Source organism: Methanoculleus horonobensis, from assembly GCF_001602375.1.
Taxonomy (GTDB): domain Archaea; phylum Halobacteriota; class Methanomicrobia; order Methanomicrobiales; family Methanoculleaceae; genus Methanoculleus; species Methanoculleus horonobensis.
The window spans coordinates 53,055-281,121 of the sequence record NZ_BCNY01000014.1 but is presented as its reverse complement, the minus strand read 5'-3'; the positions used below and the strand labels follow the sequence as shown (position 1 = coordinate 281,121).

At 62.2% G+C, this 228,067-nt stretch carries 214 protein-coding genes and 3 tRNA genes (1 of these 217 running past the window's edge); 117 read left to right on the top strand and 100 right to left on the bottom strand.

Annotated elements, in window-relative coordinates; all coding sequences use genetic code 11:
- Positions 1-665 carry the beginning of an argininosuccinate lyase gene (argH, locus tag MCUHO_RS06450; protein WP_067075440.1) on the bottom strand. 814 nt of this gene lie to the left of the window's left edge, so the window shows 665 of its 1,479 coding nt (coding positions 1-665); it begins with the start codon at positions 663-665; its stop codon lies beyond the left edge, outside the window.
- A gap of 869 nt (positions 666-1,534) precedes the next feature.
- On the opposite strand from argH, the gene MCUHO_RS06445 reads away from it, so the two are divergent.
- The 17 genes from MCUHO_RS06445 to hisB all read left to right on the top strand — a co-directional run bounded on the left by MCUHO_RS06445 (position 1,535) and on the right by hisB (position 15,179).
- Positions 1,535-2,515 carry an ABC transporter substrate-binding protein gene (locus MCUHO_RS06445; RefSeq protein WP_067075437.1) on the top strand — a complete coding sequence of 327 codons (981 nt, stop codon included), beginning with the start codon at positions 1,535-1,537 and terminating at the stop codon, positions 2,513-2,515.
- Positions 2,516-2,644: 129 nt separating this feature from the next.
- A complete protein-coding gene (locus tag MCUHO_RS06440; protein WP_067075435.1) occupies positions 2,645-3,421 on the top strand; it encodes an ABC transporter permease in 777 nt (258 codons plus the stop codon).
- Between the two features lies 1 nt (position 3,422).
- Positions 3,423-4,184, top strand: a complete 762-nt coding sequence (locus MCUHO_RS06435) for an ABC transporter ATP-binding protein (RefSeq protein WP_067075432.1) — start codon at positions 3,423-3,425, stop codon at positions 4,182-4,184.
- A gap of 61 nt (positions 4,185-4,245) precedes the next feature.
- A complete protein-coding gene (locus MCUHO_RS06430) occupies positions 4,246-4,758 on the top strand; it encodes a 50S ribosomal protein L16 (RefSeq protein WP_067075429.1) in 513 nt (170 codons plus the stop codon).
- Positions 4,759-4,860: 102 nt separating this feature from the next.
- Positions 4,861-5,700 (top strand): fumarate hydratase, encoded by an 840-nt coding sequence (locus tag MCUHO_RS06425; RefSeq protein WP_067075426.1) that lies wholly within the window; start codon positions 4,861-4,863, stop codon positions 5,698-5,700.
- The gene (locus MCUHO_RS06420; protein ID WP_067075423.1) at positions 5,667-6,254 is read left to right on the top strand and encodes a FumA C-terminus/TtdB family hydratase beta subunit; all 588 of its coding nucleotides are present in this window, start codon (positions 5,667-5,669) and stop codon (positions 6,252-6,254) included. The genes MCUHO_RS06425 and MCUHO_RS06420 overlap by 34 nt, the downstream gene beginning before the upstream one ends.
- Entirely contained in the window at positions 6,251-6,523 is a 273-nt protein-coding gene (locus tag MCUHO_RS06415) for a 4Fe-4S dicluster domain-containing protein (RefSeq protein ID WP_048185666.1), read from the top strand. The genes MCUHO_RS06420 and MCUHO_RS06415 overlap by 4 nt, the downstream gene beginning before the upstream one ends.
- The gene (locus MCUHO_RS06410) at positions 6,520-7,620 is read left to right on the top strand and encodes a 2-oxoacid:acceptor oxidoreductase subunit alpha (RefSeq protein ID WP_067075420.1); all 1,101 of its coding nucleotides are present in this window, start codon (positions 6,520-6,522) and stop codon (positions 7,618-7,620) included. Before MCUHO_RS06415 ends, MCUHO_RS06410 begins: the two co-directional genes overlap by 4 nt.
- Complete coding sequence (locus tag MCUHO_RS06405) at positions 7,617-8,405, top strand: thiamine pyrophosphate-dependent enzyme (protein ID WP_067075417.1); 789 nt, start codon at positions 7,617-7,619, stop codon at positions 8,403-8,405. Before MCUHO_RS06410 ends, MCUHO_RS06405 begins: the two co-directional genes overlap by 4 nt.
- Positions 8,402-8,932 (top strand): 2-oxoacid:ferredoxin oxidoreductase subunit gamma, encoded by a 531-nt coding sequence (locus MCUHO_RS06400; RefSeq protein WP_067075414.1) that lies wholly within the window; start codon positions 8,402-8,404, stop codon positions 8,930-8,932. The genes MCUHO_RS06405 and MCUHO_RS06400 overlap by 4 nt, the downstream gene beginning before the upstream one ends.
- Before the next feature lie 4 nt (positions 8,933-8,936).
- On the top strand, positions 8,937-10,022 hold the full coding sequence (locus MCUHO_RS06395; RefSeq protein WP_067075411.1) for a succinate--CoA ligase subunit beta: 1,086 nt from the start codon (positions 8,937-8,939) through the stop codon (positions 10,020-10,022).
- The gene (gene sucD / locus MCUHO_RS06390; RefSeq protein ID WP_067075408.1) at positions 10,019-10,885 is read left to right on the top strand and encodes a succinate--CoA ligase subunit alpha; all 867 of its coding nucleotides are present in this window, start codon (positions 10,019-10,021) and stop codon (positions 10,883-10,885) included. Before MCUHO_RS06395 ends, sucD begins: the two co-directional genes overlap by 4 nt.
- Entirely contained in the window at positions 10,882-11,694 is an 813-nt protein-coding gene (locus tag MCUHO_RS06385; RefSeq protein WP_067075405.1) for a DNA integrity scanning protein DisA nucleotide-binding domain protein, read from the top strand. The genes sucD and MCUHO_RS06385 overlap by 4 nt, the downstream gene beginning before the upstream one ends.
- A gap of 60 nt (positions 11,695-11,754) precedes the next feature.
- The gene (locus MCUHO_RS06380) at positions 11,755-12,957 is read left to right on the top strand and encodes a methionine adenosyltransferase (RefSeq protein WP_067075402.1); all 1,203 of its coding nucleotides are present in this window, start codon (positions 11,755-11,757) and stop codon (positions 12,955-12,957) included.
- A gap of 27 nt (positions 12,958-12,984) precedes the next feature.
- A complete protein-coding gene (hisG, locus tag MCUHO_RS06375) occupies positions 12,985-13,887 on the top strand; it encodes an ATP phosphoribosyltransferase (RefSeq protein WP_067076190.1) in 903 nt (300 codons plus the stop codon).
- A 4-nt stretch (positions 13,888-13,891) separates the two neighbouring features.
- Entirely contained in the window at positions 13,892-14,611 is a 720-nt protein-coding gene (gene hisA / locus MCUHO_RS06370) for a 1-(5-phosphoribosyl)-5-[(5-phosphoribosylamino)methylideneamino]imidazole-4-carboxamide isomerase (protein ID WP_067075399.1), read from the top strand.
- Entirely contained in the window at positions 14,598-15,179 is a 582-nt protein-coding gene (hisB, locus tag MCUHO_RS06365; RefSeq protein WP_067075396.1) for an imidazoleglycerol-phosphate dehydratase HisB, read from the top strand. Before hisA ends, hisB begins: the two co-directional genes overlap by 14 nt.
- A 371-nt stretch (positions 15,180-15,550) precedes the next feature.
- Here hisB and MCUHO_RS06360 read toward each other — a convergent pair whose 3' ends face one another.
- The 3 genes from MCUHO_RS06360 to MCUHO_RS06350 all read right to left on the bottom strand — a co-directional run bounded on the left by MCUHO_RS06360 (position 15,551) and on the right by MCUHO_RS06350 (position 17,706).
- Positions 15,551-15,757, bottom strand: coding sequence for a histone family protein (locus tag MCUHO_RS06360; protein WP_011843678.1), 207 nt, complete (start codon positions 15,755-15,757; stop codon positions 15,551-15,553).
- A gap of 186 nt (positions 15,758-15,943) precedes the next feature.
- On the bottom strand, positions 15,944-16,705 hold the full coding sequence (mtxX, locus tag MCUHO_RS06355) for a methanogenesis marker protein Mmp4/MtxX (RefSeq protein ID WP_067075394.1): 762 nt from the start codon (positions 16,703-16,705) through the stop codon (positions 15,944-15,946).
- On the bottom strand, positions 16,696-17,706 hold the full coding sequence (locus MCUHO_RS06350; RefSeq protein ID WP_067075391.1) for a methanogenesis marker 2 protein: 1,011 nt from the start codon (positions 17,704-17,706) through the stop codon (positions 16,696-16,698). Before MCUHO_RS06350 ends, mtxX begins: the two co-directional genes overlap by 10 nt.
- A 225-nt stretch (positions 17,707-17,931) precedes the next feature.
- On the opposite strand from MCUHO_RS06350, the gene MCUHO_RS06345 reads away from it, so the two are divergent.
- Positions 17,932-19,296: a replication factor C large subunit gene (locus tag MCUHO_RS06345; RefSeq protein ID WP_067075388.1), complete on the top strand. Its 1,365-nt coding sequence runs from the start codon at positions 17,932-17,934 to the stop codon at positions 19,294-19,296.
- Between the two features lie 311 nt (positions 19,297-19,607).
- Here the strand turns inward: MCUHO_RS06345 and MCUHO_RS06340 are convergent, their stop codons facing one another.
- Positions 19,608-20,015: a UPF0146 family protein gene (locus tag MCUHO_RS06340; RefSeq protein ID WP_067075386.1), complete on the bottom strand. Its 408-nt coding sequence runs from the start codon at positions 20,013-20,015 to the stop codon at positions 19,608-19,610.
- A 17-nt stretch (positions 20,016-20,032) separates the two neighbouring features.
- On the opposite strand from MCUHO_RS06340, the gene MCUHO_RS06335 reads away from it, so the two are divergent.
- From MCUHO_RS06335 to MCUHO_RS06320, 4 genes are all read left to right on the top strand, one after another.
- Positions 20,033-20,572, top strand: coding sequence for an archaemetzincin family Zn-dependent metalloprotease (locus tag MCUHO_RS06335; RefSeq protein ID WP_067075383.1), 540 nt, complete (start codon positions 20,033-20,035; stop codon positions 20,570-20,572).
- Positions 20,573-20,739: 167 nt separating this feature from the next.
- Positions 20,740-21,264, top strand: a complete 525-nt coding sequence (locus MCUHO_RS06330; RefSeq protein WP_235808189.1) for a universal stress protein — start codon at positions 20,740-20,742, stop codon at positions 21,262-21,264.
- A 12-nt stretch (positions 21,265-21,276) separates the two neighbouring features.
- Positions 21,277-22,599: an ArsB/NhaD family transporter gene (locus tag MCUHO_RS06325; protein WP_067075377.1), complete on the top strand. Its 1,323-nt coding sequence runs from the start codon at positions 21,277-21,279 to the stop codon at positions 22,597-22,599.
- A gap of 5 nt (positions 22,600-22,604) precedes the next feature.
- Positions 22,605-23,054, top strand: a complete 450-nt coding sequence (locus tag MCUHO_RS06320; RefSeq protein WP_067076182.1) for a universal stress protein — start codon at positions 22,605-22,607, stop codon at positions 23,052-23,054.
- Positions 23,055-23,114: 60 nt separating this feature from the next.
- On the opposite strand, the gene budA is transcribed toward MCUHO_RS06320, so the two are convergent.
- From budA to MCUHO_RS06305, 3 genes are all read right to left on the bottom strand, one after another.
- Positions 23,115-23,927 carry an acetolactate decarboxylase gene (gene budA / locus MCUHO_RS06315; protein WP_067075374.1) on the bottom strand — a complete coding sequence of 271 codons (813 nt, stop codon included), beginning with the start codon at positions 23,925-23,927 and terminating at the stop codon, positions 23,115-23,117.
- Between the two features lie 10 nt (positions 23,928-23,937).
- A complete protein-coding gene (locus MCUHO_RS06310) occupies positions 23,938-24,372 on the bottom strand; it encodes a nucleoside deaminase (protein ID WP_067075359.1) in 435 nt (144 codons plus the stop codon).
- A 158-nt stretch (positions 24,373-24,530) separates the two neighbouring features.
- Positions 24,531-25,073, bottom strand: coding sequence for a HEAT repeat domain-containing protein (locus tag MCUHO_RS06305; protein ID WP_067075356.1), 543 nt, complete (start codon positions 25,071-25,073; stop codon positions 24,531-24,533).
- Positions 25,074-25,175: 102 nt separating this feature from the next.
- Here MCUHO_RS06305 and MCUHO_RS06300 point away from each other — a divergent pair, with 102 nt between their 5' ends.
- Positions 25,176-25,601, top strand: coding sequence for a hypothetical protein (locus MCUHO_RS06300; protein WP_067075353.1), 426 nt, complete (start codon positions 25,176-25,178; stop codon positions 25,599-25,601).
- An 11-nt stretch (positions 25,602-25,612) separates the two neighbouring features.
- On the opposite strand, the gene nadC is transcribed toward MCUHO_RS06300, so the two are convergent.
- From nadC to nadX, 3 genes are read right to left on the bottom strand one after another with little or no spacing between them, the layout of a single operon-like run.
- Positions 25,613-26,467 carry a carboxylating nicotinate-nucleotide diphosphorylase gene (nadC, locus tag MCUHO_RS06295; RefSeq protein WP_067076179.1) on the bottom strand — a complete coding sequence of 285 codons (855 nt, stop codon included), beginning with the start codon at positions 26,465-26,467 and terminating at the stop codon, positions 25,613-25,615.
- A gap of 6 nt (positions 26,468-26,473) precedes the next feature.
- The gene (nadA, locus tag MCUHO_RS06290) at positions 26,474-27,370 is read right to left on the bottom strand and encodes a quinolinate synthase NadA (RefSeq protein WP_067075349.1); all 897 of its coding nucleotides are present in this window, start codon (positions 27,368-27,370) and stop codon (positions 26,474-26,476) included.
- 2 nt (positions 27,371-27,372) lie between these two features.
- Complete coding sequence (nadX, locus tag MCUHO_RS06285) at positions 27,373-28,131, bottom strand: aspartate dehydrogenase (protein WP_067075346.1); 759 nt, start codon at positions 28,129-28,131, stop codon at positions 27,373-27,375.
- Between the two features lie 146 nt (positions 28,132-28,277).
- Here nadX and MCUHO_RS06280 point away from each other — a divergent pair, with 146 nt between their 5' ends.
- The 6 genes from MCUHO_RS06280 to MCUHO_RS06255 all read left to right on the top strand — a co-directional run bounded on the left by MCUHO_RS06280 (position 28,278) and on the right by MCUHO_RS06255 (position 33,130).
- Complete coding sequence (locus tag MCUHO_RS06280) at positions 28,278-29,522, top strand: tRNA (N(6)-L-threonylcarbamoyladenosine(37)-C(2))-methylthiotransferase (protein WP_328585630.1); 1,245 nt, start codon at positions 28,278-28,280, stop codon at positions 29,520-29,522.
- Between the two features lie 43 nt (positions 29,523-29,565).
- The gene (locus tag MCUHO_RS06275) at positions 29,566-30,009 is read left to right on the top strand and encodes a metal-dependent transcriptional regulator (protein WP_067075340.1); all 444 of its coding nucleotides are present in this window, start codon (positions 29,566-29,568) and stop codon (positions 30,007-30,009) included.
- 67 nt (positions 30,010-30,076) lie between these two features.
- Complete coding sequence (locus MCUHO_RS06270) at positions 30,077-30,979, top strand: metal ABC transporter solute-binding protein, Zn/Mn family (protein ID WP_067075336.1); 903 nt, start codon at positions 30,077-30,079, stop codon at positions 30,977-30,979.
- Positions 30,976-31,743: a metal ABC transporter ATP-binding protein gene (locus MCUHO_RS06265; RefSeq protein ID WP_067075333.1), complete on the top strand. Its 768-nt coding sequence runs from the start codon at positions 30,976-30,978 to the stop codon at positions 31,741-31,743. Before MCUHO_RS06270 ends, MCUHO_RS06265 begins: the two co-directional genes overlap by 4 nt.
- A 2-nt stretch (positions 31,744-31,745) precedes the next feature.
- Complete coding sequence (locus tag MCUHO_RS06260) at positions 31,746-32,555, top strand: metal ABC transporter permease (RefSeq protein ID WP_067075330.1); 810 nt, start codon at positions 31,746-31,748, stop codon at positions 32,553-32,555.
- A 50-nt stretch (positions 32,556-32,605) separates the two neighbouring features.
- Positions 32,606-33,130, top strand: coding sequence for a hypothetical protein (locus tag MCUHO_RS06255; protein ID WP_067075327.1), 525 nt, complete (start codon positions 32,606-32,608; stop codon positions 33,128-33,130).
- Between the two features lie 662 nt (positions 33,131-33,792).
- Here the strand turns inward: MCUHO_RS06255 and MCUHO_RS06250 are convergent.
- Complete coding sequence (locus MCUHO_RS06250; protein WP_067075324.1) at positions 33,793-34,245, bottom strand: hypothetical protein; 453 nt, start codon at positions 34,243-34,245, stop codon at positions 33,793-33,795.
- Positions 34,246-34,404: 159 nt separating this feature from the next.
- On the opposite strand from MCUHO_RS06250, the gene serS reads away from it, so the two are divergent.
- On the top strand, positions 34,405-35,682 hold the full coding sequence (gene serS / locus MCUHO_RS06245; protein ID WP_067075322.1) for a serine--tRNA ligase: 1,278 nt from the start codon (positions 34,405-34,407) through the stop codon (positions 35,680-35,682).
- 63 nt (positions 35,683-35,745) lie between these two features.
- Here the strand turns inward: serS and MCUHO_RS06240 are convergent, their stop codons facing one another.
- The 3 genes from MCUHO_RS06240 to MCUHO_RS06230 all read right to left on the bottom strand — a co-directional run bounded on the left by MCUHO_RS06240 (position 35,746) and on the right by MCUHO_RS06230 (position 38,975).
- Positions 35,746-37,287, bottom strand: coding sequence for a PAS domain-containing protein (locus MCUHO_RS06240; protein WP_235808188.1), 1,542 nt, complete (start codon positions 37,285-37,287; stop codon positions 35,746-35,748).
- Between the two features lie 63 nt (positions 37,288-37,350).
- Positions 37,351-38,052 carry a heme exporter protein CcmB gene (locus MCUHO_RS06235; protein ID WP_067075318.1) on the bottom strand — a complete coding sequence of 234 codons (702 nt, stop codon included), beginning with the start codon at positions 38,050-38,052 and terminating at the stop codon, positions 37,351-37,353.
- Positions 38,049-38,975: an ABC transporter ATP-binding protein gene (locus tag MCUHO_RS06230; protein ID WP_067075315.1), complete on the bottom strand. Its 927-nt coding sequence runs from the start codon at positions 38,973-38,975 to the stop codon at positions 38,049-38,051. The genes MCUHO_RS06235 and MCUHO_RS06230 overlap by 4 nt, the downstream gene beginning before the upstream one ends.
- 1,085 nt (positions 38,976-40,060) lie before the next feature.
- Between MCUHO_RS06230 and MCUHO_RS06225 the strand changes: the two genes are divergently transcribed.
- Complete coding sequence (locus tag MCUHO_RS06225) at positions 40,061-41,347, top strand: solute carrier family 23 protein (RefSeq protein WP_067075312.1); 1,287 nt, start codon at positions 40,061-40,063, stop codon at positions 41,345-41,347.
- Positions 41,348-41,490: 143 nt separating this feature from the next.
- On the opposite strand, the gene MCUHO_RS06220 is transcribed toward MCUHO_RS06225, so the two are convergent.
- Positions 41,491-41,563: transfer RNA gene (locus MCUHO_RS06220), tRNA-Ile, on the bottom strand.
- A gap of 342 nt (positions 41,564-41,905) precedes the next feature.
- On the opposite strand from MCUHO_RS06220, the gene iorA reads away from it, so the two are divergent.
- From iorA to MCUHO_RS06205, 3 genes are all read left to right on the top strand, one after another.
- Positions 41,906-43,675 carry an indolepyruvate ferredoxin oxidoreductase subunit alpha gene (gene iorA, locus MCUHO_RS06215; RefSeq protein WP_067075309.1) on the top strand — a complete coding sequence of 590 codons (1,770 nt, stop codon included), beginning with the start codon at positions 41,906-41,908 and terminating at the stop codon, positions 43,673-43,675.
- Positions 43,672-44,259, top strand: a complete 588-nt coding sequence (locus tag MCUHO_RS06210) for an indolepyruvate oxidoreductase subunit beta (protein ID WP_067075306.1) — start codon at positions 43,672-43,674, stop codon at positions 44,257-44,259. The genes iorA and MCUHO_RS06210 overlap by 4 nt, the downstream gene beginning before the upstream one ends.
- An 82-nt stretch (positions 44,260-44,341) precedes the next feature.
- Complete coding sequence (locus tag MCUHO_RS06205) at positions 44,342-45,682, top strand: small ribosomal subunit Rsm22 family protein (RefSeq protein ID WP_067075303.1); 1,341 nt, start codon at positions 44,342-44,344, stop codon at positions 45,680-45,682.
- Positions 45,683-46,101: 419 nt separating this feature from the next.
- On the opposite strand, the gene MCUHO_RS06200 is transcribed toward MCUHO_RS06205, so the two are convergent.
- A complete protein-coding gene (locus MCUHO_RS06200; RefSeq protein ID WP_067075300.1) occupies positions 46,102-47,082 on the bottom strand; it encodes a hypothetical protein in 981 nt (326 codons plus the stop codon).
- Between the two features lie 122 nt (positions 47,083-47,204).
- Positions 47,205-47,837: a S26 family signal peptidase gene (locus MCUHO_RS06195; RefSeq protein ID WP_067075296.1), complete on the bottom strand. Its 633-nt coding sequence runs from the start codon at positions 47,835-47,837 to the stop codon at positions 47,205-47,207.
- 211 nt (positions 47,838-48,048) lie between these two features.
- Here MCUHO_RS06195 and MCUHO_RS06190 point away from each other — a divergent pair, with 211 nt between their 5' ends.
- A complete protein-coding gene (locus tag MCUHO_RS06190) occupies positions 48,049-48,462 on the top strand; it encodes a hypothetical protein (protein ID WP_067075292.1) in 414 nt (137 codons plus the stop codon).
- 21 nt (positions 48,463-48,483) lie between these two features.
- On the opposite strand, the gene MCUHO_RS06185 is transcribed toward MCUHO_RS06190, so the two are convergent.
- Both MCUHO_RS06185 and MCUHO_RS06180 read right to left on the bottom strand, forming a co-directional pair.
- Positions 48,484-50,898: a DNA-directed DNA polymerase gene (locus MCUHO_RS06185; protein WP_067076176.1), complete on the bottom strand. Its 2,415-nt coding sequence runs from the start codon at positions 50,896-50,898 to the stop codon at positions 48,484-48,486.
- A 19-nt stretch (positions 50,899-50,917) separates the two neighbouring features.
- The gene (locus tag MCUHO_RS06180) at positions 50,918-51,784 is read right to left on the bottom strand and encodes a malate dehydrogenase (RefSeq protein WP_067075290.1); all 867 of its coding nucleotides are present in this window, start codon (positions 51,782-51,784) and stop codon (positions 50,918-50,920) included.
- Between the two features lie 205 nt (positions 51,785-51,989).
- Here MCUHO_RS06180 and MCUHO_RS06175 point away from each other — a divergent pair, with 205 nt between their 5' ends.
- Complete coding sequence (locus tag MCUHO_RS06175) at positions 51,990-52,877, top strand: dihydroorotate dehydrogenase (protein WP_067075287.1); 888 nt, start codon at positions 51,990-51,992, stop codon at positions 52,875-52,877.
- A complete protein-coding gene (locus MCUHO_RS06170) occupies positions 52,870-53,634 on the top strand; it encodes a dihydroorotate dehydrogenase electron transfer subunit (RefSeq protein ID WP_067075283.1) in 765 nt (254 codons plus the stop codon). Before MCUHO_RS06175 ends, MCUHO_RS06170 begins: the two co-directional genes overlap by 8 nt.
- 28 nt (positions 53,635-53,662) lie before the next feature.
- On the opposite strand, the gene MCUHO_RS06165 is transcribed toward MCUHO_RS06170, so the two are convergent.
- The 5 genes from MCUHO_RS06165 to MCUHO_RS06145 form a co-directional block, all read right to left on the bottom strand.
- Entirely contained in the window at positions 53,663-54,853 is a 1,191-nt protein-coding gene (locus MCUHO_RS06165) for a WD40 repeat domain-containing protein (protein ID WP_235808187.1), read from the bottom strand.
- 331 nt (positions 54,854-55,184) lie between these two features.
- Complete coding sequence (mobA, locus tag MCUHO_RS06160) at positions 55,185-55,808, bottom strand: molybdenum cofactor guanylyltransferase (protein ID WP_067076172.1); 624 nt, start codon at positions 55,806-55,808, stop codon at positions 55,185-55,187.
- Between the two features lie 16 nt (positions 55,809-55,824).
- The gene (locus MCUHO_RS06155) at positions 55,825-56,736 is read right to left on the bottom strand and encodes a ketopantoate reductase family protein (protein WP_067075277.1); all 912 of its coding nucleotides are present in this window, start codon (positions 56,734-56,736) and stop codon (positions 55,825-55,827) included.
- A gap of 20 nt (positions 56,737-56,756) precedes the next feature.
- Positions 56,757-57,224, bottom strand: coding sequence for a methylated-DNA--[protein]-cysteine S-methyltransferase (locus tag MCUHO_RS06150; RefSeq protein WP_067075274.1), 468 nt, complete (start codon positions 57,222-57,224; stop codon positions 56,757-56,759).
- The gene (locus MCUHO_RS06145) at positions 57,212-59,221 is read right to left on the bottom strand and encodes an ATP-dependent DNA helicase (protein WP_067075270.1); all 2,010 of its coding nucleotides are present in this window, start codon (positions 59,219-59,221) and stop codon (positions 57,212-57,214) included. The genes MCUHO_RS06150 and MCUHO_RS06145 overlap by 13 nt, the downstream gene beginning before the upstream one ends.
- A gap of 163 nt (positions 59,222-59,384) precedes the next feature.
- On the opposite strand from MCUHO_RS06145, the gene MCUHO_RS06140 reads away from it, so the two are divergent.
- The 5 genes from MCUHO_RS06140 to purB all read left to right on the top strand — a co-directional run bounded on the left by MCUHO_RS06140 (position 59,385) and on the right by purB (position 64,386).
- Positions 59,385-59,639: a DUF5654 family protein gene (locus tag MCUHO_RS06140; RefSeq protein WP_067075267.1), complete on the top strand. Its 255-nt coding sequence runs from the start codon at positions 59,385-59,387 to the stop codon at positions 59,637-59,639.
- A 58-nt stretch (positions 59,640-59,697) separates the two neighbouring features.
- Positions 59,698-60,744 carry a magnesium/cobalt transporter CorA gene (gene corA, locus MCUHO_RS06135; RefSeq protein WP_067075264.1) on the top strand — a complete coding sequence of 349 codons (1,047 nt, stop codon included), beginning with the start codon at positions 59,698-59,700 and terminating at the stop codon, positions 60,742-60,744.
- A 91-nt stretch (positions 60,745-60,835) separates the two neighbouring features.
- Positions 60,836-61,819, top strand: a complete 984-nt coding sequence (locus MCUHO_RS06130) for a mechanosensitive ion channel family protein (protein ID WP_067075261.1) — start codon at positions 60,836-60,838, stop codon at positions 61,817-61,819.
- Between the two features lie 154 nt (positions 61,820-61,973).
- Positions 61,974-62,972 carry a magnesium/cobalt transporter CorA gene (corA, locus tag MCUHO_RS06125; RefSeq protein ID WP_067075257.1) on the top strand — a complete coding sequence of 333 codons (999 nt, stop codon included), beginning with the start codon at positions 61,974-61,976 and terminating at the stop codon, positions 62,970-62,972.
- A gap of 73 nt (positions 62,973-63,045) precedes the next feature.
- A complete protein-coding gene (gene purB, locus MCUHO_RS06120) occupies positions 63,046-64,386 on the top strand; it encodes an adenylosuccinate lyase (protein WP_067075254.1) in 1,341 nt (446 codons plus the stop codon).
- Positions 64,387-64,404: 18 nt separating this feature from the next.
- Here the strand turns inward: purB and MCUHO_RS06115 are convergent, their stop codons facing one another.
- The 3 genes from MCUHO_RS06115 to MCUHO_RS06105 all read right to left on the bottom strand — a co-directional run bounded on the left by MCUHO_RS06115 (position 64,405) and on the right by MCUHO_RS06105 (position 65,841).
- Positions 64,405-64,680, bottom strand: a complete 276-nt coding sequence (locus MCUHO_RS06115) for a winged helix-turn-helix domain-containing protein (RefSeq protein WP_067075251.1) — start codon at positions 64,678-64,680, stop codon at positions 64,405-64,407.
- Complete coding sequence (locus tag MCUHO_RS06110; protein ID WP_067075248.1) at positions 64,677-65,324, bottom strand: hypothetical protein; 648 nt, start codon at positions 65,322-65,324, stop codon at positions 64,677-64,679. Before MCUHO_RS06110 ends, MCUHO_RS06115 begins: the two co-directional genes overlap by 4 nt.
- Before the next feature lie 289 nt (positions 65,325-65,613).
- Positions 65,614-65,841, bottom strand: a complete 228-nt coding sequence (locus tag MCUHO_RS06105; protein ID WP_235808186.1) for a hypothetical protein — start codon at positions 65,839-65,841, stop codon at positions 65,614-65,616.
- Positions 65,842-66,586: 745 nt separating this feature from the next.
- On the opposite strand from MCUHO_RS06105, the gene MCUHO_RS06100 reads away from it, so the two are divergent.
- A complete protein-coding gene (locus MCUHO_RS06100; RefSeq protein ID WP_235808185.1) occupies positions 66,587-67,732 on the top strand; it encodes a peptidase S9 in 1,146 nt (381 codons plus the stop codon).
- A 133-nt stretch (positions 67,733-67,865) separates the two neighbouring features.
- Here MCUHO_RS06100 and MCUHO_RS12355 read toward each other — a convergent pair whose 3' ends face one another.
- The gene (locus MCUHO_RS12355) at positions 67,866-68,192 is read right to left on the bottom strand and encodes a cobaltochelatase subunit CobN (protein ID WP_235808184.1); all 327 of its coding nucleotides are present in this window, start codon (positions 68,190-68,192) and stop codon (positions 67,866-67,868) included.
- Positions 68,193-68,213: 21 nt separating this feature from the next.
- On the opposite strand from MCUHO_RS12355, the gene MCUHO_RS12350 reads away from it, so the two are divergent.
- The 11 genes from MCUHO_RS12350 to MCUHO_RS06045 all read left to right on the top strand — a co-directional run bounded on the left by MCUHO_RS12350 (position 68,214) and on the right by MCUHO_RS06045 (position 80,561).
- Complete coding sequence (locus tag MCUHO_RS12350) at positions 68,214-68,417, top strand: hypothetical protein (RefSeq protein ID WP_084385948.1); 204 nt, start codon at positions 68,214-68,216, stop codon at positions 68,415-68,417.
- A gap of 169 nt (positions 68,418-68,586) precedes the next feature.
- Positions 68,587-69,585: an asparagine synthase C-terminal domain-containing protein gene (locus MCUHO_RS06090; protein WP_067075237.1), complete on the top strand. Its 999-nt coding sequence runs from the start codon at positions 68,587-68,589 to the stop codon at positions 69,583-69,585.
- Complete coding sequence (gene gatC, locus MCUHO_RS06085; RefSeq protein WP_011843617.1) at positions 69,575-69,844, top strand: Asp-tRNA(Asn)/Glu-tRNA(Gln) amidotransferase subunit GatC; 270 nt, start codon at positions 69,575-69,577, stop codon at positions 69,842-69,844. The genes MCUHO_RS06090 and gatC overlap by 11 nt, the downstream gene beginning before the upstream one ends.
- A complete protein-coding gene (gene gatA, locus MCUHO_RS06080; protein ID WP_067075234.1) occupies positions 69,845-71,146 on the top strand; it encodes an Asp-tRNA(Asn)/Glu-tRNA(Gln) amidotransferase subunit GatA in 1,302 nt (433 codons plus the stop codon).
- Positions 71,143-72,558, top strand: coding sequence for an Asp-tRNA(Asn)/Glu-tRNA(Gln) amidotransferase subunit GatB (gatB, locus tag MCUHO_RS06075; RefSeq protein ID WP_067075231.1), 1,416 nt, complete (start codon positions 71,143-71,145; stop codon positions 72,556-72,558). The genes gatA and gatB overlap by 4 nt, the downstream gene beginning before the upstream one ends.
- A gap of 6 nt (positions 72,559-72,564) precedes the next feature.
- A complete protein-coding gene (locus MCUHO_RS06070; RefSeq protein ID WP_067075228.1) occupies positions 72,565-75,360 on the top strand; it encodes a DNA topoisomerase I in 2,796 nt (931 codons plus the stop codon).
- 4 nt (positions 75,361-75,364) lie between these two features.
- Positions 75,365-76,057, top strand: coding sequence for a phosphoglycerol geranylgeranyltransferase (locus MCUHO_RS06065; RefSeq protein WP_067075225.1), 693 nt, complete (start codon positions 75,365-75,367; stop codon positions 76,055-76,057).
- 3 nt (positions 76,058-76,060) lie between these two features.
- Positions 76,061-76,759 carry an RNA methyltransferase gene (locus tag MCUHO_RS06060; RefSeq protein ID WP_067075222.1) on the top strand — a complete coding sequence of 233 codons (699 nt, stop codon included), beginning with the start codon at positions 76,061-76,063 and terminating at the stop codon, positions 76,757-76,759.
- Positions 76,760-76,781: 22 nt separating this feature from the next.
- Entirely contained in the window at positions 76,782-77,345 is a 564-nt protein-coding gene (gene dcd, locus MCUHO_RS06055) for a dCTP deaminase (RefSeq protein ID WP_067075219.1), read from the top strand.
- Positions 77,346-77,486: 141 nt separating this feature from the next.
- Positions 77,487-79,322, top strand: a complete 1,836-nt coding sequence (locus MCUHO_RS06050) for a threonine--tRNA ligase (RefSeq protein WP_067075216.1) — start codon at positions 77,487-77,489, stop codon at positions 79,320-79,322.
- Positions 79,323-80,105: 783 nt separating this feature from the next.
- Positions 80,106-80,561 (top strand): ferritin-like domain-containing protein, encoded by a 456-nt coding sequence (locus tag MCUHO_RS06045; protein ID WP_067075213.1) that lies wholly within the window; start codon positions 80,106-80,108, stop codon positions 80,559-80,561.
- Positions 80,562-80,648: 87 nt separating this feature from the next.
- On the opposite strand, the gene MCUHO_RS06040 is transcribed toward MCUHO_RS06045, so the two are convergent.
- The 8 genes from MCUHO_RS06040 to xerA all read right to left on the bottom strand — a co-directional run bounded on the left by MCUHO_RS06040 (position 80,649) and on the right by xerA (position 88,458).
- Positions 80,649-81,836 (bottom strand): cation:proton antiporter, encoded by a 1,188-nt coding sequence (locus MCUHO_RS06040; protein WP_067075210.1) that lies wholly within the window; start codon positions 81,834-81,836, stop codon positions 80,649-80,651.
- Positions 81,837-81,967: 131 nt separating this feature from the next.
- Positions 81,968-83,254, bottom strand: a complete 1,287-nt coding sequence (gene eno, locus MCUHO_RS06035) for a phosphopyruvate hydratase (protein ID WP_067075208.1) — start codon at positions 83,252-83,254, stop codon at positions 81,968-81,970.
- 229 nt (positions 83,255-83,483) lie between these two features.
- On the bottom strand, positions 83,484-83,879 hold the full coding sequence (locus MCUHO_RS06030; RefSeq protein WP_067075206.1) for a DUF3795 domain-containing protein: 396 nt from the start codon (positions 83,877-83,879) through the stop codon (positions 83,484-83,486).
- Positions 83,880-83,999: 120 nt separating this feature from the next.
- A tRNA-Gln gene (locus MCUHO_RS06025) sits at positions 84,000-84,072 on the bottom strand.
- Positions 84,073-84,205: 133 nt separating this feature from the next.
- Complete coding sequence (locus MCUHO_RS06020; RefSeq protein ID WP_067075204.1) at positions 84,206-85,555, bottom strand: mannose-1-phosphate guanylyltransferase/mannose-6-phosphate isomerase; 1,350 nt, start codon at positions 85,553-85,555, stop codon at positions 84,206-84,208.
- A 219-nt stretch (positions 85,556-85,774) separates the two neighbouring features.
- On the bottom strand, positions 85,775-86,218 hold the full coding sequence (locus MCUHO_RS06015) for a tetratricopeptide repeat protein (RefSeq protein WP_067075202.1): 444 nt from the start codon (positions 86,216-86,218) through the stop codon (positions 85,775-85,777).
- Between the two features lie 112 nt (positions 86,219-86,330).
- Positions 86,331-87,266, bottom strand: a complete 936-nt coding sequence (locus tag MCUHO_RS06010; RefSeq protein ID WP_067076170.1) for an SDR family oxidoreductase — start codon at positions 87,264-87,266, stop codon at positions 86,331-86,333.
- A 277-nt stretch (positions 87,267-87,543) separates the two neighbouring features.
- On the bottom strand, positions 87,544-88,458 hold the full coding sequence (gene xerA / locus MCUHO_RS06005) for a site-specific tyrosine recombinase/integron integrase (RefSeq protein ID WP_067075199.1): 915 nt from the start codon (positions 88,456-88,458) through the stop codon (positions 87,544-87,546).
- A gap of 1,223 nt (positions 88,459-89,681) precedes the next feature.
- Between xerA and MCUHO_RS06000 the strand changes: the two genes are divergently transcribed.
- From MCUHO_RS06000 to MCUHO_RS05980, 5 genes are all read left to right on the top strand, one after another.
- A complete protein-coding gene (locus tag MCUHO_RS06000; RefSeq protein ID WP_067075195.1) occupies positions 89,682-90,269 on the top strand; it encodes a DUF5806 family protein in 588 nt (195 codons plus the stop codon).
- Positions 90,266-91,021 (top strand): molybdopterin-guanine dinucleotide biosynthesis protein B, encoded by a 756-nt coding sequence (gene mobB / locus MCUHO_RS05995; RefSeq protein WP_067075192.1) that lies wholly within the window; start codon positions 90,266-90,268, stop codon positions 91,019-91,021. The genes MCUHO_RS06000 and mobB overlap by 4 nt, the downstream gene beginning before the upstream one ends.
- A 4-nt stretch (positions 91,022-91,025) precedes the next feature.
- On the top strand, positions 91,026-92,396 hold the full coding sequence (glmM, locus tag MCUHO_RS05990; RefSeq protein WP_067075189.1) for a phosphoglucosamine mutase: 1,371 nt from the start codon (positions 91,026-91,028) through the stop codon (positions 92,394-92,396).
- A 375-nt stretch (positions 92,397-92,771) separates the two neighbouring features.
- Positions 92,772-96,263, top strand: coding sequence for a hypothetical protein (locus MCUHO_RS05985; protein WP_235808183.1), 3,492 nt, complete (start codon positions 92,772-92,774; stop codon positions 96,261-96,263).
- Positions 96,260-96,547 carry an acylphosphatase gene (locus MCUHO_RS05980; RefSeq protein ID WP_067075183.1) on the top strand — a complete coding sequence of 96 codons (288 nt, stop codon included), beginning with the start codon at positions 96,260-96,262 and terminating at the stop codon, positions 96,545-96,547. Before MCUHO_RS05985 ends, MCUHO_RS05980 begins: the two co-directional genes overlap by 4 nt.
- Here the strand turns inward: MCUHO_RS05980 and cas1 are convergent.
- The gene (cas1, locus tag MCUHO_RS05975) at positions 96,529-97,464 is read right to left on the bottom strand and encodes a CRISPR-associated endonuclease Cas1 (RefSeq protein ID WP_067075180.1); all 936 of its coding nucleotides are present in this window, start codon (positions 97,462-97,464) and stop codon (positions 96,529-96,531) included. The two genes, MCUHO_RS05980 and cas1, sit on opposite strands and share 19 nt — an antisense overlap.
- 400 nt (positions 97,465-97,864) lie before the next feature.
- On the opposite strand from cas1, the gene MCUHO_RS05970 reads away from it, so the two are divergent.
- The 3 genes from MCUHO_RS05970 to MCUHO_RS05960 are packed head-to-tail and all read left to right on the top strand — an operon-like array spanning position 97,865 to position 100,886.
- A complete protein-coding gene (locus MCUHO_RS05970) occupies positions 97,865-99,154 on the top strand; it encodes a phenylacetate--CoA ligase family protein (RefSeq protein WP_067075177.1) in 1,290 nt (429 codons plus the stop codon).
- Positions 99,154-100,455: a phenylacetate--CoA ligase family protein gene (locus MCUHO_RS05965; RefSeq protein ID WP_067075175.1), complete on the top strand. Its 1,302-nt coding sequence runs from the start codon at positions 99,154-99,156 to the stop codon at positions 100,453-100,455. The genes MCUHO_RS05970 and MCUHO_RS05965 overlap by 1 nt, the downstream gene beginning before the upstream one ends.
- Positions 100,455-100,886 carry an ACT domain-containing protein gene (locus MCUHO_RS05960; protein WP_067075172.1) on the top strand — a complete coding sequence of 144 codons (432 nt, stop codon included), beginning with the start codon at positions 100,455-100,457 and terminating at the stop codon, positions 100,884-100,886. The genes MCUHO_RS05965 and MCUHO_RS05960 overlap by 1 nt, the downstream gene beginning before the upstream one ends.
- A 6-nt stretch (positions 100,887-100,892) precedes the next feature.
- On the opposite strand, the gene MCUHO_RS05955 is transcribed toward MCUHO_RS05960, so the two are convergent.
- From MCUHO_RS05955 to hxlA, 4 genes are all read right to left on the bottom strand, one after another.
- A complete protein-coding gene (locus MCUHO_RS05955; RefSeq protein ID WP_067075168.1) occupies positions 100,893-101,261 on the bottom strand; it encodes a P-II family nitrogen regulator in 369 nt (122 codons plus the stop codon).
- Positions 101,258-101,989, bottom strand: coding sequence for a DUF1538 domain-containing protein (locus MCUHO_RS05950; protein WP_067075165.1), 732 nt, complete (start codon positions 101,987-101,989; stop codon positions 101,258-101,260). Before MCUHO_RS05950 ends, MCUHO_RS05955 begins: the two co-directional genes overlap by 4 nt.
- Positions 101,986-102,681, bottom strand: a complete 696-nt coding sequence (locus MCUHO_RS05945; RefSeq protein WP_067075162.1) for a DUF1538 domain-containing protein — start codon at positions 102,679-102,681, stop codon at positions 101,986-101,988. Before MCUHO_RS05945 ends, MCUHO_RS05950 begins: the two co-directional genes overlap by 4 nt.
- 74 nt (positions 102,682-102,755) lie before the next feature.
- The gene (hxlA, locus tag MCUHO_RS05940) at positions 102,756-104,045 is read right to left on the bottom strand and encodes a 3-hexulose-6-phosphate synthase (RefSeq protein WP_067075159.1); all 1,290 of its coding nucleotides are present in this window, start codon (positions 104,043-104,045) and stop codon (positions 102,756-102,758) included.
- 65 nt (positions 104,046-104,110) lie between these two features.
- Between hxlA and MCUHO_RS05935 the strand changes: the two genes are divergently transcribed.
- Positions 104,111-105,109, top strand: coding sequence for a TIGR03557 family F420-dependent LLM class oxidoreductase (locus MCUHO_RS05935; RefSeq protein WP_235808182.1), 999 nt, complete (start codon positions 104,111-104,113; stop codon positions 105,107-105,109).
- A 650-nt stretch (positions 105,110-105,759) separates the two neighbouring features.
- Here the strand turns inward: MCUHO_RS05935 and MCUHO_RS05930 are convergent.
- Positions 105,760-106,098 (bottom strand): P-II family nitrogen regulator, encoded by a 339-nt coding sequence (locus MCUHO_RS05930; protein ID WP_067076165.1) that lies wholly within the window; start codon positions 106,096-106,098, stop codon positions 105,760-105,762.
- Between the two features lie 10 nt (positions 106,099-106,108).
- Positions 106,109-107,302, bottom strand: a complete 1,194-nt coding sequence (locus MCUHO_RS05925; protein ID WP_067075156.1) for an ammonium transporter — start codon at positions 107,300-107,302, stop codon at positions 106,109-106,111.
- Between the two features lie 143 nt (positions 107,303-107,445).
- Here MCUHO_RS05925 and MCUHO_RS05920 point away from each other — a divergent pair, with 143 nt between their 5' ends.
- On the top strand, positions 107,446-107,994 hold the full coding sequence (locus MCUHO_RS05920) for a DUF2115 domain-containing protein (RefSeq protein WP_067075153.1): 549 nt from the start codon (positions 107,446-107,448) through the stop codon (positions 107,992-107,994).
- Positions 107,995-108,056: 62 nt separating this feature from the next.
- Here MCUHO_RS05920 and MCUHO_RS05915 read toward each other — a convergent pair whose 3' ends face one another.
- The 5 genes from MCUHO_RS05915 to cobT form a co-directional block, all read right to left on the bottom strand.
- Positions 108,057-108,587, bottom strand: coding sequence for a nitroreductase family protein (locus tag MCUHO_RS05915; RefSeq protein ID WP_067075149.1), 531 nt, complete (start codon positions 108,585-108,587; stop codon positions 108,057-108,059).
- Between the two features lie 76 nt (positions 108,588-108,663).
- Positions 108,664-109,860 (bottom strand): TraB/GumN family protein, encoded by a 1,197-nt coding sequence (locus MCUHO_RS05910; protein ID WP_067075146.1) that lies wholly within the window; start codon positions 109,858-109,860, stop codon positions 108,664-108,666.
- Positions 109,853-110,395: a YkgJ family cysteine cluster protein gene (locus MCUHO_RS05905; RefSeq protein ID WP_067075143.1), complete on the bottom strand. Its 543-nt coding sequence runs from the start codon at positions 110,393-110,395 to the stop codon at positions 109,853-109,855. Before MCUHO_RS05905 ends, MCUHO_RS05910 begins: the two co-directional genes overlap by 8 nt.
- Positions 110,383-110,937, bottom strand: a complete 555-nt coding sequence (locus MCUHO_RS05900; RefSeq protein ID WP_067075140.1) for a GMP synthase subunit A — start codon at positions 110,935-110,937, stop codon at positions 110,383-110,385. The genes MCUHO_RS05905 and MCUHO_RS05900 overlap by 13 nt, the downstream gene beginning before the upstream one ends.
- Positions 110,938-110,976: 39 nt before the next feature.
- Entirely contained in the window at positions 110,977-111,993 is a 1,017-nt protein-coding gene (gene cobT / locus MCUHO_RS05895; RefSeq protein ID WP_067075136.1) for a nicotinate mononucleotide-dependent phosphoribosyltransferase CobT, read from the bottom strand.
- 589 nt (positions 111,994-112,582) lie between these two features.
- Between cobT and MCUHO_RS05890 the strand changes: the two genes are divergently transcribed.
- Genes MCUHO_RS05890 through MCUHO_RS05880 form a run of 3 tightly spaced genes read left to right on the top strand, consistent with a single transcriptional unit; the run spans position 112,583 to position 114,652 of the window.
- Positions 112,583-113,026 (top strand): phosphatidylglycerophosphatase A, encoded by a 444-nt coding sequence (locus MCUHO_RS05890; protein WP_067075133.1) that lies wholly within the window; start codon positions 112,583-112,585, stop codon positions 113,024-113,026.
- On the top strand, positions 113,023-113,733 hold the full coding sequence (gene cobS / locus MCUHO_RS05885) for an adenosylcobinamide-GDP ribazoletransferase (protein WP_067075130.1): 711 nt from the start codon (positions 113,023-113,025) through the stop codon (positions 113,731-113,733). Before MCUHO_RS05890 ends, cobS begins: the two co-directional genes overlap by 4 nt.
- Positions 113,734-113,773: 40 nt before the next feature.
- A complete protein-coding gene (locus tag MCUHO_RS05880) occupies positions 113,774-114,652 on the top strand; it encodes a 4Fe-4S binding protein (protein WP_084385963.1) in 879 nt (292 codons plus the stop codon).
- A gap of 69 nt (positions 114,653-114,721) precedes the next feature.
- On the opposite strand, the gene MCUHO_RS05875 is transcribed toward MCUHO_RS05880, so the two are convergent.
- Positions 114,722-115,024 (bottom strand): hypothetical protein, encoded by a 303-nt coding sequence (locus tag MCUHO_RS05875; RefSeq protein ID WP_067075122.1) that lies wholly within the window; start codon positions 115,022-115,024, stop codon positions 114,722-114,724.
- A 177-nt stretch (positions 115,025-115,201) separates the two neighbouring features.
- Here MCUHO_RS05875 and tuf point away from each other — a divergent pair, with 177 nt between their 5' ends.
- The 3 genes from tuf to MCUHO_RS05860 are packed head-to-tail and all read left to right on the top strand — an operon-like array spanning position 115,202 to position 118,520.
- Complete coding sequence (gene tuf / locus MCUHO_RS05870) at positions 115,202-116,479, top strand: translation elongation factor EF-1 subunit alpha (RefSeq protein WP_067075119.1); 1,278 nt, start codon at positions 115,202-115,204, stop codon at positions 116,477-116,479.
- A 31-nt stretch (positions 116,480-116,510) separates the two neighbouring features.
- Complete coding sequence (gene rpsJ, locus MCUHO_RS05865) at positions 116,511-116,819, top strand: 30S ribosomal protein S10 (RefSeq protein WP_011843573.1); 309 nt, start codon at positions 116,511-116,513, stop codon at positions 116,817-116,819.
- A 12-nt stretch (positions 116,820-116,831) separates the two neighbouring features.
- The gene (locus MCUHO_RS05860) at positions 116,832-118,520 is read left to right on the top strand and encodes a flippase activity-associated protein Agl23 (protein WP_067075116.1); all 1,689 of its coding nucleotides are present in this window, start codon (positions 116,832-116,834) and stop codon (positions 118,518-118,520) included.
- Between the two features lie 569 nt (positions 118,521-119,089).
- On the opposite strand, the gene MCUHO_RS05855 is transcribed toward MCUHO_RS05860, so the two are convergent.
- The gene (locus tag MCUHO_RS05855) at positions 119,090-120,175 is read right to left on the bottom strand and encodes a hypothetical protein (protein ID WP_067075112.1); all 1,086 of its coding nucleotides are present in this window, start codon (positions 120,173-120,175) and stop codon (positions 119,090-119,092) included.
- A gap of 9 nt (positions 120,176-120,184) precedes the next feature.
- On the bottom strand, positions 120,185-121,351 hold the full coding sequence (locus MCUHO_RS05850; protein WP_067075108.1) for a tubulin/FtsZ family protein: 1,167 nt from the start codon (positions 121,349-121,351) through the stop codon (positions 120,185-120,187).
- Between the two features lie 113 nt (positions 121,352-121,464).
- Here MCUHO_RS05850 and MCUHO_RS05845 point away from each other — a divergent pair, with 113 nt between their 5' ends.
- From MCUHO_RS05845 to MCUHO_RS05775, 15 genes are all read left to right on the top strand, one after another.
- A complete protein-coding gene (locus MCUHO_RS05845; protein WP_067075105.1) occupies positions 121,465-122,697 on the top strand; it encodes an NAD(P)/FAD-dependent oxidoreductase in 1,233 nt (410 codons plus the stop codon).
- Complete coding sequence (locus tag MCUHO_RS05840; protein ID WP_067075091.1) at positions 122,690-123,409, top strand: dolichyl-phosphate beta-glucosyltransferase; 720 nt, start codon at positions 122,690-122,692, stop codon at positions 123,407-123,409. Before MCUHO_RS05845 ends, MCUHO_RS05840 begins: the two co-directional genes overlap by 8 nt.
- Positions 123,393-124,373 (top strand): lysylphosphatidylglycerol synthase transmembrane domain-containing protein, encoded by a 981-nt coding sequence (locus MCUHO_RS05835; protein ID WP_067075086.1) that lies wholly within the window; start codon positions 123,393-123,395, stop codon positions 124,371-124,373. Before MCUHO_RS05840 ends, MCUHO_RS05835 begins: the two co-directional genes overlap by 17 nt.
- Entirely contained in the window at positions 124,363-126,363 is a 2,001-nt protein-coding gene (locus MCUHO_RS05830) for a DUF2298 domain-containing protein (protein WP_235808181.1), read from the top strand. Before MCUHO_RS05835 ends, MCUHO_RS05830 begins: the two co-directional genes overlap by 11 nt.
- A gap of 182 nt (positions 126,364-126,545) precedes the next feature.
- Positions 126,546-126,914: a 50S ribosomal protein L7Ae gene (gene rpl7ae, locus MCUHO_RS05825; RefSeq protein WP_067075083.1), complete on the top strand. Its 369-nt coding sequence runs from the start codon at positions 126,546-126,548 to the stop codon at positions 126,912-126,914.
- An 8-nt stretch (positions 126,915-126,922) separates the two neighbouring features.
- Complete coding sequence (locus tag MCUHO_RS05820; RefSeq protein ID WP_011843564.1) at positions 126,923-127,132, top strand: 30S ribosomal protein S28e; 210 nt, start codon at positions 126,923-126,925, stop codon at positions 127,130-127,132.
- 2 nt (positions 127,133-127,134) lie between these two features.
- Positions 127,135-127,326, top strand: a complete 192-nt coding sequence (locus MCUHO_RS05815) for a 50S ribosomal protein L24e (protein ID WP_067075080.1) — start codon at positions 127,135-127,137, stop codon at positions 127,324-127,326.
- Between the two features lie 5 nt (positions 127,327-127,331).
- The gene (ndk, locus tag MCUHO_RS05810) at positions 127,332-127,781 is read left to right on the top strand and encodes a nucleoside-diphosphate kinase (protein ID WP_067076155.1); all 450 of its coding nucleotides are present in this window, start codon (positions 127,332-127,334) and stop codon (positions 127,779-127,781) included.
- Between the two features lie 945 nt (positions 127,782-128,726).
- Positions 128,727-129,398, top strand: a complete 672-nt coding sequence (locus MCUHO_RS05805; RefSeq protein ID WP_067075076.1) for a MarC family protein — start codon at positions 128,727-128,729, stop codon at positions 129,396-129,398.
- Entirely contained in the window at positions 129,395-129,601 is a 207-nt protein-coding gene (locus MCUHO_RS05800) for a hypothetical protein (protein WP_067075073.1), read from the top strand. The genes MCUHO_RS05805 and MCUHO_RS05800 overlap by 4 nt, the downstream gene beginning before the upstream one ends.
- Positions 129,598-130,395, top strand: a complete 798-nt coding sequence (locus MCUHO_RS05795; RefSeq protein WP_067075070.1) for a nitrilase-related carbon-nitrogen hydrolase — start codon at positions 129,598-129,600, stop codon at positions 130,393-130,395. Before MCUHO_RS05800 ends, MCUHO_RS05795 begins: the two co-directional genes overlap by 4 nt.
- A 9-nt stretch (positions 130,396-130,404) precedes the next feature.
- A complete protein-coding gene (locus tag MCUHO_RS05790) occupies positions 130,405-131,151 on the top strand; it encodes a metal-dependent hydrolase (protein WP_067075066.1) in 747 nt (248 codons plus the stop codon).
- A gap of 61 nt (positions 131,152-131,212) precedes the next feature.
- Positions 131,213-132,418 carry a threonine synthase gene (gene thrC, locus MCUHO_RS05785; protein ID WP_067075062.1) on the top strand — a complete coding sequence of 402 codons (1,206 nt, stop codon included), beginning with the start codon at positions 131,213-131,215 and terminating at the stop codon, positions 132,416-132,418.
- Positions 132,358-132,972, top strand: a complete 615-nt coding sequence (locus MCUHO_RS05780; protein WP_235808180.1) for a DUF5803 family protein — start codon at positions 132,358-132,360, stop codon at positions 132,970-132,972. Before thrC ends, MCUHO_RS05780 begins: the two co-directional genes overlap by 61 nt.
- A complete protein-coding gene (locus MCUHO_RS05775; RefSeq protein ID WP_067075059.1) occupies positions 132,969-133,544 on the top strand; it encodes a LysE family translocator in 576 nt (191 codons plus the stop codon). The genes MCUHO_RS05780 and MCUHO_RS05775 overlap by 4 nt, the downstream gene beginning before the upstream one ends.
- Here the strand turns inward: MCUHO_RS05775 and MCUHO_RS05770 are convergent.
- The 7 genes from MCUHO_RS05770 to MCUHO_RS05740 form a co-directional block, all read right to left on the bottom strand.
- Complete coding sequence (locus tag MCUHO_RS05770) at positions 133,519-134,427, bottom strand: thiamine pyrophosphate-dependent enzyme (RefSeq protein ID WP_067075054.1); 909 nt, start codon at positions 134,425-134,427, stop codon at positions 133,519-133,521. The genes MCUHO_RS05775 and MCUHO_RS05770 overlap by 26 nt on opposite strands.
- The gene (porA, locus tag MCUHO_RS05765) at positions 134,428-135,582 is read right to left on the bottom strand and encodes a pyruvate synthase subunit PorA (RefSeq protein WP_067075051.1); all 1,155 of its coding nucleotides are present in this window, start codon (positions 135,580-135,582) and stop codon (positions 134,428-134,430) included.
- Complete coding sequence (locus MCUHO_RS05760; RefSeq protein WP_067075048.1) at positions 135,582-135,842, bottom strand: 4Fe-4S binding protein; 261 nt, start codon at positions 135,840-135,842, stop codon at positions 135,582-135,584. Before MCUHO_RS05760 ends, porA begins: the two co-directional genes overlap by 1 nt.
- Positions 135,842-136,387: a pyruvate ferredoxin oxidoreductase subunit gamma gene (locus MCUHO_RS05755; protein WP_067075045.1), complete on the bottom strand. Its 546-nt coding sequence runs from the start codon at positions 136,385-136,387 to the stop codon at positions 135,842-135,844. Before MCUHO_RS05755 ends, MCUHO_RS05760 begins: the two co-directional genes overlap by 1 nt.
- Before the next feature lie 158 nt (positions 136,388-136,545).
- On the bottom strand, positions 136,546-137,163 hold the full coding sequence (hxlB, locus tag MCUHO_RS05750; RefSeq protein WP_067075042.1) for a 6-phospho-3-hexuloisomerase: 618 nt from the start codon (positions 137,161-137,163) through the stop codon (positions 136,546-136,548).
- Positions 137,164-137,263: 100 nt separating this feature from the next.
- Positions 137,264-138,136 (bottom strand): methanogenesis marker 12 protein, encoded by an 873-nt coding sequence (locus MCUHO_RS05745; RefSeq protein ID WP_067075038.1) that lies wholly within the window; start codon positions 138,134-138,136, stop codon positions 137,264-137,266.
- Positions 138,137-138,202: 66 nt separating this feature from the next.
- Positions 138,203-139,078 (bottom strand): DUF368 domain-containing protein, encoded by an 876-nt coding sequence (locus MCUHO_RS05740; protein WP_067075036.1) that lies wholly within the window; start codon positions 139,076-139,078, stop codon positions 138,203-138,205.
- 306 nt (positions 139,079-139,384) lie between these two features.
- Between MCUHO_RS05740 and MCUHO_RS05735 the strand changes: the two genes are divergently transcribed.
- The 4 genes from MCUHO_RS05735 to MCUHO_RS05720 all read left to right on the top strand — a co-directional run bounded on the left by MCUHO_RS05735 (position 139,385) and on the right by MCUHO_RS05720 (position 144,360).
- A complete protein-coding gene (locus tag MCUHO_RS05735; protein WP_084385947.1) occupies positions 139,385-140,317 on the top strand; it encodes an NAD-dependent epimerase/dehydratase family protein in 933 nt (310 codons plus the stop codon).
- Positions 140,318-140,368: 51 nt separating this feature from the next.
- Positions 140,369-141,523: a cofactor-independent phosphoglycerate mutase gene (locus tag MCUHO_RS05730; protein WP_067075034.1), complete on the top strand. Its 1,155-nt coding sequence runs from the start codon at positions 140,369-140,371 to the stop codon at positions 141,521-141,523.
- Positions 141,524-141,594: 71 nt separating this feature from the next.
- Positions 141,595-143,142 carry a beta-ribofuranosylaminobenzene 5'-phosphate synthase gene (locus MCUHO_RS05725; RefSeq protein WP_067075032.1) on the top strand — a complete coding sequence of 516 codons (1,548 nt, stop codon included), beginning with the start codon at positions 141,595-141,597 and terminating at the stop codon, positions 143,140-143,142.
- Positions 143,143-143,283: 141 nt separating this feature from the next.
- Complete coding sequence (locus tag MCUHO_RS05720; protein ID WP_084385946.1) at positions 143,284-144,360, top strand: glycosyltransferase family 2 protein; 1,077 nt, start codon at positions 143,284-143,286, stop codon at positions 144,358-144,360.
- Between the two features lie 49 nt (positions 144,361-144,409).
- Here the strand turns inward: MCUHO_RS05720 and MCUHO_RS05715 are convergent, their stop codons facing one another.
- A complete protein-coding gene (locus MCUHO_RS05715) occupies positions 144,410-145,432 on the bottom strand; it encodes a polysaccharide deacetylase family protein (protein WP_067075029.1) in 1,023 nt (340 codons plus the stop codon).
- A gap of 330 nt (positions 145,433-145,762) precedes the next feature.
- On the opposite strand from MCUHO_RS05715, the gene MCUHO_RS05710 reads away from it, so the two are divergent.
- Both MCUHO_RS05710 and MCUHO_RS05705 read left to right on the top strand, forming a co-directional pair.
- Entirely contained in the window at positions 145,763-146,872 is a 1,110-nt protein-coding gene (locus tag MCUHO_RS05710) for a glycosyltransferase family 4 protein (RefSeq protein ID WP_067075024.1), read from the top strand.
- Positions 146,873-147,043: 171 nt separating this feature from the next.
- Positions 147,044-149,338, top strand: a complete 2,295-nt coding sequence (locus tag MCUHO_RS05705) for a DUF2206 domain-containing protein (RefSeq protein WP_067075020.1) — start codon at positions 147,044-147,046, stop codon at positions 149,336-149,338.
- A gap of 17 nt (positions 149,339-149,355) precedes the next feature.
- Here MCUHO_RS05705 and MCUHO_RS05700 read toward each other — a convergent pair whose 3' ends face one another.
- Positions 149,356-150,081, bottom strand: a complete 726-nt coding sequence (locus tag MCUHO_RS05700) for a serine O-acetyltransferase (protein ID WP_084385945.1) — start codon at positions 150,079-150,081, stop codon at positions 149,356-149,358.
- Positions 150,082-150,182: 101 nt separating this feature from the next.
- On the opposite strand from MCUHO_RS05700, the gene MCUHO_RS05695 reads away from it, so the two are divergent.
- From MCUHO_RS05695 to MCUHO_RS05685, 3 genes are all read left to right on the top strand, one after another.
- Positions 150,183-151,931, top strand: coding sequence for a right-handed parallel beta-helix repeat-containing protein (locus tag MCUHO_RS05695; protein ID WP_067075013.1), 1,749 nt, complete (start codon positions 150,183-150,185; stop codon positions 151,929-151,931).
- A gap of 682 nt (positions 151,932-152,613) precedes the next feature.
- On the top strand, positions 152,614-154,749 hold the full coding sequence (locus tag MCUHO_RS05690; protein WP_161485883.1) for a CARDB domain-containing protein: 2,136 nt from the start codon (positions 152,614-152,616) through the stop codon (positions 154,747-154,749).
- A 479-nt stretch (positions 154,750-155,228) separates the two neighbouring features.
- The gene (locus tag MCUHO_RS05685; protein WP_067075004.1) at positions 155,229-156,428 is read left to right on the top strand and encodes a glycosyltransferase family 4 protein; all 1,200 of its coding nucleotides are present in this window, start codon (positions 155,229-155,231) and stop codon (positions 156,426-156,428) included.
- A gap of 93 nt (positions 156,429-156,521) precedes the next feature.
- Here the strand turns inward: MCUHO_RS05685 and MCUHO_RS05680 are convergent, their stop codons facing one another.
- Complete coding sequence (locus MCUHO_RS05680; RefSeq protein ID WP_153020013.1) at positions 156,522-157,700, bottom strand: carboxylate--amine ligase; 1,179 nt, start codon at positions 157,698-157,700, stop codon at positions 156,522-156,524.
- Positions 157,701-157,901: 201 nt separating this feature from the next.
- On the opposite strand from MCUHO_RS05680, the gene MCUHO_RS05675 reads away from it, so the two are divergent.
- Both MCUHO_RS05675 and MCUHO_RS05670 read left to right on the top strand, forming a co-directional pair.
- Complete coding sequence (locus MCUHO_RS05675) at positions 157,902-158,945, top strand: glycosyltransferase family 2 protein (RefSeq protein WP_084385943.1); 1,044 nt, start codon at positions 157,902-157,904, stop codon at positions 158,943-158,945.
- Between the two features lie 539 nt (positions 158,946-159,484).
- Positions 159,485-161,053 (top strand): lipopolysaccharide biosynthesis protein, encoded by a 1,569-nt coding sequence (locus tag MCUHO_RS05670; protein ID WP_067074993.1) that lies wholly within the window; start codon positions 159,485-159,487, stop codon positions 161,051-161,053.
- Between the two features lie 153 nt (positions 161,054-161,206).
- Here the strand turns inward: MCUHO_RS05670 and MCUHO_RS05665 are convergent, their stop codons facing one another.
- Together MCUHO_RS05665 and MCUHO_RS05660 are read right to left on the bottom strand one after the other, a co-directional pair.
- Complete coding sequence (locus MCUHO_RS05665) at positions 161,207-162,304, bottom strand: glycosyltransferase family 4 protein (protein WP_067074991.1); 1,098 nt, start codon at positions 162,302-162,304, stop codon at positions 161,207-161,209.
- Positions 162,305-162,616: 312 nt separating this feature from the next.
- Positions 162,617-163,777 carry an NAD(P)-dependent oxidoreductase gene (locus MCUHO_RS05660; protein ID WP_067074988.1) on the bottom strand — a complete coding sequence of 387 codons (1,161 nt, stop codon included), beginning with the start codon at positions 163,775-163,777 and terminating at the stop codon, positions 162,617-162,619.
- A 349-nt stretch (positions 163,778-164,126) separates the two neighbouring features.
- On the opposite strand from MCUHO_RS05660, the gene MCUHO_RS05655 reads away from it, so the two are divergent.
- A complete protein-coding gene (locus MCUHO_RS05655; protein ID WP_067074985.1) occupies positions 164,127-165,158 on the top strand; it encodes a lipid II:glycine glycyltransferase FemX in 1,032 nt (343 codons plus the stop codon).
- A gap of 118 nt (positions 165,159-165,276) precedes the next feature.
- Here the strand turns inward: MCUHO_RS05655 and rfbB are convergent, their stop codons facing one another.
- The 5 genes from rfbB to MCUHO_RS05630 are packed head-to-tail and all read right to left on the bottom strand — an operon-like array spanning position 165,277 to position 169,355.
- On the bottom strand, positions 165,277-166,230 hold the full coding sequence (rfbB, locus tag MCUHO_RS05650) for a dTDP-glucose 4,6-dehydratase (protein ID WP_067074982.1): 954 nt from the start codon (positions 166,228-166,230) through the stop codon (positions 165,277-165,279).
- Positions 166,231-166,242: 12 nt separating this feature from the next.
- Positions 166,243-166,710 carry a dTDP-4-dehydrorhamnose 3,5-epimerase family protein gene (locus MCUHO_RS05645; protein WP_067074979.1) on the bottom strand — a complete coding sequence of 156 codons (468 nt, stop codon included), beginning with the start codon at positions 166,708-166,710 and terminating at the stop codon, positions 166,243-166,245.
- A complete protein-coding gene (locus tag MCUHO_RS05640; RefSeq protein WP_067074975.1) occupies positions 166,707-167,804 on the bottom strand; it encodes a glucose-1-phosphate thymidylyltransferase in 1,098 nt (365 codons plus the stop codon). Before MCUHO_RS05640 ends, MCUHO_RS05645 begins: the two co-directional genes overlap by 4 nt.
- A 31-nt stretch (positions 167,805-167,835) precedes the next feature.
- Positions 167,836-168,231: a hypothetical protein gene (locus tag MCUHO_RS05635; RefSeq protein ID WP_161485882.1), complete on the bottom strand. Its 396-nt coding sequence runs from the start codon at positions 168,229-168,231 to the stop codon at positions 167,836-167,838.
- A 59-nt stretch (positions 168,232-168,290) separates the two neighbouring features.
- Positions 168,291-169,355 (bottom strand): glycosyltransferase family 2 protein, encoded by a 1,065-nt coding sequence (locus MCUHO_RS05630; protein ID WP_201786418.1) that lies wholly within the window; start codon positions 169,353-169,355, stop codon positions 168,291-168,293.
- A gap of 1,049 nt (positions 169,356-170,404) precedes the next feature.
- Between MCUHO_RS05630 and MCUHO_RS05625 the strand changes: the two genes are divergently transcribed.
- Both MCUHO_RS05625 and MCUHO_RS05620 read left to right on the top strand, forming a co-directional pair.
- Positions 170,405-171,463: a CapA family protein gene (locus tag MCUHO_RS05625; RefSeq protein ID WP_235808179.1), complete on the top strand. Its 1,059-nt coding sequence runs from the start codon at positions 170,405-170,407 to the stop codon at positions 171,461-171,463.
- Positions 171,464-171,473: 10 nt separating this feature from the next.
- Entirely contained in the window at positions 171,474-172,709 is a 1,236-nt protein-coding gene (locus MCUHO_RS05620) for a glycosyltransferase (protein ID WP_067074963.1), read from the top strand.
- Positions 172,710-173,379: 670 nt separating this feature from the next.
- On the opposite strand, the gene MCUHO_RS05615 is transcribed toward MCUHO_RS05620, so the two are convergent.
- Positions 173,380-174,723 (bottom strand): right-handed parallel beta-helix repeat-containing protein, encoded by a 1,344-nt coding sequence (locus MCUHO_RS05615; RefSeq protein ID WP_235808178.1) that lies wholly within the window; start codon positions 174,721-174,723, stop codon positions 173,380-173,382.
- 661 nt (positions 174,724-175,384) lie between these two features.
- Between MCUHO_RS05615 and MCUHO_RS05610 the strand changes: the two genes are divergently transcribed.
- Both MCUHO_RS05610 and MCUHO_RS05605 read left to right on the top strand, forming a co-directional pair.
- Entirely contained in the window at positions 175,385-176,560 is a 1,176-nt protein-coding gene (locus MCUHO_RS05610) for a glycosyltransferase family 4 protein (protein ID WP_067074956.1), read from the top strand.
- Between the two features lie 161 nt (positions 176,561-176,721).
- On the top strand, positions 176,722-178,932 hold the full coding sequence (locus MCUHO_RS05605) for a DUF2206 domain-containing protein (RefSeq protein ID WP_067074953.1): 2,211 nt from the start codon (positions 176,722-176,724) through the stop codon (positions 178,930-178,932).
- 29 nt (positions 178,933-178,961) lie between these two features.
- Here the strand turns inward: MCUHO_RS05605 and MCUHO_RS05600 are convergent, their stop codons facing one another.
- From MCUHO_RS05600 to MCUHO_RS05585, 4 genes are all read right to left on the bottom strand, one after another.
- Entirely contained in the window at positions 178,962-180,203 is a 1,242-nt protein-coding gene (locus MCUHO_RS05600) for a lipopolysaccharide biosynthesis protein (RefSeq protein ID WP_067074948.1), read from the bottom strand.
- Between the two features lie 250 nt (positions 180,204-180,453).
- Positions 180,454-183,039 (bottom strand): CARDB domain-containing protein, encoded by a 2,586-nt coding sequence (locus tag MCUHO_RS05595; protein WP_067074945.1) that lies wholly within the window; start codon positions 183,037-183,039, stop codon positions 180,454-180,456.
- A 371-nt stretch (positions 183,040-183,410) separates the two neighbouring features.
- On the bottom strand, positions 183,411-185,063 hold the full coding sequence (locus MCUHO_RS05590; RefSeq protein ID WP_067074941.1) for a hypothetical protein: 1,653 nt from the start codon (positions 185,061-185,063) through the stop codon (positions 183,411-183,413).
- Positions 185,064-185,284: 221 nt separating this feature from the next.
- A complete protein-coding gene (locus MCUHO_RS05585) occupies positions 185,285-186,838 on the bottom strand; it encodes a glycosyl hydrolase family 28-related protein (RefSeq protein WP_084385941.1) in 1,554 nt (517 codons plus the stop codon).
- Between the two features lie 322 nt (positions 186,839-187,160).
- Here MCUHO_RS05585 and MCUHO_RS05580 point away from each other — a divergent pair, with 322 nt between their 5' ends.
- From MCUHO_RS05580 to MCUHO_RS05555, 7 genes are all read left to right on the top strand, one after another.
- Positions 187,161-187,784, top strand: a complete 624-nt coding sequence (locus MCUHO_RS05580) for a hypothetical protein (RefSeq protein ID WP_067074937.1) — start codon at positions 187,161-187,163, stop codon at positions 187,782-187,784.
- A gap of 74 nt (positions 187,785-187,858) precedes the next feature.
- The gene (locus tag MCUHO_RS05575) at positions 187,859-189,004 is read left to right on the top strand and encodes an ORC1-type DNA replication protein (protein ID WP_067074933.1); all 1,146 of its coding nucleotides are present in this window, start codon (positions 187,859-187,861) and stop codon (positions 189,002-189,004) included.
- 49 nt (positions 189,005-189,053) lie between these two features.
- A complete protein-coding gene (gene mch, locus MCUHO_RS05570; RefSeq protein WP_067074929.1) occupies positions 189,054-190,001 on the top strand; it encodes a methenyltetrahydromethanopterin cyclohydrolase in 948 nt (315 codons plus the stop codon).
- A 311-nt stretch (positions 190,002-190,312) separates the two neighbouring features.
- Positions 190,313-190,386: transfer RNA gene (locus tag MCUHO_RS05565), tRNA-Val, on the top strand.
- A gap of 398 nt (positions 190,387-190,784) precedes the next feature.
- The gene (locus MCUHO_RS05560; RefSeq protein WP_161485881.1) at positions 190,785-192,155 is read left to right on the top strand and encodes an ATP-binding protein; all 1,371 of its coding nucleotides are present in this window, start codon (positions 190,785-190,787) and stop codon (positions 192,153-192,155) included.
- Positions 192,156-192,269: 114 nt separating this feature from the next.
- A complete protein-coding gene (locus MCUHO_RS13160; RefSeq protein WP_084385940.1) occupies positions 192,270-192,350 on the top strand; it encodes a PGF-CTERM sorting domain-containing protein in 81 nt (26 codons plus the stop codon).
- 276 nt (positions 192,351-192,626) lie between these two features.
- Entirely contained in the window at positions 192,627-193,610 is a 984-nt protein-coding gene (locus tag MCUHO_RS05555; RefSeq protein ID WP_084385961.1) for a proline iminopeptidase-family hydrolase, read from the top strand.
- Between the two features lie 221 nt (positions 193,611-193,831).
- On the opposite strand, the gene MCUHO_RS05550 is transcribed toward MCUHO_RS05555, so the two are convergent.
- Complete coding sequence (locus MCUHO_RS05550; RefSeq protein WP_067074921.1) at positions 193,832-194,104, bottom strand: type II toxin-antitoxin system RelE family toxin; 273 nt, start codon at positions 194,102-194,104, stop codon at positions 193,832-193,834.
- Entirely contained in the window at positions 194,104-194,331 is a 228-nt protein-coding gene (locus MCUHO_RS05545) for a DUF7557 family protein (protein WP_067074916.1), read from the bottom strand. Before MCUHO_RS05545 ends, MCUHO_RS05550 begins: the two co-directional genes overlap by 1 nt.
- A gap of 216 nt (positions 194,332-194,547) precedes the next feature.
- Between MCUHO_RS05545 and MCUHO_RS05540 the strand changes: the two genes are divergently transcribed.
- Positions 194,548-194,757, top strand: a complete 210-nt coding sequence (locus MCUHO_RS05540; protein ID WP_067074913.1) for a TOBE domain-containing protein — start codon at positions 194,548-194,550, stop codon at positions 194,755-194,757.
- A gap of 75 nt (positions 194,758-194,832) precedes the next feature.
- Positions 194,833-195,327 (top strand): hypothetical protein, encoded by a 495-nt coding sequence (locus MCUHO_RS05535; protein ID WP_067074910.1) that lies wholly within the window; start codon positions 194,833-194,835, stop codon positions 195,325-195,327.
- 406 nt (positions 195,328-195,733) lie between these two features.
- Here the strand turns inward: MCUHO_RS05535 and MCUHO_RS05530 are convergent, their stop codons facing one another.
- Together MCUHO_RS05530 and MCUHO_RS12610 are read right to left on the bottom strand one after the other, a co-directional pair.
- Complete coding sequence (locus MCUHO_RS05530; RefSeq protein ID WP_067074906.1) at positions 195,734-196,150, bottom strand: SET domain-containing protein; 417 nt, start codon at positions 196,148-196,150, stop codon at positions 195,734-195,736.
- Positions 196,151-196,188: 38 nt separating this feature from the next.
- Positions 196,189-196,374, bottom strand: a complete 186-nt coding sequence (locus tag MCUHO_RS12610; protein ID WP_153020011.1) for a hypothetical protein — start codon at positions 196,372-196,374, stop codon at positions 196,189-196,191.
- 16 nt (positions 196,375-196,390) lie between these two features.
- Here MCUHO_RS12610 and MCUHO_RS05525 point away from each other — a divergent pair, with 16 nt between their 5' ends.
- Positions 196,391-197,272: an ABC transporter ATP-binding protein gene (locus MCUHO_RS05525; RefSeq protein WP_067074902.1), complete on the top strand. Its 882-nt coding sequence runs from the start codon at positions 196,391-196,393 to the stop codon at positions 197,270-197,272.
- Between the two features lie 3 nt (positions 197,273-197,275).
- Positions 197,276-198,043 carry an ABC transporter permease gene (locus MCUHO_RS05520; protein WP_067074899.1) on the top strand — a complete coding sequence of 256 codons (768 nt, stop codon included), beginning with the start codon at positions 197,276-197,278 and terminating at the stop codon, positions 198,041-198,043.
- 23 nt (positions 198,044-198,066) lie between these two features.
- Here the strand turns inward: MCUHO_RS05520 and MCUHO_RS12340 are convergent, their stop codons facing one another.
- Positions 198,067-198,243 (bottom strand): CxxC-x17-CxxC domain-containing protein, encoded by a 177-nt coding sequence (locus MCUHO_RS12340; RefSeq protein ID WP_082223097.1) that lies wholly within the window; start codon positions 198,241-198,243, stop codon positions 198,067-198,069.
- 43 nt (positions 198,244-198,286) lie between these two features.
- Positions 198,287-198,463, bottom strand: a complete 177-nt coding sequence (locus MCUHO_RS05515) for a CxxC-x17-CxxC domain-containing protein (protein ID WP_084385960.1) — start codon at positions 198,461-198,463, stop codon at positions 198,287-198,289.
- Between the two features lie 308 nt (positions 198,464-198,771).
- Here MCUHO_RS05515 and MCUHO_RS05510 point away from each other — a divergent pair, with 308 nt between their 5' ends.
- The 3 genes from MCUHO_RS05510 (at position 198,772) to MCUHO_RS05500 (ending at position 202,644) form a co-directional block, all read left to right on the top strand.
- Entirely contained in the window at positions 198,772-200,763 is a 1,992-nt protein-coding gene (locus tag MCUHO_RS05510) for a methyltransferase domain-containing protein (protein ID WP_067074892.1), read from the top strand.
- An 81-nt stretch (positions 200,764-200,844) separates the two neighbouring features.
- Positions 200,845-201,756 carry a nitrogenase cofactor biosynthesis protein NifB gene (gene nifB / locus MCUHO_RS05505; protein ID WP_067074887.1) on the top strand — a complete coding sequence of 304 codons (912 nt, stop codon included), beginning with the start codon at positions 200,845-200,847 and terminating at the stop codon, positions 201,754-201,756.
- Between the two features lie 30 nt (positions 201,757-201,786).
- On the top strand, positions 201,787-202,644 hold the full coding sequence (locus MCUHO_RS05500; protein WP_067074883.1) for a DNA-3-methyladenine glycosylase family protein: 858 nt from the start codon (positions 201,787-201,789) through the stop codon (positions 202,642-202,644).
- Between the two features lie 3 nt (positions 202,645-202,647).
- Here MCUHO_RS05500 and MCUHO_RS05495 read toward each other — a convergent pair whose 3' ends face one another.
- The 5 genes from MCUHO_RS05495 to MCUHO_RS05475 form a co-directional block, all read right to left on the bottom strand.
- On the bottom strand, positions 202,648-203,103 hold the full coding sequence (locus MCUHO_RS05495) for a hypothetical protein (protein WP_153020010.1): 456 nt from the start codon (positions 203,101-203,103) through the stop codon (positions 202,648-202,650).
- Positions 203,104-203,108: 5 nt separating this feature from the next.
- Complete coding sequence (locus MCUHO_RS05490) at positions 203,109-203,900, bottom strand: ABC transporter ATP-binding protein (RefSeq protein ID WP_067074876.1); 792 nt, start codon at positions 203,898-203,900, stop codon at positions 203,109-203,111.
- Positions 203,900-204,745, bottom strand: coding sequence for an ABC transporter permease (locus MCUHO_RS05485; protein ID WP_052291845.1), 846 nt, complete (start codon positions 204,743-204,745; stop codon positions 203,900-203,902). The genes MCUHO_RS05490 and MCUHO_RS05485 overlap by 1 nt, the downstream gene beginning before the upstream one ends.
- Positions 204,714-205,541, bottom strand: coding sequence for a molybdate ABC transporter substrate-binding protein (gene modA / locus MCUHO_RS05480; RefSeq protein WP_067074872.1), 828 nt, complete (start codon positions 205,539-205,541; stop codon positions 204,714-204,716). The genes MCUHO_RS05485 and modA overlap by 32 nt, the downstream gene beginning before the upstream one ends.
- Before the next feature lie 295 nt (positions 205,542-205,836).
- Positions 205,837-207,063, bottom strand: a complete 1,227-nt coding sequence (locus MCUHO_RS05475; RefSeq protein ID WP_067074869.1) for an adenosylhomocysteinase — start codon at positions 207,061-207,063, stop codon at positions 205,837-205,839.
- A 507-nt stretch (positions 207,064-207,570) separates the two neighbouring features.
- Here MCUHO_RS05475 and hisF point away from each other — a divergent pair.
- Positions 207,571-208,377: an imidazole glycerol phosphate synthase subunit HisF gene (gene hisF / locus MCUHO_RS05470; protein ID WP_067074853.1), complete on the top strand. Its 807-nt coding sequence runs from the start codon at positions 207,571-207,573 to the stop codon at positions 208,375-208,377.
- Here hisF and pheT read toward each other — a convergent pair.
- Genes pheT through endA form a run of 4 tightly spaced genes read right to left on the bottom strand, consistent with a single transcriptional unit; the run spans position 208,334 to position 213,701 of the window.
- Positions 208,334-209,974 (bottom strand): phenylalanine--tRNA ligase subunit beta, encoded by a 1,641-nt coding sequence (gene pheT / locus MCUHO_RS05465; protein WP_067074849.1) that lies wholly within the window; start codon positions 209,972-209,974, stop codon positions 208,334-208,336. The two genes, hisF and pheT, sit on opposite strands and share 44 nt — an antisense overlap.
- 1 nt (position 209,975) lies before the next feature.
- On the bottom strand, positions 209,976-211,421 hold the full coding sequence (gene pheS, locus MCUHO_RS05460; RefSeq protein WP_067074846.1) for a phenylalanine--tRNA ligase subunit alpha: 1,446 nt from the start codon (positions 211,419-211,421) through the stop codon (positions 209,976-209,978).
- 2 nt (positions 211,422-211,423) lie between these two features.
- Entirely contained in the window at positions 211,424-212,680 is a 1,257-nt protein-coding gene (locus tag MCUHO_RS05455; RefSeq protein WP_067074842.1) for a tryptophan--tRNA ligase, read from the bottom strand.
- 10 nt (positions 212,681-212,690) lie between these two features.
- Positions 212,691-213,701 (bottom strand): tRNA-intron lyase, encoded by a 1,011-nt coding sequence (gene endA / locus MCUHO_RS05450; protein ID WP_067074839.1) that lies wholly within the window; start codon positions 213,699-213,701, stop codon positions 212,691-212,693.
- Between the two features lie 95 nt (positions 213,702-213,796).
- Between endA and MCUHO_RS05445 the strand changes: the two genes are divergently transcribed.
- The gene (locus MCUHO_RS05445) at positions 213,797-215,014 is read left to right on the top strand and encodes a hypothetical protein (RefSeq protein WP_067074836.1); all 1,218 of its coding nucleotides are present in this window, start codon (positions 213,797-213,799) and stop codon (positions 215,012-215,014) included.
- Positions 215,015-215,043: 29 nt separating this feature from the next.
- Here the strand turns inward: MCUHO_RS05445 and MCUHO_RS05440 are convergent, their stop codons facing one another.
- The 11 genes from MCUHO_RS05440 to MCUHO_RS05390 all read right to left on the bottom strand — a co-directional run bounded on the left by MCUHO_RS05440 (position 215,044) and on the right by MCUHO_RS05390 (position 227,280).
- The gene (locus MCUHO_RS05440; protein ID WP_067074833.1) at positions 215,044-217,488 is read right to left on the bottom strand and encodes a PKD domain-containing protein; all 2,445 of its coding nucleotides are present in this window, start codon (positions 217,486-217,488) and stop codon (positions 215,044-215,046) included.
- 312 nt (positions 217,489-217,800) lie between these two features.
- Positions 217,801-218,649: a deoxyribonuclease IV gene (locus MCUHO_RS05435; protein WP_067074830.1), complete on the bottom strand. Its 849-nt coding sequence runs from the start codon at positions 218,647-218,649 to the stop codon at positions 217,801-217,803.
- Between the two features lie 26 nt (positions 218,650-218,675).
- Positions 218,676-219,644: an isocitrate/isopropylmalate dehydrogenase family protein gene (locus MCUHO_RS05430; RefSeq protein WP_067076130.1), complete on the bottom strand. Its 969-nt coding sequence runs from the start codon at positions 219,642-219,644 to the stop codon at positions 218,676-218,678.
- Entirely contained in the window at positions 219,622-220,443 is an 822-nt protein-coding gene (locus MCUHO_RS05425; RefSeq protein ID WP_067074826.1) for a DUF7714 family protein, read from the bottom strand. The genes MCUHO_RS05430 and MCUHO_RS05425 overlap by 23 nt, the downstream gene beginning before the upstream one ends.
- A complete protein-coding gene (locus MCUHO_RS05420) occupies positions 220,440-220,910 on the bottom strand; it encodes a LeuD/DmdB family oxidoreductase small subunit (RefSeq protein WP_067074822.1) in 471 nt (156 codons plus the stop codon). The genes MCUHO_RS05425 and MCUHO_RS05420 overlap by 4 nt, the downstream gene beginning before the upstream one ends.
- A complete protein-coding gene (locus MCUHO_RS05415; protein WP_067074819.1) occupies positions 220,910-222,121 on the bottom strand; it encodes an aconitase/3-isopropylmalate dehydratase large subunit family protein in 1,212 nt (403 codons plus the stop codon). The genes MCUHO_RS05420 and MCUHO_RS05415 overlap by 1 nt, the downstream gene beginning before the upstream one ends.
- Complete coding sequence (locus MCUHO_RS05410) at positions 222,118-223,248, bottom strand: homocitrate synthase family protein (RefSeq protein ID WP_067074816.1); 1,131 nt, start codon at positions 223,246-223,248, stop codon at positions 222,118-222,120. The genes MCUHO_RS05415 and MCUHO_RS05410 overlap by 4 nt, the downstream gene beginning before the upstream one ends.
- On the bottom strand, positions 223,220-224,479 hold the full coding sequence (locus MCUHO_RS05405; protein ID WP_067074813.1) for a thiamine pyrophosphate-dependent enzyme: 1,260 nt from the start codon (positions 224,477-224,479) through the stop codon (positions 223,220-223,222). Before MCUHO_RS05405 ends, MCUHO_RS05410 begins: the two co-directional genes overlap by 29 nt.
- Entirely contained in the window at positions 224,476-225,465 is a 990-nt protein-coding gene (locus MCUHO_RS05400) for a radical SAM protein (RefSeq protein ID WP_067074811.1), read from the bottom strand. Before MCUHO_RS05400 ends, MCUHO_RS05405 begins: the two co-directional genes overlap by 4 nt.
- Entirely contained in the window at positions 225,447-226,340 is an 894-nt protein-coding gene (mmp11, locus tag MCUHO_RS05395; protein WP_067074807.1) for a methanogenesis marker protein 11, read from the bottom strand. Before mmp11 ends, MCUHO_RS05400 begins: the two co-directional genes overlap by 19 nt.
- Complete coding sequence (locus MCUHO_RS05390; RefSeq protein WP_067074803.1) at positions 226,324-227,280, bottom strand: tRNA(Ile)(2)-agmatinylcytidine synthase; 957 nt, start codon at positions 227,278-227,280, stop codon at positions 226,324-226,326. The genes mmp11 and MCUHO_RS05390 overlap by 17 nt, the downstream gene beginning before the upstream one ends.
- Positions 227,281-228,067 lie beyond the last annotated feature (787 nt).

Below are 228,067 nucleotides of genomic sequence, written 5' to 3'. Positions count from 1 at the left end.
CGGGAGAAGCCGAGGAGCCGGGCAGTGTAGTCGCGGTCGAGGGGGAAGCCGGTCGAGGCGAACGCCGCCGAACCGAGCGGCGAGGCGTCCACCCGGACATACGCCTCACGCAGCCGGGCCGCATCGCGGGAGAAGGCCTGCTCGTAAGCGAGGAGGTAGTGAGCCAGCGTCGTGGGCTGGGCATGCTGGAGATGGGTGAAGCCCGGCATCACCGTCTCCATATGGCCGGCGGCGACGTCGAGCAGGGTCGCCCTGAGATCGACGAGCGACCGGACGAGGGCGAGGATCTCCTCTTTCAACCGAATCCGGATGCAGGTCGCAACCTCGTCGTTCCGCGACCGGCCCATGTGAAGGCGGCCGCCGAAGTCCTCGCCCACACGGTCGATGAGGTAGGCCTCCTTGCCCGCGTGGATGTCCTCGAACTTCTCGTCGAACGCCTCCTCAGGGAGGCCGTGGTCATAGAGATCGAGGAGTGCCGCCATCAGCGCATGTGCCGGGGCCTTGTCGATGATCTCCTGCCGCGAGAGCCCGAGGAGGTGCGCCATATCCACGAGGAGGTCCGCCCTTGCAATCCAGCGGTCGGCGTCCATCGATGCAAGAAAGTGCTCGAGATCGCCCGACCGCTCGCCGGCAAGACGGCCCTGCCGAATCTGATCCGAACGCATTATATCAACAGTCCTGTCTGTACCGTTTGACCCCTGGAGAGATTAAAACCACGCCCGGGAGGAGGAGGAGATGACGATGCACTGGCTCTTTGAATCGCCACACTCGCAATACTCATGTTTATACTCGAGGTTCTGCGATATCTTCAAGAACCTGGTGTTTAGCGGCCACATTTCGAAACATCATAAACCCGTATACGGACTCGCTCCCGGGACACGGCTTCCCACCGGCTATCGCCATGACTGCCCCCGCCCCCTTGGGCGGGGAACAACTGCTGGAACAGCAGGAGTTTGAGCACCGAAGGTGCGGAGGAGGAGCGCGAAGCGCGGGCGAGGTGCGACGGACGGGACGTCCGGAGCTCGAGAAGACCACGGGTCTTCGAGTGGGGGTTACAGATGTCCTTTCGTGAGGTAGAGACGGGAGGCACGCTCCCTTGAAGCACTTCATTCTTCTCGAGCTCCGCTCCTGCGGAACATCACACTCCCCTGTCCCCACAGCGAAACCCTTCGGGTATCTCGAACTCCCGCCATTCCGGCAGTCGTTCCCCCCAACGCGATACTCCCACGGTCCAGTGCATCGGAATTGTTGGCAACTCCTATGTTCCAGCAGTTGCAATCAGAACGAGCGCCACAGTGGACTCCGATAGTCAGGCCGTGATGCTCACATATCCCCCCGCCGCCCTGACACCCACATCGAATCACTCTAGAAGAAATCCATCCCCAACCACCCGGCCATCCCGCAGCCGATCACCCCCATAAGAACAAAAAGGACGTAGAAATTACTACCAAAGTATAACAATCCCCCCGATTTTCGACAATACTATATACCGATAGCGTGAAGACTACACATCCACATACGGATGGAGAGACCAATGAGATCACTAACCGCAATTCTTCTGGCCGTGGCCCTGGTCGCGGCGTTCACGTTTGTAAGCGGATGCACCGGCACCGGCGACGTGTCGAATCTCCGGATCGGCTACCAGCCAAGCACCCACCAGACCGCCCATTTCACCGCGATGGAGAAAGGATGGTGGCAGGAGGATCTTGCGCCGTTCGGCATCACACAGGTGACCGACTACCAGTTCGGCACCGGCGCGCCCGAGATGCAGGCGATGCTCTCCGGGGACCTTGACATCGCCTACGTCGGTGCCGCCCCGTTCATCGCAGCCGTCAGCAGCGGGCTCGACGCGAAGATCATTGCAGCAGTCCAGACTCAAGGGTCCGACCTGGTGCTCAGGAACGAGGTCGCATACTCGACCCCCGCCGACCTGGTGGGGAAGAGGATCGCCACCTTCCCGCCGGGAACCATCCAGGACACCATCCTCCGGACCTGGCTTGAAGAGAACGGCGTCGACCCCGCGAGCGTCACCATCATCGCCATGGACCCCGGTGCGGCCACCACCGCCATCTCCGCCGGCCAGGTCGACGGCGTCTTCCTGCCTCACCCATCCCCGGCCATCATCGCGGCGGAGGGTACCGGGAGAACCGTCGTGCAGTCGGGCGAGATGATGAAAGACCACGCCTGCTGTGTTCTCGTTGCGAGCGGATCACTGATCAGTGAGCACCCCGACATTGTCGAACAGATCGTGAAGACACACATCAAGGCGACGGAGTACAACCTCGAACACCCCGACGAGGCCGCATCCATCTACTCCACAAAGACCGGCCAGAACCTCGAGACGGTGAAGGCGTCCTTCAAGGACTGGGACGGCACCTGGACCGCCGACCCGCACGTCATCACGACCTCGGTCGTGGATTACACGAACCTTCAGTACGAACTCGGCTACATCAGCAGACCGCTCACGGAAGACGACCTCTTTGACCTCTCGTTCTACGACAGGGCCCGGGCATAACCCGGGACACCCCATTTCTTCTCCAAAAGTATCTTTTACGGCAATGCCGATGAAGTAGTAGAGAAGATCCCGGAGCAGACGGATCAAGCGATCCGCTCCGGGATCAATCATGAGCAGCGGAACAGAGACATGAACCAACAGACACAGAAACGACTACTCGGCGCCGTAGCGCTCGCCATCACGGCGGTGATCTGGCAGATCATCGCCGAATACATAGTAGGGCGGTCATTCATCCTCCCGAGCGTCACCGACGTCGCCGGCGCTTTCGTCAACCTCCTCGGCTCGGGCACACTCTTCACCGACACCATGATCAGTCTCGAACATTTCGGGATCGGGCTCATCGCGGCGCTCCTCCTCGGGGTCCCCATCGGGATCCTGATGGGGTGGTTCCGGGTCGCGGACTTCCTTCTCGACCCGATCATCGAGATTCTCCGCCCCATTCCACCGCTCGCCTGGATTCCATTCGCCATCATCTGGTTCGGACTCACCACCCAGGCGGCGGGCTTCGTCATCTTTGCGGGAGCCTTCTTCCCCATCCTGACCGCGACCTACTCCGCGTTCCGGGACGTCCCGAAGGTCTTTGTCGAGGCGGGCAAGGTGCTCGGCTGCGACACCTCCCTTGAACTGATCCGCCATGTCGCCCTTCCCGCCGCCATCCCGGGGATAGCTTCCGGCATCAGGATCGCCATGGGTGTCGGCTGGATGTGTCTCGTGGCCGCCGAGATGTTCGGTGTCTCAAGTTACGGCCTGGGGTACCAGCTCTGGCATAACTACTACCTCCACCAGATGCCCAACGTCGTCGTCTACATGCTGATCCTCGGCCTTGCGGGCCTCATCATCGACCGCATCTTCAGGAACTACGTCGATAAGCAGCTCCTCCGGTGGCGGGCAGGGGAGGTGGCCTAGAATGAGCGGCGTATCGATACGGGATCTCGGCAAGGCCTTCCCGAAGGAGGACGGCACCGCGACAAAGGCGCTCGAGGGCGTCAACCTGGAGATCGGCGATACGGAGTTCATCTGTCTGGTCGGACCGTCGGGATGCGGGAAGACGACACTCTTACGGATCATCGCCGGGCTCGAGACCGCGACCACCGGGGGCGTGACCGTCGAAGGCCGCGCGGTCACCGGCCCGGACCCGAAGCGCGGGATGGTCTTTCAGGAGTACTCCCTCTTCCCCTGGCGGAGGGTGATCGACAACGTCGCCTTCGGCCTCGATATGAAAGGCGTCGCAAAGGAGGAGCGGCGGCGGACGGCGGATCGCTACATCGAGATGGTCGGCCTCTCCCAGTTCCGGGACGCCTACCCCTACGAACTCTCCGGCGGGATGCGGCAGCGGGTGGCGATCGCGAGAGCGCTCGCAAACGACCCCGACGTCCTCCTCATGGACGAACCGTTCGGGGCGCTGGACGCCCAGACCCGGAACAAAATGCAGAAAGAACTCCTCTCCCTCTGGGAGCAGACGAAGAAGACGATCGTCTTCGTCACCCACAGCGTCGACGAAGCGGTCTACCTCGCCACCAGGATCGTCGTCCTCTCACCGCGGCCCGGTTCCGTCCGGGAGGTCATCGAGATCCCCTGGCCGCACCCGCGGGATCGCACCAGTGCAGAGTTCGCAGAAGTCCGGCGAAGAGTGCTCCGGATGATCGACGAGACTGAAAATACCCAGTAAGGTTTATTAGAGGAAATCTCCATTTTATAAAGCACTCAAAGATCGGCAGGAGTTTTTAACGATGGTACGAAAACCAGCGAAGATGTACAGGAATCTCGCAAAGAAAGCATATACACGCAGGGAATACATGGGCGGCGTGCCGGGCAGCAAGATCGTGCAGTTTGATATGGGCAACCTCACCGAGGAGTACCCGGTCGAACTCTCCATCGTTGCCAAGGAGGCCTGCCAGATACGCCACACGGCCCTTGAGGCCGCCCGTATCGGCATCAACCGGCAGCTCCAGAAGGAGGTCGGGAGAGCAAACTTCCACTTGAAGATCCGGACGTTCCCGCACCACGTCCTCCGTGAGAACAAACAGGCGACCGGCGCAGGCGCAGACCGTGTCTCGGAAGGCATGCGCCTCGCCTTCGGGAAGGCCGTCGGCACCGCGGCGCGGGTGGATAAGGGCCAGAAGGTCTTTTCCGTCTGGACGAGCCCGCAGTACGTCGAGAAGGCCAAGGTCTCGCTCAAGCGCGGCATATACAAACTTCCGACCCCCGCAAGGATCATCGAAGAGCGGGCGCCGACAGCATAAACCCGCATCATTTCCCATCTTTTTTCCGGGGAACTCCCCGCAGCGGCATATCCGCTTACCGGGGGAAATATAGGTATTTATAGTCTCTTCCCACCAGTATACATGATGGTTAATCCGGCAGATCCGACGCTTTCGAGCGCACTGGCAGACGCCACAGAGAGAGCACTCGCCGAGGCCGAGATCCGGTTGCCTCCCGATGTGCTCGCGGCGCTCCGGAGGGCGGCGGCAGCCGAGAGGGACGAGATCGCACGCCGGGAACTCGGCAACATTCTCGAGAACATCGCGCTCGCAGAGGAGCGGCAGGTGCCGATCTGCCAGGACACCGGCGTGCCGGTGGTCTACCTCACCCTTCCGCCCGACATCCCGTTCTCACCCGCCCTCTTTGACGGAGTGCGGGAAGGGGTGCGGAGAGCAACGGCCACGACCCCCCTCCGCCCGAACGTCGTCGACCCCCTTACCCGGGAGAACACCGGCGACAACACCGGCGCGGGGATGCCCGCAGTTCACGTGACACCCGGGGAGAGGCTCACGGTGACGGTTCTCCCGAAAGGCGCGGGTTCCGAGAACGTCTCACGGATCGGGATGCTCCTCCCCTCGCAGGCGAAGGAGATCCCCCGCTTTGTCGCCGAGACGATGCTTCTCGCGGGCGGCAAACCCTGTCCGCCCGTGATCCTCGGCGTCGGGATCGGCGGGACGTTCGATATGGCGGCCGCGCTTGCAAAGGAAGCGCTCCTCCTCCCGGTGGATACCATGGACGACTACGAACAGGAACTCTGCGACGCGGTCAACGCCCTCGGGATCGGGCCGATGGGACTTGGGGGCGACACGACGGCGCTCAGCGTGAAGGTGAAACGCGCCGGCTGCCACACCGCGTCCCTCCCGGTGGCGGTGAACGTGCAGTGCTGGGCATGCCGGCGGGCGACCGTGGAGGTGAAGCGGTGAACCTCACGACACCGCTCGGCGACGAGGTGCTCGACCTCCGGGCGGGCGATACGGTCACGCTCTCGGGGACGATCTACACCGCCCGGGACGAGGCTCACCTGCGGATGATGGAAGAAGGCATCCCCTTCGATCCGGAGGGCGCCGCGGTCTACCACTGCGGCCCGGTGGTGCAGAACGGCCGGCTCGTCGTCGCCGGCCCCACGACATCCGCCCGGATGAACACGCTCTCAGGATTCCTCATCGACGCGGGCGTCCGCGCCCTCGTCGGGAAAGGCGGCATGGGGCCTGAGGTGGTCGAGCACCTCCGGGGTCGCGCCGTCTACCTCGCGCTCACGGGGGGGTGCGCCGCGCTCGCCGCAGCCCATATGCGCCTGTCCGGCGTCTATTTCGAAGACCTCGGCATGGCCGAGGCGGTCTGGATAATCCAGATCGATCACCTGCCGCTGACGGTCGGGATCGACGCCCACGGCGGCGATCTCTTCCGCGCCGTACGCGAGAAAGCGAAAACACAATTTCACCAGCGATTCAATACTAACCAGGATACCGTCTCATGAAACTCGTCATCGATGAAAGCCGCTGCAAAGGATGCAATCTCTGCGTGCTGGTCTGCCCCTACGGTATATTTCGGGAGGGAACGGAGCTCAACAGCCGGGGAATCGTCGCCCCGGTCCTCGACCGCCCCGAACGATGTACGAACTGCAGGCTGCAGGCCCTCTACGGCAGGATGCTCTGCGGGGTCTGCCACATGATCTGCCCCGACCAGGCCATCTCCTGGGTCGAGGAGAAGCCGTTCGAACCGCACAAAGTGGAGGTGGAGTTTTGAGCAGGACCGAGTTCATGCAGGGGAACGCCGCCTGCGCTGAAGGCGCGCTCGCCGCCGGGTGCAGGTTCTTCGGCGGCTACCCGATCACGCCGTCGACCGAGATCGCCGAGACGATGGCCCGGAAACTCCCGAAGGCCGGCGGGGTCTTCATCTCCATGGAGGACGAACTCGCGAGCATCGCCGCGGTCATCGGAGCCGCCTGGACGGGGGTAAGGGCCATGACCGCGACGAGCGGCCCCGGGTTCTCGCTGATGATGGAGAACATCGGTTACGCGGCCATGACCGAGACGCCGTGCGTCGTCGTCAACATCCAGCGCGGCGGCCCGAGCACCGGGCAGCCGACGCGGGCGGCGCAGGGCGACATGCTCCAGTGCCGGTTCGGGTCGCACGGCGACTACAGCACCATCGCGCTCACCCCGAACTCCGTCCAGGAGATGTTCGACCTGACCGCAAAAGCGTTCGATCTCGCCGACCGCTACCGGGTTCCCACCTTCCTGATGTCCGACGAGATCGTCGGCCACATGCGCGAGCGGGTGACCATACCCGACGCGGTCGAGGTCGAACGCCCCCGCCCGCTCGCGGAGGGCGCTCTCCCGTTCGAGGCAGGGGACGACGGGACTCCCGGGTTCGCACCCTTCGGCTCGGGGCGGGCCGTCCACGTGACCGGCCTCACCCACGACGAGCGGGGCTACCCGGACACGACCGATCCCGAGGCGCACGACAAACTCGTGCGCCGTCTGGTCGCGAAGATCGAGTCGGCACGCCGGGATATCGCCGACTACGAAGTCGTCAACCCCGACGCCGAGACGGTCTTCGTCACCTACGGCCCGCCGTCGCGGACGGTGGAGCAGGTGATGCGCGACCGTCCCGACGACTCGATCGGTCATCTGCGTCTCCGGGTCGTCTGGCCGTTCCCGGAGTTCGCCCTCAAGGTCTTCCCGAACGCCAGGACCTTCCTGATGCCGGAACTGAACATGGGCCAGATGGTGCGGGAGGTCCAGCGTCACGTCGACCAGCCGGTCATCTCCATCCCGAAGATCGGCGGCGAACTGCATACCCCCGCCGAACTCGTCCGGGTGCTGGAGGCGTACCGATGATCGCGCCCGACTGGTTCCGGGACGACCGCCTGCCGCACATCTACTGCACCGGCTGCGGGAACGGGACGATCATCAACTGCACCCTCGCAGGCGTGGAGGAGATGGGCTGGAAACGCAACGAGACGGTCTTCGTCTCCGGAATCGGGTGTTCCTCCCGGGCTCCCGGCTACATCCTCACCGACTCGCTCCACACCACCCACGGGCGGGCGCTCGCGTTCGCCACCGGCGTGAAGATGGCGCGGCCGGACCTGCACGTCGTCGTCTTCACGGGAGACGGCGACCTCGCCGCCATCGGCGGGAACCACTTCATCCACGCCTGCCGCCGGAACGTGGACATGACCGTGGTCTGCATGAACAACCACATCTACGGGATGACCGGCGGGCAGGGGAGCCCGACAACCCCGCCGGGGGCGATCTCGACGACGACGCCCTACGGGATGAGCGAACCGGCCTTCGACCTCGCGGAACTTGCCGTCGCCGCCGGCGCGAACTACGTCGCCCGCTGGACGTCCTACCACGTCAAGGAACTCACGAAGGCCGTCGTGGCCGGTATGCAGACCCCGGGGCTCGCCTTCATCGAGGCGAGAACCCAGTGTCCAACCAACTACGGCCGCCACAACAAGCTCCGGAGCGTCCCGGCGATGATCGAGCACCTCCGGAGCCACGCGATGCTTGTCGCGAAGCGTGATCGGCTGGTCGCGGAAGGAAAGCCGGTCCCCGAAGGGACGTTCACCGTTGGGGAACTCGTCCGAAGGAGCCGGCCGGCGATGGGGGTGCAGAGATGAGGCACGAGATCAGGTTCTCGGGATACGGCGGGCAGGGGATCATCCTCTCCGCGGTCATCCTCGGACGGGCGGCGGCGCTCTACGACGACAAATACGCCGTCCAGACGCAGGTCTACGGCCCGGAGGCGCGGGGCGGCGCCTCGATGGGGCAGGTGGTGATCGACGATGAGCCGATCCTCTACCCCGAGGTGACCGAACCAGACATCTACGTCATCATGTCCCAGCAGGGGTTCGAGAAGTACGGGATTCGTGCCGGGATGGATGCGGTCATGCTCCTCGATGCCGACCTCGTCCGGTCGCGGCCGGACTGCCGCCACTACGAGATCCCGGCGACCGCCGAGGCAAAAGGCGCGCTCGGCCGGGAGATCGTCGCGAACATCGTGATGATCGGCGCTCTCGTGACCGCAACCGGGGTCGTGAGCAGGGAGGCGATCGAGCGTGCGGTGCTCGACAGCGTCCCGAAAGGCACCGAAGAACTGAATCTGAAGGCGTTAAAGAGGGGATTCAAACTCGGAGAACGAGCGTGAACCTATGAAACTACTGGAATACGAGGCAAAACGGGTCTTTGCAGAGTACGGGATACCGGTCCCGAAAGGGGTCGTCATACGGGCGCCGGAGGAGGTCGCGGCGCACCTGCCGGACCTCGGCGACGGCGTGGTGCTGAAGGCGCAGGTGGACGTCGGCGGGCGCGGCAAGGCCGGCGGCGTCCTTTTTGCTGACGCAAAGACGGCGGTAGAGACCGCCCGGGAACTCTTCTCCCGGGAGATCAAGGGCGTCCCGGTCGGGGAGATCCTCGCAGAGGAGCGTCTCCCGATCGAGCACGAGTACTACGTCAGCATCGCCGTCGACCGGTCGAGCAGGCAGCCGGTGGTGCTCTTCGCCGACGCCGGCGGGGTGGAGATCGAGAAGATGGCAGAAGAGGACGAGTCGGCCGTACGGAGAGTCATCGTATCCCCGCTCCTCTCGGACATCCCGCCGTTTTTGATGCGGGAACTCCTCGGCGGCGCGCCGGAGGAACTCGCGCCGGTCATCAACAGCCTCTACCACGTATTCCAGGGGAAGGATGCCATGCTCGCGGAGATCAATCCCCTGGTGACGACGGCGCGGGGGGTCTACGCGGCGGACGCGAAACTGATTGTCGACGACAACGCCCTCGCCCGCCAGGGGATAACCGTCAACCGCGACCTCTCGGAACGCGAGCGCGAGGCCGAGAAGCACGGCTTCTCCTACGTGGAGCTGGACGGGAGCATCGGGGTCATCGGCAACGGCGCCGGGCTCACGATGTCGACGCTCGATCTCATCGAGTTCTACAACGGCCGGGCGGCGAACTTCCTCGACGTCGGGGGCGGCGCCGACCAGGAGCGCGTGATGCACGCCGTCAAACTCGTTGCGAGCATGCCCGGGGTGAACGTGATCGTCGTCAACCTCCTCGGGGGGATCACCCGGTGCGACGAGGTGGCGAAGGGGATCATCGCCGCCGGCGTCGCGCCGACGGTCATCGTCCGGATGGCCGGGACGAACGAGGAGGAAGGCCGGCGTCTGCTCGCCGAATGCGGCTACCGAATGCTCGATAGCATGGACACGGCCGTGAAGGCGGCGATGGAGGTCTCACCATGATCTACGGAGATAAAAATCTCGGCGTGATCGTCCAGAATATCACCGGCAAACAGGGCACGTTTCACACGGAACTGATGAACGCCTACGCCCGCGAGGTCGGCGGGTGCGGCGTCGTCGCGGGGGTCGCGCCCGGGAAGGCCGGCCGGGAGGTTCACGGTGTACCCGTCTACAACACGGTCAAAGAGGCGCTCCGCGAGCACGACGCAACCGCAAGCGTCGTCTTCGTCCCGGCAGGCGCCGCCGGAGACTCGATCATGGAGGCGGCGCACGCGGGGATCGAACTTGCGGTCGTCATCACCGAGCACATCCCGGTTCACGACGTGATGAAAGCCACCGCTTACGCGAAACTCCACGACTGCACGGTCATCGGCCCGAACTGCCCGGGACTCCTCTCGCCGGGAGAGTGCAAACTCGGGATCATGCCGGCCCACCTCGCCCGCCGCGGCAACGTCGGCGTCGTCTCCCGGAGCGGGACCCTCACCTACGAGGTGGTCGACGAACTCACCCGCGCCGGCATCGGCCAGAGCACGATCGTCGGGATCGGCGGCGACCCGGTGATCGGCCAGACGTTCGTCGACGTCCTCGCCCGGTTCGACGAGGATCCCCACACGAAGGCGGTCGTCGTCATCGGCGAGGTGGGAGGCAACCTCGAGGAGGAAGGCGTCCGGTCGACCGATCTCCCCGTCGTCACCTACATCGCCGGCGTGAGCGCCCCGCCCGAGAAGAGGATGGGCCACGCGGGCGCGATCATCGAGGGGGGCGAGGGCGACGCCCGGTCCAAGGTCCGGCGGCTCCGCGCCCGGAACATCCCCGTCGCGTCCCGTCCATCGGAGATACCGGGACTGATCCGCGAGGTACTATGAACGGCGACCTGATGCTCGCAACCGCCTGTGACGTGGCCGAGAAGATCGGGGCGCGGGCAGTCGTCTCCTTCGTCGAACCGGCCCCGGTTCTCGCCAAAGTGCCTGATATCCCGATCATCCGGGTGCAGGAACTCCAGCTCGACGTCTTGAAAGACCTCACCATGCACGACATCCTGGAAGTGAGCGAGCGGCATATGCTCGACGCCGCCGTCCACCTCTACCTCCGGCGCAACCTGGAGACCGGCCTCGTCGTCGGCGTCTTCCCCTACGCCATCATCCTCTACGACATCGAGGAGGGGAAGAACTTCATCAACTTAAAGGACTTCTCCGACATCGTGCCCCGCGAGGTGCTCCATTCGGCCCTCACGCTCGCCCTCGAGATCGCGGTCGAGGGGAGGGAGGGGAGAGCCATCGGCACCGCGTTCATCATCGGCGACCCGGAGGAGATCTTCCGGCACTCCCACCAGGCGATCCTCAACCCCTACCAGGGGCAGCCCGGAACACTCCGGGACATCAAGAACCGGGACAACTGGGAGAGCGTCAAAGAGTTCGCCCAGCTCGACGGCGTCTTCGTCATCGATAAGACCGGCGAGGTGCGGGCGGCAGGCCGCTACCTGGACGTCACCGGGAAGGGCATCTCCCTTCCCGGAGGTCTTGGGGGGAGGCACCGCGCAACCGCGTCCATCACCCACGAGATCCCGGTCATCGGCATCACGGTCTCCGAGAGCGGAGGCATGGTGCGCATCTTCAGGGACGGGCAATGCAAGATCAGCATCCGCTCCGACATCCGCCTCCGTAGTGACGGTTAGAAATGGTTATATGAATTGCAATCATTTCTCTTATCATACTTTAGAACTACGGTGGATTTTATGACCAGGAACATCAGCGTAGAAGGGCTTGACCAGATCCCGATCGAGAAGCAGCGGATAGAACTGGTGGAGAGGAAGTGCCTCGGCCACCCGGACAGTCTCGCGGACGGCATCGCGGAGTCGATCAGCAGGGCGCTCAGCAGGTCGTACCTGGAAGAGTGCGGCAGCGTCCTCCACCACAACACCGACCAGGGCGAGGTCGTTGCGGGAGAGTCGATCCCGAAGTTCGGCGGCGGCCGGATCACGAGGCCGATCTACTTCCTCATATCGGGCCGGGCCACCAAGACTTTCAACGGCATAAACATCCCCGCGGACGCGATCGCCGTCGAGGCTGCACGCGACTACATCAAGAGCATCCTCCCCACCATCAACATGGAGCGCGACATCATCGTCGACTGCCGGATGGGGAAGGGATCGACCGACCTGCAGGACGTCTTCCGCTCCTGCGAGGGGAAGGTTCCGCGGGCGAACGACACCTCGTTCGGCGTCGGGCACGCGCCGTTCAGCGAGGCGGAGAGTATTGTTCGGGGCGTCGCCGCATACATCGACGGGACGCTCCGCCCGAAGTACCCCGTCATCGGCCAGGACTGCAAGATCATGTGCCTGCGTGACGGCGACGCCATCACCCTGACCATCGCGATGGCGTTCGTCGACCGCTACTGCTCGAGCATCGCCGAGTACATCGAGCAGAAGAACTTCCTGACCGAACAGATCGCGGCGGTCGCAAAACAGTTCACCACAAGATCGGTCAACGTCGCCATCAACACCGCCGACGACCTCGAGGCCGCCAGCGTCTTCCTGACGGTCTCGGGCACCTCCGCCGAGATGGGCGACGACGGCTCGGTCGGCCGCGGCAACCGCGCGAACGGGCTGATCACCCCGAACCGCCCGATGAGCATGGAGGCGACGAGCGGCAAGAACCCGATCAACCACATCGGCAAGATCTACAACCTCCTGGCGACCCAGGTCGCGCAGGACTGCGTCGCGAAGGTCGACGGGATCGAGGAGATGTACGTCCGCATGCTCTCCCAGATCGGTTACCCGATCGACCAGCCGCACGTGGCAAGCGCCCAGATCCTCACGAAGCCGGGCTACGACATCAAGTCCATAAAGCCCGACGTCGAGGGCATCATCGACGAATGGCTGGCGAAGACCCCCACCATCACCGAGAAGGTTATCAGGGGAGACCTCTCTACCTTCTAACCTCCCCTTTCGGAGTTGTTCAAACCCATGAGTAAACCGTCACCCCGGCATCCCGTGCCCGGACCCGGGCTCGTTCGTCTCGCCATCCCGAACAAAGGAAGGATTGCCGGGCCCATCAACGAGTTGATCGAGAAGAGCGGCCTCCACCTGGCCGAAGGCGGCAGCGAGCGGAGGCTCATCACCCGGACACGCGACCCGAACGTGGAGATCCTCTTCGCCCGCCCGATCGATATACCGGAGTACGTGGCGAGCGGTGTCGCCGATCTCGGGATTACCGGGAAGGATATGGTCATGGAGCGGGGTTCCGCGGTCGAACAGGTTCTCGACCTGCAGACCGGGAAGGCCACGCTCGTCGTCGCCGTGCCGGAGGAGTCGGACGTCGAGACCGTCGCCGACCTTGCAGGTGCAAAGGTGGCGACCGAGTTCCCGGCGATCACCCGCGCGTTCTTCGCCGGGCACGGGGTCGCCGTGACGGTGGTGACCGTCGGCGGGGCATGCGAGGCGACGCCGCACCTCGGGATCGCCGACGCCATCGTCGACCTCTCTTCCTCGGGGACGACGCTCCGGACGAACCACCTCCGCGTCGTCGACGAGGTGCTCGCCTCCACGACCATCCTGGTGGCGAACCCTGTCTCGCTCACGGCCAAGCGCGAGAAGATCGACGAGCTTGTCCTCGCCCTCGAGAGCGTCATCCGGGCGAAGGGTCAGTGCTACCTGATGATGAACGTCCACAAAAGCGCGCTTAGCGACGTGCGCGAGGTGCTGCCCGGCCTCTCCGGCCCGACGGTAATGGACGTGGCATCCGACGAAAATCTGGTTGCCGTTCACGCTGTCGTGAAAGAAGAACGGGTCTATCAGCTGATCAACCAGTTAAAACGGGCCGGCGCAAAAGACATATTAGTCATGCCCATCGAACGGATCATACGCTGAGAGCATGGAGATCTATCCTGCAGTTGATGTCCTGGACGGGCGGTGCGTGCAGCTTGTGCAGGGGCGGCCGGAGGCGGCGACGGTCTACGGCGATCCGGCTGCCTGGGCGCACCGGTGGCTTGAAGAGGGGGCGGACGGCCTTCACATCGTCAACCTCGACGGGGCGTTCGGCCGGGCGCGCAAGAACGCCGACCTGATCCGGGCATTCACCCGCGAGACGGAGACGTTTGTGGAACTCGGCGGCGGTATCAGGAGTGTCGAGGACGCCGCGGGATGGCTCGACGCCGGGGTCGACCGGGTGATCGTCTCGACCCAGGCCGTCCGGGAGCCGGAGATGATCCGGACGCTTGCCGATGAGTTCGGCGGCGGGCGGGTGATGGCGGGGATCGACGCCCGGGCCGGCGAGGTGATGATCGAGGGATGGGAGCGTCCTGCCGGGAGTTACCTCTGCTGGGCGGAGCGCTTCGAGAGCCTCGGCGCAGGATCCCTCCTCTACACGAACGTGGACGTGGAGGGCCTCCAGCAGGGGATCGCCATCGGACCCGTGACGGAACTCCTCCGGCGGGTGAAGGTTCCGATCGTCGTCTCGGGCGGGATATCGAGTCCGGGGGACGTCGCGGCGCTCCGCAAAACCGGAGCGGCAGGGGCGGTCCTCGGGTCGGCACTCTACGCCGGGAAGGTACGGCTCTCGGAGGCCATGGAGGCAGCGCATGCGAACGAGTGAGATCCACCGCACGACACGGGAGACCGATATCAGGCTCTCCCTCGACCTCGACGGAACCGGAGCGGGAACCATCGAGACAGGGATAGCGTTCTTCGACCACATGCTCGCGTCGTTTGCCCGGCACGGTCGAATAGACCTCACCGTCCGCGCGACCGGCGACCTCGTCGTGGACGCCCACCACACCATCGAGGATATCGGGATCATCCTCGGCACAGCTCTTGCCGAGGCGGTCGGGGACGGGAGGGGGATCACCCGGTTCGCCGACGCCGCCGTCCCGATGGACGAGGCGCTCGCCCGGGTGGCGCTCGATCTGGGCGGCCGGGGGTACCTCGTCTTCGAGGGCGGCTTCTCGCCGGTGGGCCCGGGCGGCATCCCCGGCGACCTCATCGAGCACTTCTTCTACAGCCTCTGCAGCCACGCCGGGATCACCGCTCACATCACGGTCTCGGGCAGGAACGATCACCACGTCTGCGAGGCGGCGTTCAAGGCGTTCGCCCGGGCGCTCCGGGCGGCCGTGGCGATCGATCCCGCGATCGGCGACGTGCCGAGCACCAAGGGGACGCTCTGACCCCCCACCGAAGAAGCATCCTTTTTTTATCCCGGAGCACGGGCAACCGTCGTCCGGGAGCGACGCATCAGCCCGTAGGGCCTCTCGTATGCAACGGGCGTAAATGTTCACGGAATAGGGGCATAACATGGCTGAGATCGCAGATATGAGCGTCTGACATGCATCGGCGGCCTGTCGGACTCGCAGGGATTCAGTACCCGACGCTCTCCACGTCCTCCCGCCCTCGATTCTCGTTATCCCGGCAGTCGGTCACGATACCGTCCTGAGAAGAACAATAACCCGTCCGGACCTCCGGCAGGTATGCTGCCGGGATGAAATGTTAAGTGGGGCCCATATGGACCCCGGTAAAGAGAAGGAAAGAAAAGGCCGACTTACGCGGACTTAACCGCGAGGTCGACGTCTTCCGCCTTGATCGTCTTGCGTCCCGCGTGCTGGGCAAGCCTGTTGGCTTCCTTGGTCAGCTCGGCGATGTACGCCTCAGCCTTGGTAACCAGTGCGGCAGCGGCGTCGCTGCCGACTCTCTCAGCACCATTCTTCTTTGCGATACGTACAACCGCAGCAATAGGTAGATCTGCCATAATCTCATTCCACCTCTAAAAAGAGGTGTATTAGTTAATATTTAAACGTTTCGGGTTAATCTCGGAAATTTGGGTTTCTCTTTACTATTGAGGGTATGTCTGGACAGGGCACCCCGATAATCGGCAGGGAACGGTGCCGATTGAAATGCCCCACATATGGCCCCTGATCACAAATAGGGAACATAATCACAGACTTTTCGATTGCGCCAGAGATTTCGCAAGCATTATTGCATTAGTATAATCTGGAGAGGCGCGCGACGTATCCACGAAGATTCTACCGATATTTACCACAGGAGCACCATGCCCCGCGCCGGCTCCGAGGAACGTGAGCGTACGGAAGATCAGGTTCCCGGAGATCCCATCGGGAGCCACAACCATCCCGTAGGCTCCCGCCACTTCCTCGATCAGGATCTCGGTGTGCTCAGCCCCGGTCAGGCGTGCGACGAGTTCGGCATCCGCCATCGTCCGGTCTACGGCCGGATGCCGCCCGATGTCCCCGAGCCGCCCTCCCGAGAGGATCGCCACTCCTTCGGCGAGACCGAAGCTTCGGGCGATATCTCTGCCGGCCCTGACAAAACGCACCTTCTCCTCGACCGTCCAGCCCTCGTCGACCCCGACCGGGGCGAGGAGGAAGAGGCGCCCGTCGGCGGTCTCGAGGAGGGCAATCCGTTCCAGGTGGTCGACACCCGCGGCCTGCTTGAGGGCCTTCAAAGTGGAGGATGCGGCGAGAGTGCCCCTGACGGCAGCATCGATCCTGCCGGCATAGAGGGCCTCGATAAGGGCGATCTCCGGCTCCTCGGCCTCGACGACCGTGGCCGCATCGCCGAACGTTCCGGCGGTTCCCGGGGGGGAGAAGAGGATGAGATCGACCTCCCGGCCGACCGCCCGGACGGTCGAGAGGATCTTCGGATCAGGGGATGCCGCACCAAGCCCGACCGTTACCGGCATGCCCCGCCGTCCGAAAAGATCCGCATGATGCCGTTTCGATCGAGATCGAAGACCTGTGTCTCCCGGCCCAGGTACCTGATGGAGAGCCTCCCGGTCCCGTTAACCTCCCCGATAGCGACGGCGGTGATCCCGACGTCGCCAAACCGGCGGCAGACCTCCTCCACGTTCTCCGGTTTGACGGTCAGAATGAACCCCATGCCGGGATACATGCGCACCCACTGCTCGAAGGAGAGATCGACCGCCGAGAGGTCCGGCCGGGGTATCGCCTCGAGGTCGATCACCGCGCCCTTCCCGCTCACCTCGAGGAGCATCCCGAGCGTTCCGATGACTCCCGGGTTGCTGATATCCTTTCCGGCCGTCACCAGGTGCTCTTTTCCGAGATCCTCCATCACCCGGATCTGGGCCCGCACCGCTTCCGCCGACTTCATCGTGACCGAGTCCCAGTTGAAGCAGCACGACGGGTGCACCCGGCCGTCGAGGTCAATCGCCGCGACGACCACGTCGCCCTCCTCTGCCGTGTTCGAGAAGATGATCTGATCCATCCGGGCCGTCCCGAGGATCGCCACATCCACGACGCTGTAGGGCGTATTCGGGTGCAGGTGCCCGCCCACGATCGGGACGCCGAACTGGGCGGATGCCGCGACCATGCCCCGGGTCACTTCGTCGCGGAGCCGGTCGCTCGTAACGGAGAGGATATCGACCATCGCAACCGGCCTCCCGCCCATGGCGGCGATGTCGTGGACGTTCACGAGCACGGCGCAGTACCCCGCCCAGAACGGGTCCGCCTCCATCAACTTGCTCCAGATACCGTCCGCCGCAAGAAGCAGCGCGTCCTCTGCATTATGCCGAATGACCGCGGCATCCTCACCGAACGAAGCGACGACATCGGGGCTCTCTATCCGGAGAGACCGGATCATATCCCCGATCTCCTTCTTCCGGGTGACGCCCTCGTATTCCCTCACGGCCTGTGCTACCGTATCGGTGGAGCAATCCTTCACCACAAGAACACCAACACTCCAGGTTTCTTTATGGTATTCTGCCTCATCAGAGATAATGTATTTGATTCACCGGTATTATGCACTCCGTTCCGGAAACCGATCGGGAAGGGCACTGCCGGCAGACATCCGGCCGGGGCGGGTACACCCCTTGCGGCGCCGTCCTCCGGATCGTTTTGCACCCGCACCGGGGAGGTATTATTTTTGATGCACCGCGTCGAATAGTCTGGTATGGACTGGGTGGAGAAGTACAGGCCGCAGCATCTTCAGGATGTCGTGGGGAACTCCAGCGCCGTCAGGCTGATATACGAGTGGGCGCGGGACTGGTCACGGCAGAAGAAACCGCTCATCCTGTACGGAAAACCCGGCACCGGCAAGACCTCGAGCGCACACGCCCTCGCGAACGACATGAACTGGGAGGTGGTGGAACTGAACGCCTCCGACCAGCGGACGAAAGCGGCCCTCGAACGGGTAGCGGGCGCGGGCTCCACGACGGCCAGCCTCTCCGGTGCGAGCCGCAAACTCATCCTGCTGGATGAGGCCGACAACCTGCACGGACAGGCCGACCGGGGCGGGGCGAAGGCGATCGTGGAGATCATCGCGGCGGCGCAGCAGCCGATCATCCTGATTGCAAACGACTACTACTCCCTCACGAGAGAACTCAAGGCGGTCACGGAGCCGGTGCAGTTCCGGGCGCTCCAGGCCCGCTCGATCGTCCCCCGTCTCCGCCAGATCTGCGCTGCGGAAGGCGTCACATGCGATCCCGCCGCGCTCGACGAGATCGCGAACCGCGCCGACGGCGATATGCGGGCCGCGGTGAACATGCTCTACGCCGTGGCCATCGGGAAGGAGCACGTCGCGGCGGGCGACGTCCACACCTCCGCAAAGGATGACCGCTCGACCATCTTCGAACTCGTCGGAGCGACCTTCAAAGGGAAGAGGGATGCCGATCTGCTCCGCATGGCGGTGGAGGTCGAGGATACCCCCGACGCCGTCGAGCAGTGGCTCGAGGGGAACCTCGACCACATGCCCGACCTCGCCTCCCGGGCGAAAGGCTACGCCTGCCTCGCGAGGGCGGACGAGTACATCGGCCGGACCTACCGGCGGCAGTATTACACCCTCTGGCGCTACGCGAGCGCGGTGATGCTCATCGGCGTCGCCGACGCCGCCGGCGGGCACGGCATCCACGGCCGCATCATGCCGCCGCAGCGCTGGCAGAAGATGGGGGCGTCGAAGAAGCAAAAGGCGGTTCGGGCGGGCCTCTCCCGGAAACTCAGCGAGATGACGCACATTCCAGTGGATGCACTCCGGGAAGACTTCTTCACCGCGATCAGCATCCTCGTCGAACATGACCCTGCAACATACGTCCGCGAATTCGAACTCGATGCCGACGAACTGAACCTCTTCATCCACGACAAATCACGGGCCGCGAAGGTCGTCAAAGACGTGGCAAAAGAGGAGAAGGCAAAGGAAAAGAAGGCCTCCGCCAAAGAGAAGGCAACCGGAAAAGGCAAGAAGTCCCGGGACGACGACCCGCCCGCCGATACCGGTGAATCCAGGCGGGATCCCCCCCCGGGCCAGGCGACGCTCTTCTAGAACACCGTATTTTCAAATTTTTGGCGCTTGTCGGGGTGGGCACAATGTTCTCCCGTATTGCCGGGAAGAACCCGGGTTGCCCAAGCAGGAGGTAGAGGGGGCGGCCCCCCCTCCCAATAGCGGTATTCCCAAGGCCCACTGCATGGGCAACCCTGAAAAAAGCACATGCACGGATTTCCCGTGGCTATCGCCACGCACTGCCCCCGCCCCGAGGGGCGGGGAACGACGCTCCGTTAGGAGCGGAGTTGAGGCACCACAGGTGCGGGTGAGGAGGCCGAAGGCCGGGCGGGGTGGGGGCTATCGGAAGAGGCTTAGATTACCCGCCGGCGATACCGATGAAGGAGAACCGGGCCGCAGTCCACGACCTCGCCGCCGTTCCCGTAGATCTCGCATCCCAGGTGGTAGACCAGGAGATCGCTGTCGATCCGGTCGGCAAGCGCGATCAGCGGCGGAACCATCTCCACGCCGGGCCTCACGGCGTAGATGAGATCCGCACCCTCATACAGCCGGAGATCCGGTTCAAAGACGTCGTCGGTCACGACGTCGAGCCCGTCGTGCCGGATGCCCGATCGAACGTCAGTGCAGAGCATCAGGGCGCCGGCGGCCCGGACCAGCCTTGCGGCCTCGGGATTGTTGCCGATGCCCACCTCGACGGCCCGACGATACCGGGCAGCGATATACTCCCCGATACTCCGTTCAATATGTTTATACCGACACATTACACAGAGATTAGGTAATGGGCATCAATATTCTTTGGGACCCGCAGGCACCGGAAGGTATCGAACTCCCGGTCGTCAGGATGGTCACGATGATCCTCGGGAAAGAACCCGAACTTGTCGAATACCCGTTCCTCATCGACGGTTACGACCGGAACCGCGACCAGCACGATGCTCAAAAGATCCTGGATCGCCTGCAGGACACCCTCACGCGCAGATACGAGATCGATGGCCCCCTGCTGCTCGTCACCTCCCGCGACCTCTACGTCAACGGATGCGACTTCGTCTTCGGCCTCGCGAGACCCGCATGCGGCGTCGCGGTCGTCTCGACAGCCCGCCTCGGAAACGCCTACTACGGCAGGACGCCGGACGACACCGACCTCATTGACCGGACGGCAAAAGAAGGCGCGCACGAACTCGGCCATCTCCTCGGGCTCGACCACTGCTCCGACCCCGAATGCGTCATGTTCCGGCCGAGAACCCTGGACGAACTGGACCGGAAGAAAAAAGTGCTCTGCCCGGCCTGCAGGGAGGCGCTCGCATCGCTGGCAACGCGATGACGGCAAACCCGGTGCGCCTTCCATAAAGTCCGATCCCTGCTGCCGATAACTCCTGCCGAGAGAACGGCTTCCGGCTTTTCGACAGGGCGCGGGCGGAGAAGCCGGCAAACAAAAGTATTAAACGAGCGTGCCGGGAAACCTAGATCACGATGGGATACTCTTCTTCCTTGATCCAGCGAAAGTTCAAAGATATCGTCGGGAGGCGGTATGACTCGGTCTTGAAGGATTACAGCGAGTTCCTGCTGACCGACGAGGAGATGCTCGTTCCTGAGGTCCGATCGATCCTGGTGCCGCTCGACGTCTTTGTCCACGAGATCACCGACGAAGCAATCGACGTGCTCTCCGCCTACGACGCCACAATCTCGCTCGCCTACATCACCGACACCGAGGTGATCGAGCTCCTCGAAAAGGCGCTCGACCGTGAATCAACAGAGGAGTTCCGGACAAAGAAGGAAGAGTACGGCCGGAAGCTCCTTGAACGGGTTGCAGCAAAACTCGAAGAACACGGCTTTTCGACCCAGACACGGATGTTCGTCGGACATAAAGGCGACGACGTCGTCAGGATGGCGAAGAACCACGACATGGTCGCGCTCTGCCGCCGCTACGCCGACGGGGAGTCGACCGACGTCTCGGTGAGCCCGATCGTTCTGCGCATCTGCCAGCGGGTGGAGACTCCCGCGCTCATCTACTGACGGGTGCCATAGATGGAAGCAGTGGCGCTGATCGCGGTAGCGGTCTTTCTCTTCACCTACGCACTCATCATCGACGAGCGGATCCACCGGGCGGTCGCCGCCATGCTCGGTGCGGCGATCGTGGTCTTCGTCGGGATCGTCCCCTGGGAGGCGCTCCTCGAACACGTCGACTTCGGGACGATCTTCCTGCTCCTCGGGATGATGATCATCGTCAATACCGCCCGGGGCAGCGGTCTCTTCGAGTATATCGCGATACGGACGGCAAAACTCGCGAAAGGCAGCCCGATCCGGGTTCTCGTCCTCTTTGCGATCGTGACCGCGATCGTGAGCGCGTTTCTCGACAACGTCACCACCGTCCTCCTTCTCACCCCGATGCTCCTCTATGTCGCGAGGGTGATGAACCTCAACCCCATTCCCTTCCTTGTCACGGAGATCTTCTCCTCAAACGTCGGCGGGGCTGCGACGCTCATCGGCGACCCGCCGAACATCATGATCGCGTCGTCGGCAGGACTGACGTTCAACGAGTTCATCATCCATCTTGGCCCCATCATGGTCGTCGATATGGTGATCCTTCTCCTGATGATGTACGTCATCTACGGCAGATCGATGAGGGTAAGCGCCGAAGAGCGGCAGGAACTGATCCGGACGCTTGAGGGTCTGGACGAGCGGGCGGCGATCACCGACAGGTCGCTCTTCAACAAATCGGTGGCCGTCATCGCCTTCGTGGTCTTCCTGTTCTTCATCCATGACCGGATCGGGGAGATCCTGCACGTCGCCCTCTCGTTCGTCGACCCGGCGATGGGGCTCGAACCCGCAGAGGTGGCTCTCATCGGGGCGGCGATCCTCCTATTCTGGAGCCGCCAGTCGCCCGAAGAGATATTCGAGAAGATCGAGTGGCCGGCCCTCTTCTTCTTCGGCGGGCTCTTCGTCATCGTGGGCGCCCTCGTCGAGACCGGCATCATCTCGAGCATCGCCGCGGTGATGGTCGAGAACGTCGGATCGACCGGCGAGGCGATGTTCATCGTGGCCTGGTTCGCCGCGATCGCCTCGGCAATCGTGGACAACATCCCCCTCACCGCGGCGATGATCCCGCTCATTCATGACATGGGGGCGACGATGGACGTCTACCCGCTCTGGTGGGCGCTCGCCCTCGGTGCGTGCCTCGGCGGGAACGGAACCGCCATCGGGGCCTCGGCGAACGTCGTCGTCATCGGTATCGCCGAGCGTGAGGGGATCGGCATCACCTTCATCGACTTCCTGAAGGTGGGGATGCTCGTGCTCTTCGTGACGGTGGCGGTAGGATTTGCGATGCTCTGGCTGAAATTTGCGATGTGAGCGACATGAAGATACTCGTGCTTATCGATGGTTCGAAGTGGAGCCAGAAAGCGGCTCTGCATGCGATTGGACTGGCAAAGCGGAAGAATGCCGAGGTAGTCCTCTTCTCGGTGCTGGATATCGCGGAGGCCAAGGCGATGGCGTTCAACTTCTGCGCCCAGAGCGGGATCTGCGACCAGCTGAAGGGCTACGAAGAGCGGATCTGGAAGGACATGCGAAAGAGCATCGAGGATGACCAGAACGGCATCCTCACCCGTTACCAGGGGGAGAAGATCCGGTGCTCGTCAAAGATCGTCGAGGGGTCGATCAGGGAGGAGGTTCTTAAGGAGACGAACTCCGGCGAATACGGGCTGATCGTCATGGGCGCTTTCGGCAGGAGCGGAAAGTCCCGGATCAGCGCCCTGCTCGAGCAGATCGGCGGCGCTGTCAAACCGCCGCTGCTCGTCGTCAGATAAAAACTTTTTTTGGCAGCCAAGGAGGGGGAAGTCCCGGGCAGGACCGCCGGAGATCCGGCATTACTCGACTTTTTCAAGGTCGTCGGAGAGGTCTCCTGAAAGATCAACCGTTAAGAAGTCGCCGCCGGACGGGAGCGCCATGGTGAAGTTCATCGTGGTGTCGACCTGCACGGTGCCCTCCGCCATGACCATATCGAGCACGTGGCCGCCGGCGGTGCGGTCGGAGGTGATGAAGTGAAGGTGGTAGCCGGGGACGTTGATCCCCTCTGCGAGTTCCGGCGTCCAGAACCCGACGGCGGTTCCGGGGACGTTCTCAAACGTAAAGACCGTCTGGTTGGCCGTCACATCGGCGAGCCGCGGGTACGGCTTCTCCTGGGCGGGCACGCTCCGGGTCACCACATGCGGGAAGGTGCCGTCCACCCGGATAGCGTAGAAGAGGTTCTCCGAAGGGAACTCCGCCTGCACCCGGCTCTCGAGAGCGGTCAGGTTCACCGGCTCGTCGACCGCGATCGTGATCTCCGGATCGAAGAAGGTCGCTGCCGCGAACGGTGTCGTCGCGTTCCCGGCAACCGGATAGGCCCGCCCATCGACCCGAACCAGGTACCACTTCCCATCGACGCCGATCAGTTCCCCGTCGAGCCGATCGCCGCATCCGATCCCGAAGTCTCCGTGCCTCGCGAGCTCGTCGAACGTCATGCTGCCGTCGTAGGTTCCCTGGAGGAGCGCATCGATGGTCGAGACCTGAAAGAGCGCATCCCGATCTTCGGACGCGGGGACGGCCGGGAGAGGAGCGGCTGCAAGGCCGATGAGGGTCCCGGCAAGAAGGAAGCCAACGGCAACGACGATGTAACGGAACAACCTGTCCTCAGCCATGATAACCGCCTCACAACTCCCCGATATCCTCGTACCAGAGGTGGGGGTGCTGCTCGATGAACGCGCCCATCATCGCCTTGCAGACATCGAGGTCGAGATCGAGCACCTCGACCCCGTGCGACTCGAGGAACTCCCGCGCTCCCGCGAAATTCACTGATTCCCCGGCCACAACCTTGCCGATCCCGAACTGGACGGCTGCTCCCGCACAGAGGTAGCAGGGCATCAGCGTGGAGTAGAGCGTGCAATCCGCGTAGTTACCGATCCTCCCGGCGTTCCTCAGGCAGTCGATCTCGGCGTGGAGTACGGGGTCGTCAGCCTGGACGCGACGGTTCCGGCCGCGCCCGATGATCCGGCCTTCGCGCACAAGCACCGAGCCGATGGGTATTCCGCCTTCCCGCAGGCTCGTTTCCGCTTCCTCGACGGCGCACTTCATGAATATGTCCATATCCGTCTCCTTTCGGACGCTCAGCCAGGGTATATAAACTGATTGCAACGCCCTATCAAATATAAGAAGACGTTCCTGGATAATAAACGCATACGGGACGAGAGCGGCTGCCCGGGGGTCATGGACAGGGTATCCGGACAGGATGAGCCGTCGCCCCTTCAGACGGTCGGGATCTCCCGCTCGGTTCCGATCTCTTCGAGCGCCTGCCGACCGGCAACCCTGACGTCGCGGTCGGCATCGCCGAGGAGGCGCAAAAGGGGTTCCCGGGCCCGCGGGTTGCCTATCCGGCCGAGCGCCCAGGCCGCCATCCTCCGGACCCGGGGTTTCGTGTCGTCGAGCAGCCGGATCAACGGCTCGACCGCCCGGGGATCGCCGATCGTCCCGAGCGCCCAGGCCGCCCCCATCCGAACCCAGGGGCTGTCGTCTTCCAGGCTCCGTATCAACGGGAGGACAGGTTCGCGCCCATCGATGAGCCCGAGCGCCTTCGCCGCCTTCCACCGTACGTCGACGAATTCGTCCTCCAGCGCCTCGATGAGCGGTCGTACCGCGCGACTGTCGCCGATTTCCCCGAGCGCGTCCACAGCCCGCCACCGTTCGTTGAGATTCCCGGACGCAAGCATCGAAAGGTGTCGATGGAGCACCTTCTCCCGCTCGAGGCCTTCGGTCTCTCTCTCCGGCACCGGCGGATCCCCCCCTGCCATAGGCCACCTCACGCCCAACTGGGGTCGGCCGGCTATAAGGTTTTGCTCCGGAAGATGCCCACAAGAGTGCACTTTTTCTACTCTCCCTCCCTTCACCATAGTATGGAGAGTTCGACGGTCACACCGGAGGGTACGGCGTTTCCCCCGGATCTGGAACGTCTCGGCATCGTTGCCGGAGCGAAGATCGATATCAGAGACCTCGATGCGATGGGTCGCCGCCACAACTTCGACGTCTTCCTCTACTTCGAGGAGGACCTGGCCAGAGGCTCCACGCTCCGGGAGGACCTGCAGGAGTACCGTGACGTCGCCGACCTGGAACGCCCGTTCGTCGACCTGAATGCGTTCCTCCGGTACGCCGCCGAAGAGGATCCCCTCTTCACCCGGCGCCTGGACGAGCTCCCGCTGGTCATCGAGGTCGTGGCCTACGGGGAACTCAGGACAGAAGAGGGCAAACTCGTGCCTTACGTCAAAGGGCTGATGCCGTTTCTGGACGAACTCACGATGGAGGACGTCCAGACCGCATCCTGAACCCTGCTTTTTTACGGAAGCCTGACGGTGCCCGCGCCTTTCAGGATATCCAGGCTCACGTCGAAGTTCCTGACCGTATGGGTGAGCGCACCCATACTGATGATATCGATCCCGGTCGCGGCATACCCGGCAAGATCGCCGCCGGCGACGCCTCCCGAGACCTCGAGGGCGACCTGTTCCCGGAGACCGCGGGCGGCCAGCGCCCCGACCGCCTCCCGGACGGCGTCCGGGGCCATGTTGTCGAGAAGGACGATATCGGCGCCGGCAACCGCGGCCTCGACGGCGTCCCGTGCCGTCTCGACCTCCGCCTCGACCGCCCGGTAACGGCTCTGCTCCTTTGCCTTCCGGATCGCCTCGGCGAGCGGCACTAGCGCGAGGTGGTTGTCCTTGATCAGAACCATATCCGAGAGGCAGTAGCGGTGCGGGTCGCCCCCGCCGAGAACCACCGCCTTCTTATCGAGCATCCGGAGTCCCGGGGCGGTCTTCCGGGTCGCGGCAATCCGCACGTCGGGAGAGACCGCCCGGACGGCCTCGACCGCTTCCCGGGTCCGGGTCGCAATCCCGCTCATCCGCCCGATGATGTTGAGCGCCGTCCGCTCCAGGAGAAGGATCGCCCTCGCGCGGCCTTCGAGTTCGAGGAGAACCGCTCCGGGAGCAACCGGTCTCCCGTCGGGGATGCGCTGACGCACGGCGACCCCGTAATGCTCGAAGAGCGCCCGTGCCTCCTCGAGGCCGGCGGCGATCCCGGTATCTTTCGCCCGGATCACCGCCCGGCAGGCGACGTCGGGAACGACCGTCTCAGAGGTGACGTCGCCCCACGGCGCATCCTCCCGGACAAAACGGAGCAGGTCCTCGATCGGGATCATCCGCACTCACGCTCCGACGGCGATCATCCGCTCGATCGCTCGCCGCGCCCGGTCCATGACCTCTCTCGGGAGGACGACCTCGTGCTCCTCGGACTCGAGCGCCCGGCGGAGGTCTTCAAGCGAGATCCTCTTCATATCCGCGCAGACGGCCTCCGGCTTCTCGTAAAAGACTCTTCCGGGGTAGAGCACCCGCAGGCGGGAGGCCATCTCCCGCTCGGTGAAGATCCACCAGGGCTCGTCTCCACCGGCCGCGGCCTCCCGGACCATGCCTCCCGTGGAGGCTATCCGGTCGGCCTGCTCCTGAACCTCCGGCGGGCATTCGGGATGGCAGACGATTTTGCCGCCCTTTCTCCGGGCAGCCTCGATGTCGGCAAGAGTGAACCCTGTATGGACGTAGCAGTGACCGCCGGGAGGCAGGGGAACGATCGTCTTCTCGGGGAGTTCCCGCTGGACGTATGCCGCGAGGTTTGCATCCGGCCCGAAGAGGATGGTCTCGTTTGGAAGCGACGCTACGACCCGAACCGCGTTTGCCGAGGTGCAGGTGATGTCCGCGAGCGCCTTGCTCTCCGCCGTACTGTTGATGTAGACCACCACGGCCGCGTCGGGGTATCGCGCCCTCGCCTCACGGATCATCTCCGGGGTCAGGAAATCAGCAAGCGGGCATCCCGCGTCCTCTACCGGGATGACCACCTTCCGGTCGGGGTTGAGGATCTTTGCCGTCTCGGCCATGAACCGGACACCGCAGACGACGATCAGGTCAGCCGCGGTCTCCTTCGCCTTCACCGCGAGTTCGAGGCTGTCGCCCACCACGTCGGCGAGCCCCTGGATCGCCATGGGCTGGTAGTTATGCGCCATGACGACTGCGTTCTTCTCGGCCTTGAGCGCACGAATCTCCGTTTCCATTGTTACGTACCCACCACCAGAGGGTTCTCGAGATTTTTTAAGAGCGTCAGGATGGAGAGGGCTGCCATATAACTCGTCGCCGGGTTATCGGGGCTCGGGACGTTCCTGACCCGGACGTAGATGTCCCCGAAGTCGCCTTCGACGAATATCTCGTGGATGTTCCTCTCCGCAGCAGGGTCGACCAGGAGTTCCACTTCGGCATCCCTGCCGGCGGCGAGTCCCAGCGCTACCGCGACGTTGATATTTTTGGGGTATTGCTTTATACAGTCGTGCGCCAGCCCCTTAAATATCTCTGTCCGGGCTTCGGCGGTCATCCCGAGCGAGGCGGGAGGTTTCGTCGTCCGCAGGAGGAGGCGGCTCGGCGGCGAGACCTGCCCGATCTTGAGGTTGTCGAGTCCGATGATAGCCCCGCTCGGGATGCGGATCTTCTTTCCCGCCTCCCGTGCAACCTCGACGAGGTGCTCGCGGAACTCGTCGTCCGCAAGAGCTCCCCCGGAGAGGACGATGATGTCCCGCCCCGACCTGAGGACAGCCTCGCCGTATATCTTGACGGCATCGACCGAGGCGGCCTCCACGACGATAGAGAAGTCCTCCCGCATGAAGGCGTCGAAGTCCGTGTATGACCGGGCATGGCAGAGTGCCGCGAGCGTCTCCGCCCGCCCGGGGATGATATCGAAGACGGCGATAACCTGGATGCTCTCGGCGTGTGTGGCGATGATATGCCCGACGTTGCCGCATCCCAGCAACCCTATTTTAATCATCGAATAAAGAAGTTGTAATGTCAGCGGTTAAGTATTGTGCTCAGGCCGAAACCGGTCGAAAGAGGAGGAAACTATCCTCCGACCGATAGGGGTAACCGGGCAGCCGGGAACCCGGGCCGACCGCCGACCGCGCGCAGGGAGAGTCGATCGCCATCACGTTTGAGGAACTTCAGGGAAGACAGGTCTACATCGAGACCTACGGATGCACCTACAATCATGCCGACACACAGAGGCTCGCGGCGATACTGGAAGGTTTCGGCTGCACGATGACCGAACGGCCGGAAGAGGCGGACGCCGTCATCATCAACACCTGCACGGTGATCGGCGCGACCGAACGAAAGATGCTCCGGCGCCTCGCTCTGTTCGCCGACCGCGACCTCTACGTGACCGGGTGCATGCCGGTCGTCCAGATGGATAAGATCCGTTCGGTCTGCACGCCGCACGTCATCCATCCGGACGAGATCCACGAGCGATCGGCCGGTGTCGGCACCCATGGAGCAGGGGCAATCGGCGTGGTGCAGGTGGCGAGCGGATGCGTCGGCCGGTGCAGTTACTGCATCACCCGGTTCGCCCGTGGACAGTTGAAAAGTGCACCTGCAGAGGAGATCCTCGACGCCGTCCGGGCTCTCGTCGCGTCGGGCGCCTACGAGATCCAGCTGACCGGGCAGGACGTGGCCGCATGGGGGCTCGAGCGGGGCGAGTCGCTCCCGGATCTTTTGCAGGAGATAGCAAAGATCCCCGGGAGGTTCGCCGTCAGGCCGGGGATGATGAACCCGGCTACGGTGCTCGGGATCCTTGAACCGCTCGTCGGGGCGTACGAGAGCGACAGGATCTTCCGGTTCCTCCACCTCCCCGTCCAGTCGGGCTCCGATACCGTCCTTGAACGGATGCAGCGCGGCTACACTGCCGCCGACGTCGTCCGGATCGTCGATACGTTCCGGGAACGCTTCCCGGATATGATGATCTCCTCCGACTTCATCACCGGGTTTCCCGGGGAGACGGACGAAGAGTTTTCACAGACGCTCGAACTCCTCAAACGGGCGGCGTTCGTGAAAGTGAACATCACCCGCTACTCCCGGCGGCCCGGAACGCCCGCGGCGGCCTTGAAAGACCTCCCCGAGCGGATACGCAAAGACCGCTCCCGCACGCTGCTTGCCGAAGCAAACCGGATCTACGACGCCTACAACCAGCGCTGGATCGGGCGGGAGACATCGATCGTCGCGACCGAGAAGAACGCGCCGGGATCGACCGTCTGCCGCAATCCCTGCTACCTCAACGTCGTCGTAGAAGAGGATCTCCCGTTCGGGTTCCACGGGAGGGCGGTGATAACCAAGAACCGCCGGCACTATGTCACCGCCGAACGGATCCCGTCCGACGCCGAGAAGGTTTAGCCCCACCGAAACTTTTTCTCCCAACAGGGCGTATCCTCTTCCCATGCAGGGGATCACCGGGCAAGAACTCTCCTCGAAGAAGGCGGAATACCTCAAATACATCCACATGCAGGGCGACGTCGTGAAGACGACCGAGATTGCCGTCCACTTCTCCGTCGCGCCCTCGACGGTGACGAAAGCGCTCACGGAGATTGCAAAAGCAGGATACATCGAGCATACGCCCTACCACGGGGTGAGGCTCACGCAGTTCGGCACCGAATACGCCCGATTCCTGGTTCGCCGCCACCGGATCGTCGCCCTGGTGCTCAGCCGCCACGGGCTCGAGCCCGACGAGGCCTGCAGGGAAGCGAAGAAGATCGAGCAGTGCTTCTCAAAAGACCTCACCAACAGGATGTGCACGTCGCTCGGGCACCCGATGATGAGCGTCTGCGGGGAGATCGAGCACGATCACCGCTGTTGCGGTTCTTTCGACGGGTACCGCGGGTGACGGCGGAACGTCTCTGACTTTTGTGCGGGATGAATTTAGATACATACCAAACCAGGAGACGAGATCGATGAGATCGCAGGATAACAACAATACCGTCCGTCTATCTCTCGTTGCAGCTGGATTCATAGTCTTTCTGCTGGCGGCAGCCGCGGCGGGGTGCACCGGCACCGATCGTCTGGATGGCGGGGAAGTCGTCGTCGCGGTCACGATACCGCCCGAAGAGGAGTTCGTAGAACGGGTGGGCGGCGATCACGTCCGGGTGATCCTGCTGGTGCCGCCGGGGGCCGACCCGCACACCTACGAACCCCCGCCGGGAACCCTCGCGGACGTCGCAGGGGCGGATATGTATGCCGTGGTCGGTTCGGGGATCGAGTTCGAACTCGCCTGGCGGGAGAAGATCGCCGCCCTGAACCCCGGGATGCTGGTCGTCGACTGTTCGCGCGGCGTCGACCTGATCACGACCGGTGACGCCGAACACGGGGGAACCGACCCCCACATCTGGACGTCCCCGAAGAACGCGAAGGTCATGGTCGAGGAGATCCGCGAGGGGCTCATAGCGGTCGATCCGGAGAACGCCGAAGACTACCGCCGGAACGCCGATGTCTACCTCGGGGAACTCGACGCCCTCGACGCGGAGATCGCCGATGCGCTCGCCGCATCGGGGGTGAAAACGATCATGGTCTACCACTCGTCGTGGGCCTACCTTGCCCGGGACTACGGCTTTACTGAGGTTCCGATCGAGAGCGAGGGAAAGGAACCCTCGCCGCAGAGGCTGGAGCACCTCATCAAGCAGGCGGAGGAGGAGAAGATAAAGGTGATATTCGCCTCGCCCGAGCATTCCACCCGGAGCGCCGAGGTGATCGCGGACGCGATCGGGGGCACCGTGGTGACGGTGAGCCCGCTCGCGAAGGACTACCTCGCGAACATGCAACGCGTGGCCTCGGCGTTTGCGGAGAGCGGCAGGCCATGACCGTTCCCGTGATCGAGGTCGAGGACGTCCGGGTCAGGCTGCGCGGCCATACCGTCCTCGAAGACGTGAACCTCACCGTCCACCAGGACGACTTCTACGCGATCATCGGGCCGAACGGCGGCGGGAAGACGACGCTTCTCCGGGTGATCCTCGGCCTCCTCCAGCCCTCCCGCGGCACGGTCAGGATCCTCGGCGGCACGGGGGCGGCGGCGAGGAAGGAACTCGGTTACGTCCCCCAGTTCCGGACGTTCGACTTCGAGTATCCCATCACCGTGCGGGAGATGATCCTCTCCGGCCGCCTCGGCCACATCACCCGAATCCCGCGGCGTTACGGGGCTGAAGACCATGCCCGGACAGAGGAAGCGCTCAGGATGATGGGCATCGCCGATCTCGCCGACCGGCAGATCCGGGATCTCTCCGGCGGAGAGCAGCAGCGCGCGATCATTGCCCGGGCGCTCGTCGGCGACCCGAAGGTGCTGCTCCTCGACGAACCGACGGTCTACGTGGACGCCCCGACGGCGGCGCAGTTCTACAGTATCCTCGACCGACTCCGCGAACGGATGGCGATCGTCCTCGTGACCCACGACATCGGGGTGATCCCGGAGCACGTGACCCGGGTCGCCTGCTTAAACCGGCGCCTCTACACGCACGACACGAACGAGATCACGCCGGATATGCTCGAAGCCGCATACCACTGCCCGGTCGATCTCATCGCCCACGGAGTTCCGCACCGGGTCTTTTCGGAGCACGCGGAGGAGGAGTGAGCATGTTCGAGATTCTCGGATTCGAGTTCTTCAGGAACGCCCTCATCGCCGGGGTGCTCGCGAGCGTAGCCTGCGGCATCATCGGCACCTACGTCGTGGTGCGGCGGATGGTCTCGGTCAGCGGCGGCATATCCCACGCGGCCTTCGGGGGGATCGGCCTCGGTTACTTCCTCGGGATAGACCCGCTCCTCGGCGCGACCGGGTTCACCGTGGCGACGGCGCTCGGGATGGGCACGCTCCAGCTCCGGGCCCGGCAGCAGATGGACACCATCATCGGCGCGGTCTGGGCGGCGGGGATGGCCATCGGGATCCTCTTCGTCTACTTAACCCCGGGATTCGCTCCAGATCTCTTCTCCTACCTCTTCGGGAACATCCTCCTCGTCCCAAGGGGAGACATCCTGTTGATGGGGGTGCTCGTCGCCATCATCGTCGCCGTCGTGGCTCTCCTCTACCGGGAGCTCCAGGCGGTCACGTTCGACCCGGACTATGCGACGGTCATGAACCTCCCGGTCGAGCGGCTCTCGCTCCTCCTCCTCGTGCTGATTGCGCTGACGGTGGTGATGCTGATCCGGGTGGTGGGGATCATCCTGGTGATCGCTCTCCTGACGCTCCCGGCGGCGATCAGCCGCCTTTACACCACCCGGATCCGGAGCATGATGCTCCTCGCCGTCATCCTCGGCATCGCCTTCACCATTGCGGGGATCCTGCTCTCCTACCTCCTCGACGTCCCCTCGGGCGCGACGATCATTCTCGTGAGCACGGTCGCGTATGCGGGCGCCCTCGCGACCGAGCGCCTCCGGCAGGGCGATTAGCAGGACAAACCGGTGCGCTTATGCCGGCATACGCGAGAGGTGAGTGAGCAATGGATCCGATCATCGAAGAGGGATACGCCCGCCTCCTCGAAACCCTTGAGGAACTGCAGGCGAAGAAGGAAGAGTCGGCCTCGGAACTCCGGGGCAACATGGGTGCCCTTCTTGCGCGGATGGCTGCCGATACGGCGCCGGTCGTGAAACAGATCGGGCTCGATATGCTCCGGCGCGCAAAGAGAGAGGCATCGGGGGATCTCTACGACCAGGAGTTCTACGAGAAGAAGATGATCGTTCTCGGGAAAGGCGACCCGCTCCCCTACCGCCCCGACGACCCGACGAAGCCCGTCGATGCGCAGATCTGCGTCCTCGACGAGGACGGGGCCTTCCACGAACTGATGTACACCAACACCGAGATCCGGACGGAATCCTATCTCGCGCCGCTCGCGCCGGAGGAGGCGTTCGAGATCTACGGCTACGAACTCGTCTTCATGCTCTACCGGGCGCTCTACGAGTACGCAGAGATGGACGAGGAGCTGACGGCCGCGCTCGCGCGGACGCTCGAGTATCTCGGGTCCTGAAAAACATTTTTTTGGAAAGCGCCCCCGGATATCGAGGGAGGGCCGGGTTTAGCGGGCCGCCCTGGGGGTTTTGATCGCTGCATGCGTGTGGTGGGGGGAGGCCAGCAACTTCCGAGCCTCGGGTGTCCCGAAGAGCAATGGGTGGGACACCACACCCGTGCACGGATTTCCACGGGATATCGCCATAGGGGAGTGCGACTGGCCGGAGGGTGCGACGTTCCAACGGAACGGAGCTGGAGCACCGTCAGGTGCGAAGGGCTGACGGGGGGTGCGACGGTTCGAAGCGCGACGGTTCGTGAGTGCGACTGCCGTCCCGGCAGGAGTTTGAGCACCGAAGGTGCGAGAACCGGAGCGTGAGCACCGAAGGTGCGAAGGAACGGAGCTCGACTACCGTCAGGTGGGAAGTGCGAGCGAAGCGAGCTTGAGCACCGATAGGTGCGAGGTGCGAACGTAGTGAGCATGAGAAACTCGAAGAGTTTCGAGGTGCGAGCGAAGCGAGCTTGAGCACCGATAGGTGCGAGGTGCGAACGTAGTGAGCATGAGAAACTCGAAGAGTTTCGAGGTGCGAGCGAAGCGAACACGAGAAGAACGAAGTTCTTCGAGGGGGCTTGCCCCCCTCCCCTGTCTCCACGTACTAATGAGTTCGTGTAACCCCCAACCCATCACCGGCGCCCGAAGATGGGAATGAGCGGTTCGGTGAGGTCGTGCCCGGCCCCGAGGGCCGTGAGGGGATACGAGCGCTGGAACTGCTGTCCCTCGGCGTTCTCGTAGGTGACGACTGCTTTTGCCTCCGAGACCATCGACGGCAGACTGAACCCGGACTCCTCGTCCGGGTCGAGCGAGGCGACCTCGAACACGATGTCGAGCGGAACGAGGGCGACGTGAATCTTCTGTGCCTTCCCGGTCCCCGTATTGATGACGATGATCTCCCGCGCATCCTCCGAGAGCCCTGCGGTGACGAGCGGGTAGTCCTCCGTATCTCCCATGATACGGAGACTCATCAGGATGGCGAGCACGAGGATCAGCGCGATGAGAGCGAAGAAGGGCTCGATGGTGAGTAGCCCGAGCACAATGAGGCCGCCCATCACCAGAACGATCTTCTGGTTCTTATCCATGCTAATGGGTTGGCTTACCGGGAATTATAAGAGTAGGTTTCTTGTGCGGTAGCGGCGGGACGGGGTTCGGGCGCTCTGCCCCGGGAGCCACCCGAGTCCATCATCGAGGAAGGGCAACACGACCATATACCGTCATCGCGAAGTACGTACGAGAGAGTTATGCTTGAGTTGAAGTTCGTTCGTGCACACCCCGAGATCGTCCGGGCAGACCTCACGAAGAGAGGAGACACCGAGAAACTTGTCTGGATCGACGAGGTGCTGGAGATGGACAGGAGGGCACGGGAACTCACCGTGGCGATCGGGAGCCTGCGAAACCGCAGAAACGTCATTTCCCGCGAGATCAGCCAGGCGAGGAAGGCGGGAGCGGAGATCGATGGGCTCCTTGCCGAGGCGGCGGGCCTTCCCGCGCGGGTCAACGAGGCCGAGGCGGAGTACGACGACCTCACCGAAGCGATAAAGTACCGCCTGATGCGGCTCCCGAACATCCTGCACGAGAGCGTGCCCGTCGGCAAGGACGACTCCGAGAACGTCGAGATCCGGCGGTGGGGCGAACCGAAACTTCCCGCGTTCGACCTGAAGAACCACGGCGCGCTCGCCGTCGAACACGACTGGGCGGACTTCGAGCGCGCGGCGAAGATCGCCGGATCCGGGTTCTACTTCCTGAAAGGCAGGCTCGCTCTGCTCGATATGGCGCTCCAGCGGTTTGCTATGGACCTTCTCGTCGAACGCGGATACACCCCGATCATCCCGCCCTACATGCTGAACCGGGCCGCATACGAGGGCGTGACCGACCTTGCCGACTTCGAGAACGTCATGTACAGGATCGACGGCGAGGACGAGTATCTGATCGCGACGAGCGAGCACCCGATGGCCGCGATGTACAGCGACGAGATCTTCGAGGAGAAGGATCTCCCGCTCCGTCTGGCGGGCTTGAGCCCGTGCTTCCGGCGCGAGATCGGGGCGCACGGACTCGATACGAAAGGCCTCTTCCGCGTCCACCAGTTCCACAAGGTGGAGCAGTTCGTCTACGCCACGCCGGAGCAGTCCTGGGACCTCCACGAGGAATTGATGGCGAACGCAGAGGAGGTCTTCCAGCAGCTCGGCCTTCCTTACCGGGTTGTCCTGATCTGCACGGGGGATATCGGAACGGTCGCCGCAAAGAAGTACGACCTCGAGGTCTGGATGCCGCGCGAGGGCTGCTACCGCGAAGCGGTCTCCTGCTCGAACTGCACGGCCTACCAGTCGGTCAGGCTGAACATCAAGGCGCGCGATCCGACCGAGTTCACCTCGAAGCGCTATCTGCACACCTTAAACAGCACCGCGATCGCGACCTCCCGCGCGATCCGGGCGATCCTCGAGAACAACCAGAACGAGGACGGCTCGGTCACGATCCCGAAGGCTCTCAGGCCCTACCTCTACGGCAGCGAGACGCTGTAGAGCACTCCGGGGCCTCTGGATCCACAATACATTCCCTGGCGGAGACGAACCGCCAGGAAACGACTACTTTCTTCGCAGTCCCGCTATCTCGCCGATCAGGACACCATGAATCCGGCGCTCCTCGGTGACGTCCTCATAGGTGACGTACTCTGTCCCGTCGGAGAGTTCGACAGGCGAGAAGCGGATCTCTTTCCCTTCCCCATCCCTGCACCGGACGGGATACGTCCGCGGCCGTGAGTGGCAGGGGCCGGCCGCTTCCCGGTCTGCCTTCCAGGCAGCGATCGCCTCGCGGCGGCGGACGGGATCCGGGAACGCAAGCCGGAACCAGTCTTTCCCGGTGGGGATATCCGCGAGCGTATACCCAAAAAGGTCGGTGAACGCCCGGTTAATGAAGGTGTAGCGGCCGTCGCTCTCGATGACGGCCGATGGAACGGGCGAGGAGTCGATCAGGTCCCGGAACCGGCTTTCGCTCCGGCGGAGCCGCTCCTCGGTCTGCCGCCGGGCGAGGGCAATGGAAGCCTGGCGGAGGAAAGATTCGATTGCAGACCTATCTTCGAGCACTTCCTCGGGTCCCATGCATATCCCGACCAGCCCGAAGAGCTGTTCCTGCCATACCAGCCCGGTGAGGTATATCTTCGCGATCTCGAATCTCTGCTGGAGCCTCTCGTAGGTATCTTCGGGAAATACGTGCAAGCACGCATCGGCAAACGATAACTCTTCATCCTCAAAATAGGGACTAAAATGCATCTCTCTCATGGCGAAAAACGTCGACGGAGACTCATTGAATGGGGCAGAGTAAAAGACCCCGCGGACGGGAAAGACCTTGCCAACAGGATCTTCTCCTATGATCTCCCTCACCGCGTTCCGAATGCTATCGGGAGTCATCGCACGTATGAAGAACTCCTGTTTGGCCTCATCATAAGAATGCACGTAACAGCGTGGATTCGGAACGATTTCCGCAATTGTTTCAGCGATATACTCGTAGATGTCCGCCTCCGTCGGCATATCGACGAGCTCCATCGCGGTCCGGGCGAGGAACTCCATGTTCCGGACGTACCGCTTCCGCTCGGTGATATCCTCGAGGACGAGGGTGCACCCCTTCTCGCCGTCCTCAAACGTCGTCGGGATCGCCTGCATCTGGTAGAAGAGGTCTCCTCCCTCGTCCCGCCGGTAAAGGAGATCGGTCATCACCTGCTCGCGTTCCAGGCCTTCGATGACGGCGATCGCCTCCGGGGAGGAGACGACGGGAAGGGCGGCCTCCGCGAGCGTCAGGCCGATCAGATCATCTTTCGAGCGTTTGAGGGCTCTCTGGCACTGGTCGTTGACCTGGACGATTCGCTGCTCGTTGTCAAGGATCAGGATCAGGTTCTTCGTGAAGCAGAGGAAGGCGGAGATCGGGACGCGCTGGGCGAGGGAGTAGAGTTTCGCGTTCCCGATATGCCGCACATCGACTTTACCGGCGATCTGAAGGATCTCGAGGTGTTTCGAGACCGAGTTCCGGGTGACGCCGAGTTGTTTCGCCACCTCGGTGATGGTCATGCCCTTCGGCCGAAACCGGAGGGCACGAAGGATACGGTTCGGGAGATCGTGCTCCTCCTGCATCATGGGTGCACACTTGCTGCACCGGTATATCTTACTTCTGCCGGGGACGCATCCCTGCCCAACACCTCACGGAATCGTCCTGACGATCCGCTCCCTCGTCACCTTCCCGGCAATGAATCGGGCGAGCGCGAGGAGCACGATCCCGACCGCCGCGAAGATAACCTCCGTCGTCACCGAGATGCCCGACCCGCCCGGTGCGATCCCCTGGAGCACGACGATGAGAAAGATGAACCCGAATATCAGCACGAACCCGAGGATCTGGTTCTCCCGCATCCCGAGCGCAAGCTGGGCCGCGCCGATCAGCCCGGCCGCGGCGGCGATCCAGACCGGGACGACGACCGCGAGGTGAAGGATGAGCAGGGGTTCGCCGGCTACGGGAGCGCTCGACAGGGTGTAAACCGCCGCAAGGGCCACTGCGGCCGAGACAAGAGTCATCAGATACGCCGGCACGGCGACCCCGGCGGCCTTCCCCTCCCAGAGGCGGCGGAGAGAGACCGGGGTGCAGAGGAGCGTCTCGATGGAGCCGTCCCGCTTCTCCCGGAAGAAGGCGTCGGCGCAGAAGAGATAGCCCATAAATACCCCGACCGGGAGGGTGATTGCGGCGATGCCGCCGGCAACGGCCGTAGCGTCTTCACCGGCGCTTGCAGCGATCCCGAGGATCGTCACAACGGGGAACCATACGGCGAAGATGAGCGCCGCGATGAGGGCGCTCCGGTTCCGGAAGGCGAGCTTCATTTCCCGCCGGGCGATGATGGCAAACGTGCTCATGCCTCGCCCTCCGCTCTGCCGACGTGTTCGAGATAGATCTCCTCAAGCGACCGCGACGACCGGCGGACCTCCTCGATCCGGAACCCCGCCCCGACAAGGGCTGCAACGAGGTCGGGTGTCGCGCCGGAGTCGGCGAGGATGCAACCGAGGCGGTCGCCGTCCGCGTCGCACTCCGTGACGTACGGCAATCTCCCCACGACCTCGCACGCGCGGTCGACGGCACCGGCGAGGGTGATCGTCACGGCCGGGCGGCCGGATGCCGCGGTGAGGTTCTCTACCGAGTCGAAGGCCCGGATCCTCCCTCCCGCGAGGATCGCGACCGTCGAGCAGATCCGCTGAACTTCGTCGAGGTGGTGGGAGTTCAAGAAGACGGTCATCTCCTCCCGCCGGGAGAGTTCGACGATGAGGTCGCGAACCATCCTCTGTGCGCCGGGATCGAGGCCGGAGGAGGGTTCGTCGAGGAAGACCACCTCGGGCCGGTGAAGGATCGCCCGGGCGATACCGAGCTTCCGCTTCATGCCGGTCGAGAACGTCCCGACCGGGTCGTCCCGCCGGTTGGCGAGATCGACGAGCGCGAGGAGTTCGTCGATCCGCTCTCCAGGCTCTTCGAGACCGTAGAGACCGGCGTAGTAGGCCAGGTTGTCCGCGGCGCTCATCCGGTCGGAAAGACCGTTGTTCTCGAAGAGCACCCCGACCCGCGCCCGCGCATCGTCATCCGCAGCAAGGTCGCGGCCGAGAACCCGGACCTCGCCCGCGCCGGGGGCAAGGAGGCCGAGCAGGATCCGGATTGTCGTGGTCTTCCCGGCGCCGTTCGGGCCGAGGTAGCCGAAGATCTCGCCGTGCCCGACGGTGAACGAGACGTCGCGGAGGATATCGCGGCCGTCGAACGACCGCGAGAGTCCCCGGACTTCGACGGCGTTCACGCCCGCCTCCTCCTCCCGCGCCGCACGGCACAGGGCCGGGAGAGGGCGGGACGGATACAGGATCCAGCCGCATGACTGGGTGAAAGCATACCGATCAATTCCCGGCCACGGGGCATCAATCCATCGGTTTGTGCGGAAACAACCATGAGATTGCGCCGGAACCATATCCTGTAGGGTAGGGGAGGTCGGAGAAGGAACGCATCTGAAGTTTCACCCGGCTCTTCTCCCTCGCATTGCCGCGAAGAACCCGAGATGAACCGGACACGACTTCCCACCGGCTATCCCCACACACTGCCCCCGCCCCGCAGGAAGGGGGAGGAGCGTGAAGCGCGGGTGGGGTGGGGGCTACAGTTATCCGCGGCAGGTGGAGACAGGGGAGGGGGGATGCTCCCCTTCGCACCTCCGGTGCTCAAGCTCGCTACGCTCGCACTTCCCACCTGACGGTGGTCGAGCTCCGGTTCTACGAACCATCGCACTCGCACCTCCGGTGCTCAAGCTCGCTACGCTCGCACTCCGCACCCTTCGGGTGCTCATGCTCCTGCCCCGAAAACGCTTCGCGTTTTCTCATGCTCCTGCCGTTCCGGCAGTCGCACCCTCCGGCCAGTCGCACTCCCCGTCAGCCCCTCAAAGAACTTCGTTCTTCTCATGCTCCTGCCCTTCGGCCAGTCGCACTCCCCCAATGGCGATACCCCCACGAAAGCCGTATCCGGGAGGGGAGCCATACATCCCCCTATCTAGAGCCTATCCCCAGGCAGTGTACCGTGGGGGTATCGCCATGACTGCCCCCGCCCCAAGGGGCGGGGAACGACTGCTGGAACAGCAGGAGTTTGAGCACCGAAGGTGCGGAGGAGGAGGCCGAAGGCCGGGTGGGGTGGGGTTACAACAGATATACCGGATTGGTAAGAGGCTGCAAAGAGGTATCGCCAAACACCCGGACGCACCGCGCCCCATATCCTCCATCCGGCCCAGACCTTCTCCCGCTGAAATGGGAACTATTATGGAGGCGGAGAGGAGATTATCATCATTATAGGCAGGAACGCCCCGTGCTCCACCCCGGGCCGGTCGTTTCGCCAGGAGCCACTACCATGGAGTTCGCTTACGGCATCGACGACCGGCCGCGACCGGCATCGCTCCTCATCTTCGGCCTCCAGTGGCTCGCGGTGAGCGTTCCCCTCGTCCTCATCATCGGCAGGGTGGTTGCCGGGCTCGATACCGACGGATCGACCGTCCCGTACCTCCAGAGACTCTTCCTCCTCGTCGCGCTGGTGCTGCTCGCGCAGGTGTATCTCGGGCACAGGCTCCCCCTGGTGCTCGGCCCGGCGACGGTGCTCCTGGTCGGCATCCTTGCAAGCCTCGATACAGGGTTTCCAGCCATCAATGCGTCGCTGGTGATCGGCGGGCTCCTCCTCGCCGGTCTTGCGGCGACCGGTCTCATCGGGCACCTCCAGAGGCTCTTCACGTCCCGGGTGGTCGCGGTCGTCCTCATGCTCATCGCGTTCACCCTCGCACCCACCATCCTCGATCTCATCACGGACGGCGGCGGCACCGCTCCGGCGACGCAGACCTTCCTCTTTGCCGTCGCGTTCGCTCTCATCCTCTTCGCCGCAAACGGATATCTCACAGGGATATGGAAGTCAACTCTGGCGCTCTGGGCGATCCTTCTCGGCACCCCGATCTACATCGCTCTCTTCGGTGCGGTCTCCCTGCCGCCCGCGGATACCGCCCTCGTCGCGCTGCCCCAAAACCTTCTCGCGCCGCTCGCCGTGCCCGACGCCGGGGTGCTCGCAGCCTTCCTGATCTGCTACCTCGCGCTCGCCACGAACGACCTCGGGTCGATCCAGTCGGTGAGCGGTCTGCTCAAAGCCGACGGAATGGGCGAACGGGCAAAGCGCGGGGTGGCCGTCACCGGCCTCGGGAACGTCCTCGCGGGCGTTACCGGAGTGATCGGCCCGGTGAACTTCTCGCTCTCCCCGGGCATCATCGCCGCCACCGGGTGCGCGTCCCGGTTCGCTCTCGTCCCGGCCGCCGTAGCGATCGCGCTCATGGCCGCATCGCCGCTTGCCATCAGTCTCCTCAGCAGCATCCCCGGGCCGGTCATCGGCGTCGTCCTCGCCTACGTCATGGCCGCCCAGATCGCGGCGGGGCTCATGCTCGGGCAGGAGAGCGGGGCGGTCGGAACGTTCGACGGAGGGCTGATCGTCGGCATCCCCCTCCTTCTCGGGACACTGGTAGCCTTCCTGCCTCCGGAGGTCGCCACAGGACTCCCGGCAATGATCCGCCCCCTGCTCACCAACGGCTTTGTCGTGGGCATCGTCACCGTCCTCGTCCTCGAGCATATCGTCTACCGGCGGCGACAGGCAGATCGAACCTAACGGATGCGCTCGGTGCGCTCGTCCACCGCCTCACGTTTCTCGGGATTAAAAATAGGACAGCGAGATTCGGACGACCACCGGTTATCAGCCGGATGCACTATCTGTTCGAACAAACCCTGAAAACGAGATGGAACGAAAAACAATGGGCCCGGTGCGATTCGAACGCACGACCTCCCGGTTATCAGCCGGGTGCACCACCGGCTATGCTACGGGCCCGATACACCTGTACTGGTGCCTACAAATATTGTACAATATTCAATTTAAAGGTTGTGCAAGGACTCTGCTCCAGAATCGTCTGAGAATGGCACCGGCGAAGAAGATGCAGGGGTAACGGCACGGGACGAACTCCAGAGATGGCTACCCACCCGCAAATGAAGCCGGCGTGCATGACCGTATCGGGGACACGACCGACAATCCCCCTGAGAACAATGATATGCAAAGGATACCGGCCGTCGCGACTGCCCTGCAATACCCGGCGTTTCGGCACCGGATTGGTTCTGACAGGCATCCAAAGGGCTATGTTGAAAACCGATGATAGAAGTATAGTTGAGTGGAACAATGGCAGTACGATACCTACTCGGAAACGAGGGCATCGCTCACGCATGCCTGGAGGCAAATATTGATTTTGCCAGCGGCTACCCGGGAACGCCGTCCTCCGAAGTGATCGACGTCCTCAGGGTACAGAAGGAGCGGCCCTTCACCGTGGAGTGGTCCACGAACGAGAAGGTCGCCTTCGAGAACGCGCTCGCCGCCGCCTGGTGCGGGGTTCGCGCGCTCTGCACCATGAAGCACGTCGGGCTGAACGTGGCGGCCGATCCCCTGATGACGAGCGCATACACCGGGGTGACCGGCGGGTTCGTCATCCTCTCCGCCGACGACCCCTTCGCGCACAGTTCCCAGAACGAGCAGGACACCCGGCGCTACGCGCACTTCGCCCGGCTCCCCTGCCTCGACCCGGCATCAGTCCAGGAAGCGCACGACATGATACGGGACGCCTTCGCCCTCTCCGAGGAGTTCGGCCTGCCGGTGATCTTCCGCCCCACCACCCGGATCTGCCACTCGAAGGGCGACGTCGACCTCGGTGAGATCGGCACCGATCACCGGACCGCCGAGTTCCGGCGCGACCCGAAGCAGTATGTGGTCATCCCCGCGCACACCCGGGTTCTGCACAAGATACTGAACAAGAAACAGCCGGCCCTGAAGGAGCGGCTGGTCGAACTCGGCTACAACCGCCACACCGTCCGGGGCAGAACCGCCGTCGTCGCGAGCGGCGTCTCGGCCGCCTACGTCCAGGAAGTGCTCCCCGAAGACGTCTCGCTCGCGATCGTCGGCGCCTACCCGATCGACGAGGAGTGGCTGGCGGCCTTCGTCGACCGGCACGAGAAGGTTCTCGTCGTCGAGGAACTCGACCCGGTCGTCGAAGAGGTTGTCCGGCAGGTGGCGACGAAGACCGAGGTCTTCGGTAAGATGACCGGTACGGTCCCGTACGAAGGGGAGTTCACCCCGGCGATCGTCGCCGCCGCGCTCGATAAGGCGGGCATGGCACCCACGGCGACTTTCCCGGCGGCCGCCCCGGTTCCGGGAGTGCCGCCCCGCCCGCCGATCCTCTGCGCAGGGTGCATGCACCGGCCGACGTTCTACGCGATCCGGAAGGTCTTCCGCGACGGCATCTTCCCGAGCGACATCGGGTGCTACACCCTCGGGCTCCAGCTCGGCGCGGTGGACACCACCATCTGCATGGGCGCCTCGATCACCGTCGGGAGCGGGATCGCCCGGTCGGGAGAGGAGCGCCCCGTGGTCTCGACCATCGGCGACTCGACGTTCCTGCACACGGGCATACCGGGGCTCTTGAACGCCGTCTACAACGGCGCCGATATGGTCGTCGTCATCCTGGACAACCGGATCACCGCCATGACCGGCCACCAGCCGAACCCCAACACCGGAATGACCGCAACGGGCGAGGAGAGCACCCCGATATCGCTCGATGCGATCTGCCGGTCGTGCGGGGTCTCCTGGGTCGAGACGGTCGACCCCTACGACCTGCCCGTGCTCCTCGACACCTTCCGAAAGGCGAAGGAGAGGAGGGGCGTCCGGGTCGTCATCGCAAAACAGCCCTGCGTCATCACCGCACGACGGAGCGGGATCAAGCGCAAACCCTACACGGTCGACCCCGAACGGTGCACGGGCTGTGGCGCCTGCAGATCGTTCGGCTGCCCGGCGATCGCGTTCGTCGACAAGAACGCGACGATCACCGAACTCTGCGCCGGCTGCGGCGTCTGCACGGATATCTGTCCGTCGGGCGCGATCGTTCTGGAGGGACGGCGATGAAACCCTCGTTCGACGTCCTGATCGTCGGTATCGGCGGCCAGGGAACTGTTCTCGCCTCGAACGTCCTCGGGGAGGCCTGCATCATCGAGAACCGGACCGTCCGGAGCGCCGAGACCCACGGGATGGCGCAGCGCGGCGGGTCGGTGGAGAGCCACATCCGCATCGACGGAAAGCACGGCTCCCTGATCGTGCCGGGGACGGCCGATCTCCTCGTCGCCTTCGACCTCCTCGAGGCGCTCCGCTACCGGCATTACCTCCCGGCAGGAGGGAGGCTTGTCGTGAACCGGAACCTGGTCGTCCCGACGTCGGTCTACCAGCAGGGCATGGACGTCCCCGACGAGGAGAGCATCCTTGCCGCGCTCGCCGACCTCGACGTCACCTGCATCGACGCCGCGGCCCTCGCAGAGGAGGCGGGGAGCATCCTCTCGCAGAACATCGTGATGCTCGGCGCGGCGTCGGGCGATATCCCCCTCCGGGCCGAGACCCTCGAAGAGGCGGTGCGGCGGTGCGTGCCGCAAAAGACCGTCGAGGTCAACACCGCAGCATTCCGGCTCGGCCGGGAGAAGGGCGCCGGCGCGCCCTGAGAGAGATCCACCCCCCACCCCTATTTTACCGCAGAACGGGGTGCCGTAACCTGTATAACTCATCCTGCCGAGCTGGTATGCCATGAGCGAGCGGGGTAGCGTTGAAGGGCCGTTAGCGGTCGACGATGCCGGGCGCGAGCGGCAGCTCGCGTTCTTCGAGAAGCCGGAGGTTCCGGACTATATCCAGAGGATCGTCGAGTCCTACACCGAGAAGAAGACCGCCAAGTCCTGGGACGACCCGGTCGTGCTCGACCGGATGCGTAACGCCATCCTCGCCCAGAAGAGCCGATACTGGAAGGAGAAGCGGGTGAGTTACCGGAAGGCCTACCAGGTTCTCGGCTACCTGGCCTACCACGCACCGGTCTACCTGGTGCAGTTCGAGCACATCCTCTGGCAGGTCATCAACCAGGGGCTCGCAAAACCCCATATGCGGATCCTCGATCTCGGCACCGGGCCGGGAGTCGTGCCGCTCGCCGTCATCGACCTTCTCGGACGGCTCGGGAACGGTTCCGCGGATGTCTACGCCGTCGAGCAGTCGGAGGAGCACCTCGAGGCCTACAACGCCCTCGTCCCGGCCGCCGCTGCGGCGCGAGGCAACGCCGTGCGGGTGGAAAAGCCCATCCGCGCCGACATCGGGGCGCTCGAGGCAGGTGACCTGCCCGACCGGATTGACCTCATGGTCTTCTCGAACGTCTTGAACGAACTCCGCCACCTCGATACCGACCGGCGCGCCGACCTTGTCGCCTCCCTTGCCGAACGGCTCGCGCCCGACGGGACGATCGTCGTCGTGGAGCCCGCCGACCTCGCGAACTCCACCGCCATGCGGCAGACCGTGCGGGCGATAGCGGAGCGCGGCCTTACCATCTACAGCCCCTGCTCGTTCATCCGCGGAACCGCCTGCAACCCCGTCCGGTGCTGGACGTTCGAGCAGAAAGGCGACATCCGGCCGACCCGGTTGATGGAGCGCCTCGCAGCGGAGAAAGACGGTTACCGGTTCGTGAACACCGATATCAAATACTCGTCGGCGCTCCTGCGAAAGGATACAAAGACGCAGCACGCCTACCGCGTCCCGCCGGGAGCGAAGTTCGCTCCTCTCTCCCACCTCCGCCGGCACCGCGACAAAAAGATCAACGTCGTCGCCGCGCTGATCTCCGGCAACCTCGGGGATAACCGGACGAAGGTCTACAAGGTCTGCGACGGGACGCCGGCAGACCCCGCCTACGCCGTCGTCCCGGCGACCCTCCGCGGCACGAACCGCGACGCGCTCGATGGTCTCCCCTACGGCGATATCGTCCGGCTCTACGGGGTTCTCGTCCGGTTCAACCGCGACCACGGCGCCTACAACCTGGTCGTCCTGCCGGGGACGCGGATCGAGCCGGTCGGGTGTTCGGGGGGAGAAGGGGGCAGAGTGGCGGACATGTAAGCAGGAGTTACTCCTCCTGCCGGCACTCAGGTATAGTTACCGTCATCTTATCACAGGCGAGAAGAGAAAACAGGAACCGATTGCAGAACGGGCTCTTCGATAGCACCTCAGAGCAGTAAGAGCTCGATAAAAACCCGATCAACTGGACCGTGGTGGCTATCGCGTCTGGGGGAGGGGTTTCAGGGGAGGGGGGAGACCCCCCTCGAAGAACTTCGTTCTTCTCATGCTCCCTTCGGTCGCACTCCCCATTGTCCCCACCCCCCATGGCGATACCCCCTCGAAATCCGTAAATGGGGTATAGCAGGTAGCAAGTACCACCGGCGATTCCGCATGCCGATAACGTCCCCGGAAAAACCCTATGATATTAGCAAGGTTGCGGTGAATCTGCCGGACTGAGGGCATTCGGCCAAAAAAAGATACTACGCCCCGCCGCCACCGGCACGGAACGGAGAGGCATCCCTGAGCGCGTAGAGCAGCCCCCCGTAACCGAGACTGACCGCGACGATCTGGACGATCCCCCCGAGCAGCGGGATGAAGATGAGGATCTGCAGGATCACGAACCCGAGGACAAAGATCCACGCGCGCCCCGGGCTCCATCCCGCCCGGGAAGCGATGACGTCCCCGAGGGCGTATGCGACAAAGAGCGACGAGAGCATCAGGGCAACGATGAAGAGCAGTCCTGCGACGAGTGCGACGGGGAGACCGACGATCGTGATCGCGATGATGAAGAGGATGATCGCCGATACGATGATCGCGACGAACCCGAGAACCGTCAGGAGAACCGGGTTCTTCTCGACCTGCCCGACCACCGCCGCAAAGAGGTCGGGGAACCCCCGGATGAGGAGAAGGCCGAGGATAAGGAACCCGACGGCGAAGAGCACCGAGAAGAGGTCGGGCAACAGTCCGGGCTCCTCCGGCTCCTCGAACGTCACGTTCCCGGCCGTGCCGGGATTGTTGAACGTCCCGCCCGATACCGTCAGGTTCCGGAGGACCGATCCCGCGTTGGTGACCTCCCCCGCCGAGATGAACGCGTCGCGTTCTATGACGGCATTCTCCCCGATCCTGACCGTGCCCCCGGTGATGAGAGCGTTCGTAGCGTTCCCGTTCAACTCGATCTCGCCCCCGGCGGCAAGCACCTTCCCGCCGACATCGCCGTTGACTATCAGGGTGCCTCCCGCGGCGATGACGTCGCCGGCGACCGGCGCATCCACCGTCACCATGCCCCCGGCGACCGTCAGGCTGTCTACGGGGGCGTTGACGGTCACGGATCCGCCCGAGGCGACCACGTCGTCGGGGATGGGAGTCTCGATCACCTGCTGATCCCCGCTGAGGAACGTGAGCGCCTGGGCTCCGGACGGGATGAGCAGCAGGCCGAGAATCAGCACTGCCAGATGCTTCATATACCAGGAATGGATCGCTCCCCTCAAAAACCTTCGTGCGGAAGGGGAGGCAATACCGGCGCGGCTATGTTCTCGGCCGATACGAAGGCCGATCCTCCCGCCATCCGGATAAACCGCCTCTCTTAAACCAGATCGCCGAGGCGGCGCTTGAGCTCGGCGAGCGCCTCGTCCTTCCCGGGAATTTCCGAGTCCTGGACGGAACGGATGTTCTCCTCGACCGACGTGGCCACCCACTCCTTCGGGACGCCGGAGGCCGCGAAGAGTTCCTGCCACTCCCCGGAGCCGAACGGGATCACCCGGACCAGTTTGCCGAGGATATTCCAGTCGACGACCTTATACTCCTCTCCGGTACTGGTATCCGTCACCTGTACCGACCGGTCGTCGTTGCACCCGATGACCCGGGCGTGGATGACGTAGACGCTCACCTCGTCTTTGTCGGTGAAGGTGACCTGGACGACATCGCCCGGCTGCGGGCTCTCGGGCACCACGTAGAGGACGATGTCACCCGGGTACATCAGTTCCGGCTCGTATCGATCGGCGATGCCTATGTAACCGGTATCGGAGACGTAGAGCCGGAGATACTCCTGGTAGAACTTCCGGACGATCCAGTAGACCGCTCCCGGGTGCGTCTCCGCCAGTTTCAAGAGGAGATTGTGGATGGCGCTCGGAATGCTCTCCGGCCGATCCAGCACCTGCCGGGCCAGATTCTCGTACGCTTCCACAACCCCGGCCTCTTTCTGCGTTGCCTCTGCCATATCAACAAACCCCGGTGCATAATACCGGGGGTAGGATAAAAGTGTTCCTCCGTGGTTTCCTGACACGCCGCCCGGATAGGCGTATGTGCCCACCTCCGCATCGGTCCCGGAGAAGGAAAATTACCGGCGCGCCACCGAATACGTGAGAAGAGGGAAGAACTATAATGCTTATATTCAAACGGGACCATAGAGTAAAGCAGAGGATATTGATATGGGTGGCATAAAGGATTCTACGTATCTAGATGTCCAGAAAGCCCTCGCCCGGCGGTTCTCTCCCCTGGACGGGTGGCAATTCGCATGGTCTCCCTCCGGCAGTGCGCAGCCGGAGGGTCTGATCTCCCGCCGGGTCGCCGGCAGGACGGAACGGGTGCTCGTGAACGTGAAGATGACCCCCAGTGTCCAGGCAGGCACCGTCCAGGCGCTCCAGGCTGCCGCAAGCGCCGGCAACGCCGACAGGGCTGTTCTCGTCGTGCCCGGCGGGGCGGCCGTCCCGGAGGTTCCCGAGGGAGTCGACGTCCTGGAGATGGGCAACTGGCAGATCGTCGGTGGCCGCATCACCTGGGCGAAGAACATCGAGAGGAGCGCGTTCCTTGATGAGGAGCGCGCGAGAAGGGGTCTCGCGTAAAGCGGCCCCTCAAAACATTTCTTACATCCCGAAATCAAAGAGCGTCGTCCGCGAGGGGTCGACGTCGTGCCAGTCCCACCCGAGCGGCTCGATGATCCGCGAGAGGGGGCCTTTGAGCGTCTTCTCGAGCATCGTCTCCCAGTCGACGACGAACTCCGGCGGCACCTGGTCGGCGTACTCGAAGCAGACCACGTCCGTTCGCGGGTACTTCGCCGTGACGGCCTTGATGTAGACCCGTTTGGGCTTGCTGCCACGCTTGAAGTCGGTTCCGAGATGCTCGTTCGAGTACTTGGCGCCCCGGATGTGGGCGTCGTCGTTCTCGTAACTGTCGAGGTTCTTCCCGATACCGCCGGGAATACCGGCCTCGTCGAGCGAGTACTCTCCACGGCGATACTTCCTGATGACGTCGCGGAGATACGCCTGCACGTCGCTGAACGCGTCCCCGCGGAGAATCATCTCGATGACGGCGCGCTGCACCTCCCGCGTGATCTGCGGGGAGTCACTTCGCCGGATCTCGAAGCCGACGACGTCCACCTCGTCGACGTCCTTGCCCTCCTTCCAGACCAGGTGCCCCGCGTAGCGCTTCTTCTTGCCTGCCTGGAAGAAGCGGCGGTAGACCTTCTCGAACTTGATGGAGAAGTAATGCGTATCGGCGTTCAGTTCGGTCTTCGCGAAGTCGCCGTAACTCGCGTTCAACGTCGCCTCGATGGCCCGCGCACGGGCGATCGTCGCCTCAAGGTCGCCCGGCGGCACCTGCACCATGCAGGAGTCGGTGTCGCCATAGAGCACAGTATAGCCGAGATTGGTGATGATATCCCGGGTGTGCCTGATGATCGCCCGGCCGACCGAGGTGACGGCCGACCCGATCTCGCGGTCGTAGAGCCTGAACCGGGTGTAGCCCGAGACCCCGTAGTAGGAGTTCATGATCACCTTCAGGACGTTCTGCTGGAGGTCGTAGAGGACGTACTCCGGCGACCCGAAGGGGTAAAGGTTTCGGAGCCGCTTGCGCTCGTCACGCTCCTCGAGGAGCTCGGCGATGATGCTCCTCGTCAACCCGTCCGGCTCACGGGAGAACCGGATGCCGTTCGGCGCCCGCAGTTCGCCGTCCGGGTTCTTCGTCTCGGGCGAGGCGTTGATCGTCATCATCGCCATCGGGTAGAGCGACTTCAGGTCGAGAACCACCACGTTCTCCCGGAGACCGGTCGCGGGCTCAAAGACGGTCGCCCCCTCGAACTCGTCGCCTGCAGCGAGCCCTTTTGAGGGGAGAACGAACGTGCCCGACGCCTTCCGGAGAACGAAGATATCGATGACGTTCGAGGAGTTCAGCGTCCGGTCGAGCGGACACCCGACGTACCGGGCGATCTCCCGGTAGAACTCGATGATGTTGTTCTTTTGATCGATCCCGACGCAGAGCTCGACGTCGCGGTAGTTGTACTCCACGAGCCGCTTCGGGTCGGTACGCCAGAGATCGGTGATCGTCCCGGTGTAGCGGACCTTCGTCACCCCGAGTTCCTCTTCGGCGATCGCATCGAGCCGGTAGGACTCCTTCTGGGCCTGGTGCATCTTCCGGTAGGCGCCGAGGAGATCGAAGATCGAGCGTCCACGGACGGCGTTCCGTTCGGTCTGCCCCGGGATACGGGCGAGACCCTCGGCCTTGAGGCCGAGCGCCGCCATCCGCTTCACGATGTAGGGGATATCGAACTCCACGAAGTTCCAGCCCGAGAGGATATCCGGGTCGCGTTCCTTCGTGTAGGCGGCGAGCCCCTTGAGCATCGAGACCTCGTCCGGGTACCGGACGACCCGGTGCCGCTCGCTGACGGAGAGGTCGGGCACGTCGCCCGCCGCCCCGCCGGGCTGCCAGAGGAGCGTCGTGTAGTCGTCGTCGAACGAGTCCCAGCAGGTGACGCAGATGATCGGGTCGCGCTCGGGCTCGGGGAACCCCTGCTCGTCCACGCACTCGATATCCATGATGCAGGTGCGGGCGGGAGCCTTGATCTCGGCCGGCGCGAGTTCATGGTAATCCACCGTAGACAGACCGGCAGGAAGTTCCATGCCGGCGGAGAGGCCGCAGTCGATCATGAACCGGGTGGCGAACGGGATATCGGCCTCGAAGTGCAGGAATCGGTCACGGACGTCGCGGACGTCGCCGGGCCGCCGGGTGTAGAGCCGCCGGAGCGGTTCGCCGCGGATGGAGCGATAGGTCGTGCCCGGCTCCAGTTCGACCCCCTGCGGGAGGGACGCCGACCCCACCTGCCCGGCGGGAGCATAGAAGTAGGGGCGAAAGCCGGTCACGTCGATCCGGACTGCCTTCCCCGAGGCGTCCCGGCCGAAGACGTGGATGACCGGGATCTCGAACCCGGAACCGGTGCTGTACTCTACCTGGTGGATGCCGATCCGGGCTTTCCCGAACTCCTCCAGCGTTGCCGGAACGCTCATGCCGGACCCGGAAACCCGGTCAGCCATCGAACCTCCTCGAGAGGTCTCGGACAAACGCTCCCGCCTCCGCCATCTTCGCGGACTCCCAGTCATCGAGTTCCCACTCCTCGATGCCCAGGATGCCCTCGCGACCGATCCGGGCGGGGACGCCGAGGGAGCAGCCGGAGAGACCGTATTCGCCGTCGAGCACGCACGAGCAGGGCAGCACCTCGCGCCGATCTTCGAGGATCGCACGGATCAGCATGGCGATGTGATACGCAGGCCCAAAGACCGTCCCTCCTTTGCCGCGGATCACCTCCATGCTCGCCCCCCGCATCCGGGAGAGGATTGCTTCCCGCTCTCTGGTATCGACGTCGCTGCCGGTCCTTGAGAAGACCGGCACCTGGCGGTCGCCGTGCTCACCGAGCACCCAGGCCGGCCCGCCGATCCCCGCCTCGCGGAGGAAACCGGCAAACCGTGCGCTGTCGAGCTGCCCGCCGAAACCGATGCACCGCCGCCGGTCGATGCCCATCATCTTCCAGAGGGCGTAGTTGTTCGCGTCCATCGGGTTCGTGACGGAGATGACGACCCCGTCAAACCCCTCCAGGATCTCGCTGCACCGCTTCGCCACCGGAATATTGGCCTCGAGGAGGTCGGCACGGGTCTTGATATCCGGTGTCCTCGGGGTGCCCGCCGCAAAGACGAATATATCGGCATCCCGCATCGCCGCCGTTTTTGTGGAGACCGCGACGTCGATACCCGTGTGCTGCAGGTCGAGCACCTGTGCCCGGAGGAGGGGCTCGTATACGTCGTAGACGACGATCTCGTCTACTAGACCGAGCGCGGCGGAGAGGAACGCCGTCTCGCCCCCCACCTTTCCGACGCCCAAGATTGCAAGCGAGGTCATAGTATTGGTCCTGATCTCAAGTAGTGGTATATGTTATGCGCGCAAAGAGGCTCCCGACTGCACGGAGAATAACGATCCGGCGGGAAAAAGAGCCTCTTTACCGCTTCCCGTGCCGGTACCCGGGCTCCGGAGAGCGGAGCACATGCTTTCCTGTCAGTACACTTGGCGCGAGAGTATAATAATACCCTGCTCCCACCTTTTTTCAATGGTTGCGCTTTATCCAGGCCCCGTCGAGGTCGGCGGCATTCGCTTGAGGAACCACCTCCTGCTCGCGGCCGGCATCCTCGGTACCACCGGGGCGTCGCTCTCCCGAATTCTCGCGAACGGTGCGGGCGGCGTGGTCACGAAATCCATCGGCCCGAGCCCGAAAGAGGGGCACCCCGGCCCCTGCCTCGTCGTGGTCGACGGCGGCATCATCAACGCCATGGGCCTGCCGAACCCCTCGGCCGCGTTTGTGGACGAACTGGCTTCTCTCGCGGGCGAGCCGGTGGTCGTGAGCATCTTCGGGGGGACGCCTGAGGAGTTCCGGACGGTCGCCGGGTGGTTCGCCGGCACGGCCTCCGGGCTCGAACTGAACCTCTCCTGCCCCCACGCGGAGGGCTACGGGGCGGCGATCGGGAGCGACCCGGCTCTCGTGGAGGAGTGCACCCGGGCGGTAGCCTCCCTCGGGGTTCCGACCTGGGTGAAACTCACCCCGAACGTCGCCGATATCGCAGATATCGGGGCGGCAGCGGAGCGCGGCGGGGCGGACGCGATCGTCGCGGTCAACACCGTGAAAGCGATGCGGATATCGACGGCGCTCCGCCGGCCGGTGCTCGGGAACCGGTTCGGGGGGCTCTCGGGGAAGGCCATCTTCCCCGTCGCCGTCCGGTGCGTCTACGACCTCTACGAGGCCTGCTCCATCCCGATCGTCGGGTGCGGCGGGGTCTCCACCGCCGACAACGTCGTCGAGATGATGATGGCGGGAGCAAGCGCCGTCGAGATCGGGAGCGCCGTCATCGACGATATCGGCATCTTTGCTGCGATTGCAGACGACCTTTACGCCCCCGACGGCGCCGACGCGGGCGAGATCGTGGGGTGCGCCCATGCATGAGCAGATGCCCGCAGCGGTTACGATAACAAAGATCGTGGAGGAGACGCCGTCGATCAGGACGTTCGTCTTCGACCGCGAGATCGCTGCCCGGCCGGGCCAGTTCGCGATGGTCTGGGTGCCGGGCGTGGACGAGGTGCCGATGGCTCTCTCCTCCCCGTCCTCGATCACCGTCCAGAAGGTCGGGGACGCGACCGCCGCTCTCTTTGCGATGCACGAGGGCGACCGGATCGGTGTCAGAGGGCCTTACGGGAACGGGTTTGCCGTCTCCGGGCGGACGCTTGCCGTCGGCGGCGGCGTCGGTGCCTCCCCGCTCCTGCCGCTGGTCACGGCCGGGCAGGTAGACACCTTCCTCCTCGGCGCCAGGACGGCCTCCGAACTCCTCTTCGCGGAGAGGATACGCGATGCGGCGACGCTGATGGTCGCGACCGACGACGGCACCGCCGGCCACCACGGGTTCGTGACGGAACTCATATCACGGGTGGATCTCGCCGACTTCGACCACATCTGCGTCTGCGGCCCCGAGGTGATGATGGCGGCGGTGCTCGCCGTCCTCGACCGGGAGGGGTGTGCCGGGCGGGGACTCTTCTCCCTCCACCGCTACATGAAGTGCGGGGTCGGCCTCTGCGGCTCGTGCTGCACCGACCCGCACGGCCTGCGGGTCTGCAGGGACGGGCCCGTCTTCTCCGGCGACGTCCTGCTCGAGAGCGAGTTCGGGCATTATTCACGCGACGCGAGCGGGAGCAGGCGCCGCATCTAGTCCGCCCGTCGGGCCCGAAAAGAGTGGGTCAGGCCAGGAAGTCTTCCTGGGGTTTAAAGAGAAGGGAGATGATGTTCTCCACCCACCCGGAGACCCTTGAGGTTATCGGGACGTTCTCCTGGGCATCGGCGCTAACTCCCGCCTCCGTATCCGTCCTGCCGTTCCCGGATACCGGGGGAGCGTTCACGCCTGCCGTTGTGTTCTCCGGTAGTTCTGTTCCGTCGAGCGCGGCCTCCGGCGGATTCCAGGTCTCGACCAGGTCAGGATCGTTTGTGAAGAGACGGATCGACCGATCGCCCTCGCCGCCCCCGACGACGAGGAACGAACCGTCGGGTGTCACCGCGACGGACTCCGCGCGACCGGCAAGGCCAATCTTCTGAACCACGGCTCCCGTGCGGTCGATGACGTGGATCGTCTTGCCGGCTGCACCGAAGATCCTCTTAGCCTCGTTCGTCAGAGCCGTCGAGGAGACGGCATCCCCAATGGGATATTTCCAGAGGTGCTCGCCCTCTCCCGTGGAGAGGTAGAGGCACCTGTCGACCGACCCGGCCGCCACGAACCTCCCGTCGGGGGTGAGGGCAATTCCTCTCACCATTTTGCCGGTACCGTAACTCCAGGACTCTCCTTGCCTGCTGTTGAGGAGGTAGACTCCCTGGTTATCGCAGCCGATCGCGATCCTGCGGCCGTTCTCCGATATCGCGAGATCGTAGCTGTCGGTTCCCATATCGTAGTCCCAGAGCTGCTTCTTGTTCCGATCGAAGATGTAGACCGCGCCGTTGTCGCAGCCGGCGGCGACATACATCCCGTTCGAGGAGAGGTCCACGCTCCGGTAGACGTAACCCGTCTTCACCGTCCAGAGCAGGTCTCCGTCCCTGTTGTAGAGGTAGAGTTTGTCCGCAGCAACGCCTATCCGCGAACCTTCGGGCGATACCCCGACACCGTTCACACGTGAACCGATGGGGTTCTGCCAGAGGACATTGCCCTGCTGGTCGAGAAGATACACCACCGAACCCGCAGCGGCAACGATCGTCGAACCGTCGTGCGTGACCGCCACGGAACTGACCGGGCCGTTTGCCCCCAGGCTCCAGACGGGAACGTACTCCCCCTCGTCGGCAGAGACAACCCCGCATATGGCTGCAATAAGAAGGCAGAAGATAAGGAGCGGCGTTGCGATACGTCCGGCTCGATCTCCCCTGATCTCACGCTCAAAAAGCATCATCCCCGTATCTGCCCGGACCCTGGCGGTAGAACTGGATGACGTCACTTCCCCCGATGACATCACGGCCTGAGTTCTCGGAGATGATATATAATCTTTTCGGGCAACCTGCCCCCTCCAGATTCCAGGACGGTTCGGCGGTACCTGCCCGACCCCGGCCAGGAACGGCCGGAGGTTGCCGGGGTTTTCTGAGCGGCGGTAGAACTTTTTGAGGATTCGGGAGGGGCGGAGCCGGGAACTCACCGGCCCGGGCACGAAAAGGGGAATACGGCAGGCGGGACGGTCACCCGCCCGCTTACGGGTCAGGGCTCCGGGCGAAGATTAACCGAGACGTTCAGCAAGGGCCGCGCAGGTCGTCTGTATCGCATCCTGCCGCGGGACCGATCGACTCCAGGTCTTCGAGGTTGTTGATATTCGTAAACGTCAGGAGATCCGGATCGATCTCGCGAATCTTTTCTACGGGCACGTACCGGGTATCGAGACCCCAGATCATCGCCCGGACCGAGAGCGACTCGTGCTCCTCCAGGTAATCGAGCAGTGCGCTCCTCCGGTAGACCGCGTGAAGCGGTTCGAGCATCTCGGCGTTCCAGCTGGGAATGGCGGCATCGCAGCCGACTGCGGCGTCGAAGAGCAGCCGAACCACCCCGGGATTGATGCAGGGCATATCGCAGGCGGCAACGAAGACGTACTCGCCATGCACCGCGAGCGCCCCCGCGTGCAGGCCGCCGATGGGGCCGAGACCTTGCCGGACGTCGGATATGCACCTGATATTCCCGATATGGCCGAACCGCTCGCACTGCCCGGGGTCCCGCGCGACGACGACGATCTCGTCGACCGCCTCCTTCAGGGTGTCGACGAGGCGGTCGATGAAGGTCTTGCCCCGGAACGTGAAAAAGTACTTCTCCCGCCCGCCGGCACGTCGTGCCGCCCCGCCAACAAGGACTATCGCAGATCGCATGATCATTCTCCAACCGTCAGAGCCGCTCCCGGAAGCGGATCAGTTCGGCGATGCAGGTGTTGTAAGGCGCCATAATACCGTGCCTTTCGGCGAGTGCCGCCACCGCACCGTTCATGAACTCAATCTCGGTCTTTCTCCCGCCGGCGATATCCTGGAGCATCGACGAGTGGTGGGCAGCCGTCGCGGGGAGCTGGGTCGTCCGGAGATACGCGAGGTACGCCTCCGCGGTCTCCCAGGGGAGGGGGACGCCTTCGGCCTCAGCCACCCGGTAAGCCTCCTCTACAATCGCGGCGACGACCGCCCATGCGTGCGGATCGGTGAGCGCGCCGTAAGGGACGTTCATGAGGGCGCCGAGCGGGTTTAATGCGCAGTTGTAGAGGGTCTTACTCCAGATATCCGTCCTGATGCCGGCGGTCGCCTCCGCCCGGATACCGGCCTCCCGGATGAGAACTGCGAGGTCTTCGACCGCGTCGTCCGTACCGGACGGGAACCGCCCGATCTTCATGGGCGCTGCCTCCACGGAGACGTGAACCGACGCATCGCCCCGCCACTCGAACCCGGTGATGATCATGCCGCCGATGACCCGGTCGGTGAAGCGCGCGATGATCTCCTCGTTTCCGATGCCGTTCTGGAGGCTCACCACCTCATGTCCTCCGATGACGTCGGCGAACTGGCGGCAGATCGCCTCTGTATCGGTGGACTTTGCGGAGATGATGTAATAGTCGGCATCCAGCCATGCGTCGGGGAGATCCTCGGAGCAGCTGAACCGGTATGCGCCCTCTCCCCATATGCCGGTCATCAGGAAGCCCCGTTCCTGCACCGCATCAGCGTGCCGCGTCCGGGTAACGGCGTGAACGTCTGCGACGCGGGACAACTTTGCAGCAACGGTCAGCCCGACCGCCCCGGCACCCAGGACCACGATCTTCATTTCACTATAGTATGGCGGAGTTACCTGTTAACTCCTCTCTTTTCCGGCGTGCAGACATCCCCCCGGCGTTCCATGTCGAGCAGGGTCTCTTTGATCGCGAGATCGGGGGAAAACCCGCCCATGCCGGTCTTCGCGACGACCCGGTGGCAGGGAACCACGATCGGGGTCGGGTTCCGGGCCATCGCCGCTCCGACCGCCCGGGGCGCGGTCCCAACGATCCGGGCAACCTCCCCGTAGGTGAGGGTCTCCCCGCAGGGAATTGCCCGGACGGCACGGTAGATCTTCGCAAAGGTCGTGTCGCCCTCGGTCGCGACGCTCCTGAGCGAGGAGAGATCCGCCGGCCGCCCGGCACAGTAGCGGAGGATCTCTTCCGGCACCGAGCCCGCGATCCCGTCACGCGCGAACCGCACCCGGTAGACGAGGTCGTCCTGCCACGCGACGTGGACGTGCCAGAGGCCGAACCGGCACGACCCGGTCAGGATCGCCATCTCTCGGCCTCCTTTCGGAACGCTTCGACGGTGCATGCCGTCATCTCCTCCTGCATCCACGGCGGCAGCCCCGCATGAACCCGGCGCTCCAGGAATCTCTTCTCCCCGAGGACGAGCATGCCCCGGTCCTCGGGCGTCCGGAGCACCCGGCCGAGCGCCTGCAGGGCGCGGTTGACCGCCGGGAGGGTATAACTGATGAACTCCCCCTCTTCGCCGAACTTCATCCGGAAGTAGTCGATCACCATCCTCCTGACACGGTTGAACGGCGCGAGCGGGAGGCCGATGACGAGCGCCCCCGAGAGCATCTCGCCGCGGTAGTCCAGGCCCTCGCTCCACTTGCCGCCGCAGACCGCAAAGAGGATGCCCGAGCGGCCGGTCCCGGGGAGGGCCATGAACTCACGGAGCATCGCGGCCGAGGCCGCGGTATCCTTGGACTCGATATAGATCTGCTTCTTTCTGATCCGGGGGGCGCACCGCTCCGCGAAAGTGTTCAGGAGGTCGTAGGAGGGGAAATAGACCGCGAGGTTCCCGGGGAGGCGGGCAAATGTGGTGATGTAGTCCTCGGTCTGTGCGAGATTCTCTCTGTCCCGGCGCATCGAGTAGGCGGTGGTGATGTCGGTTGCGCAGAAGATGCGGCGGTTCTCCGGGGGGAAAGAGTTCGGGAGCGAGATCGTCGTGACGGGAAGGTCCCCGAAGTAGTAGCGGCGATAACTCTCGATGGGCGAGAGCGTCCCCGAGATCAGGACGCAGCAGGCGTGCGCCCGGGCGATCTCCTGGAGCTTGATGCTCGGGTCGATGTTTCTGACCTCAAGCGCCACAGCCCCGTCCTCCTCCTTGCGGTAGACCGTGAGGTAAGCCGGGTCGGCGGCGGAGCGGAAGATCCGGTAGAAAAACATGGTCAGCCGCTCGATCGCGCTCTCCCGGAACTCTCCCGCCTGCATGTTCTTCTCGCGGATCCCCTCGCTGATCTTGAGGAGGTCGTCCACGATCTCCTCTACGCTCCGGTAGAGCGTGCCGGAGAGGATCATCCGCTGGAAGATGGCGGGGTCGAACCAGTCCTCGGCCTCGTGCGAGCCCTTGAGCGCCTCCATGAACCGGGTGATCTGCGGCAGGATCTGGACGACGGCATCCGCTTGCGGCGACCGCCGGCGTCCGGAGAGCTCATGCTCGGCCTGCACGATATCCCGCTCCTCGATCGTCACGCTCTCGATACTCTGGACGACGTCCCCGCAGTTATGAGCCTCGTCGATGAGCAGCATGGCGTCGTGCCCCTCGATCCCGAGCGACTGGTAGAGCTGTTCGCGAATGGCATCGTCGAAGAGGTGGTAGAAGTTCACGAGCACCACGTCGGCGTCCCGGGCGGCGTGCATCATCGTATCGTAGGGGCAGATGTCGCCGCAGAACCCGGCAAGCTGGTCGGGCCAGATCATCTCGGTGCTCACGCGCTCGGCCCGGACGCGCAGGGCCGCCGACGGGATCATCTTCAGCCCCCCGTCCTCGGGTTCCACGAAGGATTTCCCGTGGATGAAGTAGGGGCAGATGAGCGGGTGCTCCGGATCCATCTTCCGGATCTGCTGCTTTATCTGGCGGTCGTTCGCCGGGACGAGCGACCCCTTCTGCGCCCGTTCCCGCATCAAGGCCGTCGAGAAAGACTTGACGCCCTCGCACCGCCGGTAGATATCGCCTTCGCCCCCGAGCGGGCACATGCTGGATTTGCCGATGAGGTAAGCGAACTTGAGGTTGCCGTGCTTCTTCCGGATGAGCTCGAGCTCGCGCATGAACGTCGCAAGCTGGCTGATGGTCCGGACGGCGACGAGCACTTTTCGGCCCCGGCTCTCCGCGAGGAGCGCAGAGACCACACTCGACTTGCCGCTCCCGGTCGGCGCATCGATCATGGCGATGCCGCCGTCGCGTGCGATAGATGCGGCCGCTTCAAGCATCTCCCGCTGATTGGGCCGGTACTCCCGGTACGGGAACCAGTCGTCGAGGCTATCCATTGCATACAGTTCGACGTCGTACGTCAATGTAGTTTGGGTGTCCGGGGTGAAAGTGAACGCTGGCGATGCTGCCCGAACGGCGGAATGGGGAGAAAGCGCCGACCGGGACGCACTTACGAAAGTTTTATATTCCAACCCGCTTACCGCTCACCGGTGAGACTGTATGTCACTCAAGGCTGAGGTCATCGATAAGATATCGGCTCTTCTCGCAGCTGCATTCGGCCTGATCGCCGCTCTCGCATGGAACGGAGCCATTCAGGAACTTTTCAAGGTCATATTTGGAGATCAGAGCTCGCTCGTTGCAATGTTTGTGTATGCCATCGTCGTGACGATCGTCGCGGTGATCGCGGTCATCCTGATCGGCCGCGCCGCAGGGAAGGCGAAGAGAGAGGATGAGATAGCGGCAACAAGACGGTGAAACACAGATCCACTCTTTTTCGGCAGATTCATCTGAACCGGAATCAATCCTACCTTCCATGAGCCCGCACGACGACCAGAGCCGGGGATCGAGCGGACGCATTACCGAAACGGACGTTTCCCGCTCACGACCGGTCACCGTCACGGTCATCGACTACGATGAGTCCCGCCTCGAAGAGCGAGCGTACACGCTGCCGGGGGAGTTCCGGCTCTCCGTCCTCCATGAGGGGGTCACCTGGATCGACGTCGACGGCGTCCACGATACCGGGGTGATCCAGACCGTCGGGGATGCCGTCGGGATTCACCCCCTGACCCTGGAGGATATCGCGAACACCCACCAGCGGCCGAAGATCGAGGATTACGGCGATTACCTCTACGTTGCGGTCCGGATGCTTGCTCCCGGCGACGGCGAGTTCCATAGCGAGCAGGTCAGCCTGGTTCTCGGGAGGGGTTACGTAGTATCCTTCCAGGAACATCCGGGCGACGTCTTCGAGCGTATCCGGGAGCGGCTGCGTGCGGGAGCCGGACGGCTCCGGAGCGAGAGGGCCGATTACCTCTTCTACGCCCTGCTGGACGCTATCGTCGACGGCTACTTCTCTGTGATCGAGGTCTTCGGGGAGCGTATCGAAGTGGTCGAGGAGGAGGTGGTGGCAGAACCCGACCGCGAGACCCTGCAGGCGATCTACTCCTTGAAGCGATCCCTTATAGCGCTCCGGCGGTCGGTCTGGCCGCTCCGCGAAGCGGTCGCACAACTCGAGCGGGGCGAGTCGCCCCTGATCGGGGAACCGACACTCTTCTACCTCCGGGACGTCTACGACCACGTCATAGAGGTCGCCGAGACGGTGGAGACTTACCGGGATACGATGTCCGGGACGCTCGACGTCTACCTCTCGAGCCAGAGCAGCCGGATGAACGAGATCATGAAGGTCCTCACCGTCATCGCCACCATCTTCATCCCGCTCACCTTCATCGCCGGGGTCTACGGCATGAACTTTGCCTACATGCCGGAGATCAGCCATCCCTGGGGCTACCCTCTGGCCCTCGCCTCGATGGCGGCCGTCGCGGTCGCGATGCTCGTCTACTTCAGGAAGAAAGGGTGGATCTGAACCGCGGCCGGCACCTCCCCCTCATACCCGGATACCATTATCTCTCGCTGCGTCGAAGTCCGCGTGCGCCAGCGGAGACAGGGCGAGGGATATGCAGGCAGACCGACGACACACGGAGAAGCAGGAAGAGAAGCGTGCGACGCTGAGAACCGTCGCCGTAATCGTGATCTCCGGCACCGCCACGGCTCTCTTCCTGCTTGCAGCACTCCTCTACCCGGACATCTTCCTCGAACGCATCTTCTACTCCTCCCTCACGATCAGCCTCGTCTACTTCTTCTTCCTCGTCGTCGAGTCGCTCACCATCCGGCGCATAAAGGACGAGCGGGAGCGCTACTCGTTCCGGAGAACGGTAGCCATCTTAAAGATCCTCGTTGTCGGCGTCATCCTCCTCCGGGTCTGGATCGACACCAACTACATCCTGGTCGCCTACGGTATCATCGGTGCGGGAATCGCCGTCGCACTCCAGGATCTCTTCAGGAACTTTGTCGGGGGGATCCTGATCATCTTCTCCAACCCCTACCGAATAGGGGACCGCATCGAGATCAGCGAGACGATTGGCGACGTGATCGACATCGGGATCCTCACGACGAGGATGCTCGAGATTCACGCCCGCGACGTGAAGGGGGACCAGGCGACCGGCAGGATTGTCATTATCCCGAACGGCCACATCCTATCATCGCGGGTCTTCAATTACACAGTGGATCTCACCTTCGTCTGGGACGAGATCTCCATTCCCATCACCTATGGATCGGACTGGCGGCGGGCGATCTCCCTCGTCCTCGATATCGTCCGGGAGGAGACCGCGGCGACGGCCTGGCGGGCCGAGCGGGAGATCGAGAGGGTCGGCAAGCGCTATTACCTGCCGAAGCGGGATGTGGAGCCGTCCGTCTACCTGACCCTCACCGACAACTGGATCACCTTTGATATCCGGTACGTGACCGACGTCAGGAGAAAGCGGGTCACGAAAGACGACCTCTCCCGCAAACTCCTCGCGGCGATCGAAGCGGCCGACGGCATCGCCATCGCGACCGAGAACATCATCGTCTACGACGGCGGGCCTTTCGAAGACGCGTGATCGGGCGGACAGTGATGTTTTATACCTTGGGATGAATGCCCCTTCCCGGGGGACGGTGTTCGCGACTCCTGCCGGGCGGCTCGCCGGTTGATTTCCCGAGACCGGCGAGGTGTATCCGCCTCTTCCCGGGGGAGCAGGCAGTCCGGAGGTGTTGATGCAGCCGGCAAAAACCTGTGGGAGACTCTCGATCAGAGTGATTGACTACACGCAGGACCGCATCGAGGAGCACGAGTGCATCGAACTCACCGAGGCCTGGTCGTGGATCGGCCGGGAGACGGTCACCTGGATCGACGTCGTCGGGGTGCCGGAGCGCGACGAACTCGTGACCCTCGGCAAACAGGCGGGAATCCACCCGCTCACGATGGGGGATATCACGGCCCCCGACCAGCGGCCGAAGGTGGAGGAGTTCGGGAGCTACGTCGCCGTCATCGCGAGGATGCTCTCGGAGAGAGACGGCAGGGTTGCAAGCGAGCAGGTCAGCCTGATCTTCGGGGAGAACTACGTCATAACGTTCCGGGAGCAGCCTTTCCAGGTCTTCGAACAGGTCCGGGAACGGCTCAGGAACGAGCTGAGCGTCATCCGGGGCACGGGGCCGGACTTCCTCGCGTACACGCTCCTCGACGCCATCGTGACCGTCTACCTCGCCATCCTCGACGCGGTCGACGACCGGGTGGAAGATCTCCAGGGCAGGGTTCTGGCCGTCGCGGATCCGCTTGCCTTAAAGCAGATCTACGAACTCAAAGAAGATCTCCTGACCATCCGGAGAGCTGCCGTGCCGGCACGCGAGGTTCTCGGGGCGCTCGCAAGCCGGGAGTTGAGCCTTGTCCGGAAGGAGACGATCCCGTACTTCCGGGATATATACGACCGGTGCATCCAGGCGGCAGAGGTCGCGGAGTATACCAGGGATACCCTCTCCGGCGTGATGGATCTCCACACCTCGAACCAGAACAACAGGCTCGCCGAGATCACAACGATCCTCACCATCGTCGCGAGCATCTTCATTCCTTTAAGCTTCATCACCGGGTTTTACGGGATGAATCTCAGGGACATACCGCTCGAAGACTCGCCGCTCGGGTATCCTCTCGTCCTCCTCCTCATGGTAGGCGTCGCGTTCGCGATGCTCCTTTACTTCAGGAAGAAAGAGTGGATATGACGGCGGACCCCGCGTAGCGGGGAGAGGGGCGGCAACCCCTTTTTTGTAGCGAGAATGCTAACACTTCTCTATTATGGCAATCCATCCCATCGACTACCGGTACGGCACTTCGGAGATGCGTGCCGTCTGGAGTGAGGAGAACCGCTTCCGGGCTATCGTCACGGCCGAAGTGGCGCTGGCACGAGCGGAGGCGGCGCACGGGATGATCCCCCGCGAGGATGCGGAGACGATCGCGATCTCTGCGCATGACGCGCGCCTCGAGCGGGCGAAGGAGATCGAGGCCGAGATCAACCACGATATGATGGCGATCGTCAAGGCCGTCACCGAGGTCTGCGGCGACGCGGGCAGATGGATCCACTACGGCGCGACCTCGAACGACATCCTGGATACGGCGACCGCCCTGCAGGTCAGGGACAGCCTCGCGCTCATCGAGGAAAAACTCGGTAAACTCCTCTGCGTGCTTCTTGCCCGGAGCGCCGAGACGAAGACCCTGGTCTGCGCCGGCCGCACCCACGGGCAGATCGGCGTCCCGACGACCTACGGCCTCCGGTTCGCGATCTGGGCGAGCGAGGTCTCCCGCCACATCGAGCGGCTCCGCCAGATGCGCCCGCGGGTCGTCGTCGGGCAGCTCACCGGTGCCGTAGGCACCCAGGCGGCGCTCGGGGATGCCGGCATCGAGGTTCAGGAGACGATGATGGAGTTCCTCGGGATCGGAGCCGTGGACGTCTCGAACCAGATCATAGCGCGGGACCGCTACGCGGAGTACTTCATGCTCCTTGCAAACATCGCGACCACCCTCGACAAGATCGGGCTTGAACTCCGGCTGATGCAGCGCTCCGAGATCGGGGAACTCGCGGAAGCGTTCGGGAAGAAGCAGGTGGGCTCGAGCACCATGCCCCACAAGCGAAACCCGATCAAGAGCGAGCAGGTCTGCGGGCTTGCCCGGATCGTCCGCTCCGCGGTCGAACCGGCGCTGCAGAACAACGTCCTCTGGGACGAGCGCGACCTGACGAACTCCTCCCCCGAGCGGGTGCTCTTTCCCGAGGCGTCGGTGCTCGCCGACCATATCCTCAACGTGATGATCGGCGTGATGGAGGGCCTCGAGTTCAACAAGCCGAACATCCGGAAGAACCTGATGCTGCTCCGGGGCGTGAACCTCGCCGAGTCGGTGATGATCGACCTCACCCGGCGGGGCATGAACCGGCAGGAGGCCCACGAGGCGATGCGGACGGCGAGCATGCAGGCCCTCGCCGAGGACCGCGACCTCAGCCAGGTGCTCGGCGAGCGGCCGGAGGTCACGAAGTTCGTCACCCGCGAGGAACTCGACGCACTCCTCGACCCGGACGCCTACATCGGGACGGCCGTCCGGCAGGTGGAGCGGCTGATCGAGAAACTCGCGCCGCTCTGCCGGTGAAAGGATCTCGGGAGCCCCTCATAGCTTGAACCGGGGAGGGGCATCGAAGAGTTTTCGATAGAGCGAGCTGAAGAGCGCGGTGTACTCCCCGGCCTTCTCGGTGGCGAGGTAACGGGTCCTGTCCTCCTCCGCCACTTCAACGATATACCCTTTTTCCACGAGAAACCGGAGATACTCCTGCCCGGTCTTCGAGTTCAGGTCGCACCGGTTGATGATGCCGGTAAACGACTGCGGCGTTCTGCAGAAGACCAGGATCTCCCAGTAGATCTCGAACGCCGTCCTGCGCCCCCTCATCGTCGATCCAGCTCCAGGGTTTCTTTCAGGAGAGCCTCGGACTCCATGATCTCGTCGAGCCGCTCGTCCCAGACTTTTGCAAACCGGGAGAAGTAGTATGAAGAGGCAAGGCTGACGAGGGCGACACAGAGCGTGAGGAGCGACGGGATGACCAGATAGTTGTTGATGGTGAAGGCGATACCGTCCGGTGAGACGGAAAGGTGTTCCAGACTGACGGCGACCCCGAGGAAAAATGAGCAGACGCCGCCGAGCGTGCAGACCAGGATCATGGTGCGGATGGTCGCGCGGTTGTCGCGGTAGTGGGCGAGCACGCTTACTATGAGACGGGTGAGAGCCTCGTCCGGAACCTCGCCTCCCATCCCGTCAAGGTCGTCCTTGATCGCCTCGATCCCTTCGAAGACCCCAATGCTGGTGAGAATCCAGCGCAAGCCCGTAAGAACGGCAACAAGTGCGACGAACAGGACGACCGGGGAATAGATCACATACTGTGCGGTAGAGAACGTCTCGTACATAGAGCCCGCCTCTCCGACGATCACGCTGATGCCGAACGCCATCACGAGGGCGGCAAAGACGATGTTCGCGACAGTAACAACATAGAAGTGCCGGATCTCGCTTCTGAACCGGGCGAGTGCTGATTCGTGCATTGTGGTTTTCACCGGTCTATCTATCTATTCGCGTTCTGCAAATAAAGGGCATGAAACTAAGATACGTATCGGTGTTTCGCAAGGATATCCGACGCGAACAGCCGATACCGGCCGACCGCTTGCCCAAAATAGAATAACGAGACGGAAATCGGAGCAGAGCACGGCACCCGACGGGGAAAGAGGCTGGCGGCGATTCAGGCGGGATGCACCATCGCATCCCGTTCGGCCGCCGCGATCTCCCGCAGGAGCCCGAAAGGTCGGCGATCGGGTAGTGCCCCCGCCGGCATGTTCAGAACTCTTCCGCGATGCCGTAACCGTAGGACCGCAGTACCCAGCTTCCCCTCTGTTCCGGGTATGCGGCAAGCACGAGTCCCCCCAACTCCAGGAACTCCTCGGCGGATACGATGGAGATGGGCTGAAGCTGCTCGTCCTCGCCGGGCTCCATCGACCGGGTATGGATGTAGTAGATATCCGGCAGCCCCTCCTCTTCGTGCAGGTAGAGATCCCTTCCGCGCACGAATGCCCCGCCTGCGTCACCGCCCCGCGGCGCGACGGTTCACCGGACGTGCACCTGACGATGCTCGAAGGACGCTCCCTGAGGAGCATCCTGATCCTGAGGATTCACGCCTCCCGGGGGCGACACTTGAAGATACACCCGGCGAGATATGGTCAAGCGTGGTGGGGCTGATCCTCTCTCCCGTCGTCTTCTTTGCCATCACATACACGCGGTTCATGCGGACGGATATCCGATGATAGACGGGCGCGCACTTTCGCTCCCGGGGAGGGGCTGCATCGGAGGCAACCCGATTATTCCACCGGGTTTCGATATTAGGGGAAGGTATACAGGGATCTTGCCGGGGTATGCACTCATACCTGCGATCCGGGGATCGAGGTATATTTCCACTGGAAATCGGCCGTACTGCCAGGAGATGGAACAACGAGGGCGTATCAGGAGAATGCAACGGCCCGGGTACAGCCGCGACTGTTCGATGTTTGTCACAGAAAAGGTATATGGGGGAACGTTGACGCCTTGAACAGTGACGCCGTGTAAGGTATCCCGCGGCGGCCGGGAACCCCGATTGCCGTCGTATCCCGACCCCCAAAAGCGTGCCCGGAGGGCAATAGGGCTGCTGGCTGCCAGGGGATAGCCGTTGCGGTTCCGTGTCCCTTCAGGCACCGTTACGGAATTTCGAGTGACATAGTATTGCAATGGGAAGGAAATGTGCCGAAATATACCCATGAAACGCACAGGAGAGGCCTGTATGAACCGAAAAGCGATATGTATCGTCCTGCTGCTGATCACATGCACTCTCCCGGCAGCGGCTGCACCCGTCGTCCAGCTAACAAACGATTCGGCATTCAATTCGTATCCTTTCTGGTCGCCGGACGGGGATAGGATCGCCTTCGTCTCATCCGACGGAGTCCATGTCGGCATCCGGGTGATGGAGCGCGACGGCCGAAACCCGGTACCGGTGACGGACAACCGTTCGTGGAATCTCTTCACCGAGTTCGATCTCTGGTCGCCGGACGGGAAGAAACTCCTCTTCCTCTCCGACGACGGAGGAGGGCTCGACCTCTGGACGATGAACCCGGACGGGACCGGGAAGGTGCGCCTGACCGAAGGCGGCCGCATCGTCCCCATTCCGGGGCTATCCGGCTACGGGGCGGACTGGAGCGCCGATGGGAGGCGGATCGTCTATACCTCCTGCCTCTTCGATGATGCAGCCATCCAGGAAGTGAACCTCTCGGCCATCCGCACGGAAGCGGACATCTGGATCATGGACGCGGACGGCGGCAACAAGAAGCAGCTGACGACCGATGGAGATGCGCGTTTGCCCCTGTGGCAGCCGCAGGGGGACAGGATCGCATACCTCGCAGACAGAACCGGGAACCGGGAGATCTGGACCATGCAGAGCGACGGAACGGGCAAGACACAGGTGACGTTCAGCGAGGGGAGCGTATCCGGGTATTCCTGGTCCCCGGACGGTGCCAGGATCGCCTACGTCGTCGCGTCACCGCCGGGGACATTGCCGGAGTTCTCTCTCTGGGTTATCGATAGCGACGGATCGGGTTCGGAGCAATTGACAACCGGAAACTGGGACACATCACCGGTCTGGTCGCCGGACGGTACCAGGATCGCCTTCCGGTCGGAATCGCGGGACCAGACGCTCTGGGTGATGAAGAGCGACGGATCGGACCTCGCACCCCTCGGCCCCGATAACCCGGCATTCATGATGCAGCAGTGGTCTCCCGATGGCAGGACGATCCTCGTGAGCGATGGAAACGACCTGTATGCGATCCAGCTCGAAGATCCAGCGGCACCCGCATCGCCGGGATTTGAGGTAGTTTCTGCAGCGGGTGCACTGCTTCTCACGGTATGTCTGCTCAGACTGCGAAACCAGGAATGAGGGGGAGCGGGAACGTGCCGCACGAAGACGATTACCGGTGGAGCGCGACGCGTTAACGAGTAGCGCACCTGACGGTGCTCGAGATCCGTTTCTGCCGAAACGTCGCTTATCGCCATCGCCGTCTTCACGCCGCTCACTCCTTCTCCCGTGCTCCCCGCAGTGCTTTTACATCCCCCACGGTCACCACGCGAACCTCACCGCCCTGGACGTCGCCTCCGGCATCGCCCATCCGGTCCTCGATCCAGCCCTCCATCTCCAGGTACGCCGCCCGCAACCCTTCGAGAACATCCGGATCGGCATCCCAGAGGCCGCGTTCGTGCGCTTCAAGCAGCCGTCTCCCGATCTCCTCCAGCCCCCAGGGATTCTCGTGGGAGCAGACGTTCGCGAGCGGAAACGGCGTGGGGGGACGCTTTCGCTCGATACGTCGGTGGAGACGATGAAGATCAACCTGACTTCCCAATCACCGCCCACGATCGAAATCGTGGTCAATACAGGCCTCCCGGTTCCGCTGAACACGCCACTCTGGGAGGCGTGCAACGAGACGCTGCACGAGACAAGGACATATGCCGATGTCGTTAACTGCACGTCCTCCTCCGGAGACGGCCGGGTGACGCTCACCTTTGCCGAGGGGCACGCGCCCGAGGTGACGCTGCGTCCGGTCAGGGTCGCCGTCTCCGCCCGTTGACGGCGGATTTCCGGCAGGAATCCCAGGAAACGCGCGCATTTTGCGCCGGATGCTGCACGTAGGTTTATACTTCATCAGTGCAAACACTGACACGGATCCGTTTTTTGAGGGGATCGCGTATCGCGTGAACCTCGTGGCGAGAACTGCCGGATTACGGAATGCGCCGACTATGAACCTGAAGGGCTGGATAGAACGTGACGGAATGCGCCTCACCCCCGCCGATGTGGAGCGGATGCTCGAAGACGAACCTGAGGCCCTTTCCCGGTGCGGCGGCGAGTTCCTGCTCACCTACGGTGACTGCACCGCCCGCGACGCCTTCGGGATCATGCCCGGCCCGGTCCCGCCCGGAACCATCTGTTGCGACGGACGGGAGGTGGCCCGGATAGTCCCCGATCCGGCGCCCTGCACCCTTGAGGAGGCGATCGTCACCGCGGTCAACCTCAGGAGCGACGAGGGCGCGGTGGCGTTCTCCGGCGGCGTCGACTCCGCTCTCGTCGCCCACCTCGCCCGCCTCCCCTGCGTGGCGGTGGGGCTCGAAGGGTCGCACGACGTCAGGCGGGCCGCCGCAGCCGCCCGGATGATGGAGCTCGACCTCGATATTGTCACGCCGACAGAGGAAGAGGTCGCGGAGGCGCTCGCCCGGGTCGTCCGGGTCATCCCCGACCCGACGAACCCCCTCGAGGCCTCGATCGCGACGACTCTCTCCTTCGTCGCCGCGTGGGCGGAAGAGCGCGGCCATACCCGGATCCTCGCCGGGCAGGGGGCGGACGAGCTCTTCGGCGGCTACGCCCGCTACCTCACCTCCCCCGACCTCGCGGCGGAACTCGAACGGGACTTCGCCGACCTCGCCCGCCAGAGAACGCGGGATCAGGCGGTGGCGGGGCTTCACGGGGCATACTTCTCGATGCCCTACCTCGACATCCGGGTGGTGCGCGCCACCCGGGCAATCCCGGCCGCCGAGCGGGTGCGCGGCGGGGTGAGAAAACACCCCCTGCGCGAGGTCGCAGAACACCACATTCCCGCCGAAATCGCCCGGGCCGAGAAGAAAGCGATGCAATACGGGAGCGGGATCTGGAGAGCGATGCAACGGCTCGCACGTGACAATGGTTATAAAAAGTCGGTACAAGGGTACTTAACGGAGATCAGTAGGGCGGAACATGATTACTGAGAGCGATATTGAACATATAGCAGAACTTGCGGATATCGGCATTTCAAAAGACGAGGTGCCGGAGTTCACCACCCAGTTCAACGCGATCCTCGACTACTTCGAGGTTCTCGACACCGTCGAGGGAGAAAGCGCCCCGGACGCCGGGGCTGTGAACGTATTCCGGGACGACGAGCCGCGGCCCGGTCTCTCGCAGGAAGAGGCACTCGCGAACGCAGGGTCGACCGAGAACGGGTTCATCAAGGCGCCGAGGGTGATGTGAGTGGCGGGAACCCTCGAATTCTCGCCGGACGACCGGTACAACGCCTTCATCACCACCTGCAGTAGAGCGCCGTTCACCGACGGGGCACTCGCCGGCACCGCCGTCGCGGTCAAGGACAATATATCCACGAAGGGCATCCAGACCACCTGCGCATCGAAGATCCTCGAAGGCTACGTCCCGCCGTATGACGCTTACGTCGTGGAACTCCTCCGGCAGGCTGGAGCCGCGATCGTCGGCAAGACCAACATGGACGAGTTCGGGATGGGCACCACCACCGAGACGAGCGCGTTCGGCCCCACCCAAAACCCAGCGGACCCGTCAAGGGTGCCCGGCGGGTCGTCCGGCGGGAGCGCCGCCGCCGTCGCCGCGGGCCTCGTCCCGATGGCACTCGGCACCGATACCGGCGGCTCGATCCGGTGCCCCGCGGCGTTCTGCGGGATCGTAGGGCTCAAACCCACCTACGGCCGGGTCTCCCGCTACGGCCTCATCGCCTACGCGAACTCCCTCGAACAGATCGGGCCGATGGCACGGACGGTCGAAGACGTATCGAAGTTGATGTCGGTGATCGCGCGCTATGACCCCCGCGACTCGACGATGCTCGACCGTCCGTACGACCACCGGCCGTCGACCGAGATCAAAGGGCTCCGGGTCGGGATACCGGAGGAGTACTTCGGCGAAGGCGTCGACCCCCGTGTAGGAGAGAGGGTCAGGGACGCCATCGGGGTTCTCGAAGGGCTCGGGGCAGAGACCGTCCCGGTGAGCATCCCCGGGATGCAGCACGCGCTCGCGGCCTACTACGTCATCTGCACGAGCGAAGCCTCCTCGAACCTCGCCCGGTTCGACGGCGTCCGCTACGGCCCGGCGGTCGATACCAGGAAGTCCTGGCACGAGGCCTATCAGGACCTGCGGCAGGAGATGTTCGGCACCGAGGTTCGGCGCCGGATCATGCTAGGAACCTTCGCCCTCTCGGCAGGCTACGCCGGCCGGTACTACGCGAAAGCGCAGGTAGCCCGCCGCAATATCAGAGAGGACTTCGAACGGGCCCTTCGGGAAGCGGACGTCATCGCCGGCCCGACGATGCCGACGACGGCCTTCCGCCTCGGCGAGAAGTCCGATCCGCTCTCGATGTACCTCTCCGACATCCTCACGGTGCCGGCGAACCTCGCCGGCATCCCGGCGATATCCGTCCCGTGCGGCAGAGTTGACGGCCTCCCGGTGGGGCTCCAGTTGATGGGACGGCAGTTCGAGGACGAGCGCGTCGTCGATGCTGCGTTTGCTTACGAGCAGGAGGTGAGGGCATGAAGACGATCGTCGGGCTCGAGATCCACGTCCAGCTCTCGACCGCGACAAAACTCTTCTGCGGGTGCTCGACCGACTACCGCGACGACGAGCCGAACACCCACTGCTGTCCGGTCTGTCTCGCCCTGCCCGGAGCGCTCCCGCGCCTGAACAAAAAAGCGGTCGATTACGGCCTGAAGGTTGCAAAGGCCCTCGACATGAAAGTCCTGGAAGAGTCGGAGTTCGCCCGGAAGAACTATTTCTATCCCGACCTCCCGAAAGCCTACCAGATCACGCAGTACGACAAACCGCTCGCGGTCGAAGGGACGGTCGAGATCGAGGACGACGAGGGGCACGAGAAGATCGTCCGGATCACCCGGGTGCACCTCGAAGAGGATCCGGGGAGGCTCGTCCACGTCGCGGGCGGCTCGAAGTACTCGCTCGTCGACTACAACCGATCGGGTATCCCGCTCCTTGAGATCGTCACCGAACCGGACATGCGCTCCCCGCAGGAGGCACGCCGGTTCCTCAACAAACTCCGGACGATCCTCGAGTATCTCGGTGTCTTCGACGGCGACCGGGAAGGCGGCCTCCGTGTGGACGCAAACATCTCCCTCGAAGGCTCCGAACGGGTCGAGGTCAAGAACATCTCCTCCTACAAGGGCGTCGAGAAGGCCCTCACGTTCGAGGTGACCCGGCAGAAGAACCTGCTCCGGCGCGGCCAGAAGGTGACGCGAGAGACCCGGCACTTCATGGAAGGGCGCGGGATCACCACCTCCGCCCGCAGCAAGGAGGAGGAGCACGACTACCGCTACTTCCCCGAGCCCGATCTCCGACCGCTCCGGGTCGCTGACCGGGTCGCGGCGATCGACCTCCCCGAACTGCCCGTCGCCCGGAAGAACCGGTTCGTAGCGCAGTACGGCATATCGCTCAACCACGCCCGGACGCTGACCGGCGACCCAAAACTCGCCGACTTCTACGAGCGCGTTGCATCCGTCGACCCGGTTCTCGCTGCCACCTGGGTGGCCGACACACTGCTTGGAGAACTCAACTACCGCGACATGGGTATCGCCGTCGTCCCGGCCGACCGCATCGCGGAACTCCTCGCGCTTCTGCGGACGGAGACGATCACCGATAAGGCCGGTGTCCAGGTGCTCAGAGAGATGCTCGATGCCTGCGCCGCCGGCAAGCCCTGCGAGCCTCCCGCTGTCATCGTGGAGCGCGAAGGGCTCGCCAGGGCCACAGGAGACGAGTTCACACAGGTCGTCGAGAAGGCGGTCGCCGCGAACCCCCGGGCCGTGGAGGACTACCGGGCCGGCAAGAAGGGAGCCCTGAACTTCCTCGTGGGGCAGGTGATGAAAGAAACCCGCGGCCGGGCGGATCCGCGGGAACTCGGCCGCATCGTATCCGAGTATATTGATACAGGCGGGGTGTAATCCGCAGTGCATTTAATCATCGCAGAGAAGAACATCTCGGCAAACCGGATCGCGCAGATCCTCGCCGGCAACGAAAAAGTGAGAGCGACAAAGGACGGGAGCGTATCCGCCTACTCCTTCGACACGAAGACGGTGGTCGGCCTCAAAGGGCACGTGGTGGAGGTGGACTTCGAACCGGGCTACACCAACTGGCGGAGCGAGACCCATACACCGCGAACCCTCATCGACGCGGGCATCATCAAGAAGCCGACCGAGAAGAAGATCGTCAACCTCATTCAGAAACTCTCGAAGAAAGCGGATCTCGTCACCATTGCCACCGATTACGATACGGAAGGAGAACTGATCGGCAAAGAGGCCTACGAGCTCGTCCGTGCGGTGAACCCCAACGTCAGGATCAACCGTGCCCGGTTCTCCGCGATAACCCCTGCGGAGATCCGCACCGCGTTTGAGAACCTGACCGACCTCGACTTCGACCTCGCGGCCGCAGGGGAGGCCCGCCAGACGGTCGACCTGATGTGGGGGGCGGCGCTGACCCGGTTCATCAGCCTCGCGGCACGCCGGGGCGGCACGAACATCCTCTCCGTCGGCCGGGTCCAGAGCCCGACGCTCGCCATGATCGTCGAGCGGGAGCGCGAGATCGAGAGCTTCGTCCCCCAGACCTACTGGATGCTCTCGCTCGATACCGAGAAGGACGGCGTAACGATCGAGGCGCGGCATACCGCCGGGCGATTCACCGACCACGAAGCAGCCCTCGCCGCGGAGGCAGGGACGAAGGAGCCGCTCGTCGTCACGGACGTGAAAGAGGGGCAGAAGACCGACCGGGCGCCGACGCCGTTCGACACCACGACCTTCATCGTCGCGGCGAGCCGCCTGGGGCTCTCGGCGGCGAACGCGATGCGGATCGCCGAAGACCTCTACATGAACGGGTACATCTCCTACCCGAGAACCGACAACACGGTCTACCCGAAGTCGCTGAACCTGAACGCGATCCTCAATACCCTCAAAGGAGGAGTCTTCGATAAGGACGTCGCCTGGGTGCAGCAGAACCGGCGGCCCGTCCCGACCCGGGGCAAGAAGGAGAGCACCGACCACCCGCCGATTCACCCGACAGGCTCCGCGACCCGCGAGGCTCTCGGGCAGGACCGGTGGAAGGTCTACGAGCTCGTCGTGCGGAGATTCCTCGCGACCCTCTCTCCCGACGCGAACTGGGCGACCACCAGGTGCACCTTCGACGCGTCCGGCGAGTCCTACAAGGCCACGGGCGGCAGGCTCCTCTATGCCGGGTGGCGCCGGATCTACCCCTACTCGGAGGCGAAAGAGAACATCCTCCCGGTGCTTGCCCCGGGTGAACGGCTGCCGATCAAGAAGGTGAACCTCGAGGAGAAGGAGACACAGCCGCCGGCGCGCTACTCCCAGAGCCGGCTCATCCAGGTGATGGAGGAACTCGGCCTCGGCACGAAGAGCACCCGGCACGAGGTGATCGGCAAACTCGTCTCCCGCCGCTACGTGGAGGGCAACCCGCTCCGCCCGACGCTCGTTGGCCGGGCGGTCATCGACGCGCTCGACAACCACGCCGAGACGATCACGGAGCCGGAGATGACCCGGACGCTCGAAGAGCACATGCAACTCATCAAGCAGAGCCGGCGCTCCCGCGACGACGTCGTCACCGAGTCCCGCGAGATGCTCCATCGGGTCTTCGACAAACTCGAGGCGCACAAGTCGGAGATCGGCACCGAGATCATGGAGCAGACGGCAGAAGAGCATACCCTCGGCCCCTGCCCCGCCTGCGGCCACGATCTCCGGATCCGGCATATCGGCGTCTCCCAGTTCATCGGCTGCACCGGCTACCCCGAGTGCCGGTTCAACATCAGCCTGCCCGGCAGCACCTGGGGCAAGGCAATCCGGGTCGAAGCGACCTGTCCGGAGCACAACCTCTCCCACGTCCGCCTGATCCGGAAAGGCGCCCGCCCATGGGACATCGGCTGTCCACTCTGCAGCCATATCGCCTCGAACGTCGAGGCGCTCCGGATGATGCCCTCGATGACCGACGACCTCATGCAGCGCCTGCACGCGCACCACATCTACACGGTCTCCGAGATCGCGGGCATGCAGCCTGAAGACCTCGCGAAAGCCGTCGACGTCGAGACAAAAGAGGCCGCAGAGCTCGCGAGAGAGGCAGAGGATGCGCTCGAGGTTCTCCGGCGCCGTTCGGAACTCAGGAAATTCGTCCGGAAGATCGTGCCCCCGAGGAAGGGCCGGAGCCACGCGAAGATCATCCGAAACCTTCTCGAACAGGGGATCGGCGATATCCACGCGCTCTCGCTGGCCGACGTTGCGGCGATCAAGAAGGCCGGGATCCCGGAGGCTACCGGAACCGAACTCCTGGACGCGGCCCGCGGCCTCTGCAACGAGCGCGCCCTCCGGGAGGCCGGAGTTCCCGCGGTCAGCCTGAAGAAGTACCAGGCAGGCGGCGTCGCGACTCCCGACGACTTCTGTTACCTCCCCATCCCCTACCTTGCAAGCAAAACCGGCATTAACCCGGAAACCGTACATAAACATGTGGATCTGGTCTGCAGGCACCTCGGGCGCCCTGCCCCCCAGAAGATCTCCAGGACGGTCTTTGAGCGCGGGCGCAAAGAACTCCTGGAGGTCCCCGGGCTCGGTGAGGCGACCGTGGACAGGCTCTACCTTGCAGGCATCTATGACGCCGCAACGCTCCGTGTTGCCGACCCGGAGAAGGTCTCCTCTATCACCGGCATCCCGAAGGCCAGACTCCGCGACTACATCGGCCACCTGAAGTGACACCATGCACGCGAACTGGAAGACCTGGGCACACGTAACGAAACTTGACCCCGATAAACGCCTCCCGAAAGGAGTCGTCGAGGAGATCGCGACGAGCGGAACCGACGCCCTGATGCTCTCGGGCACGCTGAACGTGACGCGGGAGAACCTCCACGAACTCCTGGATCTGGTCTCCTCCTATGGGGTGCCGCTGGTGGTGGAACCAGCGAGCCCCGACTGCGCCATCTTTGATAGGGGGATCGACCACCTCTTCGTGCCGAGCGTATTGAACACGAACGACGTCCGCTGGGTCGTCGGGAAGCACTACGCCTGGCTGCGCCACACGAGCAGCATCGACTGGGATATGGTGGTGCCCGAGGCCTACATCGTCCTCAACCCGAACTCGGCCGTCGGCCGGGTGACGGGGGCAGACTGCAGCCTCTCGGCCGGGGACGTGGCCGCGTTCGCAGAGGTCGCGGACCGCTATTTCCGGTTCCCGATCGTCTACATCGAGTACAGCGGAACCTATGGGGATCCTGCAATCGTGCAGGCGGCATCCGAGGCTGTCGAGCACGCCACCCTCTACTACGGCGGCGGGATCCGTTCGGCCGAGCAGGCGGCGGAGATGGGCCGTTATGCCGACACGATCGTCGTGGGGAACGCGGTCTACGAGGAAGGGATCGACGTGCTCCGGGCGACGGTCCGGGCGGTACAGTGAGGCATGCCCGAGATCTCAATCGTCCTGATCGAACCCCTCTATGAGGGAAACGTCGGGTTTACCGCCCGGGTGATGAAGAACTTCGGGTTCACCCGGCTGGTTCTCGTCAACCCCTGTGCGCTCGGCGACGACGCGATCATGCGCGCCTCCCACGCCCGCGACGTCCTCGAGGGCGCCCAGCGGATGACGGTCGAGGAGGTCTATAACGAGTTCGACTTTGTCGTCGCGACGACCGGCGAGGTGAGCAAGTCGGTCTGCACCCCGATGCGGATGCCCTACTACGCGCCGGCGGAGGTCAGGGAGATCGTCGGCGATATCGACGGCACGGTCGCGATCCTCTTCGGCCGGGAGAACTGGGGGCTCGCGAACACAGAACTTAAGCGCGCAAACCTCATCTGCACCATCCCGACCTCGGAGATCTATCCTATCCTCAACCTCTCTCACGCGGTCGGCATCCTCTGCTACGAGCTTGCGAACCTGCCGCGCGGGACCTACCCGCTCGCAAGCCCCGTCGAGATGGATTCGCTCTACCGGCACATCGACGCGTTCCTGAACCGTATCGACCACCCGGACTTCAAGCGGGAGAACACGATGACCCTGATCCGTCGAGTGCTCGGCCGGACGAAACTGACCATCCGCGAGGCGAGCACGCTTCACGGGCTGATGCGCCGGACGGAGTGGCATCTCGAAAACAAAGAATAGTTTGCGGGAGAGATATATTGGAATGATTCTTGTCGACTGGCAGATAGAAGACCGCATCAGGCGCGGGCACATCGGGGTTGATCCCTTCGAACCCTCCCTGATCCAGCCAAATTCCCTGGATATCAGGCTCGGTTCGCACTTTGTCTGGTACGTTCCGGGAGAGAGCGTGATCGACCCCTACGACAGCGAGACCGTCTGCGCCGAGACCGAAGAGATGGTGGCCGACTCGATCGTCCTCGCACCGGGTCGGTTCCTCCTCGCCGAGACGCTCGAGGCGATCGAACTCCCCGACGACATCGTTGCGAGCATCGAGGGGAAGAGCAGCATCGCGCGTCTCGGGGTCGAACTCCACCAGACGGGAGGCTGGATCGACGCAGGCTTTCGGGGGACGATCACGCTCGAGATGTGCAACGTGAACTCCCGGCCGGTCAAGGTCTACGCGGGGATGCCGATCGGGCAACTGGTCTTCTACAGAACAGATCGCGCCGCGCGCCCCTACAACATGAAGCAGGACGCGAAGTACATGGATCAGCGGCAGGCGACCCTCTCCCGCTACCACGAGAACGCGCGCCGCGCAGAGGAGTGATGCCGGGAATCCGGTGAAACTCGACGCCTCCGCCCATACCGCGGCAGGAGCGGCGACCCGGGGCACGTGCCCCCCGCCCGCCGAGCGTCATGCACTATATAGCAGGAAAACAGATATTGAACGATTCAACTGGGGATACCAATGCGACTTCTTCTGATCCACTCTGATCATATCGAATACGAGGCCCGGAAGAAGACGAAGGTCGCCGAAGAGGATGCCGTCCCAAAGGACGCCCTTGATGAGGCGCTTGCCGTCTTCTGCGCGGTTGAGTCTGTCGACGAGGAGAACATCGAGGATGCCGTCAGGCAGGCGGCCGACGAGATCGTTACCACTGCCCGGCAGCTCGGCACCACCAATATCATGATCTACCCCTATGCCCACCTCTCCTCCGACCTTGCATCGCCGGATGCAGCGGTGAGCGCTCTTAAGGGTATCCAGGATATTCTCAACGGTACGGACGGTTTCGTCGTGAAACGTGCGCCGTTCGGCTGGTATAAGGCATTCTCGCTCTCCTGCAAGGGCCACCCGCTCTCCGAACTCTCGCGGACGATCGTCCCGGGAGAAGGGGCGGCCGCGCCGAAGAAGGAGATCGAGCACGAGTTCTTCGTCATCACCCCTGAAGGTGACCGCAAAGACGCAGCCGACTACGCGAAGGAGGAGACGCCCTTCGCCGCCCTGATCCGGAAGGAACTAGGGTACCCGGGGCCGGAAGGGGCCGAGCCGGTTCACGTCGACCTGATGCGTGCGAAGGAGCTCGTGGAGTACGAACCACGCGCGGATGTTGGAAACCACCGCTGGATGCCCCGGGGCAAGCTGATCCGCGACCTTCTCTCCGACTACGTCCTCACACAGGTGCTCGACTACGGCGGGATGCCGGTCGAGACCCCGGTGATGTACGACCTCGGCGATAAGGCGATCGCGGAGCACGCGGCCAAGTTCGGGGAGCGGCAGTACCGGTTCAAGAGCGGCAACCGCGACATGATGCTCCGGTTCGCGGCGTGTTTCGGGATGTTCTCGATCATGCACGACATGCATATCTCGCCGAACACCCTCCCGCTGAAACTCTACGAACTCTCGACCTACTCGTTCCGCCACGAGCAGAAGGGCGAGGTTATCGGCCTGAAGCGTCTGCGCGCATTCACGATGCCCGACATGCACACCCTCTGCCGCGACGCAGACGGCGCGCTCACGGCGTTCGAGGAGCAGCTCGCGATAGGCTGGAAGACCGGCGAGGATCTCGAGACCCCGCTCGTCGGGGTCTTCCGGTGCACCCGCGACTTCTTCGACCAGTATGAACTCTGGGTGAAGGGGATCGTCGCGAAGTCTGGCGTGCCGATGCTGATTGAGGTTCTCTCGGAGCGGACTCACTACTGGATAGCAAAGGTCGACCTCGCGGCGATCGATGCACAGGGGAGACCCATCGAGAACCCGACCGTCCAGATCGACGTGGAGAGCGCCGACCGGTTCGATATCAAGTACTACGCACCGGACGGAACGGAGGTTCATCCCCCGATCCTCCACTGCTCGCCGACGGGCTCGATCGAGCGGGTGATCTGCGCGATGCTCGAGGGCACCGCGGCACAGGAGGTTCCCTCGTTCCCAACCTGGCTCGCCCCGACCCAGGTCAGGCTGGTGCCGGTGGCGGAGCGGCATGTCTGTTTCGCGGAAGAGATCGGCACCCGGCTGAACGCGGCCGGTATCCGGGCGGATGTCGACGACCGGGACGAGAGCGTGAACAAGAAGATCCGCGAGGCCGGGATGGACTGGGTGCCCTACGTCGCAGTGATCGGCGACCAGGAAGCCGAGACCGGCCGGCTCATGATCACCATCCGGAAACTCTCGGAGAAGAAGAAGCCCTACAAGGAGACGATGACCGAGAGCGAACTCGTCCAGGCGGTCAAACTCGAAACCGCCGGAAAGCCCTTCCGGCCGCTCTACACGCCGAAGCTTCTCTCGCGGAAGCCCCGGTTTATTTAATCTCTTTTTTTAGATTTTCTTCTGCACAGTGTCCTGCAGTTCAGGATTCTTTCCAACTGCATGCTTTTTCAATGAGGGTTAACCAGGCAGAGGCTGCTCAAACCTCCACTGATCGTGGTTTGGTTCAGTGGAGCAAGGTCAGGAGGCAGGTGGCTGTGATTGCTAATGCAACGGTATAAGGAGGGGTTCATTGCAGTGGACCGTGGGGACTACGCACCTTCGGTGCTCGTGCTCCTGCCCCCGCACCTCCGGTGCTCGAACTCCGTTCCAGAGGAATGTCGCACCTTCGGCCAGTCGCATATCGCCATCGGGGGTGGGGCTGACGGGGAGGGGGGAGCATCCCCCCTCCCCTGTCTCCACATACGAGGGAATTCCTGTAACCCCCACTCGAAGACCTTCGGTCTTCTCAAGCTCCGGACGTCCCGTCCGTCACACCCCGCCCGGTCTCCGGCCTCCTCCTCCGCACCTGCGGTGCTCATGCTCCGGCCCCATGGCCCGTCGCACCCCGCCCCAGGGGGCGGGGGCAGTCCATGGCGATAGGCGATGGTTCGGAGAACCGGAGCTAGAGCACCGAAGGTGCGAAGCCGGTGGAAAGCCGTTTACGGTTTGTGACATTTCTGACAACAGTAGGGCGGGAACCCAATGTTTGACATCGTCAGTTTGACCACTCATCCTCCCATCCCCAAACCATCCCCCACCACGCCTTGCCACCACCCTACCAAACCCCGCCCCTGACAAGGTTTAAAAGCCTCAAATACTACTGTCCCACCGGTGCATAAAGTCATGGACACCGAAGAATACCGTTCCATCATATCGAATGCCATCGACCGCGAGATCGAGGCATACACCTTCTACCGCACAGTCAAGGAGAAGGTCACGGACGAGAACCTGAAAAACCTCTTCAACGAGCTCGCCGGGGAGGAGAGCAAACACCGAAAGACCCTCGAAGCCCTTCTCACGAAGGAACCGGGGAAACTCGCGTTCAACACAAAGCGGGACTACAAAGTTGCCGATGCCCTGGAGACGCCACCGCTCTCGGCCGACTTAAAGCCGCTCGACGGCCTCGTCATCGCAATCAGAAAAGAACTCGACGCAATGCAGATGTACACCCAGCTCGCGGGCCTCAGCGTTGACCCGGATCAGATCGAACTCTTCGAGAGCCTCGCCTCAATGGAGCGGGGCCACAAGGCGCGCCTCGAGGACATCTACACCAACATGGCGTTTCCGGAAGCCTGGTAAGGTGGGGTTTCGCGGCTCCGCCACTTTTTTTATCGCACGATGAGGGGAGAGATTGATGAAAAAAAGGGTTCAGGCTCTTCCCCTGCATCAGTCGACAGGGCAGTATGCGCCTTTGTAGAACCAGTTCCGGTAGACGATCGGGGTGATGAGCGTGGTCAGCAGGCTCATCAAGACAACCACCACGAAGACGCTCTGGCCGATCAGCCCCGACTCGAGCCCGATCAGCGCGACGATCATCGCCACCTCGCCCCGCGGGGCCATCCCGAACCCGATGATAAGGGAGTCCTCACGGCACATCCCCATCGCCCGGGCAGGGAGAGCACACCCGAGGACCTTGGTGACGATGGCGATCAGGGTCAGCACCAGGAGGAAGAGGACCATGTCGGATGTGAGCGCACGGATGTCCGCGAGGATTCCGAGCGATACGAAGAAGATCGAGGCGAAGACGATCTGGAAGTATTCGGCGCCCTCGTGGACGCCCTTACTCTGCCGGAGCTCGACGCCGGCAAAGGCAACCCCGGCAAGGAACGCACCGATGATGCCCGATAAGCCCACCAGGTCGGCGAGCATCGCATACAGGAACGCCACCATCATGGCGAAGATGAAGACGAATTCCGGATATTTCCGCGCCAGAGGAGTTGCGTCCATTCGCTCGATGACCTTTCGGATGCCGAAGTACCCGACGGCGCCGGCGACGACGATGAATCCAACGGCCTTGCCGAGCATCACGCCGACCGATACCGCCGAGATATCCCCGCTCACCACCAGATCGGTGGAGACGGCAAGCACCAGGAGGGAGAGGACGTCGTCGATGACCGCGGCACCGATGATTGCCTTCGCTGCCGGGGTCTGGAGCACGCCGATCTCCTTGAGAACGTTTGCGGTTATGGCGATACTCGTCGCTGTCAGCGCCGTGCCGATGAAGACCGCGCTCGCGAAGTCGAACCCGAAGAAGACGGCAGTGGCGTAACCGCCTATCCACGGGACGACCACGCCGACAAGGCCGATGACGCCGTAGCGCGGATCGAGGATATCCCTGATGTTAAATTCGAAGCCTATGACGAAGAGGAGGATGATTGCTCCGAGATGCGCCAGGGTCGCGACGAAGTCCGTGTAGGTGATCAGGCCGAGCACGCTCGGTCCGACCAGAACCCCCACAAGAATCGCCCCGATCGTCGCCGACTGGTTGATACGGGATGCCACGAGGTAGCCGGCGAGCGCGAGGAAGAGGAGGAGGCTCATCTGGATCTCAATTGCTAGGGCAGCGCTTTCCATGGTCACCCATGATCTGGGAGGGAGCCCTTAAGAAGTACGTGGAACACCGGTGAGTTGCAGGGCGATCCGGGACGGCTTCTCCGCCGCGCCGGAGATTCCACTGCCGATACGGGTCTCAGAGACCCCCCCCACTACCGGACGAACCCGCTCCTCCCGGCATACCGGGCCGTATCCCCGGCCGCCTCTTCGATCCGGATGAGCTGGTTGTACTTCTCCACCCGCTCGCCCCGTGCGGGTGCACCGGTCTTGAGGTGGCCTGTCTGCATGGCGACGGTGAAGTCGGCGATGAACGTATCGGCGGTCTCGCCGCTCCGGTGGGAGACCATCGCGCCCCAGTGCTGCTGCTGCGCGAGATGCACCGCGGCGATCGTCTCGGTCACCGTCCCGATCTGGTTGGGCTTGATCAGGACGGCGTTGGCAGCCCCCTTCCGGATACCCATATCGATCCGATCGACGTTCGTGACGAAGAGGTCGTCGCCGACGAGTTCCACCCGATCGCCGATCGTTCTGGTCAGCAGCCTCCAGCCGTCCCAGTCGTCCTCGGCAAGGCCGTCCTCGATGACGATGATCGGGTATGCCGCCACAAGGTCGCGGTATCGGTCCACCATCTCGGCAGCGGTCAGGGTCAGCCCTTCTGTCCTGAGCATATAGACGTCGTCGTTGTAGAACGCACTCGACGCCGGATCGAGGGCGATCCCGATCTCCTCGCCGGGCGCATACCCGGCACGTTCGATTGCCTCCACGATCAGATCGAGCGGCTCGGTGTTCGTGGAGACTGCAGGGGCAAACCCGCCTTCGTCGCCGACGCCGGTCGTGTAGCCCCGCGCCTTGAGGATATCTTTGAGCGCATGGTAGGTCTCGCTCCCCCACCGGACCGCTTCCGCGACGCCTGGAGCGCCGTAGGGAGCGATCATGTACTCCTGGAAGTCCGGGCCCTGCCAGTTGGCATGAACCCCTCCGTTGAGGATGTTCATCATGGGGACGGGAAGGAGCGGTTTAAACGGGTCTCCCAGGTACTCCCAGAGCCAGAGATCCTCTGCGGCGGCGGCAGCCCGGGCGACGGCCATGGAGACCGCAAGCGTGGCGTTGGCACCCAGGTTCCGCTTGTTCGGCGTTCCGTCGAGATTGGAGAGGGTCTCGTCCACCGCCGCCTGCTCACGGGCGTCCATGCCCTGCAGGGTAGTGGCGATCTCGCCGTTGACCCGGGCGACGGGTCTCTGCACCCCTTTACCGCCGTAACGGTCTTTTACGCCGTCCCGGATCTCGACGGCTTCGTGCTTGCCGGTCGATGCGCCGGACGGGGTCGCGGCACGCCCGGACGCCCCGCCGGCGAGTGTGACATCCGCTTCGACGGTCGGGTTCCCCCGCGAGTCCAGTATCTCGCGGGCATGGATTGATCGTATCCTCGTATCGGTCATACTCGATGGCACCGGGGGGCGGGAGGGTATCGAGCGCAAAAAAGGTATCGACGGCACCGGGCTCGTCCGGGCGGTGGCGGCAGCATGGGCCGACATCGCGTTGCCGTTTGCGATGAACCCGATTGGCCGTTCTCGTTCGTCGTCGGAGAAGATCGAGGCACAGGGCAGGTATGCGAAGTTCTGGTGCGACACAAAAGGGACCGGCAGCGGTGCGGGTGATGCTCTCCTCTCACCACGGCCGACCACAGTGCAGGCAGCGATCCCTGTGCATGCTGAGGACATGTCCGCACTCCGGGCATGTCCAGCGGATCTTCTCCCGTTCGACGAACTCCACGACTCCCCGCTCCCGTATCTCGCGCAGGTTGTCGAGCACGCTCGTCCGGTATTTCATGTAGCGCTTGTCCAGGCGTTTCAGCCGCGTACAGGGATATCCAGCGCATTCGTAGCAGTACTCACCCGTACGGTCTTCGCACTGCCGGAGTTTGCACCGGGCGCAATACGCGTTCAGGCTGCCGGCATCCTCCGTCCGGCAGCCCGGGCATCTGTTCTTCTCCCGCAGGTAGCCGATGCAGAGCCCGCAGTCTATACCGCAGGGGGCGATCAGGAGAGGAGAGAGATGGGTCATTTTCGTATGCTCACCGTACGCCGGGAAATCCCTTCCGATCGCACCGCCGGTGGGATGAGGGTGACTCCGAAATACTCGCATGGAAGTAAGAGACGCAAAAGGAGGGCCGGACGAACGTAATACCCCCGGGCGGATTCGAACCGCCGTCGCCGGATCCAAAGTCCTGCATGATTGACCACTACACTACGGGGGTGCGAGAGAAACGAACTCGAACCGCCGATACCGCAGGTATCAGCTCTTATATTTTATGTACCCCGGGATTATATCGGTTTGGTCGCGGGCGGACGGGATGGCCGGGAAGGGGGGGGCGGCCAACCCGTTGCCGCTCACGTCCGATCGAAGTCGTCCTCGAACCGGATGATGTCGTCCTCGCCGGTGTACTCCCCGATCTGAACCTCGATCAGTTCGAGCGGCAGGAGGCCGGGGTTCGCAAGCCGGTGAACCGTTCCCGCAGGGACGAATGTCGACTCGCCGTTTCGGAGGAGGGAGGTCTCGCCCCCGATCGTCACCTCGGCGCACCCGGTGACGACCACCCAGTGCTCGGAGCGGTGATGATGCATCTGGAGGGAGAGGCGGCGATTCGGAGGGACGGTGACCCGCTTGATCTTATAGGACTGCCCCTCCTCGAGGTTCGTGTAGGAGCCCCAGGGCCGGTGGACCTGCGTGTGGAAGAGGGCACGCGAATCCCCCTTCTCGCGGAGGGCTTTTGCGATCTCGCCCACCCGCTGGGCCTCGTCACGGGCGGCGACCAGGATCGCATCCTTCGTCTCGACGATGGCAAGGTTGTGAACCCCGACGGTGGCAATCAACCGGTCGGCGATGATCAGGTTCTCGGAGGAGTCGATCCCGATATGCTCGCCCCTGACGGCGTTACCGCTCCCGTTCTTTTTAAGGGCGGTGTAAAGTGCGTCGAAGTTCCCCACGTCGCTCCAGTCGCATTCAAGCGGCACGACCGCCGCCTTCCGGGTCTTCTCCATGATCCCGTAGTCGATGGAGAGGGCGGGGACTGCACCGTACGCCTCATCGAGGGGCTGCTCGAACGCCCGGGCCACCTCCGGTGCGCACGTCTCGCACTCGGCAAGGAAGAGGGCGGCATTGAAACAGAACATGCCGGAGTTCCAGAGGTAGCCGTCGGCGACGTACCGCCCGGCGGTCTCGATATCGGGCTTCTCGACGAAGGCGTCCACGAGCGAGCCGTCGCCGAGAGGCTCGCCGGGCCGGATATAGCCGTATCCGGTGTGCGGCGAGGTCGGCCGCACCCCGAAGACAACCAGATAGTCCTTGCTAAGCCGCTCCGCCCGGCGGAATGCATCCTGGAACGGACCGGGCGCGGTGATCAGGTGATCGGAAGGGAGAACCGCGACCGTGTCCGGCCCGTCCCGGGTGATCTCGCGGGCGCCGTAGTAGATCGCCGGCAGGGTGTTCTTGCCCACCGGCTCCACGAGGACGCGGCAGTCGCACCTGATGGCGGCAAGTTGGTCCCTGACCAGGAACCGGTGATCGCTGTTCGTGACGATGGCGATCTCCTGCGGCGAGGAGAAGAGGAGCGCCCTCTTCACGGTCTTCTGGAAGAGAGACTCGTCGTCGACGAGCGGGATGAACTGTTTCGGATACTGTTCCCTTGAGAGAGGGAAGAGGCGGGTGCCGCTCCCGCCTGCAAGTATGAGCGTCTTCATGGGATCGACTCCGTGCCGGAGGGCACTCGATTGTATACTCTATGCGGCAGGGAGAATAAAAACGTAAGGTTCTCCGGGAGTTCGGACGAACCCGGCGATCTCGTGATGCCGACCGGGAGTCGGGCGGGGGTGCATGGGGTTGCACCATACGGCAAACCGTATCGCACCCGACAGTGTATCGGCCCCGAGCACCCCGGAAAAATGAGTGAGTCCGATCGATCAAGCCCGGGTCATCGTCGAGTTCCCCGGGTAGAGCGCCCGGGCCTGCGGGTCGAGGTCTTCGGCCACCGCAAGAACATTCTCGGCCTCATGATAGTTCCCGAGCCTGCCGAGCACCATGCCGTACGTCACCAGAGCAAAGATGCATGACCGGTCGAGCGCGAGCGCCTGCCTGCACGCAAGCGCCGCTTCCTGGTGGCGGTCAAGCCGGGTGAGGATCACCGCCCGGTTGTTCCATGCATAGACATCATCGTTGTCGCAGAGTATTGCTGCACTGAATGCAGCGAGCGCTTCCTCGTAGCGCCCCTCCCGTTCAAGCGCCACACCCCTGTTGTTCAGGGCAGCCGGGTCGTATAGGCCCTCCGTGGCGACGTCGCTGTACGCCCGTGACGTATCTCTGTCATTACCCTTGCGGGGCATCTCCGGTGTAACCAATTGGGGCATACGTCTGCACCTCGCCCCCCCTTTACTGTGGAGTAACAATATATAGGTTCCTGCACCTGCCGTGCCCGGGAGCGTTGCGAACCCCAATCGGGCAACCGGGTGCCCGGAACCGTTACCGGCCGCCGTCGCGGAACCACGCCACCGTCTCGCGGAGCCCCGCTTCAAGCGTATACCGTGGCGAAAACCCGAAGGCCTCCCCCGCCCGGGTGATCTCGGCAAGGGAGTCACGCACGTCGCCCGGCCGCGGCGGTTCGTATACCGGCCGGTGGTGTATGCCGGTAGTCTCCGCGAGAATGGATGAAAGGTGGTTCAAACTGATCCTGCTGCCTCCGGCGATGTTGAAGACGCCGGAAGCACCGCTTTCCATCGCCTGGATGTTCGCCCGCACCACGTCGGCGACGAAGATGAAGTCCCGGGTCTGCTCGCCGTCGCCGTAGATGATCGGCGGCTTATCCCCGAGCAGGCGGGTGATGAACTTCGGGATCACCGCCGCGTACTCGGAGTTTGGATCCTGCCGCGGCCCGAAGACATTGAAGTACCGCAGGAATACCGTCCGGATGCCGTAGAGGTCGGCAAACACTTTCCCGTAGTGTTCGCCCGCAAGTTTCGAGACCGCATAGGGGGAGAGCGGGGTCGGCGCCATCATCTCGCATTTCGGGAAGACCGGATCGTCGCCGTAGATCGCCGAGGTTGAAGCCGCCACGACCGCCGGGACGCCGCACTCCTTTGCGGCCCAGAGAACGTTCAGGGTCCCGGTCACGTTCACCGCGTTCGTCTCCAGGGGGTTTGCCACGGATCGGGGAACCGAAGCGACGGCCGCCTGGTGGAAGATGCCGTCCGCCCCGGCGCAGGCGTCGACGAGCAGGACGAGATCGGTGACGCTCCCCTCGACGAACGTCACCCGGGGATGAGACAGGATATGAACGATGTTCTCCTGCCGCCCGGCGGAGAGGTCGTCGACGATCACGACTTCGTGGCCGTCGCGTGCCAGCCGCTCTGCGAGGTTGGACCCGATGAACCCTGCCCCGCCCGTGACGATGTACCGCATATGGATTGATAGGCGCTCCAGTGATTTGAGCGTTGCCGGGAGAGAGAAAAGGGCAAAGGCACGGGAATGCTTCCCGGGGGGAGGGGACGAGACGGGTTCTTCCGCGAAGATGAGGACGCGGATCAATAAATTTCCCGGCCCTCGACGCGGAAACGGGGCAAATAAACCCGTGCAGGTGCCGGGAACCCCACCCGGCACGCCTGGCGCCATGGAGTGCCGCGTCGGCCGGCACACATATAGCATCATGAGGTTTATCCAGGTCGCCCCGCAGGCCCGATCACTCCTCTTTTTTCCCGTTCGAGAGCGGGAAATACTGCTGATAGACGCGTTTACGCTCGTCGATATCGGTATGCAGGTAGATCTCGGTCGTCTTGATGGAAGAGTGCCCCAGGTTCTCCTGCACGACACGGAGGTTCTTTGAGCGGCGATAGAGTTCGCTCGCATAGGAATGGCGGATTTTATGAGGTGTAATCCCGGAAGGAGCGTATTGCTTGAAGAGATGCTGGACGGTTCGCGGGGAGAGGTGGTTGCCCTGCTGGCCTAAAAAGAGCGGCCCCTCGATCTTGTTGCCGATAAACCGGTTAATCTCTTCAAGCGTCTCTTCATCGATGAAAACCGTCCGTATCTTGTCGCCTTTACCCTTCACCCGTATCGTCTGCTCCTCGAAATCGATGTCCTCGACGCATATCGCACAGAGCTCCGAAACACGGACGCCGGTGGCGTAGATCAGGCGGACAATCAACCGGTCGCGCTCGCTCTCGATGATGTTGATCAGGCGGAGAACCTGACTGTGTTTGAGATATTTCAGTTCCTGATTCTTGATCCGGGGCCGCTCCACCCCGAGCATCGGGTCGGCGACAACAGCACCCTGCACGTAGAGATACTTGTAAAACGAGGAGAGCGTCGAGATCATCCGGTGGAGGGTCTTGGGCTTATATTCCTGTTTTTCCGCAAGACAGGAGAAGAAATCGGTAACGAGAGCCGCAGAGACGTTGACATCGGCATCCAGCGGAGCACCCTCGAACGCAGCCTCGTCGAACACGACCCCGTCCGAGTTCTGCCGGAGCCAGGCGTATCGAGCGAAACGCCGGATGGTCTGCAGGTATTTTTCGATTGTCCGGGGCGAATAATTCCGCATCCGGAGGTAACTGCTGAAGCGATCCAGCCATTCCGAGAAACAGACGTTTTCCATTGTACAATAAATTAAATAACGGAGCATATCAAGATTGCGGTAAATGCCTATTCCCCGCAACACATTCTCTCGCCGGAGAACCCGGGTCGACTCGAAGGGAGTCACCGGCGAGCCACGCACACCCGCACTGCACGGAGCCGTTCCGAGGACGTGCTCCGGCCGTACGAACCCGTCGAACCCCAGAGATACGGCAGGCGAACAGAGAGCCGGGAACCAGGGGGAAACAGCCCCCCAGCACCACATCGCCGGGAAAACAACCCACGTATCCCGGCGAATGCTCTGAAAAGCCCGAAACGTTTTCGAAACCTGCAGAAAAGCCGGATGAGTGAGGATTCTTAAAAAAGATATAGGGTGATGCAGATTGTTTCGGAGTTAGGAGGTATGCGGGGCTGCACCCCAGGTGGGGGCGGGGAAGCAAACCCTACTGAATACGTCCTCCTTCAGGTATATGAACCCCATACCGCGCGGGGAGAAAGTGAACAGTCCGGGAGCAACACAGGCGCCACGCGACCCACGCACCCCACCCACATATAAATGACCCCCATAGACGAGCACAGGCGCCCGATCGTCCCGCCCGGCAACCTCACGCATGGGCACGAGCACGATCCCGGCTCAAAATCGCGATACGAGGACGCCGGATCCTGCGAGTCACCCCGGAATGCCGGGCAACGGCGTGCTCCGGGAGAACGAACGGGACGGAACCGCCTTCGGCGAAGGCCCGGACAACCAGAGCATCTACCCCCCGAGATCACGCCCCCGAGGCCCCGAGCGCTACGCACACCGGCATGTTGTGACGTCCCGATAAGAGATACACATGAGAGAACCATGGATTTCGGGTTGCAATCAACGATTCAAAGATGCCTTGAAGCCCCGTCTCGCTTCAACCAGGTGCCCGAAGATCGTTCCCGAAGAAAAACTGCCCCGACGATCGAGACCCTCTTCGAAGCCCAACAGGATCTCAACTGCCAACTGTTGCCGATCCTTCGAGGTGACTATTGCGCCCCAAATAGGGTTACACCCCACCCGGATGACCGGATCACCGCCCTGAACCCGGGAGCAAAGAGGCAGACATAAACCCTATGATGCTATATGATGAACAGGGCGATCATGACACCGGCAGCACCCGCACGACAGACCGATCCCGGGGGCGTACCGGTTTCTTTTGAACCACCGCCGTTCAACCAGCCTTATTGAAATAGCAAAACCAACAAGAGGTAGGTAAAATGGAAGATCCTGACAGCATCAAAGACCCGAACAAGTACCAGAAATTCAAGAAGGTGGATGGCGCCACCTACCAGCGGGTCAACCAGTTCCTGCGCAAACACACCCACATCACCGCCCGCGAGTGGGCGATAGCCCGCCTCTGCGCAGACTTCAAGACCACCAGCGGCTCGGAGATGACGTTTATCGGCGAGAACCTCCCCGAACTCTGCCCGTTCATGGTCGACTCCTACTCCCCGCAGGCAGTCAACCAGGCCAGGAGTTCGTTCAAGAAGAAGGTGAAGAAAGCCGGAGCCACATTCTTTTATGGGGCGATGTGCGGCTTTTTCACCGCAGAGGAACTCGACGAGATCCTCTTTGAGGCGAGCGAAGTCGCCCGGTTCCTGCTGGAGGTGGAAGGGACGAGCCTGAATCTCGACGATGAGATCGATGTCGAGGACCGGATCACCGAGGTGATGCGGGGCGTGGCCGAGGCGGCTTCGGTCATCCTGAAGACCCGACCCGGGCAGGAAGACGGGGACCAGGGAATGCAGGAGCCAGAAGAAGAACCGGCATTACCAGATCGAGAAGAAGGAGAGGAACCGGTATGAAGATCATACAGATCGTCGGCCGCTCGAACACCGGGAAGACTACGTTCATAAAGAGCCTGATCGGGGCGCTTTCCGCGCATGGAACCGTCGGAGCAGTCAAACACCTGGGGCACCACGGCTTTTCGCTCGAGCCCGGAAAGGACACTACCCTGTATTATGAATCGTATGCTGCTATATCCGGCGGGGTCGACGAAGAGAAGTCCGTCATCGTCAGGCGGGAGAACGATCTTAACTCCACGCTCGAAGTCCTCTGCAACGCCGGGATTGAGTATGCCATACTCGAGGGGTTCAAGTCGAGATCGTTTCCGCGGATAGTGATCGGCGATCTCGATAGCGAGAACGTCGTGCTCCGCAACCCCTCGATCGAGGAGACGATCACCGCACTCGACCGGTTCGAGGACTACTATACCGTCGAGGGGCTGGTCAGGGAACTGAAGCGCGAGTGCGACATCTCGCATGCCGGGGCCATCCTCACGTTCAACGGGATCGTCAGGGAATGGTCGGGGGACGACCGGACCGAATACATGGACTTTGATGAGACCGTCGATGCCGTGGCGGAGAGCATCCAGAAAGAGATGGAAACCGTCCCGGGAATCATCGGTGCACGGTTTTACCACCGGAAAGGGCGGCTCTATGCCGGAGAGGATATAACATATCTTGCTATACTTGCAGAACACCGGCAGGAGGCGTTCGCCGCCGCTGCCAACGCAATCGACAGGCTGAAACGGGAATTACACGACGTGGAGAAGTGATGGGATGCGAAACGGAAAACAGATGTTTGGAACGAACGGCGTGCGGGGCGTGATCGGCGAGACGATGACGCCGGCCCTCGTCCTCAAGATCGGCGCCGCGCTCGGATCGATGAGGAGAGGCACCATCGCGGTCGGCAGAGACACGCGGACGTCCGGCGAAGCCCTGACCCATGCCCTCAAGGCCGGGCTCCTGATGACCGGGTGCGACGTGGTGGACATGGGCGTCCTCCCCACCCCGGCCCTGCAGTATATCATCAAGACCAACCGGTTTGCCGGCGGCGCGATGATCACCGCATCCCACAACCCGCCCGAGTACAACGGCGTGAAGATCATCGAGGCCGACGGCACCGAGATGTCCGACGAGGAGATCATCCGGCTCGAAGGCCGGTTCTTTGCAGAGGAGTTCGATGTGGTCGACTGGGACGGCGTCGGCAGCGAGAGCGCCGCACCCGACCGGTTCGAGGATTACATCGAGGCCGTGGTGAAGTACTTCCCGGAGGGCATCGGCAAAGGGATGACCGTCGTCGTCGACCCCGGTTCCGGGCCCGCGGCGCTCACGACCCCGATCATCCTCTCCAGGATGGGGTGCCGGGTCCATACCATCAACGGCAGGCTCGACGGCACCTTCCCTGGGCGGATGCCCGAACCGACACCCGAAGGATTACAGCCCCTCTCGGAGATGGTGCTCGCCACGGGCGCCGACTTCGGGGTGGCGCACGACGGCGACGCCGACCGGGCAGTCTTCGTCGACACCAAAGGACGCTATATAGAAGAGAACTACGAGTTCGGCCTGGTCGAGGACTATGTCTGCGGTAGAAACGGCGGCGGACTCGTCGTCACCCCGGTCGCCACCTCCCGGCTGATACGAGATATCGCAGAGAAACACGGTTGCACCGTCGACTACACCCCCGTCGGGAGCATCTACGTCGCGAGGAGGATGATCGAGCTGATCGGCGAGGGCAAGAAGGTCTCGTTCGGGGGCGAAGGAAACGGCGGGCTGATATACCCCGACCACCAGTTCTGCCGGGACGGGGGCATGACCGCCGCCATGATGGTGGCGGTGCTCGCGAGCCACAAGGGCAGGAAACTCTCGGAGATCGTCGATGAACTCCCCGCATACCACCTGGTCAAAGAGAAATACCATACCGCCGACCCGGCCGCGCTGGTCCGCGCCGTCGAAGAGGCGTTCGGAGGAGAGACCATCGAGAAGATCGACGGCATCAAGATCGTCAGGGAGAACGCCTGGGCGCTGGTGCGTGCATCGGGCACGGAACCGATGATCAGGATCATGATCGAGGCAAAGGACCCGGCCGTCGCGGACGCCATGTACCGGGAGATCATGATGGTTGCGACGGACGGGACGTCCGGAGCATGAGCACCGTTAGGTGCGAGTCGCGACGGGTCGTTAGAGCCGAAGTAGAACCCCAGGCTACCACAGACGCGGGTGGGCCATCCAGGTCCCCTCGCCGCCCCAACCCCTCGCCTGCATGATCGGCACCCCCATGAAGCAGTTCCGTCCGGGGTGCCCGGGGTGACGGCTATCCTCCACCCTATCCCTGATATTTTTGAGGAACTCTCCAAATCCATTGAAAAACATTCTTGTGAGAGGGGCGCAATCTATATATCGGATAATGGATATGCATGATGCAGAACCCACGGGAGAGCGCTGATCAAAATGGATGGGAAACTACAGATAAAACAGAAGATCAACTCCGCTATCTCTTCTGGCGATCTGCGTGAGCTTGAAAAGGTGGTTTCGGACATATCGGAGACCCAGACGAGGAAGGAGAAGAGATCGCTCTACGAGCAGATGAATGCCGCCCTGGTCGAAGCGGCGTTCAACGAAGGCCAGCCGGAACTCTTAAGCCAGCTCGTCGAACCGACCAGAGAAGAGATATCCGATCTCGCAAGGCGTGCTGCCGCCATATATAGCGAGAAGAAGAACGAGGCGTGGTTCTCGGCAATATTCACCCTGGTCGACAAACTCGATCGCAAGAGCCATCAATCAGATATCCTCGCCCGCATCTCCCGCGACCTCGTCGAGGCCGGGGTTGAATCCGGCGACATCCACTATATCGAGAAAGGAGGAGAGGCCTTCAATAAGATCAGCATCCGCAAATACCGCTCGGCAATCCTCTCCGAGATCATCCCGCTCTTCATCCGGTACGGTCAGAAGCATCAGAACGTCGACATCATGCAGTATGCTCTCCAGATGCTTCCCGAGATCGGCGACATATCGCGGCAGTCGCAACTCCACGCCGACGTGGCCCGGGCGATTGCCGGTTCCGGCATCGAGTCCGGCGATATCAACCTCGTGATCAGCGGGCTTTCAAGCGCCACCGAGATCAACCAGAAGATCCGGCGCACCAACTCGATCGCCGATATCGTGGACGCCACCTGGAAATCCTCGCTGAAGAAAGAGATCTCCGATATCGAACAGATCCTCGACTCTCTCCCGGATATCCCCGAAGAGCGGCTCACGGAGGTTCTCGCGATCCTGACCGAGCAGCTCCTCGACCGCCAGCGGGACAAGAAACAGATATACACCAGACTGCTCAGGATCGACGACGAAAAGCCGTGGGCCGGCCAGATCCTCGTCCTCGAACTCCTGAAGAAAGCCGAGCGGAGCGGGGAGCGCTGGTTCCTCGAGAAGGCTTTCGAGTTCAACGCCCGGGGGGAGGGAGAGAGCCAGCTTCCCATCGAGGAGATCGTCCTCTCCGGGATCGCGGTCGTCGAGAAGAGCGGCAACCCGACCGTCCTCCTCGATATCACGCCGCTGATCGATGCGTCCTGTGATGCTGCGAAAGCGGCCCAGCTCTACCGGCAGATCACCGACGCACTCTCCCGCATGGGCGACTTCTACCACGCAATCGAGGTCATGAAGAAGGCCAGCAGTAGTGCGCAGAGGATCAACGCCCAATTTTTCGACACCAGTGTCCGCCTGATCAAGGAGGGTGTCCGGCGCGACGAGATCGGGCTCGTTCGCGAGAACATCCTCGCCACACTGGATATCGAGATCGCCGATTCGCTGGTTCACCAGGCGGTGACCGACTTCTGCAAGGAGTACGACTTCGACGAGGTCGTCAGGCACGTACCGGCCATAAAGGAACTCGCGAGTTCGCACCGCGCACAGGACACCCTCCTTCTCGAGTGCAACACCATCCTGATCGAGCGGGGATTCGTCCGCCAGAAAGAGCCGTCGGCCCTCGTGGATCTGGTGAGCCAGATTGGAGAGCAAAATCTCCGCGAGCAGGCCATCTCGACCATCGCAGTCGAGATGGCACGGGTCGGCGTCGCCCGGAAAGACCGGGATCTCCTCCGGCACGCGACCGGACTCACCTGCGAGATCGTGGATCAGCGGGCCCGGGCCGAGGCAATGGGGGGTATCGTGGACCAGGCGGCCGTACTCGCCGTTGAGGACGGCGACCTCGACCTGCTCCACGGGATGCGAGTTCTCTCCACATCCCTCTTAGAGCGGGACTACTGCCTCTTCGCGATGGGCAAGGTCATCCACGGCCTGATCATGTACGGGATCGAGCAGCTCTCGCTCCAGGCGCTGGACGAGGCAGGCCAGATCCTCTCCCAGATCGCCGACCCGTCCCTGCAGCGGCAGCTGGCCGATCCCCTCGTCGAAGGCTACATCCGGGTCGGGAGCCTGCAGGTGGCAGATCAGCTCTCCCGGGGGGAGGCGCAGATCTTCGACGGCATGCTGGAACCGTTCGAGATCGCGCTCGACCTCCTCAAGACAAGCACCCCGCACGAGGAGATATCGATCAAGATAGCAAGTTACGTCGATATCATGCTCGAGTACACGCAGATCTACGCGAGCCCGATCTTTGCGGCACCCATGTCGCTCTTCTCGCTCGAGATCGACGGCGAATACGAGCGGACCGCCATGATCCAGCGGATCCTCACGTTCTTCACCGACTACACGAAAGAGTTCGACTCGGCCGACCCCTACGAGGTGACGGCGTATCTACTCGAAGGGGTCGAAGGAGGGACAGCGGCGCAGCCGGTGCTCGAACTGATGTACCGGCTCTTCGAGCACACCAGCGACGTCTATGCACGCTACACCGGGATGTACCGGATCGTGAGCGCCTACTCGGCTCTCGAAAACGTTGAGCAGGCTGAGACGATCATCCGGAGGCTCCACGAGACCATCGGCGACCTCTCCGATCCGTCCGTCCGCGCGATCATGCTCTCCGACCTCGCCGGACTGATGGCCGGGATCGATCATGATGCGGCCAGGGAGTACCTCGGCGAGGCGCAGAGGACGCTTGATGCCATAGGGAGCGAGCGGGAGGCATTCATCAGGAAGAACCTGATCTACGCCGCAAGAAGTCTCAACGCCGTAAACCGGCAGGAGAAAGACGTCGAGTGGGCAATGGAGCAGGTCGGCAGGATCGAGGACCCGGTCGAGTACGTGGACGCTCTTGCGGCGGTCTTCGACATGGTCAGCGAACCCGCACAGAGAAAAGATATTCTCTCGTCGATGTGCCACACCGTCGTGAACATCTCCTTCCCCTATGTCCGGCTCTCGATGCTCTTTGACGTGGCGCAGTTTGCCGAGACGTACGGTGACGAAGAGGAGATCGAGGAACTGCTAAACGGCATGGAGCAGACCGCCGGCTACATCCAGATCCCGTTCATCACCGCCATGGCGCAGCAGCGGATGGCCCAGATGCTCTTCTCGTTCTACCGGGCGAGCGGGAAATCTGCCGCCCGGGAGCGCGCGACCGGTATCGTCTCCGCCATCGAAGACGACAGGATCCGGTATAACCTGACAGTCCAGCTCGAGCAGAACATGCCCCAGTCCTGGAAGAGTTCGGTCTACGCCAGGATCCTCGACTGCCGGGACAAGATCCGGAACAGCGATTACACCACCAAGGACATGGTCGCGCTCGATCGGGCGATCCGTGCGGCGCCCGACAGGGCGAAGCGGGCAGCCTACTATACGGAGCTCTATCTCATTGCCCGGGGCGCGGGGCAGCAGGAGGTTGCGGACAGGATGCTGCTCTGCGCGCTCGAAGAGGCCCGGATCATCAGGCCGCTCTCACGGCGGGCATTCGTGCTCGGCGATATGGCGTGCCGGATCTATGCGGAGCGTTACGAAGACCGCTCGAGGGAGATCCTCGATCTGGCAGTGAGCGAGGCGCTTAACATCCGCGACTCGGCGATCCGGGACGAGGTCTACGACGAGCTGGATATGTCCATGCGGATCATCCAGGAGCACTGGCTGTGAAGACGATCGAGATCCGGGTCTCGGGGAGGGTGCAGGGCGTCGGATTCCGCGCGTGCATCAAGAGGATCGCCACCAACCTCGGCGTCGGAGGCGAAGCGATGAATCTCCCCGACGGGCGGGTGCTGATCACCGCAACCGCCGACCCGGTCATTCTCGACAAGTTCGTCTCCATGCTGTATGGGTGTCCCCGGGTCGTCATCAGGGATCTCGTCCAGCAGGAGATCCCCCATGCTGCTTACCCCGAGTTCACCATCCAGCGGGGCAGTTACCAGTACAGCACGTGAAACTCAGCGTTTTTGAGGAGCGCATCCTGCACGATGCGCACCTGCGCGTCGATACGGGTCTGGTCGATGGAGTCGTGGAGCGCCGCGCTCAACCGGGCGGAGAGATCACTACCAAGGTAGCACCGCTTTTCACCGTATTCGTAATCCCCGTTTGAGATCTCTTCACGGGCAAACCGGATGACGGCACGGTCCACCATCAAGGCTTTCTGCGGTTCGATGAGGTCGTGGACGAAACTCCCCACCCCCTCGTGAAGCATGCCGAGGTCGGGATCGAGGTGAGCCCCGATCACCGAGACACAACAGTTGCCGTAAAGCATCGCGTAACCGAACGCAAACATCGCATTGACGGGGTCGAGGTACGGGCGACTCGTTCTGCGGCGGAACCCGAGTTCCGGCGGGAGCGTGCGGGAGAGGATCTCGTAGTACATATCGGCGGTCAGGCGGGAGAGCCGCCGCAGATCCTCCATCGTGACCGAGACCGAGAGTTCCTCTCTGGCCTGGTGGAGGAAGTCGAGTTCTCCGGCGTAGAAGATATCGTGCCCGGTGTGGTCGTAGAGTTCCTCGAGGAGAAGAAGCCTCGACTGGAGGGCGGCCCGTGCGAGCGTCTGAGCGAAACGATGCGGACCGGCCCGCTCCTGGGCGAGGCGCACCGACTCGTCCGGCCGATAGCCGTACGGATAGACGTACCCTACAGGCGTGCCGTCGATGTCGAATATAGTGATGGCAGCGCCGGCTTTGAGGAGATTCGTCACCGCCGAGGTGTGCAGGGTATGCCCGCCGACGATCAGGAGGTGCTTCACCGACTGTATGGGATAACGCCGGGTATCGCTCCCGCGCGCGATGATCAACTCCTGTGTCGTCGCCTTGATGTGCCCCCCGTAGCCGAAGACGGGGAGCCAGGGTTCCGTCGCTGCCATCTGATCACTCTGGAAATGAGTATTGGGCTGTTTTTGGTGATTAATGCATCGAATCTCCCGGATACAGAGAGAATACAATAGCAAAGTAAGAGGAGCGGAGTGATCGGCCGGCCGCCTGTGGCGCCGTCGTCCGACGCAGATGCCAGAGGGCTCTGCTCCGGGGGCGTTTCAGGAAGAGAAAACCCGACGGCACGGGACGGCGGAACCGGAGCGCCGGGGTGTCACGGTGTACCATGCCACGCATTGACAAACCTTTTCCGCACCGCCCGCTCATATAACGGTAAAGTATGCCCGGCGGCCTGCCGGAGCAGGACCGTCAGGAGTATCGCAACCTGATACCGGACAATATAGCCGGAATTGGGCACGATCTCTCCAACCGGCAAAAAACCGATGGGATACTATGTTCTGGAATAGAGCGATGGAGACGATCCGATCTAGCGAACTCGCGGATCTGCAACTGAAGCGGCTGAAATGGTCGCTAGCCCAGGCACAGAAAGTAGGACTGTACCAGAGAAAGCTGAAGGAAGCGGGCATCTCGCCGGACGATATTAAGACGCTTGACGACGTGGAGAAGCTCCCTTTTACCTACAAAAAGGAGCTCCAGGCCGGATACCCGTTCGGTCTCTTCGCGGTTCCCCTAAAAGAGATCGTCCGAATCCACACCACCTCCGGCACGACAGGGAAACCAACCGTCGTCGGCTACACCCGGCAGGATCTGGATAACTGGTCGGAACTGATCGCGCGAAACATGACGATGATCGGTCTAGGGGAGGACGACGTCTTCCAGAACGCCGTCAACTACGGCCTCTTCACCGGGGGGCTCGGGTTCCACTACGGCGCCGAGAAGATCGGGATGACCGTGATCCCGAGCGCGACCGGGAACACCCGCCGCCAGATCGAGATGATCGAGGACTTCGGGGTGACCGCCCTCCACTGCACGCCAAGTTACGCCCTCCACCTCGCCGAGGTGGCCGAGTCGATGGGAAAGACGCTCGATACCCTGAAAACCGGGATATTCGGGGCCGAACCCTGGTCGGAGAGCATGCGCAACGAGCTCGAACGGCGTCTCGGAGTGAAGGCCTACGACAGTTACGGGCTCTCGGAGATGTACGGTCCCGGCGTGGCGTTCGAGTGCCCGGAGAGGGACGGGCTTCACATCTGGCACGACTGCTACCTTGTCGAGATCATCGATCCGAAGACCGGCGAGCGGCTCGCTCCCGGAGAGCGCGGCGAACTCGTCATCACGCCGCTCGTCAAGAACGCCCTGCCGCTCGTCCGCTACCGCACCGGCGACGTGACCCGGTTGATGGACGACGGGTGCGTCTGCGGGCGCGGGCAGAAGATCGAGCGGATCACGGGCCGGAGCGACGATATGCTGGTCATCCGGGGGATCAACGTCTTCCCGTCCCAGATCGAGCACGTGCTGCGAGCCCTCCCGGAGGTCGGGGAGCAGTTCATCGTATATATTGATCGCGTCAAACATCTTGATGAGATGACTATCGAGGTAGAGATGAGCAGGGCCGGGTTCTCCGGTGAACTGCAGGACCTTGCCCGGATGCAGAAGAAGATCTCCGGCGAACTCCACAATATACTCGGTCTTCGGACGGCGGTGAAACTGGTGGAGCCGGGAGCGCTGCCCCGGTTCGAGGGGAAGGCGAAGCGGGTGATCGACCGGCGGGGGGTGTTCTGATGGCGCCTTGGAACCTGCGGATGGAGGAGGTGCCGTTCGACGAACTGCGACGGCTCCAGTTCAAACTGGTTAAATCCCTGGTCTACCGGCTCTACAGCTTCAACGACTTCTACCGGCGCCGGATGAAGGAGCAGCAGGTTCATCCCGACGATATCAGGACGCTTGAGGATGTTGCGAAACTCCCGTTCATGTACAAGAGCGACCTGCGGGACGGCTACCCGGACAGGATCTTCTCCGCAGAGCAGAACGAACTGGTCAGGTACCACGTCTCCTCCGGGACGACGGGGAAACCGACGGTCGTCGGGTATACGGAGCGCGATATCGAGAACTGGAGCGAGTCGCTGGCACGCGGGTTCTCCTCCTGCGGCCTTGGGCGGGGCGACGTGATGCAGGTGAGTTACGGCTACGGCCTCTTCACCGGCGGCCTCGGCGCCCACTACGGCGCTGAGCGTGTCGGCGCAACCGTCCTTCCGACAAGCGTCGGGAACACCGAGCGGCAGATCGAACTGATGCAGGATCTCCGCGTCACCGCCATCGCCTGCACCCCCTCCTATCTCCTCCACATAGGAGAGGTGGCGGAGAAGATGGGCGTCTCGATCAAGAACGACACCGACCTTCGCATGGGCTTCCTCGGCGCCGAACCCTGGTCGGAGCAGATGCGGACGAGGATCGAGGACTGGCTCGGGATCCGCGCCTACGACATCTACGGGACGAGCGAACTCTCCGGCCCGATGTTCACCGAGTGCGCCGAGCAGCAGGGGATCCACATCTGGGGCGACCTCGCCCTCGTTGAGATCGTCGACCCCGCGACCGGCGAGGTGCTAGAGGCCGGCGAACAGGGCGAACTGACGATCACCATGCTGCAGAAAGAGGCGCTCCCCATGGTTCGGTACCGGATCGGCGACCTCACGGCCATCGAGGAAGGGCCCTGCGCCTGCGGGCGGACTCACCCACGCATCGGCCGGATCCGCGGGAGGGTGGACGACATGCTGATCGTCCGGGGCATCAACGTCTTCCCGTCGCAGGTGGAGCACGCGCTGCTCGAGATCCCACAGGTCGGCAGGCACTTCCAGATCGTCGTCGACCGCAAGGGTGCGCTCGACTCCATGCTCGTGCGGGTTGAGGTGAGCGAAGAGGCGTTCTCCGACAAGATCACCGAACTGATGGTGATCAAGAAGGCCGTGGAGCACCGCCTGCGGAGCTCGCTGAACGTGAGCGTGGACGTCGAACTGGTCGAACCGGGAACGCTTCCACGGTTCGAAGGCAAGTCGAAGAAAGTTGTTGACAGGAGGTCATTGTAATGGAGAAGTCGTATATCGTAAAACAGATCTCCATCTTTTCGGAGAATCGCCCGGGACGCCTCGCGGCTGTCGCCGGCGCGCTGCGGGATGCGAAGATCAACATCCTTGCGTTCAGTATCGCCGAGGCGGACGGGTTCGGGGTCGTTCGTGCCCTCGTCGATCGGCCGGAGGACGCACACCGGACGCTGACCGATCTCGGGTTCCGCGTCTCGTTCACGGACGTCATCGGCGTGAAGATGCGCGACGAGCCCGGCGGTCTCTCGGATATCGCATCTATCCTCGGGGACGCCGGGATCAACATCGAGTACGCCTATGCTTACTCAGGAAAGGACGCCGCCGTCCTGATCCTGCGCGTGGACCAGGTCGAGGACGCCGTCCGGCAGATCCTCGCCCGCGGCGGTGAACTCCTCAAGGCATCCCTCTCCAGGTAACCCGGATCACACAGGAGCCCGGGGCGCTCCCGGGCTCTCGGCCTCGTCCTTGCGGAACATGTGAACCTGTCCCGTGATGCGCCGGATCGGAAGGACGAATGCAAGGCCCATCCCCGGCTGATCCAGTTCCGCAGCGGCGACAATCGCATCGAGCACCGTATCCGTCCGGTCGGCGGCGACGACCGTTAAGATGATCTCTTTCTCGGGCTCGATGGCGATCCCGAGAAGCGTCTTTACCTCATGAATACCGGTTCCGCGGCCGAGGAGGATGGTTCCTCCTTCGGCCCCGGCACCGCGGGCCGCCGCGAGCACCGGCTCGGACCAGCCCCGTTTTACGATCGTGATGATCAGTTCGTTACCGTAATCATTGCTCATGTATCTTCACCTCGTGTTCTCCGGTAGAGGATGCCGAGCATCAGCACCGAGAGGATGGGTGCAAGCGCTATCAGCGCAATCAGGCCGAACCCGTCGACGACGGGGTTGCGACCCTCGATCCCCGCCGCAACCCCGACGGCAAGGGAGAGGAGGAAGGTGACCGCCATCGGGCCGGTGGCGACACTCCCGGAGTCGAACGCAATCCCGACAAACTCCTTTTCGGTGAAGAGAAGAAGGATGATGACGAGAAGGTAGCCGGGAATGAGGAGCCACAGCAGCGGGATGCCGTAGACAAGGCGGGCCATCCCGAGCGATACGGAGACGGCGACCGCGAAGGAGAGGGTGTAAAGGATCAGAGACTCCCCGATGTACCCGCTCGATGACTCCTCGACCTGATAGCCGAGAACCCGGACCGCAGGCTCCGCATAGGTTGCAAGAAATCCGAGAAAGAACCCGAACGGGATGAGCAGCCACCTCTGGTCGAACGCTGCTAAAGCCCCGCCGATCTCCCTGCCCGCCGGGAGGAACGCGACGTTGACCCCCTGGAGAAAGAGAACCATGCCAAGAGACGCGAGCAGGACGCCTTTGGCGAGATTCACGACGTAGACTCGCGGAAGTTTCAGGTAGAGCACCTGGAAGACCGCGAAGAAGATGAGCAGGGGGAGGAGCGCCTGGGCAACCTCGAGGGCAACCTGGCCGATCCCGGCGAGAAACGCCGCTGTGATCATGGGTAGATCAACCCCATCGCCATGACGCCGAGGATGGGGGCGATCGAGGCGAGCCCGATCAACCCGAAGCCGTCCGTGAGAGCCGACCGTCCGGCAAGAACCGCACTGACACCGGCGCCGAGCGCCAGGATGATCGGGATCGTCAGGAGTCCGGTGGTTATCCCTCCCGCATCAACCGCCACGGCGAGAAACTCGGGCGACGAGAACGGGGCAAGGAGGAGGATTGCACCGTACCCTGCAGCGAAGAGGTACGCGAGAGGAAACCCGAAGATGATCCGGAGGACTGCGACGGTGATGACGAAGCCCACACTGACCGCGATCGCGAGGAGCAGGGGAGCCGCGGGGATGCCGGCTCCCGAGACGGCATCAAGCATATCTACGAGGACACGGAGGTTCGGCTCCGCGATGATCGTCAGGAACCCGAAGAGGAATGAGCCTGCGACGACCAGCAGGAGCGAACCCCGGGCAGGCAGTTCCGAGCCTATCGCCTCGCCGACGGGGAGGAGGCCCGCCTTGACACCCGTGAGAAAGAGCGCGATCCCGAGAACGACCATGCCGCTACCGAGCAGGAAGAGGAGGAGATCCGACGGCGGCACCCGGAGGAGGGCGATCTTGAAGATGGTGATGACGAGGATGATGGGAAGGACTGCCCGGAGAACCTCAAAGACCGACTCCCTGATATCCTGCATCATCCTGCCGTTCCTCCCCGATGCCGGTGATCAGGTATTCTATCGCAAAAAGAGATAAAAGCGGTGCCCCCCGCCGGTCAGTGTCGTTTCTCCCATTTCAGGAGTTCCGAGACCTCTGAGAGCGTCTTTCCGCGCCGGATCTCCTCGCGGATCCGCTCCTCGGTCTTTCGGACCTCCATCGCGCGCCGGGCAACCTCATAGGCCCGCTCCCGGGGGACCACCACGACCCCGCTCTCGTCGGCGACGATCCAGTCTCCCGGCCGTACCTCCTGGCCGCAACAGGCGATCTCGGTGTTGATCTCCCCAAGACCCTTCGGGTCTCCGGCGTTCGGGACGGTCGCCGTGGCAAAGACCGGGAACTTCATCTCCCGGATATCGTCCACGTCCCGCACCGCCCCGTCGATCACGATACCCGCGACCCCGCGGTTCTTCGCGGAGTGGGTGGCAAGTTCGCCCCAGGGGGCGACGTCCGTCCTCCCTTCGTTTCTGACGACGAGGACATCCCCCGGAGCGGCGACGTCGATCGCCTCGACGGGTTTTGCCCAGTCCCCGGCAAGGGTCCGGACGGTCACCGCCGGGCCGACCGCCTTGACCCTGCCGCAGATGGAGACGACACCCGCCATTGAGCCCTTCCGGTGCATGGCGTCGGTGACGTTCGGTGCGGAGACCCCTTCGAAGAGGCGGCGGATCGCGGCATCCCGGCTCTCCTCCTCCCGCGGCCGGATCTCGGGCCGGTCGATGGCCTCCCGGACCCGCCGCGCCGCCCCGGTCACGTCGGCGGCCTTGACGATGTTCCCTCCCACGATGACGACCGAGGCACCGGCGGCGACCGCCTCGGATGCGGTCTCCGCATCGAGTCCCCCCGCAACGGCGATCGGGACGCCAACCTCTCCGGCAAGACGGCGGAGGAGGTCGAGCGACGACCTGCCGATCATCTGCTGGTCGATGCCGACATGGGCGTTGATGTAGTCGACGCCGAGCGCGGCAAGTTCCCGTGACCGGGAGACGGGATCGGCGACGTTGATGAGGTCGGCCATGAGCCGGACGCCGTACTTGCGGGCGGAGCGCACCGCCTCGACGATCACGGCATCATCGGCGTCCGCGAGGATGCAGACGACACCGGCGCCGGACTTCGCCGCCATCTCAACCTCGACCGCCCCGGTATCGGCGATCTTCATGTCCGCGACGATCTCGTGGCCAGGGAAGCGTTCCCGGAGCGTCCGCACGGCCTGCATCCCCTCGCTCTTGATCAGGGGTGTCCCGACCTCAATCCAGTCCGCACCGCCGCGGACCGCCTCATCTGCGATCTCAACCGCACGATCGAGCTCGAGGAGATCGAGCGCCACCTGGAGAGTGGGTGTTGCCATGCAGTACAGTATGGCGAGGGTTCTATTTATCTGGTGCCGGGCCGGGGAAACCTATATCCCATGAGATGCTTGAGGTGGTCGGCGGCACGGATGTGAGACGGATGGTCGAGATCGGTTATAAACTGGCTTGTGAGGAGCACGCTCCCCCGGAACTCGTCTGCAACGCCCGCCAGGCGGAGGATGCCGGCTTTGTGTTTGCCATGATATCGGATCATTACCACCCCTGGACGAGCAAACAGGGACAGAGCCCGTTTGTCTGGGGCGTCATCGGCGGCATCTCGCAGGTGACGGCGACTCTCCCGCTGGTGACGGGTGTCACCTGCCCGACAATACGGATCCACCCGGGCATCATCGCCCAGGCCGCTGCAACCGCCGCCATGATGATGCCGGGGCGATTTGCCCTCGGCCTCGGGTCGGGAGAGAACCTCAACGAGCACGTCTTCGGCGACCGCTGGCCCCCGGCGCCGGTCAGGATCGAGATGCTCGAGGAGGCGGTGGAGGTGATACGGCTGCTCTGGAAGAGCGGGATGAAGAACTATTACGGCGCCTTCTACACGCTCGAGAACGCGCAGGTCTTCTCGCTCCCGGAAGACCTCCCCCCGATCTACATCGCGTCGGAAGGCCCGATCAGCGCATCCATGGCCGCGCGGGTCGGCGACGGGTTCATCAACCCGGGCAGCAACGCCGAGGAGAACCTCATCATCTTCCGCGACTCGGGGGGCGGCGATAAACCGGCATACATCGAGAACTCGGTCTGCTGGGCGGAGACCGAAGAGGCGGGGCAGACAACTGCCTACGAGCAGTGGCCGATTCCTGCAAACACGGGAGAACTCAATCGGCTCCTCCCCACGCCGGTCCACTACGAGCAGGCGGCGAAGATGGTGACGCCGGAGGATGTGGCGAAGCATGTGGTCTGCGGGCCCGACCCGGAGGCGCACATCAAGAAGATCGAGGAGAGCATCGGGAAAGGGTTCGACCACGTCTGCATCCACCAGATCGGGCCCCAGCAGCAGGAGTTCATGGAGTTTTACGCGAAGGAAGTTCTGCCGCATTTTGGAAAGTAGGGGAGGGGAGTAGAGACACCGGTTCATATTCACTCCATGCCCTGCCGTCACCCTCCATGCACCGGAGCACTGTAGCGAAGGTGAGGGCCGGGGAGGCGAGTACGGAGACAGTGGAGTCGTGACAACTAGCACCTTCAACCAAAGAAGAATTCGATACAGTGGACTATGGAAGCATCGCCACGCACTGCCCGCCCCCCTGCGGGGGGGCGGGAGGAGCGCGAAGCGCGGGTGGTGGGGGGTTGATGAGAAATTTGCGGGCGCCCACATAGGGGGAGCGCTCCTATCATGAAAGGGCCGACGGATAGTGTTCGAGGCTTGAGATGGCCGAAGATCTTCGAAGCACGTATTTGAACACTGTCTGATGCGAAGAGACAGGGGAGGGGGGCGTGCCCCCCCCTCCCCACCTGACGGTGGTCGGGCTCTGCTCCTCGAAACCTGATGGCTTCTCAAACTCCCGTCCTGCGGACGGTCGTTCTCCGGAGCATCGCACTCCCCGTCAGCCCCTCCCCAAAGGGCGAGATCCACTGAAAAACCGTGCAAGAGTTGTGCGATCACGAGTGGTAGGAATATGAGTGTCGCAAGCGCGAGTGGCAGCAAACTGAATGTTCAGAGTCTAAACATATGTGCCACCAACCAGCCCCAAAAAAAAGTTACCCTTCCTCCGGATCCTCCTGATCCGTCCGAACCCGGCAGATGCTCTCGACCGGCAGGACAAAGATCCTGCCGTCGCCCGGCCTGCCGGTCCGGCCGTTTGCCCGGACGATCCCGACGATCCGCTCGACATCGGCGTCTCTTACGACCATATCGATCTTCACCTTCGGGATGAGTTCGACCGGCATCGTCTTTCCCCTGAACCGGAGGGCGATACCCTTCTGCGCCCCCCGCCCCATCACCTCGCTCACGGTCATCCCATAGATGCCGTCGGCCTCGAGCGCCGCCCTCACGGCATCGAACATCTCGGGCCTGACGACTGCGGTAACCATCTTCATCCGCACCACCTCACACCCGCACGGACTCGCCGTGCTGGGCGATGTCCAGTCCGACATACTCCTCCTCCTCGGTGACCCGCAGGCCCATCGCCAGATCGACGACCTTCGCGATGACGTAGGTCACGCCGAACGAGTAGGCCACGACGACGGCCACATCCACAATCTGGATGAGGAGCTGGCCCGGATTGCCGTAGAGCAGACCGTCCACGCCGCCGATTGCCGCGACCGCAAAGACTCCGGTTGCAAGGGCGCCGAAGATCCCGCCCATGCCGTGGATCGCCCACGCGTCGAGGCTCTCGTCGAGCCCCTGACGAACCCGGAAGAGCAGGGCGCCGTAACAGACGAGGCCGGCAGCGGCGCCGATGGGAATCGCGGCCATGGGCGTGACGAATCCGGCCGCCGGCGTGATGGCGACGAGCCCGGCAATCGCTCCGCTGATGATCCCGACCGATCCGGGCCTGCCGCGAACCCATGCGGCACAGAGCCAGGCGAGCGCCCCGGAAGCGGCGGCGATGTTCGTCACGACGAACGCGTTTGCCGCAAGGCCGTCCGCGGCGAGAGCGCTCCCGGCGTTGAACCCGAACCACCCGAACCAGAGGAGCGCCCCGCCGAGGAGAACCATCGGGATGTTGTTCGGCTCCATGCCGTGGCCGCCGAACCCGAGGCGCTTCCCGATGACGAGCGCGAGCGCGAGCGCAGAGAACCCGGAACTGATGTGAACGACCGTGCCGCCGGCGAAGTCGAGCGCACCAAGCTGCGCAGCCCATCCGCCGCCCCACGCCCAGTGGGCAAGCGGGTCGTAGACCAGCGTCGTCCAGAGCAGACCGAAGACGACGAAGGAACTGATCTTTATCCGCTCCGCAACCCCGGACGTCACGATTGCAAGCGTGAGGCCCGCAAAGACCATCTGGAAGGCCATGAAGAGCAGATCCGGGATGCCGTCGCCGTCCATCCCGACACCCTGCAGGAAGGCGTACTCCAGGCTCCCGATCAGCCCGTTGATATCGGCGCCGAAGGAGAGGCTGTAGCCGCAGACGACCCACTGGATGCTGACGAGGGCGAATGCGATGAACGCCAGCGCAAGCATGGAGATGAAGTTCTTCCGCCGCACGAGCCCGCCATAGAAGAGCCCCACTCCCGGGGTCATCAGCATGACCAGTGCCGTACAGACAAGGATAAACGCCGTAGCGCCGGAGTCAATCATGTTCCGGCTCCCGGATCAACCACAAAGTGTTCTTGTCATTCATCGGAAGGAAGTTTCCTTCTTACAGGTATAAATTTTTCTATTTGCACACGTAACGGAAGGACTGATGCATCTGGAGGTACAGATCATATCTGCGTGATGCGATGAGCACGAAGGGCGATGTCCGGCAGGTCTGCGCCCGCCTGCGGTCGGCGAAGACCCAAAGGGAACTCGCGAAGATCCTCTACCATGCGGTATCAGGCTACTCGCTCTTCGACCTCCAGGAGATGCGGGGGAGGGTGGAGCGCGACCTCCGATCAGTTCCCGCCGGATACCGGCGACGCCTCTACCCCAGCGCGATGGAGCAGATCTTCGAGACGCACCACACCCTCATCGTCGCTGGCCGCCGCGGAGATCCGGGAGACGGGGAGAGGCTGCTCCCGGGCGAGTTCCAGGACTTCTGCGACATGGTCGAGGAGACATGCCTTCGCGGAGGCGAGGAGGAGCGGCACCTCGAACTCCTCTACTTCCTCCTTGCCGCCTTCAACATCTTCGTCCTCGACCGCCCCGCTCACCCCGTGGGCACGCCGTTTCCCGGCGGGTTCGAGGTCGAGGTCAGGAACGGGGAATACCTCTGCCCGGTCAGGGAGAAGGCCGACGACGTCGAGAACGCCCTCTGCCCCTACTGCCCGGCAAAGCAGAGCGACGGATGAGACAGGTTCACAGGTCTTGCCGGAGCATCCGGCAGAAAAAAAGAGGCTGGTGATATGCGGGTCTACTCTTCTTCCTCGTAGCGCTCGAAGAACGCGACCTCGTCGATGACCTTCTTCTCCTTGATCTGAATCTCCTCAGGGTACCCTCCCGGCACGAGCGACACGAGCGTATAACCCTCCGGGACGTTGAGGAGTTTCCGGACATCCTCGGCGTAATCCTTCTTCTCCCCTGCAACCCAGCAGGTTCCGACACCCCACGCCTGGAGCGCGAGGAGAAGCTGCATCGTCGCCGCACAGCAGTCTTCGAGATAGTACTTTGCATCCTTCTTCCCGAAGACGGCAAAACAGATCGGCGCATCGGCGATGAACCTGGCGTTCTCGGCGAGATCGGCAATCGCCCGCAGCGTATCACGGTTCTGGATCGTCCCGAAAAGCCAGGGCTGCTCGTTTCGCGCGGTCGGGGCAAGCCGTGCGCAGTCGAGGGCGTCTTTTACGATCTTATCCTCGATGGGGTTGTCCTTGTACTTCCGCACGCTGTGCCTGCTCCGTATCACGGTGACACCGAGATTAACCGTTCCACCAATCGGACTCATGCAACGATGGTGGGCACTCCTGGCCTAAATACCTTGGGGAAATGGAGAAAGGAAGGGCTCCGGTAGAAGGGCCGTCCTAGAAGAGTCCCCGTATCATCTCCACCATGTTCGAGAAGCCGTCGGCGATGACCACGGTCGGGTCGATCCCGAGGATCGGAAAGATGAAGAGGAAGTAGAGGACCGTCCCGAGCGTACTCCCGACGTTCGCGAGGGCTGCAACCAGCACCACCCGAAAGAGCGGGATCCGCCGCATCTCCGCCAGAGTCTCCGCCTCGATGATCTGCCGGAACTCACCGACGGCGGGCTTCCGGATCTTCGCCTCGACGATGGCGGCAAACCAGCCCGCCGCAAGCAGCGGATTGAGCGATGTCAGCCAGGAAACCGCAAACGCCGTGACGGCCGAGAGAGGATGCCCGCCGGCAACCAGGGTGAACGCGGCGCTCAGGACACCGTTGATCAGAACCCAGTAGAGGAGAGCCGTCAGCAGGACATCTATCCCAACGCCCGAGAAGGCTATCGCGGCGATCAGGAGGAGGAAGAGAATGGTGACGCCCACCCCGATGATCTTCGCCCACGGGAGAGTCTTCACCCCGGCGGTCAGGGCCGGGAGCGGCGGCAGCGTCTCCGGTGCGTCAAGGTAGCGCTGCACCCCACGGATATGCCCGGCGCCGACGACGGCGAGCACCCGCTCGTACCGACCGGTGAGCATCAGAATCTGGTGGGCCAGATAAGCGTCCCGTTCATCGATCAGGGCCTGAGCACCCTGAGGGGAGAACTTGCGGAACTCCTCCATCGCGGCGCTCACGACGTCCTGATCGATGAATTCGTCGACATCGATCTTCTGCCCCTCGACACTCACGAGCGAGTAGATCAGCGCTCCGATGAGCTTGATCTTCTCCCAGACACCCATCTTGCCCCAGAACCGGGCAAGCGTGATCCGGATATCCCGGTCGATGAGCGCCACGGGCTTCTGGTGCGCCTCGGCCTCCTCGACGGCGGCGAGCATCTCGGCACCGGGCTTCACGCCGGTCTCTGCGCCGATCCGCTGCTGGATGTAGGTGAGCACCCACTGAACGAGGAGTTGGCCGAAGTTTCCACCCTTCAGGATCTCCCCCACCGACGGTTCGGCAGTCTCCTCCGTGAGCGATATGAACCGCCCCCGGTCGAGCTCGACGCCGACGATATCGGGCTGGAACTCCTCGATGACGGATCGGACTTCTTCAACGCTCTTCTGCGAGACGTGCGCCGTCCCGACAAGGCGAACCTCAGCCATCGAGCACCTTCACACCCTCGCTGTCGATCACGGCGCGCTTTCCCGGCGGCACTGTTGCTTCACGGAAGACAGTGCGGATACCGGCCTCCTCCATCGCCTCGGCGGCCTGCCGCCTGCAGAGGTCGGCCGCCGCATCACGCGCATCGCCGGGGGAGAGCGGCGCACCGAGGCCGGGGCACTCCGATGCCGCGAGGTCGTCGTCCACCAGCATGAATGGGTAGGTGCGGCAGATCCAGGGACGGTGAGCGTAGATCGAGCACCGCCCGTCCCGGAGGAAGATGCAGGCATCGGCCGTTCGCCTGAGACACCAGGCAAGGGTGTACTCAGCGCCGTTATCGGCACCGATGAAGTCGGGGTAGGGCTCGGCAACCTCGTTCCAGCCCATATCGGTCGCCGCCATGATCGCCCGGACCTCGGCAGGGCTCACCAGTACGAGGTTCGAGTCCTCCGCGACCCGCCGGCAGCAGGCGCCGCACTCCCTGCAACGAAATCCAATCGACCCGAGTTGGGCCGCAACGTCATCTACTCCGAGCATATCCTGTCAAAATTCTCAAAGAGAAGCCGCCCGTTGACGGTATGGCTGACCTCCGGGTGCCACTGGATGCCGTAGAGGTGTTCATCGGGGGATGCCATCGCTTCCACGCCGCAAATGGACGATTTTGCAAGCCGGACAAACCCTTCCGGCACAACCGAGACTTCATCCGCGTGCGATGCCCATACCTGCATCCGGTCGGGGTAGCCCCGGAGGAGGGGGGTTTCTTCGAGGATCTCGACCTCGACCGCACCGAACCCGCCGCTCGCACCCTGGCGGATCGCACCCCCGCGGCCCGTCGCCATGATATGCAGCCCAAGACAGATCCCGAGGACGGGAAGACCGAGATCGAGGTATGCCGGAGCGACACCGGCGCGCTCAAGGGTCGGGCCGCCGCCGAGGATGATGCCCCGGCAGCCCCGGGAGACCTCGGCCGGCGGCGTCTCGTTCGAGATCATCGTGGCCTCGATATCCATGTCACGGAGCGTCCGGAGGATCAGGTGATTGAACTGTCCGTGATTGTTGACCACATAGAGTGGAAGCATTGCCTATAGGATTGATGTAAAAAGGTAATAGTCCTTCGCTCAGGCATACTTCCTGACGAAATCGAAGACTTTTTGAGAGATCTCTTCGGGCTCATGGCCCATGAGGTATGCGAGCGTCAGCGCCCCGCCGGCCCCCATCCCCTCCTTGACTTCGCCGATGCAGTAGCGAGCGAGCCCGACGTGGCCGAGCTCGGCGAAGTTCGGGTCGACGTAGTACGCGGCGGTGCCGACATCGGCAACCGACCGGACGAACCCGGCGGATGGATCGTCCCTGACGTAGACCGTCGTCGCGAGGCGCGGCACCCGTCTTCCAAGCGCTTTCAGGACGGCCGCAACGGCGAGCATCTGGGTTCCGCCGGCAAACATGACTTCGCCGGAGTAGGCGCTCGCGATCCCTGCAGCGACCGGCATCATGGGGTCGCCCGCGGCGCGGAGGATATCGAGGGGCTCTCGTGCGCCCGTCGCATCGATCCGGGCGAGCGCTTCCCGGCAGACGGCGTCTTTCAGTCCAAGAGGGTTCTCTACAAATGCACTGCTGACCGAGGCGTTATAGCCGAGCGCCCGGAGAACGCAGAGGGCGGTGGTCGTCCCGCCGGGGACGCACTCCCCGAGCATCAAGAAGTCGCTGTACTGCGAGAGCAGCCTCCCGACCGCCTCGCCCCGCTCGAAGAGGGCTGCCGCCTGCGGCACCGCGTCTTCCGCCCTCGGATCGCCGCCGGGACTCCCGTAGACGTCGATGCAGGGGACGGTGGGAGTATGGGCAAGCCCCGCGTTGATGACGACGGGGGCAAGCCCGGTCAGTTCCACCATCGACCGGGTGATGGTCGCGGGCGTCGGGCAGCCGGTGGGGGTGTTCGGCCGGGCCGCGACACTCGTGATAGCGCCGGTCGTGACGAGTTCCGCATCCAGGTTCGGGGTGAGCAGCGTCTTTTCAGGGGTCGGCCCGGCACCGGATATCCCGGGGACCGTGGAGAGCATGGTGTTGCCGAGAACGAGCGCCAGCATCGGGCGCTTCGGCCTGAAGAGCGGATCTTGTGAGAGGAACGGGTTGGACATTGTGTACAGGGTAGGTGCCGCGGGATAGAAGAGGTTGCTGTCGGGGCTTGGGGGAGGAGTGCGGGGGCCAGGTGTGAGGGGGGAGGGGGCGCATACATCTCCGGGGCCGTGGCAGGGTATTCCCCGGCTATTCCAGTACAGTGGACTGTGGGGGAATCGCCATAGGGGGGAGGGGACAGGGGAGGGGGGATACTCCCCCTCGAAGACCTTCGGTCTTCTCATGCTCACTCCGTTCGCACCTCGCACCTGACGGTGGTCGAACTCCGTTCCTTCGCACCTTCGGTGCTCACGCTCCGGTTCTAAAGAACCGTCGCGCTTCGGAACGTCGTCCTCCCCGTCAGCCCCACCCCCAAGCGCGATATCCTAGGGGAATCCGTGTCCAAGAACGTTATGGACAGGATAGCCACGAGCACGAGCCCTAAAATCCCACATGCACCCCCTCTCACGGCGCAGTCCCCAATCCTGTCCGTCGCCGTTCGCACCTCCGGTGCTCACGTTCGCTACGCTCACGCGTCGAAGACCTTCGGTTTTCTCCGAGCGCCTTTAAACACAAACCCAAAAATACCTCCCCAAACCAAATACTTCAACAATGTTCGAGATAGAGCGGAGATTGGAAGAGAAGGGCATCATAAGGAGAGATATCGTCGCCGCCGCGATGGAACTCTACGTTCCCCACGGGATAGAGGCGGACGAGGCCGCGCGCAGGCTTGACGCAAAGATCGGGAAGGCGCTTGAGGATCCGAACATATCGTCGCTCCTCCTCGGAGCCCTCCTGCTCGAGGACGAACTCTACGTGAAGCGGAAAGACTCCGAGATCGCCGACGACCCGGTCTTCCTCCTCTCCGACGAGATCATCGGGATGGCCATCGCCGAGGTGATCGGGGGGACTTACGCGCGGTTCGAGTTCACCCGCTACGACCAGAAGAAGCCGGGAATCCTGGGCAAACTCGGGCCGTTCCTCGACGACGCCGTCGCCGGGCTGATCGCCGGCTGCACGTCGCGCCTCTACAGCGAGTCGATGGGATCGATGTGAAATCCGTTCTCGCCCTCCTGCAGTTCTGCACCTCGCTCCCCCTCGGAAAGCCGGTCGACTTCGAGCACTTCGCCCGCCGCTCTTACCTCTACCCGCTCGCCGGCTACGTCATCGGCGGGATAGCGGCCGGTATCACCTACTGGATAGCATCCCCCGTGGTGGGTGCGGCCGTCGCCGTCGCAATGGTGCTCCTCCTCTCCGGGTGCAACCACTTCGACGGGCTGCTGGACTTCGGCGACGGCCTCATGGCTCACGGGAGCAGGGAGAAGAGGATCGCGGCCATGACCGACCGCACGACCGGGGCCGGAGCCGTCGCGGCCGGGCTCGTCGTCACGCTCCTCGCATTCGCCGGACTCCAGACCGCCGCAAATCTCCCGGCAGTCATCCTCATCGCCGAGGTCTGCGCGAAGGTCGCGATGTCCTGGCTCACCGCACTCGGCACGCCGTTCCGGGAGGGGATTCACTCCTACCTCCATGGGTTTGCAAAACCATGGTTCGTCGTTCCGGCCTTCCTGCTTGCGCTGCCCCTCTTCCTGCTGCCGGTGCCGCGGGCGAGTGTCGCGCTCGCCCTCGCAGCCACGGTCGTCATCGCCGCACTGATGCTCGCCCTCTCCCGGCGGCTCTTTGGCGGTGTCAACGGCGACGTCGTCGGCGCCGCAAACGAGATCATCCGGGCAGGGATCATTCTCCTCATCGTTCTCCTGTAATCACCTTTTTTACCCCGGCACCCGCTACTACTGTAGAATGATGCAGGACCATACCCTCCACTCGCGGGGAGGAATCATCACCGAGCGGAACGCGGACTATGCAACGGTTCGGTTGCGGGTTCCGGCAGGAGTTCTCTCCGCGGCGCAGGTCAAGCAACTTGCGAAGATCAGTGAGAAGTACGGCGACGGCTCGCTCCACCTCACCATGCGCCAGGCAGTGGAGATCCCGCACGTGAACCCCGAGAACCTCGTAAAGATCGCGAAAGCGCTCGAGAAGAACGGGACGCCCATCGGGGCGGAGCAGAACGAAATCGTCAACATCATGGCCTGCCCGGGCACGGATCGGTGCAAGTACGCCAACTGCGAGACGATCGACCTCGCCCGGAAGATCGACAAGCGGGTATTCGGGAAGGAACTTCCGATACGGCTCCGCATCGCGATATCCAGCTGCACCTACATGTGCAACAGTCCGCTCTTGAACGACATCGGGATCATCGGCAGGATCCGGCCGCTGCGGGTTCCGGGACTCTGCACGGGATGCGGCACCTGCGTAGAGTACTGCAAGCAGTGCGCCATAAAACTGAAGAACGGTATATCGGTTCTCGACGAGAGCAAATGCGTCCAGTGCGGCATCTGCATCCACTCCTGCCCCTACCACCTCCTGAAGTCCGAGTACGCCCACTACCAGATCACGGTCGGGGGGCGGCGCGGAACCTCCCCCGCCCCGGGAAGAGAACTCGTCACCGTCGAGACAGAAGAGGAGGTCGTCGAGGTCGTCGACCGCATCGTCTACTGGATCTACCGAACCGCATGGAGCGGCCGGCCCCTCGCCGACCAGATGGACGAGATCGGGTATGATAGTTTCGCGGAGGGGATCCGAAAGGAGTTCGGGCCGGGCGCCCCGGAAGCAGAAGAATAAAGGATAGTCCGGTGTGCCGGAGGCGGCCCGAGGCCGGCAGCCGCCCCGGTGAAGAACCGGTTCCGGGATCTAGCGGCCGTACATCGAAGTGAACCCTTCGCCCGCGTCGTCCTCGCACTCGATAGCGGTGCCGTCACGGACGAGGGTGTTGAACATCATGGCTGCGTTGAGCAGATTCTCGTCGGGGTTGCCGCCCAGCCGGGCACCGGAGAGAGCCTGGCGCTGCGGTGTCGGGATCGTCCGCTTGCCCACCCGGACACCCGCACAGTGCTTGCAGTAACCACAATGTGAGTGAACCGAGACCTCGCGATCTGCGCATGCTACCTTCACCCGGTCACTTCCATCGTCACGGTGAAACTCAAGTATCTTCATGGTACGAAGAACGTAGATTTCAGGAGAATAAGATTCTGTCGATTGCCGGGGTTTTCTGGAGGATGCGCGCTACGGGCGCGCATGGAAATGCTTTATATGTAAGACGTCATACGTATAAGATACTCGCATAAGCAGGCTGTTCGAGCTGACAGGCCTATTGAGTGGAGGATACAAACTATGGCAGCTGAGAAGCCCCACATGAATTTAGCAGTTATCGGACACATCGACCACGGGAAGTCTACCACCGTCGGTCGGTTGCTCTTTGAGACGGGAGCCGTAGCCCCGCACATCATCGAGTCGTTCAGGAAAGAGGCCGAATCCAAGGGCAAGGGCTCGTTTGAGTTCGCCTGGGTCATGGACAGCCTCAAGGAAGAGCGTGAGCGTGGTATCACCATCGATATCGCCCACAAGCGGTTCGACACGGACAAGTTCTACTTCACCGTCGTGGACTGCCCCGGTCACCGTGACTTCGTCAAGAACATGATCACGGGCGCGTCCCAGGCAGACGCCGCGCTGCTGGTCGTCGCCGCACCCGACGGCGTGATGGAGCAGACCAAGGAGCACGTCTTCCTCTCCCGTACGCTCGGCATCAACCAGCTGATCATCGGCGTCAACAAGATGGACGTCGTCAAGTACGACGAGAAGCGCTTCAACGAGGTCAAGGAACAGCTCTCCCAGCTGCTCAAGATGGTCGGCTACAAGCCTGATTCCATCAGCTTCATCCCGATGAGCTCGTTCGTCGGCGACAACATCGCGAAGCCCAGCGCAAACACCCCCTGGTACAAGGGACCCGCAGTGCTCGACGCACTCAACGCGCTCACTGAACCCGAGAAGCCCACGACCCTCCCCATGCGTCTCCCCATCCAGGACGTCTACTCCATCTCCGGTATCGGAACCGTCCCCGTCGGGCGTGTCGAGACCGGCATCATGAAGAAGGGAATGAAGGTCAGCTTCATGCCCGCGAACAAAGAGGGTGAGATCAAGTCCATCGAGATGCACCACGAGGAGATCCCGCAGGCACTCCCCGGCGACAACGTCGGGTTCAACGTCCGCGGCATCGGCAAGGGCGACATCCGCCGTGGCGACGTCTGCGGTCCCTCCGACGTGCCGCCGACCGTTGCGGACGAGTTCATCGCACAGGTCGTCGTGCTCCACCACCCCAGTGCCCTGACCGTCGGGTACACCCCGGTCTTCCACTGCCACACCGCCCAGATCGCGTGCACCTTCGTCGAGCTCATGAAGAAACTCGACCCGCGGACCGGCCAGGTCAAGGAAGAGAACCCCACGTTCCTCAAGACCGGCGATGCCGCAATCGTCAAGATCAAGCCTACCCAGCCCATGGTCATCGAGAAGGTCAAAGAGATCCCGCAGCTCGGGCGGTTCGCTGTCCGTGATATGGGATCCACCATTGCGGCCGGCGTGTGCATGGACATTACGCCCAAGCAGATGAGATAAGAAGGTACCTATAATTTTTTGGTGGTTAAACATGCAGAAAGCCAGAATACGTCTTTCCGGAACCGACTTCGAAAAAATCGAGATGGTCTGCGACCGGATCAAAGAGATAGCAGAGCGTACCGGCGTCAATCTGGCAGGTCCTATCCCGCTGCCCACGAAGAAACTCGTGGTCCCCACCAGGAAGAGCCCTGACGGCGAAGGTACCGCGACCTGGGATCGCTGGCAGATGCGCGTGCACAAGAGGCTCATCGACATCGATGCCGACGAGCGTGCGCTGCGCCAGTTGATGCGCATTCAGGTTCCAAAAGACATCGGCATTGAGATTGTGCTGGAGAGTTGAGGTGAGTGCGGCGTGAAGGCCGCCGTGTTCGCGGCAGGAGTCCGTGAACGGTTACTCTCATTCGAGGGGCTTTTTCTCCTCATATTTCTGGCCACAATTGCCCTCCGTTTTTACTCGCTCGACGTAAAGTTATTTCACCACGACGAGGCTATTCACGCGTGGTTCTCCTATCGGCTCCTGACCGAGGGGACGTATACCTACGATCCCATGTATCACGGGCCGTTCCTCTACTACGTAACAGCCGGGATATTCTCGCTGCTCGGAGACTCCGATCTCGTGGGCCGGCTCTTCCCGGCACTGCTCGGCACCCTGCTCGTCCCCCTGGTATACCCAATCTACCGGCTCGGCTATCTCGATAAGAAGCAGACGATTGTCGCGGCGCTCTTCCTCGCCGTATCGCCGAATATGGTCTACTTCTCGCGGTTTCTCCGAAACGACATATTCATCGCTTTCTTCACGATGGTGCTCCTCGTCGCCCTCCTTTACTACTTCGAGCGGCAGAAGATGCAGTATGCGCTCATTGCCGGAGCGGCGATCGGGTTCGGGATGACCGCGAAGGAGAACATGCCGATCATCGTCCTGATCTTCGGGGCATATCTCCTTTACCTGATCTGGACGAGAAAGGTCAGGCTTCCGAGACGCTGGATCCGCGATCTCGTGCTCGGCGCCCTCGTCACGATCGGGATCATGGCGGTCTTCTACTCGTCGTTCGGCGCCCACCCCGAGGTGCTCATGGACGGATGGCTCCGGGCAATCGAGCACTGGACGTCGATGCACCAGGCCCAGCGCCTCGGTGGGCCGCCGTACTTCTATATCCTGCTCTTCCTCCTCTACGAGGTGCCGATCCTGATCCTCGCCGCGATCGGGGTTCTGCAGTTCGTCGATATCCCCGGTATAATCTCCCGCTGGAAGGGGCGACGGGCGGGGAGCACGGAGAGTCCCGGCGAAGGAGAAGAGACCGAGGCAGAGGCAGAGACTGAGGAGGCTCAAGAGATTGAAGCCCCGCCCGTCGGACGGAGATCGGGCTTCAAAGACCGGCTTCGCGAGATCCTCTCCGGCAGCGGAGAACTCCTGCCGATCGACCGGCAGAAGGAGTTCGCGAGGTTCGCCATCTTCTGGATGCTTCTCTCGCTTGCGGTCTACGCTTACCTCGGCGAGAAGGTGCCGTGGCTGATCCTCCACCAACTCCTGCCCATGATCTTCGTCGCGGTCTATCTGATGACCACGAAGAAGGCGGTCATCGCCGTCATGGCAAGCGTCTTCCTGATCGTCATGACGCTCCACGTCGTGTACACCCCGACGGATATCAACGAGCCCATCGTGCAGGTGCAGAACTCCGAAGACCTGCGGGAGGTCTTCGCGAAGATCGATGCCGCGGATAAGGTGGCGGTCGCGACCGACTCCTACTGGCCGCTCCCCTGGTATTACCGGGGCGATCGCGCCTCAAAACTCGCGTATTACAGCGAGAAGGTGAGTGAAGCGACGATATACGGAGGAAACTTCGATCTCGTGATCACCCACGACGCCGATACCTACCCGACCCTCGAAGGCTACGTGAAGGAGACCTACCGGCTGAACTACTGGTTCTCCTACGAGGAGAACAAGAACAGGCTGCCCGAGTATTACTTCCTGCGGGACGGGAAGATGGGGAGCAGGAACCTCGAGGTCTTCTCGAGGGTTCCCACAGGGACGACTGCCTGAGACTCGCGGGAAGGCGCCGGTAGCCTGAGAACTGCACCGTCAATGATGGTGGTGCAATCCCCAGCCCCTGCGGGCGTGAGTTTCAGGTGCGCTCATTCTGAGATACTCTCCACTCTTCTCCGCGATTCATGTGAGTTCTTGTCACTATCATAGGCTGTCAGACGCGAAGATCATCCGCTATCGACAACTTATTTTCAAGAACCACGGTCTCATTACTTCGCTAAAGTTCTAAGGAAGCCCCCGAAGGCTAACCATCGACCTTCCTTCCCAACCCGGCAGTTTCTCAAACATCCCGTCCCGGCGGCGCTCGAACCTGGGGCTCAGGCCTGTCGCACCTTGCAGCACTGCCAGAGACCTCATCTGACCGGCGCCAGAATGAACAGACTACCGGGCCTTCTCAAGCACCAGATACTCGCCAGAACCGAAGTTTGTGGAACAAGGAGGCAGACGCCAGTGATCCGTTCCAGAAGAATGCTCGTCAGAGATCAACCAGAACATCTAGGCATCGTTCAGATGAATCGGGTAAAAATCGGGAAACCGGGGGTGCGAAAAGAGGGTGGGTGTCAGGGTTATCCGAGTTCGTCCCACCCGGTCTTCTTCCGGTACATCACGATACCCGCGACAACGAGGACGATGACAATCCCGACGCCGATGTAGAGGAGGAGGTCACCTCCAAGGCTGAACCCCTCGCCTATCCTCTCCCGGAGAGCGTTTGCATCACCAAGAGCCTCGTTCGCCTTACTCAGGCCGTCTCCGGCCTTCGAGCGCGCCAGCGGATAGTTCTTGCCGTTCAGGTTGTCCTGTGCCTGGGAGTAGAACTGGACGGCGCTCTCGCGCTTGGTCATGATGGCGACCACCTGCGGATCGGCACTCATGGAACGGTTCTCGACGAAGTAGGTGATCATCCCGTCGAGAGACTCGATCGCCGCACCGGTGTCGGCGACCGCCTTCTCGGCCCACGCCTTATCGAGGAGCGCAATTCCCTCGTCTATGTCTTTCTTCGCGGTAGCGATGTAACTCGCCGCCTGTGACGGACCTGCAGACGCAGCACTGGTGAGCGCCTGGCTCGCGGCGTTGTACTCGGCCTGGACTGCAGAGACATCCACGCCCTCTGCGGATTTTTCGTCGATATCGGCCTTCAGGTCTTTGAGGCGCTGCTGCTGGGCGGCAAGGGAACCCTCGACCTGAGCCGAATTCACGACGTCACGGCTCACGGAGTGGGTGTCCTTCACATCGTCGCCCCGCAGATGCTCGATCTTGGTCACCAGAACCTTTGTGCTCGCGCTCGAGGGGACGATGCCGCGCAACTGCGCATCCAGCTCGATCTCCTCGTCGCCGTAATCGATCTCGAACTCCGTCAGGATCGGGTAGTACCCGGTCTTTCTGGTGGTATAGATGGCGACCCCGTCGCGGTAGACGATGAAGTCCCAGACGGGGTTCTGCAGTCCGGTGCTGAACTCGAACGTCTCGTCGTTGCCACCGGAGGTGACCATATTGTAGGTGAGCACGTAACGCGCGGTCACCTGCTGACCGGGTTCGAGAGCACCGCTCGCGGGATCAACCTTCTCGGTCTTGACGTCGAACGCCGCTACTGCCTGCACGACACAGACCAGTGCCAGCAGGAGAATAAGCCATCTGCTGATGTTTCCCTTCATAACGTCTCCTCACTCAAACAACGGCTCTATGCCGTCGTCGAACATGGTTGAGCGCTTTTCCTTCGACTTAAGGACATCTTCCTTCGTGGACTTGGCAATCTCAAGAAGTTCGGTGATCCGGGGAGCGTTCCCGATCGTCGCAAGAACCACCACCGCAGCGATGTAGTCGCTCTGCACCGGGTAATCACCACCACGCACCTCGACGCCGGCGATGTTCTCCTCCACCCAGCTCTTCGACTTCTCAACGCCCTTCCGGTCCATCTCATCAGGTGGGCCCGCGAGAAGGACGAGACCGCGCTCGGCCGTCGAGTAGTCGCACGGCAGGGTGAGACGTCCGAGCATGGCACGCCTGACGAGGGCGATGATCTTCGCCGACTTGTCCTCGCCGGTCAGCACCTCCTCGGTCTTCTCCTTTTTGCGCACCAGACCGGAGAGGAGCCCCTGGTTCTGTTTCGTGCGCGGACTGATCTTCTCGCTGATGGCATACCCGACAGTGCTGATGCCGCCACCCCGGAGAGTGTTGATGACCTCGCTCGAGTCAACGACCATCTCGCCGACACCCGCCTTGCCGACCTCGCCGGCACGGAAAAGTACGCCGAACCGGCGGACGATCTCGTCGTTCAGCCGGTTATACGCGTCCTTGACGCTTTCTCCCTCATTCTTCCAGGCACTGTTATCGAAGATGAAGGTATTGTCAGCCTCGTTCACCAGGGTGCTCAGGGAACGCGCTGCATTATACGAATAGAGCCGGCCTTCCTCGGGGGCAGGCAGGATGCCGATCGCATAGACCGGTTCCCGGTAGATACGCTTTAAGTGGCGGGCGAGCACCGGCGAACCCCCAGAGCCGGTTCCGCCACCGAGGCCGGCGATGATGACGAATGCATCGATATCGTGTGTACCACGCGAATCGACGGCGTTGATGATGGCATCAATCTCGTCGGCGGTCACCCGTGCACCGGTCACGTTGTCGGTCCCGACCCCATGGCCTTTCACCACGGTCTGGCCGATCAGGAGCCGGTCTTTGAGCTCGATGTTCTTCAGTCCCATCAGGTCGGTACGCGCTGTATTTACAGCGATTCCCCTGAAACTCTGGGTCTGCATTCGTTTGTCCTGTTCAATGAACATATCGACAATTTTGCCCCCAGCTTGACCGAATCCTATGAAGAAGACCCTCATTCAGCTTCACACCCTCATATTGACTAATTAATTATATCCACGCTTATGTATAAAGACCATACATACATTATAACCCAAAAGTGTTCTTATAATTTTCAGACGTAGGGGTAGTAATGAAGATCTGCGTTGTGGGGGGAGGTCTGTCCGGTCTGGTCTCGGCGCTCGAACTCGCCGGGACACACCAGGTAGATCTCTTCGAGCGAAGGCCGGTTCCGGGCGGCTGCCTCGGTTCGTACCGGATCGGCGATTACTGGATCGAGGAGTATTACCACCATTGTTTTGCCGGAGATACCGCCCTGCTTAACCTCTTCGATACGCTGCAGGTGGCCGATCGGCTGGTCTGGCTTCGAGGGTCCACCGGCTACTATGTCGACGGAATCATCCACCCGCTCACTGCTCCGACCGAGATCCTGCGCTACCCCCATCTCACGTTCATGGAAAAGGCCCGCCTCGGCCTGCTGACCCTGCGCTCCCGCCGGTTCGACGTCTCGGCGCTTGACGGGATCACCGCGAAGGACTTCATCCTCGACAACCTCGGTTCCGGGGTTTACTCCTCGTTCTTCGAGCCGCTCTTGAAAAGCAAGTTCGGCGACCGCGCCGGCGAGGTTTCCGCCGCCTGGCTCATATCCCGCATCGCCATCCGATCCGACCGGGGTGCCGGGGGCGAGCGCCTGGGCTACCTGAAAGGGGGTTTCCGGCCCTTCGTCGCGCGGCTCGAGGAAGAGACGGCGCGACGGGGCGCCTCGATCCTGCCGGAGACTCCCGTCGAGGAGATCCGGCGGGAGGGCAGCGGCTGGCTCGTCAACGGAGAGGCCTATGACTGTGTCATATCGACGCTCCCCCCGCAGGTGACCGCAGACCTTGCCGGTCTCGATATCGTCCGGATACCCTACCAGGGCGCCGCCTGCATGACCCTCGCACTCGATCGGGACGTGACCGACGGGATCTACTGGTTGAATATGAAAGATGCGGCTCCTTACGGTGCGGTGGTCTCGCACACCAACTTCGCTCCGTTCGCGTGGTACGGCGAGCATATCGTCTACCTTGCATCCTACTTCAGCGGCAGGCTCCCGGAAGGATTCGAGCAGTCGATGCTCAGGGACTTCTGCCGGCGGTTCTCCGTCAGCGAGGACGAGGTGCACTGGCATCGGCTCGCGGTCGACCCGTACGCCGGCCCGGTCTACACGACGGGGCTCCGGAACCGGCTGCCCGACTACGAAGAGCACGGACTCTTCCTCGCCGGGATGTTCAGCCCCCCGAACTACCCGGAGCGGAGCATGAACGGTTCGGTCGTCGCCGGGCAGGAAGTGGCGAAGAGGGTTCTCGCGAGGTATCCGGATGCGTGAGGTCGAGGTGAGTGCCGTCCTTCCGGTCTACAACGATCTTTCAGCCCTCAAGACCGCGATACCGCGGTCGCTCGAGACACTCGAGGCGATCGCACCGGGGAGGTTCGAACTGATCGTCGCCGAGGATGGGAGCACCGACGGGAGCACCGAGTTCGTCAGGGAGTGCGAGGCCAAAGACCCCCGTGTCCGCCTGCTCCATTCCGACGAGCGGCTCGGGCGAGGGCGGGCGCTCAACCGCGCGTTTTCCGGGGCACTGGGATCGATCGTCTGCTACTACGACGTGGATCTCGCGACCGACATGCAGTATCTCCCCGAACTGATCGACGCCATCCGCGACGGCCACGACATTGCAACGGGCTCCCGCCTCCTCCCCGCGAGCGTTATTGTACGGAGCGGCGGGCGGGAGATCGCGAGTCGCGGTTATAATACGCTTGTCAGGACGATCCTCGGGAGTTCGCTCTGCGATCACCAATGCGGGTTCAAGGCGTTCCGGCGCGACCGCCTCCTCTCCCTGATCCCGTCGGTGACTGCAGATCACTGGTTCTGGGACACCGAGGTGCTGGTTCGGGCGCAGAAGAACGGTTACCGGATACGGGAGTTCCCCGTGCAATGGCGGCAGGGAGAGGGAACGACGGTACGGAGGAACGACGTAGTTGAGATGGGATCGGCGATTCTTCGTCTCTGGTGGCGGCTCCATGTGGAAAAAAGTTAGCGCGGTCGTCATCCCCACCCTGATCGCGGTCGGAATCGTCGCCTACATGCTCTACCGCGTATGGGACGAACTCCTGCTGACGCTCGAGCACGCCGTAATACCCTTCCTCTTTGCCGCCGTCGGGATCTGCGTTGTTGCCTGGGTTCTCCGGGGGTACCGGTACCGGTTCATCCTGGAGGGGCTCGACGTCAGAAAGAGCCTCTGGTTCTCGACCGCCTGCATATTCATCTCCCAGACGGCGAACCTCATCGTCCCCGCGCGCCTCGGTGATTTCGTGCGGATGCTGATCTTAAAGCACGAGGACGACGCCACCTACTCGCAGGGGTTCTCTTCCCTCGTCGTCGAGCGTGTCTTCGACATCCTGATGATCGCGATACTCGGTGCCGTCGCGCTCCCGTTCGTCCTCGCGGTTCTCGACGTCCCCGACTGGTTCATCACGGTCATCGTCGTCCCCCTCGCCGCAGGGGCCGTCTTCTTCGCCGTGCTGCTCTGGTCGGGCAGGATGGAGTCGGGGAACCGGATCGTCGCCGCCATCCAGAGGATGCTTGATGAGGTGAAGCGGGCCTCCCTCAACCCCCGGGCTCTCGGTGTGCTCAGCGGGTCATCGCTCCTGATCTGGCTCGTCGACGTGCTGGTCTGCTACGCGGTCGTCTTGATGTTCCAGGCGCCGGTGCCGTTCGGCATCGTCGTCCTCGCGATCGTCATCGGCAACCTCGTCAAGGCCGTTCCGATCACTCCGGGAGGGGTGGGAACCTACGAGCTCGCGCTCGCGCTGACGTTCGGGCTCGCGGGAACCCCGGCGGTCACGGCAACGCTGATAGCGGTCATCGACCACCTGATCAAGAACCTGGTCACGCTCGTCGGGGGCGTCGGGTCGATCTACTACTTCGGCGACTGGTCGATGAGCCTCCTGAAGAGAGCATTCAACAGGGAGATCGAGAAGGAGGATACGTTTGGCGGTTGAGTTCATCGTTCCCGTGCTGCTCTGGCTTCTCGTCGTCAAGATGCTTCAACTCGCCGTCTGGCCGGCGCTCGACCGCACCCTCGACAACCTCTCGGCAGCCGCGGCATACCCGGCATCAATTCTCCTCTTCACGCTCGGTACGTGGTACCTGGGACTGACAGGACTCCCAATCGTGCTCGGCCTCCTGCCGTTTGTGGCCGGAGTAGCGTATGCGGGGTCGCGCCGGTTCTTCACGAGGGAGCGGCTACAGGCCGCGCTCACCTGGGACCTCGCCTTCCTGCTTCCCTTCCTCTTCATGCTCGAGGTGCGCTGGATCAACCCGAGCATCTCCTACGCCGAGAAGTTCATGGATCACGCGATCCTCGCCTCGATCATGCGGGTGCCCACCGTCCCGCCGCTCGATCCCTGGTATGCAGGGGGGACGCTGGACGTCTACTACTACCTCGGCTACTGGATGGATGGGGTGCTCGGGCTCGTATCCGGCGTGCCTTCGACGATCGCCTTCAACCTTGCACTCCCGACGGTGCTCGGTCTTGCCGTCGTCTCACTCTACGCTCTCGGGCACCTCCTCCTCGATCGTTACCGGTGGCTCCCGGTGGTTGCACTCTTCCTCCCGAACCCCTCCGCCATCTACCACATCCTGATAGGGGATGCCTGGTTCGACGTCCTCTGGGGGAGCACCCGGACGATCGAGAACACCATCAACGAGTATCCCATCTTTTCGATGCTCTGGGGCGACGTGCACCCGCACGTTATGAGTTTCTTCAACCAGGGGTTCCTGCTCTTTCTCCTGGTCTTCGCCTACATGCGGTGGGGGACACTCTCCATGCGGGGGCGGGCACTCCTCTGTGGGCTTGCCGCCCTCTCCCTCGGGTCGATGCCCGGGTTCAACTCCTGGGACGTGCTGGTCTACGCCCCGGTCACGCTGGCCTTCGGCCTCCTGATATGGTGGCGCTACGGAAATCTTCGGTTGGACAGCCTGAACTCCTGGATGGTGCTTGCAGCGGTGCCACCGCTCGCGATCCTGACCTACCTCCCATTCTACCTGCAGCTCAACAGCCCCGGCGTCGCGGGAGTCGCAATCGTCCCCACACCCTCCGCACCGGTGGAGTTCCTGCTGGTTCACGGGTTCTTCCTCGCGGTGCTGATCGCGTACTGCGCACCGGATATCCGGAGACGCCCCTACCTCCTGCTCGCCGCGGTGCCGTTCGTGCTCGCCGGCTACCCGGCCGCGGCCATCGCCGCCGTTCCGCTGGTCTACCTTCTCGCCCGCCGCCGTTTTACGGCAGTCGAAACGCTTGCGATGCTCGGGCTTGCGATCATCCTCGTCACCGAGCTCATTTACCTCGTGGATAACATGGGAGAAACTTACTTCCGGATGAACACGGTCTTCAAGTTCTACCTCCCGGCATGGTTCCTGATGGGGACGGCGAGCCTCGCCGTCATCGGGGAATGGCTCCGGGGCGCCGGGATCGACCGGCAGATCCCGGATAGGGCGGAGAAGGCGCTCCCGGTCCTGGTCGCGGTGCTGCTCCTCATCGCGCCCTTCGCGATCAACGTCGACTTCGGCTACGGGAGCCACACCCTCGACGGGGCGGCATACCTCGAAGGCTCGAATCCCTCTGACGCGGCGGCGATCGCGTTCCTCCGGACCCTCCCCGGCGACCACGTCATCGTCGAGGCGGAGGGCGGCGACTACACCTACTATTCAAGGGTCTCGTCGTTCACCGGAATCCCGGCCGTGATCGGGATGCCCTTCCACGAGTACATGTGGCGGGGCGATGAAGGGCGCATCAGCGAGCGGAGCGCCGATGTGCGGGCAATCTATGAGCAGCCCGACCGGACCGTCGACCTTGCGCGGGCATACAACGCCACCCTGCTCTACGTGGGTGCGGCAGAGCGCGAACGCTATGCCGTCTCGATCCCGACGGATGCGCTCGAACTCATCTATGATGCACAGGGGGTCCAGATCTATCGGATCCCCGCATAAACCGTCTGCGACGACGTCCATGCGGGGCAGCACGAAAAAGAGGGAACCCTACCCCCGAAAAGGGGGTAGAATGACAAACATTTATCACTCCTCTTAATGACATAATAGAGCGCATTCGATCAGCTACGCTACTGATGAATGATGACGGAGCAGCAGAGGGCTGCCCCTGAAAGAGGTGAGTTATGGCAAAGGCATACGTAAAATTCGAGATTCCGGAAGAGATCCAGAATAAGGCCCTTGAAGCCCTTGAGATCGCAAGAGATACCGGCAAGGTGAAGAAGGGGTCCAACGAGGCAACAAAAGCAGTCGAGCGCAACATTGCCCAGCTGGTTCTCATCGGTTCGGACGTTGAGCCAGAAGAAATTGTGATGCATCTGCCGCCGCTCTGCGATGAGAAGCAGATCCCGTTCGTCTACATCAGCAAGCAGAACGACATCGGCTCCGCAAGCGGCCTCGAGGTCGGTTCGGCAGCCGCCGCGATCGTCAAGTCCGGCAAGGCAAAGGACCTCATCGAAGAGATCGCGAAGCAGATTGCTGCACTGAGAGAGTGAGGTAGATTATGGCAAACGACGGAACGCCCGCAGAAGTTATCGAGATCATCGGCATGACCGGGATGCATGGCGAAGCCCAGCAGGTCAAGTGCCGGGTTCTCGACGGCCCGAACAAGGGGCGGATCATCACCCGCAACACGGTGGGCCCGATCAGGGAGGGAGACATCCTTTCGCTGCTCGAGACCGAACGTGAGGCCAAGAAACTCTCGAGGCGGTAACCATGGTCGACAAGTACGTCTGTAATTTCTGTGGAGAGGCTCTGGAGCCCGGAACAGGAAAGATGTTCGTCAAGAAGGACGGAACCATCCTCTACTTCTGCAGCACCAAGTGCCAGAACAACTACAGGCTCGGCCGGGTGCCGCGCCGCGTCGAGTGGACTGCGGCCGGACGGAAAGCCCGCGGTAAAGAGTGACCGGCATGGACCGCACCTTCGTGATGGTCAAGCCCGACGGCGTCCAGCGCGGACTCGTCGGGGAGATCGTCTCCCGGTTCGAGGCAAAGGGCCTCAAACTCGTCGGGGCAAAACTCGAACTCCTCCCCGAGGAGCGGGTTATCGAGCAGTACCGGGAACACCTGGAGAAGCCCTTCTTCCCGGGCCTGAAGGCCTACATCATGAGCGGGCCCTGCTTCCTGATGGCCTGGGAGGGGAAGGGTGCCGCCGCGGTCGTCCGCAGAATGGTCGGCGCCACCAACCCCGCGGAGGCTGCACCGGGTTCTATCCGCGGTGACTTCGCGCTCGATATCGGGCGGAACGTGATCCACGCATCCGACTCCCCCGAGAGCGCCGCCCGCGAACTCGGCATCCACTTCGCAGCGGGCGAACTGACCGATTACTCCCGTATCGACGAGCCCGTTCTCTACGAGTGAACGGCGGAACCGCCGGATTCCGGCGGAACCGATTCTTTTTCTTGAGTTTTTGTGGCGTAGCGGTGCGTGGGGATTTTTCGCCCGGGATGAAAGATGTAGGCCGGACCTTTGCTCGCACAGCGCCGGGCTAGTGGATTTGTGTATGACACAAAGGGATTTGCGCCGATAATCACTATATAGGGAAGATTTTTGGGGTGAGTTGCGACAAAGTGGTCAATGCGAGGAAAGACCCCGTGCAGTGGACCGTGAGGACTGCGCACCTGACGATTTTCTTTGGTTGCATCTGGCACGGATTTCAAGGGGATATCGCCATTGGGGGTGGGGCTGACGGGGAGGGGGCACGCCCCCTCCCCTGTCTCCACCGCTCAAAAATTGCCCTGTGATTCTCTTCACCCCCCCACCGCCCGCGCTTCGCGCTCCTCCCGCCCCCCTGGGGGGGCGGGCAGTGCGTGGCGATATGTGACTGGCCGAAGGGCAGGAGCAGGAGAAGACTGAAGGTCTTGGACCGGCGACGTTCCGGAGGAACGGAACTGATGCACCGTTCGGTGCGGGGAACGACTGCTGGAACAGCAGGAGTTTGAGCACCGAACGGTGCGGAGTGCGATAGGCCGAAGGTGCGACGCTCCGAAGCGCGACGGTTCGTTAGCACCGGAGGGTGAGCACCGAAGGTGCGAAGAAACGGAGTTCGAGCACCAGGGATGCGTATTCCCCACAATCCACTGCGCCGAGCTTCTTCCTCGTTGTGGCCGCTGAAGATTAACCGCCTCCCCCCACACCCCAAACCTCCCGAACCACGAAAAGCTCCCGCATGGGAATAACCCGGCACCTTCGGCCCCCTTCGGCGGAAACATTCTTCACAAAAGACGATTTCCGGAGCAACGGATCGCCCATCCACCCCCCAAACCACAAGTGCTAATATCGAACCTACTGCATACCTGAGTATAAATGGCAGATCTCCTGAGTTTTGCGCTGCTGAGTTTCTCTTCGATCCTTATCGTAGTGAATCCGCTTGCAGCCACCCTGATCTTCGTCTCCCTCACCGGCACGATGGATCAGGAGGCAAAACTCAAGGTGGCACGTGACGCAAGCCGGTTTGCCCTGGTCATCCTGCTGCTCTTCACCTTTGCAGGCGGCTGGATCCTGCAACTCTTCGGCATCTCCATCGAGGCATTCCGCATCGCAGGCGGGCTCCTTCTCTTCGGCATAGGCATGGACATGGTCTACGCGAAGACTTCCCGGACGAAGATGACGGCCACCGAGAAGTACGAAGGGCAGGACACGGACGACATAGCCGTCATGCCGCTCGCAATCCCGATGATCACGGGGCCGGGCGCCATCACCTCTGCAGTCGTGCTGATGAACCAGGCGATGGGCATGAATGAGGCGATGGACATGAACGTCGCCGCAATCGCCATCGTGCCGCTCGCCGCCGTTACGGCCATCGGGATCACCTACTACATGATGCAGAACGCCGACATCATCGTCCGGCGCATCGGCCAGCGGGAGTACCGCGCCGCCAACCGGCTGATGGGGATGCTCCTCATCGCGATCGCAGTCCAGTTCATCCTCATCGGCATCAGAACCGCCTTCCCCATACTCACCGGAGGTATTGCATGACACACGACCTTACCCTTCCCGGAGCCGCCCTGGTCAGCACCTGCATCATTGCAGGCGGGATCCTGATCGCGGCGCAGATGTTCGCTGTCGTTATCCCGTTCGCCCCATACGTCATGGTGGCGCTCGCCGTGCTCGTCGTCATCGGCGCCGCCATGCTCATCTTCTCCTGCAGGGGCCGGGAGATAAGCCCGTCTCAAGAATGACGAGGATAACGCTTGCGCAGGCTGCCGGAGGGCACGGTGGCCCTGCCGAGAGGCTCGATGCGGCCGGCAGGATGGCCGCGGATGCCGCGGCGGCAGGAGCGTCGCTCATCTGTTTTCCTGAGCAGTTCGTGACCGGATGGTCGCCGAAGATCCCGCCGGGCTCCGGCGAACCCCTGGACGGCCCGCTCACCGCCGCGTTTGCGCGGATAGCCAGGGAGAGCGGGATTGCGGTCACAGGGTCGATCGTCGAAGCGGGGGAGGGGCGCCTCCCGAAAAACACCGTCGTGGTGCTCGATAACGACGGGGAACTCCTCGCCGCCTACGCGAAGATCCACCTCTTCTCCCCCGAGGGGGAGGATCGATACTACACTGCAGGCGACCGGATAGCCACATTCACCGTCGACGGAACGAAGTTCGGGATTGCCGTCTGCTACGATCTGCGGTTCCCGGAACTCTTCCGGATCTACGCCATAGCCGGCGTGGAGTGCATGCTGGTACCGGCGGCATGGCCCTGCTCCCGGCTCTCTCACTGGGAGACCCTGCTCCCCGCACGGGCTCTCGAGAACCGGTACTACGTGGCCGGGATCAACACGGCCGGCCGGCCGGGCGCGCCCTGCTGCGGGGGGTCGCTTGCCGCCGATCCGGACGGCACCATCATCGGCCGGTGCGAGGCAGGAGAAGAGGCCTTCATCGTCGAAGTCGATCCTGTAGCGGTTCATGAGGCACAATCTGCACTTCCTTCACTTTCAGACCGCAGAAGTGACCTTTATCACGAACTGCTCTCCAAACTGTAGAGATTTCCCATGCGGGGTGACCAGCATGCATCGCTCAGTCTCGCCACGACAGCACTCCTTATCGCTCCCTGGGCCACCGTCATCGACCCGTCCGTGATCGCCGTCCTTTTCTTCGGCGTCTTCGTCGGATCGCTTGCCCCGGACGCCGATGCCGTCGATGCGGCGATATTCAATGGACGAATTGCCGGCGCGAAAGGGAAGAGAGGCCAGGTCGTAAACGGTTTTGCCGTGGTCCTTCCGATCTTCGGCTATACCATCAGGTATCTCATTTACTACCCGCTCTCCCTCGTCTTCATGCTGCTCCTCCGGAAGAGTTACCGGCACAGGCACCGCGGACTGCTCCATTCGTTCCCGGGTGTCGGGCTGACCGCCCTCGTCCTCTCCGGTTACCTGGCACTCATCCTCACCTGGCTCGGGAGTTCCCTCGCGCTCCTTCCAGCTTTCGGGTGCGCATTCTTTGCAGGATGCATCCTCCACCTCATGGAGGACACCTGCACCCCGGCCGGGGTTGCCTGGCTCTATCCCTTCTCCCGGCGGCGAGTGGCCGGCCGTGTCCGGAGCCAGGGACTCTTCGAGGTGCGTCCTGCAGCGTTCTCCATCGTGCTCGTCATAGCGGCGGCCGGGATGGCCGTCGCGCCGTTCGTGACCGCCATCCCGGTCGAGGGACTCGGATCACTCGTGCTCGTCGCAGCCCCCGCCCTCTGGCTGCTCTTCATGCTCGTCTCCCGCGTCCGGCCCGAGCGGCGGCGGCGGTAATCCGAACTTTCCTGGAACTCGATAGCATATCTATACGTATCCGCGCGATCAACGATTCTCTATGTACCGTCTCGTCTGCGTTCATTGTGGTGCAACCTACTCACCGGACCAGATCATCTATACATGCAACCGCTGCGGGCATCTGCTGACCGTCGAATACGACCTTGACGGCATCGACGTCTCACGTGACGAATGGAACCGGCGCCCCCTCTCCGTCTGGCGCTACCGCGAACTCCTCCCGGTTCGGGGCGAACCGGTCTCTCTCCAGGAAGGAGGCACCCCGCTCTACCACTTAAAGAAGATCGGCAAAGAACTGGGCCTCCCCGAACTCTATGCAAAGCACGAGGGGATGAACCCGACCGGTTCGTTCAAGGACCGCGGCATGACCGTGGGCGTCAGCATGGCCCGCGAACTCGGGATGACGACGGTCGCCTGCGCGAGCACCGGGAACACCTCCGCAAGCCTGGCCGCCTACGCGGCAAAGGGCGGGATTCCGTGTGTCGTCCTCCTGCCCGCGGGAAAGGTCGCTCTCGGGAAGATTGCCCAGGCGCTGATGCACGGCGCCCGGGTCATCTCCATCCGCGGCAACTTTGATCGGGCGCTCGAGATGGTACACGAGCTCTGCATCAGCCACGGCCTCTACCTCTTGAACTCGGTCAACCCCTACCGGCTGGAGGGGCAGAAGACGATCGGGTTCGAGGCGATCGACCAGCTCGGCGGCGAGGTGCCCGACCGGATGGTTCTCCCGGTCGGGAACGCGGGCAACATCTCCGCAGTCTACAAAGGGCTCCGGGAACTCGAAACGCTCGGGTTCATCGACCGGCTGCCGATGATGACCGGCATCCAGGCTGCCGGCTCCGCACCCGTGGTGAAGGCGATTGAGCAGAACCTCGAGGTGCTGGTGCCGGAGTCCGCGCCCGAGACGGTTGCGACCGCGATACGGATCGGCGCCCCGGTGAATGCGGAGAAGGCGCTCGTCGCGATCCGCGCGACGGGCGGGACGGCGGCATCCGTAACCGACGAGGAGATCCTTGCCATGCAGCGCGATCTCGCGAGGAAAGAGGGGATCGGGGTCGAACCCGCCTCGGCAGCCTCGGTCGCCGGAATACGGAAACTTGCCGAACTCGGCCTGATCGATAAGGATGAGCGGATCGTCTGCGTGGTGACCGGTCATCTCTTGAAAGATCCCGAAACAGTGGTACGACAATGCGAGCCCCCCACCGAGATCGACGCGGATCTGCCTTCGCTGCTCTCTGCCTTGCGCTGATCCTGATCTCCGCTCCGGCGGCGGCACAGGAGGCCGTCGTCCGGGTGCTCCCCGACGGCACCGCCTACGACGCCTCGATCACCGTCTCGGGGAGCGAGCACGCCTTCTGGACGCCGGGGATGCTCGGTGAGCGGGTTCCGCTCCAGGTCGAGAACCTCGAGGTGCTCGATCCTTCGGGCCCGGTCGAGTACCAGGATGCGGGAAGAGGCGTCATCACCTTCCCGGAGGGTAACTACACGATCACCTACCGGGCTCCCGTGAGGGATAACCACCTTGTTGCGGCCTTCGATACGCCGCACGCCGTAACCGTCGCCCTGCCCGGGGGCTTCGACGTCAGGAACCCGCTCATCGGCATGGTCAGCCCCGGCGCCGTGATCTCCACCGGGTCGAACGGGACCACGGAGGTCGCCTGGGACCGGATAAATCTCGTGGAAGTTCGCTTCTACACGCCGGAGCGCGAGATCCTGCTCACCACCTTCGGCACCATATGGATCGCGGTCGCGGCCGTCCTGATCCTTCCCCTTCTCATCTCGCGGAGGAAGGAAGGCGAATGATCGAGATCGTCGCCGCATCGTTCCTGATCGGGTTCTCCGGGGCCGCCTCGCCCGGCCCCATGACCGCCTCGGTTCTCGGTCTTGGCGGGCGGCAGCCCGGGCGATTCGTCGCGGGGCTGGTCGCGGGGCACGGGATACCCGAGGCCATCATGGTCGCGGCCATAGCCTTCGGCGTGCGCGACGTTCCGCATATCGACCTCATCGCCCTTCTCGGCTCGGGCGTCCTCGTCGCACTCGGCACGATGCAGTTCCTCCGTGCGGGAGAGGCCGTCCCCACGGCCGGGGAGACGAAGACGCCGGTTGCCTTCGGGCTCGCATGCACGCTCGGCAACCCCTACTGGTGGGTCTGGTGGCTCACGTTCGGCGTCGGGTTTCTCGCGCTCCATCCGGCGTTCGTCGAGTTCTACGTCGGGCATATCGGCGCGGATATCGTCTGGCTCGGGCTCCTTGCCTTTGCAGTCTCGCGGGGAGCGAACGTTCTCGGCCCCCATTACAAAAAAGTGGTGCAGGCGAGCGGACTCGCCATGATCCTCTTCGGGCTGTACTTTATTCTGACGATTCTTTTCGCTTGATGTCGATCCCGAACCGCTCGGCGTTTGCGTCGGCGATCCCCTGGATCTGCGCGATCACGTCGTCCCGGCGGGCGGGCTTGAAGAGATGCCGGAAACGCTTCTGCTTCTGGAGATACTCCTCGACGGGCTTCCGACTCACCTTCTTCGCCTTCTCGACCCGGCCGTCGACCATCTCGTAGTTCACCCAGAGACCTGTCTCGATGGCGAGTTTGGCCATGTTAAGCGTCTCGCCGGACTCAAAGCCCCACCCCGTGCAGCAGGGTGTATGTACCTGGATATAGCAGGGGCCGGGGGTGTTGATCGCCCGCTCGACCTTCTGGACGAAGTCGTTTGGGTAGGCGATCGAGGCGGTTGCGACGTAGGGCGCACCGTGAGCCGCGAGGATCGCGGGCATGTCCTTCTTCGGACGCGGATTGCCGAGCGAACACGACCCGGCCGGGCTCGTCGTGGTGCTCGCGCCGTAGGGCGTCGCACCCGACCGCTGGATGCCCGTGTTCATGTAGGCCTCGTTGTCGTAGCAGATGTAGGTGATGTCGTGGCCGCGCTCGAAGGCGCCGCTGATGCAGAGCACCCCGATATCGAGCGTCGACCCGTCGCCGCCGATGCAGACGACCTTCTCCGTCCGTCCCTGCCTCTTTAACGACGCCTCGATGCCGGAGGCAACCGCTGCAGGATTCTCGAAGAGCGAGTGGATCCAGGGGACGCCCCAGGCCGTCTCCGGGTAGGGCGTGGAGAAGACCTCCATACACCCCGTAGCGGCAGCGATGATGACGTTCTTTCCGGTCGCCTTGAGGAGGAGCCGGGCCGCAAGCGCCGGACCGCACCCGCCGCACGCCCGGTGTCCGGCCGAGAAGAGTTCGCATCCTCCCTCTACTTCAGCCATTCAGAGCACCTCCGTCCGTAGTCCATAGAACATGTCTCCTTTCCCTTTCTCGGCGAGATCGACGACCGCGGCGATGTCCTTCTTCCGAACGTCGCGCCCGCCGAGGGCAATGATGTAGTCGTATACAGATATACCGGAGCCATAGAGCGCCGACTTCACCTCAGTGCCGACCGCTCCGCCGTTGCCGAGCGAGATGTTCTTGTCGAGCACCGCGACCGTCGAGACGCCCTTCAGGGCATCCGCGATCTCCCGGGCAGGGAACGGCCGGTAGGCCCGGATCTTTAAGAGCCCGACCTTCCGGCCGTTCTCGCGCATCTCGTCGATGGCGTCCTTTACGGTGCCGCAGATGGAGCCCATGGCGACAAGCGCGATATCGGCGTTCTCGAGGCGGTAGCCTTCGACGAGCGCGGAGTAGTCCCTGCCGAACTGCTCTCCGAACTCACGCCCTGCTTTTACGAATGCCTGTTTGGCACGCTGCATCGCCTGGTCGACCTCGTACCGGAACTCCATGTAGTACTCGGGCGTCGCGTACATCCCAAAACTCAACGGGTTTTCCGCGTCCAGCCGCTGGTAGGGGTTGAAGGCCGGCAGATAGGCGTCCACCTCTTCCTGGGTGGGAAGAGCGACCGGCTCGAAGGTGTGCGTGAGGATGAAACCGTCGAAGCAGACAAACGCCGGGAGGAGAATATCGTGGTCTTCACAGACCTTGTAAGCGATCATATGGAGATCGGCGGTCTCCTGGTTGTCCTCGGCGTAGAACTGCAGCCACCCGGAGTCGCGCAGCGATATCGAGTCCTGCTGGTCGTTCCAGATCGAGAGCGGCGCGCCGAGAGACCGGTTCGCGATCGTCATCACGATCGGCTGGCGCATCCCCGCCGCGTTGAAGCAGACCTCGAACATCAGGGCAAGACCCTGAGACGTCGTCGCCGAATAGACCCGGGAACCCGCCGCACTCGCACCGAGGCAGGCGGAAAGGGCCGAGAACTCACTCTCGACCGTGATGTACTCGGCATCGATCTCGCAGTTCGCCACCATCTGGGCAAGGTCTTCGACGATGTGCGTCTGCGGCGTGATGGGATAGGCTGCGATCACCTGCGGGCGGCAACGCTTTACGATCTCGGCCACCGCATGCGATCCTTCCATAAATTCCAGCATTATTTCTCCTCCTTCTCCATCCTGATGCCTTTCTTCGGGCAGATCTCCACGCAGATCCCGCAGCCCTTGCAGTAGTCGAGATCGGGCTCGAACGTGCCCTCCTCAGTCTCGCGGACGCAGCCTTCAGGACATACCATGGCACACATCCCGCATTTCGTGCAGTTCTCGGGATCGAAGACCGGTTTGAAGACCCGCCAGCCACCCGTCTTGTTCTCAAGCGCTCTACCCGGAGCCGCGACGCAGCCGACTCGCAGCGCCATTATGCGGCACCTCCGATCAGGTTGTACGCGCGTTCCGCGGCCCTGACGTTCTTGTCGGCCATGCTCCCGGAGAACCGGCTCCGCAGCGCGTGCTCGAGCGGTTCAAGCTCGATCTCTCCAGTGGCTGCGGCGAACGCGCCCATCAGGGTTGTATTGGTGATGGGCACACCGAGTTCTTCGAGCGCGATGGTGGTCGCATCGATGGTGTAGACCTTCACGCCCTCCGGAACACCGGAATCGAAGTCGGACTTCTCGGTGTTGACGATAGCGATCCCACCCGCTTTCATACCGTTGAAGACGTCGACGTCACCGATCAGGGTAGGATCCTGCACGATGATGTAATCGGGTTCGTAGATCTGGCTGCGCAGCCGTACCTTCTCGTCGCTGAACCGGACGAACGCCTGAACCGGGGCGCCCCGGCGTTCCACACCAAAGGCCGGGAATGCCTGGGAAAAGACACCGCCCTCGAATGCTGCGTAAGCAATGAGTTCGGCGGCGGTCACAGAACCCTGACCACCCCTGCCGTGAATGCGTAACTCTCTCAAACAAAAACCCCCTTTAAATCTTAATGATTAATAATATAAATACCCGGCACCAACAGGCCGCGCCGGAGCCGTGAACGGGCCGGAACACCTGTTGCCCCGCAGAGGAGATAATTTTTGCCGGTGCCGGAAGGAGACGCAGAGTCGAGGACTACCGCCGCTCACTGGACGTTTGCCAGGCGGCTTCTGAGATCCTCGGCGGTGCAGTGCCGCACTTCCATCAGGGCCGAGACGATCGCGTCCGAAAAGACCAGTGCTGCGGTCTCGAAGAGGGTCCCGAGCGGGGCGAACGACCCGGAGACCGACCGGTACTGTCCGGTGAGCTGGCGGATCTCGAAGTCACGTGGGATATCCGCATCTTTGAGCCGGTTATTCCCGATCTCGACGATGCAGTCGGCCATGCGGCCGATGTGCGAGTCGGCCGTCGACGTGACGAGACAGATCTTCCCCCCGATCTCCCGGGCGGTCTCGCACGCGTCCACGACCGACTGCGTCTCCCCCGAGCCAGAGAACGCGACGAGCACGTCTTCCGGGCCGAACGCAGGGGTGATCGTCTCGCCGATGACGTAACTCTCGAACCCGAGATGCATCAGCCGCTGGGCAAACGCCCGCGCAACAAGGCCGGAACGCCCGGCCCCGGCAAGGTATATCCGCTTTGCGCTGAGGATCACTTCAAGAAACCGGCCGGCGCTCTGCTGATCCATCGTGCGCGCCGCCTCTTCGAGACGCGACGTCATCAGGAGCATGAGATCGGCGATACTGGGGCATTCCTGCTGCATGGTTCCGGCCTCTCCTCAATTAAACCACTATACTACCCGGCAGCATTTAAAAGATTACGAAACCGGAGGGGCGCTCCCCGCCGGTCTCTCCAGGCGGCGGCTACCGCTCAACCGCGAGCCCGAGGATATCGGTTGCCCCGGTGAAGACATCGCGGGCGATCCGGGCAAGCCCCCGGGCCGCACACCACTCGTCATAGACGGTGACGTTCCGCGAAAGGAGTTCCTTGACCCGCGGTGCGATGGCGGGGGCCATGGTGCCGGCAAGGGCGACCTTCCCACCGGGGTTGAGGAGAAGCATCGAGGCGCACTCCATCGCGGCAAACATGGCCATCGTCTCTACCCGCAGATCGGGAGGCACCGTGTAGTTCACGCCCGCGTGGAGAAAAGCGTCGTTCGCCGTCGACTCGCCCCGGTCGATCCGGCGGATGGCGTCGACGTCGAGAGCACCGTGCCGGGTTCCGGGCGCGAAGATGCAGGCGTCGAACGCGCCGGTGATCCGGCCATTGGTCACGAGGAGGGTGACGGTGTTCGAACTCGCGTCGCAGACCACAACGTCGCCCCCGATGTCGTGCACGACCTCGTACAGGATCCCGATCTTCTCGGGGCTCGTCTGGTGGGAGTAGGCCTTGAACCGCGGATCGGTCGGGGATCCGCGGTGCAGCCCGGGGATGACGACGGCGGGAAGGCCGCTCTCTTTAATCCCGTCGTAGACCCGGGTGCCGCCGCCGATGTGCTTGCCGGCGCCCTCCCGGGAGATGACGCCGCGGTTCTGGACGTTCCCGATACCGGTTATCGCCGAGATGCCGTCGCCCATCGAGTAGCAGACGGCAATACCCTCGATCTCGTCGAGTGGGGCGAGGCGGGCAAGATCGTCGACCGAGAAGTCCCTGGCCTCTTCCCGGGAGATCTTGAACTCCGCGTCCCCGCTTGAGAAGCGCATCGCGGTGGTGCCGTGGTCGATGCCGATGAACATGATATATCTCGTTGCACCCGGAGGAGGAAGTAAGTTTTTGGATCGCTCCGTGCGAAGAGGCGTCGATCAGGCCGTGCCGGCCTGGTAACGCCTCTTTACGTATTCAACCGCGCCGACGACGACGAGACCGACAACGAAGAAGATCCAGCCGCCGGAGAGCATATCCCCGGCCGCAGCACCCTTATCCCAGAGCATCCTCGCCGAACCGAGCATCAGGCCGGTGAGCAGGGCGAGCATCGCCCCGTGGTAGGTCGCAAGGAGATACTTGAGACCTTTCGTGAAGAGGAGGAGCCCCGCAACGCCGCCCGCGACGTAGGCGAGGATCTCAGGGAGCGAGAATGCCCGGAGCGCCGCAAGCATGAACTCGTACTGGTTGAGGACGAGGGTGATGTAGGCGCCCGATATCCCGGGGAGGATCATGGCGCAGAGCGCCGCCATCCCGGTGAGGAAGAGAACCGGCAGGGAGTGGCCGAGATCGATATTCCCGAGGCCCCCGAGGAGGTAGCCGGCGCCGGTTCCGACGGCGAGGAAGGCGAGAGTGCCGACGTTCGGGGAACGGATCTCGAGGAATATGGCTACCGCAGAGGCGATGATGAGACCGAGGAAGAAGGAGTAGGTCGCTACCGCATGGTCGGCAAGGAGGGAGAGGATCACGCGGGACATCAGGAGGAAGGCGGTGCCGATACCGGCAATGAGGACGACGAGGAACGGGATGTCGATCTTCTCAAGATCCGCTCTGAGAGAGGAAAAGTCTCCCCTCGCGAGGTGTTTTACCGAGGCGGGGTCGATGCTGCCGATGGCCCCGACCAGCCGCTCGTAGATCCCGGTGATGAGGGCGATCGTCCCGCCCGAGACGCCGGGGATGATGTCGCAGGCTCCCATCGCGAGACCGCGGAGATAGATCCCCGCGTGCTCCCGTATTCCATCGGGGCGCAGGCTCATCGTCCGGCTCCGTTCCGGGTATCGACGAAGACGAAAATTCGGCTCTGCAGGGTGACGGCGACGGGAAACCGGCCGGATCTGCAACAGGTGCATACCTCTCTCAATCGGACAACTCCTTGTGACTCATCATATGTCGGGGGCAACCATGAAAAATCTGCCCCGAACGAGGGTATCGTATCGTGGAGTGAACCGCGTACGGACATTAACTTTTCTCCGGGTCGGACTCCCCTGCTCTTGCCGGATGGAGGGGGCTTCTCCCCGCTCCACCCATAAGTAAATCCTATAGCGTGAGAGGAAGATTACTCTATGATGTTCTGTATCGTAACGGGCGGTGCCGGGTTCATCGGTTCGCACGTCGTCGACGCCCTGGCGGCAGGGGGGGACGACGTGCTGGTCATCGACGACTGCAGTGCGGGCACCGAGACGAACCTCGCGCACCACGCGGCGGGCGGGAAGGTCACCTCAATCAGGCAGAACCTGCTCGACGACGGGTGGCAGGAACGATTTTCAGGTGCAGACCGGGTCTACCATCTCGCCGCAGACCCCGACGTCCGGCAGAGCGCCGTGACCCCGGACTCCCAGATCAGGAACAACATCGTCGCGACGCACCGGGTGCTCGAGGCGATGCGGGCGCACGGCGTGCCGGAACTGGTCTTTACCTCGACCTCGACCGTCTACGGCGATGCCACCGTCATCCCCACGCCGGAGACCTACACGCCGCTTCAGCCGATATCGGTCTACGGTGCGACGAAACTTGCCTGTGAGGCGCTCATATCGTCCTACTGCCACTCGTTCGAGATGACGTCCTGGGTTTACCGGTTCGCAAACATCATCGGCGAGCGGAGCGGGCACGGGGTCATCACCGACTTCATCCGGAAACTTCGCGAGAACCCGCAGGAACTCGAGATCCTCGGCGACGGCAGGCAGACGAAATCCTACCTGGAAGTCGGGGAGTGCGTCCGCGCCGTGCAGTTCGGGATCGAGCACTCGAGCGACCCGGTGAACACCTTCAATATCGGCTCCGAGGACTGGATCGACGTTGTCAGGATCGCCGATATCGTCACGGAGGAGATGGGTCTCTCCGGCGTCCGTTACCGGTTCACCGGCGGAGCGCGGGGCTGGGTCGGCGACGTGCCGAAGATGCAGCTCTCGGTCGAGAGACTCAAAGGTCTCGGGTGGCAGTGCGGGACAACCTCGGAAGAGAGCGTCCGGACGGCTGTCCGCGCCATGCTCGGGTAGGGGGCACGCCATCCCCGGTTCAGGGATTATCAGGACTTGCACAGGGTTCACATGAAGTACATCATCATTCTCGGGGACGGCATGGCGGACGAGCCGCTTGCCGAACTGGGGGGCAGGACGCCCCTCGAGTACGCAGAGATACCGAATATGGACAGGATCGCCCGCGAGGGGCGGTGCGGGATGCTCCGGACGGTACCGGGGGGATTCGAGCCGGGGAGCGACGTCGCGAACCTCTCGATCCTGGGCTACGACCCCCGCACCTCCTATACCGGGAGGGGGCCGCTCGAGGCTGCCAGCATGGGCATCGATCTCCGGGACGGGGAGATGGCCTACCGGTGCAACCTGGTCGCGATCCGCGACGGCGTGATGGAGGACTTCAACGCCGGGCACATCTCGAGCGCCGAGGGCGCCGAGCTCCTCCGCGATCTCGACGCTACGCTCGGCGACGTCCGGGTTCATCCGGGGATCAGCTACCGGAACCTGATGGTCGTGCCCCGCGCGCGCGGCGCCGTCACCACCCCACCCCACGACATCGTCGGTCAGCCGGTCAAGGAGTTCCTCCCGCGCGGAGACGACGCCGGACTCCTCCTCGACTGCATGGAGCGGGCGCGGGAGATCTTTGCCGATCATCCGGTCAACCGGCGCCGCCTCGATGAGGGAAAGACCGCTGCAACCGATATCTGGCCGTGGAGCGGCGGGAAGAGGCCGTCCATCGCACCCTTCCGCGAGAAGTACGGTCTTGCCGGGGGAGTGATCTCCGCAGTCGACCTTCTCGCCGGCATCGCCCGCCTCGCCGGGATGGAGGTGATCCACGTTCCCGGCGCCACCGGGTTCATCGACACCGACTACGAGGCGAAGGCCCGGTACGCGGTCGACGCCCTCGACCGCCTCGACTTCGTCTACATGCATGTCGAGGCCCCCGACGAGGCCGGACACATGGGGAGCGTGGAGGAGAAGGTGCGGGCGATCGAGCGGCTCGACGAGGCGATCGGGATCGTCCTCGACCGCCCGGATACGGCCGTCGCGGTTCTCCCCGACCACCCGACGCCGATCCGGTGTAAGACCCACACCGCGGAGCCTGTGCCGTTCGCGGTGCTCGGGAAAGGAAGGGACGATGTTGCCGCGTTCTCCGAGCGCGAGGCGAAAGGCGGCTCGTTCGGGCTCCTGCAGGCTCCCGAGTTCCTCTCCATGCTCTTTTCGCCGTGAGCCCCCCTGATTAGGGCGGATATCCCGGCACCATCTTTTTGTAGTCTCCGTACACAACGCTACCCAAGGCTATGGAACCCCTGACGGCAGACGGGATCGTCGAGAGGATACAGGAGATCGAGCAGGGCGTGGGAAGGCTCTCCCCGATGCAGAAGGTTCTCATCGGGACCGACGGGTCGGTGACCGGCCTGCTCGAGATGGCGACCGGCCATCCGGTCACCATCACCACCCTGGTACAGGACGTCGTCGGCGCCGATACCGAGGCGGCGGCGGCACTCGATATCGAGCAGGGCGACGAGGTCAACTACCGCGTCGTTGAACTGAAAGACGGCGTAACGGGAGAGGTGCTCATCTATGCGGTCTCCTGCACCCCGCTCCGGCGGCTTGCACCGGAGTTCAGGCAGGATCTGATGCGGGCCGATATTCCCATCGGGAGGATCCTCCGCCGCCACCGGATAGAGTCGCGCCGGGAGATCACCGACGCCCGCGTCGTCCGCGCCGGCACGAAACTCGCCCGGACGTTCAACGTCCACCGGTGCGAACCGATGCTCTCGCGGAAATACCGGATCATCCACCGCGAAGAGCCGCTGATCGCCATCGAGGAGATCTTCCCCTGCACGGCGTTCACCGACGAGATCAGGGTGCTCGTCGATGCTCCGTCCAGGATCCACATCACCCTGCTCGATATGAACGGCGCCTCGGGCAGGGTGGACGGCGGGGTCGGGGTCACCCTCGACGAGCCCGGATGCGTGCTCGACGCACGGAAAGCCACCGGGATCGAGGTTCGCGGCGGCGACGAGGAGTCGCGCAAGAGGGTTGCCGATGCGGCACGGGCGGCGAAGGAGACGCTCGGACTTCCCGGGGGTGCGGAGATCGCCCTGCATGCCGCCGCACGGCAGCACGCCGGGCTCGGGAGCGGGACGCAGGTTGCTCTCGCCACGGCCGCTGCCCTCTGCCGGCTTTACGAGCGGGACGTCTCCGTATGCGATCTCGCGAAGGCCGTCGGGCGCGGGGGAACCTCCGGTATCGGCACGGCGGCGTTCGATCAGGGGGGGTTCGTCCTGGACGGCGGGCACCGGTTCGGCTCTCCGGGGGGCAAAGACGATTTCCGCCCGTCGGCAGCGTCACGGGGCGTCGCGCCCCCGCCGGTTCTCGCCCGGCACCGGTTCCCGGAGGACTGGCGTATCCTGCTCGTCACGCCCGAGGTAGGCGCAGGGGCGCACGGGAGAGGGGAGGTCGATATCTTCCGCACCCACTGCCCGGTACCGCTCGACGAAGTCCGCGAGGTCTGCCACGAGGTGCTCATGCGGATGATCCCGGGCATCGTCGAGCACGATCTCGACCTCTTCGGTTCGGCAATCAACCGGACGCAGTCGCTCGGGTTCAAGAAGGTCGAGGTGGGGCTGCAGCACCCGGTCGTCTCCTCGCTCCTCGAGGCGACGGTGCAGGCCGGCGCCGCCGGAGCGGGCCTGAGCTCGTTCGGGCCGACGATCTACGCCGTCGGGGATTCCGGCATGCAGGATGTGGCCCGGGCGGCGAAGGAGGTGCTCGGCGACCGGGGAGGGTCGGTGCTCCTGACGCGGGCGAGGAACTCCGGCGCGAGCGTGCGGGCGGAGTGACGGGCGGCAGAGCCGCATCTGAAAGGAGCGGGGCGAAAACTCGGCCCAAATTGCGGCAACGGGCCGCGATCCGGCACCAATTTCCCCGGATCCAGCCCTCTTTAGAAATATTTTAATACTTGCACATTATCTCCGGCATGGATGCCCTCACGCGCCGGGGATGCCGGGGACCGGCCGGCCTCTGGAGATCCCAAGACCAGCCGCACCGGTTCGGGGTATGCCCGCGAGTACCCGGTCGAGGGCGAGACGGCGCTGCCGGCTGTCTCGGTCGTCATCCCCCTCTATAACAAAGGCCCCTACATCGCCCGCGCCTTATACTCGGTCCTCAGCCAGACCTTCCAGGACTTTGAGGTGATTGTGGTGGACGGCTCCACCGACAACGGGACGGAAGTTGTCAAGGGACTCGACGATCCCCGGATCCGGCTGCTCCGAGAGGTAAGCCGGGGGGTGTCGGCGGCGCGAAATCAGGGGATCGCGGAGGCCCGGGGTGAACTGGTTGCATTTCTGGACGCGGACGACGAATGGACGCCGCGGCATCTTGGAGCCCTGGTGAGACTGCAAGAGAAGTATCCACACGCAGGAGCATACGGGACGGCATACCTCTTGAAAGAGAATGAGTCGACGAACCGGGCGCCGTCATACAGTCCCGCCATACCCCCGGAGCCGTGGGAAGGGCTGCTCCCCAACTACTTCAGCGACGCCATCTCCGGCAGCCCGCCACTCTTGACATCGATCGTTGCCGTCCCGAGGTGCATCCTGAACGAGATGGGCGGGTTCGACACCAGCGCATGGTACGGAGAAGACGTGGACCTGTGGGGACGGATTGCCCTGAAGTATCCTGTCGCGTTCACCCGGGACGGTATGGGTATCTACCATACGGAAGCAGCGAATAGAGCCTGCAACAGAAGAGAGCCGATCCGGGAGCATGCCTTCGTAGCCTCTGCTCGAAATGCGTTGCAGGCGGGAGAGGTGCCGCCGGAGTTGACCGCGAGCGTTCTCGAGTTCGTCGCATCCAGGCAGATCCAGATCGCATGCCGCAACCTCGAAGCAGGCAGGCCCGACCTCGCGAGGAGCAATCTGAAGGGCTGCAGAACCCGGCGTCTCCGGAGATCCAGATGGCAGGCGCTGTTCCTCGCGCATATCCCCTCCGTGGTGTACCTTGCGCTGCGAAACCGGAGAACGAGGATACTTCGAATGTGCGGGTATCGAACCGCATAGACAGGGCAACCATCGTCATGTTCTATCGGGGCAGTACTCATCGACGAGTTCAGGTCCGGGCGTTCGTGTGCGCTTTCTGCTGGAATAAATCCGCCACCTCCCCCATGTTCATACTGATCATCTCCCCGTTATCCCGAAGGGAGGCAAAATGATCGAGGATCTTTCGTAGATGTTCGATGTTTCTCTCCGGTTCTGCACCGAAGTTGTGAGGATGCCACCAGAGGTGATAGAGTTGACTATGCTCCGAAGCATACGAGAGCTCGTTCTGGATACGGCGGCGTCGGAGCGCATCACACCAGTAAAGCGACGGAATGCAGGGGTAAAGGAAACGGCTCGCCGGGATATTCCACGGATCGGACAGGGATAGTCGGGGTAACGAGTAGCAGTTGTACCCAACCTTGCCCCAGACGGATTCGGCATAGCGCAGGAGGGACAGGCTCCTCGGATTATGGCGTTGGCTCCTGCCGCAGTGCAACCACGAATCAGGAGTTCCGCGATAGGAGAGGATTCCAAAGTTCCCAAGCACAGCAAGGCAATCAGGATTTAATTGGTTTCTCGGCAGGACAAGCGACCGAATATCGATTCCCAGTCGTTTTGCGGCCCCGACAGCAGCCCGCAGATCATCCTCGAAGCAATGGACATCATGCCCATCCTCCAGGCAGTAGTAGTGGGAAAACGTATGCGTCGCTATCTCCTGACCTCTGCTGGAGTGGATCTCCCGGACCAGAGTTGCAGCATAGTGGAAAGGATCGTCGCATTCACCATCGCCGATTGATTCAATATATGGATAGGGGTTCAGCACCGGATCTGCATACCGGGGTTTTACCTCAGGGAGCGAACGCAGGAGTTCCTCTTTGCTGTCAAAGAAGAGAAAACCGACTGTTGCCCACGTCGCGTGGATCCCATATTCCTCAAACAGATCGAGGATGATGGGGACTGCTCTCCGTGCACCAAGGAGGTTATCACGATAAGCATCAAGGGTGACTACATCCCGAACTCCCCAATAGAGTTCAAAGTCGAGAGAGATGACAAATACTCCAGGCGATTCCTCCGGTTGGCTCCACAGGTGCATAATGTGACGCGCCTCTCACCCCGGATACATATGTCTTACGCAACCCCTTAACCCGCACAGTCGGGTCCCTGATCTCAAGCGCAACGAGAACCAACCGGTACGGTTTGAGAGACCTGATGCTCGATTAACCTGAGATACAGGCAGTATTGTCCCGGAGAGGACGCAGTCGGTGAGAGCCCCGAGAGAGTAAAACTACTTATACTGATACCCTCCTAGAGGGGCGGACCTCTGTCCCGGTGAACGCTTCCATGGGAGATGCTGAACGAGGCTCCTGGAATGTACCGACACGCAGGGATGCCTGATATACCAACCAGAAAATGGAGATGACAGGTGCAGATTCTTGTCCTGGCAACCGAGTATCCTCCCCATGCAAGTGGTATAGGTAATGTTGCGAGCAGCATTGTCCGGTTACTGGAGAGAAGAGGGCACCACTGCACTGTCTGCTCCCCCTCGGGACGGGATATCTGGCTGGGGAGTCACGATCTGATCAAACGCACGGGTGTGCTTGGCTTGCTCCAATTCTGGCTCCAGATCTCGCGCAACTTCAAAGATGACAACCACGACGTCGTCTGGGTTCATCAGCCCTTATTTCTAAGGGAGGTGCCCTTTCGGAACGCAGTATATACCGTACACACGACGTACGGCGGGGAGTATGCCAACAGAGTGGGGTCGCCGGCCGTCCGGGCGTATAAAAAAACTGCATCACTGGTCGAGTGTTCCTGCCTCAGAAGACTTGGGAACCTGTCACCATTCACCGTGATCGATCCCACTGTGCAGAGGGAACTGGAGACAATCGGCCTCCAGAGCCGTCAGATTCATCAGATCCCAAATGGAGTCGACACCACCATCTACAGGCCGAACCAGGATAACGGAGATATCAGGGCACGCTTCGGGCTGCCGGAAGAGGGCAGGATCATTCTCAGCTTAGGGAGGTTGACGCCCCAGAAGCAGCCCGAGGTGCTGGTTGATCTCTACTCTCGAATTGAAAAGCGCTCAGATGATGTGACTCTTGCTATCGCCGGAACCGGCGAACTCCTCGATAGGGTGAAGGCCCGGGTCAGGAGCAGTGGGCTTGAAAGCGTGAAATTCCTTGGTTACGTCCCTGAAGCGGATAAACCCAATCTCTATTCCTGCTCGGACTACTATATCATGACGTCTCGATACGAAGGGCAACCACTGTCTCTTCTGGAGGCCATGGCATCCGGCCTTCCCTGCATCGTCTCCAACATACCAAATCTGCGTATGGTCCGTGACGCCCGCTGCGGTGTCACCATCCCTACGGAGGATATCGACCGGAGTTCGGAAGCGATCATCTCCTACCTGAAAACCGATCCGTATCAGGATTCCATTCGAGCACGGGAGTATGTGCTGCACCACTATGATTGGCAACTGCTTGCCGATCGCTACCTGAAAATTTTCGAGCAGGCAGCACGCGAATAGGGGATCTCATGACGATAATTTTTTTGACCGGCTTCGCTCTACAAGGAGAGATACTACGCCGGCATATTCCATAAGAGGTGGAACGTGAGAAAGATTTTTATGGTTCCTGAACTGTCGAAGCACCGTCCATATACGTAACAGACAAGATGCAGTATCGGAGATGACCAACCTATGAGCCTGATGATCAGGAGGCTGACCGACGAGATGGAGGACGTCCACAAGACGGATATCCATATCAGAAACCTGATCAGCTGGAACGACTGGAAGTTTTTCGATTTTTTTACGACCATCATCGGCATTCAGGCCCTTTTGCTGGTACTTACCGCTTTTGGAACGGTCGGTATACATGTGCCCCTGTTGCGACCGGTCGTAGGGTTCATCTACTGTTGCTTCGTTCCCGGCATCGTGCTTCTCCGAACGCTCAATCTACACCACCTCTGTACAGCGGATACCCTGCTCTACAGCATCGGGCTGAGTATCGGGATCGTCTACCTCCTGGGCTTTTGCATCAATATCATACTCCCGCTTCTCAACATCGCTTCTCCGTTCTCGACAGTAGTCCTTACGCTCGCACTAACCTCCGTAACAGCCATCCTCTGTATTCTCTGCTGGCTGCGGGAGAGCGGGATGCCTGATAAAACCTGTAAATGGCAGGTTACGAAGATCCTGACCGTTCCCAATATGAGCCTATTCTTAATCCCATTTACTGCTATATTCGGTACGGTTCTCGTCAATAATTACTATATGAACCATCTCCTCCTCGCAATGGTCGTAATACTGGTGCTCATCGCCATCCTGGTGGGACTGGACAGGTATGTACGCAGGGAGTCATACCTGATCGCTATCTTCATCACCTCCGTCACCTTGCTCCTCCATACAGCGTTAATTACTCCTTTCCTCTGGGGATGGGATATCGTAAACGAGAACTTCTATGCCACCGCCGTCCTTCAGCATCAGATATGGGATATCGGAATATTCGACAATGTGAACGGCTGCTTGAGCATCGTCGTTCTCGCACCCGTCTTGAGCCAGTTGACGGAGCTGCCGCTGACATGGGTGTTCAAACTGCTCTATCCGCTCATCTTTTCGTTGATCGCTGTTGCGCTCTATCGGGTGTACCAGCACCAGACGGAAGATAGGATAGCGTTCTTTGCCTGTTTCATGTTCGTCTCCTACTTCCAGTATTACAGTGGGATGGTATTCCTGGCACGACAGATGATTGCAGAGTTATTCCTTGCGCTGCTCCTGCTGCTCATGCTGAGCACCGCCATCACCGGGGGGAAAAGGGCATTCCTGATGGGATTCTTCGGTTTCGCCATGATCACCTCCCATTACGGACTCTCGTACCTCTTCATGGCGGCACTGGTCGCGGCATGGGTACTGATATTGATCGCCGGGAGCCGCCCGGTCTCGGCGATCGGGGCATGGACACTTGACCGCCTGAAGAGAACTGGTTCCGGACTCGCGGACTTTCTGGACCCGCAGGAGAAGCGCACCATCCTCACCGCACCGTTCGTCATCTTCTTCTCGCTCTTCACCGTCGTCTGGTACTCGCTTGTAGCAGGGGGTTCGGTTCTAACGACAATCATGCGAATAGGAAACAAGATCGTGAGTAATTTCATAGGTGAGATGGCAGACCCCGCCGCAAGCCAGGGAATGGGCACGATCGTCCTTGAAACTGCATCGCCGCTTCATGAGGTATGGAAATACCTCTTCCTGATCACAAACCTCTTCATCGTTATCGGTCTCGTTGCGTATCTCTTCAGCAGGCCGGACCGCCGCCGGTTTACCCGGGAGTATATCGCGCTTGCATCCGTTTTTCTTCTCCTGGACGTGGCCGCTATCGCTGTTCCGTACCTGGCATCCGCACTGAGCGTGGAGCGGTTCTACCAGATCACTATCATCATACTGTCACCGTTCTTTGCGTACGGAGGCCTGACCGTATTTTCAGCAGCCGAAAACCTCCTCAGGGGCACACTCTCGTGGACCATGCGCTCCTGCCATGCCCATGCAATGCTCGCCGTCTTCCTGGCGGTCTTCCTGCTCTTCAATACCGGGTTCATCTATGAGGTGACCGCAGACAGATCCACCTCAATGGCACTCAGTTCTCTCGACGACTTTCCCAAATACAACGAACGTGAGATGACCGGAGCGCAATGGCTCCATCTCCATGCCTCCGTGGAAGGTGACCCCAGACTCCTGTCGGATACCAAGGGTGAACTCCTGCTCCGCTTGAACCTTGTCGACTGGCGGGATATGGATCAGAAGGAGACCTATGACGAACTCATCAGTCCGCCGACCAACGTGGACCCACTCTTTCTCCATTCGGTGAATATCAAAACCGGTGTGGTTCGTGTCACGGTCCTGGAGAAGGCAACCAGTTCAAACCGCAAGTTGAACGTGACCCGGCTGACACACGACCGTTCAAAGATATACAGTAACGGCGGGTCGGAAACATATCTCTAGCGCACTACGGGGCAGGCTCAGACATTTCTCGCATGTTCCTCCAGATTCACGGTAAACGGCACGCTGGCCTCCCGCACCACCTTCGCCGGAACGCCTACTGCGATGGAACGTTCGGGGATGTCATCGATCACGACGGCATTTGCGCCGATCATGGAGTTTTTACCTACGCATACCGGCCCCAGAACTTTGGCACCGGCACCCAGCATGACACCGTCTCCGATGATCGGATCGACACGACCGTCCTTCACCCTCCCTGCGATGGCTCCGATGGTGACACCCTGGTATATGGTGACGTTTTCACCGAGAATGCAGGAGGAACCAACGATGATGCACTGTCCATGAGGGATTATACAGCCGGCCCCTATCTGTGCACGAGGATCGAGTTCGATCCGATTCAAAAGCACGTTTACCAACCTGACGAGGGCTCCTAGAAGGCGACTCTTCTTCACAGGAGGAGTTTGCTGCAGCCGATAGAAGAAAAGCGCCCTATACCCGTCCTTATAAATGAGGTGCTCTATCACTGCCAGGACGAAACCCGATCTGCGTGAGGTCTTCTTCACGTCATCCCCCACCCAGAAGAAATAACGATCCAGATCCTTCTTGATTACCGCAACGAAACTCGTCGGCATAAACGGCGGACTCCTGTAGCCCCGAACTCTATATAAGTTTCTCGCGGCCGTCGGCACGGCAGGCCTCCAGGCCGGAACCGGCATGGAGAGGCTGTAGCTGTACTGACTCATCATCGGGGAATCCAGCGCTCCGCCCGCATACCCGTCTGAGATAAATTTATAGCGGAGGATGACCGGGAAGTTACGTTCTGAGTGTAAGTCCGGAGGCCTGCCAGGTGAAGGTGACTGTGAGAAAAATTATAGTAACGCTGATGATCGCCGTAGTCCTGTGGGGCTCCGGGCCGGGCAGTTGCAGTACGGCAGCCGAGCAGCCACCAGTTCTCGTTATCGCTGCGAACGACAGCAGCGAGCAGTCCAGGTCACGTGCAGATGTAATCTGCGACGGATTCGCGGATGAGGTGGAGATCGGGCTGGCTCTGGGGGAGGTGAGTCCGGGGGGAAAGGTCATACTGACCGAAGGTACCTTCCATTGCAATAAGAATCTCCATTTTGAGCCTCACACCACCCTGGAAGGGCAGGGAGAGAACCAGACATACCTGAACTGCTCCGGAGAATGCCCCGGAGTCGTCATGGACGATGAAAACCTGACGATCAGGGGCCTGACGATCACGAACCGTGGCGGCATCCTCATCACAAAGACAGCCCATATCAGGGTCCACCAGGTGGTCGTCGATAGCCCGCACCTATACCAGGACGGAGCATTCAGCATGTGGATGAATGCCGACGAAACGCTCGAAGATATCGAGTTCATCGACTGCAAGGCGTTGAACGTCCCGGGCTTCGGCTACTGGACCTGTGGGCAGGGGCCGGGACAGGTACAGAGGAACGTGCGCTACATCAACTGCCAGGCGATCGGGTGCGGGGGAGGCGATGGAGCGTCTTCCGAGACCACCCGACTCTGGTCCGGCGGTTTCAGCCTCCAGGAGACGAACGCAGCCGAGGATATCCTCGTGAAGGGATGTTATGCAGAAGGAAACTGGCAGTCGGGCTTCCACCAGGAGCCGAGCAACCCTACGCAAAATTTCACCATTGAAGACTGTATCAGCGTGAATAACGGGCAAAAAGCCAGGTACGTCGAGAACCCCGATACTCTTGACGGTTCACCGGACATGGTTTTTGGAGCGGGATACTTCCTCGGCACGAATGCTACGCTCAGGAACTGCACGGCCGACGGAAACTATCACGGTGTCGAACTCTGGTGGGGCCAGGGATGTACTGTAGAGAATTGTACATCCAGGAACTCTCAGGCTGAGGATTACTTCCTGGTTTACGGCAGTGGTCGGTCGATACCGAACACTTTCAGGAACTGTGTCAGCGACCACGCCGGCATGCACGCGTTAAGCGCAGAAGTCGGGACGAAAAATGCATATTTCACGAATTTCACCGTCATCGATCCGCAAGGCGATGGCATGTATAACCTGATGATCGGTGGTAATCTTCGGGCAAACGATGACTCTGCCGGGCACGATCCTTGCGAAGACTCGTACTTCGACATCCGGTTCTTCGGCGGAGGATCACCCGCCGCCCTCGGAGTCGAGCGTGGAAGAAACCTCACGTTCACCGGAACCATTGAGACGGATCAGCCCAACCCCATCTTCATAGATGGGTGGGATACGGAATCCATCACCATTGAGAGGATGCACATCAGTATCGAGAGCGAGAACGAAGAAGCAGCAGGCATTACCGTCGTTCCAGCCGTTGTAAAAGCGGGAACCATCCGGATTGCAGATTCCACGATAATAGACCCTCGCCCGGTTACCAAACTTCAGTATGGGATAAAAAACATCGCACAAGAGCAGGTAGTGGTCAGCAACCTCACGGTTACCGGGGCAGCGACCCCCTGCTCTCACTGCAACATAACCGTAGAAGCCACGGAGGCACCGCAGGATATCTCCATCATAAACGGCACCATCCAATTTTTAAGGAGATTTACAGAGATTTTTCCCTGGAAATCGCTTAAATAACTCCTCAGAACAGGCAATGGAGTTGCAGAAAAAGGGGGGGGTAGTGACGACTTCTTCTAAGGGCATCCGATTTCAGGTCGGTCTATGCACCGGGCTCCAGGGCAGTAAAGCCGCCGTTTCTGCGTGAATGTGCCATACAGCGTTAAGCCGGATCGGAACCAGTGATGCGCCGAGAAACATCTCCAGCAAGCACGTGCTCTTACCCAGGCAAAGGCCGCTACTGTGAGCGATGAGCACTCAAACCGGTCAGTCACAGAACGACAGGTCAGAGAGCAGAATCTGTTTTAGACACTATTTATTCCCGGACACTCCCTTTTGAGGCCGGGGACAGAAGGAGCCGGGAGAGGTACGCCTTCAAGTCCACGTTCAAATCCTTTTTGGCATATAAACATAGCGCATTTTTTTAAAGATATACAACACCATCAAATCAGATATAAAGGACAACTTTTGCCCTTTTTGATGGATTATGACAATATTAGATAGAATTAAAATTGAAAATTTATATATACCCAAACTTTCAACAAAATATACTGTTAGCAGGAGGAATGATATGAAAAGACGGTCACTCATTGTGTTACTAATTTTAATCTGTAGCGTGAGTTCTGCAACGGCAATTACCGTTCAGCCTTCAGAAGGCAGTTCCGGCATTGTATCTGCCTTACGGTCAGGAGATGTCGAACTCGTGCCCGGCGTGTACTACTGCTCGGGTAACATCGACGTGCCCGCCGGGAGAACACTCACCGGCGCTCACGACCCGTCAGACCCCCGCAACCCGGCGACAAACTCAATCCTGTACTTCGAGTCCAAAGGAAGCGTCAATCCTCGGGGGAGCAACACACTGTCGAAATTCTCGATCGTTGGCGCGGGATACGTCTTCATACTGAACGCAAACAACGTCAACTGTGAAGACCTGTATGTCACTCACCGGGATCTGAAGGGAAACAGCCAGCCGGACAAGTACCTGCCGGCTGCATTCTGGTGCGTGGCCAGGGATGTCGACATCAGCAACATTCGGTATAACCGGTGCACGGCAGAGCATGTCAACGGGCACGGGTGGCAGCATGACGATCGTGTCGGCAGCATTACGCCCGCTGTCGAGCACCACTGGATCAGAGGGCTGACGATAACCAACTGCCGCGCTTCGTACACCGGTGACGCATACCTGCTATCCGGAGGCAAATCCGGCTGGGCATGGGATGGAACCGGATTCAACATCCAGGAGCGAAACCGGCTTGCCGATGCTTACGTTGCAAACTGCGTCGCAGACCATACGCTCATTTCAGGTTTCCACCAGGAGGCGGCAGGAATGTTCGGCGGCTTCTCGGGCGCCAAGAACATCACTCTCGAGAACTGCCATGCTGACTACTCCGGTACAAAAGGGAGCATGCCGTCCAATCCGTATAAGTGCGGAGACGAACTGGAGAGTGGAGAATGGTGGACCTTCGGTGGATTCACAATCACTACGAACGCCGTGGTGCGGGATTGCACTGCAAAGGGCGGCTGGATGAACTTTATGGGATGGTGGACTCAGAACGTGGTGGTTGAGCGTTTCCACTCGTCAGATTCCATCGGTGCCGGGTATATACTCACCAGGGAGAGCGGGTACAACATCCCGAACAAGTTTATCGACTGCGTGAGTGAGAACGACGGGAAATGCGCTCTGGATCTGTACGCCGGAGCGAACAACGCCTTCACCAACTTCACCGTCAAAAACTGCCGGGCAACCTCTGGATGGCAGATAATCGCGAACGGTTGCACAGATGCCGGGTACTGGGGAGATCTGTATGTATATCCCTACACAAATCCGGTGAACTGTCATATCATTGGCGGAGGCTCCAAGATCGCCAAAAGTTGTGACAGCACCGGCGGAAGTGTGCTCATACTTAGCGGGGACGCCGTGGGAACGTACGTAAATCCGTTCTCGGGCGCCGTGGATCACAGTGCATTCACGATCCTCTCCGGTCAGGTTCCAACACCAACCCCGACACCGACACCGACACCGACGGTGACGCCGACCCCCACACCGACCGACAACCCGGACCTGGTGGTGACGGATATCCGCTGGGAACCGTCCAAACCGGCAACCGGGAGCCCGGTAACATTCAAGGCGACGATCAAGAACCAGGGTACCGCCGCGACCCCCGACGGCATCATTCACGGGGTTGCGTTCTACGTTGACGGCACCTGCGTCACCTGGTCGGACGATCACCTGACTTCGATTCCCCCGGGACATTGGGTCACCGTGACCGCCAACGGCGGACCGAACGGGTTGTCCACCTGGACGGCAACAGCAGGAGAGCACGCCATCCGGGCCCGGGTCGACGACATGGACCGCATCGCGGAGGGGAACACGGCGAACAATGTCCGCGAAGAGGGCGTGATCATCACTGACGCAGCCGCTCCCACGCCGACACCGACCCCCACACCGACGGTGACGCCTGCGCCGACACCGACCGGCAACCCGGACCTGGTGGTGACGAATATCCGCTGGGAACCGTCCAAACCGACAACCGGGAGCCCGGTAACATTCAAGGCGACGATCAAGAACCAGGGCACCGCCGCGACCCCCGACGGCATCATTCACGGGGTTGCGTTCTACGTTGACGGCACCTGCGTCACCTGGTCGGACGATCACCTGACTTCGATTCCCCCGGGACATTGGGTCACCGTGACCGCCAACGGCGGACCGAAAGGATTGTCCACCTGGACGGCAACAGCAGGAGAACACGCCATCCGGGCCCGGGTCGACGACATGGATCGCATCGTGGAAGAGAGCACGGCAAACAACATCTATGAGAAGAAGACGGTAGTCAGGTGAGCCAACGTCTCGAACCGATCGCCAGCACATCTCGTTACCCGGGCTTTATCGCCAATAAGCTTCCGGGTAGCGACGCGGGGTGTGCATCGACCGGTTTCGGTGATGATGGGGCTGTAGATGCCTCATCATCCACATGGCTTGCAGCCTTTCCGTAACCCATCTCACCATTTTTGATCTACGCTGCAGGAAGATTTCTCCCATGAAAAGGGAGTATTTCCTGCCCTAATTCATTCACCGGAAAAGAGTGGCGACAGGATCAGTCTTGCCGGTTTTCACCCGTGCATCTTGCAGCATGCCTCATGGAGGTTTGTCGGCACGTTCAAAATCGGATTCAGACCGGATTACACAAAACCACAGCGGAAATGATTTATGGAAAAATTTATATTAAAATGGCGATATGGCGGTGCGGCAGTGAGCCGGTTGAAGTGACCCTCTCATAAAGGCGTACGAGGGTCCGGCTTTACGGGGAGGAGGGTCAGATGGGAAGGGAAACAGACGCCAATCTTACAGGACAGGGTCGTATTCTCATACTTGCAGGCGTTTATGTCCCTGTTGTTGGCGGATATATAAAGATAATCCGTGAGTTAGCACAGAAACTTACGGATTCCGGCTATATCGTAGATATATTGACATGCAACGGCGGTAACGCGGCTCCATATGAGACTCTTGACGGCGTCAACGTTTACCGGCTCTCTTCCTGGGATCTGGTACAGGGAAATTTTCCGGTACCCAAGATCAGTTACAGAAATACTGTCTCGTTGTTGAACCTTGCGAAGAATGATTACCACTGCATCATCACCAACACCCGATTCTACCCCATATGTTTCATAGGATGGCTACTTTCACGGTGGCATGCAATCCCTCTTATCCACCTTGAACACGGATCACAACATACGGTTTCAAACAACTCCTGGATATCTCTCATCGCGAATCTTTACGATCATTCCGTCGGCTCCCTCCTGGTGAGAAAGGCTGCAATAAACTTTGGTGTATCAACTGCTGCCACCGATTTCTTAAGACATCTGGGTGCGAAGAAAGCGAAGACCATGCATAATGGCATCGATATCTCTTCATTTCAGGATGCAGAACCCGATACAGAGATAAAAAGGCCTGGAAGCATCGTTATTACCTATATCGGACGGCTGATCTATGCGAAAGGAGTGCAGGATTTACTTTCTGTCTTCCCGGGGATACAAGGAGATGTGCAGTTGCTTATTGTTGGAGACGGGTCTTATAGAAGTGAACTTGAAGCGCTTGCTCATCGCGGGCACATCTCGAATATTACGTTTTTTGGGGAACTGCGTCCGGAAAATGTCCCGGGCATCCTGAAGAGCACTGATATTTTTGTGAACCCCTCTTATTCGGAGGGGCTACCGACGTCAGTTCTTGAAGCCTGTGCTGCCGGCTGTGCGGTTATTGCGACCGATGTCGGCGGAACCGAAGAGATTATCCATGACGGGTCGACCGGGTTCCTGATCAAGCCCGGCGATCGGCAGGAATTAACCGAAAAGATCGGTTTATTACTCAGCGATAAAGTTATCCGCGAGACCGTGGGGAAGAACGCTCAGGCATACGTAATGGAAAATTTTTCCTGGGATCTGATCATGGGATGGTGGATAACCGAGATGAGACACCTTGAGAGAGACGTTGTCTATACGGAGATTGACCCACAAGAATAGCCTGCAGATTGGGGGAGCGACATGAACCCTGAGGAATGCAGCATACGCTATCCAATAGCAGAATGATTCGGGTATAACGATAGCGGGGCAGTTTTATCTGAATAATACACGGGTAAGATCTCGCGATGCACCCATCATGGCGCCGAACGTCGGCAGAATGTCGTTCCAGGCAATGATGTCGTCATTCAGATCGCGGAGATTGAAAAAATCCCGGAGCGTCGACAAACGGTTCTGGCGCCGAAGCAGAGATGTTGCGCACCAGGCGATATCACCCGGGATGAGCCATCGGCTGCGAAGACCGGTGCGGTAATCCTCCCCCGGCGGGATGTCCCCCTCGATGATCATCTTATGCAGGAGATACGGGAAATCAACACCCGAGAGAACCGCAAGAGGCAGCGATCCCCAGAACCTTCCGTTCACTTCCATAAGGTACGGAGTTCCGTCCCTGGAATCAACTTTGAACTCTACCATCGCAAGGCCGTGCCAATTCAGGTTCTGCATGAGAGTGACGGCGGGTTCCCGCAATGCATCGGAGTAGATCCCCTCACGCAACGTGCTTGCACCGCCGGTGATGGGATACTCCCGCAGTCTTCTGTGCATGAAGATAGCCCTGGGTTCTCCCCGGCAGAGAAGCAGTTCCACCCCGTAGCCGGTTCCGGGAATGTACTCCTGCACGAGCGGCATCGCACCGGTTTGAGACAGGATCGCTTCGGCCTGCCGTATCAGAGCATCTTTGTCGAAGACATAGTTACCCGCGGCTACATTCATCGTGGTGAACTTACCCCTCAACCACAGGTTCTTACACCGTGACCGCACGACCACAGGAAACTCAAACGTATCTGCAGCCTCGGTGAGATCCGAGATGTCCGGCGAAAGAACGGTTCTGGGCGTCCTGACGCCGCAATTTTGCGCGATACGGAGTGTCTTGCCCTTATCATGAGTCAGCATCAACTGCTCATAGCCCGGGAAGGGTACGCGGGTATGGTGCTCAAGCCTCTCTTTGTGGTAACAGATGGGTAGCGTCACCGCCTCGGTGGTAGCGTAGATCGCGCTATAATCCCCGTTCTCCACGAGGCTCATCAGCCACTGGATGAACTCATCCGTGCTCGTTCTGGGATCCGGATATACATAGCTCTTCGCGCAATACCTGGAAAGCGCCGATGTCGAGTGGCGGTAGGTCTCCCCAACGTCAACCTCGATCCCTTTGCTACCAAGAGACCGCACGATAGATAGACTAGACCGCATTGCTCCATCTGCAACAAAAACCTTCACAGGCCTTCAACCTCCGTAACTCATTCGACAACATGAACCACACCGGGACTCTCCGGCGTGGGAAACCCCAAAATGCCTTCATACTATTTATATATCAGCGAGTCCATGGCATTCGGTTACTATCAACCGGGGGGCGCAGGGACCCTCCATCGAGAGTAAAGATGAAGGCGCCAGGGGCACGGCTCCAACGCAGGGGTGAGTATGAGGGCTGGCTGTAATACACCAATCATATCGATTATTATTGTCAACTGGAAAGGATGGAGAGATACTCTGGAATGTCTGGAATCCCTCTACCAGATAGAGTATCCGACCTATCACGTCATCGTCGTAGACAACGGATCCGGTGATGAGTCGATCCCACGGATTCGGGAGTACTGCAAAGGAGCGATCACCGTAGAATCACCGTTTGTCCGATACTCGCCCGATAACAAACCAATACGGATATCCGAATATTCTGCCTCCAGCGAGAAGGATCTGCCGAATGCATGGGAGAAGCATGAGGAGAGCGTCCCGGATCGAATGCTCACGCTCATTATCAACGAACGGAATAGCGGATTTGCCGAAGGAAACAATCTCGGGATATGTTTTGCCCGGAAGGTGCAGAAGCCCGACTATATTCTGCTCCTGAACAATGACGTCGTCGTAGATCGAATGTTTCTTGCCGAACTCGTCTCGGGGGGGGAGGCAGATGACAGAATAGGATTTGTCGGTCCGAAGATCTACCACTACTCCGACAGAAACATTCTGCAGTACACCGGCGGCGGCGTCATCAAATTCGGTAAGGGCGTGGCCTCGCCGGCAGGATGGGGAGAAGAAGATGTCGGTCAATTCGATTGCGATTCCGATGTGGATTACATCGCTGGCGTCTGCATACTCTGTAAACAGTCCGTCATAGATGCGGTCGGGCTGATGAGCCCGGATTACTTCCTGTACTGGGAAGAGATCGACTGGTGCCGGCGTGGAAATCTTGCAGGATTCACCTCACGGTATACCCATCGATCCGTCATCAGGCATAAGGGCGGAGCATCCAATAGCGGCAGCGGATCCATCTATTACTATACGCGGAACCGGTTTTTATTCATGAAGAAGTATGCAAATCCTCTTCAATATCTCTCCTTTCTCCTCTACTTCTTCATGTTCTGGTTCTGGTTCCAGAGCAGCATATATCTCCTGTATCACAGGAACATGCAGGCCCTCTCTGCATTTATCAAGGCAACAGTGGATGGGTGCCTCGTCCACAAATAGCATCAATCCGTCGAAGAAACAGGGGGTCATTCCAGCAGTTAAGGGCTGAACCAGGGATCATTCGGTGAGACAGCATAACAACCATCCCGGCATCGTTTTGCGAGTGCAACGAGATACTGGCGATTTCCCGGTCGTGATGCTGATCCCGGCCGTCTGGCCGGAGATCCGGAGTCGCGAAAACCCACAAGAGGAGCCGGGTACAGGTTGCACAGGTCCTTTTCCCGGCTTAATGAGCGGCCATCAGTCCCGTATCGTCCCGGGTAGTTGTGCAAGTCCACCAATCCCCACAGTCCCGGCCGCTGGGTTCCTCACACCGTTTGTTTTTTTGAACGAACGTCCTGGAGTGAAATTATAGCACTACCAACGAGTCTATCCGGTATCCCTTCAGGGGCATCGCCTGATGTAATTTACAGAAATCACCCGTTTTCCCTCTGCCGGGAGAGCATCCACGGGATCATGACGCTTTTTCCCGGGAGGGACAATGTTTAATAATCACGCTAGTATCTCATCACGAACCTGGATCGGGGATGTGGTGATTTTTGGGGAGTGCAATAAATAACATACAAGATTTAAGCAAACATATTCCTAGAAGCCTGCTGCTGCAGGTCACAAACATTGTTGTAAGTCTCGGCATCGGAATCTGGCTGACCCCATTCCTGATACACACGCTAGGAGTTGCTGCATATGGTCTTGTTCCTCTTGCAATCTCCTTAACTGCCTTCATGGCAGTCTTCATGCAGTCCTTCGGCCAGTCTGTTGCACGATTCTTAATGATCGAGATTCAGAAAGACGATTACAGAACAGCAAACCGGGTATTCAACACTGCCGTGTTCGGAAACTCTGCTATCCTTCTGTTATTGACTCCCGTCATTCTCTTACTGATCCTCAATGCACCGACAATTTTCAATGTACCTGAAGGCCAATCCTTCGAGTTTATGCTCCTCTTTCTAGGGATATTGGGCTCTTTTACAATTGACGCATGGGCAGGCAGTTTTAATGTATCCATGTTTGTGCGGAACCGCCTGGACATCTGGGGTGCCATCCAGAGTTTGCAACGAATCTTACAGGTCGTATTCATCATCGCCCTTTTTTCGATAGCCGTTCCATCTATCAGTCAAGTAGGAATCTCCTATGCGATATCATCCGCACTGATACTGGGAATTATTGTTCTCGTCTGGAGGAGATTGACACCTCAACTGAGCGTGTGTCTGCGAGATTTCGATAAAAGCCGTTACCGAAGCATCGGGGGTATGACGTCGTGGATGATCGTCAATCAGGTAGGTACACTGCTGTTCCTTAACGTTGATCTCATCCTTGTCAACATCCTGTTCGGCAGCATCGCCACCACAGAATACTCGGTCGCGCTTCAGTTGAGCATCGTATTTCGCACCATAGCAACAACGCTGTATGCACTATTGATGCCGCTCACACTTGCGTATTATGCCAACAACATGCACGACGAGATCGTTCGCCTCTCCCGTACATCGATTAAGTTATTCACTCTGGGATTTGCATTGCCGATAGGACTCCTTTGTGGTTTCGCACCGGAGGTACTCACTATCTGGGTCGGTAATGAATTGGCTCCGGTTGCTCCCCTGCTCGTAATTCTCACAATTCACCTCGTCGTTAATTTAGCGTTCCTTCCCCTGACAAACATCAATATAGCATTCAACAAGGTGCGCATACCGGGCCTTGCCACCCTGGGGCTGGGTGCCCTTACCGTCCCTCTGGCAATATTCTTCTCACAGATGGGCTGGGGTTTCTACGGCGTTGCCCTCGCGGGTGTCATCACATTCACACTGAGAAGTTCATTTTTCCTGCCGTGGTATGCTGCAAGAATCATTCTCGTCTCCCCATACACATTCCTACGCCAGATTATTCCGGGGATTATATCGGCCGCAATATTGATCGCCGCAATATTAGGGGTCAAACAATATATTCTCATTGTGAACTGGGGATCGCTTATTCTCGTCTCCGGCATAGTGGGTATACTATATTCGGCAACCATCTGGTTTGTGGGATTGACCGGGGTAGAACGTGAACTGATTCTTCAGTTTGTCCCCCTTCCCATCCGCCAGATCGTTGCAACCATGTCCATGCGATTGTGATGAGAACAGGGCAGATAGCACCCTTCGTTCGGACTTGAGCCTAAGCACATAGCATGCATCATCCAGCACATATCAAAAAAGGTGTTAAAACGGGGGATGTGTATTCGCCCGAAAAATCCGAACGAAGAAAAATATAGAGTGAACCCAGGTCATTCAAACGTTATCCCGACTCATTGCGCACGCATACACATCAACTGTTTTCCGGGCAATAACGTCCCATGAAAGTTCGTTTTGCATCTTCTTATGAGCTTCAATGCCCATCCGCTGTCGCATCGCTTCGTCGTGCAGCAATTCTTGAATGGCATCTGCAAGCGCGAAAGCATCTCTTGAGCGGACAACAAGGCCCGTCTTTCCATGTTCAACGACCTCAGGGATACTTCCAACATCCGTCACGATCACCGGCTTTTTAAACGCATAGGCGATCGGAATGATCCCGGTTTGAGTTCCTTCGATGTAAGGGAGAACAACCAGAGATGCCCGTTGGAAAAATTCCGCGACCCTGGAATCGCTGATATATTCATTGTATATCTCAAATAGATCGGTATTCTCACGAATTTTGTCTTCATACCGGGTGAGGTCTCCCTGCCCGGCGATGATCAGTTTGATCTCAGGATACACATCAGAAACAATATATATTGCATTTATCAGGTATTCCAGCCCTTTATAGTCCTCGATGCGGCCGAAAAATAAAATAGTCTCTTTTTCGGTCGTCGCATCGGTCTTATACTGTGAAAAAAAGGAGTAATCACCATGAGGAATAACGTGGCATCGGCTTTCAGGAATTGAATACTTCGTCAGCAATTCTTTTTTTGCAGATTCGCCATGAACGATGAGATCATTGGAATGGTCAACAACATGCTTCTGTCCGATGATCTGGTCGAATCTTCTATCTCCGGGATGTGGATTCACATCGTGAACGGTGAATACCAGCGGATATTTCGAAAGGTACGGAAGAAAGAAAGACCACCACAAGTGCGGCTCTTGAATGTGGATTACATCGGGATTTTCTCTACGGATCGTCCTTATAAGATTTAGAGGCCGCGTAACGATGAGGGTGTTAACAATAAAATTCCGGGCGATATTTCCTAAGGGCAACTCTGTCAACCGTACGTTCTCTGAAAAAGTATCTCGATTCACGCCAATCGGAGCGATAACCACCACGTCATTCTCTTCAGATAAAGCATTGGCAAGTTGCGAAACGTAATGAACCATACCACCCTTAATGTTCATGGCAAGAATGAGAATCTTCATTGTAGCCCCCGAAATGCACTAATTCTCCTCCTGATCCCGTCGCACCGCACGGGACTGCGCTATACTGCTACGGACGTATATAGGTTTCCTGAAATTATCCGACGCCGGGGATCCATAGAGAGGCAGGATGCATCCGGCGGGGAACATTGGCCGCCTTCACCCGGGTTCCGGCATTCATGATCTCCGAATCCCATACCAGGTGTGCGCGCTCGAGCAGTGCCTGCTTTCAGTACAGGAGCAGAGGTGCGTGGCGGGCGGCCAGTCCATCTCCAGCAGATACCGGAGTGGAGGGGGCCGTCCGACCCGGAGAGCCTACGCCCGGGACACGGCACATCTCGGCTTCGCGCATCCGAGCCACGCATCGAGTGCAAGGGTCTCGGGAATCTCAACATCATCAAAACTGAGCAGGCTACCGGGCGTTATATGCCTCCGTACGACTGCCTCCGACAGCAGACCTATCGGGATGTGATCCGGAAAGTCCTGGATTCTGACGGCGCTACCGTATGCATCAAAACTTCCAATGCCTCGATGAATCCGATCCCCGGGCTGGAGGGATCGCTTCGCGACCGCGGCGACGCTAACCTCCGGGTGTAACCCGTTATTCAGCAGAACATCCCCGCCATCCTGCACCTTCTTCAGTGTCTTGATGATCTCAAGGTTACAGAGATGATAATTCCGTAGCAGCGTATAGTACGGACCGTCGCCCATCTTGTAGTAACGCAGATACTCCCTGAACTTCTCATCATGTTCGGCCACGATGAAAACGCCGGCAGGAGATCCCGGCGAGAGAATAAAGTCGCTTATTGGATAACCAAGGCTTTTCGCCTTCGCTGCCAGAATTGCTCCCCCGCTGCTTACATCGTCGGCAGGAACTCCGGCCAATCCGGGTTGCGCTATCCCCGCCCCCAGGCCGTTTGCCACCAGAGCCTGTTCGATCTGTACTTTTGTCCCATCCGTGAACGAGGTCACCTTATCAAGGCTGATCCCCTGTTTCCCCGCCCAGTACCGCATTTCGTCTACTGAAGGCGTATGGTTGAGGAATCCTTTGATGTTCCCGTACACCAGGGGCTTGAACCCCATCTGGATCGCCTCTTCCTTCAGGGTCGCAAGGCAACCCGGCTGATCGCCTTCGGCTTCGGTGATATAGCCCAACCCCGCAAGGTATGAACCGGTCGTAACCTGAACTTCGGCATCCATGGTTATGACGGGGCGGGACGCCTTCAGGGCCTGATCGAGCACATCCGTTGCATAGAGAACGTCTCCCGTACATTCGACTACCACATCCGAATACTCGATAAGATCCTCAGCGGAATTTGTCAACGCCCCTTTTTGCGGGAGATCACGCCTGTCGTCCGGTTTCGAACGTGTCAGGATCCGGGATACCGCCATATCCGGTCGTCCTTCGAGTGCCATGATGAGCCCACGTGCAATAAACCCGGTCCCAATGACCCCAATGCGAACTGCGTCGTTCATGTCTTACTGCCTCCCCCGTATCTCGGTTCGTACCTGGGTTTGGGCCTTACCAACATTCCATAAAAAGGTATGCATCGCCCGGGGGAGGTGGTTGTGGGGCGGCAAAACGCAGATCCGGATCGGGTGATCCAAAGGTAGGGAGGGACACGGGCAAGATATATATGCCGGAGAAGGCATGGAAAATGCTCGCACAAAAAGGTGTATGGAGATATTACCGCCGAATGTAAACTCAGAGCCTTCCGGGTATATGCAGCGCATGGAGGTCATCTTGAAAGCAGCATCGTTCCGGTAATGGGATCAGCCCCGGACTCCGGAAGGCGATGAACGAGGGGTATACCGGGAGGCTCGTTTGATAAGCACACTCAGTTATGGCCTTGACGAAGTGGATGAGAGAGCCTGGAATCAGCTGCTCAGCACCTGCAAACCGGATATTCACAACATCTACCAGACTCTCGAGTGGGCAACACTGCTGGAGAAGGTTTATGGATACGAGCCAGGTTTTTTACTCACGTGTAACGGTTCAAAACCGGTAGCAGGGCATCTCATTTTTAGAAAGAGAGTCGCAAGGCACTTATCCGCACGGGAGTCGGCAGGAGGCCCGCTTTCCAATGGTTCACTGATATATGAGACCCTGCAAGAGGAGTGCGATCTCTTCCTTCAGGAGAGGAGGTTGTCGGTATATACTCGATTAAGGCCGATCTCCTCTCCAGGCGTTGACGACGTATTCATTCGAAAAGGATACGTGAAGTGTCCTCTGTTCACGTATATACTCCGGTTGGATAAACCCGAAGAGGTACTCTGGAAAGAGATCGCCAGGAGTGCACGGGGAAGAGTAAAGAAAGCAGTTCAAAACGGCGTCTGTGTAGCGGAGGCGCTTGATTGGCAGGACTGGATCCGCTTTTACCATCTTCACTACAAGCATAGCCGTAACAAAGGTATAACTCCGAAAAGCCAGCAGTTCTTTGAGATGCTGTATACAACACTGCTACCGAGGGGCATGGTGAAACTCTTCGTCGCGTCCCTGAGGGGGCACGTGATCGGAGGCATGCTTTTTTTCATATTCCAGGGAACGATGACCCACTACATCAGTTCCTCAAGCAAGGAAGATCTGGAGCACTGCCCATCCGATCTGATCATGTGGCATGCAATACAGTGGGGGGCTAAATCAGGTATACGGTATCTGGACTTGGGAGACACGCAACCGGACCCGGACAGCCACCTGTACGGGATACACAGATTTAAAGAGAAATGGGGGGGTGAACTTATTAATAGGAGCCTATACGTTCGAGGTAAGATATATGTACTCGGCTACAGTGCCGTCAATGTAAGCAGGCGAAGCCAGAGAGTTTACGAGTTCATCAATAGGCACGGTCTGCTATAGTTTAAAGGCGCCTTTACCGGAAGATCCGTCGTTCACCCGGCCACACCTCACTCCACAGAAACTACACATCGGGAGTACCCAAACAGCGATAAAGAAAGGAAATCATGGGTTTTGACACCTATAAACCGCCGTATAACGGTCTCCACCACCACTCGTTCTCCAGGTACCACGCCACCGTCAGGTCGAGCGCATCCTCAAAGGCATATGACGGTTTCCATCCGATCTCGAGGATCTTGTTCGTGTCAACGGCGTAGCGGAAGTCATGTCCGGGCCGGTCTCCCACGTACTGAACCAGATCCGGGGGCCGTTGCAAAGCCGTCAGGATCCGGGTTGCGATCTCAAGGTTGGTTCGCTCATTGCCCGCCCCGATGTTGTATGCCTCTCCAGGTTTCCCTTTCCGCAGGACAAGATCGATCGCCTCGCAGTTGTCCTGCACGAACAGCCAGTCACGCATGTTTGACCCATCCCCGTAGATAGGCAGAGACCGGTTCTGGTACGCCTGCAGAATGAGCACGGGGATCAATTTTTCGGGATACTGGTAGGGGCCGAAGTTATTGGAGGATCTGGTGATCAGCACCGGCAACCCATAGGTCGTATGATAGGCCTTCGCAAGGAGCTCGGCACCCGCCTTACTGGCGGAGTAAGGGGAGGAGGGATTGAACGAAGCGGTCTCCCGGGAGGCTCCGCTCGCCACGCTGCCGTAGACCTCATCGGTGCTGACCTGGAGGAAACGGTTAACGTCGCTGTTCAGGCAATAGTCCAGCAGTGTGCAGGTGCCGAGCACGTCGGTCTTCACGAACGTGGCGGCATCCGTGATGGAGCGGTCGACGTGTGTCTCCGCCGCAAAATTGATGACCGCATCGCAGTCCCCAACCTGCCGAAGGTCGTCCCGGTTACAGATATCCCCATGAATAAAGGTGATCCGTTCACGTAGGTCCTGGAGGTTCTCAAGCCTGCCCGCATACGTCAACTTGTCAAGAACGACAAGTTCATCGGCCGGATACCGTTCAACCAGCATCCGAACGAAATTACAGCCGATAAAGCCGGCTCCGCCTGTCACCAGCAGCCGCATACCCCATCCTCCTCATCCATGCTTCTTCCCCGGCGAAAGTATCCAATCATACGGGATGAGAGGGGTGTCCGGCGGGAGTCGATATTCATCGGGATTTTCACGGTTGTAGGGTTCGGTGGGCATGCTCACGACGATGGATTCCTCCGGAGAGATGCACTTCCATCCGTGGTAAACTCCCGGGGGGATCGCGATGAGCATCGGGTTGTATTCACCGATAAAGAACTCACCTATCTCTCCATGCGTCCGGGAATCCTCTCTACCATCGAAGATTGCCATCTTTATCATTCCTTTCAGGCAACAGACGTTATCCGTCTGGATTTTATGATAGTGCCACGCCTTCACCACCCCGGGATAGTTGGTGGTCATGTAGACCTGCCCGAACTTCACAAATAGAGCGTCATCGTGCCGAAGGATCTCCATGAGCCTGCCGCGCTCATCGTGGATGACATTGAGAGGTTTCGCGAGTACGCCGTCGATCATAGTACCACGCTCGAGTTGTCGCCGATGACGAATCTCCGTCCCATGGGGGGTTTCGTGTTCTTCACGATGCAGACGTTCTTTCCGACCAGACTCTCCACGACCCGATCTGCGTTGATGATGGTAGATCCGCTCATTACAATGGAGTCTTCTATCTCTGTGTTGATGATCTGCGAGCCACTTCCGATGCTTGTGTACGGTCCGAGGTACGCACCTGAAATCAAACACCCATCACCGATGATAACCGGCCCTTTGATAACGGTATTCTCCTCTATGACCGAGTTTTTACCGATCATCACCCTGCCCGTAAGGGTGCTCTCCTTCACAATCCCGTTATTCTCGATATGCCCTCCGTTCTCCTGTAACGTACCGTTTGTTAAGTTCAGCATATCGAGGATTCGCCGATTCGCATCAAGGAGGTCTTCAGGCTTTCCGGTATCTTTCCACCACCCTTCGACCATTCCGCACCTGACCGGATAGCCATTTTTAATCATCCAGTGGAGGGCATCGGTGATCTCGAGTTCTCCCCTCCAGGAAGGGCCGATGTGCTCGATTGCGTCGAAGATCTTCGGTGTAAACCCATATATTCCTACGACGGCAGTATTTGCGGCAGGATTCTTTGGTTTCTCAACCAACTCCAGGATCACCTTCCGGTGCCAGTCGACCAGTGCTACCCCGAACTGTTCCGGGTTGCTGACCGGGGTTAACAGAATGCTGGCCTCGACGTTCGAGTCCTTGAAATCTCTCACAAATCCGTTGATACCACCCATCAGGATGTTGTCACCGAGGTACATGATGAAGTCGTCACGCCCGAGAAAGTCTTCTGAGATCTTTACCGCGTGCGCCAGACCGCCAGGATACTCCTGGTGAATGAACTCGATCTCCGCATCCCACTCAGCTGATGTGACCTCATCGATCACCTGTTCCCGGTTCGGACCCACGATGATGCCGATTGAGTCGACACCGGCGCGAATGATATCCTCAATGCAATAGAACAGGATAGGTTTGTTTGCCACAGGAATCAACTGCTTCTGCTGGGAATAGGTGAGCGGCCGAAGCCGTACCCCGTGACCCCCCGAAAGGATTAGTCCCTTCATAATACCCCTCCTTGCCGCCCGAGACATACTGCTACAGGTATATAAAAATGACAGTATCGGTTTCATCAACGGTAATTTCCTGCCGGATTAGAGATCCGAGATTTTTCTCGGCAATTGAGATCCATGATGAACTTGCAGACAAAGAACGCATCTGCCGGCTATCCTGGAGACCGGGGCCCCTTCGAAAGTGACGGATCGGTGGCCGAACTCCCGCCTTCGTTCCTGAACCGCCCGGGGCAAAGATACCCTGCCGCGAGAGCCGGGTGGCCAGCTGCGCATCCATGGACGCACTGTCGATGAAACCTGCCGTGCTCAGCATGAAAAACGGGTTCTGCAGGTCTTCCGGGATTGCTGAAGATGAAATCGGCAGGTAGAGCAGGGCACTTGCTGAGAGCACCGGATCACACAGGAGGTATCGATGCGGCATCTGTCTTACGCATCGCTGAACTATCGTAACCCGGCATACACCTGCGGGGACCGCACGGGCTACCCTGTGCGGCTCCGCAGTATCGACAGGAGGCCATTCAGGATCAACCCGGATACCGTCAATAACAGCCCGAGAATGAGTGCGGTTATCCCTAACGTGAATATGACGTAATGAAACTGGTTGATCCGGTAGAGTTCGGAGAAGGTGTAGATCTCAAGGACTATCCCGAAGAGCGCAGTAGCCCCGCCCGGTATGCCAAAAAAGAGCAACGGCCGTTTATACCCGATCAGCCCCACGATCCGGGCAAGCACCCCGAAACCGTGGGAGAGCGGGTTCTTTTTGTGCTTGTGGGGGACGTCGTAGGTGACGGAGATCGGAACCTCGGTCACCCGGAGGTTGAGAGAGGCGAAGTGAGCGATCATGTCGGACTCGATGTTGTACCCCTCCGATGCGAAGGTGAGGTTATCGAGTGCTCGCCGGGAGAGAGCCCGAAAGCCCGACTGCGAGTCTGTCGTCGCGAAGCCGCCGTCGTCCACCGAGAGGTTCGTGAACCCGGTGAGCACCCGCTGCCCGGCCCGCCGGTACGCGGGGATCTCGGCCCGGGTATCCAGGAACCGGGAGCCGATGACCAGATCGGCTTCTCCCGAAAGCACCGGCGCCGCTACGACGGGGATCTCGGCGGGATCGTGCTGCCCGTCGCCGTCGAGCATCACGACGGCATCGTAGCCGAGCTCCCGGGCCCGGGCGAACCCGGCCATCATGGCTTTCGCCTTACCGCCGTTCTCCGGAAGCCTGATCACGTCGGCACCTGCGAGCCGGGCGGTCTCGGAGGTCCGGTCGGCCGAGCCGTCGTCGACGACGATCACCCGGTCGGCGTGCCGCTTCGCCTGAAGGACGATGGAGCCGATGACGAGGGCCTCGTTGTACGCAGGAGCGACAACCGCAAACGGGGAGAGTTCTCTCCCGGGGATTGCCGGCTCACCCGGCATGCCAAGCGATCCCCCCATGAGCGCTGCATCGGAGGAGCAGACACCCTCCATGAGCGGGTTGCCCCCTCCGGAGAGGTGGCCGGAAGAGGGGGCCCACACATTCCCTGCAGGCTGCTCCCCGCGTGCGTCTGCCACACGATCGGCCGTATCGCTGCCCCTGCCGGTAGTGTGTACCGGCGGGGAATTGCCGCAGGGAGGGAGAAAGAACTCAAGACCTGCTATCTTCGCACCGGCAAACGCCGTGGGAGCAACGTGAAGAATGGATTCTAGCCAATGCACGCGAAATCCTCCGTCGCAGGACATCCGGGCAATCCGTCTAAACCGGCAGGCCGCCGGAATGACGAATCGGGGGTGAATCCGTGGAGTTGCCCGATTCCATCGCACCACTCTGGTCTGCCATACCACTCCGGACATATATACATTCCCGCGACAGACGTCCATACGGATGCCGACACCCGGCACGCCAAGACCGGGATTGACGAACATACCGGCGGATATTGGGAATTCGGAACCGAACCCCTTCCGGAACGACCGCTTTTTTGCCGACGGATCCGAAGGAACCAGAACAGCGGGCATACAAAGACCAGGATACCTCCCAAAACCCGCATCAAGCCGCAACGCCCTGATCGCTGTTGATACCGAATGTGAAGGCGACGGTTCCGGGCGATCGAGGAGACGGACAGCCCGACGATGAGCAAAGGGATAGAACAGCGATCTCCGGTGAACAGGCCTCTCCCGTAGGATGGCGGCATCAGTCCCCTGCTTCATCACCGATCAGTGGGGGTAACTCTCATCATCTGCCGCCCGGCGATCCAGGTACATACTCGGTGCATAAGCAGTTAATGGTTCGGCATCATGAGCTCCACCGTTACCGGGGCCCGCACCATGCCTCGCCGGGATTCCGGAGTTCCCGGGAAGCCGTATGTGTCGAGATAAGCATGCCGGGAGGCACGAACAGGGCAAAATATATATTGTCGCATCGCCTGTCTGGAACTCATCGTATCGGGGAGGGAGGGCAGTATTCACGATTACCCGTCCATGGCAGTTTCTCTCGCAGACGCCGGCAGGGTTCCATTGCTCCGGCTCGAGGGGAGGGGGGCCTTCAGATCGGCGATGAAGACCCGATCCGGGCCAGGATCTCCCGCCCCGAGCAAAGATTCTGCAGGAGGAGAGGTGTGACATCGGTGCGGCTGCGAGCGGTCGGAGACGTGCTGCTCTGGATCAAGAACGGCAAGAGACCATTCGCCCTGGTTCAGCACGAACTTCGGCAGAAGGACCTGCTCTTCGGGAATCTGGAGACGGTCCTCTCCGAGAGCGGAACCGAGAGGAAGAAACGCTGGGTCAATACAACACCCCCGGCGGCGGGGGAGTACCTCAAAGAGGCCGGGTTCGACATCCTCAGCGTGGCAAACAACCACACGCTCGATATGGGCCGGGAAGGGTTCGAGAAGACCCTCGAGGGGCTTGAGGGGCGCGGCATCGCCTACGTCGGAGGGGGGAGAGGCGACGAAAAACCCCCGGGGCGGATCGTCGAGCGTAATGGGCTCAGGTTCGGTTTCCTCGCATACACGACCGGAAGGTTCCGGTCGCCGCCGGGAGTCAACGTAGCCAAACTGAAGAAGAAGAGCGTCATCGAGGATATCAGGGCGTTAAAAGAGCACACCGACCATATCGTCGTCTCCCTGCACTGGGGGATCGAGAATACCTACTACCCCTCGCCCGAACAGGTCAGACTTGCTCACGCCTTCATCGATGCAGGGGCGGCCCTGATTCTCGGACACCACTCGCATACCATCCAGGGGCTGGAACGGTATAAAGACGGCCTGATCGCCTATTCGCTCGGGAACTTCCAGTTCGATACCGCGATCTTCAAGGAGAAGACAAACAGTTCCATGATCCTCTCGGTGGATTTCGACCGGCACGGCATCCGGGACTACACGACCATCCCCTGCGTCATCAACAGCGACTTCCAGCCTGAAGTGGCGGAGGGTCGAACCAGGGAGATGGTGGCACACTGGACAGCAAAGTGCTCTGAACGGGTGCGTAACGGGAACGTCACCCGCCAGTGGTGGTTCGAGCAGATCGGCGAGGACTACCTGCTGTACAACCTGGAGAGTTACCGTTACCGGATCCGGCAGCACGGGCTTACGCCCCTTATCGAGTGCGGGGTCTGGCTTTTTACGCCGTTCTGCCTGAACTGCTACGCGGGTGTGATCCGGAAACGGTTGAGACACGCAGCATAGGAGGATGTGAATGAAGGTATTACAGGTGACCCCGTTCTTCAAACCGCTCTGGGAGTCGGGCGGGGTGGCACGGGTCGCATACGACATCTCCCGGAATCTGCACGAGAACGGGCACGATATCACCGTCTACACGACAAACCGGAGCATCTACCCGAACAATCTGCCGACGAACCGCGCTACCTCCGTCGACGGGATGAACGTCTATTACTTCGAGAATTTACGAAAATATACCCGTGGCATGACTCTGCCGGTGATGCCCTACCGGATGCCGGCGGTCGCAAGAAGGGAGATTGCCGCATTCGACCTCGTCCACATCCACGACCACCGCACCATGCTCACCGTCATCGCCTCGCACTACGCGAGGAAGTACGGCGTGCCCTACGTGCTCCAGGCGCACGGGGCGCTCCCGCAGGATACGGGGTCAAAACGGATGAAGCGGCTCTTCGACCAGTTCTGGTCGGATAAGGTGATCCTCGGCGCCGCGGGGGTTATCGCGCTCAACGAGACAGAGGCGGAGCGGTATCGGGAACTCGGTGTTGCCGACGAGAAGATCGCGGTCGTCCCGAACGGCATCGACCTCGCCGAGTATCCCTCCCTTCCTGCCCGCGGCAGGTTCCGTGCGGCCTGGGGGATCGACGCCGCCACGAAGGTCGTGCTCTACCTCGGGAGGCTCGACCCGACGAAGGGGATCGATCTTCTGATCCGTTCGTTTGCCGTGGTCGCCCGGGAGTTCGACGACGCCGTCCTGGTGCTGGTCGGAGGGGACATGGGCCACAACGGCGAGTTCAGGCAGCGGGTAGAGTCGCTCGGTCTCGACGACCGGGTGATCTTCACGGGGTTCGTGAGCAAGGAGGAGAAGATGGCCGCGTACACCGACGCCGACGTCTTCGTGACGCCGAGCTTCACCGGCTTTCCGGTCACGTTCCTCGAAGCGTGCCTCTGCGGGGCACCCATCGTGACGACGGGCAAGGGCGATCTGCTCGGGTGGATCGACAACACCGTCGGGTTCAATACCGGGTATACGCCGGAGGCGCTTGCCGACACCATCGGACGCTTGCTTGCTGACGAAACGCTGCGGGCAAGGTTCGGGGAGCAGGGGAAAGAACTCGTCCGGACGAGGTACAACTGGAAGGCAATCGTCCACAATATCGAGACGTTTTACGCGAAGGTTGCCGGGGGCGCGGAAGGGAGTTTCCCCGTGGGGCTCTCAAAAGAGGCCGCCCCGAAGGCCCCGGATACCTTTTGAATGCACCCGGCGGAACGGCGGGTGCGTGAGCACTGTTAGGAACGACTGCCCGTAGGACAGGAGTTCGAGCACCGAAGGTGGGAGTTGCGATGGGCGTTCGGAAGGCCGAAGCGAGGAAAAAGCCCAAAACAGTGGACCGTGGTGGCCTGCGCACCTCCGGTGCTCGAACTCTGCCTGCCCTTCGGGCACGCATCGTTATCGCCATACGGGGGGGCTGACGGGGAGTGCGACGGTTCGTAGAACCGGAGCTCGACCACCATCAGGTGGGGAGGGGGGAGTATTCCCCCCTCCCCTGTCCCCACCCCCCTCTCGGGGATAGCCCCTCGAAAGCCGTACACGGGGCATGTAATGTTCCGACTGAAACGACTGCCCGCAGTATACAACCGTTCGGAGTGAAACTGTCGGAACGTGCGATGGTTCATTAGTATGACGTCCCGAAACGCGACTGGCTGGAAGCACCACGGTGCGAGCACCGAAGGTGCGAGTTGCGATGGGCCAAAGGGCCGGAGCATGAGAAGGCCAAAGGTCTTCGAGTTGCGACTCCGGCGGAACAGCGGGCCGGCACTATCAAAATTCTCCGAGTTTCTCATGCACCCGCCCTCCGGCCGGGTGCAAAACTAAAAAAAAGATTATGACCGGACCCGGTCAGGGTCCGATGGTATCAACCGGTTTACGCGTCGGCAGACGCAACCGCCATGCCGTCCGTCTGGACGTTCTGGCCGCCTTCAACCAGGAACGCCTTCTCGGAGGCGGAGGTTACGTCTCCCGTGTACTGGACGTTCTGGTTGTTCTTCGCCCAGACGAGCGTATCGACCCGGTCTCCGGAGGCGTGGATGTCGACTTCGGCATTGCTGAACTGGCCGTTCGTGCCGCCGAGACTTGCGCCCTTACCGTCGATCCCTGCCGGGTTCACGAGCTCGAAGTTCTCGATCTGGATGTTGCTCGCGAGGTCGACCTGGAGGCCGTAGCCGTGCGAGTCGATGCTCGTGCAGTTCTCCAGCACCAGGGCGGGGTCGGCCGAGCGGCTCGGGATGCTGTAGTAGCCGGCCGGCTTACGGTGGGTGTAGTCGCTCTTCCCGGCACCGGTGTCCTTCTCGACACAGTTGTAGAGCTTGCCGCCGTTGGTCGCATAGAAACCATACAGCGAGTTGCCTTCCGCGGTGCAGTCGATGAACGTCACGTCACAGTTCGGGGCGTAGTAGCCGCACCCGAAGTAGTGGGTCGACATGTCGCTCTGCTTGTAGGGCACCGTCGGGTAGGGCTTCTGCCCGTTGTTGATGCTCGTGCAGTTCTCGAGGACGGCGTTCGTCACCTTCGGGTCGAACTCGAAGTGGAACCCGGACTCCAGGTTGCCCTCCGCATAGCAGTCCTTCACGTAGAGACCGTCCATGTCGTTTAACTCCGCAAAGTCGAACCCGGTGATCCAGGGGTTGAACACACCCGTGCTCCCGCAGTTGATCGCGGCGCAGTTCTCGTAGCGGACGTCCTTGATCACTTTGTTCGTCGAGCCCCACGCGTTGTGGATGAACCCGTAGGTGCCGGTGTCCACGGCCTTGCAGTTGATGAACTCGACATCTTCGAGGGTCGGGGCATAGACCGCCGGATCGTGGATCAGGAGGAAGACCGCCTGGATGCTTGCGTCAGCGGTGCCCGTGATGTTGTGAACTTTCGCATGGCTTGCACGGATGGTCATCACACCGAGCCACTTGACGCCGCTGCTGTAGCCGCTGCCCTCGATGTGGAACCCGTCCAGAGTCACGTATTCCTTGTCGACGCTGATACGTCCGTCGCTGGTGAAGACGAGGTTCGTTGCATCCGGACCCTGTCCGGAGAGGGTCGTGCCTGCCGGCGGCGCGATGACGCCGGCGCAGTTGAACGTACCGTCCGTAAGGACGACGTTACCGCCGTCGGGCAGTGCGGCGAGCGCCGCCTGGATCTCGGCCTGGTCGTCGACTCCGTCACAGACATAGTCTGCCTGGTTCTTCGACAGTTCGGTGCTATCACTTGCAGCCACGGTGAGCGTGGCCGGACTTGCAGACTCTGCTGCACTTACCGGAGAGAGTGCCGGGATAATAAGGCAACACGCCAGTAGTGCTGCAGCCAGTCTTAGTATATTTCGCCTGTCTGTCATGCCATTCAGCCTCTCTGTGAGGTATCACTACCGTCTTACAATCGCCATATAAATATTTTATTGTTAAAATAAAATTAATCTGAGGGATTACCGGGGAATATGAGCCGCAAAGATGCCATCTGTTCAGATGGCATTGCGTCATAACGGAGATTGTTGTCTGCGAAAAGATATTATATCATTATTTTGATTAAAACCGAAGATTACAAATACTCGCGCTTCCCGCTACCATTCGGCAGGAGTGACCCTCCCCGAAACGCTTTCATCCGGAACGAATGGGAATTCTGTTTCGTGCGCCGGCATGGCACGGACTCCCCGGCCCTCGCTACGAAGCGACGGCGTGAGACGGCAAGGATTCCATACCGCTTGAGCGTATCGGAAACCGTTGCGGCCTGATGCGTGAGGAAGACGATGCTGATGCGCCCGGAGGGAAACGGCCGCCCGAACGGGATTCGCCGGGCCTATGCAACCATAAGAAAAGGTCATCCGCCAAACGACGCCTCACGACACAATCTCTATATAGAGCATCCTCATAGAGAGAGCCCCTATGCGAGTGGCGTGCCTGACCTTCTGGTTCTACGACTATACCATCCAGATGGCAAACGAACTTGCCCGGCATACCGAGGTGCTGCTCCTGCTCCCCGACTATAAGTCGGAGGAGTACGTGGAGAGCATCGACCCGGCGGTGAACGTCCATATCTTCGGCTACTCCCGGTACGCCGGAAGACTCGGCCCGTCGTGCTACCCGATGCTCAAAGATATCGTCGCCGCAATCAACGACTTCGGGCCCGACGTCGTCCACTTCCAGGTGAACAACCCCATGCTCTGCCCGCTCCTCCCGATGCTCCGGAAGTATCCGCTGGTGGCGACGTTCCACGACATCGAACCCCACCCCGGTGAAGACCGCCTTCTCGACGCAGGATCGCTCCTCTACCGGCTCACCCTCTTCGTATCGAGGGTCATGCCTGAGCGGATCTTCGTTCACGGGAAGGCCCTCCGCGACACCCTGGTGAAGGACTACCGCGTCCCGGAGCGAAACGTCCACGTCATCCCCATCGGCGAGCACGAGGTGGCGCCGTTTGTGAAGTTCAAGCGGGACGATCTTGAGCCCGACGGCCGCCGGGTCCTCTTCTTCGGCCGGATCCACCGCTATAAAGGGCTCGACTGCCTGATCCGGGCAGAACCACTCATCACCCGGGAGGTCCCGGACGCCCGGATCGTCATCGCCGGAACGGGCGAGGAGTTCGGCAGGTACGAGGAGGCGATGGCGGGCCGGGACGCGTTCGAGGTCTACAACTACCGGATACCCTACGAAGAGGGCGCCCGGCTCTTCCAGCAGGCGAGCGTCGTGGCGCTCCCGTATCTCGAAGCGTCCCAGAGCGGCGTCATCCCGACCGCATACGGGTTCCGGCGGCCGGTGGTGGTGACCGACGTGGGGAGCCTGCCCGAGGTCGTCGACGACGGGGTGACCGGCTATGTCGTGCCGCCGCGAAACCCGGAAGCACTGGCAGACGCGATCGTCCGCCTGTTGAAGGATCCCGGGGCGTGCCGCCGCATGGGGGAGCAGGGTTACGCGAAACTGAAGACGGACATGGCCTGGTCGACGATAGCACAGTCTCTCCTCGCGGTCTACAGCGAGCTCGGATCCGCTCCGGGGAAGGGAAACGTTCCCGCGGATGAGGCGTTCCCCGACACCGCCCCTGCTGCCGGGAAAGAGCGTTGACCGGATCTACCTCCCGCGACGGGGCTCGAACCGGCGCAACACATTAATAGGTTGGCCGGAGAGTAGGTGCACTGATGCAGCGCACGATACGTCCGATGTCACCAAAGGAGAAGACTCGCCGTCCACTCGCGTAGCCGACCAGAGACAGAACAAGGGATACCATGCACTTTCCGAACCCGTTCCGGATGAATGACTGGGATAACAGGACGTTTTTCTGGGTATTCCAGGCGATCCAGCTCGTCTTCCTCGGGGTGGTCTGCCTCGATCTCGTCGGGTATTACATACCGGTTGCACGGGAAGCCCTGGCGTTTCTCTACCTCACCTTCCTGCCCGGGGTCCTGGTGCTGAAGGCGCTCAGGCTCCACGATCTCGGCACGATCGAGACGGTGCTCTACTCCGCCGGGCTGAGTCTCGTGGTCGTCATGCTCACCGGCCTTACCGCCAACTTCGCGTACCCGCTGCTCGGGTATACGCGGCCGTTCTCGTTTCCGATCCTCCTTCTCACCCTCGTCGCCGTCGTACAGGTTCTGCTCTATCTCGCGCTCACCAGGGATACGGGGCGCAGCGGTGAGAGCCCGGGGCTGGCCGTCCCCTTCTCTCCTGCGGTACCGTTCCTGATACTCCTCCCGTTCCTCGCGATCATCGGAACCTACATGCGCGACGACTACCACATGGTCACGCTCCTCTTCCTGCTCCTCGTCCTGATCGCCGTCATCGGTCTCGCCGTTGGGTTCGACCGTTTCATCCCGAGATCCTGCTACCCGCTCGGGATCTACGCCATCGCGCTAGCGCTCCTCTACCACACCTCGCTGATATCGGAGTACGTCTGGGGCTACGACATCCACCACGAACTCCACCTCGCAAACGGCGTGCTGATACCGGGGCTCTGGGACATGACCATCCCGTATAACACGAACGGGATGCTCTCCGTCGTTGCGCTCGTCCCCATCTATTCGCTCATATGCGACTTAGACCCCGTCTGGGTCTTCAAGATCGTCTACCCCCTTCTCTTCGCGCTCGTGCCGCTCGGACTCTACCGTGCGGTCGAGAAACAGACGGACGCAAGGATCGGGTTTCTCTCGATCTTCTTCTTCTTCTCGTTCTTTACGTTCTATACGGAGATGATCTCCCTCGCCCGCCAGCAGATCGCGGAACTCTTCCTCGCGCTGACCGTTCTCGTGATGATCGACAAGACCATGGACCGGGGCAGGCAGGCATTTCTCATGGTCGCATTCGCGTTCGCCATGATCGTCTCGCACTACGGGCTCTCCTACATCTACCTCTTCTCGCTCGTTCCGGCATGGCTGCTGCTTGCCGTTCCGGAGCGCCTGCAGTCCTGGCTGCCGGAGAAGCTCGCCCGGGTTGCGGGTCTCCTGAGGCACGACCCCCTCGCTCCGGCGGGAACCGGCGGGAGGACGACACCGGTGAGGACGCTCATCCTCCCCTACATCATCATCTTCGCCGCCCTTGCCTATCTCTGGTACTCAACGGTCGCCGAAGGCACGGCGCTCGCTACCGTCACCGGCATCGGGGACAGGATATGGAACACCCTCTTTGTGGACTCGTTCAATCCGACAACCGCCCAGGGGATGCATATCCTCACCAGCCAGTCGACGACGCCTCTCCACGGTCTCGCGAAGATCGTCCATATCGCCACCCAGGGCCTCATCGCCGTCGGGCTGCTCGCAACCCTTGCAAGACGCGATCGGTGGCGGATCGAGCCCGAGTATCTCGCCGTCTCGCTCGTCTTCCTGCTCATCAACGTAGCCGGGATCGTCGTCCCGTTCTTCGCAAGCTCGCTCAACACCAGCAGGCTCTACCACATCACCCTGATCTTCCTTGCCCCGTTCGCGATCATCGGCGGCATAGCGCTGTACGAGAGGTTGACCGGGTGGATACGCGCGATAAAGGTTGCCCCGTTCATGGGAACGGCCTACCAGGCGCTCTCGGCGTTCTTCGTCGTCTTCTTCCTCTTCAACAGCGGGCTCCTCTACCAGGTGATGGACGACAACCCGACATCGATGGCGCTCGACACCGCCGGCGACAAACCGGTCTTCAACGGCAGGGAGGTGCAGGGAGCAACATGGCTCTTCTCGGAGGGAAACGAGCGCCCGATCTACGTCGACGGCACACGCTGGTGGCTTCTCTTAGGGTTCAATCCGGGCAGCCAGCGATACGTTCCGGCAAACGCATCGCTGCTGGAGCCCAACTCTTACCTCTACTTCGGCACGTATAATCTCGTGCGGGAGAGCATCCGGATCGAGACGCAGGAGCAGGCGGTCACCAGGGCAATGTATACGGATGCAGACCGGTTCACCCGGAGCCATCACCGGATCTACGACAACGCCGGCTCCGCCATCTACTACCGGTGAAGATCCGGCTGCCGCAGCACGCAAAAAAGTTATAGCCAACCTTTCTTCTTCAGGATCAGGCCGACGAGGAGCGTTCCGGCGACATACGTAGCGAGCCACGCGTATCCCATGCCGATGAGACCGAATCTGTCCATCAGGGCGTAGCCGAGCCCGAGCAGCGCGACGCTGATGAAACCGCTGAGGACGACGAGACTCCGGATATCGTTTCTGACCTTTGCGATGGAGATGAACGTCTGGCAGACGGAGACGAAGAGGGCGGATGCGGCAAGCACGCGAAGCAGGGCCATCCCTTCGACGTAGTCCTTGCCGATCAGGTTGAGGATCTGCTCCCCGAAGAGGGAGAGGCCGATGATCGCGGGTATGAGCAGGAGGAACATGCTCGCGAGCGTCCGGAGAACGCTCCTCTTCATCTCCCCTCCGTGGCTTCCCTCGACGAAGAGCGAGGTCGTGAACGCGTAGGGGATCATGAAGAGGATCGAGACGATCGCGTAGGTGATGTAGTAGTTGGCAGTGCTCTCGGCCCCGAGCACGTTGAGCACCATGATCGGGATGAGCATGTTCGGGGCGGACATCAGGATCCCGGCGACGTACGCGCCGGCGGAGAACTGCCATGCCTCCCGCAGGAAGACCCGGTCGACGCACGGCGTCGGCCTGACGGAGCACCGGGCAAGGAGGACGAGCGCCAGAACGAGACCGAGGATGAACGAGAGACCGAAAGCGCCGAAGATGCCCACCGCGCCGAGGAAGACCAGGGGGATGAGGAAGAGGATCCGCGTCCCGTAGAGCAGGTTCAGGGCGAAATAGTGCTCGGACTTCCGCAGGGCGTTGAACGCACCCTCAAAGACCCAGGTGATGGAGTATGCCCCGAGGATGACGAGGTAGAGCGGGGCGATCGACCTGACGATAGCGAGCTCGGGAGCCAGAACGTCGACCATGGCGATGAAGACGAGGCCCGCACCGAGCGCAACCGCCGTCGGGACGAGGACGGCGGTTCCGAGAACCCGGTTCTTGTCGCGGGTCGGAAAGAACCGGATCACCGACTGGTCGAGACCGAGGCGAGAGATGAGGATGAGGAGGCCCATCGACGACATCAGGGCGGTTGCAATACCCACTTCCGCCTGTGAGTAGAACCGGGCGGCGATCATCCAGAAGAAGAACCCGAATCCTGCTGCAGCGAACGACGAAGCCATGATAAAGAACGAGTTCCGGATAAGCGGCTGCTGTAGGTGCTGCCTGACCTCGCTGAAGTTTTTCGGGAGTGCTACTGCCATTCGGTCGCCAGTATCGGTCGGCACCTATATAGATGTATCCACCACTCCGACCCCATAAGAGCCGGAGATCCTGGAGAAGAGAGTTCTCAGGGTCGTGTTGCACGATGCGGCAACGGAGAATGCTCACCGTATCGGGTCAAAAAACCTCCCCACAACCAATATGACCACGCACTGTACAGATGTTTGGGGGCGGCACCCGTGGCAAAACCAGGAGGAGAAGAGGGATCAACCACTCCTCCAGGTAAACGCTTTAGAGAGAAGAGGTTCTGCCGAAGAAGAAGTCGGCGATCAGGGCAACGTCCTTCCAGTCCACAGTGCCGTCTCCATTAACGTCGGCAGCGGGGTCGGACGGAGCGGTCTTCTGCGCCATTCCGGCGGCGATCGTTACATCGGCCCAGTCGACGCTGCCATCTCCGTTAAGGTCGCCCCTGGCGGGAGCCGGCAGGCTTCCAACGACGATCTCTTTGCTCATGATGTTGTTGTTCTCAGCGCTCTCGGCGATCCGGTTGACATCGTCGACGTGCGCCTTCACGGTGTGCTTACCTTCGACTGCCTTCCAGGTCGCACCGGCCGATCCGCCGTTCGCGGTCAGGGTGATTGACGCACCGGGAGCGATGGCCGTCGCGTGACTGTCCGACCAGACCCCGGATCCCGCGGCACCGTCGTCAAAGGTGAAGAGGACGCCGTGCTTCGTGCCCGCAGGCGTGGGAGCGGTACCCTGGTTTTTGATCGTAGCCGAGAGGGTCACCGGATCTCCGTTGGCGGGGTTCGCCGGCTTCCAGGAGATGTCGGTCACCACAAGGTCCGGCTTCCCGGTGGGGGCCGGCGTGGTGGTGGGGGTGGGGGTCGGGGTAGACCCCGACGCGGCCTTCGAGACCGCGACCTGTTCGGTGCGAACGTTGTTCGCATCGTTGCTCTCAGCAATCCGGTTGACGTCGTCGACGTGCGCCTTCACGGTGTGCGTGCCTTCGACGGCCTTCCAGGTTGCACCGGCCGATCCGCCGTTCGCGGTCAGGGTGACCCACTGACCCGGAGCGATCGATCTGGTGTAGGTATCTGACCAGACACCCGGCCCGGCAGCACCGTCATCGAACGTGACGATGATACCGTGCGTCACGCCCGCAGGCGTCGGGGCGTCGCCCTGGTTCTTGATCGTTGCCTTGAACGTCACCGCATCACCGGTTGCCGGGTTCGCCGGCGTCCAGGAGATGTCGGTCACCACGAGGTCCGGCTTCCCGGAGGGAGCCGGGGTGGTGGGGGTCGGGTTGGTACCCGGAACGGTCGGGGTCGGTGCCGGCGAGCCGGTGGACGTCACCTTCACGTTCTGGAGGGTCGCCTGACCTGCCGGAACCGTGCTCACGACGGTCACGCCGGAGGAACCGGCGGGGAGGGTCTTGGAGACGATCTCCATGTCCTTCACAAGGACGTTCTTGGTTCTGTAGCCTTCAATCACGAACGGTTTTGCCGCATCGGAGACGATCTGGCCGGAGAAGACGGTGTTGACGTTCTCCTTCGCCCAGACGAGCGTCTCAACGCGGTTGCCGGACGCATAGATGCTCACCTCGGAGTTGTCGAACTGGCCGTTCGTGCCGCCGAGGCTGGAACCCTTACCCTTGTACCCGATCGGGTCAACCAGGTGGAAGTTCCGGATCTTCACGTTGTTCGCGAGGTCGACCTGGAGACCGAACGCGCGCGAGTTGATGCTCGTGCAGTTCTCCATCACGGTAGAGGGGTTGACCGAACGGGTCGGGATACTGTAGTACCCGGCGGGCACACGGTAGGAGAAGTCGGTTCTCCCGGCACCGGTGTCCTTCTCGACGCAGTTGTAGAGTTTACCACCGTTCGTCGTGTAGAACCCGTTCATGGAGTTGCCCTCTGCAACGCAGTTGATGAACGTCACGTCACAGTTCGGGGCGTAGTAGCCGCACCCGAAGTAGTGCGTCGACATGTCGTTTACGTTGTAGGCCTTCGTCGGGAAGGCTTTCTGGCCGTTGTTCCTGCTCACGCAGTTCTCGAGAACGGCGTTCGTCACCTTGGGGTCGAACTCGAAGTGGAACCCGGACTCCAGGTTGCCTTCCGCAAGACAGTTCGTCACCCGAAGGCCGTCCATGTCGTTCAATTCCGCAAAGTCGAACCCGGTGATCCAGGGGTTGAACACGCCGAACTTGCCGCAGTTGATCGCAGCACAGTTGTCGTAGCGGACGTTCTTGATCACCTTGTTCGTCGATCCCCAGGCGTTGTGGAGGAACCCGTAGGTGCCGGTGTCCACGGCCTTGCAGTTGATGAACTCGACGTCCTCGAGTGTCGGGGCATATACGGTAGGATCATGAATCAGGAGGTAGACCGCCTGGATGCTGGCATCAGCGGTTCCCGTGATGTTGTGGATCTTCGCGTGGCTTGCACGGACGTTCATCACGCCGAGCCACTTGACACCGCTGCTGTAACCGGTTCCCTTGATGTGGAACCCGTCCAGCGTGATGTACTCGCGGTCGACGTTGATCCGCCCGTCACGGGTGAAGACAAGTTTCGTCTCCGATTCACCTTCCCCCTTGAGGGTGGAGCCTGCTTTAGGAGAAATGATCCCTGCGCAGTTGTATGTACCACTGGAGAGGAGGACAATACCGCCGGATGACGGCAGGGCATTCAGCGCCGCCTGGATCTCCACGTGATCGTTGACCCCATCACAGACATAGGCAGCCGCCGCTTTATCGGCCGCGCTGCTGTCGCTTGCCGCGACAATCGTGGTGGGAGTCGCTTCGAGTGCTCCGACAATCGGGACGAGCCCGACGATCAGGAACACTGCGATGAGAAGCTTCGTTGTCCGTCTATCTCGCATTATCTCACCTCTTGGGAGATACTGCATTATCTGATAGTCGTATTTTAAAAGGTTTTTCAAATAAAATAGACAAATTTGGCGGTTTTGATTTTTAAAAAGACCCAGCATTATTGTTGTAATCGCTAATTTTCACAATTTGAGGAGTTTGTGCATCGACAACAAAGAATATATACTAATGTGAAATTTAGCGCATGCGCCCCGCAGAATACGCACCCGGACCGGGGATCGGTGGGGGGATTCCTGACAGGCGAACGGGGCCTGAACAGCAATTATAATACGGGAATTATTATAAAACTCGCGGAATTGCGCGGCGCCCCGCGCCCGGCCGGCCGCGGCGACAACCACCCCCTGCCGCACCCCGGCCGGATACGTCAGAGCGAGCCCGAGGTGACGGCCACGTTCTCAAACGTCACCGCGCCGGCAGGAACCGTGTTCGTGAGGATGACGCCGTTGGTGAACGGCGCGAGGTTCGCGGAGACGATCTCCATGTCCTTGACCCGGACGTTCTGCGTGCGATCGCCCTCGATCACGAACGGTTTTGCCGAGTCCGAGACGATCCTGCCCGAATACTCGACGTTCTCGTTGTTCCTTGCCCATATCAGCGTCTCAGCCCTGTCGCCCGATGCATAGATGTTGACCACGGAGTTCGCCAGCGGCCCGCCCTGCGATCCCCCGAGGTTCGTCGCCTTGCCGTCGATCCCGGCCGGATTCTCCAGGTGGAAGTTCCTGATCAGGACATCGCTCGCGAGGTCGATATGGAGGCCGTAGCCGCACGAGTCGATGCTCGAACAGTTCTCGAGCACGAGCGACGGGGCTATCGATCGCGTCGGGGCGGCGTAGAACGCTGCGGGCTGGACGATCCGGTAATCGGTCTTCCCGGCCCCGACGCTGTGATCGACACAGTTGTAGAGTTTGCCGCCGTTCGTCGCGTAGAACCCGTGCCGGCTGTTCCCCTCGGAGTAGCAGGTGATGAAGGTGATGTCACCCCGCGGGGCGTAGAATCCGCACCCGAAGTAGTGCGTCGACTTATCGTCCTCGCGGTAGGGCTTTGTCGGGTAGGCCTTCTGCCCGTTGTTTCTGCTGATGCAGTTGGTGAGGATGCAGTCGCGTTTCTCGGGGTCCCACTCGAAGTGGAACCCGGACTCCAGGTTCCCTTCCGCAAGGCAGTTCGCCACCCGAAGGCCCTCGATGTCGTTTAGCTCCGCGAAGTCGAACCCGGTCACCCAGGGGTTGAACGCCCCGAACCTCCCGCAGTTGATCGCAGCACAGTTCTCGTACCGGACGTCCCGGATAACCCCGTTCGTCGATCCCCAGGCGTTGTGGAGGAACCCGTAGGTGCCGGTGTCCACGGCCTTGCAGTTGACGAACTCGACGTCCTCGAGGGTAGGGGCGTAGACGTCCGGGTCGTGCAGCAGGAGGAAGACCGCCTGGGTACTGGCATCGGCGGTTCCCTCGACGGCGAGGATCTTCGCGTGGCTCGCGTGGATAGTGACGACGCCGAGCCAGAGATCGGGCTCGGTCTTCGGGTACCCCGTGCCCCTGAGGCGGAAGTTGTAGAGCGTGACGGACTCGCGGGAGACAAGGAGCCGCCCGTTATCGGTGAACTCGATGAACGTCGCATCGGCCCCTTCCCCGCGGAGCATGGTCTTCGCGCCGGGATAGATGTTCCCGGCGCAGTTGAACGTACCTTTGAGGAGGGCGACCGTGCCGCCGGAGGATAGCGCATCGAACGCCGCCTGGATCTCCACCTGGTCGTCGGTGCCGTCGCAGACGATATCGGCCCGGGCTTTGGCCGCCGGGCTGCTGTCGCCTGCCGCAACGACGATCGTCGGCCCGGCGATCTCCGGGGGCACCGCCGGCGTCGTCGGGATCGGGGTGATCGGCGGAGGCGGCGGGGGCGGAGGCACCGGCACCGGAGGGTAAAAGTGCAGGATCAGCACGACGGCGACGATCACCGTGAGTATGATCGCGATGGCGATGAGGATGCGCCGTTCTCTCTCTCCGAGCTGCAGTCCTGCCGACATGGAACCGACCTGTTCGTTACTGCTATCCGGGGATCGTGCGGAGCCGCGAGAGCCCGGTGACGCCTGCCATCCCGGATCATACCCCTATGGCACGGAAGTACCATTTAAGGGTTTAGCCGACCCTCCCGCACCGGAGGAGTCCGTCCGGGAAGCCCGGGAGGGGAACGGCCGGCGCCAGGGGTCGAGGGATGTACGCATGACGCCTCTCGTGCTCCGGGGTCTTATGCCGCACCGCCGGCCGGCAGCACCTCGAGGTCGGTCAGGTCCGCACCCCCTTCCAGCGTCCATTCGACCGCCACCGGGAGGAGGGCATCGGAGACGATCCTCCCGGAGTAGACGACGTTTCTGTTGTTGACGATGGAGACCAGTGTCTGCGGCCGATCTCCCGATGCGGCGAGATCGATGGCCGAGTCGGAGATGCCCGCATCGATCGTCGAGTTTATCGGGAGTTCATGGGACGGGCACCCGAGCATCGCCCCGATCCCATCGATGCCCGCCGGGTTGGTCATGGTGAAGTTCCTGATGAGCGCGTTCTCCGTGCCGCAGACAAAGAGGCCCCAACCGTAGGAGTCGAGGCTCCGGCAGTGATCCATCACGATGGACGGGTTCTTCGAGACAGGCAGGGACTGGAGGATGCAGTAGGAGATGGGTCCTACGGAGCCGCCAGAGGCCGAGTTACGGCCGGTCTCGTTCTCGGTGCAGTTGTAGAGGAGCATGCCTTCCGGGTTGATGACGAAGAACCCGAACGCACCGTTCCCCTCTGCCCGGCAGTTCACCAGCGCCACCTCCCCCCCCGGGAGGTAGAAGCCGGCGCCGAAGAAGTCGGGGTCGCCTACCAGGTAGTCATCGGGATAGGGTTTTTGGCCGTTGTTTCTGCTGACACAGTTCGTGAAGAGACAGTCCCGCTTCTCCGGGTCCCACTCGAAGTGGAACCCGGACTCCAGGTTCCCCTCCGCAAGGCAGTCCGTCACCCGGAGGCCCTCGATGTCGTTTAACTCCGCAAAGTTGAACCCGGTCACCCACTGGTTGAACGCACCGGCGCTCCCGCAGTTGATGGCGGTGCAGTTCTCGTAGCGGATGTTTTTGATCGTCGTGTTCTCCGATCCCCAGGCGTTATGGAGGAACCCGTAGGTTCCGGTCTCCGCGGCGCTGCAGTCGGCGAACTCGACGTCTTCGAGGACGGGTGCATAGACGTTCGGGTTGTGCAGCAGGAGGAAGACCGCCTGGATGCTCGCGTCCGCCGTGCCCGTGACGTTGTGAATCTTCGTGCGGCTCGCGTAGACGGTGATCACCCCGAGCCACCGGGTGAGATCGAGGGTCGTGTTCGTACTTGCATTCACGTAGTTCGAGCCCGTGACGTGAAATCCATCCAGGGTGACGCCCTCCTCCGAGACGTTGAGGAGGCCGTTTCCGCTGAACTCGAGGGACGTATTCTCCGGCCCCTGCCCGAGAAGCGTCGTTCCGGCGAGGAGGACGAGGCTGCCCGAACAGTTGAACGTGCCGTCCGAGAGGAGAATCGTGCCCCCGTCGGGGAGTGCGGCGAGCGCCGTCTGGATCTCCACCTGGTCGTTGAGGCCGTCGCAGACGTAGTGCGCATCCGCTGCGGCGCTGCTGTCGCTCGCCGCCACAACGATCGGCGCCGCGGGTGCGGCGGCGACACCCTGGACGAGCAGAAGGCCAAGAACTATGCCGACCAGGAGAACGACCGGCAGGTCCGCGGTGGGTGGGCGTGGCCGGGGTGAGTCTGAAGCTTTTTGACGCAGGCGGGTAGTCATCACGCTCCTCTGGCATACTGTACGGGCTACCGGGTAGAGGTGTCGGAAACATCCTCCGGTATAGCAACAGAGATATAAAAATTCATGCGCGACAAAACAGCCGTACGCCGCCACACACAGGGTTTCAGGCACCCCCGCGGGCGGCGGCCGGAACCGCCCCGGATACCCGGGGCAACCCCCGTCTCCACCGTGCCGCCGGCTGCCGGCCCGGATCGTGCCCGGTGCCGGAGGCGGAGAAATGCGGCCGGACGGGACGAACAGCGGGGCGATGCGGGTCGCCGGAGGAATTGTATATAATGGAATACAATATTTACCTGAATATATGTCCAGCAAGAAGGAAGTCACCATCGGGATCACCATCAACCTCGAGAACTACGAAAATCTCCGTCTCGAGGTCGAGGGGGATGTAGAGACCCACGAGGATGTGGACGACCTTATCACATTCCTCGACGGGATCCTTGCGCGGCTCGGGCGCGGCGATCAGGCGACCGCCGAGCGTGTGGACGCATACCGCCGCCGCGTTCTCGCGGCCAGGCCCGCGGTTCCGGAGACACCCGCCCCGGAGAAGAAGGCACCTCTCCCGGAGAAGAAGGCGCCCGCACCGGAGGAGAAGGCACCTGAGTCGGCGGCACCGGCGGCGGAACCGGCCGCCCGCGAGGAGGAGGCGAGAGCCTGCCCGACGCCCGAGGTCATCGCAGCGGCGATCCCGCCGGCGCCGGAACCGCCCCGGGTGCCCGAGAAGCCGGAGGAGAAGCCCCCCGCACAGCCGGAGGCAGCCCCGGTGCAGGAACCGCCGCAGCAGGAACCGGCTCCGGCAAAGCCGGCCGCGGCTCCGGCAGGGGACGTCTGCGAGGTCTGCGGAGCGGAAGTGACGAAATCACAGGCAAAGCTCTCTCAGCTCTTCATGAGCAAAACGCTCTGCAAAAAGTGCATGGAACAGCCGTAATTCCTGCAGGATCCGCACGTTGAGGAGATCCCAACCTGGAGGATATATATACTACCGTACCCGAGGATTGTATAATGAAGAAGAACCTGCTCATGTGGGACGAGACGCTTTTTCGGGATCCCGAGGTCTTCGAGATCGATTATGTCCCCGAGCAGTTCAACCACCGTGACGCCCAGATCCGGGAACTCGCGTTTCAGGTCAAGCCCGGTCTGCGGGGGGCGAGGCCGCTCAACACCATCTGCCGCGGTCTCCCGGGAACCGGGAAGACGACGAGCGTCAAGAAGGTCTTTGCCGAGATAGAGGAGACCACGAAGAAACTCGTCCCCGTCTACATCAACTGCCAGATCGACAACACCAAGTTCGCGATCTTCTCCCAGATCTACCGCCGCGTCACCGGGCATCCGCCGCCGCCGTCGGGCACGTCGTTCAAGCAGGTCTTCGACGCCATAGCGAGAGTGCTGCAGCGCGAGGAGCAGGTGCTCCTGGTGGCGCTCGACGACGCGAACTACCTCCTCTACGAGAACGAGATCAACCAGGTGCTCTATCCCCTGCTGCGCTCGCACGAGGCCTACCCGGGCGTCCGGATAGGCGTCGTCGCCATCGTCAGCGATATGTCCGTCACCCTGCAGACCGAGGTCGACGCACGGGTGGCGTCGGTCTTCCGCCCCACGGAGATCTACTTCCCTCCCTACTCGGAGGAGGAGGTTCACGGCATCCTCGAGGAGCGCGTCCTGCAGGGCCTCTACCCGAACGTCATCAAGACCGAGATGCTGGATCTGGTGGTGGAGCAGACGATGAAGAGCGGCGACCTCCGCGTCGGCATCGATCTCCTGAAGCGTGCGGCCCTGAACGCCGAGCGGGAGGCCCGCCGGTCGGTCGAGCGGGACGACGTCTGCAAGGCCTACGAGGTCTCCCGGTATCTCCACCTCGCGTTTTCGCTTCGGGCGCTCAAGGCCGAGGAGCGGGAGGTGCTGGCCAGGATCGCGGATATGTCGGCCCACGACGATAAGGAGATGAACGCCGGCGACGTCTACCGGTTCGTGAAAGAACAGGTGGGCGGGGTCAGTTACACCAAGTTCTACGAGATCATCCAGAAGTTCGACTCGATGCGGCTCTTGAACCTCCACTACCGCCAGGGAAGGGGGCGAACGAGGCTGATCAGTCTCCGGTACGATCCCGGGCGCGTGCTGGAGCACCTGGGGCAGGAGCAGACGATTTGATAATCCTTATCTGTTCCCCCACCGTTTGTACTCTGATGAGGTTTTCCACATGCTCAGCGTGAACGAACTGGCACTGGATATTTTTGAGGAACTCTTCGAATATGCCGAGGAGTTACATGCCGTCCCGCACGAGCTCGACAACGGCGCACGCATCGTAGACTGCGGCGTCAGCACTTCCGGCGGGTACCAGACTGGCAAGCAGTTCACCGAGATCTGCATGGGCGGGCTCGGCCAGGTCGACATCTCCATGGGCAAGATCCGGGACTTCCCGATCCCGTTCATCGAGGTCAGCACCGACTTTCCGTCGATTGCGTGCCTCGGCGCCCAGAAGGCGGGCTGGACGATCAACGTCAACAAGTACTTCGCGATGGGTAGCGGCCCCGCACGGGCGCTCTCCCTGAAACCCAAGCACACCTACGAGGTCATCGAGTACGAGGACGAGTTCGATTACGCGGTCATCTGCCTCGAGAGCGACCACCTCCCGAACGCCGCGGTGATGGAGAACATCGCCGAGGCCTGCAACGTGGACGTGGCGAACACCTGCGCGGTCGTCGCCCCGACGGCCTCTCTGGTCGGCTCGATCCAGGTCGCCGGCCGCTGTGTCGAGACGGCGATCTACAAGCTGAACGAGCTCGGCTTCGATACCAAGAAGATCACCGCCGGTATCGGCCACGCCCCGATCGCGCCCGTCAAGAAGGACGGCACGAAGGCGATGGGCAGCACCAACGACGCGACGATCTACCACGGCAGCATCATGCTGACGATGAACGCGCCGGAGATCAAGGACTACCTGGACAAGATCCCGAGCAACAAGTCCAAGGGATACGGGAAGCCGTTCTACGATATCTTCAAGGAAGCCAACTTCGACTTCTACCAGATCGACACCTCGCTCTTCTCCCCGGCCGAGGTCGTCATCAACGAGCTCTCCGAGGGCAAGGTCTACCACGTGGGCGCCGTCAACCCCGAAGTGACGCTGAAGTCCTTCGGGTTCATCTGAACTCTTTTTTAGGCACTGTTGGTACGTTTCCTCAACTCTCTCCGGAGGGGCACCTCTATCGGGGCGTCCCGCGAGCGGTTTCTTACCAGAACGCCGGGGATCTACATGCGGCTTTCCATGGGATATCGCCACGCACTGCCCGCCCCCCGAGGGGGCGGGAGGAGCGCGAAGCGCGGGCGGTGGGGGTCTTTGAGGAGAGGTTTGCGAGTGGGAGCAGTGAAGCACAGGGGAGCACGCAGGCAATGGCACCGTAATCACCAGCAGGCAACACGTTTATCCGTCACGGTGCAAAACACTATAAGGCATCCACAGGGCTTGTGGTCTAGCCGGTTATGACGTCGCCCTTACACGGCGAAGATCCCCGGTTCGAATCCGGGCAGGCCCATCCCTTTTGTAGAATATCCCCCATGATTCTGAGCACTCCTGCACGTTCGCCTGAGGTCAAACGCCGGCATGGCCTCCCACCGGGTATCGCCACGGTGGGGGAGGGGGTGAGGTGAACGATGGACAGTCAACGGTGGCGTGCACCACCATAGGGACTTTTGAGGTATATCCCTCTATTTCCTGAATCTCCTCGTTTAGCAGGGCCTTAAAACCGAAATCATAATCCCATCCCACAAACAAAGAAATTTTCAGCAGAAAAATAGAGTTACCATTGCTCTGCCATTCATCCTGGAGGAAATTCGGCAACTTTGCCTTTCACCCGATCAGGCATGCAGAAGAACGTACAACCGGAGAGGAGCTCCGCCATGCTACAAAGGGAAGATATCAGGAGAGATGCGCGTGGATGACCTATACTCCCTGCTCGCCCGCTTTGAAGGGCGGCAGATCGACTTCAAGGAAGATGTGAGCGCAAGCCTTTACCGGCTCCTGTCCGCCTTCGCCAACACCGCCGGTGGTGCCGCCGTCATCGGAATCCGGGACCATGACCATGCCGTCATCGGGCTCGACCTGAGGAATAACGCTGTTAAGAAACTCGCGGACAGCATAACCACCCGGCTCGGCGTTCATCCGGTCATCGATATCCATGAGATCGAGGGGAAGTCCATCGTCATCGTCACTGTCGAGCGGAGCCGCGTTCCGGTCGCCTTTGACGGGCGGTACTACACCCGTGTCGGCGATACAACCCGCGAGATGCTCCCCGACGAGCTCAGGGAGTACTTCCAGCAGAGCATTGAGTGGGACAGCGTCACCGGGCCGTACTCGTTCGATGAGATCGACGAAGAGACGGTGCGGCGTTTCCTTGCACGGGCAAATGCGACGGGCCGACTCACTTCTGTCGATCCGGCCGAATCAGTAGAGACAGTGCTCTCTCGACTCGGGCTTGCCAGGGACGGAGGGATCAGCAACGGCGCCATCGCCCTCTTCGGCAAGAACCCGCAGCGGTATTTCTTGAACTGCATCCTCCGGATCGGGCGGTTCAAGCGGGCGGATATCATCATCGGCGACCACGAGATCGGGGGCAATCTCTTCCAGCAGTTCGAGGAGGGCGAGCGGATTATCAAGCAGTATCTCGGCGTCAGGTACGACATCTCAGAGGAGGCGATGCGAGAGTCCTTCCAGAGGAGAGAGATCTGGGACTACCCACTTTTGGCGATCCGGGAGGCGCTTCTCAACGCGCTTATCCACCGCGATTACTTCAACAACACGATCCAGACGCAGGTCAAGATCTTTGACGACCATATCCGCTTTCACAATCCGGGCCATCTTCCCGAAGGTGTCACCGTTGAGATGATCATACAGGAGCACTACTCCTTTCACCGCAACCCGAAGGTTGCTGATATCTTCTACCGTGCCGGGCTTGTCGAACGCTACGGGTCAGGGGTTGAGCGGATCATCACGGCCTTCCGCGATGCCGGTATGCCGGTTCCCGCCTTCGCGAGCACCTCGCTCGGGTTCACCCTGACGATGCGGATGGATACGCTGAGCGCGAGTTATCTTCAGAAGATGGAACTGAGTGAACGGCAGATCCTTGCGGTGGAGCGGATCAAGGCCGAGGGGAGTATCACGAGCGGTGTCTATCAATCACTCACCGGCGTCTCGGCACCGACGGCTTTCAGGGATCTCAAGGGCCTGGTTGACCGTGGTATCCTGGAGCAGGTGGGCACGTCGAGGAGGAATACACGATATATCCTGCGGGAGAGGCCACGATGAATTGGAGGCATTTCCAGAGCGCTCCGGCGAATAAGCGGCCGATCCAGGCCGAAAACAAGGTAGATGCCCAACCTGGCGTGGATACATGAACGATGAATGAACGATGAATGAACGATGTTACCCGGATTTGGCGCATTGATCGCACTTATCGGATTGAGTTGTGCAGCCGTATTGTTAATACGGAAGAGAGTATGAAAAATAATGGATCTATAGAGCCACCACCCACCTTTTAGCGCCATATGTGATTAACTCTCGCCTTCGAGACAAATGGAGATAGCGGGACTCCATTAAAATAGCGGTTCCAACCAGCACGAAGCCCACCGCCTCCATTCCCCGCCCCATTTCACAACATTCTAATCCCGCCCCGAACAAACACCACACCAGGAACACACCGCCGGAGGCGCCCGATAACCCCCCCGACCGTGCATTCAGGGCTCAACCATGCCGGACAACAGATCCAGAGGTTACCTCATGTTACTCATCTTTCTCACAACCGCAACAGCGCTGCTCGCGCTCTGCATCACGACGGACCGGCCGGCCGGCGGATCGAACGTCACCACAACCAGAACCGACGGCAGCACCCGCGAGGGCTGCATCGACGTCACCGGCGGCCGGGTCTGGTTCCGGATCGTCGGTGCCGACAGGCCCGGAACGCCCCTCCTCGTCCTCCACGGGGGGCCGGGGGCGACCCACGACTACCTCGAACCGCTCGCGGCGCTCGCAGCCGAGCGGCCGGTCGTCTTCTACGACCAGCTCGGGTGCGGGAACTCCGACCGGCCCGACGACCCCGCCCTCTGGACGGTGGAGCGCTACGTCGGCGAGGTCGGCGAGGTCAGGGAGGCGCTCGGCCTATCACGGGTGCACCTCCTCGGGCAGTCCTGGGGAGGCGGACTCGCAGCCGAATACGTGCTCTCCGCAGAATCCGGCGGTATCGAGAGCCTGGTCCTCTCCGCACCGCTGCTCGACGCCGACCGGTGGGTCGCCGACCAGCGGGCAAATCTTGCCGCGTTTCCCGACGGGACGCAGGAGGATATCCGGGAGGCGGAAGCGAGCGGGAACTTCGACTCGCCGGAGTACCAGGACGCCATGGCGGCGTACTACGCCCGGCATGTCTGCCGGATGGACCCCTGGCCCGAATGCCTGAACCGGACGTTCGAGAAGATCTCCCTGCCGGTCTACCTCCAGATGTGGGGGCCGAGCGAGTTCACCTGCACGGGAACCCTCCGGGAGTTCAGCGTCACCGGCCGGCTCGCCGACGTCGGGGTTCCGGTGCTCTTCACCTGCGGGGAGCACGACGAGGCATCGCCCGCGACCATGGCGTACTTCCGGAGCCAGGTGCCGGGATCGGAACTCAAGGTCTTTAACGGCGCCTCGCACGAGCACCACCTCGAAGAGACCGACGCGTACCTCGCGACCGTGCGTGAATTTTTATCCCGGGTCGATGCGGCACGGTGACCCGGGAGAGGCAAACCCACTTTTTTGCGCCCTGGAGAGATGTTTCGCATGCGTCAATGGAAACAGCAGGTGCCACGGTCTCAGGGGAAGGTATTCTCCAGAGCCGTAGTTTGAGAATTTTCCTGCCAAAGAAATGTGTTTTTCATAGCGGAGGGACACATCGGCCCATACGCAGGAGGAGACGTTGATCGGCAAGAGCAGCGAACATCTCGCGACACAGATCAATATTTCCGATAGATATTGCTCCGATTTCCAATCTCAATCACGGTGATGACCACCACATTGTCCTCGATCACAAGAATGATCCGGTACTGTCCTACACGAAGAGAGTATAGCGGACTGTTCTCGTGTCCCTTCAGTTTCTTAACGTGAAATCGGGGGTACGGCTCATCTGCCAGAGCATAGAGTTCTTCCTTAATCCGTCTGGCATCAGGATCCGGGATTTTATTGAGAACCCGCTCGGCAACCGGCATGAGGATGAGCCGCCAGATCATCAGAGGCCCCGTTCCTGAACATACTCTTCAAAGGGGCGACCCCGGCCGGCCCGCATGTCTGCGACGCTTTCTTCGATCCGCTGCAACGTCTCTTCGGAGAGCGGCTCCGGATCGATCAATACGTCCATAATCCGGTTGAGCGTCTCGTCATAACTCTCCCGGGGATGCACTTTCAAGGTATCCAGGCGGGACTTGGTCTCTGGTTGGAGTTGGATCGTGGTCGCCATAGTTAACTATGGGCGACCATAAGACATAATGGTTCTGTCGGGGCTACATGCTGAACGGGGTGCAGGCACGGTGACCCGGGAGAGGCAAACCCACTTTTTTTGCGCCCAAAAAAACGCCGGCACTCCCGTCGGCAGGGAGAGTATGCGCACCGCGCCGATCTCTCGGGCATCGAAACCTATATTGCCCGGCGAGCAGGATTACCGCCGCGGTGCATCATGAAGTTAAGTGCAAGAAACCAGCTTCCCGGAAAAGTAAAGGCCATCGATGAGGGCGTCGTCACCGCCGAGGTCGTCGTCGCGCTGGACGGCGGCGGCGAACTCGTCGCGGTCATCACGAAGAAGTCCGTCGAGAGCCTCGGGCTTGCCGTCGGCAAGAAGGTCTACGCCGTGGTCAAGTCGACCGAGGTCATGGTCGCCATCGACTGAACAACCCACCCCTTTTATCCCGGGCAGGGCGGCAACGCATAAATAGGCCGGCAACCGTTCTGCCGGCATATCCCCATGGCACGAGAATACCCTCCCCTGCTGACCGCAGTCATCATCTGCGTCCTGATGACCGTGTTCGCCGTCGCCTACGCTCTCCTCGCGAACGAGGGCACACCCCCTCCGGCACCGCCCCCGGCCGGAACGCCGGGAACCCCGGTCGCGACGGGCGCCCCGGTGCAGGTTGCGTCCCGCACCTTCTCGATCAGCGTCGCCCCGTCGTCCGCCACCGCACGGCCGGGGGATACGGTCAGGTTCACGCTCACGGTACACCCCGAAGGCGGATTCTCCGCACCCATCGATCTCAGTGTCTCCGCCACGGCGCTCGGCGGCGTATACCGCGAGAACCGCGACCTCGGCACGATCTCCGCACCCTACCCGCCGCTCACCTACGAGGCCGCGGCCCCCGACCTCCCTCCCTTCGTCTCCACCGCGACCGTGGATGCCGTGGTTACGGCGACCGGAGGGGGCATCGTGCGGACCGAGCGGGTGCAGGTGGTCATCAGACGATAAGGCACCCGGCCGTTGCAGGCGGATCGCGGCACGTCCGGACCGCATCTCTCCTCTCACACTCCGAGATCCCGGACACCCGTCTACGATACCCCCAAATTGTTCTCGAATGTGCCATAATTGCCCAAATCAGAGCGCGATTCTGAGGCGCCCACAGGGCCTCCGGGACGGTTACCGGGGTCGGCAGCCGTTACGGAGGATCGAGAGAATCTCTACGATATGAGGAGGATCGTGCAAACCCCTTGATTTCCACTGGAGATTTCGTCAGACGGCCCGGAACTGCCCGGGAAGGATAGGGCGAGGTACCGGCACCCGGTTCGGGATACCGGGAAAGACCGCTCTCTCCCGGGGATAACCCGGAGCGAAAAGAGGGCTGAGGGGCGGATCGCCGCGGCTCCAGCCGTCAGGATCACTCCTCCGCATCGAACCAGACGGGATCGGGACAGTCCGCCGGCCCGCCGTAGTTGATGGTGATCTCCTCGTCCTTCGAGATGGGGCGGTGGGCGGAGATGCGGATCGCGCCCTGGAGGAGATCGCAGACGTGATCCGCGTTCGCGTGGTAGGAGTGGTTGTAGAGCGACCCGTAGCCCAGCGCCACGGCGGCGAGCTCCCCCCACGCGAAGTAGTAGTCGAAGAGGTGCGTCTTATCGAGAAGTTCCTGCTCGTCCGCCCCCCCGAGCACGACCACCGGACAGGTCTCGATCAACTCGCCGGCCGCAAGATCCCTGCGGGCGAAGACGCCCCGCCCGCGGCACCCCGACGAACCGACGTATACGGTCTCCGGAGGGGAGAAGACCCCTCCCGTCTCCCTGGAATTGTCGATCATGGTTTCGCTGCGACTCCACACGTGCGGATAAGAGCGGTTTACGCTGCCGGGCAAAAAGGCTGCGGAGGCTCCGTCCCGTAGACCGGAATTCCGGCCCGGATCGCCTGCGATCCGGCATGCATCCCGGCCGGGAACCGCCGGCGCGGCAGAAGGGTGAGCGAAAGAATGTTGTAGTCGCACGACTCCACTGACCCTTCGGGAGGAGAGACGATCGGTGACGTCATCGTAGCGCACGACCTCTTGAAGCGGTTCGGAGACCTCGTCGCGGTCGACCATATCGCCTTCCGGGTCAGAGAAGGGGAAGTCTTCGGGTTTCTCGGCCCGAACGGAGCGGGAAAGACAACGACCATGAAGATGATCCAGTGCATCTCCCCCAAATCCGGCGGCACCCTGGAGGTCTTCGGGATGGACGTGGATACCCACCACCGCCGGATCAAGAGCCGTCTCGGGGTGGTGCCGCAGGAGAACAACCTCGACCCGGACTTCTCGGCCTACCGGAACCTGCTGGTCTACGCCCGCTACTTCGGCATCCCGAAACGAACGGCGGAGAAGCGGGCCGACGAACTCCTCGCGTTCATGCAGCTCGAGGAGAAACGCGACGTCCTGGTCGACAACCTCTCGGGCGGGATGAAACGGCGGCTGATCATCGCCCGGGCTCTCGTCAACGAACCGGAACTGCTCATCCTCGACGAACCCACCATCGGGCTCGATCCGCAGGCGCGGCACCTGATCTGGGAGAAACTCCGGAGTCTCCGGGCCGAAGGAAACACCCTCGTCCTCACCACCCACTACCTCGACGAAGCGGAACGCCTCTGCGACCGGCTGGTGATCATGGAGCACGGCAGAATCCTCGTCGAGGGCGCCCCGGCGGACCTCATCCGGGAGCACGCGGGAAACGACGTCGTCGAGGTCGAGCGGACGGAGAAGGTGGTTGCCCACCTGGACGAGCTCGGGCTGAACTACGACCCTGCCGGCGACGTGATCCAGGTCTTCACGGATCACCCGAATGACGTCGCACGCGAACTGCTCGAGGTCTGCCGGCACGAGGCGGCGGTGACGGTCCGGCCGGCAACCCTCGAGGACGTCTTTCTGCGGCTGACCGGCCGGAGCCTGCGGGAGTGAGCGATGATCGATATCACCGCGAGAGTACAGAGCGTCTGGCGGAGGAACTGGGACGCCTTCCTCAGGACCTACCGGGTGAACTTCATCCCGCCCTTCATCGAGCCGGTCCTCTACCTCCTGGCGCTGGGGTTCGGTCTCGGAACCTACATCGAGGCGGTCGACGGGATCCCCTACCCCGTCTTCATCGCACCCGCCCTCGTCTCGATATCGGTGATGTACTCGGCCTTCTTCGAGTGTACCTACTCCTCGTTCGTCCGGATGTACTACCAGAAGACGTTCGACGCCATCATCGCAACCCCGGTCGGCATCGACGAGGTGATCGCAGGGGAGATGATCTGGGGCGCCACCCGGGGGATGATCTACGCCACGCTGATGCTCCCCGTGCTCCTCCTCTTTAACGTCGTCTCCATGCCGTCGTCCCTGCTCCTCATACCCTTCGCGTTCCTCGCCGGCCTCCTCTTTGCAGGCATCGCGATGTGCTTCACCGCGATCACCCCGAGCATCGACGCGCTGAACTACCCCTCGTTCCTCTTCATCACCCCGATGTTCCTCTTCTCGGGGACGTTCTTCCCGCTCGACCTCCTGCCCGAACCGATCCAGTACTTCGCCCTCGCCACGTTGCCGCTCACGCACGTCGTCGGCTTCAACCGGGCAATCACGCTCTCGGCGTTCTCGCCGGTAAACCTCCTCAATCTCGCCTGGATAGCGGTGGCTACCATGATCTTCTTCGTCCTCGCCATCAGGCTGATGCGAAGGAGGCTCATCGTGTGACGGCGTTATCAGGTAAAAAAGGGTTAGAATCGGGGTTTTCTGTGCTTCGGGAGGCAGTCGCGGCAGTAGACTGGCCGACCCTCCGTAGGCTTGAAAGGAACTTCGCACTCTTTGCCGCAGTCAGCGCAGACTGCCTTGTGGAACTCGCGGGGGCGGTCGTCGTAAGAACGGGGGCCCCTGCGGGGGTATCTCTCTTCCATTGGAACTTCACTCACTTCTGGAAACAGAATTCATACTGGCTACTCAGAACCGGGGTTTCCTGTGCTTCGGGAGGCAGTCGAGGCAGTAGACCGGCCGACCCTCCGTGGGCGTGAAAGGAACTTCGCACTCTTTGCCGCAGTCGGAACAGACCGCCTTGTGGAACTCGCGGGGACGGTCGTCATACGATCGGGGGCCCCTGCGGGGGTATCTCTCTTCCATATACTTCAACCATGCAGATAGAGTCTGCACATACACAACTACCTGCCTGCATATAATAGATGCGTCTCGGGGATCCGGGGCGGCATGACCCGTCCTTCGCCGGCCTCTGCGTGGCCGGGATGCCCGGGACGGAGAAGGCTTCTCCAATGTGCCGGTTTCCCCCGGGAGGGAGGTGCGCGACGCAATGCTTTTATCGATACCATCCTATCGAAAGATCATCCAACTATGTACAGGATAACCGTTCTCTTTTGCAACCCGGCAGGATACCGGTTCTATTCCGGAAACGAAGCCGGGGGGAGTGGGCCGGCATGATCGACGAGGTCCACACCGACGAGCCTCCCGATAGCAGACGCAAGGGGAAACACCGGGACAGGAGAACAATCGGTCCGGTCCCGAACCTTGAAGACCATGTAAAACCCGACTGGTGGAGAGGAATCTTCAATCGCCTCTACTTAAAGACCGACGGCGACGTCGTCGACGACCCGCGGATCACCGAGCGGGAGATCGACCGGATCGCCCGGGTTCTGCACCTCCAGCCCCACGAAAAAGTCCTCGATCTCTGCTGTGGCCAGGGCAGGCACACCCTCGAACTCGCGCGCAGGGGCTACAGCGCCGAAGGCCTCGACCAGTCGCACTACCTGATCCAGCGGGCCCGGTCGACCGCGAAGAAAGAGGGGCTTCCCATCCGGTTCCGGGAGGGAGACGCCCGGCGGCTCCCGTACCGCACCGACACCTACGACGTCGTCCTCATCCTCGGGAACAGTTTCGGCTACTTCGACTCCGTCGAGGAGGATCTCCGGATCCTCACCGAGATCCGGCGCATCCTCAAACCCTGGGGCCGGGTGCTCCTGGACGTCGCCGACGGCGAGTACTTAAAAGAACACTTCCAGCCGAGGTCGTGGGAGTGGATCGACGACGCCATGTTCGTCTGCCGCGAGAGATCGCTCTCGTTCGACGACCAGCGCCTGATATCCCGCGAGGTGATCACCGACGTCGAGAAGGGCGTCGTGGCCGACCAGTTCTACGCCGAGCACCTCTACACCCCAGAGGCGCTCCGGCGGCTCCTTGAGAAGGCGGGGTTCTCAGGCATCGCCTTCCACGAGATCGCGACCGAGTCGCAGCGCAACCAGGATCTCGGCATGATGGAGCGCCGCCACATCGTCACCGCGCAGGTCAGGAAGGAATGGTCTGCGACGAAGACGAAAGGCCGGGAGACGGCAAAACACGTCGCGGTGCTCCTCGGCGACCCGGCAAGGCCCGACGCCCTGAAACCCTCCTGCACCTTCGACGACGACGACTTCTACACCATCGACCAGATGAAGGCGGCGCTGCGGGAACTGCCCGGTTACCGGTTCACCTACCTCTGCAAACACGAGACGCTGATCCAGGATCTCCCGCGGCTGAAGGGGAAGGTGGACTACGTCTTCAACCTCTGCGACGAGGGGTTCAACAACGACGCGAGGAAAGAACTCCACGTGCCGGCGCTCCTCGATATGTACGGGATCCCGTACACGGGAGCCGGGCCGCAGTCGCTCGCGTTCTGCTACGACAAATCGCTCGTGCGCGGGATTGCGAAGGAGATGGGGATCCCGGTGCCGGACGCCTGCTTCATCACCCCCGGCGACCGCACCTACGACGTCGGGATGCAGTTCCCGGCGATCGTCAAGCCGAACGCCGGCGACTCCTCGTTCGGCATCACGCAAGAGAGCATCGCCCACTCCATCGAGGAACTCTCCGACATCATCAATACGCTGCGGATGACGCTCGGCTACGACCGCTCGCTCCTCGTCGAGGAGTTCCTCACGGGAAAAGACATCAGCGTCGGGATCATCGGGAATCCGTCGGGATACAGCATGGTGCTGCCCGTCATCGAGGAGGACTACTCCGCGCTGCCGCCGAATCTCCCCCGCATCTGCGGCTACGAGGCGAAGTGGCTCCCGGACTCGCCGTACTGGAAGATCACCTCAAAGCCGGCGGATCTCCCCGAGGAGATCGAGAAGGTGATCGTGCGGTGCTGCCTCGCCCTCTTCGAACGCCTGGAGTGCCGCGACTACTGCCGGTTCGACTGGCGGCTCGACGAGCACGGCAACCCGAAACTCCTCGAGGTCAACCCGAACCCCGGCTGGTGCTGGGACGGTCACCTCGCCAGGATGGCGAAGTACGCGGGCCTGACCTACGCCGAGATGCTCGGCCGGATCCTGAAAGCCGCGGAGGAACGGTTTGGTATGGAGCCGGAGCGGGATACGCAGGAGGCCGGCAAGGAACACCTCCCGTTCGACCTCAGCCAGGAAACGGCCTGACCCCACTATTTTTTCCCCGGCCCACCCGGGCAGACCGGCAACCATCAGTATATAATATCCTCCGGCACATAGATCTGTCATATGGCCGACGAGTATCGGACCGCGACGGTCCAGGGCAGGGAGGTTCCTTACGATCCGGAGCAGCTGCGCAAGATCAGCGAGCACCCCTGCTACTCCGATAAAGCGTGCCACGCCTTCGGGCGGTGTCACGTCCCCGTCGCCCCGAAGTGCAACATCCAGTGCAACTACTGCATACGGGACTTCGACTGCGTGAACGAGAGCCGGCCGGGCGTGACGAGCAGGGTGCTCGCCCCGGAGGAGGCGCTCGATCTCGTCAGGAACGTCGTCAAGGAGTACCCGTACGTGAAGGTGGTCGGGATCGCGGGGCCGGGCGAACCGCTCGCAAACCCGGAGACCTTCGAGGCACTGCGGCTGATCCACGAGGAGTTCCCGCACCTGATCATGTGCATCAGCACGAACGGTCTCGCGCTTCCCGAGTCGATCGAGGAACTCGCGAAGTACGACGTCGGGAACGTCACGGTCACGCTCAACGCCGTCGACCCTGCTATCGGCGAGAAGATCTACTCCTGGGTCGAGTACGACGGGAAGAAGTACCACGGGCGCGAGGCGGCCGAACTCCTCCTCTCCCAGCAGATGAAGGGGATCGAGATGGCGGTCGCGAAGAAGATGTTCGTCAAGATCAACACCGTCTACATCCCCGGGATCAACGACGAGCACATCCCCGAGATCGCAAAGAAGGTCGGGGAGATGGGGGCGTTCACCTTCAATGTCATCCCGCTCATCCCGCAGTACAAGTTCGCCGACATCACCCCCCCGACGTCGAAGGAGAAGCGGGAGATGCAGGATCAGTGCGCCCCGTACATCAAGCAGATGCGCCACTGCGCACGCTGCCGGGCGGACGCGATCGGGAAACTGGGCCAGGACGTTCAGTCCTGCGTCTACCAGCAGATGAAGGATGAGAAGAAAGAATAACCTCTTTTTTACCCGGCGGCGCCGCCGGCCATGACGACGATACAACTCCGGCCCGACCAGCCGTTCGACCTCGACCTGACGCTCTCCTGCGGGCAGGCGTTCCGCTGGGAGCAGGCGGACGGGTGGTGGCAGGGCGTCGCCGGCGGCCGGGCCGTCAGGATACGGCAGGATACAAACCGGCTCACATTTACCGGGGCGGATGCAGGGTTCGTCCGCGACTACTTCCGGCTCGACCAGGACCTTCCCGGGATCCTCTCGTCGATCGACCGCGACCCGGCTATCGGCGCCGCCGTCCGGGAGTGCAGGGGGCTCCGCCTGGTCAGACAATCTCCGTGGGAGTGCCTGGCCTCGTATCTCTGCGCCACGAACACGAACATCCCGGCGGTGAAGCGGCGGGTCGCCCTGATGGCGGAACGCTACGGGAGACCGATAGACGAACCCTCCGGCAGGGCATACGCGTTCCCGGAGCCGGAGGTGCTCGCCGGGGTTCCGCACGGGGACTTATGGGACTGCAAACTCGGCTACCGGACGGACTACGTTCGCGAGGCTGCCGGATATGCGGCGGAGCACCCGGACTGGGCGGAGCGGATCGCCGCCCTTCCGTTCGAGGAGGCGCGGCAGGCGCTGATGCAGTTAAAGGGCGTCGGACCGAAGGCGGCGGACTGCGTGCTCCTCTTTGCGTTCGGATTCTTCGAGGCGTTCCCGGTCGATGTCTGGATACGCCGGATCGTGGGGGAGACGTATCTCCCCGATCTTGGCGGCAAAAACTGCACCCCGGCGGAGTACGAGCGGATCCGGAGATTTAGCCGGGACTACTTCGGGGAGTATGCCGGATACGCGCAGGAGTATCTCTACTGCGCACGCGGCCCGGCGCGCCGGGCGCAGTGAAACTCACTCGTTCCGGTTACGGATCCGCTCCAGGATGAGAGCGACCGCTGCGAGCAGGGCAAGGATGATGATACCAGCGAGGCCGAGGATGGCGATACCCACAATCGGGATGGGTACCCCGCACACCGAGGTCACGGGCGAGGCGGTGGCGATGGCGACTTTTCCCATTATCAGGGGCGGCACAAATTCCCCGTCGGCACCAGGAGGCCGTTGCCGCGCCATCGTCGTGTTGTAGAGATGCGCCCTCGTCTCCGGGGGCATGCTCTCCAGGAACTCGGGGCAGACCTGCTCATAATACTCGCCGACGGAGGCGTTCTGCTCAAGCATCTGCTGGTATATCTCCGCGTGCGACTCGTTGAACGAGTAGTTGATGGGGATCTCCCCGCCCGCGGCCGAACCCGGCACGAGAGAGATCGCCGCGAGCAGTGCGAGGAGGAGAACATATCCCTGCTTCTTCATGGTCGTCATCCGAGGGGCCGGGAGTCCGGCAGCCTCCGGCTATGACCAGTGATAGACGCCCGGGGCATAAAGCCGTTGTGGGGTTCCGACCCGGCAAAACTCGCGATGAACCCGTTATCCTGCATGCCGAGCACCTCCTCCGGCGCACCCTCGGCCACCACGTTCCCTTCTTCGAGGAGGCAGAGGCGATCGGCGAGTTCGAGGGCGTCGCGGAGGTTGTGGGTGACGACGATGCAGGGGATGCCGGCGCTCCGTATCCGGTCGCGGAGTTCCATTCGCATCGCAGCCTGCGCCCGCATATCGACGGCGGCGAGCGGTTCGTCGAGGAGGAGGATGTCCGGGTCGAGCACCAGCGCCCGGGCGAGGGCCACCCGCTGCCGCTGCCCGCCCGAGAGCCTGCCGACGTTGACGTCCGCAAGATCGGCGAGGTTCATCGCGCGGAGCTGGTTCGTCACGGAGAACGCGATCTCCGGCCGCGAGACCTTCCGGCAGCGGAGGCCGAACGCCACGTTCTCAAAGACGGTCATATGCGGGAAGAGGGCGTAAGACTGGAAGAGGTGGCCGACCTTCCGGCTCTCGGCGGGGACGTCGATCCCCTCCTCGCCTGAGTAGAGCCTCCTCTCCCCGAGGACGATCTCCCCACGGTCAGGGGTGAGGATGCCGGAGATCAGGTTCAGCACCGTGGACTTGCCCGCCCCGTTCTCGCCGACGAGGACGAGGGTCTCCCCGCACCCGACCGAGAGCGTGACGTCGAGAGTGAAGTCGCGGAGTTGCCGGACGGCAGAGAACGAGAGCATCAGAGCCTCCGCCGGGTCATGATCTTCACCGCGGCGATCACCGCAAACGATATCACGACGAGGACGATCGCGAGGCTGATCGCGGCATCGAGGTCGCCCTGCATCGTCGTGTAGATGGCAAGCGGCATCGTCTGGGTTCGTCCCTGGAAGTTTCCGGCAAACATGATCGTGGCGCCGAACTCCCCGAGCGCCCGGGCGAACGAGAGTATCGCACCCGAGATGAGCCCGCCCCAAGCAAGCGGGATGGTGACCCGGAGGGCGACCTTCATGGGGGATGCCCCGAGCGTCCGGGCCGCATCCTCGTAGATGCGGTCGACCGCCTCGAAACTCGCCCTCGCCTGCCGGATGTAGAACGGCGAGGCCACGAAGACCTGCGCGAGGATCACCGCGACCGTGGTGAAGGCGATGCTGATACCGAATTGGTCGAGGTACTGCCCGACCACGCCCCGGCGGCCGAACGCCATGAGGAGTGCGATGCCCGCCACCGCCGGCGGCAGGACGATGGGGAGATCGGTGAGCGTATCGACGATCGCCCTCCCCGGGTAGTCGTGCCGGGCATTCACCAGGGCAAGCGGCGTCCCGAAGACGACGACGATCGCCGTGCTCACCGTCGCGGTGGCTAGCGAGAGGGAGAGCGCGTCGAGCACCACCGGTTCGGCGAGCGACCGGAGGAACGCCTCAGGCGATATGCGCAGGAAGAGCGAGGCGACCGGCAGCGTGACGAAGAGGAGGAAGAGGGCGACGAGGGCGGCGACGAGGAGGGCAAGACCCGCCCTCGAGACTCGCGCCAGGCCACCTTCGGGCCGGGTCACCTCAGGACTCTGCCGGAATGGGGTCGAATCCATACTCGGTCAGGATGGCGCTGCCGTCCGGGCCCCGGACGAACGCTATGAAGGACTCCGCTTCGGCCCTGTGCGGCGACTCCGCAAGGATGCCGAGCGGGTACGTGGCCATGACGTTGTACTCCGCCGGAACCTCGATCCGCGTCACCTTCTCGAGGTCGTCCTTCGAGACGTCGGACTTGTAGACGAACGCCGCGTCCGCCTCGCCGAGCGTCAGTTTGGGCACCACGGAGCTCACCGCCGTCTCCTCGGAGATGACGTTCTCCATCACGGCGTCCCGGTAAGCCGGGCCGTATGCGGGGTCGGCGGCCATCTTATCGAGCACCTGCCGGGTGTAGTCGCCGAAGGGGACGTCTTTGGTGCCGATGACGATCTTTGTCCCCGGTTCAGCCAGGTCGGCCAGACCGGTGACATTTGCCAGGTTGTCGGCCGGGACGATCAGGGCCATGCTGTTCCCGAGGAACGGCGCCACGGTACCGTCATCCATGAACCCGCCGTCCTGGAGGGCCTTCATGTGCTTCGTGCTCGCGGAGACGAAGATATCGGGGTTCGCTCCCTGCTCAATCTGGGTGCGGAGGGCCTGCGATCCGTCGAAGACCAGATCGATCCTGACGTTTCCGTTCTCTGCCTCGTAGGCTTTGCCGATATCCGTGAAGGCCCCCGTGAGCGATGCGGCCGTAAAGACGGTCAGGGTGGTCTGCTCGGGCGCCTGCTGAGCGGTCGTGCATCCTGCAACCAGGAGGCCGGCGATGATCATGAGGGTCAGGGCAACAAGGGTTGCCGGGGTTGATGCTTTCATAATGACACCTTGCTATAGAGGATTGCGGCACGGTATATTTAATTTAGCTGATTTGGCGCCCAAATAAAGGAAATTTGGTTTACGTGCCTGGCGAGTATAAAAACATGTTGTGCTGCCGGAGCAGGGGATGCAGGAATTTGGGGCAGGGTCATCGTGCCGAACGGCGGCCACGGGTCGAACGATCAGCCACCGGTAGAGATGGCCGGAGTGCGGCATGAATCGCGATGGAGAAACCTGGCGGCGAGCAGGTTCCGGACCTTGCACGAGTAGTTACGGTGAAAAAAAGAAGAGTGTTTTACGTCCCAATCGTCCAGCTGCTCATGTAGGTCTCCTGCTCGGCCGTCAGCCGGTCGATCGAGAGGCCGAGCGCGTCGAGTTTCAGCCGTGCCACGGCCTCGTCGATTGCGGACGGGACGTCGTGCACGCCGGGAGCGAGTTCGCGGCCGTGCTTCGCGATGAACTCGGCGGAGAGCGCCTGGACGGCAAAACTCAGGTCCATGACCTCGACGGGGTGGCCCATGCCCTTCGGCGTCGCGAGGTTCACGAGCCTTCCTTCGGCAAGGACGTGGACGGCCTTCCCGCCGAGCACGTAGGTGTCGATGCCGTCCCGGTGGACGGTGGAGTCAGCGTGCGACGCGAGCCAGTCGACGTCGATCTCGACGTTGAAGTGGCCGGCGTTCGCGAGGATCGCCCCGTCCTTCAGGCTCTTGAAGTGCTGTTCGGTGAGGATGCTGGTGTTGCCGGTGGTGGTGACGAAGATATCGCCGAGCGCTGCCGCCTCGTCCATCGTCATGACGTCGAACCCGTCCATGTGCGCCTGGAGCGCACGCCGGGGGTCGACTTCGGTCACGATGACGCGGGCGCCGAGGCTCCGGGCCTTCTGCGCGAGCCCCCGGCCGCAGTAGCCGTAGCCGGCGACGACGAACCGCTTTCCGGCGATGAGGATGTTTGTGGTGATCATGATCGACGCGAGCGAACTCTCGCCGGTGCCGTGGACGTTGTCGAAGAAGTGCTTCATCGGGGTGTCGTTGACGGCGACGACCGGGAACCTGAGCGCCCCGTCCTGCGCCATCGCGCGGAGCCGGTGGATGCCGGTCGTGGTCTCCTCGCACCCGCCGATGATCGAGTCAAGCACCTCCCGCCGCTCGGTGTGGATGCGGTGGATCAGGTCCATCCCGTCGTCGATGGTGATCGCGGGGCGGGCGTCGAGCACCCGGTCGATGGCCGCATAGTACTCCTCGACGTTGGCGCCCCGGCGGGCGTAGGAGTGAATCCGTTCCCGGGTATCGAGCGCCATCGAGACGTCGTCCTGGGTCGAGAGGGGGTTGCACCCCGTGATGTATACCTCGGCGCCACCTGCTGCGAGCGTCTCGACCAGCACCGCGGTCTTCGCCTCGACGTGCAGGGCCATGCCGATAGTCATGCCGGAGAACGGCTTCTCCTCGACAAAACGCTTCCGAATGGACGAGAGCACCGGCATGTACTGCCGCGCCCACGCAATTTTTAGGTCTCCAGACTCCATAAAAACCACCAGACCGGTTATCCCGCCCGGATATTCTCCGGTTTGCCTGTAAAGGTGTCTTTCGTGAGTACTTAAAAGTAGGGGAGCAGCACGGGCTCCAGGGGATCGGGTTCGCCCGCGTGTATGTGCAACCGCTATTGACGGATACCCTTCAGGAGCATCCCCAAAGCGTTCAGCCATTATCCTGTCGCAAAAAGCGGAAACGGATCTCCACCGGATATCGCCATTGGGGGAGGGGCTGACGGGGAGGGGGGAGCATCCCCCCTCCCCTGTCTCCAACCCGCTCCTCCTGTGTTCGTGCTCCGGTTCCAACGAAACTTCGCAAGTCGAAAACGCTACGCGTTTTCTCCTGCTCCTGCCCCCGCACCTCGCACCTCCGGTGCTCGAACTCCGTTCCCATGGAACGTCGTTCCTACCGGTGCTCCAGCTCTGTTCCAGAGGAACATCGCACCTTCGGCCAGTCGCACATACCAAACCCTCATCATCTCCGCCTCAAAACCACTACGCATGGTTTTGACCAAGCGGATCATCCCCTGCCTGGACCTCAAGGACGGGCGGGTGGTCAAGGGCACGCACTTCGTCGGCCTGCGCGATGCGGGCGATCCCGTGGAACTCGCCCAGCGCTACAACGAGCAGGGCGCGGACGAGGTGGTCTTCCTCGACATCACCGCCACCAGGGAAGACCGGGGCACCATCATCGACGTCGTGCAGCGGGCGGCCGACCAGCTCTTTCTCCCGCTCACCATCGGCGGCGGCATCCGGACGATCGAGGATATGAAGCAGATCCTCCGGGCGGGCGCGGACAAGGTGAGCATCAACTCGAGCGCCGTCGCCGACCCGAACCTGATCTCGCAGGGCGCAGAGCGGTTCGGCACCCAGTGCATCGTCGTCGCCGTCGACGTCCGGCGCAACTACGAGACGGCACCGGGAAAGACGCCGATAACCCTCCCCGGCGGCCAGGTGTGCTGGTACGAGGTCGTGACCCACGGCGGGAGCCGGGGCACGGGGCTTGACGCCGTCGCCTGGGTGAGAGAGGCGGAGGAGCGCGGGGCGGGCGAGATCCTGCTCACCAGCATGGAGACCGACGGGACGAAGGAAGGGTTCGATATCCCGATCACGAGAGCAGTCTCGGAGACGGTCGGCATCCCGGTGGTCGCGAGCGGCGGCGTGGGGACGCTCGACCACTTCTACGACGGATTCACGGAAGGAAAGGCCGACGCCTGCCTCGCGGCAAGCGTCTTCCACTACGGCGAGTTCACCGTCCGCCAGGTCAAGGAGTATCTGGCAGGGCGGGGTATCCCGGTACGGCTCTGAGATCGAGCGCGAGCGCCGCGACCGGGTGCTCGAGGTCGAACGCCCCGAGAACGGCGGGGTGGATCTCTCCGAAGACCCCGACTATTTTTCCGTCGACGACGATATCCCCGCGGCGGCCGTCGAGGAACGCCGGGTCGGCCGACTCGGCGACCGTGTAGGTGAGCGAGAGTTCCCGGCAGAGGACGTCCGCCGCCGCGTAGGCCTCCGAGAAGTCGGCCGCCGGATGGATGCTCACCGCCGCGGCCATCTGGGAGGTGACGCAGTCCGCGACCACATCGCCCACCGTAAAGAGCCTCTGCGGGAGTTCGCGGTGCTTGTTTGCCTGGAGCATCTCCATCAGCAGGGGGAGGAGATCGGTTCTGACCACCGTCTGCTCCTCGCTGATCGGGTGGAGCAGCCGGAGCGTTCCGGGCGCGGGCTCCCGCTGCATGTTCGTATACAGCACCCGCTCGTTTGTCAGGGTGAACGGGATCGCCTCGAGGTACCCAAGACCGGTCATCACCGACCGGACCGCTCCCGTGATGGCACTGATCGGGTGCTCCTGTGCGACCGTGGAGGTCGCCGGGAGGGCGGCATCGAAGTTCTCGATGCCGTAGGCGATCGCCACGTCCTCGAAGATATCCCAGTCGTGGAGGATGTCCGAGCGGTAGCAGGGGACGAGGATCCGAACCCTTGAAGCGCCGTCGGGTTCGGCGTCAAAGCGCATCCGCCGGAGAAGCCGCGACATCTCCTCCGGTGTGAGGGAGAGGCCGAGGAGGCGGGAGCACTCCCCGACCGAGACGACCCGCTCTACCGGCGCAAGCGTCGGCATCTCCTCTCCCTCGACGGTGACGGTCTCGACCGTCGCCCCGGCCTCGGCGAGCGCCGTGCAGATGATGTTCACCGCCGTCATCACCGCTTTTCTATCGGTTCCGGTGCAGTCGAGCAGGATGTTCTTCGTCGCCGCCGTGACCCGCGTCAGCTCGCCGTTGATGATCGGCGGGAAGGAGAGCACCCGGTTCTCGGCATCGACGATCAGCGGGAACTTATCGAAGTTCTCCACCAGGTGGGCGTAGTCCCGGCCCTTCGGGTGGTCGGCGAGCATCTCGTCCATCGTCATCTCCCGCTCGAAGTCCAGCGGGACGAAGGAGCGGTTCCGGGGGGAGGCGACGTAGCGGAACGGCGGCGTGACTGCATCGAGGTCGTGGACGCCGATCGCCACCTTGCCCCGCCCGCGCCCGACCGCCCAGTGGAGGGCTTCCTGGAGGGCCATCAGGCTCTCGATCCCCTCCTCGTCGAGGTTGACGTTCCGGATCACGGCCGAGCCGAGGAACGGCCGGATATCGGCAAGGTTCGGGTCGACCGAGAAGGTGATCCCGGAGGGGCGGACGGTGTAGTTCGGAAGCCCTTCCTCGATTCCGAGGAACCCGCGCATCGCCCGGGCGACACCCTCGGGCGAGTAGAGGTCGGGGCGGTTCGGGAAGAACTCGACGTCCACGTGGTCTTCCTCGATCCGCTCGATGTCGGCCCCGATCATCGGAACGCGGTCGATGATCGTCTGCCGGTCGGTGCCGGCCAGCCGTTCCAGGTACCGGTAGGGTAGCGTGATGATTGCCATATTACCGCCTCCCGCCGTAGGTGGGCGTATCCCGGACCCACTCGACGTCGCTCCGGTAGAGCTGCCGGAGATCCCGCAGCCCGAGCCGGAGCATCGCCACCCGGCTGATCCCGAGACCCCACGCGAGCACCGGGTGCTCGATTCCAAAGGGCTCGGTCACCTCCTGGCGGAAGATGCCCGACCCACCGAGCTCCACCCAGCCGAGCCCGTCGACGTAGACCTCCGGCTCCACGGAGGGCTCGGTGTAGGGGAAGTAGCCGGGCCGGAACCGGACCTTCTCAAAGCCCATCTTGGCGTAGAACTCCTTCAAGAACCCAAGGAGGTGGCGCAGGTTGACGTCTTCGTCCATCACGATCCCCTCGAGCTGTTCGAACTCCGCGAGGTGGGTGGGATCGATCGCCTCCCGCCGGTAGACCCGGCCGATGCAGAACGCCCTGACCGGCGGCTTCGGGTGCGCTGCGAGGTGCTGGATCGAGAGGCTCGTCGTGTGTGTCCGGAGCACGCACTGCTCCGCCTTCTCGGCGCTCCAGGTGCCTCCCCACCCGGTCGACGAGGTTCCGCCGCCGTGCTCGTGCATGTCGCGGACGCGCTCGTATCCCGCCGGGAGCGGCCGGCGCTCGCCGAGGAAGAAGGTGTCCTGCATCTCCCGCGCCGGGTGGTCCTGCGGCTGGAAGAGGGCGTCGAAGTTCCAGAACGAACTCTGGACGATCCCGCCCGACATCTCCTCGAACCCCATATCGAAGAGGATGCCGCGCATCTCGTCGATGATGCGCTGGTAGGGATGAACCTTTCCCGGATAGGCACGTTTCGGGAGTTTCGTGACGTCGTAGCGCCGGAGAGGGAGAGTCTTCCACTCGCCGGAGAGGATCTGCTCGCGGGTGAGCGTCCCCACCTCTTCCCGGAGGTCGAGGCCCTGGCTCAGGAGTTCGCGGCCGCGGGTCGTCATCGAGACGGTGTAGGCGACGGTCTCCTCCTCCTCGACGAGCCCGCGCTTCGCGAGATCGGCAACCCCCTCGCCGTCGGCGATCTCGCCCTTTTCGGCGAGCCGGGCAAACGCGGCTTCGTCGGGGCCCGGAGCGGTCTTGCCGGTCTTCTGCACAACCCCGCCCGTGATCGCAATCCAGCCCTTCTTGCGCATCCAGCCGATGGCGATCTTCGCAAGCGGGTGGCTCTGGAGATCGCGCATCGGGATCGTCTCCTCGAAACTATCGAGCACCTGCCGCTCGGGGAGGCCCTTTCCCATGTAGGCCCGGCCCTCCTCCGTCGGGACATACCGCCGGGCGACATGCTTCTCCACGTCGACGAGCCCCCGATCACCGGCGAGGTTCGCGTACTGCACCACCGCTTCCCGGCGGGTATCCATCTTCTCCGCAAGGACGGCCGCGTCGGCCGATCCCATCGGCCCCAGGGCAACCAGGAGCCTCTTCTCGTTCAGCGTCAGTTCCACCGTCACACCTCCTCTGCAAGATGCTCGACCGCATCCATCTTATCCCGCAACTCCGAAAGAAACGCATTCACGCGCTCCAGCGTCTCCTTTTTGCACTGCCCGCAGGTGAGTTCGCCGCTCTCGCACCGGCGGCGCAGGTCGGCGAGTTCCACGTCGTCCTCGAGCATGTGGAAGAGATTCAGGAGATAGACCGAGCAGGCGTCCGGCTCGCCCCCGAGACGCTTCTGCTCCTCGAGCGTCATCCGCCCGCCGGTCATCGCCGCCATGACCTTCTTCTTGATCGATTTGTCGGACTCGTAGAACCCGAACGAACTCTCGGGCACGCTGCTCGACATCTTCCCGCCCTGGAGCCCGGGCATGAAGATGTGGTAGGTCGACGAGGGGAGGTAGAACCCGAACCCGCCGTGAGCGATCTCGATCTCGCGGACGGCGTCCTCCACCCGGGCCTTCGGAAGGCCCTTGACATCGACGTGGCCCGCGTACTTCTTCGAGCCGGGGAAGGCGCGGTGCACCGCCTCGATAGCCTCCTCGGGAGCGTTCTTCGACCGGACGCTGATATGGTCGCCGCGATCCTCGACCGTGAACTGCCTGAGTTTGTAGGCCACGTCCCGGGTGAGCCGGATGTGCGGGTCCTGGTCGAGGCCGACCGGGACGATCGTCGGCGCAGGGCCGGCATCGAGCTGCGGGAAGAGGATGTCGGCGACCTGGGTGATGACGCTCACGGCGTGGGAGAGCGATGTCTCCGGCCCGAACCCATAGATCGCAGCGAGCTCCGAGAAGTTCACCTTCGTGGACGCCTCGAACGCGAGGTCTTTCAAGCGGTCGTTCCTGCTCTGGTAGTAGGTCTTACCCTCGAATCCCAGCGCATAGAGGGCTTTGAGGTACTCCTTCCCGTACTCGCGGCACTTCTCCCACGAGATGCCGCGGACAGCGTGCGCTTCCCGGTCGGCGATGGCGACGTAGCCGTTCCCGCCCTGCCGGACGTGCCAGACGACCTCTTTCATGACCATCAGGTGCCCGAGGTGCGGGAGACCCGAGGGCATGAACCCGGTCAGCACGTGAAACGGGGTGCGGTTCCGGATTGCATCGGCCACCAGGCTGTAGTCCCGGTGCCCGACGACGATACCCCTGCGCATAAACGACGGTACTTCGGGAAGCCTTCGTGCGACCTCACTGACCGGCTCGATGCCGAACTCGGCAAAGAGTCGATCCACATCAACGGTCTGGCTATTCGACCACGGGTTCACTTCTGAATGCATGTACTGACGCTCACAGTTTTATTCGGGCGAATTCGACGTATCTGATATCGCTGTTATATATGCAGCCAAACAACATCTTCTTTTTGACGCTGTGAGCAAGCCTGACCGAGCGGGAGACGCCGCTCATCGGCGTGGATGTCCCGGACGGAACAGCATGAACGAGCATCTCGGAATGGCTCTTCTTTCCCGAGTAGACACGGAAGTGGTGGCCGAACTTGTAGCCCGTTCGGGGGATGTAACCTTTCTCCCGCAGATCGGAGAAGACCCGCTCTTTCTCGCGGATCTCGACATCCTTCCCCGACGCCGCATCGAGGAACTGCTCTGCGGTCATCCGTTTTCCATCCTGCACGATCGAGAGGCAGCGTCTGCGCATGAGGTAGATCGACTCGACCGGACGCAGGAGCAGCCGTTCGGTATCGAGCCTCTTGCCGTACCAGTCCTCCTCGAGCGGGGTTCCCGGCGGCAGGTGGGCGAGCGCGTAGGTCCCGAAGAGCGTGGCCTCCACCGGCGTCGCGCATCCCGCAGGCTCCCCGACCCCGGGGAGATCCTGCACCCGCACCTCGTAGTAGGTCAGTTCGTCCTCGTCGTCGACGACCGCGAGGAGGTACTGCTTGCGCATGTTGACTGCGGCAAGCACATCCTGGCTCAGCCGGTCGAAATCGACGATGTCGCGCTCCGAGAGAACCCGGATCAGGTACCGGGACTTCCCCGCGCCGGGCTTGTGGCCGCGGCGGAAGACGCGGAAATCCTGCGGGCCGGGCTGGATCACGTATCCCCGCTCGCGGATGTCACGGTATACGAGATACCTGCGGATGAAGTTCGGCTGGCCGGCAAAGAGACCGAGCAGGGCATCGAAACCGAAGTCCTTCACGTCGATCTTGTTCCTCTCCATGAGGTAGAGCGCCTCTTCGGGAGAGAGGCGGAGGCCGGTTCCTTCGAGCCTCCCGTAGCCGCCCTGCTCGTAGAGCGCCCGCCCTTCACCGCCGAGGCGTACCCAGGTTCCGTCGAATATCGCCAACACGTGCTAGAGTTATTGGAAGTTCACGTTCATTAATGGATTGTCGGGAGCGAACCACTACGCTTTTTGCGTGCAAAACCGCACCAGTGATCGATTCCATGACGGAAAATGTCCGAGACTTCTGGAAGCCGGGAGCGATCCTCGCGGCACTGCTGATTGCGGTGGTGCTGCCGGCAGGGATCGTCTCCGCGAGCGAGACCTCACCGGAGGTCGCCTGGAACGTGACGTTCGCACCGGAGAACAACAACAAGTTCGACGCCGTTGCGCCGACCGCGGACGGCGGCTTCATCGCCCTCGGCTCGACCCTTGCGGAGAGGTACGGGGTGAGCGAGAGCCTGCTGCTCGTGAAGACGGATGGTGAGGGCAACGAGGCATGGAATGCAAGCATTCCCGGAATTTCTCCAGCAGCCGTTGCGGAAACCGCTGACGGGGGCTACATCGTCGGCGCCTTCAACGTCTCCTCGTCAGGGTCGGATCAGGAGTCTACCTACCAGGGTTCTTCGTTCCTGATCAGGATCAGTGCCGCCGGGGAGGAGGAGTGGCGGCAGGCCATTCCCGGGATGAAGGTCTCGTCTGTCGAGGAGACCGCCGACGGCGGCTACGCCGCCATAGGGTGGCTCTGGAACCCGCCAGGATCGGAGAACGAGACGACGGCGGTCATCGTAAAGACCGACGGTGACGGCACGCCCGCCTGGAACCGGACGTTCCCCGGGCTCTCCGCGAACGCAGGGAGCGTGACCGCCGACGGAGGCTACGTCATCGGGGGCACGAAGTCGCCCTTCACCTACGATATCGGGGACGGCTTCCTCATCCGGCTGGATGCCGACGGCAACACGCTCTGGCAGAAGAACTACCAGGTCCCGATCATCTTCGATGTCGAGGAGACCGATGACGGACAGTTCGTCTACTCGGGCAACTACTGGTACGGCCTCGTCGACGGAGACGGAGAGGAGGTCTGGCTCCGGAATATGGAGGGGCTCTCCGGATACGCCGTCGAGTTACGGCCCTCCGGCGGATACGTGGTTGCAGGCACGGACGCAAGGAACGGAGAAGGGTTCGTCTTCGGAACGGATGCGGACGGGACGATCCTGTGGGACACGGCGTTCACCGCCACCGGAATCTACGGGGCCAGCAGCGCTCCCGGCGGATACACCCTCGCGGGCATCCGGTTCCTCTCCCCCGATACCAGTGCCGCCTGGCTGGCCGGCATCGCGGAACCGGTGAGCCCCGCCCCGACGGCGGCACCGGGATTCGGTGCGGCGGCTGCCGGGGCGGCGCTCCTCCTCCTCCTCGCGGGAAGGAGACGGAGAGGATAACCCCCTCAACCACTTTTTTCTGAACCGTTTCAGGGCTCATCCTTCCGGAAGTAGAGGAGTGCCCCCGCCCCCGCGATGATGAGGGCAAGCAGGCCCGGGATGAGGTGCGCATACGGGATCTCACGGGCCGTGAATCCCCGGCCGGTATCAGCGGCAACCGCCTGTGCCGCGCCGTCCTCGGGTGCCGCGGCAAAGAGCGCATACGCGCTGAAGTGCATGACTTCGGCCGTGACGCTCCGAATCTCCGGGAGGACGGTTGTCGGAACCTCCTCCCAGGTGCCGGCAGACCGGTTGTATCGCTGCACCATGAGCCCGTCCTGCATGCTGCCGTTGTAGACGGCGTCCCACTGCTCTTCTGTGAAGTCGAACGAGAGCGTCGCCGGCGGGGAGAAGGCCGCTCCCTCCGGCCCGGCGGTGCAGGCGTACCCGGAAAAGACGTACGCGCCGGGCGCCGCGGGCACGTCGGCCGCATCGATCGCCGCAAGGGTCACCGCACGAAGCGGATTGCCGGCGGCATCGACAGCCCGGACACCCTCCGCGATCGTGAGGGTCGCGACCCCGTCAGACGAACGGATCCTGGCGACCTGGTCGACGAGGCCGGTCTCCCCGAGGTGGAGGCTGCCGGAGTCGGCTTCACGGGAAGTGGGCTTCGCCGTCACGGTGGGGGTAGGCGTGGGGGTGGGCTTCGGTGTGCTCCAGCCGGAGTTGACCGGGGCGGAGCCGCCGCCACCCCCACCACCACCGCCTCCTCCCCCTCCTCCGCCGCCACCGCCGCCCGCGGGTTTCTGTGTCGGTGTCGGGGTGGCCGTCTGGGTCTGGGTCGGCGTCACGTTAACCGTTGGAGTCGGGGTCACGGTCGGGGTCACGGTCGGGGTCACGGTCGGGGTCACGGTCGGGGTCACGGTCGGGGTTACGGTCGGGGTTACGGTCGGGGTTACGGTTGGGGTCACGGTCGGGGTTACCGTCGGGGTCACGGTTGGGGTGGGAGTTGCGGAATAGACGGTGATGTAGCCGTACTCCGTGTGCGTCGCGCTGGCTCCCGCGTTGTCACAGGTCAGGGAGACGTTATAGACTCCGGGACGATCATAGCGGTGACGCGTGTCCCGTTGTGGCGATGTCTCGCCGTCACCGAAGTCCCAGAGCCAGGCCGTCGCGTAGTCCGGTAAATCACCGTAAAAATAGACCATAAGAGGCGCAGGCCCCGACAACGGTTCCGCGCGGAAATGGATAACCGGCGGTTCCGGGGGATCTACGTGGATGAGATCGGTCTTCGTGACGGTGTCGGACCCGAACGCGTTATGCACCGTGAGCGAGACGGTGTAGTTCCCGGGGATCTCGTAGTAGTGCCACGAATACTGCGAGGTCGAGGTGTTCCCGTCGCCGAAGTCCCATTCCCAGGCGTCCGGATCGCCGGCCGACTGGTCGATGAACCAGACGTTGAGCGCCGCCCCTCCTTCGGTCGGGTCTGCCGAGAACTCCGCCACCGGGGCTGCTCCGTCGAAGTAGGTGAAGGCGTAGATGTCCGAACCTCCCCCGCGGCCGTTCTGCCAGACGACCCGATCGCCGCTGACGGCGGGGTAGAGCTGTTCGGTCGCGGAAGGAATGATCGGCATCTGCCTATCCTTCCCTGCGGCGAGGTCGCAGATGTAAACGTTCCAGATCCCGCTCCGCTTGTCCTCCCAGGCGATGAGGTCTCCGTCGATCGAGGGGGAGACCTGCCATTCGGGATCGTCGGTGATCCTCTGCTCTCCGGCGGCAGGATTGTCGAGATCGAAGAGGTAGATGTCGGGAGCCCCGTTCCGGTAGTCCTCCCAGACGATCCGGCTCCCCGATATCGACGGGTAGGTCTGCCGCCAGTTATCCTGCGTAATCGGCTGCTTATCCCTGTTCCAGATATCGTACAGCCAGATATCTCCATTCCCGGTGCTCTCCTCCCAGACGACATACCTCTCCGAGAGCGCGGGCTTCCATTCGGTCACCGGCGAGCAGGAGAGGAAGGTCTCGCTGCCGGTCTCGATAGTATAGAGGCAGATATCCGTGCTCCCGCCCCGGGCATCGTACCAGATCACATGCTCCCCGTGAACGACGGGCATCCACTGGTCGGCGGGGTCGTCGGTGAGCGCCGTCGTCATGCCGGTCGATAGATCGAAGAGGCTGATGTCCGGGCTCATATTCCGGTTCTCCTCCCAGACGATGTAATCCCCCGAGACGGACGGGTATCTCTGCCCCGTCCCCTCGCCCGCAACCTTCTGGCCGTCGCCGCCGCGGCCGCTCGAATAGTAGATCGACTCTCCGTTCCTGCCGTCTTCCCAGACGACCATATCTCCGTCGATGTCGGGGTGCTCCTGCGATCCTCCAGCGATACAGACCGAAACGATATCCCCCGGGGCGCTCTCACCGGCCAGGGCAGGCGATGCCAGCAATCCGATAACAATGACGGTACAGGCTACAATCAGCGCATTATATTCAGCCATTCTTCTATCACCACGATGAGAACGCCCCCTTCGTCCCATACGATGGTGTCTGTACGCGCGCCGGGGAAACGGAACTCCCCCGGCGGCGTACAAACGGAGATCCTGTGAAATTCCGGAGAATCACCGGGATTCCTCAGGCTAAGGGTTCGCGCGCTGCAGAATAGAATCACCAATATAAATATCTTACCATAAATGCAGGCGGACTGAGAGGGAATGTCAGATTATTATAAAAATTGTGAAATATAGTCCGCCCCGGGCACCGGCAGAGCATACCCGGCAGCACGATCTCGCCGGAGCAACGTCCCCGGGCGCTCAGGCTCCCGCAAGTTCACGGACCTTCGCGATATTCCCGGTATCGTCCCGCCGCCCGTCAACCGGCGTCTCGCAGATGAGAGGGAGGCCGCGGACGGCCGGATGGCGGAGGATATGCCGGAAGCCTTCTTCCCCGATAGAACCGAGCCCGATGTGCTCGTGGCGGTCAAGCCCGCTCCCGAGATCCCCTTTGCAGTCGTTGAGATGGATGATCCGGAGACGGGATAGACCTATCCGCTCGTCGAGTTCTCCCATGACCGCATCGACCCCTTCGGCCGTCCGGAGGTCGTAGCCGGCGGCGAACGCATGGCAGGTATCGAAACAGATCCCGACCCTCTCTTTCGCATCGATCCCGTCCATGATTCGCGAGAGGTCGTCGACGGCCGACCCCACGCTGTTCTTCTCCCCGGCGGTGTTCTCGAGGAGGAGCGTCACGCCGGCATCCCCGGCGTCTTCAAACGCCCGGTTGACGGCGGCAACGACCCGCTCCTGCCCCGCTTCCATCCCGGCGCCGCGGTGGTGCCCGAGATGGGTCACGAGATAAGGTATCCCGAGGAGAGCGCACCGCCGGAGTTCCCCGGCGAGCGACGCGACCGATTTTTCGTAGATCTCGGCATCGGGCGAGGCCGGGTTCGGGAGGTAGGGCATGTGGTCGACGACCGGCCCGATCCCCGCCGCACTCACCGCCGCCCTGAAAGCCCCGGCCACCTCGGGGCCGAGGTCTTTTGTCTTCCAGCCGCGGGGGTTCCTTGAGAAGATCTGAAACGTATCGCAGCCTGCACCAAGGGCCCGCCCGACCGCAAGGTCGATCGAGCCGGCGATGGAGACGTGGCATCCCACCAGCACCATACCGTACCCTCTCGACCGCAAATCGCTTAGGCCTTCCCCCGCCCGATCTCGCAGAGCACCGCCGCCCCGAACTCCCGGGTGCCGGCGGTTCCGCCGAGGTCGGGTGTCCGGATGCCTGCACGGAGCACCCGGTCGACGGCCTCCTCCACGGCCGCCGCGGATGCGGGATCGCCGAGGTGTTCGAGCAGCATCGCTCCGCTCCGGATGGCCGCAATGGGGTTTGCGACGTTTTTGCCCGCGATGTCGGGAGCGCTCCCGTGGACGGGCTCGAAGAGAGCGTGTCGCTCTCCGATATTCGCGCTCGGGAGCAGCCCGAGCCCCCCGACAAGGTAGGCGGCGGCGTCGGAGAGGATGTCGCCGAAGATGTTGGTCGTCACGATGACGTCGTAACGGTCGGGATGCATCAGGAGATCGAGGCAGAGCGCATCGATGTAGCAGAGCGTGCAGGGAACCCCTGCCCGGGCGGCCTCCGCGGTGCAGGCCTCGACGAAGAGGCAGTCCGACTTCAGCACGTTCGCCTTGTTGCCGACGGTGAGGTGGCGGCGGGACTTCGCGAGGGTGCAGGCGTAGCGGGCGATCCGCTCGCTCCCCCGGCGGGAGACGACCCGGACGGTGCAGGCGCGGTCGGGTTCCGTCCACTCGATCCCGGAGTAGAGCCCTTCGGTGTTCTCCCGCACGATGACAACGTCGACTCCCTCGCCCCGGATCGGGCGGACGTTCGCGTAGAGATCGAGAGCACGGCGGATCTGCACGAGAACGCTCCGGTATCCGGGGTCGGGCGGGGTCGTGATTGCCCCGAAGAGGATGGCGTCGGCCGACCGCAGAGCGGCGATCGTCTCCTCGCCGCAGGCGCTTCCGGTTCGCTCCCACCGGCCGTATCCCACCTCGACGTCGAAGAACTCGATGTCCGGACGCACGGCCGCGAGGAGATCGCGGGCGACCGGGATGACCTCGCGCCCGATGCCGTCGCCCTCAACAACCGCTACCTTCACCATTCTGCTTCCTCCACGCGGTTGCGACCGCTCTTGCCGCCTCCGCGATCTCCCACGACGACGCCCCCCAGTGAACCACCGCACCGAAGAGGCCGTTCCAGAGGCCGATGCCGGCTCGCTCGCTCCGGCAGCACCGTGCGATGAACGGCTCGGCCGCAACCGTCTCAAGCGGGCAGATGTTCTCCACCGTAACCCCTTCGCCGTAACGCTCCCGGAGGAGTTCCCGTGCCGTCAGGCACCCCGCCACGCGGTCGCCGGGCCGGAGCGGGTCGGCGTCGACGGTGCGGGGGAACCCGGCCGCCCGGCAGGGGTAAACGTCGGCTTTGATCTCGCGGATGTCCCGGACGTGGTGCTCGAAGACGACCTCAAGGTCGCCGAAGAGCCCGGTTCTCTCGAGGTCGCCGAGCGTGGCCGAGAGGTGCGGGCGGGGCGGGGTGATGTCGTAGACGTGGATGCGGAGGAAGGCCGAGAGGTCCGGGTCGAGCACGAACGTGGTCTGTTCGCCGTGGCCGCAGAAGACAGTGCACCGGTACCCCGACCGCACCGCCTCCTGTACTAAGAATGTTCGATCCTGAACGTTCACGCGTTCCGGGTAGCGGTAGACATCGTCGCCGGAGGCGAGCACCCGGGCCGAGAGGACGTCGCGCATGAGGCCGGTTCCGTTCGGGTCGGTCTCCACCTCAAGCACCTCGGTGCCGTCGGGGGTCTCCCGGACGAGGTATCGCGAGAGGAAGTAGGCCCGTTTCCCGCACGGGGTGCCGTTCACGGACCCGACAAACTTGCAGTGGGGCGGAAAGATCATCGGGACGACCTCCAGTAGGGAACCAGCCCCCCGGCCCGGAGGATGGCGACCATCTTCTCCGAGAGCGGGCGGGCGGGATACCGTCTCCCGTCCACCTCGACCCAACCGCTATCGAGGTCGAAGGCGACGCGGGCGCCGTCGGTGCAGGCGACAGAGGCCTCGATCACCGGCAGGCCGACGTTGACGGCGTTCCGAAAGAAGATCCGGGCGAATGACTCCGCGACGACCGCGACGACACCCGCCTCGCGGAGGGCGACCACCGCCTGTTCGCGGGACGACCCGCACCCCATGTTCCTCCCGGCGACGATGACCGAACCGCTGAGGCGAGGGGCGAGCGCCGGGTCGAGATCCTCGAAGGCGTGCTCCGCCCATACCGAGCGGTCCTTCGTCCGGAGGTAACGGCCGGCGATGATGAGATCGGTGTCGATGTCGCGCCCGAGACAGATTGCCGGCCCGGCACCCTGCATCACGCCACCTCCGGCACGGTGATCTCCCCCGCAAGTGCGCTCGCTGCGGCGGTGGCGACCGACGAGAGGTAGATATCGCCGCCCACGCCCATCCGGTTCTTGAAGTTCCGGTTGGCGGTGGAGAGGCAGACCTCCCCCTCCCCGAGCACCCCGGCATGCGCCCCGAGGCACGGCCCGCATCCCGGCGATCCGACGACGCAGCCCGCATCCACGATCTCGGCGAGGACGCCGGTGGCGATTGCCCGGGCAAGCACCGCCCGCGAGGCGGGGATCACCAGGGTGCGGACGGCCACCTTCTTCCCCCGGACGATCCGGGCGAACCGGGCAAGGTCCTCGTAGCGGCCGTTCGTGCAGGTTCCGACGAAGACCTGGTCGAGGTGCGTCCCCGCGACCTCCTCCGCCTCCCGGACGGTATCCACCCGGTGCGGAACCGCGACGAGGGGCACGATCTCGTCGAGATCGATCCCGACCGTCCGTTCATAGCAGCAGTCCTCCGGCACCTGGGGCGATGCCGTGACCCCGTAGTCCGCGAGGTAGCGGATGGTGACCGGATCGGCGTAGAAGATCCCCGTCTTCGCCCCCGTCTCGACCGCCATGTTCGAGAGGGTCAGCCGCCCGTCCATCGAGATCGTCGCCGCCCCGTCGCCCACGAACTCCAGCGCCCGGTAGGTCGCCCCCTCCATCCCGAGTTCCGCGACGTAGGCGAGGGCGAGGTCTTTCGGCTCCGCAGCACCGGAGAGTTGTCCGGAAAGGTCGAGCGCAATCGTCTCCGGGACGCGGAACCACGTCTCCCCCGAGGCCCAGATCGCCGCCATATCGGTCGCTCCCACCCCGGTGGCGAACGCGCCGAAGGCGCCGAGGGTGCAGGTGTGGGAGTCGGCGCCGACGACGATCGTGCCGGGCCGGACGACCCCTTCACTCATCACCTGGTGGCAGATCCCGCCGCCGGCATCCGAGAGCGCGATCCCCGCTACCCGGGCGTACTCACGAAGCTCGGCCTGGAGCGTCGCCGTCGTCCCGGTGTTCGCCGGGACGATGTGGTCGAAGACGAGCCGGAGGCGGTCGGGGTGCGGGAGCCGCTCCACCCCCATCTCCCGGAGCGCTTCCCGGGCGAGGACGCCGGTTCCGTCGTGGGCGAAGGCGATATCGACCTCGCGGTCGACATACGTTCCCGCCGGTGCCCCGAGGATCGCTTCGGAGAGCGTGCTCACTGGACGATCCCCTCCTTTGCCGCCCGCAGGAGGCTGCAGAGCACCTCGCGGGTGACGCTGCACTTCCCTTCGCTCTTCTGTTTCACCTGCTCGAGCACCCACCGCGCCTCGTCGTCGGAGAGGTCGAACCCGTAAGCCTTCGCGACGTGTTCGAGCGCCCGCTTCCCCGTATGCTTCCCGAGGACGAAACGCCGCTCGCCGCCCACCAGTTCCGGCGGGACGTACTCGTAGGTCGTCGGATCGCAGAGGATCGCGGCGATGTGGATGCCGCTCTCGTGGGCAAAGGCGTTCTCGCCGACGATCGGCCGGGTGCGTTCCGGGGCAACGCCTGAAGCCCGGGCGACCAGGCGCGAGATCTCCTGCAGGCGGGTAAGATCGTAGCGGTCGACGCCGCCCTTCAGCCGCAGGACGGCGAGCACCTGTTCGAGTGCCGCGTTGCCCGCACGCTCCCCGATACCGTTGACGGTGGTGTGGAGCTGGAACGCCCCGGCGGCCGCGGCCGTGATGGTGTTCGCCGTCGCAAGCCCGAGGTCGTTGTGGCAGTGGATGCAGAGCGGAAGCGGGGCGGCGTCGAGGAGACGGGTGACGACCGCGTGCGTCTCGAGCGGCGTGAGGCAGCCGACAGTATCGGCGAAACTGACGAGGTTCGCGCCGCGCTCGACGCCGCGGGTATACATCTCGATGAGAAACGCCGGATCGGTTCGCGAAGCGTCTTCGGCGGCGAACCGCACCTGCACGCCGTGGTCGGCGGCGAACTCCACCATGTCGAGAGCGCCGTCGAGCACCTCCTCGCGTGGTTTATGGTACTTGTGCCGGATGTGGAGGTCCGAGGTCGCGAAGAATATGCTGACCATATCCACGTCGCAGTCGAGCGCCGCCTCGATATCGGGCTTGAGCGCCCGTGCGAGGCAGCAGACCCGGGCAGAGAGGCCGCTTCCGGCGATCGCCGCGACGCACTCCTTCTCCGCCGCGGAGACCACGGGAAACCCGGCCTCGATCACCTCCACGCCGATCTCGTCGAGTAGTTGTGCAATCGCCGTCTTCTCATCACGGGTAAACGAGACGCCGGGAGTCTGCTCCCCGTCTCGCAGCGTTACGTCACAGATCTCGATATGCCACGGTTTCATGGGTCTCACCTTCTGGGCAGGCGCCTTCGATAACCACCGTCCGGGGGCCGTCATCCGGGAGGACGAGAGCCCGGCGAAGCGCCCCGATATCGTCTGCGGCACAGACGACCGGGTTCGCCCAGGCGATGTAGCGAAGGATCTCGGGGACGGGGTGACCGCCAGTCATCCCCATCCGGTTGTTCGCAAAGACGATACAGAGGAGCGGGAGTTTGCGTTCGTAGACGTCGATGAGGGCGTTCAGGCCCGAATGCAGGAGCGCGTAGTCGCCGGTGAGCGCGACACCCGGCCCGGTCGCGGCCACGGCGACCGACGAGCCGAGGCCGTAGGTGGCGATGCCGATGCGGTACGGCGGGTTCATCGCGAGGATCGCGCACCCGGCGTCGCAGGCCGCCCGGAGTTTGCGTTCGCGGAGGATGGCGAGGGCCGGGTGGAACGGGCAGTTCCGGCAGAACGTCCGGTAGCGGCCCCGGGTGGAGAACCGTTCCGGCTCTCCGGCGGGTTCGGGTGGAACGAGCAGCCGGTGCTCCCGGAGGAAGGGGCGGCCGGTCTCGTGGAGCGAGGCGAGCATCTCCGGGGCGGCCGGCGGCGGGTAGACGGTGACGGCACGGGATCTACCGCCCGAGAACCGGTTGAGGGGAGAGGAACGCGACCAGGCAAACATCTCTGCCGTCCGGCGGTCGGCCATCAGCGCCCGGCCGGCCATCGTGAGCCCGGGGTCGGCGAGGCATCCCTCCCGGCGCCGCCGGGGAGGGGCGAGAGGTTCGGGCACGTCCGCACCCAGGAAGGCGGGCGTGACCCTGACGATGGCGACCCTCGAGAAGGTCTCCGACGCCTCGAACGCCGCATCGACGGCAAGGCCGAGCGTCTCGCCGTCGGGCTCCAGCACCGGAACCCGGGCCACCTCGCCGTAGTAGCGGGAGTCCTGCACGACGTCTGAAGCCGCCGCACCGACGTCGTCGGCGGCGACGATGACGACGCCCGACCGGAGTCCCTGGGCGGTGGCGTGCACGAGCGGGTCGGCGCAGGCGTTGAGGCCGACGTGCTTGACGAAGACGGCAGCCCTCCGGCCGGAGAGCGAGTCGCCGAGGGCGTACTCGAGCGCCGTCTTCTCGTTGACGGTGTTCGAGGCCCCCGCCAGGGCGGCAACCTCCGATACCGGGTAGCCGGGGACGGCGTAGCACCGGTCCGCCGACTGCCGGATCGCCCGGGCGAGCGCTTCGGCGCCCTTCATGCGTCCCTCCCCGGCGTGAGATCGCAGCCGGTGCATGCCGCACACATCGTCAGCGCCCGGCAGGGGTCGAGCCCGGCCCGGCGGAGGATCCTCCCGTGAACCTCGAAGAGCGAAAGCAGCCGTTCGGCGGAGGGGCGGGACATACCCGCAAGAGACGCCGCCGGGGTGAGCGGGCGGAGAACCGGGATGACACCGCCGGCGGCGAGGTCTTCCATCACCCGCTCCAGGTCTTCGTCGGTCTCCCCGAGGCCGACGATGACGTTCGAGTAGACCCTCCCCCGCCCGAAGAGCGCGACGGAGGACGAGAGCGATTCCCGGATCCCCTCCCACGAGAGCCCGGGGCACATCTCGCGGAAGAGTTCGGGCGTCGCCGTCTCGATGTTGAACTTCACCTCGACAACGCCGAGCGCGTGAAGCCGGGCCGGGGTTTCGGGGCAGGGGTAGACCGAGACGCCGATGGGTAGACCGAACGAGCGGAGCGCCGCAACGACCTCGAGGACGTACGCCTCCTCCTCCTCGATCGAGGAGGCGACGCCGCTCGTGATCGAGACGGCATCGATCCGGTCGGCGACGCTCTCGACCATCCGGACGATCTCGTCGACTCCCTTCCGCCGGCCGGGGAGTTCCGGCACCGGGCAGTAGCGGCAGTGGAAGATGCACGTCCCGCTGACCGTGATGTAGGCCTGGCGGGGACAGTGGAGGGCGGCAGGTTCGAGCCGGCCGGCGACGGTTTCGCCGTCGATGAGGAGGTCGGCGGCGCCGGCACCCCGGTGGACTACCTCGATGGGGCTGTTATCATCGATGCCGGCACGGACGCGCCGGCCGGGGACGGAAGGCCGGCCGCCGCCGGGGGAGAAGAAGAGGGAGCCGGGCGTGCCGGCCGAGGGGCCCGCGGCGGAGCGGGATACGTATTCGTCCGAAGGCTCGCCGGAGAGGCGAACGGAGCCTGTCTCGAGCACCCGGGCTTTCAGCCGCTTCCATTCCATAGCGCCAGCGCCTCCTCATATCGCGTGAAAAACGGGATCGCCGCAACCGCCCCGATCACGCCCCGGCCGTTCATGACGACGGAGAGACGTTCGGAGTCAAGGGCGGCAAGATCGTCCGCGGAGACCTCGCCCCGCTTCACGCGGTAGCCGAACTCTTCAAGCGGCGAAGGATCGAACCCCCGCCAGACCGCCATCCCGGTCTCGTCCGAGAGGGTGTACTCTTCGAGGAGATCCCGGTAGTTTCTGATCAGCCCGGCAGGATCGGAAGTGGCGAACTCGCAGGCGATGGCGACGCAGTTCTTGGTCCGGTAGGGGACAGGATAGAGCTGAACGATGGTATGGGAGAGGTAGCGCGAACGGTCGTCCTCGACGGCCCGGGCGATGTTGTGCGCAAGCGTCCAGGTGGCGCCCTCTTCGGGAGTGTCGGTGTCGTCGATCCCGACGATCACCCGCTCACGCCGGGGGAGCCAGACGGTCGAGCCCGCGAGCCGCCCTCCGCCGGCAGGGTCGCTCACGCAGCGGGCGACGCCCGGGGCTTCGGCACGGCAGACCGACGCCCCCACGCCCCCGCCGCCGAGGCCGCGGTAGGTGACGGCAATCTCGCCCTCTTCGACGGCGACGGCGGCGATCCCCGCCGGGAAGACCGAGCCCTCGAGCGCGAGGTCGGCGCTCCCGGTCGAGAGGAGGTAGCGGTTGGTCGACCCAACCGTGCGGACGGAACGGACGAGCGGGCTTTGCGCATAGTGCCGCTTCACCCACATCGCGCCGCCGGTGCAGTCGAAGAACTCGACGAGTTCCACCTGCCCGCCGCTCTCGTCGGCGACCGCCACGATCTGAGGATACCGTATCGTATACGGACTAGAGAGTCTCTCCATACAGTCCTGCCGCCTCAACGCCCTTGTTCCCCCAGAGAACGGCACCCAGAGCTCCGATTCTGCCCTTCCGCCCGGTCGAGTCGATGAACCGGACGCCCATCCGTGCCGCCTCCGCCTCCGCGTCGTCGACCGTCAGAAGCTCGGTCTTGACCCTTTTCGCGTAGGGCGATTCTTCGGCAAACGCAATCCCGCGGTAGACGGCGATGCCGGTATCGTTGCTGACCGCTTCGGACTCGATGAAATCGCGGACGTATTCGAGGAGTTCGTCCACCTTCCCCGGACGGACGGCGAAGTTCAGGGCCGACCCGACGCAGTTGGTGGTCTTCTTCGGAACCGCGGGGTTCAGCTGCACGAGGCGCATATCCAGGTACTCGACCCCCGGGATCGTGCAGGCCTCGGCGCACTTGAGCGCGAGCACCCAGGTGGCGCCCTCCTCGCGGGTATCGGTGTCGTCGATCCCGATCGTCACCTTCTCATACAGCGGCGATACGATCCGCACCCGGCAGACCCGGGCGCCGCCGATCCTGAGATCGTCTTCGGTAGGATACTCCGCCCGGATCACGCCCGGCGCCTGCGGCAGGCAGGCGGCGACGCCGACGCCCGCCCCCGCGATGCCCGACCAGGTCGTCACCACTTCGTCTCCGACGACCTCGACACCCTCGAGTGCCTGGCCGCCGATCTCCTGGCCGGCAGCCCCGAACTTCGCGGGGGATACGCCCAGGCGGGCGAGCATCGTCATCGTCGTGCCCTCGACGTGGCAGGACTCGACCGCGCCCTTCGCCCGCACCCGGTTCGCCGCGTCCCACTCGATCGTCCCCCGGGCCCGGCAGTGCTCGCGGATCTCCGCGAGACCGGCGTTCTGGTCGACCATGGCGAGGAACTTCATCGAGAACAACCGCCCGAACCGGGCCCTGACTTCATCGGGTGTGAGCGTAATCATGATGTCACCGAAATAATCGTTAACAAGAATGTCGTTGATAACGGTATTTAAGGGGATCGATCGGGAGGGAGCGGGTGAGCCGGAGCGGGCTTTGGTGGGGTGGCGAGAGGGGAAAGGGGGGTTATTCCACGCAGTTGAGGGGAGCCGGGCGAGGGGTGTGAGATCTGCAGGGGCTGGTTCATTAGCAGGGGCGGTGGGGTGGTGGAAGTGCCGGGAGGGGAACCCGGGGAGCAAACGATTCGAATTCCAGACGATCAGTCTATCGTGTCCTCACCAGTTGCAAGCCCCACCCACGGCTTTCCAGTGGATATCACACCTTCGGTGCTCATGCTCCGTTCCTGCCGGAACATCGCTTATCGCCATGACTGCCCCCCTGGGGGCGGGCCGAAGGCCGGGCGAGGTGCGACGGACGGGACGTCCGGAGTTCGAGAAGACCACGGGTCTTCGAGTGGGGGCTACAGATGTCCTTTTTCCGAGAAACAGGGGAGGGGGGATGCTCCCCCCTCCCCGTCAGCCCCACCCCCAGTGGCGATATCCCCACGGTCCACAGTATGGGGAGATCCCGAAAAAGAACAGAATCCCAACTCGCTCCCGGGACACGGCTTCCCACCGGCTATCGCCATGACTGCCCCCGCCCCTCGGGGCGGGGGAGGAGCGCGAAGCGCGGGCGGGGTGGGGGCTACAAAGGGAGGATCTTACGCAATAGAGACAGGGGAAGGTGGAGGCCCCCTTTCGAAGAACTTCGCTTGCCCTCCGCACCCTTCGGGTGCTCGAACTCCGGTTCTTC

What these genes read in the sequence shown, in the direction of transcription:
- MCUHO_RS05815 (WP_067075080.1), top strand. Translation starts at nt 127,135, where the DNA reads ATGGTCGACAAGTACGTCTGTAATTTCTGTGGAGAGGCTCTGGAGCCC.
- serS (WP_067075322.1), top strand. Translation starts at nt 34,405, where the DNA reads ATGCTTGAGTTGAAGTTCGTTCGTGCACACCCCGAGATCGTCCGGGCA.
- hxlB (WP_067075042.1), bottom strand. Translation starts at nt 137,163, where the DNA reads ATGCAGCAGGAATGCCCCAGTATCGCCGATCTCATGCTCCTGATGACG.
- MCUHO_RS05930 (WP_067076165.1), bottom strand. Translation starts at nt 106,098, where the DNA reads ATGAAGATGGTTACCGCAGTCGTCAGGCCCGAGATGTTCGATGCCGTG.
- MCUHO_RS06065 (WP_067075225.1), top strand. Translation starts at nt 75,365, where the DNA reads ATGCACGCGAACTGGAAGACCTGGGCACACGTAACGAAACTTGACCCC.
- MCUHO_RS06440 (WP_067075435.1), top strand. Translation starts at nt 2,645, where the DNA reads ATGAACCAACAGACACAGAAACGACTACTCGGCGCCGTAGCGCTCGCC.
- MCUHO_RS06000 (WP_067075195.1), top strand. Translation starts at nt 89,682, where the DNA reads ATGGAAGATCCTGACAGCATCAAAGACCCGAACAAGTACCAGAAATTC.
- hxlA (WP_067075159.1), bottom strand. Translation starts at nt 104,045, where the DNA reads ATGGCAACACCCACTCTCCAGGTGGCGCTCGATCTCCTCGAGCTCGAT.
- porA (WP_067075051.1), bottom strand. Translation starts at nt 135,582, where the DNA reads ATGCTGGAATTTATGGAAGGATCGCATGCGGTGGCCGAGATCGTAAAG.
- thrC (WP_067075062.1), top strand. Translation starts at nt 131,213, where the DNA reads ATGTACCGTCTCGTCTGCGTTCATTGTGGTGCAACCTACTCACCGGAC.
- MCUHO_RS05575 (WP_067074933.1), top strand. Translation starts at nt 187,859, where the DNA reads ATGAAGAAGAACCTGCTCATGTGGGACGAGACGCTTTTTCGGGATCCC.
- MCUHO_RS05535 (WP_067074910.1), top strand. Translation starts at nt 194,833, where the DNA reads ATGGCACGAGAATACCCTCCCCTGCTGACCGCAGTCATCATCTGCGTC.
- MCUHO_RS13160 (WP_084385940.1), top strand. Translation starts at nt 192,270, where the DNA reads ATGTTACCCGGATTTGGCGCATTGATCGCACTTATCGGATTGAGTTGT.
- MCUHO_RS06385 (WP_067075405.1), top strand. Translation starts at nt 10,882, where the DNA reads ATGAACGGCGACCTGATGCTCGCAACCGCCTGTGACGTGGCCGAGAAG.
- MCUHO_RS06060 (WP_067075222.1), top strand. Translation starts at nt 76,061, where the DNA reads ATGCCCGAGATCTCAATCGTCCTGATCGAACCCCTCTATGAGGGAAAC.
- MCUHO_RS06205 (WP_067075303.1), top strand. Translation starts at nt 44,342, where the DNA reads ATGAGCGAGCGGGGTAGCGTTGAAGGGCCGTTAGCGGTCGACGATGCC.
- MCUHO_RS05390 (WP_067074803.1), bottom strand. Translation starts at nt 227,280, where the DNA reads ATGATTACGCTCACACCCGATGAAGTCAGGGCCCGGTTCGGGCGGTTG.
- MCUHO_RS06275 (WP_067075340.1), top strand. Translation starts at nt 29,566, where the DNA reads ATGCAGGGGATCACCGGGCAAGAACTCTCCTCGAAGAAGGCGGAATAC.
- MCUHO_RS05580 (WP_067074937.1), top strand. Translation starts at nt 187,161, where the DNA reads ATGTCCAGCAAGAAGGAAGTCACCATCGGGATCACCATCAACCTCGAG.
- MCUHO_RS05970 (WP_067075177.1), top strand. Translation starts at nt 97,865, where the DNA reads ATGTTCTGGAATAGAGCGATGGAGACGATCCGATCTAGCGAACTCGCG.
- MCUHO_RS06200 (WP_067075300.1), bottom strand. Translation starts at nt 47,082, where the DNA reads ATGAAGCATCTGGCAGTGCTGATTCTCGGCCTGCTGCTCATCCCGTCC.
- MCUHO_RS05910 (WP_067075146.1), bottom strand. Translation starts at nt 109,860, where the DNA reads ATGGCTGAGGTTCGCCTTGTCGGGACGGCGCACGTCTCGCAGAAGAGC.
- MCUHO_RS05835 (WP_067075086.1), top strand. Translation starts at nt 123,393, where the DNA reads ATGTGGAAAAAAGTTAGCGCGGTCGTCATCCCCACCCTGATCGCGGTC.
- MCUHO_RS05720 (WP_084385946.1), top strand. Translation starts at nt 143,284, where the DNA reads ATGCCCTCACGCGCCGGGGATGCCGGGGACCGGCCGGCCTCTGGAGAT.
- MCUHO_RS06235 (WP_067075318.1), bottom strand. Translation starts at nt 38,052, where the DNA reads ATGAGCACGTTTGCCATCATCGCCCGGCGGGAAATGAAGCTCGCCTTC.
- MCUHO_RS05795 (WP_067075070.1), top strand. Translation starts at nt 129,598, where the DNA reads ATGACGAGGATAACGCTTGCGCAGGCTGCCGGAGGGCACGGTGGCCCT.
- hisB (WP_067075396.1), top strand. Translation starts at nt 14,598, where the DNA reads ATGCGAACGAGTGAGATCCACCGCACGACACGGGAGACCGATATCAGG.
- MCUHO_RS06110 (WP_067075248.1), bottom strand. Translation starts at nt 65,324, where the DNA reads ATGCACGAATCAGCACTCGCCCGGTTCAGAAGCGAGATCCGGCACTTC.
- MCUHO_RS05855 (WP_067075112.1), bottom strand. Translation starts at nt 120,175, where the DNA reads ATGAAGGGAAACATCAGCAGATGGCTTATTCTCCTGCTGGCACTGGTC.
- MCUHO_RS05740 (WP_067075036.1), bottom strand. Translation starts at nt 139,078, where the DNA reads ATGAGCCTGCGCCCCGATGGAATACGGGAGCACGCGGGGATCTATCTC.
- MCUHO_RS05455 (WP_067074842.1), bottom strand. Translation starts at nt 212,680, where the DNA reads ATGCATTCAGAAGTGAACCCGTGGTCGAATAGCCAGACCGTTGATGTG.
- eno (WP_067075208.1), bottom strand. Translation starts at nt 83,254, where the DNA reads ATGACCGATACGAGGATACGATCAATCCATGCCCGCGAGATACTGGAC.
- cobT (WP_067075136.1), bottom strand. Translation starts at nt 111,993, where the DNA reads ATGTCCAACCCGTTCCTCTCACAAGATCCGCTCTTCAGGCCGAAGCGC.
- MCUHO_RS06240 (WP_235808188.1), bottom strand. Translation starts at nt 37,287, where the DNA reads ATGATGCAGGAGGAGCACGATCTCCCGAACCGTATCCTTCGTGCCCTC.
- MCUHO_RS06175 (WP_067075287.1), top strand. Translation starts at nt 51,990, where the DNA reads ATGGTTGCGCTTTATCCAGGCCCCGTCGAGGTCGGCGGCATTCGCTTG.
- MCUHO_RS06090 (WP_067075237.1), top strand. Translation starts at nt 68,587, where the DNA reads ATGAACCTGAAGGGCTGGATAGAACGTGACGGAATGCGCCTCACCCCC.
- iorA (WP_067075309.1), top strand. Translation starts at nt 41,906, where the DNA reads ATGGCAGTACGATACCTACTCGGAAACGAGGGCATCGCTCACGCATGC.
- MCUHO_RS06420 (WP_067075423.1), top strand. Translation starts at nt 5,667, where the DNA reads ATGCCGGCGGGCGACCGTGGAGGTGAAGCGGTGAACCTCACGACACCG.
- MCUHO_RS12610 (WP_153020011.1), bottom strand. Translation starts at nt 196,374, where the DNA reads ATGACGTCACCGATCGTCTCTCCTCCCGAAGGGTCAGTGGAGTCGTGC.
- MCUHO_RS05400 (WP_067074811.1), bottom strand. Translation starts at nt 225,465, where the DNA reads ATGGAATGGAAGCGGCTGAAAGCCCGGGTGCTCGAGACAGGCTCCGTT.
- MCUHO_RS06130 (WP_067075261.1), top strand. Translation starts at nt 60,836, where the DNA reads ATGCAGGCAGACCGACGACACACGGAGAAGCAGGAAGAGAAGCGTGCG.
- MCUHO_RS05405 (WP_067074813.1), bottom strand. Translation starts at nt 224,479, where the DNA reads ATGAAGGGCGCCGAAGCGCTCGCCCGGGCGATCCGGCAGTCGGCGGAC.
- MCUHO_RS06400 (WP_067075414.1), top strand. Translation starts at nt 8,402, where the DNA reads ATGAGGCACGAGATCAGGTTCTCGGGATACGGCGGGCAGGGGATCATC.
- MCUHO_RS05675 (WP_084385943.1), top strand. Translation starts at nt 157,902, where the DNA reads ATGAGGGCTGGCTGTAATACACCAATCATATCGATTATTATTGTCAAC.
- MCUHO_RS06050 (WP_067075216.1), top strand. Translation starts at nt 77,487, where the DNA reads ATGCGACTTCTTCTGATCCACTCTGATCATATCGAATACGAGGCCCGG.
- MCUHO_RS05445 (WP_067074836.1), top strand. Translation starts at nt 213,797, where the DNA reads ATGACGGAAAATGTCCGAGACTTCTGGAAGCCGGGAGCGATCCTCGCG.
- MCUHO_RS06040 (WP_067075210.1), bottom strand. Translation starts at nt 81,836, where the DNA reads ATGGAAAGCGCTGCCCTAGCAATTGAGATCCAGATGAGCCTCCTCCTC.
- MCUHO_RS05640 (WP_067074975.1), bottom strand. Translation starts at nt 167,804, where the DNA reads ATGAAGGGACTAATCCTTTCGGGGGGTCACGGGGTACGGCTTCGGCCG.
- MCUHO_RS05800 (WP_067075073.1), top strand. Translation starts at nt 129,395, where the DNA reads ATGACACACGACCTTACCCTTCCCGGAGCCGCCCTGGTCAGCACCTGC.
- MCUHO_RS05685 (WP_067075004.1), top strand. Translation starts at nt 155,229, where the DNA reads ATGGGAAGGGAAACAGACGCCAATCTTACAGGACAGGGTCGTATTCTC.
- MCUHO_RS06100 (WP_235808185.1), top strand. Translation starts at nt 66,587, where the DNA reads ATGAACCGAAAAGCGATATGTATCGTCCTGCTGCTGATCACATGCACT.
- MCUHO_RS05555 (WP_084385961.1), top strand. Translation starts at nt 192,627, where the DNA reads ATGTTACTCATCTTTCTCACAACCGCAACAGCGCTGCTCGCGCTCTGC.
- MCUHO_RS05730 (WP_067075034.1), top strand. Translation starts at nt 140,369, where the DNA reads ATGAAGTACATCATCATTCTCGGGGACGGCATGGCGGACGAGCCGCTT.
- MCUHO_RS06045 (WP_067075213.1), top strand. Translation starts at nt 80,106, where the DNA reads ATGGACACCGAAGAATACCGTTCCATCATATCGAATGCCATCGACCGC.
- MCUHO_RS05875 (WP_067075122.1), bottom strand. Translation starts at nt 115,024, where the DNA reads ATGAAGATACTTGAGTTTCACCGTGACGATGGAAGTGACCGGGTGAAG.
- MCUHO_RS05960 (WP_067075172.1), top strand. Translation starts at nt 100,455, where the DNA reads ATGGAGAAGTCGTATATCGTAAAACAGATCTCCATCTTTTCGGAGAAT.
- MCUHO_RS06225 (WP_067075312.1), top strand. Translation starts at nt 40,061, where the DNA reads ATGGAGTTCGCTTACGGCATCGACGACCGGCCGCGACCGGCATCGCTC.
- MCUHO_RS05645 (WP_067074979.1), bottom strand. Translation starts at nt 166,710, where the DNA reads ATGATCGACGGCGTACTCGCGAAACCTCTCAATGTCATCCACGATGAG.
- hisF (WP_067074853.1), top strand. Translation starts at nt 207,571, where the DNA reads ATGGTTTTGACCAAGCGGATCATCCCCTGCCTGGACCTCAAGGACGGG.
- MCUHO_RS05725 (WP_067075032.1), top strand. Translation starts at nt 141,595, where the DNA reads ATGGAACCCCTGACGGCAGACGGGATCGTCGAGAGGATACAGGAGATC.
- MCUHO_RS05850 (WP_067075108.1), bottom strand. Translation starts at nt 121,351, where the DNA reads ATGAGGGTCTTCTTCATAGGATTCGGTCAAGCTGGGGGCAAAATTGTC.
- hisG (WP_067076190.1), top strand. Translation starts at nt 12,985, where the DNA reads ATGAGTAAACCGTCACCCCGGCATCCCGTGCCCGGACCCGGGCTCGTT.
- MCUHO_RS06415 (WP_048185666.1), top strand. Translation starts at nt 6,251, where the DNA reads ATGAAACTCGTCATCGATGAAAGCCGCTGCAAAGGATGCAATCTCTGC.
- MCUHO_RS05545 (WP_067074916.1), bottom strand. Translation starts at nt 194,331, where the DNA reads ATGGCGACCACGATCCAACTCCAACCAGAGACCAAGTCCCGCCTGGAT.
- MCUHO_RS06115 (WP_067075251.1), bottom strand. Translation starts at nt 64,680, where the DNA reads ATGAGGGGGCGCAGGACGGCGTTCGAGATCTACTGGGAGATCCTGGTC.
- MCUHO_RS06430 (WP_067075429.1), top strand. Translation starts at nt 4,246, where the DNA reads ATGGTACGAAAACCAGCGAAGATGTACAGGAATCTCGCAAAGAAAGCA.
- MCUHO_RS05520 (WP_067074899.1), top strand. Translation starts at nt 197,276, where the DNA reads ATGATCGATATCACCGCGAGAGTACAGAGCGTCTGGCGGAGGAACTGG.
- MCUHO_RS05745 (WP_067075038.1), bottom strand. Translation starts at nt 138,136, where the DNA reads ATGTTCATCGGCATCGACCACGGCACCACCGCGATGCGCTTCTCAAGC.
- MCUHO_RS05715 (WP_067075029.1), bottom strand. Translation starts at nt 145,432, where the DNA reads ATGCACCTGTGGAGCCAACCGGAGGAATCGCCTGGAGTATTTGTCATC.
- MCUHO_RS06380 (WP_067075402.1), top strand. Translation starts at nt 11,755, where the DNA reads ATGACCAGGAACATCAGCGTAGAAGGGCTTGACCAGATCCCGATCGAG.
- corA (WP_067075257.1), top strand. Translation starts at nt 61,974, where the DNA reads ATGCAGCCGGCAAAAACCTGTGGGAGACTCTCGATCAGAGTGATTGAC.
- MCUHO_RS05925 (WP_067075156.1), bottom strand. Translation starts at nt 107,302, where the DNA reads ATGATTGACTCCGGCGCTACGGCGTTTATCCTTGTCTGTACGGCACTG.
- MCUHO_RS05435 (WP_067074830.1), bottom strand. Translation starts at nt 218,649, where the DNA reads ATGGTGCTGGTGGGATGCCACGTCTCCATCGCCGGCTCGATCGACCTT.
- MCUHO_RS06185 (WP_067076176.1), bottom strand. Translation starts at nt 50,898, where the DNA reads ATGAGCGTTCCGGCAACGCTGGAGGAGTTCGGGAAAGCCCGGATCGGC.
- MCUHO_RS06195 (WP_067075296.1), bottom strand. Translation starts at nt 47,837, where the DNA reads ATGGCAGAGGCAACGCAGAAAGAGGCCGGGGTTGTGGAAGCGTACGAG.
- mmp11 (WP_067074807.1), bottom strand. Translation starts at nt 226,340, where the DNA reads ATGGAGAGACTCTCTAGTCCGTATACGATACGGTATCCTCAGATCGTG.
- tuf (WP_067075119.1), top strand. Translation starts at nt 115,202, where the DNA reads ATGGCAGCTGAGAAGCCCCACATGAATTTAGCAGTTATCGGACACATC.
- corA (WP_067075264.1), top strand. Translation starts at nt 59,698, where the DNA reads ATGAGCCCGCACGACGACCAGAGCCGGGGATCGAGCGGACGCATTACC.
- MCUHO_RS05410 (WP_067074816.1), bottom strand. Translation starts at nt 223,248, where the DNA reads ATGAAACCGTGGCATATCGAGATCTGTGACGTAACGCTGCGAGACGGG.
- MCUHO_RS06345 (WP_067075388.1), top strand. Translation starts at nt 17,932, where the DNA reads ATGGACTGGGTGGAGAAGTACAGGCCGCAGCATCTTCAGGATGTCGTG.
- MCUHO_RS06145 (WP_067075270.1), bottom strand. Translation starts at nt 59,221, where the DNA reads ATGGATAGCCTCGACGACTGGTTCCCGTACCGGGAGTACCGGCCCAAT.
- MCUHO_RS06335 (WP_067075383.1), top strand. Translation starts at nt 20,033, where the DNA reads ATGGGCATCAATATTCTTTGGGACCCGCAGGCACCGGAAGGTATCGAA.
- pheT (WP_067074849.1), bottom strand. Translation starts at nt 209,974, where the DNA reads ATGGCAATCATCACGCTACCCTACCGGTACCTGGAACGGCTGGCCGGC.
- mch (WP_067074929.1), top strand. Translation starts at nt 189,054, where the DNA reads ATGCTCAGCGTGAACGAACTGGCACTGGATATTTTTGAGGAACTCTTC.
- nadA (WP_067075349.1), bottom strand. Translation starts at nt 27,370, where the DNA reads ATGGAAACGGAGATTCGTGCGCTCAAGGCCGAGAAGAACGCAGTCGTC.
- MCUHO_RS05820 (WP_011843564.1), top strand. Translation starts at nt 126,923, where the DNA reads ATGGCAAACGACGGAACGCCCGCAGAAGTTATCGAGATCATCGGCATG.
- MCUHO_RS06170 (WP_067075283.1), top strand. Translation starts at nt 52,870, where the DNA reads ATGCATGAGCAGATGCCCGCAGCGGTTACGATAACAAAGATCGTGGAG.
- MCUHO_RS05890 (WP_067075133.1), top strand. Translation starts at nt 112,583, where the DNA reads ATGTTCGAGATAGAGCGGAGATTGGAAGAGAAGGGCATCATAAGGAGA.
- MCUHO_RS06435 (WP_067075432.1), top strand. Translation starts at nt 3,423, where the DNA reads ATGAGCGGCGTATCGATACGGGATCTCGGCAAGGCCTTCCCGAAGGAG.
- MCUHO_RS05775 (WP_067075059.1), top strand. Translation starts at nt 132,969, where the DNA reads ATGATCGAGATCGTCGCCGCATCGTTCCTGATCGGGTTCTCCGGGGCC.
- MCUHO_RS06260 (WP_067075330.1), top strand. Translation starts at nt 31,746, where the DNA reads ATGTTCGAGATTCTCGGATTCGAGTTCTTCAGGAACGCCCTCATCGCC.
- MCUHO_RS06030 (WP_067075206.1), bottom strand. Translation starts at nt 83,879, where the DNA reads ATGACCCATCTCTCTCCTCTCCTGATCGCCCCCTGCGGTATAGACTGC.
- cas1 (WP_067075180.1), bottom strand. Translation starts at nt 97,464, where the DNA reads ATGGCAGCGACGGAACCCTGGCTCCCCGTCTTCGGCTACGGGGGGCAC.
- MCUHO_RS05915 (WP_067075149.1), bottom strand. Translation starts at nt 108,587, where the DNA reads ATGAGTCCGATTGGTGGAACGGTTAATCTCGGTGTCACCGTGATACGG.
- MCUHO_RS05510 (WP_067074892.1), top strand. Translation starts at nt 198,772, where the DNA reads ATGATCGACGAGGTCCACACCGACGAGCCTCCCGATAGCAGACGCAAG.
- MCUHO_RS06210 (WP_067075306.1), top strand. Translation starts at nt 43,672, where the DNA reads ATGAAACCCTCGTTCGACGTCCTGATCGTCGGTATCGGCGGCCAGGGA.
- ndk (WP_067076155.1), top strand. Translation starts at nt 127,332, where the DNA reads ATGGACCGCACCTTCGTGATGGTCAAGCCCGACGGCGTCCAGCGCGGA.
- MCUHO_RS06405 (WP_067075417.1), top strand. Translation starts at nt 7,617, where the DNA reads ATGATCGCGCCCGACTGGTTCCGGGACGACCGCCTGCCGCACATCTAC.
- MCUHO_RS06140 (WP_067075267.1), top strand. Translation starts at nt 59,385, where the DNA reads ATGTCACTCAAGGCTGAGGTCATCGATAAGATATCGGCTCTTCTCGCA.
- MCUHO_RS06305 (WP_067075356.1), bottom strand. Translation starts at nt 25,073, where the DNA reads ATGGCAGGGGGGGATCCGCCGGTGCCGGAGAGAGAGACCGAAGGCCTC.
- MCUHO_RS06020 (WP_067075204.1), bottom strand. Translation starts at nt 85,555, where the DNA reads ATGAAGACGCTCATACTTGCAGGCGGGAGCGGCACCCGCCTCTTCCCT.
- MCUHO_RS05660 (WP_067074988.1), bottom strand. Translation starts at nt 163,777, where the DNA reads ATGAACGACGCAGTTCGCATTGGGGTCATTGGGACCGGGTTTATTGCA.
- nifB (WP_067074887.1), top strand. Translation starts at nt 200,845, where the DNA reads ATGGCCGACGAGTATCGGACCGCGACGGTCCAGGGCAGGGAGGTTCCT.
- rpsJ (WP_011843573.1), top strand. Translation starts at nt 116,511, where the DNA reads ATGCAGAAAGCCAGAATACGTCTTTCCGGAACCGACTTCGAAAAAATC.
- xerA (WP_067075199.1), bottom strand. Translation starts at nt 88,458, where the DNA reads ATGGAAAACGTCTGTTTCTCGGAATGGCTGGATCGCTTCAGCAGTTAC.
- MCUHO_RS05495 (WP_153020010.1), bottom strand. Translation starts at nt 203,103, where the DNA reads ATGAAGAAGCAGGGATATGTTCTCCTCCTCGCACTGCTCGCGGCGATC.
- MCUHO_RS05420 (WP_067074822.1), bottom strand. Translation starts at nt 220,910, where the DNA reads ATGCAGGGTGCCGGGCCGGCAATCTGTCTCGGGCGCGACATCGACACC.
- MCUHO_RS05770 (WP_067075054.1), bottom strand. Translation starts at nt 134,427, where the DNA reads ATGGCTGAAGTAGAGGGAGGATGCGAACTCTTCTCGGCCGGACACCGG.
- MCUHO_RS06395 (WP_067075411.1), top strand. Translation starts at nt 8,937, where the DNA reads ATGAAACTACTGGAATACGAGGCAAAACGGGTCTTTGCAGAGTACGGG.
- MCUHO_RS05595 (WP_067074945.1), bottom strand. Translation starts at nt 183,039, where the DNA reads ATGCGAGATAGACGGACAACGAAGCTTCTCATCGCAGTGTTCCTGATC.
- MCUHO_RS05500 (WP_067074883.1), top strand. Translation starts at nt 201,787, where the DNA reads ATGACGACGATACAACTCCGGCCCGACCAGCCGTTCGACCTCGACCTG.
- MCUHO_RS05805 (WP_067075076.1), top strand. Translation starts at nt 128,727, where the DNA reads ATGGCAGATCTCCTGAGTTTTGCGCTGCTGAGTTTCTCTTCGATCCTT.
- rfbB (WP_067074982.1), bottom strand. Translation starts at nt 166,230, where the DNA reads ATGCGGCTGCTGGTGACAGGCGGAGCCGGCTTTATCGGCTGTAATTTC.
- MCUHO_RS05515 (WP_084385960.1), bottom strand. Translation starts at nt 198,463, where the DNA reads ATGGAAGAGAGATACCCCCGCAGGGGCCCCCGATCGTATGACGACCGT.
- MCUHO_RS06325 (WP_067075377.1), top strand. Translation starts at nt 21,277, where the DNA reads ATGGAAGCAGTGGCGCTGATCGCGGTAGCGGTCTTTCTCTTCACCTAC.
- MCUHO_RS05610 (WP_067074956.1), top strand. Translation starts at nt 175,385, where the DNA reads ATGCGAGTGGCGTGCCTGACCTTCTGGTTCTACGACTATACCATCCAG.
- MCUHO_RS05705 (WP_067075020.1), top strand. Translation starts at nt 147,044, where the DNA reads ATGAGCCTGATGATCAGGAGGCTGACCGACGAGATGGAGGACGTCCAC.
- MCUHO_RS05440 (WP_067074833.1), bottom strand. Translation starts at nt 217,488, where the DNA reads ATGGCTGAATATAATGCGCTGATTGTAGCCTGTACCGTCATTGTTATC.
- MCUHO_RS12340 (WP_082223097.1), bottom strand. Translation starts at nt 198,243, where the DNA reads ATGGAAGAGAGATACCCCCGCAGGGGCCCCCGTTCTTACGACGACCGC.
- MCUHO_RS05760 (WP_067075048.1), bottom strand. Translation starts at nt 135,842, where the DNA reads ATGGCGCTGCGAGTCGGCTGCGTCGCGGCTCCGGGTAGAGCGCTTGAG.
- MCUHO_RS06155 (WP_067075277.1), bottom strand. Translation starts at nt 56,736, where the DNA reads ATGAAGATCGTGGTCCTGGGTGCCGGGGCGGTCGGGCTGACCGTTGCT.
- rpl7ae (WP_067075083.1), top strand. Translation starts at nt 126,546, where the DNA reads ATGGCAAAGGCATACGTAAAATTCGAGATTCCGGAAGAGATCCAGAAT.
- MCUHO_RS05585 (WP_084385941.1), bottom strand. Translation starts at nt 186,838, where the DNA reads ATGACTACCCGCCTGCGTCAAAAAGCTTCAGACTCACCCCGGCCACGC.
- glmM (WP_067075189.1), top strand. Translation starts at nt 91,026, where the DNA reads ATGCGAAACGGAAAACAGATGTTTGGAACGAACGGCGTGCGGGGCGTG.
- MCUHO_RS05550 (WP_067074921.1), bottom strand. Translation starts at nt 194,104, where the DNA reads ATGATCTGGCGGCTCATCCTCATGCCGGTTGCCGAGCGGGTTCTCAAT.
- MCUHO_RS05665 (WP_067074991.1), bottom strand. Translation starts at nt 162,304, where the DNA reads ATGAAGATTCTCATTCTTGCCATGAACATTAAGGGTGGTATGGTTCAT.
- MCUHO_RS06310 (WP_067075359.1), bottom strand. Translation starts at nt 24,372, where the DNA reads ATGGACATATTCATGAAGTGCGCCGTCGAGGAAGCGGAAACGAGCCTG.
- MCUHO_RS05880 (WP_084385963.1), top strand. Translation starts at nt 113,774, where the DNA reads ATGCAGGACCATACCCTCCACTCGCGGGGAGGAATCATCACCGAGCGG.
- MCUHO_RS05955 (WP_067075168.1), bottom strand. Translation starts at nt 101,261, where the DNA reads ATGAGCAATGATTACGGTAACGAACTGATCATCACGATCGTAAAACGG.
- MCUHO_RS05965 (WP_067075175.1), top strand. Translation starts at nt 99,154, where the DNA reads ATGGCGCCTTGGAACCTGCGGATGGAGGAGGTGCCGTTCGACGAACTG.
- MCUHO_RS06445 (WP_067075437.1), top strand. Translation starts at nt 1,535, where the DNA reads ATGAGATCACTAACCGCAATTCTTCTGGCCGTGGCCCTGGTCGCGGCG.
- MCUHO_RS06180 (WP_067075290.1), bottom strand. Translation starts at nt 51,784, where the DNA reads ATGACCTCGCTTGCAATCTTGGGCGTCGGAAAGGTGGGGGGCGAGACG.
- MCUHO_RS05530 (WP_067074906.1), bottom strand. Translation starts at nt 196,150, where the DNA reads ATGATCGACAATTCCAGGGAGACGGGAGGGGTCTTCTCCCCTCCGGAG.
- MCUHO_RS06265 (WP_067075333.1), top strand. Translation starts at nt 30,976, where the DNA reads ATGACCGTTCCCGTGATCGAGGTCGAGGACGTCCGGGTCAGGCTGCGC.
- MCUHO_RS05840 (WP_067075091.1), top strand. Translation starts at nt 122,690, where the DNA reads ATGCGTGAGGTCGAGGTGAGTGCCGTCCTTCCGGTCTACAACGATCTT.
- hisA (WP_067075399.1), top strand. Translation starts at nt 13,892, where the DNA reads ATGGAGATCTATCCTGCAGTTGATGTCCTGGACGGGCGGTGCGTGCAG.
- purB (WP_067075254.1), top strand. Translation starts at nt 63,046, where the DNA reads ATGGCAATCCATCCCATCGACTACCGGTACGGCACTTCGGAGATGCGT.
- gatB (WP_067075231.1), top strand. Translation starts at nt 71,143, where the DNA reads ATGAAGACGATCGTCGGGCTCGAGATCCACGTCCAGCTCTCGACCGCG.
- MCUHO_RS05475 (WP_067074869.1), bottom strand. Translation starts at nt 207,063, where the DNA reads ATGGAGTCTGGAGACCTAAAAATTGCGTGGGCGCGGCAGTACATGCCG.
- MCUHO_RS06255 (WP_067075327.1), top strand. Translation starts at nt 32,606, where the DNA reads ATGGATCCGATCATCGAAGAGGGATACGCCCGCCTCCTCGAAACCCTT.
- MCUHO_RS06360 (WP_011843678.1), bottom strand. Translation starts at nt 15,757, where the DNA reads ATGGCAGATCTACCTATTGCTGCGGTTGTACGTATCGCAAAGAAGAAT.
- MCUHO_RS05620 (WP_067074963.1), top strand. Translation starts at nt 171,474, where the DNA reads ATGAAGGTATTACAGGTGACCCCGTTCTTCAAACCGCTCTGGGAGTCG.
- MCUHO_RS06270 (WP_067075336.1), top strand. Translation starts at nt 30,077, where the DNA reads ATGAGATCGCAGGATAACAACAATACCGTCCGTCTATCTCTCGTTGCA.
- sucD (WP_067075408.1), top strand. Translation starts at nt 10,019, where the DNA reads ATGATCTACGGAGATAAAAATCTCGGCGTGATCGTCCAGAATATCACC.
- MCUHO_RS06320 (WP_067076182.1), top strand. Translation starts at nt 22,605, where the DNA reads ATGAAGATACTCGTGCTTATCGATGGTTCGAAGTGGAGCCAGAAAGCG.
- MCUHO_RS06190 (WP_067075292.1), top strand. Translation starts at nt 48,049, where the DNA reads ATGGGTGGCATAAAGGATTCTACGTATCTAGATGTCCAGAAAGCCCTC.
- MCUHO_RS06340 (WP_067075386.1), bottom strand. Translation starts at nt 20,015, where the DNA reads ATGTGTCGGTATAAACATATTGAACGGAGTATCGGGGAGTATATCGCT.
- mtxX (WP_067075394.1), bottom strand. Translation starts at nt 16,705, where the DNA reads ATGCCGGTAACGGTCGGGCTTGGTGCGGCATCCCCTGATCCGAAGATC.
- MCUHO_RS06150 (WP_067075274.1), bottom strand. Translation starts at nt 57,224, where the DNA reads ATGGCGATCCTGACCGGGTCGTGCCGGTTCGGCCTCTGGCACGTCCAC.
- MCUHO_RS05780 (WP_235808180.1), top strand. Translation starts at nt 132,358, where the DNA reads ATGCGAGCCCCCCACCGAGATCGACGCGGATCTGCCTTCGCTGCTCTC.
- nadC (WP_067076179.1), bottom strand. Translation starts at nt 26,467, where the DNA reads ATGATCCCGATCGAGGACCTGCTCCGTTTTGTCCGGGAGGATGCGCCG.
- MCUHO_RS06010 (WP_067076170.1), bottom strand. Translation starts at nt 87,266, where the DNA reads ATGCGGTACATCGTCACGGGCGGGGCAGGGTTCATCGGGTCCAACCTC.
- MCUHO_RS05590 (WP_067074941.1), bottom strand. Translation starts at nt 185,063, where the DNA reads ATGTCGGCAGGACTGCAGCTCGGAGAGAGAGAACGGCGCATCCTCATC.
- MCUHO_RS05920 (WP_067075153.1), top strand. Translation starts at nt 107,446, where the DNA reads ATGAGCACGAAGGGCGATGTCCGGCAGGTCTGCGCCCGCCTGCGGTCG.
- nadX (WP_067075346.1), bottom strand. Translation starts at nt 28,131, where the DNA reads ATGATTAAAATAGGGTTGCTGGGATGCGGCAACGTCGGGCATATCATC.
- MCUHO_RS05945 (WP_067075162.1), bottom strand. Translation starts at nt 102,681, where the DNA reads ATGATGCAGGATATCAGGGAGTCGGTCTTTGAGGTTCTCCGGGCAGTC.
- MCUHO_RS06300 (WP_067075353.1), top strand. Translation starts at nt 25,176, where the DNA reads ATGGAGAGTTCGACGGTCACACCGGAGGGTACGGCGTTTCCCCCGGAT.
- mobB (WP_067075192.1), top strand. Translation starts at nt 90,266, where the DNA reads ATGAAGATCATACAGATCGTCGGCCGCTCGAACACCGGGAAGACTACG.
- MCUHO_RS05540 (WP_067074913.1), top strand. Translation starts at nt 194,548, where the DNA reads ATGAAGTTAAGTGCAAGAAACCAGCTTCCCGGAAAAGTAAAGGCCATC.
- MCUHO_RS06425 (WP_067075426.1), top strand. Translation starts at nt 4,861, where the DNA reads ATGATGGTTAATCCGGCAGATCCGACGCTTTCGAGCGCACTGGCAGAC.
- MCUHO_RS05905 (WP_067075143.1), bottom strand. Translation starts at nt 110,395, where the DNA reads ATGCTCGGAGTAGATGACGTTGCGGCCCAACTCGGGTCGATTGGATTT.
- gatC (WP_011843617.1), top strand. Translation starts at nt 69,575, where the DNA reads ATGATTACTGAGAGCGATATTGAACATATAGCAGAACTTGCGGATATC.
- dcd (WP_067075219.1), top strand. Translation starts at nt 76,782, where the DNA reads ATGATTCTTGTCGACTGGCAGATAGAAGACCGCATCAGGCGCGGGCAC.
- MCUHO_RS05600 (WP_067074948.1), bottom strand. Translation starts at nt 180,203, where the DNA reads ATGGCAGTAGCACTCCCGAAAAACTTCAGCGAGGTCAGGCAGCACCTA.
- MCUHO_RS05605 (WP_067074953.1), top strand. Translation starts at nt 176,722, where the DNA reads ATGCACTTTCCGAACCCGTTCCGGATGAATGACTGGGATAACAGGACG.
- MCUHO_RS06250 (WP_067075324.1), bottom strand. Translation starts at nt 34,245, where the DNA reads ATGGATAAGAACCAGAAGATCGTTCTGGTGATGGGCGGCCTCATTGTG.
- MCUHO_RS05735 (WP_084385947.1), top strand. Translation starts at nt 139,385, where the DNA reads ATGATGTTCTGTATCGTAACGGGCGGTGCCGGGTTCATCGGTTCGCAC.
- mobA (WP_067076172.1), bottom strand. Translation starts at nt 55,808, where the DNA reads ATGCGATCTGCGATAGTCCTTGTTGGCGGGGCGGCACGACGTGCCGGC.
- MCUHO_RS05950 (WP_067075165.1), bottom strand. Translation starts at nt 101,989, where the DNA reads ATGATCACAGCGGCGTTTCTCGCCGGGATCGGCCAGGTTGCCCTCGAG.
- budA (WP_067075374.1), bottom strand. Translation starts at nt 23,927, where the DNA reads ATGGCTGAGGACAGGTTGTTCCGTTACATCGTCGTTGCCGTTGGCTTC.
- MCUHO_RS05490 (WP_067074876.1), bottom strand. Translation starts at nt 203,900, where the DNA reads ATGCTCTCGTTCTCTGCCGTCCGGCAACTCCGCGACTTCACTCTCGAC.
- MCUHO_RS05485 (WP_052291845.1), bottom strand. Translation starts at nt 204,745, where the DNA reads ATGGATTCGACCCCATTCCGGCAGAGTCCTGAGGTGACCCGGCCCGAA.
- MCUHO_RS06165 (WP_235808187.1), bottom strand. Translation starts at nt 54,853, where the DNA reads ATGATGCTTTTTGAGCGTGAGATCAGGGGAGATCGAGCCGGACGTATC.
- MCUHO_RS05900 (WP_067075140.1), bottom strand. Translation starts at nt 110,937, where the DNA reads ATGCTTCCACTCTATGTGGTCAACAATCACGGACAGTTCAATCACCTG.
- modA (WP_067074872.1), bottom strand. Translation starts at nt 205,541, where the DNA reads ATGAAAGCATCAACCCCGGCAACCCTTGTTGCCCTGACCCTCATGATC.
- MCUHO_RS05845 (WP_067075105.1), top strand. Translation starts at nt 121,465, where the DNA reads ATGAAGATCTGCGTTGTGGGGGGAGGTCTGTCCGGTCTGGTCTCGGCG.
- MCUHO_RS05700 (WP_084385945.1), bottom strand. Translation starts at nt 150,081, where the DNA reads ATGATGAGTCAGTACAGCTACAGCCTCTCCATGCCGGTTCCGGCCTGG.
- MCUHO_RS05790 (WP_067075066.1), top strand. Translation starts at nt 130,405, where the DNA reads ATGCGGGGTGACCAGCATGCATCGCTCAGTCTCGCCACGACAGCACTC.
- MCUHO_RS05430 (WP_067076130.1), bottom strand. Translation starts at nt 219,644, where the DNA reads ATGGTGAAGGTAGCGGTTGTTGAGGGCGACGGCATCGGGCGCGAGGTC.
- MCUHO_RS05425 (WP_067074826.1), bottom strand. Translation starts at nt 220,443, where the DNA reads ATGATCTTTCCGCCCCACTGCAAGTTTGTCGGGTCCGTGAACGGCACC.
- MCUHO_RS05635 (WP_161485882.1), bottom strand. Translation starts at nt 168,231, where the DNA reads ATGCCGCATCGATACCTCCTGTGTGATCCGGTGCTCTCAGCAAGTGCC.
- MCUHO_RS05935 (WP_235808182.1), top strand. Translation starts at nt 104,111, where the DNA reads ATGCTTGAGGTGGTCGGCGGCACGGATGTGAGACGGATGGTCGAGATC.
- MCUHO_RS06015 (WP_067075202.1), bottom strand. Translation starts at nt 86,218, where the DNA reads ATGCCCCAATTGGTTACACCGGAGATGCCCCGCAAGGGTAATGACAGA.